The organism is Vreelandella lutescens (assembly GCF_014640815.1).
Taxonomy (GTDB): domain Bacteria; phylum Pseudomonadota; class Gammaproteobacteria; order Pseudomonadales; family Halomonadaceae; genus Vreelandella; species Vreelandella lutescens.
In genome coordinates, this window is the sequence record NZ_BMHM01000006.1 from 1 (window position 1) to 229,598 (window position 229,598).

211 protein-coding genes, 2 tRNA genes, 1 pseudogene and 1 riboswitch (1 of these 215 running past the window's edge) are annotated in these 229,598 nt (G+C 55.3%); of the genes and pseudogenes, 147 read left to right on the forward strand and 67 right to left on the reverse strand.

The window, feature by feature from the left end:
• A partial coding sequence (locus IEW65_RS14575) for an NAD-binding protein (RefSeq protein ID WP_188640186.1) occupies window positions 1-131 on the reverse strand: 131 nt, incomplete at its 3' end.
• A gap of 207 nt (window positions 132-338) precedes the next feature.
• Between IEW65_RS14575 and kdpF the strand changes: the two genes are divergently transcribed.
• The 6 genes from kdpF to IEW65_RS14605 are packed head-to-tail and all read left to right on the forward strand — an operon-like array spanning window position 339 to window position 8,250.
• On the forward strand, window positions 339-419 hold the full coding sequence (kdpF, locus tag IEW65_RS17225; protein ID WP_081742537.1) for a K(+)-transporting ATPase subunit F: 81 nt from the start codon (window positions 339-341) through the stop codon (window positions 417-419).
• A 9-nt stretch (window positions 420-428) separates the two neighbouring features.
• The gene (gene kdpA, locus IEW65_RS14585; RefSeq protein WP_188640187.1) at window positions 429-2,120 is read left to right on the forward strand and encodes a potassium-transporting ATPase subunit KdpA; all 1,692 of its coding nucleotides are present in this window, start codon (window positions 429-431) and stop codon (window positions 2,118-2,120) included.
• 10 nt (window positions 2,121-2,130) lie between these two features.
• Window positions 2,131-4,167 carry a potassium-transporting ATPase subunit KdpB gene (kdpB, locus tag IEW65_RS14590; protein ID WP_188640188.1) on the forward strand — a complete coding sequence of 679 codons (2,037 nt, stop codon included), beginning with the start codon at window positions 2,131-2,133 and terminating at the stop codon, window positions 4,165-4,167.
• Between the two features lie 10 nt (window positions 4,168-4,177).
• The gene (gene kdpC / locus IEW65_RS14595) at window positions 4,178-4,843 is read left to right on the forward strand and encodes a potassium-transporting ATPase subunit KdpC (protein ID WP_188640189.1); all 666 of its coding nucleotides are present in this window, start codon (window positions 4,178-4,180) and stop codon (window positions 4,841-4,843) included.
• A 4-nt stretch (window positions 4,844-4,847) separates the two neighbouring features.
• Window positions 4,848-7,532: a sensor histidine kinase gene (locus tag IEW65_RS14600; RefSeq protein ID WP_188640190.1), complete on the forward strand. Its 2,685-nt coding sequence runs from the start codon at window positions 4,848-4,850 to the stop codon at window positions 7,530-7,532.
• The gene (locus IEW65_RS14605) at window positions 7,522-8,250 is read left to right on the forward strand and encodes a response regulator (protein ID WP_188640191.1); all 729 of its coding nucleotides are present in this window, start codon (window positions 7,522-7,524) and stop codon (window positions 8,248-8,250) included. Before IEW65_RS14600 ends, IEW65_RS14605 begins: the two co-directional genes overlap by 11 nt.
• Window positions 8,251-8,266: 16 nt before the next feature.
• Here the strand turns inward: IEW65_RS14605 and IEW65_RS14610 are convergent, their stop codons facing one another.
• The 4 genes from IEW65_RS14610 to malE form a co-directional block, all read right to left on the reverse strand.
• Window positions 8,267-9,754 (reverse strand): TrkH family potassium uptake protein, encoded by a 1,488-nt coding sequence (locus IEW65_RS14610; protein ID WP_188640192.1) that lies wholly within the window; start codon window positions 9,752-9,754, stop codon window positions 8,267-8,269.
• Window positions 9,755-9,956: 202 nt separating this feature from the next.
• The gene (gene malG / locus IEW65_RS14615; protein ID WP_188640193.1) at window positions 9,957-10,847 is read right to left on the reverse strand and encodes a maltose ABC transporter permease MalG; all 891 of its coding nucleotides are present in this window, start codon (window positions 10,845-10,847) and stop codon (window positions 9,957-9,959) included.
• A gap of 10 nt (window positions 10,848-10,857) precedes the next feature.
• Complete coding sequence (gene malF, locus IEW65_RS14620) at window positions 10,858-12,414, reverse strand: maltose ABC transporter permease MalF (protein ID WP_188640194.1); 1,557 nt, start codon at window positions 12,412-12,414, stop codon at window positions 10,858-10,860.
• A 60-nt stretch (window positions 12,415-12,474) separates the two neighbouring features.
• Window positions 12,475-13,662, reverse strand: a complete 1,188-nt coding sequence (gene malE, locus IEW65_RS14625; protein WP_188640195.1) for a maltose/maltodextrin ABC transporter substrate-binding protein MalE — start codon at window positions 13,660-13,662, stop codon at window positions 12,475-12,477.
• 312 nt (window positions 13,663-13,974) lie between these two features.
• On the opposite strand from malE, the gene zwf reads away from it, so the two are divergent.
• The 4 genes from zwf to IEW65_RS14645 all read left to right on the forward strand — a co-directional run bounded on the left by zwf (window position 13,975) and on the right by IEW65_RS14645 (window position 18,503).
• Window positions 13,975-15,468: a glucose-6-phosphate dehydrogenase gene (gene zwf, locus IEW65_RS14630; protein WP_188640196.1), complete on the forward strand. Its 1,494-nt coding sequence runs from the start codon at window positions 13,975-13,977 to the stop codon at window positions 15,466-15,468.
• Window position 15,469: 1 nt separating this feature from the next.
• Entirely contained in the window at window positions 15,470-16,135 is a 666-nt protein-coding gene (gene pgl / locus IEW65_RS14635; RefSeq protein WP_188640197.1) for a 6-phosphogluconolactonase, read from the forward strand.
• Between the two features lie 42 nt (window positions 16,136-16,177).
• On the forward strand, window positions 16,178-16,840 hold the full coding sequence (locus IEW65_RS14640; protein WP_188640198.1) for a bifunctional 4-hydroxy-2-oxoglutarate aldolase/2-dehydro-3-deoxy-phosphogluconate aldolase: 663 nt from the start codon (window positions 16,178-16,180) through the stop codon (window positions 16,838-16,840).
• Window positions 16,841-17,021: 181 nt separating this feature from the next.
• Window positions 17,022-18,503, forward strand: coding sequence for a glycoside hydrolase family 32 protein (locus IEW65_RS14645; protein ID WP_188640199.1), 1,482 nt, complete (start codon window positions 17,022-17,024; stop codon window positions 18,501-18,503).
• A 21-nt stretch (window positions 18,504-18,524) separates the two neighbouring features.
• On the opposite strand, the gene IEW65_RS14650 is transcribed toward IEW65_RS14645, so the two are convergent.
• Genes IEW65_RS14650 through edd form a run of 4 tightly spaced genes read right to left on the reverse strand, consistent with a single transcriptional unit; the run spans window position 18,525 to window position 23,279 of the window.
• On the reverse strand, window positions 18,525-19,490 hold the full coding sequence (locus IEW65_RS14650; protein WP_188640200.1) for a carbohydrate kinase family protein: 966 nt from the start codon (window positions 19,488-19,490) through the stop codon (window positions 18,525-18,527).
• 48 nt (window positions 19,491-19,538) lie between these two features.
• Window positions 19,539-20,408, reverse strand: a complete 870-nt coding sequence (locus IEW65_RS14655; protein WP_188640201.1) for an aldo/keto reductase — start codon at window positions 20,406-20,408, stop codon at window positions 19,539-19,541.
• 16 nt (window positions 20,409-20,424) lie between these two features.
• Entirely contained in the window at window positions 20,425-21,390 is a 966-nt protein-coding gene (glk, locus tag IEW65_RS14660) for a glucokinase (protein ID WP_188640202.1), read from the reverse strand.
• Window positions 21,390-23,279 (reverse strand): phosphogluconate dehydratase, encoded by a 1,890-nt coding sequence (edd, locus tag IEW65_RS14665; RefSeq protein ID WP_188640203.1) that lies wholly within the window; start codon window positions 23,277-23,279, stop codon window positions 21,390-21,392. Before edd ends, glk begins: the two co-directional genes overlap by 1 nt.
• Window positions 23,280-23,554: 275 nt before the next feature.
• Here edd and cobT point away from each other — a divergent pair, with 275 nt between their 5' ends.
• The 19 genes from cobT to rho all read left to right on the forward strand — a co-directional run bounded on the left by cobT (window position 23,555) and on the right by rho (window position 41,173).
• Window positions 23,555-24,631 carry a nicotinate-nucleotide--dimethylbenzimidazole phosphoribosyltransferase gene (gene cobT, locus IEW65_RS14670; protein ID WP_188640204.1) on the forward strand — a complete coding sequence of 359 codons (1,077 nt, stop codon included), beginning with the start codon at window positions 23,555-23,557 and terminating at the stop codon, window positions 24,629-24,631.
• Window positions 24,628-25,620, forward strand: coding sequence for an adenosylcobinamide-phosphate synthase CbiB (gene cbiB / locus IEW65_RS14675; protein ID WP_188640205.1), 993 nt, complete (start codon window positions 24,628-24,630; stop codon window positions 25,618-25,620). The genes cobT and cbiB overlap by 4 nt, the downstream gene beginning before the upstream one ends.
• A complete protein-coding gene (gene cobD / locus IEW65_RS14680) occupies window positions 25,611-26,753 on the forward strand; it encodes a threonine-phosphate decarboxylase CobD (protein WP_422822621.1) in 1,143 nt (380 codons plus the stop codon). The genes cbiB and cobD overlap by 10 nt, the downstream gene beginning before the upstream one ends.
• On the forward strand, window positions 26,737-27,303 hold the full coding sequence (locus IEW65_RS14685) for a bifunctional adenosylcobinamide kinase/adenosylcobinamide-phosphate guanylyltransferase (protein ID WP_188640206.1): 567 nt from the start codon (window positions 26,737-26,739) through the stop codon (window positions 27,301-27,303). The genes cobD and IEW65_RS14685 overlap by 17 nt, the downstream gene beginning before the upstream one ends.
• On the forward strand, window positions 27,300-28,076 hold the full coding sequence (cobS, locus tag IEW65_RS14690) for an adenosylcobinamide-GDP ribazoletransferase (RefSeq protein ID WP_188640207.1): 777 nt from the start codon (window positions 27,300-27,302) through the stop codon (window positions 28,074-28,076). Before IEW65_RS14685 ends, cobS begins: the two co-directional genes overlap by 4 nt.
• The gene (locus IEW65_RS14695; RefSeq protein WP_188640208.1) at window positions 28,013-28,666 is read left to right on the forward strand and encodes a histidine phosphatase family protein; all 654 of its coding nucleotides are present in this window, start codon (window positions 28,013-28,015) and stop codon (window positions 28,664-28,666) included. Before cobS ends, IEW65_RS14695 begins: the two co-directional genes overlap by 64 nt.
• Complete coding sequence (locus tag IEW65_RS14700; protein ID WP_188640209.1) at window positions 28,618-29,049, forward strand: bifunctional adenosylcobinamide kinase/adenosylcobinamide-phosphate guanylyltransferase; 432 nt, start codon at window positions 28,618-28,620, stop codon at window positions 29,047-29,049. Before IEW65_RS14695 ends, IEW65_RS14700 begins: the two co-directional genes overlap by 49 nt.
• 45 nt (window positions 29,050-29,094) lie before the next feature.
• Window positions 29,095-29,330: riboswitch (cobalamin riboswitch) on the forward strand.
• A 144-nt stretch (window positions 29,331-29,474) separates the two neighbouring features.
• The gene (locus IEW65_RS14705; protein WP_188640210.1) at window positions 29,475-31,292 is read left to right on the forward strand and encodes a TonB-dependent receptor domain-containing protein; all 1,818 of its coding nucleotides are present in this window, start codon (window positions 29,475-29,477) and stop codon (window positions 31,290-31,292) included.
• Between the two features lie 13 nt (window positions 31,293-31,305).
• Entirely contained in the window at window positions 31,306-32,196 is an 891-nt protein-coding gene (locus tag IEW65_RS14710; RefSeq protein WP_422822623.1) for a cobalamin-binding protein, read from the forward strand.
• Window positions 32,196-33,167: a FecCD family ABC transporter permease gene (locus IEW65_RS14715; protein ID WP_188640212.1), complete on the forward strand. Its 972-nt coding sequence runs from the start codon at window positions 32,196-32,198 to the stop codon at window positions 33,165-33,167. Before IEW65_RS14710 ends, IEW65_RS14715 begins: the two co-directional genes overlap by 1 nt.
• A complete protein-coding gene (locus IEW65_RS14720; protein WP_188640213.1) occupies window positions 33,167-33,955 on the forward strand; it encodes an ABC transporter ATP-binding protein in 789 nt (262 codons plus the stop codon). The genes IEW65_RS14715 and IEW65_RS14720 overlap by 1 nt, the downstream gene beginning before the upstream one ends.
• Before the next feature lie 14 nt (window positions 33,956-33,969).
• Entirely contained in the window at window positions 33,970-35,277 is a 1,308-nt protein-coding gene (locus tag IEW65_RS14725; protein WP_188640214.1) for a cobyrinic acid a,c-diamide synthase CobB, read from the forward strand.
• Window positions 35,278-35,528: 251 nt separating this feature from the next.
• On the forward strand, window positions 35,529-35,969 hold the full coding sequence (locus IEW65_RS14730) for a YtoQ family protein (RefSeq protein ID WP_009099723.1): 441 nt from the start codon (window positions 35,529-35,531) through the stop codon (window positions 35,967-35,969).
• A 19-nt stretch (window positions 35,970-35,988) separates the two neighbouring features.
• Window positions 35,989-36,600: a cob(I)yrinic acid a,c-diamide adenosyltransferase gene (cobO, locus tag IEW65_RS14735; protein WP_188640215.1), complete on the forward strand. Its 612-nt coding sequence runs from the start codon at window positions 35,989-35,991 to the stop codon at window positions 36,598-36,600.
• A 623-nt stretch (window positions 36,601-37,223) separates the two neighbouring features.
• Complete coding sequence (locus IEW65_RS14740; protein WP_188640216.1) at window positions 37,224-37,802, forward strand: hypothetical protein; 579 nt, start codon at window positions 37,224-37,226, stop codon at window positions 37,800-37,802.
• An 88-nt stretch (window positions 37,803-37,890) separates the two neighbouring features.
• Complete coding sequence (locus IEW65_RS14745) at window positions 37,891-39,351, forward strand: hypothetical protein (protein WP_188640217.1); 1,461 nt, start codon at window positions 37,891-37,893, stop codon at window positions 39,349-39,351.
• Between the two features lie 127 nt (window positions 39,352-39,478).
• Window positions 39,479-39,721, forward strand: a complete 243-nt coding sequence (locus tag IEW65_RS14750) for a type II toxin-antitoxin system Phd/YefM family antitoxin (RefSeq protein WP_058092928.1) — start codon at window positions 39,479-39,481, stop codon at window positions 39,719-39,721.
• Window positions 39,718-39,981: a Txe/YoeB family addiction module toxin gene (locus tag IEW65_RS14755; RefSeq protein WP_188640218.1), complete on the forward strand. Its 264-nt coding sequence runs from the start codon at window positions 39,718-39,720 to the stop codon at window positions 39,979-39,981. Before IEW65_RS14750 ends, IEW65_RS14755 begins: the two co-directional genes overlap by 4 nt.
• Before the next feature lie 235 nt (window positions 39,982-40,216).
• Window positions 40,217-41,173: a transcription termination factor Rho gene (gene rho / locus IEW65_RS14760; RefSeq protein ID WP_188640219.1), complete on the forward strand. Its 957-nt coding sequence runs from the start codon at window positions 40,217-40,219 to the stop codon at window positions 41,171-41,173.
• Window positions 41,174-41,222: 49 nt separating this feature from the next.
• On the opposite strand, the gene IEW65_RS14765 is transcribed toward rho, so the two are convergent.
• On the reverse strand, window positions 41,223-42,422 hold the full coding sequence (locus tag IEW65_RS14765; protein ID WP_188640220.1) for a DEAD/DEAH box helicase: 1,200 nt from the start codon (window positions 42,420-42,422) through the stop codon (window positions 41,223-41,225).
• 231 nt (window positions 42,423-42,653) lie between these two features.
• On the opposite strand from IEW65_RS14765, the gene IEW65_RS14770 reads away from it, so the two are divergent.
• Window positions 42,654-43,076 (forward strand): Replicative DNA helicase, encoded by a 423-nt coding sequence (locus IEW65_RS14770; RefSeq protein ID WP_083023931.1) that lies wholly within the window; start codon window positions 42,654-42,656, stop codon window positions 43,074-43,076.
• Window positions 43,077-43,086: 10 nt separating this feature from the next.
• On the forward strand, window positions 43,087-43,557 hold the full coding sequence (locus tag IEW65_RS14775) for a YehS family protein (RefSeq protein WP_188640221.1): 471 nt from the start codon (window positions 43,087-43,089) through the stop codon (window positions 43,555-43,557).
• On the opposite strand, the gene IEW65_RS14780 is transcribed toward IEW65_RS14775, so the two are convergent.
• The gene (locus tag IEW65_RS14780; RefSeq protein WP_188640222.1) at window positions 43,554-44,309 is read right to left on the reverse strand and encodes a class I SAM-dependent DNA methyltransferase; all 756 of its coding nucleotides are present in this window, start codon (window positions 44,307-44,309) and stop codon (window positions 43,554-43,556) included. The genes IEW65_RS14775 and IEW65_RS14780 overlap by 4 nt on opposite strands.
• 90 nt (window positions 44,310-44,399) lie before the next feature.
• Here IEW65_RS14780 and IEW65_RS14785 point away from each other — a divergent pair, with 90 nt between their 5' ends.
• Window positions 44,400-44,861, forward strand: coding sequence for a GNAT family N-acetyltransferase (locus tag IEW65_RS14785; protein WP_188640223.1), 462 nt, complete (start codon window positions 44,400-44,402; stop codon window positions 44,859-44,861).
• 119 nt (window positions 44,862-44,980) lie between these two features.
• Window positions 44,981-45,391 carry a DUF4019 domain-containing protein gene (locus IEW65_RS14790; protein WP_188640224.1) on the forward strand — a complete coding sequence of 137 codons (411 nt, stop codon included), beginning with the start codon at window positions 44,981-44,983 and terminating at the stop codon, window positions 45,389-45,391.
• A 9-nt stretch (window positions 45,392-45,400) separates the two neighbouring features.
• Here IEW65_RS14790 and IEW65_RS14795 read toward each other — a convergent pair whose 3' ends face one another.
• Entirely contained in the window at window positions 45,401-46,288 is an 888-nt protein-coding gene (locus IEW65_RS14795; RefSeq protein WP_188640225.1) for a LysR family transcriptional regulator, read from the reverse strand.
• Between the two features lie 155 nt (window positions 46,289-46,443).
• Between IEW65_RS14795 and IEW65_RS14800 the strand changes: the two genes are divergently transcribed.
• From IEW65_RS14800 to IEW65_RS14815, 4 genes are all read left to right on the forward strand, one after another.
• A complete protein-coding gene (locus tag IEW65_RS14800; RefSeq protein ID WP_229755579.1) occupies window positions 46,444-47,685 on the forward strand; it encodes an MFS transporter in 1,242 nt (413 codons plus the stop codon).
• Between the two features lie 196 nt (window positions 47,686-47,881).
• On the forward strand, window positions 47,882-48,235 hold the full coding sequence (locus tag IEW65_RS14805; protein ID WP_188640226.1) for a cyclophilin-like fold protein: 354 nt from the start codon (window positions 47,882-47,884) through the stop codon (window positions 48,233-48,235).
• Window positions 48,236-48,291: 56 nt separating this feature from the next.
• Window positions 48,292-49,392, forward strand: coding sequence for an alpha/beta hydrolase (locus tag IEW65_RS14810; protein WP_229755580.1), 1,101 nt, complete (start codon window positions 48,292-48,294; stop codon window positions 49,390-49,392).
• A 91-nt stretch (window positions 49,393-49,483) separates the two neighbouring features.
• Window positions 49,484-50,599, forward strand: a complete 1,116-nt coding sequence (locus IEW65_RS14815) for an MBL fold metallo-hydrolase (RefSeq protein WP_188640227.1) — start codon at window positions 49,484-49,486, stop codon at window positions 50,597-50,599.
• Window positions 50,600-50,658: 59 nt separating this feature from the next.
• Here the strand turns inward: IEW65_RS14815 and IEW65_RS14820 are convergent, their stop codons facing one another.
• Both IEW65_RS14820 and IEW65_RS14825 read right to left on the reverse strand, forming a co-directional pair.
• Complete coding sequence (locus IEW65_RS14820; protein WP_229755581.1) at window positions 50,659-51,201, reverse strand: YqaA family protein; 543 nt, start codon at window positions 51,199-51,201, stop codon at window positions 50,659-50,661.
• 72 nt (window positions 51,202-51,273) lie between these two features.
• Entirely contained in the window at window positions 51,274-52,083 is an 810-nt protein-coding gene (locus tag IEW65_RS14825) for a DUF1206 domain-containing protein (RefSeq protein WP_188640229.1), read from the reverse strand.
• Between the two features lie 203 nt (window positions 52,084-52,286).
• Here IEW65_RS14825 and IEW65_RS14830 point away from each other — a divergent pair, with 203 nt between their 5' ends.
• Window positions 52,287-52,745 (forward strand): hypothetical protein, encoded by a 459-nt coding sequence (locus IEW65_RS14830; RefSeq protein ID WP_188640230.1) that lies wholly within the window; start codon window positions 52,287-52,289, stop codon window positions 52,743-52,745.
• A 143-nt stretch (window positions 52,746-52,888) separates the two neighbouring features.
• Window positions 52,889-53,743, forward strand: a complete 855-nt coding sequence (locus tag IEW65_RS14835; protein WP_188640231.1) for a bifunctional transcriptional activator/DNA repair enzyme AdaA — start codon at window positions 52,889-52,891, stop codon at window positions 53,741-53,743.
• A gap of 9 nt (window positions 53,744-53,752) precedes the next feature.
• On the opposite strand, the gene IEW65_RS14840 is transcribed toward IEW65_RS14835, so the two are convergent.
• Window positions 53,753-54,673 (reverse strand): glutaminase, encoded by a 921-nt coding sequence (locus IEW65_RS14840; RefSeq protein ID WP_188640232.1) that lies wholly within the window; start codon window positions 54,671-54,673, stop codon window positions 53,753-53,755.
• 264 nt (window positions 54,674-54,937) lie between these two features.
• On the opposite strand from IEW65_RS14840, the gene IEW65_RS14845 reads away from it, so the two are divergent.
• Window positions 54,938-57,130: a S8 family serine peptidase gene (locus tag IEW65_RS14845; RefSeq protein WP_188640233.1), complete on the forward strand. Its 2,193-nt coding sequence runs from the start codon at window positions 54,938-54,940 to the stop codon at window positions 57,128-57,130.
• Between the two features lie 10 nt (window positions 57,131-57,140).
• The gene (locus tag IEW65_RS14850; RefSeq protein WP_188640234.1) at window positions 57,141-58,640 is read left to right on the forward strand and encodes a cobyric acid synthase; all 1,500 of its coding nucleotides are present in this window, start codon (window positions 57,141-57,143) and stop codon (window positions 58,638-58,640) included.
• On the opposite strand, the gene IEW65_RS14855 is transcribed toward IEW65_RS14850, so the two are convergent.
• Window positions 58,597-59,502, reverse strand: coding sequence for a LysR family transcriptional regulator (locus IEW65_RS14855; RefSeq protein WP_188640235.1), 906 nt, complete (start codon window positions 59,500-59,502; stop codon window positions 58,597-58,599). The genes IEW65_RS14850 and IEW65_RS14855 overlap by 44 nt on opposite strands.
• Before the next feature lie 148 nt (window positions 59,503-59,650).
• On the opposite strand from IEW65_RS14855, the gene IEW65_RS14860 reads away from it, so the two are divergent.
• The 3 genes from IEW65_RS14860 (at window position 59,651) to IEW65_RS14870 (ending at window position 63,959) form a co-directional block, all read left to right on the forward strand.
• On the forward strand, window positions 59,651-60,775 hold the full coding sequence (locus tag IEW65_RS14860) for a 4-oxalomesaconate tautomerase (protein WP_188640236.1): 1,125 nt from the start codon (window positions 59,651-59,653) through the stop codon (window positions 60,773-60,775).
• Window positions 60,776-60,827: 52 nt separating this feature from the next.
• Complete coding sequence (locus IEW65_RS14865) at window positions 60,828-61,934, forward strand: type 2 periplasmic-binding domain-containing protein (protein ID WP_229755582.1); 1,107 nt, start codon at window positions 60,828-60,830, stop codon at window positions 61,932-61,934.
• An 81-nt stretch (window positions 61,935-62,015) separates the two neighbouring features.
• On the forward strand, window positions 62,016-63,959 hold the full coding sequence (locus tag IEW65_RS14870; protein WP_188640237.1) for a tripartite tricarboxylate transporter permease: 1,944 nt from the start codon (window positions 62,016-62,018) through the stop codon (window positions 63,957-63,959).
• 82 nt (window positions 63,960-64,041) lie between these two features.
• Here IEW65_RS14870 and IEW65_RS14875 read toward each other — a convergent pair whose 3' ends face one another.
• Window positions 64,042-64,431, reverse strand: a complete 390-nt coding sequence (locus IEW65_RS14875; protein WP_188640238.1) for a RidA family protein — start codon at window positions 64,429-64,431, stop codon at window positions 64,042-64,044.
• A 185-nt stretch (window positions 64,432-64,616) separates the two neighbouring features.
• Here IEW65_RS14875 and IEW65_RS14880 point away from each other — a divergent pair, with 185 nt between their 5' ends.
• Window positions 64,617-65,177, forward strand: a complete 561-nt coding sequence (locus tag IEW65_RS14880) for a hypothetical protein (protein ID WP_188640239.1) — start codon at window positions 64,617-64,619, stop codon at window positions 65,175-65,177.
• Window positions 65,178-65,291: 114 nt separating this feature from the next.
• A complete protein-coding gene (locus tag IEW65_RS14885; RefSeq protein ID WP_188640240.1) occupies window positions 65,292-65,819 on the forward strand; it encodes a cytochrome b in 528 nt (175 codons plus the stop codon).
• 82 nt (window positions 65,820-65,901) lie between these two features.
• Here IEW65_RS14885 and IEW65_RS14890 read toward each other — a convergent pair whose 3' ends face one another.
• The 3 genes from IEW65_RS14890 to IEW65_RS14900 all read right to left on the reverse strand — a co-directional run bounded on the left by IEW65_RS14890 (window position 65,902) and on the right by IEW65_RS14900 (window position 70,002).
• Entirely contained in the window at window positions 65,902-67,080 is a 1,179-nt protein-coding gene (locus IEW65_RS14890) for a vWA domain-containing protein (RefSeq protein WP_188640241.1), read from the reverse strand.
• A gap of 3 nt (window positions 67,081-67,083) precedes the next feature.
• Window positions 67,084-67,938, reverse strand: coding sequence for an AAA family ATPase (locus tag IEW65_RS14895; protein ID WP_044630414.1), 855 nt, complete (start codon window positions 67,936-67,938; stop codon window positions 67,084-67,086).
• Between the two features lie 90 nt (window positions 67,939-68,028).
• Complete coding sequence (locus IEW65_RS14900; RefSeq protein WP_188640242.1) at window positions 68,029-70,002, reverse strand: sigma-54-dependent Fis family transcriptional regulator; 1,974 nt, start codon at window positions 70,000-70,002, stop codon at window positions 68,029-68,031.
• Window positions 70,003-70,290: 288 nt separating this feature from the next.
• Between IEW65_RS14900 and IEW65_RS14905 the strand changes: the two genes are divergently transcribed.
• Both IEW65_RS14905 and IEW65_RS14910 read left to right on the forward strand, forming a co-directional pair.
• The gene (locus tag IEW65_RS14905) at window positions 70,291-72,105 is read left to right on the forward strand and encodes an NAD(P)/FAD-dependent oxidoreductase (RefSeq protein WP_188640243.1); all 1,815 of its coding nucleotides are present in this window, start codon (window positions 70,291-70,293) and stop codon (window positions 72,103-72,105) included.
• Window positions 72,106-72,123: 18 nt separating this feature from the next.
• Window positions 72,124-73,200, forward strand: a complete 1,077-nt coding sequence (locus tag IEW65_RS14910; RefSeq protein WP_308421470.1) for a 2,3-butanediol dehydrogenase — start codon at window positions 72,124-72,126, stop codon at window positions 73,198-73,200.
• A gap of 74 nt (window positions 73,201-73,274) precedes the next feature.
• On the opposite strand, the gene IEW65_RS14915 is transcribed toward IEW65_RS14910, so the two are convergent.
• On the reverse strand, window positions 73,275-74,039 hold the full coding sequence (locus IEW65_RS14915; protein WP_188640244.1) for an SDR family oxidoreductase: 765 nt from the start codon (window positions 74,037-74,039) through the stop codon (window positions 73,275-73,277).
• A gap of 147 nt (window positions 74,040-74,186) precedes the next feature.
• Here IEW65_RS14915 and IEW65_RS14920 point away from each other — a divergent pair, with 147 nt between their 5' ends.
• From IEW65_RS14920 to IEW65_RS14940, 5 genes are all read left to right on the forward strand, one after another.
• On the forward strand, window positions 74,187-75,950 hold the full coding sequence (locus IEW65_RS14920) for a sensor histidine kinase (protein WP_229755583.1): 1,764 nt from the start codon (window positions 74,187-74,189) through the stop codon (window positions 75,948-75,950).
• Window positions 75,937-79,125 (forward strand): response regulator, encoded by a 3,189-nt coding sequence (locus IEW65_RS14925; RefSeq protein WP_188640245.1) that lies wholly within the window; start codon window positions 75,937-75,939, stop codon window positions 79,123-79,125. The genes IEW65_RS14920 and IEW65_RS14925 overlap by 14 nt, the downstream gene beginning before the upstream one ends.
• Complete coding sequence (locus IEW65_RS14930; protein WP_188640246.1) at window positions 79,122-79,514, forward strand: response regulator; 393 nt, start codon at window positions 79,122-79,124, stop codon at window positions 79,512-79,514. The genes IEW65_RS14925 and IEW65_RS14930 overlap by 4 nt, the downstream gene beginning before the upstream one ends.
• On the forward strand, window positions 79,501-81,162 hold the full coding sequence (locus tag IEW65_RS14935; RefSeq protein ID WP_188640247.1) for a diguanylate cyclase: 1,662 nt from the start codon (window positions 79,501-79,503) through the stop codon (window positions 81,160-81,162). Before IEW65_RS14930 ends, IEW65_RS14935 begins: the two co-directional genes overlap by 14 nt.
• Before the next feature lie 532 nt (window positions 81,163-81,694).
• On the forward strand, window positions 81,695-82,303 hold the full coding sequence (locus IEW65_RS14940) for an OmpW/AlkL family protein (RefSeq protein ID WP_188640248.1): 609 nt from the start codon (window positions 81,695-81,697) through the stop codon (window positions 82,301-82,303).
• A 64-nt stretch (window positions 82,304-82,367) separates the two neighbouring features.
• On the opposite strand, the gene pepQ is transcribed toward IEW65_RS14940, so the two are convergent.
• From pepQ to IEW65_RS14975, 7 genes are all read right to left on the reverse strand, one after another.
• Window positions 82,368-83,666, reverse strand: a complete 1,299-nt coding sequence (gene pepQ / locus IEW65_RS14945) for a Xaa-Pro dipeptidase (protein ID WP_188640249.1) — start codon at window positions 83,664-83,666, stop codon at window positions 82,368-82,370.
• Between the two features lie 12 nt (window positions 83,667-83,678).
• On the reverse strand, window positions 83,679-84,590 hold the full coding sequence (locus tag IEW65_RS14950) for a LysR family transcriptional regulator (RefSeq protein ID WP_188640250.1): 912 nt from the start codon (window positions 84,588-84,590) through the stop codon (window positions 83,679-83,681).
• A gap of 49 nt (window positions 84,591-84,639) precedes the next feature.
• Complete coding sequence (locus IEW65_RS14955) at window positions 84,640-85,701, reverse strand: ABC transporter ATP-binding protein (protein WP_188640251.1); 1,062 nt, start codon at window positions 85,699-85,701, stop codon at window positions 84,640-84,642.
• A complete protein-coding gene (locus IEW65_RS14960) occupies window positions 85,698-86,714 on the reverse strand; it encodes an ABC transporter ATP-binding protein (protein WP_188640252.1) in 1,017 nt (338 codons plus the stop codon). Before IEW65_RS14960 ends, IEW65_RS14955 begins: the two co-directional genes overlap by 4 nt.
• A 7-nt stretch (window positions 86,715-86,721) precedes the next feature.
• Window positions 86,722-87,666 (reverse strand): ABC transporter permease, encoded by a 945-nt coding sequence (locus tag IEW65_RS14965; protein WP_188640253.1) that lies wholly within the window; start codon window positions 87,664-87,666, stop codon window positions 86,722-86,724.
• A complete protein-coding gene (locus tag IEW65_RS14970) occupies window positions 87,663-88,712 on the reverse strand; it encodes an ABC transporter permease (RefSeq protein ID WP_188640254.1) in 1,050 nt (349 codons plus the stop codon). The genes IEW65_RS14965 and IEW65_RS14970 overlap by 4 nt, the downstream gene beginning before the upstream one ends.
• Window positions 88,713-88,853: 141 nt before the next feature.
• Window positions 88,854-90,425 (reverse strand): ABC transporter substrate-binding protein, encoded by a 1,572-nt coding sequence (locus IEW65_RS14975; RefSeq protein ID WP_188640255.1) that lies wholly within the window; start codon window positions 90,423-90,425, stop codon window positions 88,854-88,856.
• A gap of 305 nt (window positions 90,426-90,730) precedes the next feature.
• Between IEW65_RS14975 and IEW65_RS14980 the strand changes: the two genes are divergently transcribed.
• Entirely contained in the window at window positions 90,731-91,243 is a 513-nt protein-coding gene (locus IEW65_RS14980; protein WP_229755584.1) for a hypothetical protein, read from the forward strand.
• Between the two features lie 19 nt (window positions 91,244-91,262).
• Here IEW65_RS14980 and IEW65_RS14985 read toward each other — a convergent pair whose 3' ends face one another.
• Entirely contained in the window at window positions 91,263-91,652 is a 390-nt protein-coding gene (locus tag IEW65_RS14985) for a glutaredoxin family protein (RefSeq protein ID WP_188640256.1), read from the reverse strand.
• Window positions 91,653-91,912: 260 nt separating this feature from the next.
• On the opposite strand from IEW65_RS14985, the gene mpl reads away from it, so the two are divergent.
• From mpl to IEW65_RS15000, 3 genes are read left to right on the forward strand one after another with little or no spacing between them, the layout of a single operon-like run.
• Window positions 91,913-93,298: a UDP-N-acetylmuramate:L-alanyl-gamma-D-glutamyl-meso-diaminopimelate ligase gene (gene mpl, locus IEW65_RS14990; protein WP_188640257.1), complete on the forward strand. Its 1,386-nt coding sequence runs from the start codon at window positions 91,913-91,915 to the stop codon at window positions 93,296-93,298.
• 2 nt (window positions 93,299-93,300) lie between these two features.
• Entirely contained in the window at window positions 93,301-93,954 is a 654-nt protein-coding gene (locus IEW65_RS14995; RefSeq protein WP_188640258.1) for a flavin prenyltransferase UbiX, read from the forward strand.
• Window positions 93,955-93,956: 2 nt separating this feature from the next.
• Window positions 93,957-94,580 (forward strand): LysE family translocator, encoded by a 624-nt coding sequence (locus IEW65_RS15000; protein WP_188640259.1) that lies wholly within the window; start codon window positions 93,957-93,959, stop codon window positions 94,578-94,580.
• A 13-nt stretch (window positions 94,581-94,593) separates the two neighbouring features.
• Here the strand turns inward: IEW65_RS15000 and IEW65_RS15005 are convergent, their stop codons facing one another.
• From IEW65_RS15005 to IEW65_RS15015, 3 genes are read right to left on the reverse strand one after another with little or no spacing between them, the layout of a single operon-like run.
• Entirely contained in the window at window positions 94,594-95,991 is a 1,398-nt protein-coding gene (locus tag IEW65_RS15005) for a bifunctional DedA family/phosphatase PAP2 family protein (protein ID WP_188640260.1), read from the reverse strand.
• Window positions 95,992-96,014: 23 nt separating this feature from the next.
• Window positions 96,015-96,944: a diguanylate cyclase domain-containing protein gene (locus IEW65_RS15010; protein WP_188640261.1), complete on the reverse strand. Its 930-nt coding sequence runs from the start codon at window positions 96,942-96,944 to the stop codon at window positions 96,015-96,017.
• Window positions 96,941-97,795 carry a hypothetical protein gene (locus IEW65_RS15015; protein WP_188640262.1) on the reverse strand — a complete coding sequence of 285 codons (855 nt, stop codon included), beginning with the start codon at window positions 97,793-97,795 and terminating at the stop codon, window positions 96,941-96,943. Before IEW65_RS15015 ends, IEW65_RS15010 begins: the two co-directional genes overlap by 4 nt.
• A gap of 151 nt (window positions 97,796-97,946) precedes the next feature.
• Between IEW65_RS15015 and IEW65_RS15020 the strand changes: the two genes are divergently transcribed.
• The 11 genes from IEW65_RS15020 (at window position 97,947) to lipB (ending at window position 108,449) form a co-directional block, all read left to right on the forward strand.
• Window positions 97,947-99,254, forward strand: coding sequence for a glutamate-5-semialdehyde dehydrogenase (locus tag IEW65_RS15020; RefSeq protein WP_188640263.1), 1,308 nt, complete (start codon window positions 97,947-97,949; stop codon window positions 99,252-99,254).
• Complete coding sequence (gene nadD / locus IEW65_RS15025) at window positions 99,251-99,925, forward strand: nicotinate-nucleotide adenylyltransferase (protein WP_188640264.1); 675 nt, start codon at window positions 99,251-99,253, stop codon at window positions 99,923-99,925. Before IEW65_RS15020 ends, nadD begins: the two co-directional genes overlap by 4 nt.
• Window positions 99,926-100,041: 116 nt before the next feature.
• Window positions 100,042-100,428 carry a ribosome silencing factor gene (rsfS, locus tag IEW65_RS15030; RefSeq protein ID WP_188640265.1) on the forward strand — a complete coding sequence of 129 codons (387 nt, stop codon included), beginning with the start codon at window positions 100,042-100,044 and terminating at the stop codon, window positions 100,426-100,428.
• Complete coding sequence (gene rlmH / locus IEW65_RS15035) at window positions 100,425-100,892, forward strand: 23S rRNA (pseudouridine(1915)-N(3))-methyltransferase RlmH (RefSeq protein ID WP_188640266.1); 468 nt, start codon at window positions 100,425-100,427, stop codon at window positions 100,890-100,892. Before rsfS ends, rlmH begins: the two co-directional genes overlap by 4 nt.
• A 95-nt stretch (window positions 100,893-100,987) precedes the next feature.
• Window positions 100,988-102,895 (forward strand): penicillin-binding protein 2, encoded by a 1,908-nt coding sequence (mrdA, locus tag IEW65_RS15040; RefSeq protein ID WP_188640267.1) that lies wholly within the window; start codon window positions 100,988-100,990, stop codon window positions 102,893-102,895.
• Window positions 102,896-102,897: 2 nt separating this feature from the next.
• Window positions 102,898-104,058: a rod shape-determining protein RodA gene (gene rodA, locus IEW65_RS15045; protein ID WP_188640268.1), complete on the forward strand. Its 1,161-nt coding sequence runs from the start codon at window positions 102,898-102,900 to the stop codon at window positions 104,056-104,058.
• 44 nt (window positions 104,059-104,102) lie between these two features.
• Complete coding sequence (gene mltB, locus IEW65_RS15050; RefSeq protein ID WP_188640269.1) at window positions 104,103-105,128, forward strand: lytic murein transglycosylase B; 1,026 nt, start codon at window positions 104,103-104,105, stop codon at window positions 105,126-105,128.
• The gene (locus IEW65_RS15055; RefSeq protein ID WP_188640270.1) at window positions 105,121-106,095 is read left to right on the forward strand and encodes a septal ring lytic transglycosylase RlpA family protein; all 975 of its coding nucleotides are present in this window, start codon (window positions 105,121-105,123) and stop codon (window positions 106,093-106,095) included. The genes mltB and IEW65_RS15055 overlap by 8 nt, the downstream gene beginning before the upstream one ends.
• A 68-nt stretch (window positions 106,096-106,163) precedes the next feature.
• Window positions 106,164-107,363 (forward strand): D-alanyl-D-alanine carboxypeptidase family protein, encoded by a 1,200-nt coding sequence (locus IEW65_RS15060; RefSeq protein ID WP_188640271.1) that lies wholly within the window; start codon window positions 106,164-106,166, stop codon window positions 107,361-107,363.
• A gap of 124 nt (window positions 107,364-107,487) precedes the next feature.
• Window positions 107,488-107,799, forward strand: a complete 312-nt coding sequence (locus IEW65_RS15065) for an HP0495 family protein (protein WP_188640272.1) — start codon at window positions 107,488-107,490, stop codon at window positions 107,797-107,799.
• Between the two features lie 2 nt (window positions 107,800-107,801).
• Complete coding sequence (gene lipB, locus IEW65_RS15070; RefSeq protein ID WP_188640273.1) at window positions 107,802-108,449, forward strand: lipoyl(octanoyl) transferase LipB; 648 nt, start codon at window positions 107,802-107,804, stop codon at window positions 108,447-108,449.
• Window positions 108,450-108,503: 54 nt separating this feature from the next.
• Here the strand turns inward: lipB and lipA are convergent, their stop codons facing one another.
• Both lipA and IEW65_RS15080 read right to left on the reverse strand, forming a co-directional pair.
• Entirely contained in the window at window positions 108,504-109,559 is a 1,056-nt protein-coding gene (gene lipA, locus IEW65_RS15075; protein ID WP_188640274.1) for a lipoyl synthase, read from the reverse strand.
• Window positions 109,560-109,739: 180 nt separating this feature from the next.
• On the reverse strand, window positions 109,740-110,738 hold the full coding sequence (locus IEW65_RS15080) for a LysR family transcriptional regulator (RefSeq protein WP_188640275.1): 999 nt from the start codon (window positions 110,736-110,738) through the stop codon (window positions 109,740-109,742).
• Window positions 110,739-111,010: 272 nt separating this feature from the next.
• Here IEW65_RS15080 and IEW65_RS15085 point away from each other — a divergent pair, with 272 nt between their 5' ends.
• From IEW65_RS15085 to IEW65_RS15105, 5 genes are all read left to right on the forward strand, one after another.
• Window positions 111,011-113,425, forward strand: a complete 2,415-nt coding sequence (locus tag IEW65_RS15085; protein ID WP_188640276.1) for a DUF3141 domain-containing protein — start codon at window positions 111,011-111,013, stop codon at window positions 113,423-113,425.
• A 323-nt stretch (window positions 113,426-113,748) separates the two neighbouring features.
• Window positions 113,749-116,376, forward strand: coding sequence for a type I DNA topoisomerase (topA, locus tag IEW65_RS15090; protein ID WP_188640277.1), 2,628 nt, complete (start codon window positions 113,749-113,751; stop codon window positions 116,374-116,376).
• Window positions 116,373-116,834 carry a DUF6586 family protein gene (locus IEW65_RS15095; protein ID WP_188640278.1) on the forward strand — a complete coding sequence of 154 codons (462 nt, stop codon included), beginning with the start codon at window positions 116,373-116,375 and terminating at the stop codon, window positions 116,832-116,834. Before topA ends, IEW65_RS15095 begins: the two co-directional genes overlap by 4 nt.
• Before the next feature lie 190 nt (window positions 116,835-117,024).
• The gene (locus tag IEW65_RS15100; protein ID WP_188640279.1) at window positions 117,025-117,657 is read left to right on the forward strand and encodes a L,D-transpeptidase family protein; all 633 of its coding nucleotides are present in this window, start codon (window positions 117,025-117,027) and stop codon (window positions 117,655-117,657) included.
• A gap of 224 nt (window positions 117,658-117,881) precedes the next feature.
• Window positions 117,882-118,145: an Lpp/OprI family alanine-zipper lipoprotein gene (locus tag IEW65_RS15105; protein WP_188640280.1), complete on the forward strand. Its 264-nt coding sequence runs from the start codon at window positions 117,882-117,884 to the stop codon at window positions 118,143-118,145.
• Between the two features lie 115 nt (window positions 118,146-118,260).
• Here the strand turns inward: IEW65_RS15105 and IEW65_RS15110 are convergent, their stop codons facing one another.
• Window positions 118,261-119,403 (reverse strand): L,D-transpeptidase family protein, encoded by a 1,143-nt coding sequence (locus tag IEW65_RS15110; protein ID WP_188640281.1) that lies wholly within the window; start codon window positions 119,401-119,403, stop codon window positions 118,261-118,263.
• A 114-nt stretch (window positions 119,404-119,517) separates the two neighbouring features.
• Complete coding sequence (gene mfd, locus IEW65_RS15115) at window positions 119,518-122,967, reverse strand: transcription-repair coupling factor (RefSeq protein ID WP_188640282.1); 3,450 nt, start codon at window positions 122,965-122,967, stop codon at window positions 119,518-119,520.
• A 240-nt stretch (window positions 122,968-123,207) separates the two neighbouring features.
• Between mfd and IEW65_RS15120 the strand changes: the two genes are divergently transcribed.
• The 9 genes from IEW65_RS15120 (at window position 123,208) to sthA (ending at window position 132,919) form a co-directional block, all read left to right on the forward strand.
• On the forward strand, window positions 123,208-124,662 hold the full coding sequence (locus tag IEW65_RS15120) for a glyceraldehyde-3-phosphate dehydrogenase (protein WP_188640283.1): 1,455 nt from the start codon (window positions 123,208-123,210) through the stop codon (window positions 124,660-124,662).
• 316 nt (window positions 124,663-124,978) lie between these two features.
• Window positions 124,979-126,328, forward strand: coding sequence for a Na(+)-translocating NADH-quinone reductase subunit A (locus tag IEW65_RS15125; RefSeq protein WP_188640284.1), 1,350 nt, complete (start codon window positions 124,979-124,981; stop codon window positions 126,326-126,328).
• Window positions 126,328-127,554: an NADH:ubiquinone reductase (Na(+)-transporting) subunit B gene (locus IEW65_RS15130; protein WP_188640285.1), complete on the forward strand. Its 1,227-nt coding sequence runs from the start codon at window positions 126,328-126,330 to the stop codon at window positions 127,552-127,554. Before IEW65_RS15125 ends, IEW65_RS15130 begins: the two co-directional genes overlap by 1 nt.
• The gene (locus tag IEW65_RS15135) at window positions 127,554-128,375 is read left to right on the forward strand and encodes a Na(+)-translocating NADH-quinone reductase subunit C (protein ID WP_188640286.1); all 822 of its coding nucleotides are present in this window, start codon (window positions 127,554-127,556) and stop codon (window positions 128,373-128,375) included. The genes IEW65_RS15130 and IEW65_RS15135 overlap by 1 nt, the downstream gene beginning before the upstream one ends.
• A 2-nt stretch (window positions 128,376-128,377) precedes the next feature.
• The gene (locus IEW65_RS15140) at window positions 128,378-129,046 is read left to right on the forward strand and encodes an NADH:ubiquinone reductase (Na(+)-transporting) subunit D (protein WP_188640287.1); all 669 of its coding nucleotides are present in this window, start codon (window positions 128,378-128,380) and stop codon (window positions 129,044-129,046) included.
• A gap of 1 nt (window position 129,047) precedes the next feature.
• A complete protein-coding gene (gene nqrE, locus IEW65_RS15145; RefSeq protein WP_188640288.1) occupies window positions 129,048-129,665 on the forward strand; it encodes an NADH:ubiquinone reductase (Na(+)-transporting) subunit E in 618 nt (205 codons plus the stop codon).
• A gap of 68 nt (window positions 129,666-129,733) precedes the next feature.
• On the forward strand, window positions 129,734-130,966 hold the full coding sequence (gene nqrF, locus IEW65_RS15150) for an NADH:ubiquinone reductase (Na(+)-transporting) subunit F (RefSeq protein WP_188640289.1): 1,233 nt from the start codon (window positions 129,734-129,736) through the stop codon (window positions 130,964-130,966).
• 200 nt (window positions 130,967-131,166) lie between these two features.
• A complete protein-coding gene (gene nqrM / locus IEW65_RS15155; protein WP_044628062.1) occupies window positions 131,167-131,421 on the forward strand; it encodes a (Na+)-NQR maturation NqrM in 255 nt (84 codons plus the stop codon).
• Between the two features lie 106 nt (window positions 131,422-131,527).
• Window positions 131,528-132,919 (forward strand): Si-specific NAD(P)(+) transhydrogenase, encoded by a 1,392-nt coding sequence (gene sthA, locus IEW65_RS15160; RefSeq protein ID WP_188640290.1) that lies wholly within the window; start codon window positions 131,528-131,530, stop codon window positions 132,917-132,919.
• Between the two features lie 68 nt (window positions 132,920-132,987).
• Here the strand turns inward: sthA and IEW65_RS15165 are convergent, their stop codons facing one another.
• The 5 genes from IEW65_RS15165 to leuS all read right to left on the reverse strand — a co-directional run bounded on the left by IEW65_RS15165 (window position 132,988) and on the right by leuS (window position 138,590).
• Window positions 132,988-133,956, reverse strand: coding sequence for a PA2778 family cysteine peptidase (locus IEW65_RS15165; RefSeq protein WP_229755586.1), 969 nt, complete (start codon window positions 133,954-133,956; stop codon window positions 132,988-132,990).
• Window positions 133,934-134,332, reverse strand: a complete 399-nt coding sequence (locus IEW65_RS15170; RefSeq protein WP_188640291.1) for a PA2779 family protein — start codon at window positions 134,330-134,332, stop codon at window positions 133,934-133,936. The genes IEW65_RS15165 and IEW65_RS15170 overlap by 23 nt, the downstream gene beginning before the upstream one ends.
• 99 nt (window positions 134,333-134,431) lie before the next feature.
• Entirely contained in the window at window positions 134,432-135,499 is a 1,068-nt protein-coding gene (gene holA, locus IEW65_RS15175) for a DNA polymerase III subunit delta (protein WP_188640292.1), read from the reverse strand.
• Window positions 135,496-136,008 carry an LPS-assembly lipoprotein LptE gene (locus tag IEW65_RS15180; RefSeq protein WP_229755587.1) on the reverse strand — a complete coding sequence of 171 codons (513 nt, stop codon included), beginning with the start codon at window positions 136,006-136,008 and terminating at the stop codon, window positions 135,496-135,498. The genes holA and IEW65_RS15180 overlap by 4 nt, the downstream gene beginning before the upstream one ends.
• On the reverse strand, window positions 136,005-138,590 hold the full coding sequence (gene leuS / locus IEW65_RS15185) for a leucine--tRNA ligase (protein ID WP_188640293.1): 2,586 nt from the start codon (window positions 138,588-138,590) through the stop codon (window positions 136,005-136,007). The genes IEW65_RS15180 and leuS overlap by 4 nt, the downstream gene beginning before the upstream one ends.
• A 162-nt stretch (window positions 138,591-138,752) precedes the next feature.
• Here leuS and IEW65_RS15190 point away from each other — a divergent pair, with 162 nt between their 5' ends.
• Entirely contained in the window at window positions 138,753-139,271 is a 519-nt protein-coding gene (locus IEW65_RS15190) for a zinc ribbon-containing protein (RefSeq protein WP_188640294.1), read from the forward strand.
• A 4-nt stretch (window positions 139,272-139,275) separates the two neighbouring features.
• Here IEW65_RS15190 and IEW65_RS15195 read toward each other — a convergent pair whose 3' ends face one another.
• Window positions 139,276-140,589 carry a hypothetical protein gene (locus IEW65_RS15195; RefSeq protein ID WP_188640295.1) on the reverse strand — a complete coding sequence of 438 codons (1,314 nt, stop codon included), beginning with the start codon at window positions 140,587-140,589 and terminating at the stop codon, window positions 139,276-139,278.
• A gap of 561 nt (window positions 140,590-141,150) precedes the next feature.
• On the opposite strand from IEW65_RS15195, the gene IEW65_RS15200 reads away from it, so the two are divergent.
• The 12 genes and pseudogenes from IEW65_RS15200 (at window position 141,151) to IEW65_RS15255 (ending at window position 150,380) form a co-directional block, all read left to right on the forward strand.
• On the forward strand, window positions 141,151-142,077 hold the full coding sequence (locus tag IEW65_RS15200) for a hypothetical protein (protein ID WP_188640296.1): 927 nt from the start codon (window positions 141,151-141,153) through the stop codon (window positions 142,075-142,077).
• A gap of 79 nt (window positions 142,078-142,156) precedes the next feature.
• Window positions 142,157-143,593: a TIR domain-containing protein gene (locus IEW65_RS15205; RefSeq protein WP_188640297.1), complete on the forward strand. Its 1,437-nt coding sequence runs from the start codon at window positions 142,157-142,159 to the stop codon at window positions 143,591-143,593.
• A 117-nt stretch (window positions 143,594-143,710) separates the two neighbouring features.
• Window positions 143,711-144,235: a hypothetical protein gene (locus tag IEW65_RS15210; RefSeq protein ID WP_229755588.1), complete on the forward strand. Its 525-nt coding sequence runs from the start codon at window positions 143,711-143,713 to the stop codon at window positions 144,233-144,235.
• A 204-nt stretch (window positions 144,236-144,439) separates the two neighbouring features.
• Window positions 144,440-144,847, forward strand: a complete 408-nt coding sequence (locus IEW65_RS15215) for a hypothetical protein (protein ID WP_188640298.1) — start codon at window positions 144,440-144,442, stop codon at window positions 144,845-144,847.
• Between the two features lie 88 nt (window positions 144,848-144,935).
• Entirely contained in the window at window positions 144,936-145,556 is a 621-nt protein-coding gene (locus IEW65_RS15220; protein ID WP_188640299.1) for a histidine phosphatase family protein, read from the forward strand.
• A 163-nt stretch (window positions 145,557-145,719) separates the two neighbouring features.
• A complete protein-coding gene (locus IEW65_RS15225; RefSeq protein ID WP_188640300.1) occupies window positions 145,720-146,025 on the forward strand; it encodes a hypothetical protein in 306 nt (101 codons plus the stop codon).
• A gap of 309 nt (window positions 146,026-146,334) precedes the next feature.
• Window positions 146,335-147,300, forward strand: coding sequence for a 5'-nucleotidase (locus IEW65_RS15230; RefSeq protein WP_188640301.1), 966 nt, complete (start codon window positions 146,335-146,337; stop codon window positions 147,298-147,300).
• 30 nt (window positions 147,301-147,330) lie between these two features.
• Window positions 147,331-147,848, forward strand: a pseudogene (locus IEW65_RS15235) (LysE family translocator).
• Window positions 147,849-148,038: 190 nt separating this feature from the next.
• On the forward strand, window positions 148,039-148,293 hold the full coding sequence (locus IEW65_RS15240; protein ID WP_188640302.1) for a hypothetical protein: 255 nt from the start codon (window positions 148,039-148,041) through the stop codon (window positions 148,291-148,293).
• Window positions 148,294-149,008: 715 nt separating this feature from the next.
• Window positions 149,009-149,422, forward strand: a complete 414-nt coding sequence (locus IEW65_RS15245; protein WP_188640303.1) for a hypothetical protein — start codon at window positions 149,009-149,011, stop codon at window positions 149,420-149,422.
• A 15-nt stretch (window positions 149,423-149,437) separates the two neighbouring features.
• Window positions 149,438-149,848 (forward strand): thiol-disulfide oxidoreductase DCC family protein, encoded by a 411-nt coding sequence (locus tag IEW65_RS15250; RefSeq protein ID WP_188640304.1) that lies wholly within the window; start codon window positions 149,438-149,440, stop codon window positions 149,846-149,848.
• A 148-nt stretch (window positions 149,849-149,996) separates the two neighbouring features.
• Window positions 149,997-150,380, forward strand: a complete 384-nt coding sequence (locus IEW65_RS15255) for a DUF6979 family protein (RefSeq protein WP_188640305.1) — start codon at window positions 149,997-149,999, stop codon at window positions 150,378-150,380.
• A 169-nt stretch (window positions 150,381-150,549) separates the two neighbouring features.
• Here the strand turns inward: IEW65_RS15255 and IEW65_RS15260 are convergent, their stop codons facing one another.
• Window positions 150,550-151,461 carry a LysR family transcriptional regulator gene (locus tag IEW65_RS15260; protein WP_188640306.1) on the reverse strand — a complete coding sequence of 304 codons (912 nt, stop codon included), beginning with the start codon at window positions 151,459-151,461 and terminating at the stop codon, window positions 150,550-150,552.
• 94 nt (window positions 151,462-151,555) lie between these two features.
• Here IEW65_RS15260 and IEW65_RS15265 point away from each other — a divergent pair, with 94 nt between their 5' ends.
• The 5 genes from IEW65_RS15265 (at window position 151,556) to IEW65_RS15285 (ending at window position 154,300) form a co-directional block, all read left to right on the forward strand.
• Window positions 151,556-152,077 carry a DMT family transporter gene (locus IEW65_RS15265; RefSeq protein WP_188640307.1) on the forward strand — a complete coding sequence of 174 codons (522 nt, stop codon included), beginning with the start codon at window positions 151,556-151,558 and terminating at the stop codon, window positions 152,075-152,077.
• A gap of 66 nt (window positions 152,078-152,143) precedes the next feature.
• Window positions 152,144-152,665, forward strand: a complete 522-nt coding sequence (locus IEW65_RS15270) for a GNAT family N-acetyltransferase (protein WP_188640308.1) — start codon at window positions 152,144-152,146, stop codon at window positions 152,663-152,665.
• A gap of 52 nt (window positions 152,666-152,717) precedes the next feature.
• Window positions 152,718-153,128: a thiol-disulfide oxidoreductase DCC family protein gene (locus IEW65_RS15275; RefSeq protein ID WP_188640309.1), complete on the forward strand. Its 411-nt coding sequence runs from the start codon at window positions 152,718-152,720 to the stop codon at window positions 153,126-153,128.
• Between the two features lie 76 nt (window positions 153,129-153,204).
• Window positions 153,205-153,477 (forward strand): hypothetical protein, encoded by a 273-nt coding sequence (locus IEW65_RS15280; RefSeq protein WP_188640310.1) that lies wholly within the window; start codon window positions 153,205-153,207, stop codon window positions 153,475-153,477.
• Between the two features lie 148 nt (window positions 153,478-153,625).
• The gene (locus tag IEW65_RS15285) at window positions 153,626-154,300 is read left to right on the forward strand and encodes an NAD(P)H-binding protein (RefSeq protein ID WP_188640311.1); all 675 of its coding nucleotides are present in this window, start codon (window positions 153,626-153,628) and stop codon (window positions 154,298-154,300) included.
• A gap of 241 nt (window positions 154,301-154,541) precedes the next feature.
• Here IEW65_RS15285 and IEW65_RS15290 read toward each other — a convergent pair whose 3' ends face one another.
• The 5 genes from IEW65_RS15290 to IEW65_RS15310 all read right to left on the reverse strand — a co-directional run bounded on the left by IEW65_RS15290 (window position 154,542) and on the right by IEW65_RS15310 (window position 161,781).
• Window positions 154,542-154,955, reverse strand: coding sequence for a hypothetical protein (locus IEW65_RS15290; RefSeq protein WP_229755589.1), 414 nt, complete (start codon window positions 154,953-154,955; stop codon window positions 154,542-154,544).
• Entirely contained in the window at window positions 154,945-156,195 is a 1,251-nt protein-coding gene (gene pgaC, locus IEW65_RS15295) for a poly-beta-1,6-N-acetyl-D-glucosamine synthase (RefSeq protein WP_188640312.1), read from the reverse strand. Before pgaC ends, IEW65_RS15290 begins: the two co-directional genes overlap by 11 nt.
• Entirely contained in the window at window positions 156,192-158,153 is a 1,962-nt protein-coding gene (gene pgaB / locus IEW65_RS15300; RefSeq protein ID WP_188640313.1) for a poly-beta-1,6-N-acetyl-D-glucosamine N-deacetylase PgaB, read from the reverse strand. The genes pgaC and pgaB overlap by 4 nt, the downstream gene beginning before the upstream one ends.
• On the reverse strand, window positions 158,150-160,570 hold the full coding sequence (gene pgaA, locus IEW65_RS15305) for a poly-beta-1,6 N-acetyl-D-glucosamine export porin PgaA (protein ID WP_188640314.1): 2,421 nt from the start codon (window positions 160,568-160,570) through the stop codon (window positions 158,150-158,152). Before pgaA ends, pgaB begins: the two co-directional genes overlap by 4 nt.
• A 320-nt stretch (window positions 160,571-160,890) precedes the next feature.
• Window positions 160,891-161,781 carry a LysR family transcriptional regulator gene (locus tag IEW65_RS15310; protein ID WP_188640315.1) on the reverse strand — a complete coding sequence of 297 codons (891 nt, stop codon included), beginning with the start codon at window positions 161,779-161,781 and terminating at the stop codon, window positions 160,891-160,893.
• A 158-nt stretch (window positions 161,782-161,939) separates the two neighbouring features.
• Between IEW65_RS15310 and leuC the strand changes: the two genes are divergently transcribed.
• The 15 genes from leuC (at window position 161,940) to IEW65_RS15385 (ending at window position 179,028) form a co-directional block, all read left to right on the forward strand.
• Window positions 161,940-163,391 (forward strand): 3-isopropylmalate dehydratase large subunit, encoded by a 1,452-nt coding sequence (gene leuC, locus IEW65_RS15315; RefSeq protein WP_188640316.1) that lies wholly within the window; start codon window positions 161,940-161,942, stop codon window positions 163,389-163,391.
• Between the two features lie 3 nt (window positions 163,392-163,394).
• Window positions 163,395-164,042, forward strand: coding sequence for a 3-isopropylmalate dehydratase small subunit (gene leuD / locus IEW65_RS15320; RefSeq protein WP_188640317.1), 648 nt, complete (start codon window positions 163,395-163,397; stop codon window positions 164,040-164,042).
• A gap of 30 nt (window positions 164,043-164,072) precedes the next feature.
• Complete coding sequence (gene leuB, locus IEW65_RS15325; protein ID WP_188640318.1) at window positions 164,073-165,155, forward strand: 3-isopropylmalate dehydrogenase; 1,083 nt, start codon at window positions 164,073-164,075, stop codon at window positions 165,153-165,155.
• A 137-nt stretch (window positions 165,156-165,292) separates the two neighbouring features.
• Window positions 165,293-166,405 carry an aspartate-semialdehyde dehydrogenase gene (gene asd, locus IEW65_RS15330; protein WP_188640319.1) on the forward strand — a complete coding sequence of 371 codons (1,113 nt, stop codon included), beginning with the start codon at window positions 165,293-165,295 and terminating at the stop codon, window positions 166,403-166,405.
• 257 nt (window positions 166,406-166,662) lie between these two features.
• A complete protein-coding gene (locus tag IEW65_RS15335; protein WP_188640320.1) occupies window positions 166,663-168,669 on the forward strand; it encodes a FimV/HubP family polar landmark protein in 2,007 nt (668 codons plus the stop codon).
• 9 nt (window positions 168,670-168,678) lie between these two features.
• Window positions 168,679-169,632 (forward strand): tRNA pseudouridine(38-40) synthase TruA, encoded by a 954-nt coding sequence (gene truA / locus IEW65_RS15340; protein WP_188640321.1) that lies wholly within the window; start codon window positions 168,679-168,681, stop codon window positions 169,630-169,632.
• On the forward strand, window positions 169,629-170,264 hold the full coding sequence (locus IEW65_RS15345) for a phosphoribosylanthranilate isomerase (protein ID WP_188640322.1): 636 nt from the start codon (window positions 169,629-169,631) through the stop codon (window positions 170,262-170,264). The genes truA and IEW65_RS15345 overlap by 4 nt, the downstream gene beginning before the upstream one ends.
• Window positions 170,265-170,370: 106 nt before the next feature.
• Complete coding sequence (gene trpB, locus IEW65_RS15350) at window positions 170,371-171,609, forward strand: tryptophan synthase subunit beta (RefSeq protein ID WP_188640323.1); 1,239 nt, start codon at window positions 170,371-170,373, stop codon at window positions 171,607-171,609.
• A gap of 8 nt (window positions 171,610-171,617) precedes the next feature.
• A complete protein-coding gene (gene trpA / locus IEW65_RS15355) occupies window positions 171,618-172,421 on the forward strand; it encodes a tryptophan synthase subunit alpha (protein WP_188640324.1) in 804 nt (267 codons plus the stop codon).
• Window positions 172,422-172,513: 92 nt separating this feature from the next.
• Window positions 172,514-173,515 carry an acetyl-CoA carboxylase, carboxyltransferase subunit beta gene (accD, locus tag IEW65_RS15360; RefSeq protein WP_188640325.1) on the forward strand — a complete coding sequence of 334 codons (1,002 nt, stop codon included), beginning with the start codon at window positions 172,514-172,516 and terminating at the stop codon, window positions 173,513-173,515.
• A complete protein-coding gene (folC, locus tag IEW65_RS15365; RefSeq protein ID WP_229755590.1) occupies window positions 173,493-174,800 on the forward strand; it encodes a bifunctional tetrahydrofolate synthase/dihydrofolate synthase in 1,308 nt (435 codons plus the stop codon). The genes accD and folC overlap by 23 nt, the downstream gene beginning before the upstream one ends.
• Before the next feature lie 17 nt (window positions 174,801-174,817).
• Window positions 174,818-175,501, forward strand: coding sequence for an SPOR domain-containing protein (locus tag IEW65_RS15370; protein ID WP_188640326.1), 684 nt, complete (start codon window positions 174,818-174,820; stop codon window positions 175,499-175,501).
• 2 nt (window positions 175,502-175,503) lie between these two features.
• The gene (locus IEW65_RS15375; RefSeq protein WP_188640327.1) at window positions 175,504-176,082 is read left to right on the forward strand and encodes a CvpA family protein; all 579 of its coding nucleotides are present in this window, start codon (window positions 175,504-175,506) and stop codon (window positions 176,080-176,082) included.
• A gap of 114 nt (window positions 176,083-176,196) precedes the next feature.
• A complete protein-coding gene (gene purF, locus IEW65_RS15380; protein WP_188640328.1) occupies window positions 176,197-177,717 on the forward strand; it encodes an amidophosphoribosyltransferase in 1,521 nt (506 codons plus the stop codon).
• Between the two features lie 111 nt (window positions 177,718-177,828).
• Window positions 177,829-179,028: an O-succinylhomoserine sulfhydrylase gene (locus IEW65_RS15385; RefSeq protein WP_188640329.1), complete on the forward strand. Its 1,200-nt coding sequence runs from the start codon at window positions 177,829-177,831 to the stop codon at window positions 179,026-179,028.
• 100 nt (window positions 179,029-179,128) lie between these two features.
• On the opposite strand, the gene IEW65_RS15390 is transcribed toward IEW65_RS15385, so the two are convergent.
• Window positions 179,129-179,407: a hypothetical protein gene (locus IEW65_RS15390; protein WP_188640330.1), complete on the reverse strand. Its 279-nt coding sequence runs from the start codon at window positions 179,405-179,407 to the stop codon at window positions 179,129-179,131.
• 330 nt (window positions 179,408-179,737) lie between these two features.
• On the opposite strand from IEW65_RS15390, the gene IEW65_RS15395 reads away from it, so the two are divergent.
• The 3 genes from IEW65_RS15395 (at window position 179,738) to IEW65_RS15405 (ending at window position 182,385) form a co-directional block, all read left to right on the forward strand.
• Window positions 179,738-180,295 carry a cytochrome b gene (locus IEW65_RS15395; RefSeq protein WP_188640331.1) on the forward strand — a complete coding sequence of 186 codons (558 nt, stop codon included), beginning with the start codon at window positions 179,738-179,740 and terminating at the stop codon, window positions 180,293-180,295.
• A gap of 67 nt (window positions 180,296-180,362) precedes the next feature.
• Window positions 180,363-180,947 (forward strand): YceI family protein, encoded by a 585-nt coding sequence (locus IEW65_RS15400; protein ID WP_188640332.1) that lies wholly within the window; start codon window positions 180,363-180,365, stop codon window positions 180,945-180,947.
• Between the two features lie 103 nt (window positions 180,948-181,050).
• Window positions 181,051-182,385: an MATE family efflux transporter gene (locus IEW65_RS15405; protein WP_188640406.1), complete on the forward strand. Its 1,335-nt coding sequence runs from the start codon at window positions 181,051-181,053 to the stop codon at window positions 182,383-182,385.
• 1 nt (window position 182,386) lies between these two features.
• Here IEW65_RS15405 and IEW65_RS15410 read toward each other — a convergent pair whose 3' ends face one another.
• From IEW65_RS15410 to IEW65_RS15425, 4 genes are all read right to left on the reverse strand, one after another.
• Window positions 182,387-183,871 carry an NCS2 family permease gene (locus IEW65_RS15410; RefSeq protein ID WP_188640333.1) on the reverse strand — a complete coding sequence of 495 codons (1,485 nt, stop codon included), beginning with the start codon at window positions 183,869-183,871 and terminating at the stop codon, window positions 182,387-182,389.
• 245 nt (window positions 183,872-184,116) lie between these two features.
• Window positions 184,117-185,307 carry an amino acid aminotransferase gene (locus tag IEW65_RS15415; RefSeq protein ID WP_188640334.1) on the reverse strand — a complete coding sequence of 397 codons (1,191 nt, stop codon included), beginning with the start codon at window positions 185,305-185,307 and terminating at the stop codon, window positions 184,117-184,119.
• Complete coding sequence (locus tag IEW65_RS15420; protein WP_188640335.1) at window positions 185,308-185,646, reverse strand: 4a-hydroxytetrahydrobiopterin dehydratase; 339 nt, start codon at window positions 185,644-185,646, stop codon at window positions 185,308-185,310. It lies immediately after the preceding gene.
• Window positions 185,647-185,674: 28 nt separating this feature from the next.
• On the reverse strand, window positions 185,675-186,586 hold the full coding sequence (locus IEW65_RS15425) for a GGDEF domain-containing protein (protein WP_188640336.1): 912 nt from the start codon (window positions 186,584-186,586) through the stop codon (window positions 185,675-185,677).
• A gap of 240 nt (window positions 186,587-186,826) precedes the next feature.
• Here IEW65_RS15425 and cobA point away from each other — a divergent pair, with 240 nt between their 5' ends.
• The 4 genes from cobA to dcd all read left to right on the forward strand — a co-directional run bounded on the left by cobA (window position 186,827) and on the right by dcd (window position 190,504).
• Complete coding sequence (gene cobA / locus IEW65_RS15430) at window positions 186,827-187,687, forward strand: uroporphyrinogen-III C-methyltransferase (RefSeq protein ID WP_188640337.1); 861 nt, start codon at window positions 186,827-186,829, stop codon at window positions 187,685-187,687.
• Between the two features lie 149 nt (window positions 187,688-187,836).
• Complete coding sequence (locus IEW65_RS15435; RefSeq protein WP_188640338.1) at window positions 187,837-188,976, forward strand: coiled-coil domain-containing protein; 1,140 nt, start codon at window positions 187,837-187,839, stop codon at window positions 188,974-188,976.
• 149 nt (window positions 188,977-189,125) lie between these two features.
• Window positions 189,126-189,926: an iron-sulfur cluster carrier protein ApbC gene (gene apbC / locus IEW65_RS15440; protein ID WP_188640339.1), complete on the forward strand. Its 801-nt coding sequence runs from the start codon at window positions 189,126-189,128 to the stop codon at window positions 189,924-189,926.
• An 11-nt stretch (window positions 189,927-189,937) separates the two neighbouring features.
• Entirely contained in the window at window positions 189,938-190,504 is a 567-nt protein-coding gene (dcd, locus tag IEW65_RS15445; RefSeq protein ID WP_188640340.1) for a dCTP deaminase, read from the forward strand.
• Window positions 190,505-190,576: 72 nt separating this feature from the next.
• Here the strand turns inward: dcd and purN are convergent, their stop codons facing one another.
• On the reverse strand, window positions 190,577-191,320 hold the full coding sequence (gene purN, locus IEW65_RS15450; protein WP_188640341.1) for a phosphoribosylglycinamide formyltransferase: 744 nt from the start codon (window positions 191,318-191,320) through the stop codon (window positions 190,577-190,579).
• A complete protein-coding gene (gene purM / locus IEW65_RS15455; protein WP_188640342.1) occupies window positions 191,317-192,396 on the reverse strand; it encodes a phosphoribosylformylglycinamidine cyclo-ligase in 1,080 nt (359 codons plus the stop codon). Before purM ends, purN begins: the two co-directional genes overlap by 4 nt.
• 200 nt (window positions 192,397-192,596) lie before the next feature.
• On the opposite strand from purM, the gene IEW65_RS15460 reads away from it, so the two are divergent.
• Together IEW65_RS15460 and hda are read left to right on the forward strand one after the other, a co-directional pair.
• Window positions 192,597-193,709, forward strand: coding sequence for an AI-2E family transporter (locus tag IEW65_RS15460; protein ID WP_188640343.1), 1,113 nt, complete (start codon window positions 192,597-192,599; stop codon window positions 193,707-193,709).
• Window positions 193,706-194,410 (forward strand): DnaA regulatory inactivator Hda, encoded by a 705-nt coding sequence (hda, locus tag IEW65_RS15465; RefSeq protein WP_188640344.1) that lies wholly within the window; start codon window positions 193,706-193,708, stop codon window positions 194,408-194,410. Before IEW65_RS15460 ends, hda begins: the two co-directional genes overlap by 4 nt.
• An 82-nt stretch (window positions 194,411-194,492) precedes the next feature.
• Here the strand turns inward: hda and IEW65_RS15470 are convergent, their stop codons facing one another.
• The gene (locus tag IEW65_RS15470) at window positions 194,493-194,867 is read right to left on the reverse strand and encodes a phasin family protein (protein WP_188640345.1); all 375 of its coding nucleotides are present in this window, start codon (window positions 194,865-194,867) and stop codon (window positions 194,493-194,495) included.
• Between the two features lie 303 nt (window positions 194,868-195,170).
• Between IEW65_RS15470 and IEW65_RS15475 the strand changes: the two genes are divergently transcribed.
• On the forward strand, window positions 195,171-196,547 hold the full coding sequence (locus IEW65_RS15475) for a class II fumarate hydratase (RefSeq protein WP_188640346.1): 1,377 nt from the start codon (window positions 195,171-195,173) through the stop codon (window positions 196,545-196,547).
• Window positions 196,548-196,573: 26 nt separating this feature from the next.
• Here the strand turns inward: IEW65_RS15475 and IEW65_RS15480 are convergent, their stop codons facing one another.
• Window positions 196,574-197,644 carry an endonuclease/exonuclease/phosphatase family protein gene (locus IEW65_RS15480; protein ID WP_188640347.1) on the reverse strand — a complete coding sequence of 357 codons (1,071 nt, stop codon included), beginning with the start codon at window positions 197,642-197,644 and terminating at the stop codon, window positions 196,574-196,576.
• A 179-nt stretch (window positions 197,645-197,823) separates the two neighbouring features.
• On the opposite strand from IEW65_RS15480, the gene IEW65_RS15485 reads away from it, so the two are divergent.
• Both IEW65_RS15485 and IEW65_RS15490 read left to right on the forward strand, forming a co-directional pair.
• A tRNA-Val gene (locus IEW65_RS15485) sits at window positions 197,824-197,900 on the forward strand.
• Window positions 197,901-197,924: 24 nt separating this feature from the next.
• Window positions 197,925-198,001: transfer RNA gene (locus IEW65_RS15490), tRNA-Val, on the forward strand.
• 81 nt (window positions 198,002-198,082) lie between these two features.
• Here IEW65_RS15490 and IEW65_RS15495 read toward each other — a convergent pair.
• The 4 genes from IEW65_RS15495 to IEW65_RS15510 form a co-directional block, all read right to left on the reverse strand.
• Window positions 198,083-198,553, reverse strand: a complete 471-nt coding sequence (locus IEW65_RS15495) for a GAF domain-containing protein (protein WP_188640348.1) — start codon at window positions 198,551-198,553, stop codon at window positions 198,083-198,085.
• A gap of 94 nt (window positions 198,554-198,647) precedes the next feature.
• Window positions 198,648-199,442 (reverse strand): MetQ/NlpA family ABC transporter substrate-binding protein, encoded by a 795-nt coding sequence (locus tag IEW65_RS15500; RefSeq protein ID WP_188640349.1) that lies wholly within the window; start codon window positions 199,440-199,442, stop codon window positions 198,648-198,650.
• A 113-nt stretch (window positions 199,443-199,555) separates the two neighbouring features.
• Complete coding sequence (locus IEW65_RS15505; RefSeq protein ID WP_188640350.1) at window positions 199,556-200,209, reverse strand: methionine ABC transporter permease; 654 nt, start codon at window positions 200,207-200,209, stop codon at window positions 199,556-199,558.
• Window positions 200,190-201,233 (reverse strand): methionine ABC transporter ATP-binding protein, encoded by a 1,044-nt coding sequence (locus tag IEW65_RS15510; protein WP_188640351.1) that lies wholly within the window; start codon window positions 201,231-201,233, stop codon window positions 200,190-200,192. The genes IEW65_RS15505 and IEW65_RS15510 overlap by 20 nt, the downstream gene beginning before the upstream one ends.
• Window positions 201,234-201,691: 458 nt before the next feature.
• Here IEW65_RS15510 and IEW65_RS15515 point away from each other — a divergent pair, with 458 nt between their 5' ends.
• The 10 genes from IEW65_RS15515 (at window position 201,692) to moaE (ending at window position 209,538) form a co-directional block, all read left to right on the forward strand.
• Window positions 201,692-202,318, forward strand: a complete 627-nt coding sequence (locus IEW65_RS15515) for a riboflavin synthase subunit alpha (protein ID WP_188640407.1) — start codon at window positions 201,692-201,694, stop codon at window positions 202,316-202,318.
• 255 nt (window positions 202,319-202,573) lie between these two features.
• Window positions 202,574-203,872 carry an NCS2 family permease gene (locus tag IEW65_RS15520; protein WP_188640352.1) on the forward strand — a complete coding sequence of 433 codons (1,299 nt, stop codon included), beginning with the start codon at window positions 202,574-202,576 and terminating at the stop codon, window positions 203,870-203,872.
• Window positions 203,873-203,906: 34 nt separating this feature from the next.
• Window positions 203,907-204,452 (forward strand): adenine phosphoribosyltransferase, encoded by a 546-nt coding sequence (locus IEW65_RS15525; protein WP_188640353.1) that lies wholly within the window; start codon window positions 203,907-203,909, stop codon window positions 204,450-204,452.
• 6 nt (window positions 204,453-204,458) lie between these two features.
• A complete protein-coding gene (gene gpt, locus IEW65_RS15530) occupies window positions 204,459-204,938 on the forward strand; it encodes a xanthine phosphoribosyltransferase (RefSeq protein WP_188640354.1) in 480 nt (159 codons plus the stop codon).
• A 6-nt stretch (window positions 204,939-204,944) separates the two neighbouring features.
• On the forward strand, window positions 204,945-205,628 hold the full coding sequence (gene ung / locus IEW65_RS15535; protein ID WP_188640355.1) for a uracil-DNA glycosylase: 684 nt from the start codon (window positions 204,945-204,947) through the stop codon (window positions 205,626-205,628).
• A 97-nt stretch (window positions 205,629-205,725) separates the two neighbouring features.
• Window positions 205,726-206,355, forward strand: coding sequence for a uracil phosphoribosyltransferase (upp, locus tag IEW65_RS15540; protein WP_044628300.1), 630 nt, complete (start codon window positions 205,726-205,728; stop codon window positions 206,353-206,355).
• Between the two features lie 89 nt (window positions 206,356-206,444).
• Window positions 206,445-207,674, forward strand: coding sequence for a uracil-xanthine permease family protein (locus IEW65_RS15545; RefSeq protein ID WP_188640356.1), 1,230 nt, complete (start codon window positions 206,445-206,447; stop codon window positions 207,672-207,674).
• Between the two features lie 22 nt (window positions 207,675-207,696).
• Complete coding sequence (mobB, locus tag IEW65_RS15550; RefSeq protein WP_188640357.1) at window positions 207,697-208,245, forward strand: molybdopterin-guanine dinucleotide biosynthesis protein B; 549 nt, start codon at window positions 207,697-207,699, stop codon at window positions 208,243-208,245.
• 18 nt (window positions 208,246-208,263) lie between these two features.
• On the forward strand, window positions 208,264-209,058 hold the full coding sequence (gene moaC / locus IEW65_RS15555) for a cyclic pyranopterin monophosphate synthase MoaC (RefSeq protein ID WP_188640358.1): 795 nt from the start codon (window positions 208,264-208,266) through the stop codon (window positions 209,056-209,058).
• A gap of 3 nt (window positions 209,059-209,061) precedes the next feature.
• Window positions 209,062-209,538: a molybdopterin synthase catalytic subunit MoaE gene (gene moaE, locus IEW65_RS15560; protein ID WP_268234738.1), complete on the forward strand. Its 477-nt coding sequence runs from the start codon at window positions 209,062-209,064 to the stop codon at window positions 209,536-209,538.
• Between the two features lie 6 nt (window positions 209,539-209,544).
• On the opposite strand, the gene IEW65_RS15565 is transcribed toward moaE, so the two are convergent.
• Window positions 209,545-211,146, reverse strand: a complete 1,602-nt coding sequence (locus tag IEW65_RS15565; protein ID WP_188640359.1) for a ribonuclease J — start codon at window positions 211,144-211,146, stop codon at window positions 209,545-209,547.
• A gap of 274 nt (window positions 211,147-211,420) precedes the next feature.
• On the opposite strand from IEW65_RS15565, the gene purU reads away from it, so the two are divergent.
• Both purU and IEW65_RS15575 read left to right on the forward strand, forming a co-directional pair.
• Window positions 211,421-212,275: a formyltetrahydrofolate deformylase gene (gene purU / locus IEW65_RS15570; RefSeq protein ID WP_188640360.1), complete on the forward strand. Its 855-nt coding sequence runs from the start codon at window positions 211,421-211,423 to the stop codon at window positions 212,273-212,275.
• Window positions 212,276-212,293: 18 nt separating this feature from the next.
• Window positions 212,294-212,965: an energy-coupling factor ABC transporter permease gene (locus tag IEW65_RS15575; RefSeq protein ID WP_188640361.1), complete on the forward strand. Its 672-nt coding sequence runs from the start codon at window positions 212,294-212,296 to the stop codon at window positions 212,963-212,965.
• Between the two features lie 16 nt (window positions 212,966-212,981).
• Here IEW65_RS15575 and lexA read toward each other — a convergent pair whose 3' ends face one another.
• Window positions 212,982-213,659 (reverse strand): transcriptional repressor LexA, encoded by a 678-nt coding sequence (gene lexA, locus IEW65_RS15580; protein ID WP_188640362.1) that lies wholly within the window; start codon window positions 213,657-213,659, stop codon window positions 212,982-212,984.
• Between the two features lie 228 nt (window positions 213,660-213,887).
• On the opposite strand from lexA, the gene IEW65_RS15585 reads away from it, so the two are divergent.
• The 4 genes from IEW65_RS15585 to IEW65_RS15600 all read left to right on the forward strand — a co-directional run bounded on the left by IEW65_RS15585 (window position 213,888) and on the right by IEW65_RS15600 (window position 216,777).
• Window positions 213,888-214,565 (forward strand): TetR/AcrR family transcriptional regulator, encoded by a 678-nt coding sequence (locus tag IEW65_RS15585; protein ID WP_188640363.1) that lies wholly within the window; start codon window positions 213,888-213,890, stop codon window positions 214,563-214,565.
• The gene (locus IEW65_RS15590; RefSeq protein WP_188640364.1) at window positions 214,543-215,058 is read left to right on the forward strand and encodes a L,D-transpeptidase; all 516 of its coding nucleotides are present in this window, start codon (window positions 214,543-214,545) and stop codon (window positions 215,056-215,058) included. Before IEW65_RS15585 ends, IEW65_RS15590 begins: the two co-directional genes overlap by 23 nt.
• Window positions 215,059-215,142: 84 nt before the next feature.
• On the forward strand, window positions 215,143-216,153 hold the full coding sequence (nagZ, locus tag IEW65_RS15595; protein ID WP_188640365.1) for a beta-N-acetylhexosaminidase: 1,011 nt from the start codon (window positions 215,143-215,145) through the stop codon (window positions 216,151-216,153).
• A 45-nt stretch (window positions 216,154-216,198) separates the two neighbouring features.
• A complete protein-coding gene (locus IEW65_RS15600) occupies window positions 216,199-216,777 on the forward strand; it encodes a hypoxanthine-guanine phosphoribosyltransferase (protein ID WP_188640366.1) in 579 nt (192 codons plus the stop codon).
• 13 nt (window positions 216,778-216,790) lie between these two features.
• Here IEW65_RS15600 and ppsR read toward each other — a convergent pair whose 3' ends face one another.
• Entirely contained in the window at window positions 216,791-217,624 is an 834-nt protein-coding gene (ppsR, locus tag IEW65_RS15605; RefSeq protein WP_188640367.1) for a posphoenolpyruvate synthetase regulatory kinase/phosphorylase PpsR, read from the reverse strand.
• A gap of 246 nt (window positions 217,625-217,870) precedes the next feature.
• On the opposite strand from ppsR, the gene ppsA reads away from it, so the two are divergent.
• Both ppsA and ggt read left to right on the forward strand, forming a co-directional pair.
• Window positions 217,871-220,255, forward strand: coding sequence for a phosphoenolpyruvate synthase (gene ppsA, locus IEW65_RS15610; protein WP_188640368.1), 2,385 nt, complete (start codon window positions 217,871-217,873; stop codon window positions 220,253-220,255).
• Between the two features lie 152 nt (window positions 220,256-220,407).
• Window positions 220,408-222,195 (forward strand): gamma-glutamyltransferase, encoded by a 1,788-nt coding sequence (gene ggt, locus IEW65_RS15615; protein WP_188640369.1) that lies wholly within the window; start codon window positions 220,408-220,410, stop codon window positions 222,193-222,195.
• Window positions 222,196-222,206: 11 nt separating this feature from the next.
• On the opposite strand, the gene IEW65_RS15620 is transcribed toward ggt, so the two are convergent.
• From IEW65_RS15620 to acnB, 3 genes are all read right to left on the reverse strand, one after another.
• A complete protein-coding gene (locus IEW65_RS15620) occupies window positions 222,207-224,093 on the reverse strand; it encodes a glycerophosphodiester phosphodiesterase family protein (RefSeq protein ID WP_229755592.1) in 1,887 nt (628 codons plus the stop codon).
• Window positions 224,094-224,156: 63 nt separating this feature from the next.
• Window positions 224,157-224,651 (reverse strand): ribonuclease E activity regulator RraA, encoded by a 495-nt coding sequence (rraA, locus tag IEW65_RS15625; RefSeq protein ID WP_188640371.1) that lies wholly within the window; start codon window positions 224,649-224,651, stop codon window positions 224,157-224,159.
• Window positions 224,652-224,787: 136 nt separating this feature from the next.
• The gene (gene acnB / locus IEW65_RS15630; RefSeq protein ID WP_188640372.1) at window positions 224,788-227,391 is read right to left on the reverse strand and encodes a bifunctional aconitate hydratase 2/2-methylisocitrate dehydratase; all 2,604 of its coding nucleotides are present in this window, start codon (window positions 227,389-227,391) and stop codon (window positions 224,788-224,790) included.
• 543 nt (window positions 227,392-227,934) lie between these two features.
• Between acnB and IEW65_RS15635 the strand changes: the two genes are divergently transcribed.
• Together IEW65_RS15635 and IEW65_RS15640 are read left to right on the forward strand one after the other, a co-directional pair.
• Window positions 227,935-228,591: a MiaE family protein gene (locus IEW65_RS15635; protein ID WP_188640373.1), complete on the forward strand. Its 657-nt coding sequence runs from the start codon at window positions 227,935-227,937 to the stop codon at window positions 228,589-228,591.
• A gap of 30 nt (window positions 228,592-228,621) precedes the next feature.
• Window positions 228,622-229,598 carry the 5' end (the start) of an ATP-binding protein gene (locus IEW65_RS15640; RefSeq protein ID WP_188640374.1) on the forward strand. It continues 2,929 nt past the right edge of the window, so 977 of the gene's 3,906 nt are visible here — the first part of the coding sequence; the start codon lies at window positions 228,622-228,624; the stop codon falls past the right edge of the window.

Genomic DNA, 229,598 nt, shown 5'->3' on the forward strand with positions numbered 1-229,598 from the left:
TCCAGCTTGGTGTGCAGTTCGCGCAGTTTTGCGCCGTCGGTATCGACGACGGTGATGTCGTTCTCCTCGCGGGCGAGGTGCTCGGCCAGCGTGGCACCCACTTGGCCTGCGCCAAGAATGATAATTTTCATAGGTAGTTAGGCCACTCCGGCGACATATGAATACAGATACTCACCTATCTAAGGTGAATCTGTCGATAGTAGAGCGTTTCAGACCTCCTTTTAGCCGACGAAAAAGGCTTTTTTTTACATCTTTTTGACGGCTAACGCTTTAAACGCCATCGAATTTTTACGCCTGCAATCTCTAAGCTCAGGGTGCCAATCAAAGGAGGCACTTCCATGAATATTGCATTGCTAATTATCGCGACCGGCACAGCGGCGTATCTTTTTTACGCGCTCATCTGTCCCGAGCGTTTTTAGGAGATCGTCATGAACGATATGATCGCTATTTACGCCGTAGTGGCTCTGCTTAGTGTGCCCTTGGGTATCTATATTGCTTTTGCATTAAGCACACAGACGAACCGGCTCGATACGCTGTTTGGCGTGATTGAAAAGCCTATCTACCGGTTGGCGGGCGTTAACAGTCAACATGCCATGACGTGGCAAGTGTACGCGTTAGCCATCCTTAAGCTGCATGTGGGCTTGATACTGCTGGCTTGGCTGGTCTTTATGTGCCAGGGCCTACTGCCACTCAACCCGGACGGCATCCCCGGTATGCCGTGGGACACGGCGCTGCATACAGCGGTGTCCTTTGCTACCAACACTAACCAGCAGCACTACTCTGGCCAGGCGCAGCTTTCACATTTAAGCCAAACCTTTGCCATTGTCACACTGCAGTTCTTAACCCCCGCCACGGGGCTCGCAGTGTTGGTCGCGATTGCCCGCACTTTGTTAGTCGCTAAACCTGCCAAGGTGTTAAACGGCGTTGGTAACTACTACCACGACCTTACCCGCACCGTGGTACGGGTTATGTTGCCACTGGCAGCGGTAGTCGCACTGTTGCTCACATGGCAGGGCGTGCCGGCCAGTTATCAGGCCGCTCATCAGGTAGAGATGCTGGATCCTCAGGTGGAAGAAGTTCAGACGATTCCCCTAGGCCCAGTGGCGTCCATGGTGGCGATCAAGCAGTTGGGTACCAATGGAGGTGGCTGGTACGGGCCCAACTCAAGCGTGCCGCTGGAAAACCCCACGCCGCTGGCGAATGTTATCGAAACCGCTTCACTGACGCTTATCCCTGTGGCACTGCTGATTGCCATTGCTCTGATCAGCGGTCGACGCCGACTAATGATGGGCATTGGCGCCGTGATGATTGCGTTCTCACTGATCTCCACCTCGGTGGTGGTCTATTCAGAACGCATGCCTAATGCTGCTTTGATCGAACTCTCCCAGCCGGGGGCCAACTTGGAAGGCAAGGAGCTGCGTTTTGGCACTGACCTTTCCGCTCTATGGGGCAGTTGGACGACACAAACGTCAAACGGCTCAGTCAACGCTATGCACGATAGCTTCAATCCCATGGGCGGCATGATGCTGCTGATGGATATGTTCGTGAACGTGACGTTTGGTGGCGTTGGCGTTGGGCTGATTGGTTTCTTCCTATACCTGATGTTGGCGGCCTTTGTTGGCTCACTGATGGTAGGTAGGTCGCCCGAGCTTTTTGGCAAACCGTTAGAAACCCGCGAGATGCGCTGGATTTCACTGGCGATTCTGGCTCAGCCGCTGGTCATCCTGGGGTTGAGCGCGCTGACCGTGGCGATGCCAAACGCGGCCGCCAATTCAAACCCAGGGTTTCACGGTTTATCCCAAGTGCTTTACGAATTTACCTCCGCGTTTGCCAATAACGGCTCTGGTTTTGAAGGGCTGGGCGATGACACAACCTGGTGGAATATCGCCTGCGTGGTCGCCCTATTGATTGGCCGCTTCTTACCCATGCTAGTGCCATTAGCGGTTGCCGGTTGGTTGGCCGCTAAGCGCACGGCACCGGCGGGGCGCGGCACCCTGCCCATGGATAGCCCCGCCTTTATGGGCTTAACCGCAGGGGTGATTGTGATTGTTAACCTGCTTGGCTTCTTACCGGCATTAGTGCTTGGCCCGATTGCAGAATCCGTCGTGCAAGGCTTCTAGGAGAAAAGAGATGTCACATACAGAGCTTGCTAAACAGCCGCGTCGTTCGCTGCCTATTGGCCAAGTCGTCACCGGCGCGCTGAAAGGGCTTGCGCCCCATCTACTGGCGCGCAACCCGGTTATGGCGGTGGTCGCCATTGGTACCGTGGTGTGTTTCGGGCTAACGCCGATTGCTTTCGCCCAGGGCGAAAACGGCGGCTTTGCGCTCTCCATTGCGCTACTGCTGCTTGCCACCGTGCTGTTTGCCACCGGTGCGGAGTCACTGGCGGAGTCCCGGGGTAAGGCCCATGCTGGCGCACTGCGCAAAACCAAAGGGGAGCTCAAGGCGGCTAAGCTAAATGCTGACGGCACCACCAGCGCCGTGACCGCCGACTCACTGCGTAAAGGCGACCGAGTAAAGGTGGTGGCGGGTGAGCTGATTCCGGCAGATGGCGATATCGTCGAGGGTGCCGCATCTATTAACGAGTCGGCGGTAACCGGTGAGTCCGCGCCGGTGCTGCGTGAAGCGGGCACCGATAACAGCGGCGTCAGCGCGGGCACTAAAGTGCTCTCAGATCAGCTGATTATTGAAGTCAGCGCCAACCCCGGTGAGTCCCTGCTGGATCGTATGATTGCCTTGGTAGAGGGTGCCAGCCGTCAGAAAACGCCTTCCGAGCTGGCGCTTTCGGTGCTGTTGGCGATGCTGACCCTGGTATTCCTGATCGTAGTGGTGACGCTGGTACCCATGGCCGCTTTCGTTGGGGTAGAAACCTCAACGGTCATGCTGGTAGCGCTACTAGTGTGCTTGATTCCCACCACCATTGGCGGTCTTTTGCCTGCCATCGGCATTGCCGGTATGGAGCGCGCGATGCGTGCCAATCTGGTCGCCAAATCAGGCAAGGCAGTAGAGATCGCCGGTAGCATCGACACGCTGTTGCTGGATAAAACCGGCACCATTACCCTGGGCGACCGCCGCGCGACGGAGTTCGCCCCCTGCCAGCAGGTGCCGCGTCAACGGGTACGCGATGTAGCGTTTTTAACCTCTCTGGAAGACCCTACGCCTGAAGGCCGTTCGATTGTGACGCTGGCCACTGAGCAGGGTGTGGATGTGCAGCTTAGCGAAGAAGCGGATGGCGCAACTTTTGAAGCCTTCAGTGCTGAAACCCGGCTTTCAGGGGTGGATCTAACCAGCGGTAAAAAGCTACGTAAAGGTGCCCCCAATGCCATCGCCGAGTGGGTAAAGGCGCAGGGTGGCGTTATTCCCAGCGACTATCACCAGGTCATTGAGCGTATATCCCGCGATGGTGCCACCCCCATTGCAGTTGCGGAAAACCATCAGATTCTGGGTGTGGTAGCGCTGTCTGACGTGATTAAAAGCGGTATCGCGGAGAAGTTTGCCGAGCTGCGCGCTATGGGTATCAAAACCGTGATGATCACCGGTGACAACCCGGTTACCGCCTCGGCGATAGCCGCCACGGCCGGTGTCGACGACTACATCGCCGAAGCCACGCCTGAGCGTAAGCTGGCGCTGATTCGCGAAGAGCAGGCCAGTGGCCGACTTGTGGCCATGGTGGGTGATGGTACCAATGACGCTCCGGCGCTGGCCCAGGCTGACCTTGGTCTGGCCATGAATTCCGGCACCCAAGCCGCCCGCGAAGCGGCCAATATGGTCGATCTGGACTCCGACCCCGGCAAGCTTATCAGTGCGGTGGAAATTGGTAAGCAGCTGCTGGTGACCCGAGGCGCACTGACCACGTTCTCTTTGGCGAACGATGTCGCTAAGTACTTCGTGATTCTACCGGCCCTCTTTGCGGCAAGTTTCCCGGCGCTGGGCGTGCTGGATGTAATGAACCTGCATTCGCCCACCACGGCGGTGCTGGCAGCCGTGCTGTTCAATGCGTTGATTATCCCCGCCCTTATTCCCTTCGCGCTGCGTGGCGTGTCCGTAAAGGCTGCATCGGCGACGATACTATTGCGCCGCAATCTGCTGATCTACGGTCTTGGTGGGCTGCTGCTACCGTTCCCCGCCATCAAGCTGCTCGACATGCTGATTGCGCTGTTTATCTAGGAGAAGCGTCATGAATATAGGTATTAAAGATCCCACGGCGATTAATGAAGAAGAGCAGCAGACACCAACGTTTGAGGCAAAAGCCACTTGGGGCAGTGCGTTGCGCTTTATGGTGGTGATGGCCGTTCTGCTTGGGCTGGTGTACCCCTTAGCGACGACAACGGTCGGTGGCTGGTTGTTTCCTGAGCAGTCGCAAGGCAGTTTGGTTCGTGACGCCGATGGTCGGGTGATAGGGTCAAGCCTGGTGTCGCAAACCTTTGTCAGCGATGAATACTTTATCGGTCGCCCGTCAGCGGCGGGTAACGATGCGGGCGGAGTATCGGGCTCTAACCTGGCGCCTAGCAATGAGGCGCTTCGTGAGCGTGCCCAAGCCGATGCCCAGGCGATTGCCCAGCGGGAAGGTGTCAGCGTCGATCAAATCCCGGTTGATCTGATCACCGCTTCGGGCTCTGGGGTTGACCCACATATCTTGTTACCAGCCGCGGAATTACAGGTCGCAAGGGTAGCGCAGGCGCGTGAAATCGACGAAGCTAGCGTCACTGAACTGATCGACCAAGCGCTTGAAAACACGGGCTGGCTGGGGTCGCCAGTGGTCAACGTATTGCGGTTGAATGTGAGTTTGGATGAGCGTTTTCCCGTCGCCACCACCACGTCGTCTGTCATCCCTGTGGAGTAGCTAAATGTATTCAGCGGATCAGCGACCCGATCCCAATGCATTGCTAAAAGCCGCGCGCCGAGAGGCGCGCGGCTGTTTGCGTGTATTTTTGGGAGCCGCCCCTGGCGTTGGCAAAACCTACACCATGCTTCGCACGGCCCGGGAGCGGGCAGAGGAGGGTGATGATATCGTGATTGGCGTGGTGGAGTCCCACGGCCGCGCCGACACCGAAGCTCTCTGTGAGGGGCTGTCACGTATTCCACTAGCGCCTTTACAGCACCATGGCCGAACGTTTTATGAATTCGATATCGATGCGGCCCTAGAGCGGAAGCCCACCATTCTGCTGGTAGACGAGTTAGCCCATCGCAATATCCCCGGCAGCCGACATCCACGGCGTTATCAGGATATCGAAGAGTTGCTGGATGCGGGGATCGATGTCTGGACAACGGTGAACGTCCAGCATTTGGAAAGCCTCAACGACGATGTGGCCCGGATTACCGGCATTCGCATGCGCGAAACCGTTCCCGATGCACTGCTAGAGCGCGCCCGAGATGTATCGCTGGTGGACTTAACCCCGGAGGAGCTGCTCGAACGCTTAAGGCGCGGCAAGGTGTATATCCCTGAGCAGGCACGCGCCGCCATGGAGGGCTACTTTAACGAGTCGAACCTTAACGCGCTGCGCGAGCTGGCGATTCAGACAATGGCCGAGCGGGTAGATGCCGATGTAAAAGTGGCCATGGATGCCAGCGGTAGGGCAGGCCCTTGGCCGGTAAGGCCCCACCTGTTGGTGGTTGTTACCGGTAGTGAAGACGATGTGTCCCTCGTGCGTGCAGCCCATCGAATGGCCGAGAGGCGTTTGGCCGTATGGCGGGCGGTCTATGTGGATAAAGGTGTTGCCTCGCCGGAGCAGCAGCTTACGATTGAGAAGATATTTAGCCTAGTGACCCGGCTGGGAGGCGATTCACTTCGCTTGCAGGGGCATAGCCAGTTAGGTGAAGTGCTCAACTACGCCCGCTCGATTAATGCCACCACAATTATGGTGGGTCGCGACGGCAAGCGCCGCTGGTGGCCGTGGTCGCGGCCGCTTGCCCAACGCTTGATCGCGCATACCGATGTCTTTGATATCGTGGTAGTGGCTCAGAGCAGCGTGAAGCAAGGTAGGCGTAAGCGGCAGCCTAGCTGGAGAGTGCGTCCACCCCAGCTACTCGCTACCAGCTTGGCGGTGATGGCCTCATTAGGAATCGCCCACCTTTTAGAGCCCTGGCTGGAGCTTGCCAATCTATCACTGGTATTTTTAGCCGCCGTGCTTTTCAGCGCTGTCTGGGCGGGCACCGCAATGGCGATGTTCAGTGCCGTTGCGAGTTTTTTGATCTTTAACTTCTTCTTTACAGAGCCACGTTTGACCTTTGCCATGGTGGAGCGGGGGCAGCTGTTGACGGTGGTATTCTTCTTTTTGGTAGCGCTAGTGGTGGGGCAATTAGCGGGTCGTGGACGCCAGCGCTTAGTTGCACTGCGGTCTAGCCGCGATCAGACACAACTTCTGCTGCGCTACGCCGAGCAGCTCTCAATTGCCACCGACAGTGCCAGTGCCGCCAAAGTGGGTGTCGATACCTTGGTGCAGTGTTTTGAAGTCCCCGTTATCTTTATTGAAGCGGCGGAAAGCGCTAGCGAGGTGCGTGTGGTCTACGCACTGCCGGATGCCGAGCGTCTGAACATGACCGCTAAGCAGGCAGCGGTATGGAGTTGGCAACACCAAAAACCCAGCGGTCAGGGCACTCAAACATTAAGCCAACAGGCGTGGCGCTTACTACCGCTCGCGGTACAAGGAGAAAAAGTGGGGATGCTGGCACTCAAGCTATCTGCTAGCCCGAATGCGCTGACACACGAAAGTGAAGCATTAATTGATACGTTGGCGCGTCAGCTCAGCATGGCGCTAGAACGAACACGGTTAGTAGCAGAGCTGAACACCACGCGGGTCTCAGAGGAGAATGAGCGTTTGCGTTCTGCGCTGCTTTCCTCCGTATCCCATGATTTACGCACCCCGCTTGCCTCAATTATTGGCTCCACCAGTTCGTTAATCGAGTTAAAACCACAGCTCAGTGATAGCGACCAGCGTGAGCTACTGGACGGTATTTTGTCTGAAAGCGAACGGCTCAATCGCTACATCCAAAACTTGTTAGATATGACTCGTCTAGGCCATGGCACACTCAAGATTGAGCGCGATTGGGTCTCGTTTGATGACGTGATTAATTCGGCGCTTAAACGACTGGGTCAATCGCTCAAGCACGTGGTGGTTCGCAAGCAGTGGCCGACCAACTTGCCGCTACTATACGTGCATCCTGCACTGGTGGAGCAAGCGCTGGTGAACGTTCTGGATAATGCTCAGCGCTTTTCGCCACCTAATGGTGAGCTATTAATTAACGTACACGTAAGAGACGAGGAACCCAACGTGCTGGTTATTCGCGTTGAAGATGAGGGCCCTGGTATCTCGCCAGAACTGCGTGAGCAGGTATTTGATATGTTTTACAGCGGCGGTGACGGTGACCGCAGCGCCCATGGTAGTGGGCTGGGTTTGGCAATTTGTCGCGGCATGATCGGCGCTCATGGTGGCACCATTACCGCCAATGTGGGAACGAGTGGAAAGGGAACAGCGATCATTATAACGCTGCCACTATTAGGAGCAGATATCAGGAGGATGGATGAAGAGTGAGGGGAAAGGGCGCATTTTGATCGTTGATGATGAGCAGCAGATTCGCCGATTTTTGCGCATTAGCCTTGCTTCGCAGGGCTACGGCGTCATTGAGGCAGAAAATGGCGAGCAAGCACTAGCAGCGGCTTACACCCAATCGCCAGATGTCGTGCTGCTCGATTTAGGCTTGCCTGATATGGATGGGCATGACGTACTGCGTGGGATTCGTGAGCAGAGTGCCGTACCGATTATTGTGGTATCTGTACGCGACAGGGAAGAGGAGAAAGTACGCTCGCTGGATAATGGTGCTAACGACTATGTCACTAAACCGTTTGGTATCCAGGAGCTACTGGCGCGTATTAGGGCAGTGCTGCGCATTGCCCAAAAGGTCAAAGGTGAAGAGAGTGCCAGCTACTTTATGAGCGCTAATGTCACCATCGATGTGGAATTGAGGCGTGTCTTGGTGCATGAGCAGGAGATTCATTTAACCCGTAAAGAGTTTGCCGTACTGGCGAAGCTTTGCCGCTACGCCGGGCGAGTGGTCACGCAAACGCAGCTGCTTAAAGAGGTATGGGGCCCAACGCATACCGATGACACTCACTATCTGCGTATTGTGGTGAGTCGCTTGCGTCAAAAACTAGCCGATGACCCACAAACACCGGCCCTGCTTCAAACAGAGGCCGGCGTTGGCTATCGGTTACTGGTGGAAGCCTGCGCTCGGCCTGCAGAAACATTCTGACGCCACCAAGCGGTGGTTAACGCCGCCAGAACATGGGTGTCATTAGCACCACTACGGTCAAAATCTCCAAGCGGCCCATTAGCATGCCTACACATAAAAGCCACTTGGCCGCATCGGGCAGTGTGGCAAAGTTGCCTGACGGGCCAATGGTATCGCCAAGGCCAGGGCCTACGTTAGCCACCGCAGTGGCGGCACCAGAAAGCGCTGTGACCAAGTCTAAGCCCAGCGCGGCAAGTCCTAACGCCAACACAGCAATGGTAATAAAAAAGAAGAACGAAAAGGCCACGACGCTGCGGGAGATATCGCTAGTGACCGGCTGCTGATTATAGCGAGTGGTAAAGATGCCGTTCGCGTGAATCAGGTAGCGCAGCTGGTTACGCAACATCAGCATGGCGATTTGAAAGCGGAATATTTTCATACCCCCACTGGTAGAGCCGCTACAGCCGCCAATAAAAGTGAGGTAGAAAAAGGCGGCAATTGGCAGGGTGCCCCACAGCGTGTAGTCGTCTGATGCATAACCGGTAGTGGTGACAACCGAAACAACGTTAAAGGTGACGTGGGTAAGCGAGACAAACCAGTTGTCGCCTTGAAATACTCGCCAAGCGCTTAATATCACAATGGCCGCTAGCAGCAGCTTAAGCAGACCGCGCACCTGTTGGTCTTTCCACAGTGCACTGCGGGAGGAGCGAATAAAGCGAATGTATAAAACAAACGGTAGCGCACCGCTGAGCATAAAAAAGCTGCCCATCCACAGCAGCCAAGGTTGTTCGGAATACGCACCAAAGGAGGCGTCCGAGTTAGCAAAGCCACCGGTCGCCAGTGAGGTCATGCCATGCACAATGGCATCCAACGGCAGCATGCCGCCCAGCCAGTAACTGAGCATGGCGGCAAGCGTTAAGATGACATAGATAGATAGCGTGGCTTTAGCAATGCCGCCAGTGCGGGGCATAACCTTATCAGACCAGTCAGAAGACTCAGTATGGAATAGGCGCATACCGCCCACTTTCAGAAATGGCAAAATGGCAATGCCCATCACGATAATGCCGATACCTCCCATCCACTGCATCAGTCCACGCCACAGCTTTAACCCGTCAGAGAGGTTTTCGATGCCGACCAATACGGTAGAACCGGTGGTCGTAATGGCGGAAACCGACTCAAACACTGCGTTAGTAAAACTCAGCTGGGGGGCACCCAATATCAGCGGCAGGCTGGCAAAGCAACTAATGCTGGTCCAACTGCCCGCCGTGAGAATAAACATCTGCCAAGGTTTGAGTTCGAGCGATACATGGCGAGTAAGCCCCCAGGTAGTTAACGTCGCGCTTAAAATAATCAGAAGTGAGACGGCAAAAGCAGGCGCATCCGGATCTTTTTCAATGACCAATACTAGCAAGGGTAGCGTCATGAATATTGCCAGCACCAGCCACAATACCGACATGATTTTAAAAATTTGTGCCCAGTTTCGGTAAGTATCTCGGTAATAACGCGCGCTTGGAAACGTGGCCATATAAATCCGCTCTGAGTAGGTCCGCTCTAAGTAGGTCTTTCTAAATTGCCCTAGTCTTTATAGCGCTATCTCACCATGCCAATAGGAAAATGTCCGTAAAATTTACCTAAAAAATGGCATGACTAATAAAAAAACCGGCGCTATCAAGCACCGGGTATGAGCAAGCTGCTCAAGCGAGGAAATAGGCTAGCGAAGCACGCTTTTACCCTTTCACACCCCCTGCAGTTAAACCGCCAATAATCCAGCGTTGGCAGATCAAAAACGCCACGGTAATCGGTAGACCGGAGAGTACGGCGGCGGCGGCAAAATTGCCCCAGCGCTGGTTGTGGTCGGCCAGGTACTGCTGCGCGCCCACGGCGAGTGTCAGTTTGTGCTCATCTACCAGCAGCACCGATGCCATGGGGTACTCCATAATGCTCATCACAAACGCCAGAATGAACACCACCATTAAGATTGGGATAGAGAGCGGCAGCAAGATATAGCGGAACGCCTGCCAGGTGCTGGCACCATCCACCATGGCAGCCTCTTCCAGCGAGCCATCGATGGATTCGAAATAGCCCTTAATCGTCCAGATATGCAGCGCCACCGCGCCGAGCGATGCCACAATCAGCGCGCCGTGGGTATTGATCCCCAGCCAGCCAACAAACTGCCCCAATCGGTCAAACAGAGCGTAAAGCGCCACCAGCGAGAGCACCGCCGGGAACATTTGAAAAATCAGCATGCCTTTGAGCAGTGGCTCTTTGCCTTTAAAGCGCATGCGGGCAAAGGCATAGGCGCTGGTGGTGGCCAGCATCAAAATCAGCACCGACGACACCACGGCCACCTTGATGGAGTTCCACAGCCACAGCAGCACGGGGAAGGGCGGTTGCACAATGGTGCCGTCTGTCCGCTCCCAGGGGATGCCCAGCGCTAGCGACCAGTGCTCCAGCGAGAAATTCTCCGGAATTAGGCTGCCGGTGGCAAAGTTGCCCTCGCGAAATGAAATTGAGATCACTAGCAGCAGCGGAAACACAATCAGCGATACAAAACAGATGAGTGCCAGGTGTGCCCCCAGGCGGCGTACGCCAACGGAGCGGGGTTGAACCATCGCCATCAGTAACCTCCTAAACCTTCACTTTGGAAAGGCGCAAATTAAGTAACGACATGCCCGCTACCAGCAGGAAAATCAGCGTGGCAATCGCGGCCGCTAGGCCAAAGTTCTGCCCGGCATCCTGAAAGGCAATGCGGTAGGTATAACTCACCAGAAGGTCGGTGGTGCCCGCCGGGGTGCTGGCACCCAAAATATCTGGGTTGCCGCCGGTGAGCAGTGCAATCAGCACAAAGTTGTTGAAGTTGAACGCAAAGGCGGCAATCAGCAGCGGCGTTAACGGCTTGATAATCAGCGGCAGGGTGATTTTAAACAGGTTGGTGAGCGGGCCGCCGCCATCCACTGCCGAGGCTTCGTATAAATCCTGGGGGATCGCTTGAATCAAGCCCATGCAGAGCAGCAGCATGTAGGGGTAGCCTAACCACGTATTCACAATCAGCAGCATGCTGCGGGCAAGCCAGGGGTCGGTAAACCACTCGGGGCGTACCCCGAATAGTGTGTCCAGAATCATGTTCACCTCGCCAAAGTGCTGGTTGAACATGCCTTTAAAAATCAAAATCGAGATAAACGCAGGCACTGCATAGGGCAGAATCAACAGCGTCCGGTAAACCGCTTTACCCCTAAGTTGGTCCCACTGCAAAAGGGAGGCCAGCACAAAGCCAACCGCCAAGGTAAACACCACGGTGAGGGCGGCAAACACGAAGGTCCACACAAAAATTTGCATGAACGGGCCGCGAATATCCGGGTCGGTAAAAATCTGGGTGTAGTTGGAGAAGCCCACATTGACCGGCCAGCCAGGGGTGATTTGCTCGCCGTTATCCGCAACGAAGAAGCCGATAGTGTGATCTGGTGTCAGGACACGATCGTCTCGGCGGTCATAAAGTGAGCCATCATCCAGCGCTTCATAGCGATCAAGCATGGGCGCAAACTGGCGAATGCCCGCCATGCGCAGCTCGATACCGTCGGGGGTGATTAACCGCAACCCCTGTAACGCACTACGGGCTTGAATCACCTCGCGCATGGGCAGTGCTTCAGAGGCAGGTGCCGAACTAGCGGCTTGAAGACCTAGCTGGCGAGTTTCTTGATTGTCGAGATTCAACGGAGACGACATCCATCGTTGCGTCTCGTTTTCAAGCAGCAAACGCACCAAACCGCCTTCTGCATAGAGGGCGAGATTGTACGCCGCATCGTCCTCCTGATAGGTCTGGCTCATCAGCTGGTCGCGCACCCGCTCCTCTGACAGCAGGTTGGTAGAGCTGTAGTTACTAAAGCTGATGCCGAAAGTGTAAATCAGAGGGAAAATAACAAAGACCCCGAGGCCTGCCACTGCCGGAAAAATATAGCGGTGGCTCATCAGCGTGCGTTTGGTAAACACCACGCCCAGCGAGCCGCCTAGCACTAAAAACAGCAGGGCGAACATCCACTGGCCGTTTAAATGAAAGGCCAAGACTAACCAGAGTAGCGCGATCACCAAAACAGCAATCACGCCACGCATTGCCCAGCGGGTGTAGCGTTCAGTAAGATAGCGAGAGCGATGGCGGGGAAGGCCACGAGACGCGTTGGTGGTATACATGATGGCTTCCTGAAGGCTGCCCAACTGCTCATGCAGCCGGGCAGAGAGGGAAAATGAAGGCTACTGACGCATGCGCCGTGCAGCAGCATCCAGCGCTTCTTGAGGCGATTGGCGTCCGCTGCCAATGTTCTGCAGCGCGGGCTCCATGGCCGCCCAGAAGGCTCCCATTTCAGGAATGTTAGGCATTGGCATGCCTACTTCGGCGTTTTCTAGCGTGGCGGCAATATTGGGGTTGTCCGCCAGCTCGGCTTGGTAATCGATATGGGCCACCGCGCCTAGCGAACCGTCGCTGTTAAAGGTGCGCATCCCCTCTTCGCTGAGCAGGTAGTTCTCTAAAAACTCAACGGCCAGAAAGTCGTTGGGGGTGGCGGAGTTGATCATGGCGGTCATCACACCAAACATCGGTTTCGCGTGCTCATCGCCTACCTTAGGTAGCAGCGCCACGCCGTAATCAATGCCGCTGCGCTCCAGGTTAGGCCATGCCCAAGGGCCGCTGATCATGGTCGCCACTTCGCCCCGGTTAAAGCGGGTGTCCATAAGGTTGTAGTCGGTGCCACGGGGGAGTACATCGCTTTCGATCAGCTCGACCAGTAGCTCTGCGCCTTGCAGTGCGCCTTCATTGTTGACGCCAATATCACTCACGTCATAGCCGCTATCGGTTTGTTTGAACGGGTAGCCGCCGTTGGCCGCCAGCAGTGTCCAGCCGTAATAGGGCTCGCTGTAATCAAATAAAATGGCTTTTTTGCCGTCTTGGGCCAGCGTGGCGTCCAGTTCCATCAGTTCGGCAAAGCTTTCGGGGGGCGTTTCTACCAGCGCTTTGTTGTAGATCAGGCCGAGAGATTCCACCGAAATAGGGTAGCCGTAGGTTTCGCCATTCCACAGTGCGGCGTCCCAGGTGAAGTCGTAAAAGGCTTCGCGGAAGCTGTTGCTGGGGGCGAGCGGTTTGAGCAGGCCGCTCTGCGCCCATTCACCCATCCGGTCGTGAGCCCAAATGACAATATCCGGCCCTTGGCCGCTGCCAGCCGCCTGTTGGAAGCGGTCGGTCAGGTTGTCGGGAAACACCACCTCTACTTCAATGCCGGTATCTTCGAGGAATTGATCGGCGACTGCGCGGATGCCTTCTTGGCCTTTATTGTCACCCATCCAGATGGTTAAGCGGTCATCTTCAAAGGCGAAGGCGGGGAGTGTTGCGGTGGCTGCTAACGTAGCGGCGAGCAGCGGCGTGAAAAATGGGCGAACCATTGCCATGATGTGCATACCTCATTTGGACATTGTTGTTGTCGTGCACGCTCTAAACTGACGTGCTTTGTTCCCTGCCAGCGTCGCTAATTCGGCGCAAGGTCACCTCCTCCTCAGGGGGAGTAGGGGTGGCGTATCCCAGGGGCGTAGAGTAAAGGTAGAAGGAGAGGCCAATTTGTAGGCAAACAGCATCTTGAAAGGGCGGCAGCAGACAATATTTTGTAGTAAAATTACATGAAATATTGCGTATAATGCCTCGCATCAGATAGATTTTAGGTAATCTAACTACATTAGATGATCTAATTATAAATAGGAGCTGAGATGAGCCAGTCACATGCCCCGCTGGGCGACCCCAATCACGCGATCGATTTAGCGCTATTCGGGGCGCTAGGCGACCTTGCTATGCGCAAGCTGTTTCCTGCGCTGTATCATCTTGACCGCGAAGGCTTAATGCCCGAAAGCACGCGGATCATGGGGCTGGCGCGCCAGGAGCACGACACTGCCGCGTTCCGTCAATTGGTTAGCGGAGCGCTGCAAAAGCGCCTGAAAAAAGATGAGCAGGATAAAGAGAGCTTGGAGCGGTTCTTAAACCGTTTAGAGTATCTCAAGCTCGACTTCGCCACCGCAGAAGGTTACGACGCCATTCGCCAGTGGCGCGAAGGCTCCAAGCAGCCCATGGTGGTGTATCTGTCCGTCGCGGCGCGCATCTATGGCGATATCTGCCACAACCTGCAGGCAAGCAACAGCCTGGATGACGACACCCGCGTCATTGTTGAAAAGCCGATTGGTTATGATTTGGCCTCTTCCGAGCAGATCAACGATGCCATTGGTGCTGTTTTCCCCGAGTCGCGCATTTACCGTATCGACCACTACCTGGGCAAAGAGACGGTTCAAAACCTGATCGCCCTGCGGTTTGCCAATCCGCTGTTCGGCACCCAGTGGAACCAGAACCACATCTCCCACGTCGAGATTACCGTGGCCGAAAAAGTCGGCATCGAAGGCCGCTGGGGCTACTTTGACGATGCGGGTCAGCTGCGCGATATGGTGCAGAACCATCTGCTGCAACTGCTGTGCTTGATCGCCATGGACCCGCCCTCAAATCTGGACGCCGATGCCATTCGTGATGAGAAGGTAAAAGTACTCAAGGCGCTGAAACCCTTCACCGGTGAAGCGCTTGGGCGCGATGTGGTTCGCGGCCAGTACATTGCGGGCACCAGCGACGGCCAGGCAGTGCCGGGCTACCTGGATGAAGAGGGTGCCAACACCCAAAGCCAGACTGAAACTTTTGTGGCCATGAAAACCGAAGTGGCCAACTGGCGCTGGGCGGGTGTGCCGTTTTACCTGCGTACTGGCAAACGGATGCCCGAGAAGCTGTCGCAAATTGTCATCCATTTCCGCCAGCAACCGCACTACATCTTCGACCCGGACCAGCGCGGCATCGCTTCTAACAAGCTGATTATTCGCCTGCAGCCGGAAGAGGGCATTGCCCTTCAGGTACTCACCAAAGACAGCGGCCTGGATAAAGGCATGCGCCTGCGCCCTGGCCCGCTGCACCTGGATTTCAACAGCGCCTTCCCGAAATCACGTATCCCCGATGCCTACGAGCGTCTGCTGCTGGAAGTTATGAAAGGCCAGCAGTACCTGTTTGTGCGTCGGGACGAAGTCGAACACGCGTGGCGCTGGTGCGATCAGTTGATCAGCGGCTGGAAGTCACGCGAAACCCCGCCGCGCCGCTACCCGGCGGGCTCTTGGGGGCCGGTCGCCTCCATTGCCATGATTACTCAGGATGGCCGCAGCTGGTACGAGGACTATTAAGATGAGCAACACACGACAAGCGCTCGCCGAGCAGCTAGCAGAAGCCGTTTACCAAGCCCTGGCCGACGATCTTTCCCACCAAGCGCGTGCACTGCTGGTGGTCTCCGGTGGCTCAACGCCCGTGCCGTTTTTCAAAGCGCTGGCGCAAAAGCCGCTGGAGTGGGCGCGGGTAGATATCACCCTGGCCGACGAGCGCTGGGTGGATGAGCAAAGCAGCGACAGCAATGCCAAGCTGGTGCGCGAGAACCTGCTGCAAGGCCCCGCCGCCGCGGCTACGTTTGTGCCGCTAACCTCTGACGCCGGTACGCCGGAAGAGGGCGTGGCAGCCGTGGCAGAAGCCACCGCCGGGCTTGCTTGGCCAGCGAGCGTGGTGATTTTAGGCATGGGTGGCGATGGCCACACGGCTTCGCTGTTCCCCGATAGCCAAGAGCTAGGCCTGGCGCTTTCCACCGATGAACCGCTAGTGGCCGTGCGTACTCCCAGCCAGCCGCAGCCGCGCATTACCTTCTCGGCGGACCGCCTGCATCAGGCAAAGCGTCATATTCTACATATTACCGGCGACGATAAGCGTGCCGTATTGGCGAATGCCATGAGTGGTGACGATGTTCGTACACTGCCCATCCGCGCCTTCTTATCTTGCCCGCTGGCGATCTACTGGGCGCCCTAACGCTACACTTTCGCCAATAACAATTTGCTTGGAGACTCACTCATGACCATCGATAAACAGCTACCTTCAACGCGCACCGCCGAGCTAGACAGCATCTGCTTAAAAGCAGAAGTGATTCCGGTGATTACCATCGAGCGCCTTGAAGACGCCGTGCCTCTGGGCCGTGCCCTGGTCGAGGGCGGCCTGACCGTGCTGGAAATTACCCTACGCACCGACTGTGCCCTGGAAGCCATCAAGCGCATGAAAGAAGCGCTGCCGGGTGCCAGCATTGGCGTAGGCACCGTGCTGACGCCCGCGCAATATCGCCAAGCCGAGCAAGTCGGCGCTGATTTCGTGGTCACGCCCGGTGCCACCGAGGCGCTTTACCGCTATGGCGTAGAGAGCACGGTGCCCATGCTGCCGGGCGTGTCTACCATCTCTGAGCTGATGACCGGCTGGCAGTACGGTTACCGCCGCTTTAAGTTCTTCCCCGCGGAATCCAGCGGCGGTGCCAAAGCGATCAAAGCGTTTGGCGCACCCATTCCTGAAGCGCGTTTTTGCCCCACTGGCGGCATCACCGTGGATAACGCGGACTCCTACCTCTCACTGCCCAACGTGATGTGCGTTGGCGGCTCCTGGCTGACGCCGAAAGCGATGGTCGATGCCGAAGATTGGGACGGCATCCGCGAACTGGCCCGCCAAGCCGCGGAGCGTTTCCACCACTAATGTAAAATACCGTACCGAGCACTCTCGTTACTTGCCTCACTGATGTCGGGTCGTGTGAGCAAGACGTTTGCCCGAGCATATTGCCATGCTCGGGCTTTTTTGTGTCTACGCCTAAAGGGGGTGCTTCCGTTTGCTAACAGTCGTGATACGCTAACTTAAACGATTAAGTTAAGGTTTAAGCATGACGTTAGCGGATTTTGAGCCCCAACGCCCGGCGGTGCATTTTGCGCCGCCGATGGGGTGGATGAACGACCCCAATGGGCTGGTGTTTTTTGAAGGCGAGTACCATCTGTTTTATCAATTCCACCCGTTCAGCACTGTCTGGGGGCCAATGCACTGGGGGCATGCGGTCAGCCGTGACCTGTGCCACTGGCAGCATTTGCCCATTGCGCTGGCGCCGAACGAGGAGGGTGCCTGCTTTTCGGGTAGCGCCGTGGTGGATGAGCACGATGTCACGGGGCTGTTTGACGGCCAGCCGGGGCTGCTGGCGTTTTACACTTGCCACCGGGTGCTTTCTGATGACCCAGAAGATTACCAGCAGTCCCAGTGCTTGGCGTATAGCCGCGACAAGGGCCGTACCTGGCAGCGCTATGAGCGTAACCCCATTCTGCCGCCGCCTGGATTTAAAGATTTCCGCGACCCTAAAGTGGTATGGCATAGCCCTAGCCAGTGCTGGGTGATGGCGCTGGCCTGTGGGCAGGAGATTCACTTCTATACCTCCCACAACCTGCTGGAGTGGCAGTTTGCCAGCGCCTTTGGCGAAGGCGAGGGCGCGCATACTCAGCACCCCTGGGAGTGCCCGGATCTGTTTGAACTGCCGGTGGAGGGCGCTGGCCCGGACGAGCCTGCCTCGCGGTGGGTGCTGGTGGTGGGCATTGGCGCAACGCCGGATAACCCGTTTGGCTCGTTTACCCAGTACTTTATCGGCGAGTTTGACGGCCAGCGTTTCACCAATGACAACGCCCCCAGTACGTTACTGATGATGGACGAAGGGCGGGATTTTTACGCGGTACAAAGCTGGTCAAACACGCCCGGTCGGCAGCTTGCGCTGGCGTGGTTGAACAACTGGCAGTACGCCAATCATGCCCCCGAAACGGGCTGGCGAGGCACCATGAGCCTGCCGCGAGAATTTACGCTGCACGCGACTGCTCGTGGAGTGCGGTTACATCAGCGCTTCACTCATGAAGCGGTTCAATCGCTCAGCGCCCCAAGCCGCATTTCGCCTCGTTCGTTGCAAACAGCGGGTGAGCACTGTATTGCCTTGCCAGATGGGGCGGCGGTTTACGGCCAGCTGACGCTGGGGCTGAAAGCGGGCACGAGGCTGGCGCTATCGCTGCAGCAGGGCTATCAGCAGCGGCTATGGTTAACGGCAGGTGACGCGGAAACGTCGCTTCACTACGAGCGGCAGGGGAGTAACGGTCAGGCCGCCTTTGATGAGCACTTTGCCTGCGATCACGTGGCCGGAAGCGTCGATGGGTTAACGGTGACGGTGAGGTGGTGGTGCGATCACGGCACGCTGGAAATGTTGATCGAAGGAGCCACCGAGCAGCGCAGCATCACCCAGGTGAGCTTTGTCGATCATCGCCGTCAACCGGTCACGCTGGAAGTGATCAGTGGGCGGGTGGATGTGGCGGAAGGGGCCATCCAAAGCGTCGTCGAGTAGCGAACTCGACGACGCTGAGCGCTAGGCTGCCGAACTGCGCAGGGCTTCAATATCAGCGTGGGTGGGCAGTGCGGCATACGCACCGGGGCGGGTGACCGCGTGGGCACCGCAGCGGCAGGCGATGTCTACCGCGCGAGTGAGAAACGCGCTGTCCTGGTGCCAGCTCGCGCTGATGCCGTAGCTTGAAAGCTCCGCGAGTAGGCCGCCAATGAAAGCATCGCCACCGGCGGTGGTATCCACCGCCGTGACGCTGGGCGGCGTCACGGTTTGGTCAATGCCAATGCCTTTGAGCACCACGTTATTGGGGCCGTCAGTAATCACAATCACCTTCACCCCTGCGGCCATGCGCTCGGCCAGCCACGCGTCTTGTGGGTGGTCGCCGCGCAGGTAGTCCAGCTCTTCGAGAGATACTTTCACCAGCTCGGCGCTGTCGATCAGATCGGTGACCAGCCAAGTGTCCGCAGCTCCCTCTGTCCATAGGTTGTGGCGTAGGTTGGCGTCCACGCTCACAAGGCAGCCTGCGCGCTTGGCCATGGCGGCAATCGCGAGAGTGGTCTCGGCAATCTCTGGGTCGGTCAGGCTGTTGCTGCACAGGTGCACAATGGCGGGCTGTTCGAACACGCCGTGGGGCAGATGCTCAAGGCGGTAGAGCAGGTCGGCGGCCGGTGGGCGGTAGAAATCGAAGGTGCGCTCGCCGCTGCTGTCGCGGGAAACAAACGCCAGCGCCGTGCGGGCTTCTTTGGTAAGCACGACGCCCTGGGTATCCACGCCGTGGCTTTTTAGCTCACGAATTAGAAAGTGCCCAAACGTATCGTCACCCACCATACCCAAAAACTGGCTGGGCACGTTGAGCTGCGCGCAGGCCACCGCCACGTTGGCGGGCGCGCCGCCTGCGTAGGGGGTGAATGTCTCTGGTCCCGTGTCATCACCCAGGCGGCTAGAGAGCATATCAATCAAAGCTTCACCGAAAGCAATCACCGGCGTCATAGGTCTTTCCTTATCGTTATTAGCATCAATGTTGGGTAGGTGGCGAGCCTAAGCGACGCAGTGGCCGCGGGCGGCCTCCAGCAGTTCGTACCAGGCTTCTCTGGGCAGCGTTTCTGGGCCGTTCAGCATATCGGCGATACGCTCCGGTTTCACGCTGCCTACCACCGGTGCCGGGCGGCCGGGCAGTGTGCGCAGCCATGCCAGCGCCAGCGCGCCGGGGGTGCTGTTCAGCTCGCCTGCTAAACGGTTCAGCACGCGGCTCACCTCGCCCTGCATCAGTTGGCCGCCCGCCAGCGGCGACCACGCCATGGGCGCATGGCCATCGGCACCCAGGTCGTCAAAGCTGCCGTCAAACAGCGGCGCGCTATGGGCAATGGAGAGTTCGATCTGATTGGCCTGAAGCGGGTGGTGCATATGCCGTTGCAGTCTGCGCCACTGGCTGGGCAGGTGGTTAGAAATACCCGCCGCGCCAATTTTGCCTGCCTCGATGGCATCATCCAGCGCGCGCCCCGTGGCAGCGGCATCCATCAGCAGGTCCGGGCGGTGAATCAGAAAGTGGTCAAGGCGTTCGACGCCCAAGCGGCCTAGCGCATTGTCAATGGCGCGGCTGAGGTAGTCCGGGCTGGCATTATAGTGCTTTACTTTGCCGGAACCGGGTGCCGGGTTGTCGTTGGCGATGCTGGCTTTGGTGACGACATTCAGCCGCTTAGCCAGCGCCGGGCGGGCGCGCAGCGCTTGGCCAAAGAGTGTTTCGCATGCTCCGTTGCCGTAAATGTCGGCATGGTCGAACCAGTGCAGGCCTTGCTCCAGGCGGGCTTCGATCCAGTCGGCCAAATGGCTCGCTTGGTGCATCTCTTGCGCTTCATGCAGGCGCATCATGCCGAGTACAAACGGCACGTTGAACGTTACAGCAGCCATGGCGTGTTCCAATCCGTTAAAAGACTTCTTCGTTATGCAGCGCTTCGGCGGCACCCAGCAGGCCGGTCCACGGGTGAGTCACAATCCACACCGGAATATCGGCGTTGTACGCGCCCATGCGCCCTTTGTTAACAAAGCTTGAGCGCAGTTCGCACTTAGGCAGCCACTCTAATAAGCGGGGCAGAATGCCGCCGCAGAGATAGACGCCGCCACGTGCGCCCATGGTCAGCGTGGCATCCCCGCACACGTCGCCGAGAATTTTCAAAAAGCGCAGCAGGGTAGCCGTTGCCAGGGCATCGCCCTGGTTAGCCGCTTGGGTCACCTCGGCGGGGGTCTCGCAGCGCGGCGCTTGGCCTTCCAGGGTGCAGTGGGCTTGGTACAGCTCTAACAGCCCTTGCCCGCAAAGGATGCGCTCCACACTCACTCGCTGGTGGCGCTGTAAGAACACGTCCAGCAGCGCGCGTTCAGTGGTGTCGGTAGGCGCAAAGGTGACGTGGCCGCCCTCGGTGGGCAGCGGAATCCAGGCGTGCTGGCCGGGGAACACTCCGGCCACGCCTAGCCCCGTGCCGGGGCCAATGACCAAGCGGGTCGAGTGCGACTGGGCTTCGCCAGGCTGCACTTCCACCAGGTTATCTGCGCCCACGTGGGGCACGCCCAGCGCCTGGGCGGTGAAGTCATTGATGACTTTAAACAGCGATAGATTCAGCGCCTGCTGAACGTCGCTTTTCATAAAGTCCCAATGGTTGTTGGTCATTTTCACCCGCTCGGCGTGCACCGGGCAGGCGAAGGCCAAGCAGGCTTCTTGCGGGGCGTTATCGCCCGTTGCGCCTACCCGGGCTAAATAGTCCTGAATCGCTTCGATCACGCCGGGGTAGTCGGCGCAGGGCAGATTAAGAATATCGTGGGGCGTGACTTCGCCCGGCGTTACCAACGCCAGGCGAGCATTCGTGCCGCCGATATCGCCGATTAATGCCGGTCGCATCAGGCGTCCTCTTGCAAAATCTGGCCTTCTTGGCGGGCGAGGTCGTCGGCTTCGAAGCCGCCCAACGAGCCCGCGCCCTCTTCACCGCGCATTGCCAAGTGGCGGAAGCCCGAGAACAGCTCGCGGCCCAGGCCAACGTGGTAGTGGTCAAGGTTCGCCACCACGCGCTCGCGGTCGGCCCAGGTGGCCGCATCCACTTTGGCTTCCAGGGTGCCGGTGTTGGCATCCAGGCGCACCACGTCACCATCGCGCAGTTTGGCCAGCGGGCCACCGTCCAGCGCTTCCGGGCTCATGTGGATAGAGGCGGGCACTTTACCTGATGCGCCGGACATACGGCCATCGGTGACCAGTGCGACCTTGAAGCCACGGTCCTGGAGTACGCCCAGGAAGGGGGTGAGTTTGTGCAGTTCGGGCATGCCGTTGGCTTTGGGGCCTTGGAAGCGAACCACCACAATCACGTCGCGGTCCAGGTCGCCCGACTCAAACGCCGCTTTCATTTCGTTCTGGTCTTCGAAGATCTTCACCGGCGCTTCTACTACACGGTGCTCTTCGGCTACCGCCGAAACCTTGATGACGCCACGGCCCAGGTTGCCTTTCATGACGGTGAGGCCGCCAGTGGCAGCGAAGGGTGTCGCGACCGGGCGCAGCACTTCTTCGTCCAGGCTGTTTTCCGGACCTTCACGCCATACCACTTTGCCATCTTCCAGGAAGGGCTCTTGGGTGTAGGCGGTGAGATCGGTACCAAACACGGTGGGGATATCACCGTGGAGCAGGCCCGCGCCCAGCAGTTCGCGGAACAGGTAGCTCATGCCGCCCGCTGCCTGGAAGTGGTTAATATCCGCCTGTCCGTTGGGGTAGACCTTCATGATGCTGGGCGTGACCGCTGAAAGATCGGTGAAATCGTCCCAGTTCAGCGTGATGCCCGCTGCAGCCGCCATGGCAATCAGGTGCAGAGTGTGGTTAGTAGAGCCGCCAGAGGCTAGCAGGCCCACGACGGCGTTAACGATGGCGCGCTCGTCGATCTGTTTGTAGAACGGACGGTACTCGCCGCCGGGCTCGGTGTTGCGAATGGCCTGTTCGGTGGCGTAGCGGGTTAGCGCTTCGCGCATCTCGGTGCCAGGGTTCACGAACGAGGTGCCCGGCAGGTGCAGGCCCATCACTTCCATCATCAGCTGGTTGGAGTTAGCGGTGCCGTAGAAGGTGCAGGTGCCGGGGCTGTGGTAGGAGTCGGACTCCGCTTGCAGCAGCTCCTCGCGGCCCACTTTGCCTTCAGCGTAGAGCTGGCGAATGCGCGCTTTCTCTTTGTTCGGCAGGCCGCTGGGCATTGGGCCAGCGGGTACGAACATGGCGGGCAGATGGCCAAAGCGAGCGGCACCGATAAACAGGCCAGGGACGATTTTGTCACACACGCCGAGGTAAATAGCGGCATCGAACATGTTATGTGAAAGACCCACGGCGGTGGCCATGGCAATCACATCGCGTGAGAACAGCGAGAGCTCCATGCCCGGCTGGCCTTGGGTTACGCCATCGCACATGGCGGGCACGCCACCGGCAAACTGCGCGGTAGAGCCCATGGCGCGGGCGGCCGCTTTGATGGTTTCCGGGAAGGTTTCAAACGGCTGGTGGGCCGAGAGCATGTCGTTGTACGAAGAAATAATCCCTAGGTTGGCGCTGTTCATCAGCTTCAGGGAGTCTTTCTCCTGGGCGCTACAGGCAGCAAAGCCGTGGGCCAAGTTACCGCAAGAGAGCTCGGAGCGGTGAACGCCACGCTTGTGCTGGTCGGCCATGCGGCGCTCGTAGAGGGCGCGGCGCTCGGCAGAGCGTTCACGAATGCGTTGGGTAACCTTAGCAACCGTAGGATTAAGTGTAGCGGGTGTTGAACCAGGCATAGAGACCTCTGCGTGTGTAGAGACGGTGAGTCAATCTTGTAGTTATTTTACATATTATGGCGTCGATATAAGAGACTTTACGGCAATAAAAACGCTATTTATAGCTTAAGTTGTAGTTTTATTACCCTGATGGGCAACCACTATCGCCGTCGCGCGTGATGCTTTGATGAATGTGATAAAAAACGGCGCGCAAGCGCCTGTTAAGCGGCTAAAGCACAAGTATAGCAGCCATGCTTTTGCTACTATCCTGCGCCATCAGCCTGTGGAGAATTGCGATGGTTAACGAGCCGACCGCTGAACAGCGGCTTCAAATACTGCTGGCACGCATCAATGCGGTGGACACCGCCGCCGCTGAGCGCAGCCGTGCTTATATCGATACGCTCACCAAGCCCCCCGGTAGTTTGGGTCGGCTCGAAGCGCTGGCCATTCAGCTTAGCGCCATCACTGGCCAAGCCGCTCCTTTCGTTTCGCCTCCGGGCGTGGCGGTATTTGCCGCCGACCACGGCGTAGCAGTAGAAGGGGTGTCCGCATTTCCTCAAGAAGTGACCGCGCAAATGGTGGCTAACTTTGCTCACGGTGGGGCGGCCATTAACGTCTTCGCCCGCCAAATTGGCGCACAGGTAGAAGTAATTGATGTGGGCGTGGCGTCACCGCTTTCATTGCCGGGCGTGGTCGATGCCAAGGTGCGCGCCGGTACCGCCAATATGGTGCAGGAAGACGCTATGAGCCGAGAGGAAGCCCTGCGTGCTATTGGTGTTGGTGCCGATGCGGTAGAGCGCTTGGCCGACAAGGGCGCGAAAAGCATCATCGTCGGAGAAATGGGCATTGCCAACACCACCGCCAGCAGCGCGATATTGGCGGCGTTCACCCACGCGCCAGTCGCAACCGTGGTAGGGGCAGGAACCGGCATTAACAGCGCCCAGCAGGCGCATAAAGTGGCGGTGATTGAGCAGGCGCTTCACGCCCGCCAAGCCGATAGCAACGACCCGTTAGATGTGCTGAGTAAACTCGGTGGCCTGGAAATCGCCGCCATGGCAGGTGCCTATTTAGCCGCTGCCGCCCATCGGCTACCCGCCATTGTGGATGGCTTTATTGCCACCGTGGCTGCGCTGACGGCCTGCCGACTGTGCCCAGACGTGCGTGGCTATTTGGTGTTCGGCCATCGTTCTGAAGAGCCGGGCCACGCGACTGTGCTAGAGGCGCTTCAAGCCGAGCCGCTGCTGGCGCTGGGCATGCGTTTGGGTGAAGGCAGCGGCGCAGCGCTGGCGTTCCCGCTGGTGCAGGCGGCCGCCGCCATGCTGAAGGAGATGGCCACCTTTACTCAGGCCGGTGTGAGCAGTAACGCCGTATGAGTTTATTGACTGATGTGATGCCTGCCGTGGTCATCCTCGTCGCCGTTGCCATTCTCATTGACCTAATAGTGGGCGACCCGCGCGGGTTGCCACATCCTGTGGTGATCATTGGGCGGATGATTAGCAGCTATGAGCGGCTGTGGAATCGGGGCACGGCGCAGCAGCGTCGGCTAAGCGGTGCTTTTTTAACTGTCATGGTGGTGGGTGGCGTGTGGTGGGTGAGCTGGCTGCTTCTTTTAGTGCTTGCCAGGCTTCACCCCGGGTTGGCGCTGATAGCCGAGCTGTGGCTGCTTTCCACCACGCTTGCCATAAAAGGCTTGGGCGATGCGGCCCGTGCGGTGGCAGCACCGCTTAGCAAAGGCGACTTGCCCGCCGCACGCCAGGCGCTGGCAATGATTGTAGGACGCGATACGCAACGTCTAGAGGAAGCAGACATCACCCGTGGCGCAGTGGAAACCGTGGCAGAAAATACCGTGGACGGCATCACGGCTCCGCTGTTTTTTGCGCTTATTGGCGGGGCACCGTTAGCGCTAGCGTACAAGGCGGTGAATACCCTGGATTCGATGGTGGGCTACCGTAACGAACGCTTTAACGACTTTGGCTACGCATCGGCAAAACTGGATGATGTGGCTAACTGGCTGCCTGCACGGCTGACGACGGTCTGTTTATGGATAGCAGGGGTTTTGCTCAGCATGAAAGGGGTAAAGCTACGCTGGCAGGGCGCGCTAAGCGCCACGCGCCAGCAGGCCCCCCGCCACCCAAGCCCCAACGCTGGCTGGCCGGAGGCCATGGTGGCGAATTTGCTTGGCGTTCAGCTCGGCGGTACCAATTATTATCAGGGGGTAGTGTCTCATCGAACGACGCTCGGCACGCCGCATGAAGCGTTGCAGGTGAGGCATATCGAGACCACCGTTTGGCTCATGCATGGGGCGTGGCTGCTGTTTTTCCTGCTAATGAGTGTGCTAATGGCGGGGGTTGCATGGGTATAGCCGTAGATACAGACACCGATATGACGGGCAACACCGCCCTAGAGAGCGTGAACGACTGGCCCAGCCATGGCGGCCAAGCCGCTGCGCTGCTTCAGCGCTTCGGGCTGCCCGCCGACCACCCGCTGGATGATTTCAGCGCGAACCTAAACCCCCACGGCCCGCCAAGCTGGGTCGCCCATTTTCTGGCGGAACGCATTCACCAGCTAGATCAATACCCAGAGCCAAGTTACCACGCCGCTCGGCAGGCCATTGCCGCGCAAGAGGGCGTGAGTGCGGATCAGGTACTGCTCACCAACGGCGGGGCAGAAGCAATTTTTCTCGCCGCTGCCCATCACGCTGGCCAGCGCGCACTGATTGTGACACCCACATTTGGCGAGTATGCCAGCGCCTGCGCGGTGCATCGGCTAACGGTCACAGAGCACGCCCTTGTCGGCCCCGCGTTCGAAGTGGATGCAGGGGAGCTACAGGCCAGTGCCGCCAAGGCGGACGTGGTGTTTTTATGCCGCCCCAACAACCCCACCGGCACGCTGGTTTCCATTGCTGACATCGAGAATATACTCGCGTGTATGGCTTCCACGGCAACGCTGGTGGTAGATGAAGCCTTTATTGACTTAGCCATAGACGCCAAGCCGCTGACGCCGCTACTGGCCCGCCATCCGCAGCTGGTGCTGCTGCGCTCTATGACCAAATTTTACACTCTGCCCGGGTTGCGCCTGGGGTATGTGCTGGCCCGCGCCGAGCACATTGCCAGCTTGGCGCGTTATCAGCCGCCCTGGAGCGTGAATCAACTCGCCGCCCGGCTGGTAGCCCCGCTACTGGACGATATGGCCTTTGCTCAGCGTACCCAGCAGTGGCTTGCTAATGAGCAGCCGCGCATGGGGCGAGCGCTCGCTGCTATGGGGCTTGACGTGGTGCCTAGCCATAGCTGCTTTTTTCTGGTGCGGCCTGGAGCCGAGCTGTGCCAGAGCGGTATTTCTAGTCTGATGCTGCTTGAACGCTTGCTTCATCAAGGTATGCTGGCGCGGCATACCTATAGCTTTTCAGGCCTAAACGGTGGCTGGCTGCGGCTGGCAGTGCGCGATAGCTCAGCAAATGATCGGTTGTTAAAGGTGTTACATGATTGTGTTTGTTAGTGGGGGCGCGCGCTCCGGTAAAAGCCACGTTGCTGAACAGTGTGTACTGCAAGCCGCCAACGGTCAGCCTTGCTTCTATGTGGCCACCGCTAGTGTCTATGATGGTGAAATGGCCGAACGGGTAGCGCGCCATCAGGCAGAAAGGTCGCCGCCACAGGCATCGACGCAGTGGGTAACGCTGGAAGTACCGCTGGCCATTGACCAGGCGATCGCTCAAGTGCCGGATAGCCACGCCGTGCTACTGGACTGTTTGACCCTCTGGGCCAGCCAAGTGATGTTTAACGGGGAAGAGGATGAGAGCGAACCGTTTTCCTCTCATGAAGGCTTCTCGCTTCTGGTGCGCTGTGTGCAAGACGCCAGAGCGCGGAAGATAACCCTTGTGATTGTCTCCAATGACCTTAACGAAGCGCCGTTACCCAACGATCCGGTTACGCTGCGCTATGTGGAGTTCCTGCAACGGCTGCACCGCTGGTTGGCCAATGAAGCCGACAGCGTGATTGAGGTTGTGGCGGGCCAGCCTATTGAGTGGAAGGCGGTCGCGAACTCGTGAAAAACGTCATGTATGGCGCTCTGCTCGCTCTGCAATTCTTAACCCGCTTACCGATTCCGGTCGCCTGCCCCTGGACACCAGAAACCCGCCGCTGGGCCATTCGTGCCTACCCGCTGGTGGGCCTGCTGATCGGCGCGCTGCTGGCCGGTAGCGCGCTGCTGCTAGAACAGCTCGCAACGCCTGCGCCCATTACCGCGCTTTTGCTGCTTAGCCTGTGGGTCGCTATCTCTGGTGGCCTGCACCTGGATGGCGTGATGGACCTTGCCGACGCGCTGGGTAGCAACCAGCCGTTAGAGCGACGCTGGGAAATCATGAAAGACCCGCAAACCGGCAGCTTCGCGATGCTGGCGCTGCTGTTTTTGCTGGCCTGGAAAGGCGTGCTGCTGTGGGCGCTGCTTCATTACAGCGCCCCGCTGTGGTGGCTAGTGATAGTACCAGCACTAGGGCGATGGGCAGGCGTGGCGCTACTCATTCTCACCCCCTGTGCTCACCCTCGTGGTTTGGCTTGGAGCTGGCAGCAGTCGCTTGGCCTCCGCGATGTGTTATTCGCATTAGTGCCGCTATTGTTGCTGGCGCTGGTATTTCCCGCACTGGGCGTGTGGCTAATAGCGGTGGCGCTATGGGTGGCGCTGGTAAGGTGGGCGCTGCTGCGTCTATTTAACGGCATCAACGGCGATATGGTCGGTGCCACGATTGAAGGAGGAGAGCTTTGGCTACTGATCTTAATGTGGAGCTGGTGGCAGTTCGTCACGGCATTACCGCCTGGAACCTAGAGCGCCGCTACCAGGGCCAGCGAGACATTCCGCTGCTGTTTCCGGATGCAGAAGAGGGCTTGCTAGCGCTGCGCGTTGCGCTGGCGGAAGAGCGTTTCGATGCGATTTACGCAAGCGATCTGGGCCGCTGCCAGGAAACTTTAGCGTGGTCTCAAGCCGCCAAACCGGGCGTGCCGGTGTATGCCGAACCGCGCCTGCGGGAGCTGGATTTTGGCGAGTACGAAGGCAAGGTTTACGATGAGCTCAAGGAGCTTCCGCACTATCGCGCCTGGATCGACAGCGTCGGTGAGCTGCAGATTCCCGGCGGTGAGTCGTCTGGCCAGCTGCGCGAGCGTTTGGATGCGTGGCTTGACGATGTGGCGGCTCACAGCCAGGCGCACGGCTATCAAAAAGTGTTGGTGGTTACCCACGGCGGGGTGATTCGGGAGCTGCGTCGGCGCTTTGAAACCCTCGATTTTTGGGAGGGCATTGTGCACCAAGCCCAGGGGCGACGTTGGCAGCTTGCCTATCAGGCAGGGTCGGATGGAAAAGGAGGGTGGCAATGCAACTATTCATCGGCGGTGCCTGCGCAGGAAAGCGCGACGTCGTAAAACAGCGCTTTCCCGGCGCGCTTTGGTGGCGCTTAGCGCCCGGCCAGCGCCTTCAGGAAGTGGCCCAAGTGATGCTGCCCAACACACCGCTGGTGGTGCACGGGGTGTTTGAGTGGCTAATGGCAACGCTTGATTCGGATCTCAGCATTGACGAATGGCGTGCCCAGTGGCGAGAAGACTTTCCTCGCCTTCATCAGGCTGCAACATCGAATAACGTTGCGCTGGTGATGATTACCAGCGAGCTAGGCCGAGGGCTGGTGCCCATGGCCCGTGACCAGCGTCGCCTGCGGGATTTAAGCGGCTGGTTCACGCAGGATGCTGCCGCCCAGGCAATCCAGGTGTGGTACGTGCGCCACGGGTTAGTGCAAGCACTCAAAGGCTAGCCGCCGAGGCGAGCGGTAAAATTGACCTGCTGACAGCAAGTTGCTAGTTTACGCGCACTCTCAGGTGCTGGTGGCGCGAATGCCATCAGTTAAACGGGAAGTTGGTGACCCTTTGAGGATGAATCCAACGCTGCCCCCGCAACGGTGATCGAGATAAGAACGGCTAGAGACGCCACTGTGCAACTGCATGGGAAGGTGGTCGTTCGGAAAGGCACGGCGCTTATGGTAAGCCGCCCCTTTCGCTCGTCAGCCCGGAGACCGGCCTAAGAGTGACGGCTTTAAGAAGCCACGGATTACCGGTATGCGGAGGGCATACGCAGGGTGATAGATAGGCAGCTCATGGCTGTCTGTTTCCCTTGCGTGTGCCCCTGCCCGGTCACAAAAACACGCTGTGCGGGTGAGCACAGTGAGCAAGGGACCCCACCATGTTATATCGTTTCCGCACCACCGCTTCGCTGGCGGCCTTTGCCATGGCAGCACTGCCCATGGCGGTTCAGGCACAGGCGGCGAATGCCTCTAATAATGCCTCAAATGCTACCAACGCTTTAAACCCTGTCGTTGTAACGGCCACGCTGGCCCCTCGCACGGCCAACCAAAGCCTTTCATCGGTCACGGTGATTGACGAGGCTGCCCTGCGCCGCCAAGACCCCGTCAGTATTACCGACCTGCTGCGCGGCCAGCCGGGCGTTGACGTTTCCAGCAACGGCAGCTTTGGCAAAAATGGCAGCGTGTTTATTCGCGGCACCGGCAGCACCCAAAACGTCCTGTTGATTGACGGCATTCGCCTTCGCTCTGCCACGAGTGGCGGCGCGGCGTGGCAGTCGCTGGAACCCCGCATGTTCGAGCGGGCTGAAATTGTGCGCGGCCCCCGTGGCAGCCTCTACGGTGCCGACGCAATAGGCGGTGTGATTCAGCTGTTTACCCCTGAAGGCCAAGAAGATGGCCCCCAGCCCCGCATTTCCGCAGGCGGTGGTTCGTTCAACACCCAACGGCTTAGCGCAGGGATTAGCGGGAAAGAGGGCGGTACGCGCTACAGTTTCTCTGGTAGCCACTTCAATACCGACGGACAGCCGGTGCGCCGAGATGGCGATGATAAGGGATACGACAATACCTCCGCGCTGGCGCGGGTATCGCACACCTTTGATAACGGCGCTGAAGCGGGCGTACTGGCACTCCGCAGCCGTGGGTTCAACGAGTACGACGGTGGGGAAAACGATTTTGTACAGCAAGTGGCCGGTGTGTATGGCGAACTGCCGTTGGCCGACAACTGGCGCAGCCGGCTAACGCTCAGCGAAGCGCGGGATGAGAGCGATAACGTCGCCGAGTTTGGCGACTCCTCTTTTAACACCAAAATTCGCACCGCCCGCTGGGAAAATACCCTCACCGCCGGTGCCCACGAGCTAGTGGCCGGGGCGGAGTACAGCGAAGACCGCGTAGACAGCACCACCGCCTACGATGAAACCAGCCGCAGCAACGCCGCTGTCTTTACTCAGGCGCTGCTGGATTTCTCGCCCTTTTTGCTACAAGGCAGCCTGCGGTTTGATGATAACGAGTCTTACGGTGAAGAAGTCACCGGAAGCTTAGGGGTGGGCTATGAGCTAGACGGCCACCACACGCTGCGCGCCAACTACGGCACGGCGTTTAACGCGCCCACCTACAACCAGCTCTACTTCCCTGGGTTTGGTAACCCAGATTTGGAATCAGAAACGTCCAAAACTATCGAAGCGGGTGTGCGCGGCCAGTATGCCGATTGGTTTTGGGATGCGGCGATTTACCAAACCGATATCGACAACCTGATTGCGGGCCAAGGGCTACAGTTTAACGTGCCTGAAAGCCGTATTCGCGGCGCTGAGCTGAGCACGGGCATCGAAGTGAACGAGTGGACGCTGGCCGCCGCAATCACCTATACCGACCCTGAAAACCGCCTGACCGGCATGCGCCTGCAAAACCGCGCCTCGCAAAGTCTGCGCCTAGACGTAGACCGCGAGCTGGGCGACTGGTCGGTGGGTGGCTCTTGGGTGGCGCAAAACCACCGCTACCGCGACGCCGCCAATGAAGACCGCCTGAGTGGCTACGGCTTGGTGAACCTGCGTACCGGCTGGCAGTTTGCGCCCTTGTGGAGCGCTCGGGTAACGTTAGAGAACGTGCTAGACCAAGACTACATCACCACGCGCTCGTTCGATGGTGCTGATTACATCAACGCAGGCCGGGCAGGATTCTTGAGTGTTCACTTTGGCCAATAAGACGCATGGACTAATACGCGGGGCCCTGGGCCTCGCGTTTTCGCTTATAACCTTAGGTGTGCAGGCCCATGATCACTCACGCTGTGCGGTAGACGACCGTGACCGTGAAGTCTGCCTGCACAATGCTGCTAATCGCATAGCCACGCTTTCACCCGGTGCGACGGAACTCACCTACGCCGCGGGCGCTGGGGATCAGGTGGTGGCCGTGGTGAGTTACAGCGACTACCCGCCGGAAGCCCAAGACGTGGCCTCGGTGGGTAGCCATACGCGAATTGATTTAGAAGCCCTGGTCGGGCTTGCCCCGGATTTAGTCATCGGCTGGGTAACGGGTAACCCCGCCGAGCAGATGGAAACCCTCGAAGCGCTGGGCATGCCGGTGTTCTACATCGAGCCGCGCAGCGTCGAGGCAGTGGCCGACACCATCGAGCGGCTTGCCCGTTTAGCGGGAACTGAACCAACAGGGCGGCAGGCGGCTAGCGAGTTTAGAGACGGCATGGCCGCGCTGACCGCCCGCTACAGCGAACGCGACCCGGTACCCACGTTTTATCAAGTGTGGGACGAGCCGCTGATGGGCGTCAGTGACGAACACCTGATCGGCCAAGTGGTGCAGCTGTGCGGTGGCGACAACGTGTTTGGTGATCAGCACCGGCTGGTGCCGCGTTTAGATGATGAAGCCGTACTGGCGGCCAACCCCGAAGCCATTATTGCCGGTGGCATGGGGGAGGAGAACCGCGACTGGCTCACTCACTGGGAGCAGTACCCCAATCTTGCCGCCGTCGCGGCCGATAACCTCTATTTTGTACCGCCTTCTTTAATTCAGCGGCCTACGCCGCGCCTAATGGAAGGCGCGCAGATTCTGTGTGAAAAGCTTGAACAAGCCCGCCAAAAGCGCGGGGCCTCTTAATGGTGGCGCGCCTGTGGCAACCCCTAGGCCTGCTGGCGCTGATCGCCGTGGCCGCCATGCTGTTTTCCCTGGCGGTAGGTAGCGCGCAGCTCTCCGCAGCGCAGCTCTGGGCGGTGGTACAGGGCCAAGGCGATGCGCTGGCGCGCACCATGGTGATTGAACTTCGCCTGCCACGGGCGCTTTCCGCCTTTGCGGTAGGCGGGCTGCTGGCGGTGGCCGGTGCCTTAATGCAGGTGCTGCTACGCAACCCGCTGGCGGACCCCTACGTGCTGGGGCTTTCCGGTGGGGCATCGATTGGTGCACTGGCAGCCATGCTGGCAGGCGTGGGCGGTGTGCTCATTTCCGGTTCGGCGTTTTTAGGCGCGCTGTTCTCCACGTTTTTAGTGTTTGGCTTAGCCCACGGCAGCGGCGGCTGGACGCCTTCTCGGCTTTTGCTGACCGGCGTAGTCGTGGCAGCGGGGTGGGGCGCGGTGATTACCCTGATGCTGGCGCTAAGCCCCGCCGAGCGGCTGCCGGGCATGCTCTACTGGCTGATGGGGGATTTATCTTACGCCCGCACACCGTGGCCGCCGCTGCTGCTATTAATAGCCACCTGCGTGCTACTCATACCGCTAGGACGCAGCCTCAACGTGCTGGCCCGTGGCCCCCAGCAGGCCGCCGCCCTTGGTGTAGATGTTCGCCCACTGGAGTGGGGCATCTACATTGCCGCCAGCCTCTTAACTGCCGCCGCCGTCACCACCGCAGGCAGTATTGGGTTTGTGGGGCTGGTAGTGCCCCATATGCTGCGCCTGTTGCTGGGCAACGACCAGCGGCTGATTCTGCCCGCCTGCGCCCTGGCAGGCGGCACGCTGCTGGTACTGGCCGACACCTTGGCGCGCACCATGATTGCCCCCGAGCAGCTCCCCGTAGGCGTGATTACCGCGCTGCTGGGCGTGCCCACCTTCCTCTTTTTGCTCTACCGGAGCCGCTGATGACCCGCTTGGCGACTCAAGACCTGATCATCAACGTGCCGGGGCGCAGCGCAGGCACGGCGCTGAACCTCACCATCGAGCCAGGGCAAGTATGGGGCGTGCTTGGCACCAACGGAGCGGGCAAAACCACGCTGCTGCATACGCTGGCGGGGTTGAACGCCCCCCGTTCCGGGCAGGTGTGTCTTGGCAATAAACCGCTTAGCCAGCTGCGTAGGCGGCAAGTGGCGCAGCAGCTAGGGCTGGTGTTTCAAGAGCGGCTAGACGGCTTTCCCGCCACGGTGCTAGAGACCGCGCTGATTGGCCGCCACCCGTACCTTTCCCTGTGGCAAATGGAAGGCGCTGACGACTACGCCCGCGCCGAGGCCGCCCTGGAAGCACTGGATGTGGCTCATCTTCGCCACCGCTTAGTCAGCACGCTTTCCGGCGGTGAACGCCAGCGGGTGGCGATGGCGACGGTGCTCACCCAAGCGCCCAACATTTGGCTGGCGGACGAACCCACCAACCACCTGGATTTACACCACCAAAGCGCAGTAATGGCGCTAATGGCCGAGCAGGCAGCCCAGGGCAGCGCGGTGATGATGTGCCTGCACGATTTGAATTTAGCCGCCCGCTGGTGCGACCACATTCTGCTGCTTTACCCCAGCGGCGAAGCCTGCTGGGGCCCGCGCGACACCATGCTGGTGCCCAGCGCCCTAGAGCGGCTCTACCGCCAGCGGCTTGCCACGGTAGAAGTAGATGGCGCGCCGGTGTTTGTGCCCATCCAGGCACCCCTTACCGACCATGAGTGATTTAAGGAAGCAACATGTTGCAAGGTAAAGCACACGCAGCGCTCATCAGCGCCCCCGGTTCCGGCCAGGGCAAATCCATGGTGACGGCGGCGCTGGCGCGGCTGCACCGTAACGCCGGGCGCACCGTGCGGGTATTCAAGCACGGCCCCGACTACCTAGACCCCATGGTGCAAGAGGTCGCCTCCGGCCAGCCGGTGTATCAGCTTCACCCCTGGATGACCGGTGAGCACGAGTGCCGCTGGCGCTTAGCCAAAGCCGCCCAGGAAGCTGACGTGATTTTGGTGGAAGGCTCTATGGGGCTGTTTGATGGCTCGCCCTCCAGCGCGGACTTAGCCATTCTGGCGGGCATCCCCGCGCTGCCGGTGATCGACGCCTGGGGCATGGCGCAAACCTTTGGCGCAGTGGCCCAGGGCTTGGCCAACTACCACCCCGACCTCGCCATTCACGAGGTGATCGCCAACCGCGTCGGCAGCCCCGGCCACGGCAAGCTGCTGAATGAGAGCATGCCGGAAGGCATTACGCTGCTGGGCGCGATTCCCTGTAATGACGCCATGAAAATCCCCGACCGCCACTTGGGCCTGGTGCAAGCCAGCGAGCTGAGCGGCCTGGATGCCCAGCTAGACGCCGCCGCCAAAGTGTTAGAAGACGCCGGGTTAGGCCGCTTGCCCAAAGAAGTAACGCTAAGCGCTGACGCCCCCACGCCTGCACCGGACTATTTGCGCGGCGTGCGCATTGCTATCGCCAAAGACGACGCCTTCGCGTTTATCTACCGTGCCAATCTCGATGTGTTAGAAGAGATGGGCGCGACGCTGCACTTCTTCTCACCGCTTAACGATTCTACGCTGCCAGAATGTGACGCGCTCTGGCTGCCCGGCGGCTACCCAGAACTGCACGCCGCCCGCTTCAGCGCCAACCAGCCGATGCGCGAGGCGATCAGCGCCCACCACCGGGCAAGCAAACCGATACTGGCCGAGTGCGGCGGGTTAATGAGCTGCGTAGAGCAGCTGGTCGACGGCGAAGGCAGCGCCCACGCCATGTTAGGGCTGCTGCCTGGCACCGCCAAAATGGCCGGTAAGCTGACAGCACTTGGGCTGCAAAGCCTACACACCCAAAGCGGCGAACTGCGTGGCCACACCTACCACCACTCGCTGCTGGAAACCTCCATGCAACCGCTGGCCCGCACCCGCAAATTGGCAGGCAGCGAAGCCGAGCCGATTTATCGTGATGGTGCGCTGGTAGCTAGCTACTTCCATGGCTACTTTCCCTCAGCGCCCAGGCTGGTGGCGGATATATTCACCGGCCAAGCGATAGGCTCTGTCTGAAAACTGGCTGCGCTCGGCCATACGGCGTTAAAAATCGGCTCAAAGTACTCATTTACAACATGTAAACTCTGTCTTTTCGCCGATTTTTGCCTTGTCTGACCTTCGCTCGCCGACTTTTCAGACAGAGCCTAGCGTAGTTATAGATAGGGGACAGCGCAGCGACCGGCCTAAAAATATGGAAGGTTTTTCCATAAAGCAGCAGTGGGCTATCATAGAGCGGCGAGACACTCCCCAACCCTAAAGGAGCTACCATGAGCTTTTACGTATACCTTTCCGGCGAGATTCACACTGACTGGCGTGAAGAGATCCAACGCGGCGCAGAAGCGGCAGGCCTGGATGTGGTGTTTACCGCACCCGTAACCGACCACGACGCCTCTGATGCCGCAGGCGACCACCTGGGCAAACCGGAGAACGGCTTCTGGCGCGACCACCAGTCCTCCAAAGTGAACGCCATCCGCACCCGCACGATGATCGAACAGGCGGATTTAGTAGTGGTGCGCTTTGGTGACAAGTACAAACAGTGGAACGCTGCCTTTGACGCAGGCTACTGCGCGGCACTGGCCAAGCCCTACATCACGCTGCACAGCGAAGAGATTGTTCACCCGCTGAAAGAAGTCGACGCCCAAGCGCAAGCCTGGTGCACCACCACCGATCAGGTTGTGGAAACCCTGCGCTACGTGCTGAAAGCGTAAGAAACCCCTAGGAGACCCCATGCGCGAAAATGCCAAAACCCCCGAACGCCATGCCCAGCGCATGGCGGCCAAGCAAAAAATCATGAACGAGCGCATTGCCCGCGCCGATAAAGAGCAGGGCATCTTGCTGGTGCTCACCGGCCCCGGCAAAGGCAAAAGCAGCTCTGGTTTTGGCATGCTCGCCCGCGCCCTTGGCCACGGCATGAAGGTCGGCGTGGTGCAGTTCATCAAGGGCGCGTTCAGCACCGGCGAAGAAGCCTTCTTCCGCAACCTGCCCAATGTGGACTACCACGTGATGGGCGAAGGCTACACCTGGGACACCCAAGACCGCGAACGCGACGTCGCCGCCGCCAACGCCGCCTGGGAGCAAGCCAAGCGCATGCTCCAAGACGACCGCTACCACATGGTACTGCTCGACGAACTCAACATCGCCCTACGCTACGAGTATCTCGACCTAGACCAAGTCCTCGACGACCTACAAGCCCGCCCCGAAATGCAGCACGCCATCGTCACCGGCCGCTACGCCCCCCAACAACTCATAGACCTCGCCGACACCGTCACCGAAATGAAAGTGGTCAAACACGCCTTCAAAGACCAAGGCATCAAAGCCCAGAAAGGGATTGAGCTTTAAAGGAGAGGGGCGGTTAGTGAATTGTGAATGGTGAGGGGACGATAATCGAACCCTCATTACCCTGCGCTATGGCTATGGCTATGGCCATGCTTGGTGGCAACCTGAAATTGTGGGAGGGAGCTTCAGCTCGCAACGATCAAGTCACCAAGCTCAACACACTCGAAAAACTAAATGTGGCCACCTGTGAAAGGGAGCTTCAGCTCGCGATGATAAAGCCACATAGCCCAATCCCGTAGCGCGGCGTAACGACTGAGCGAGAGCAACGAGCGAAGAAGGCACCCGCGAAGGCGGCGACTAGCCGCCCATCCACCACGCCATAAGCAAGCACCCACCTCAAGTGACGCACTCACTAAACCATCCGCCCCTTAATCCAACACAATTCCCCCTAAAATCTGCGTGACCTAAGCAAAATTTATGATTAGAGTATGATTGAATCGTAAAAACCAGCGGGCACGCGAATTTTGGATATGCTGCCATGTGTCAGGCATAGTCTATTAGAAACAGTAGTTTATGCGTTGTTGAGTGGCGATGTAATACCAATAATCATGCTGGCGTGTTCAATAGTATTATGTGGAAAGGCGTATAATTACTGTTAGTTGCCCAATACTTCAACAGAGAGAAATATGGATAAAGTCATTGAATTACTGTTAACAAGCCAAACTCTTCAATGGCTAGTGGTTGGTTTATTTGTGTTGATAGCAACCCTGCTTTTGACTTTCTTTGTTCAATACAACATCGATAGAGCTAAAGGAAGACACGCCAAATTTTTATGGTTTGAGGTGAATGCTATCTCACCTCAGCCTGCCCGAAAAGAACAAGCAGAAGCTCCAACTCCGAACATCAATGGTAAGAATATCAATACGGGGCAGAACTATGGAGAGATTGGTGATAAGTACACTGGCTTAAAGCAACGTGAGGTAACACAGGAAGACGTAGAATTTCTAAGTCAAGAGATTGAGAAGTTTTCCAAAGCATACTCAGAAAAAATAAATCGCTCTCACATTACACTGGGCTATCCGGGGTGCAAAGAGACAACAAATCTCGCGAACCAGATTTATCCCATACTGCAACGTATGGGCTTCAGTAAGATTGAGCCATGCACGCTGCAAACATTTGGTGTGGTTGGACGAAAGTTTGGAGTTTCAAACGCCCCTGACAACTCAATGATGATAGAGATATTTCCGCCAGACAATGTGGAATAGCAACTAACCAACAATTGCAGCGGAAAAAATTTCGCTGCGCAAAATTTGTCCGCTGAATTGGGCGTTATATTTCAATCGGAGTACTTAAGTGAGTCAGCAGGAATTACACGACTTAATTATCTATCAAGATAGATACTTTGAGATATTGACTGAGTTTTTCCTCAGCGTGACAGGATGTCTACCACGTGACTTTTCACCGCTGGATAGCTTTCCGGAATCTATTCAAAGAATGGCTGTTACTTTAAGAGAAAACTCTAGCAGAACTGAAAGTGCTATGGTGGCATTTTCAACTCTCGAAACAGAACTTAAAAAACTATATTCAGAGGAAGGTGGAAAAGCCTTTAGCGCAGCTAAGAAACTAGATGCATGTAAATTGAATTTGGGTGGAAGCAGTCGTTTCTTAGAAACACAGTTAAATGCTACACGCAAATCACTTCTATATTCCGATACGGTTTTAATTCCAGATCCTGTAATGCCATGGCTAGAGAAAAAACGAGACGAAGAAAAATTCAGTCATGTTATCCCGCTTCAGATGGCATTTTTCATATTGCATTTGTGTGATCTAAAAGGAGATGAATTTGATCTCCCGCCATTTTTTGTGTTTCCAAGTTTTGAGAAGTCACTTGAAGAATATGATCAGCAAACGCAAGAAAATAGCATTCAGCTTATAACCGATGTATTTTCACATTATGTAGACCCAGGTATAGCGCACCCTCAAGATATTTTGGAGTTTGCTGCAAAATACCCGGATCTATACTATGAAAAAATTGAAGGTGCAAGGCTTTTTGTCTCACCCGGGTCTGAGCCTGGGGAGCCTCTAAAAGTAGAGTTAGAAAATTACAAGTCAGAAATGAGGCAATGGAGATCAGAAGATTGGTGTAATAAGCTGTTTTCGAAAGGTGATGCTAGCGTTGTGACCAACGCGATTTTTGAGCGTGTTATGCCAAACTACCATTTACTGGAAAATGCTGATGAGCTAAGAAGCCACCCATTTCTGTGTGTAAACGCACAGGCGCATTATTACCAACTTATCGCAAGTATGAAAAATGCATCTGTTGGTGAAGTTGTTTCATTTGATCCATCTACCTCAGCAATTTTACAGTCCCTTACGTCTAAAAGGCTTGATTATTTAGCCAATATCAAAGACGCGCAGCTCGTGGCATTGAGGAAGACCGATGAGAATGTTGAATTTAGAAGAGAACTAAGAGATTTAGTTAACAGCTTGCCGAATACCAATCTCGAAGATTTAGGGTATGTTGCTGCCGAAATATGCTCTCACATTGAAAGAGCTATATCGAAACATGAGAAACAGATTTCATCACTTAATGATAAATATCAAGCCAAACATAAATACACAGCTTTAATTGCTGGTGGCACACTGGCTGTAACGATGTTTCCAGTTCTTGCTCCTTTCTTAGGTGCATTGCTTCCCCTAGGTGGGGCTGCTGCAACAGGTAAATATATTTCCGATAAGCTCGATGAAAAAGCAGAAATTGGACAATTTTCTCACTCCATGATGGGTGTGATCTCGAGAGCGAAAGGGAAATGAAATATAACAAAGCGCTGCTACGGAAAATTTACTCGCTGGCGCTCGCAGCGCTGTACAAGGGTACGTCTTGACGTACGTACCGAAAAGCGTACATTTAGTAAAAAGCTGTACACACAAAAGGTGCGTCATGACCGGAATCACAGCTACTGAGGCGCGTAGCAACCTATATCGGCTGATCGACGAGACCGCCGAGTCCCACCAACCCATCGTCATCATGGGTAAGCGGAACAAAGCCGTCCTGGTTTCCGAAGAAGACTGGTCTGCCATTCAGGAAACACTTTACCTGCTCTCCGTACCGGGTATGCGGGAGTCTATTCGTGAGGGAATGGATACCCCCGTGGATGAGTGCGATGAGGAGCTGGACTGGTGACATGGAAGTTGGTTTACACCAAGCAAGCTCAGAAAGATGCAAAGAAACTGGCCTCCAGCGGCCTCAAACCAAAAGCCCAGGAATTGTTGGCGCTGATTGCAGAGGACCCTTACCGCAAGCCGCCTCCGTTCGAGAAACTCATTGGGGATCTCTCGGGGGCCTATTCACGCCGCATCAATATTCAACATCGTCTGGTTTACCAAGTACTGGAAGAGGAACGGGTGGTGAAAGTTCTGAGGCTCTGGAGCCACTACGAATAATGCATAACTAACAACAGCGCATCAGTGTGTCTACCGCTGCGCCCTTTTCGACGGCAGCTCAGTTCCCCATGCCATCCGTATTGCGCTAGCGTCGGTAGATATTCAGCAGCTCGAAAAGGCGCTATGTACTGTTGGAAAGGTCGTTGAAAACCATGCCTACGTTTTACATCCGCCGTTGATTAACCACGTACGCGGCCAACCACGAATCCACACTTTGACTAGACGGCCCCAACCCATGACCCGCAAAACCCTAAGCCTCAAAACCAAAAGGCCACCAGAGCCCAAACCCACCAACGACGTCGAAGACCCAACCACCACCGACCCCATAACACGCTTCCTAAACGGCACCGCCATTCATCCTTCCCCACGCCTGTATTTAGCGCCTAGCGATCAACCGCGCACCGTGCGGGCGATGGATTTGATCACGCCCATTGGCATGGGGCAGCGGGGCTTGATTGTGGCACCGCCCGGTTCTGGCAAAACGACGCTGTTAAAGCATATCTGCCAAGCCGTGGCAGAGGCTTACCCGGATATAAAGCTGTATGCCTTGCTGATTGATGAGCGTCCGGAAGAAGTGACCGACTTTAAGCGCAGCGTGTCGGCTGAAGTGCATGCTTCGTCGTCCGATGAAAGCTACGCGAACCATGTGCGGATGGCCGATCAATTGCTAGATAAAGCGCGACAGCAGGCAGGCGAGGGGCACGATGTGATGATCGTGATCGATTCACTCACCAGGCTTTCGCGGGTTCATAATGCGGAGCAGCGGGGCAATGGGCGCACGATGTCGGGTGGGTTGGATGCCCGGGCGATGGAAATCCCTCGCAAGCTGTTTGGCGCGGCACGAAAGATTGAAAACGGCGGCTCGCTCACCATTCTGGCCACCGTGCTGGTGGATACGGGAAGCCGTATGGATCAGGTGATTTTTGAGGAGTTCAAAGGCACAGGCAATATGGAACTGGTGCTATCACGGGACGTGGCGAATCAACGAATTTTCCCGTCGATTGATATTGCCAAAAGCAGTACCCGCCGAGAAGAGCTGTTGATCGATGCGAAAGATATTGAAAAAGTAAGGACACTGCGCAGAGCGTTAACACCGCTTAAGCCCATAGAAGGCGCGCAGAAGCTGCTGGCGCTGTTGGAGAAATACCCCACGAATGCCGAGCTGTTGGATGCTTTTTCGCCCACTGAGTAGAGGTGAAGCTCACCCTTGTATTCTTAAAGGTGAGCTTCTTGGTGAACGCTTAACGGCTACTTTTTTTAACGTGGTTCAGGTTAGACGCGGGCACGGCTTTTTTGACCGGGAAGCCTTCCACTTCTTTGCGCTCAATCGTGTTTTTCAAGCGCCTTTCAATCGCACACAGGTTTTTAAAGTCGCTGATATCGACCAGCGAGATGGCTTCACCGGAGGCACCCGCTCGGCCGGTGCGGCCAATGCGGTGGATGTACTCTTCTGGCTGGAAGGGTAAATCGTAATTCACCACGCGGCTGAGTTCGCCAATATCCAACCCCCGAGCGGCGACGCCTGTGGCCACCAGGTACTTCAGTTCACCCGATTTGAACTGATCCAACACCTTTTCGCGCATGGCCTGGCTTCTGCCGCCATGGATGGAATCCGCTTGGATGCCGCGTTTTTCCAGCTGAGCCACCAGCTTGGCCGCGCTGTGTTTTTTCTCGACAAAAATCAGCGCCTGATCCCACGCTTGCTCGGTGATTAGGTGGCTTAACAGGGCGGACTTGGTGTCTTTATCGACCGTGATCAGCCACTGTTTGATGGTGGCGGCGGCGCGGACGTTAGGCGTAATGGAGATGTCCGCCGCCATATCGGTCATTTTGCTGTCTGAAAACGCGTGGGCGATGGCGCGCACGTCGTTGGTCATGGTGGCCGTGAACAGTAGATTCTGTCGGTTCTCCGGCAGGCGCACGATGATTTTGTGGATATCATCGACAAAGCCCATATCGACCATTCTGTCTGCTTCGTCCAGCACCATGACTTGCAGTTCATCAAAGTGGAGCGCGCGCTGATGCGCCAAATCCAGCAGCCTGCCCGGTGTGGCGACCAGAATATCCACCCCTTCGATTAAGCGCTCTTTTTGCGGCGCGGTATCTACACCGCCATACGCGGCCATTGAGGTGAGCGGGGTATGCTTGGCGTATTGCGCCACGCTGGCTTCCACCTGAACCGCCAGTTCGCGGGTGGGCACAAGGATCAGCGCACGGATGCGTTTACCGCGCAGCGGTTCTGCTGCTTTGCTGAACTGTTCCAGCAGCGGCAGCACAAAGGCAGCGGTTTTGCCCGTGCCGGTTTGTGCGGTGGCGATTAAATCTTTGCCCGACAGAATGGCAGGAATCGCTTGTTCTTGGATGGGCGTTGGCGTTTTGTAACCGAGTTCGGTAATCGCCTGAACGAGAGGGCTGGATAAGCCTAGTTTTGAAAAGGGCATGAGAAGCTCTGACAGAGTGTCGTAAGGGGTGTCGAAAATAAAAAGTGGTGCAGCATAGCGTAAAATCAACCGTTCGTTGCTCGAATACGCGTTTATTTCCATCCAACCTTTCCCCCGTACCCCCATCCCCACAAGGTATAATCCCCCCATTCACCCAGAAGCTCACGCGTGCTGGGTTTGTTATGAGTCTGTTTTGCGTCATCTGTTACTGAGCAATAGGGGTAGTGGTCCATGATTAACACCAAAATTTACAAGGCAGTGTACGAACTCGCCGAAAAGCTGATGAAGGCCGCTGCCAAAGATGATCGCGCCACCTTTGAAGCGCTGTATGCCGAGCTGCAGGCGATCTGCACCGAGCACGAGAACACCGAGAAAGACCACCCAGAGCAGTGGGAAACCCTGGCTGACTTCACCGAAGAGCTAGAAGACGCGCTGCCCATCTACCAAAAAGCGCTGGATAAAGCGGTGGCCAAGCAGTCGAACGACCACATTGCCTCGATTGGTTTTTCCATGGCGGCGCTGCAAGTGGAGCTGGGCGACACCCAGGCGGCGATTGAGCGCTTGCAGCAGGCCCAGGCCAGTGCCCACACTATTGAAGATAACGAACTCAAAGCAGAAATTGATGAGCTGCTGGCAACATTAACTACCGGTTAGGAACCTGATTTTGACCAATAACGATATTTTTCGCCGTATCCGCTACACCTTTGATTTAAAAGACAACACCATCGTGGATATTTTCGCGCTGGCAGAAGTGCCCGTTACCCAGCCGCAGGTCACCGCGTGGCTGAAGAAAGACGAAGACGACGCCTTCGTCACGATGAAGAACCGCGAGCTGGCTGCGTTCTTGAACGGTTTTATCAGCTTTAAGCGCGGCAAGCGTGAAGGCCCGCAGCCTGCGCCAGAATCGCAGCTGAACAACAACATGGTGTTCCAGAAGCTGCGTATTGCGCTGAACATGAAGGCCGACGATGTGCTGGAAGTGTTTGAGCAGGTGGGGCTGCCGTTAAGCCATCATGAGCTCAGCGCGTTTTTCCGCAAGCCGAGCCATAAGAACTACCGTGAGTGTAAAGACCAAATGCTGCGCAATTTCCTGATGGGCATTCAGCTTCAGCTGCGCCCGAACGATAAAGGCTAAGCAAGGCCCTCGCGCTTCACACACACGAAGATCGCATTGCCTGAGACGTTATCCCAGGGCGTGATGGTCTGGTAATCATGCTCAAACACGTGCACCTCGAAGGTCGGCTCCAGCAGGGCGATAAGTTCGCTAAAGCTGACCGCCACCATGGGGTGCTCGTCGTTCCACACCTGCGTTGCGCCTGCCTCTGTTTTCTCAATGCTCAGCCGTAACGACTGGCGCGCGCCTTGCCCGCTGTAGTGCCACCCTGAGCGAAAGGTGAACGCGGCGTCTGCCTGTTTAGCCGTGTGCTTAACGAACAGATCGTTATTAATGCACTGCTTATCCACCCCGTTAAAGCAGAGCACGCCGCCCTCGTTTAAGGCGCGGTGGGCGCTGGCAATGCAGGCGCCTAGCTTCTCTAGTCCATCGCTGTAGTGGATGGAGTAAAGAAAGCAGGTGATGAGATCCAGAGGTTCGTCGACCTCAAAGCTGCTCATATCCTGCAGTGAGAAGTGCGCCTCTGGGCAGCGTTGGGCAGCGATATCCAGCATCGGCTGGTTAATATCCAACCCGCTGCTGGTGTAGCCAGCATCCAGAAAATGACGCACGTGAGGGCCGGTGCCGCAGGCTAAGTCCAGATGGCGTTTGCCTTCGTTACCAAAAATTTGGTGCAGACGATGAATGGCGTTGCTTTGGGCCTGGTAGTCGATGTCGACGCACATCAAATCGTAGTAGCCAGAAAGGTCGGTGTAGAGTGCGTTGACGGACATAGTGGCCTAATGGTGAGGGCTGAAATAAATTGGGTGGCGCATAGTAAACGAGCGGTTGGGGTTTGAGAAGCGAGGGCAGGGGAGCCACGTATGCAAATACGCGTTGAGACATTGGAAGAGCAGGACGTGATTACGCTTTTGGAAGAGCACATGGCCGATATGCACGCCACATCGCCACCTGAAAGTATTCATGCGCTTGATGTGACGGCGCTCAAAGCGCCAGAGATTACGTTCTACTGTGCTCGGCGGGACGGCGTGCTGTTAGGTTGTGCGGCGTTAAAAGCGCTGGGCAACGGCCAAGCGGAGCTGAAATCCATGCGCACCACGAAAGCCTCACGCCAGCAGGGCGTCGCCGCTAAGCTATTGGCGCATTTGTTGGAGGAGGCGCGCTCGCGGGGCTATCACACGGTGAGCTTGGAGACCGGGTCAATGGCTTTTTTTGAGCCTGCACGGCGGCTATACGCCAAGTTTGGGTTTGAGTACTGCGGGCCGTTTGGTAGTTATCAACTAGATCCGAATAGCTGTTTTATGATGCGGCGGCTGACTGAGTGAATTTGCACTCTTTCACAGTACGGCGAGCGCTTTAGGGCTAATGTCATTAAAGAAAGTGTGCGAAGACCCGATAACTACTTAAGTCGCACGAATTTTTTTAATTACCACACGAGGCTGCTATGCCAAAACCCCTTGCCCTATTTCTCTCCGCTATGCTTCTGGCGTTGGCCTCCCACGCGCAGGCGTCAACCACTGAGGCAGCTGAAGCGGCTGCACTGGCGTGGTTGGCAGCGATTGATCAAGGTGAGTATGAACAGGCGTGGGAGAAGTCGTCGCCGCTGCTGAAAACACCGCTTTCCCCCACCATGTTGCAGCGGGTGGTAACGCTGGCCCGCAATGATTTAGGCAACGTCGAGTCGCGGCGGCGTATCCGTATGTCGCAGTACACCTCGATGCCGGGTGCTCCCCGTAACGACTACAAAGAGTTCACCTTTCAAACTCAGTTCACGAATAACCAGCGCGTGGTTGAAGTAGTAACGCCACATCTGGAAGAGGGCACGTGGAGGGTGAGTGGGTATTACGTGCAGTAACCCGCGTCGCTATATGCGCAGTGCATTCAGCACCATGGAAAAGGCCGTAGTGGGCTGGCGTCTGCTGGGATAATAAAGATAGTAACCGGCGAAGGGCTCACACCACTCTCCGAGTACGCGTTCTAAACGGCCCTCTTGAAGATGAGGAGAAAATTCGTCTTCAGGTAAGAAGGCAATACCTAGCCCTTTTACGGCAGCATCCACGATGGCCGTTGATGTGTTTAGCACCAGCTGCCCCTCTACGCGCACGTTCAGCTCTTGCCCCTGGTGCTCGAATTCCCACACGTAAAGCCCTCCGCTAGAGGGAAAACGCTGATTAATACAGTTATGGTGGATGAGGTCGTGGGGGCTTTGGGGGCGTGAGTTGCGTTTAAAATAGGCCGGCGAGGCTACCGCTGCCATACGAAGCTCAGTGCTGATCGGTACGGCAATCATATCTTTATCTATGGTGTCGCCTAGGCGCACTCCCGCGTCAAAGCGATCGGCTACTATGTCGCGAAACCCATAGTTCACGTCAAACTCCATGTGAATATCAGGGTACTGCCGCAACAGCGGTGTCAGTTTTGGAAGTAACACGTTTCTTAACACGTGATCTCCGCAAGTAATCCGTACTGTTCCCACGGGTTTATCACGAAACTCTGTGAGCAAGCTTAATTCAGCTTCGATGTCATCGAAATGCTGCCCCACGCTTGCCAGTAACCGTTCTCCCGCTTGCGTTGGCGTGACACTGCGCGTGGTACGGGCTAAAAGGCGAATATCGAGCTGATTTTCTAGGTTACGAATCGTTTGGCTAAGCGCGGATTGAGTGACGCCGAGACGCGTGGCAGCGCGGGTGAAGCTGCCTTCTCGTGCAACCATCACAAATGCTTGTAAGTCATTGAAGTTGCGCTTTGCCATTTTTATGCCCCGCTTATTGATTAGCTGTTCTTATATCTTCAATAAGAATTGATTAGCTAGTCAACCCCTTATCGTCCTGTGAAAATCCAAACCTTAGCCAATGAAGTGGCTTTGTAGGCGTTTATGCGCAAAACCACACGCTGATGGAGGCGGATGTGCAACAGGACCTATTAGCCAGTGACGCCGAACGCTTGGCAACCACCATCAGCAGGGTGAACGAGGGCAGCAGCCCTGCTTATTGGAGCGGTGTATTCGCGATGACGCTGTGTGTGTTTTCGCTTATCGCTTCAGAATTCATGCCTGTTAGCTTGCTCACACCTATTGCTGACAACTTGCGCATCACTGAGGGATTAGCGGGGCAGGGTATTGCTATCTCAGGGGCGTTTGCTGTTTTCACCAGCCTATTTATTTCCGTGTTAGCGGGAAGCTTGAATCGCAAAACGTTGTTATTAGGTTTAACCGCCACGATGGGTGTATCGGGCGCCATGGTGGCGATGGCCCCTAACTACTTCACTTACATGGTGGGTCGCGCGCTGATTGGTGTGGTGGTGGGTGGCTTTTGGTCTATGTCCGCTGCCATTGCCATGCGATTAGTCCCTTTACACCGGGTACCCCGCGCCTTAGCCATTTTTAATGGCGGTAATGCGTTAGCGATGGTGGTCGCTGCGCCACTGGGGGCGTATTTAGGGGCATTGGTGGGTTGGCGCGGTGCTTTCTTCTGTTTGGTTCCTATCGCCGTTATTACCTTTATTTGGCAATGGATAAGCTTGCCTTCTATGCCTGTGGAAAAGCGTTCTGGTGGGATGGGCAGCGCATTAAACGTCTTTAAGTTACTAAAAAAGCGTGCCGTGCTGATGGGCATGCTTGCTGTCGGCTGCTTTTTTATGGGGCAGTTTACGCTGTTTACTTATGTTCGGCCGTTTTTAGAAGTTGTTGCACAGGTGGGCATTTCGGCACTTCCTTTTGCTCTTTTGGTGATTGGGATAGCTGGCGTTGTTGGTACTGTTTTTATTAACGCCGTTCTTAAAAGAGGCTTTTATCAAACGCTGATGGGTATACCTGTGGTGATGTCGGTAATTGCGATATGCCTCATCCTCTTTGGAGAACAAGCAGCCGTTGCCATGGCTTTACTGGGCGCTTGGGGATTAGTGGCTACCGCCGCCCCCGTTGGCTGGTGGGCATGGGTACCTAAAACATTCCCAGAAAATGCGGAAGCGGGTGGTGGCTTAATGGTGGCTGTCATTCAGCTGTCGATTGCGCTTGGCTCCACGGTGGGTGGCTTGCTGTTAGATGCTCGTGGTTTTCAAAGTGTCTTCTTGGGAAGTGCGGCACTGTTATTAATATCCGCGTTATTCACGTGGCGTACAGCTCGTGAAACGGCTGCGGACGTTCATTAGCCCGTTGGATAAGCAAGAGGTCGTTATGAGCGTATTTAAACGATGTGGATGGCTGCTTGTGCTGATGTGTTTCATCAGTGCGAGCCATGCGGAAGAATTTTCTTCTGAAAGTGTCGCTGAAAGGAACTCTGAGCGCGCTAGGGCCCACTCGGTAGATTTATCTCTAAATACATCGCTACGTATAAAGGAGCCCTATATGCGAATGAACATTAATGGCCGTCACTTTGATATCCAGCTAAACGATACCCCCACTAACCGCGCTTTGATGGAACAGCTGCCGTTAACGCTGGATATGTCTGATTTACACCGTAATGAAAAATATGCCCAGTTGCCAAAGCCTCTGCCAACGGATTCAGTTCGCCCGGGCGTGATTAATAACGGCGATGTAATGCTGTATGGCACCGATACGCTGGTCGTTTTCTATTCAACATTTAACTCCTCCTATTCTTATACCCCTCTGGGAAAAATCGTGGATACCTCGGGCCTTACTGACGCTCTAGGAGAGGGGCGTGTGTCGATCACTTTTTCCATGCAACAGCCGCATCACTGACGTAGCTGCCACTCACGCTAAGGTAGCTCCAAGTACTTCACTAAGAGGTTGTCACTATGAATGAGCATGAACCTGCAAGCACCGCACGGATTGAAATCGACCGTCGTCAGTTCCTTCAGTATCTGGGGGCTGGTGTGGCTCCACTGGGTATGGCGTCCAGTCTTTATTCACCCTTTGTAGGAGCGCAAGATATGTCTAATGGGGCCAACAATTTCTACACCAGCGATCTGGTAACGATGCAGAAAGTGGCGTTTCCTAGCCTTTACCGTCTCAATGTGGCGGGTAATTTATTCTTGCCTATCCATGCTGATGCGTCTTCCAGGCTGCCTGCCATCGTGGTGGGGCACCCAATGGGCGCAGTAAAAGAGCAAAGTGCTAACTTATACGCGACCAAAATGGCTGAGCAGGGCTTTGCAACACTCGCCATCGACCTTCCGTTTTGGGGGGAAAGTGAAGGGCAGGCACGCCAAATTGTGTCGCCGGATGTATACGCAGAAGCATTTAGCGCTGCCGTTGATTATCTCGGCACACACGCTGCTGTTGATCGTGAGCGAATTGGAGCGATTGGGGTGTGTGGCAGCGGTAGTTTCGTGATTAGCGCAGCGAAGATTGACCCTCGTATGAAAGCCATTGCCACCGTGAGTATGTATGACATGGGGGCTGCTAACCGGCATGCTTTGAATCAGTCACAAAGCCTCGCGCAGCGCAAAGAGCTGATTGCAGCGGCAGCGCAACAGCGTTGGGCTGAATTTGAAGGCAGTGCAACTGAGTATACTAGCGGAACCGTGCATGAACTCACTGCCGATACCCATCCCATTCAGCGTGAGTTTTATGATTTTTACCGCACTCCTCGCGGTGAGTACACTCCTGCCAGTAGTACCCCGCAGCTGACCACACACCCCACGCTGACCAGTAACGTTAAATTTATGAACTTCTATCCTTTTAACGATATTGAGACTATCTCACCCCGTCCCATGCTGTTCATTAGTGGTGATCAGGCACATTCACGAGAATTTAGTGAAGATGCTTATCAACGTGCCATGGCGCCGAAAGAGTTAGTATGGGTTGAAGGTGCGGGTCATGTTGACCTGTACGATAGGGTCGACTTGATTCCCTTTGATAAACTCACCTCCTTCTTTACGGAACACCTGTCGTAAAACTTTATTTTCATGGTGCAGTGACGCCAATCACTAAGCGCTTATCCTGGGATGATGCCAGGAGGGCGCTTTCTTTTTGCTCAGGAACGACATGACAATTAAACGATTATTGCTGATGGTATTAGCGGTGGGCGTGTTACTGGTAGCGAGTGGCGCAGCGTATTTGCAGCATCCGGTCTTTGGTCAACAACCCGAGGGGGAGCGATTTGCCACCATTCAGGCGTCGCCGAACTATCGTGATCGCGAATTCCATAACCTCATCGAAACGCCCATGTTGACCACCGACCAGTCACGCTTTTCCATGATGTTGGAAAATATTCTGAACGGTTCAGAAAGCACTCATCCCGGTGCAGCTCTGCCTACTGAGAAAGTTGATTTACACGCGTTGGATAGCAGAGAAGACCAAGTGATTTGGCTGGGGCACTCTTCGTATTTTGTGCAGCTGGCAGGCCAACGTATCCTGATTGACCCCGTATTTAGCGCCAATGCCTCACTTGTACCAAGGACTAACGTAGCGTTTGAAGGCACTCATCTCTACACCGCTGAGGAGTTGCCGCCCATCGATATATTACTGATTACCCATGACCATTATGATCATCTTGATTACCCCAGCATGCTGGCGCTCGAACCCAACGTTCAGCAAGTGATCACTGGATTGGGCATCGGGGCACACCTTGAGCGGTGGGGGTATGACATGAGCCGGGTGATCGAAGCGGATTGGTACGAGCGTATCGAGATACTGCCGGAGTTAGATATCGTAGTGACTCCTGCGCGCCACTATTCAGGACGGACGTTCAAACGCAATCAAACATTGTGGGTAGGCTTTGCGCTGTTATCGTCAGAGACTCGGCTATTTTTCAGTGGCGATACGGGCTATGGCCCGCACTTTTCAGAATTGGGGCAGGCTTACGGCCCGTTTGACTGGGTGACACTGGATGCTGGGCAGTATGACCTGCGGTGGGCAAATATCCATATGAACCCCGAACAGGCGGTACAGGCCGCTAATGACTTGCAAGCTCGGGCGATGACGCCTAAACACGTTGGGCGATTTTCTCTCTCTCCACATGCTTGGGATGACCCCTTTGTGCGCCTTGCGGATGCCAGCCAAGGGCAGGAGTATGCACTTTGGACACCTACCATTGGCCAGCCTATGTACCTTGATCAGCGCGAACAGTCATTTTCTCGTTGGTGGGAAGAAGTACGCTAACACCCCATAGTGCCTTGTTTTGGGGAGGTGATTTGCGGTGCCGCGGTATTAAACAACAATTAAACAACTAGCCCCGCCAGCGCCTGCATCCCCAGCACTAACAGCAGCACCACGCTACCTAGTGCCAGGCTGGTTTTTAGCGCATGACGTTTCCACATGCTTTCCACTCGGTGACCAAAGCGGTGAACCAGCCAAGCAAGGCCAAAGTAGCGCAGCCCACGGGCAATCAATGCGGCCAATACGAAGAGCACAATAGGGTAGCCGGAAAGCCCCGCGGTAATCATCGCCACCTGAAACGGAATCGGCAAAATACCAATCGCTAAAATGGCGGCGAAGCCGTATTGGTCAAAGAAGCCTTGGAAAGCTTGGTAGCTCTGTTCCATCCCCATAAATTCGATAAACCAAGTACCCACAGATTGGTACAGCACCATGCCCACGCCATAGCCAACGATGGATGCCACTAAGCAGCCCAGCGTGGTGGCGGTGGCAATCGCCCAGATCCGCTGCCGGTTCACCGCCATGAGCGGAATCAATACCAGCTCAATGGGAATCGGGAGAATAATGGTTTCAAGAAAAGAGAGGATGGCGAGCAGCCACAGCATGTTTTTTGAGCCGTTTATACGCTCAAACCACTGTTTGGTTCGCTTTGATGTAAAGGCCATGAGTCGAGACCGCTATACGGAAGGGTTAATGCGCCGGTAGGCAGCAGTGAGAAGGCTATAAATACCAAACGCGAATAACCCGATGGCCACAAACGCCAGCAGCCACTGTCCGAACGCTTGGTTTCTCAAGGCGTTCAAAGCTTCTGCTGTGCCGCCTGCTTGGCTAGGGTTGTACTGGTACGCGGCTATGATAAAGAAGCTGCCCACAATCGCAAAGACTAAGCCACGCACTGCCAGGCCAAAGCGACATACGGGGTAAGCCCAGCGCTGCACCTTGGGAGGCATGGAGAAGTGGCGGTCAAATTTTGCTTTCCAGCCTTTAATGGCATGAGCGATACCTGCACCTATCAGCACAGCCCCTACCGCCGCGACCAGCCAGCGCCCTAACGGTTGTTGCATTAACCAACTCGCCGCATCTTGAGAGCCGTTGCCAGAACCACTTGAACTGCCTAAATGCACAACCAAATTAGCTGCAAAAAAGGCCAGGAGCGTGTGAGTCACGGCGCTGACCAGTAGGCCCCCACGAATCGCTAATCCTTTTATGCCGCTGCCGTGGTGGTCGGTGTCTTGAAGCGCTTGTAGGGTACGCCACATGGCATAGCCCACTAACCCAAGGGCAATAATGCTCAGCAGACTTTTGCCGAAAGGGGCGGTTAATACGCTTTCAAGCGCCCCGCGGCTGCCTTCGGTTTGGCCGCCTTGGCCAAAAGCCGCCAGCGCCGCTAGGCCGCCTACCAGTAAATACACCACGCCTCGCGAGGCGTAGCCTAAGCGTGCGAATAGTTTCACCGCGTCCCGGTGTTTTGGGGTATGACTGGCCATGGTGTCCTCCTGACATAAATGGCAGTGCCGATCCTTTCGGCGGCCCATACTGTGCGTGTGACGGGGTATTGTCCAGCGTAGACTATGTAGCGTGCTTGGTTGTGAGCGGGCGCTGTTTTGGTATAGAACGCCGTTTAATAGTGCCATTTTGGTGCTGGTTGGCTGTTAATTATGCTTCTTTCACATTTTATGGATCTTCTTAGATGAGTGATCACCATATCGTTTTCATTCCAGCAGACCCCCACTACCTGCCCACTGAGCAGCAGGTATCCAGTGCGAAAGCGGCGTTATGGCAGTGGATGCCGGAGGCAGAGGCGATTGAGGCGGCGGTAACTGAGTACGTGCAGTTTCATGACTGCGGCAGTAATTTTGAGTACGTGCGCTGCCACGTGTGTGGGCAGGAGCTGACGATTCCTCAATGGCATCATCTGATGGAGCAGGATTACGACCTGGAACGCGGGTTCGGGCTAACGCCACAAACGCTGCCGTGCTGTGGAAATGTCGCCAGCGTGAACCAGCTCGACTACTCCTTTATGCAAGGCTTCTCGCGTTTTTCGCTCACGGCGATTAACCCAAGAACGGGAGCGGTGAGCGCCCAGCAAACGGAGCTGTTACAGCGGGAGTTGGGTCATCCCCTGTTGGTGATTTATTGCCATGTGTAGGGTGTGAGAACAGTGCGCAAGAAGGCACGAAAGAAGGAGCGAAAGAACAGTGCGCAAGATTCGGGTGGGGTTTGGCGCTTTAGCTGGGTAAGCTTGAATGAGCATGCACGCGATCCCGTCACTTTCCCTGTGAGATAGAAGCAATGAACGACTACGCCCGCATCGAAAAAGCCATGGCCTTTATGGTGGCGAATGCTGCCCAGCAGCCCAGTTTAGACACGGTCGCGGCGCAGGTGCACTTAAGTGCGTTCCATTTTCAGCGGCTGTTTTGTCGCTACGCAGGCGTTAGCCCAAAGCGCTTTTTACAGGCGTTGACGCTGGCGAGGGGTAAGCAGTTGATTGCCTCTGCCCAGAGCCTTACCGATACCGCCCAAGCGCTGGGGCTCAGCGGCGGCTCGCGGCTTTACGATCATTTTGTCACGCTGGAAGCGGTGACACCTGGGGAGTTCAAGCGCCAAGGGGAGGGCGTGGAGATTGCTTATGGCATTCACCCCACGCCGTTTGGCGAGGTGCTGGTGGCCACCACGCCGAGGGGCATTTGCCGGATGGGCTTTCTGGCAGCTACACCTGAGGCGGATATTCTCGCTCTGCTGGCCGCCGAGTGGCCGCGCAGCACGTTGCGCCACCAGCCAGACGCCACCCGTTATGCGGTTGAAGCACTGTTCGAGCCAAAGAACAACGCTGCACCTGGGGCGCTCTCGTTGCATGTGCGTGGCACTAATTTTCAGCTGAACGTGTGGCGCGCGCTGCTGCTGATTCCTGATGGCCAGCTAGCTAGCTACTCGCATATTGCCCAGCTACTGGGGGCACCGAAATCGTCACGGGCGGTGGGGAACGCGGTAGGCGCAAATCCGGTGGCGCTGTGGATTCCTTGCCACCGGGTGATTCAGCAAAGCGGTGCGCTAGGCGGCTACCGCTGGGGGTTAGAGGTGAAACGCCAAGTGCAGGCCTGGGAAGCCGCTCAGCACCTTGAATCGCAAGAGAGCGCTCGGAGCTAGTGCCCAAGCCTAGTGACCAAACACAGACCAGCCGGTGCGTTGCACGAACATCTCCAGCGCCCGCGCCCCTAGCAGGCTGTTGCCATAGCGATCTAACCCAGGCGACCACACCGCCAGCGAACCACGCCCTGGCGCGATGGCTAAAATGCCGCCGCCCACGCCGCTTTTGCCCGGTAGACCCACGCGAAAGGCGAACTCCCCCGAGGCGTCGTAGTGGCCGCACATCATCATCAGCGAGTTGATACGCCGCGCTCGCTGAGGCGACACCACCCGCAGGTTGCTAGGACGGTTGACCCCATCGGAAGCTAAAAACAGCCCGGCGTGGGCAAGCTGGTCGCTGCTCATGGCGATGGCGCACTGGTGGAAGTAGGTGCCCAGCACTTTATCAACATCGTGTCGCAGCCGCCCGAAGGCCTTCATAAAGTGGGCCAGCGAGGCGTTGCGGTGTTTGTGCTCCATTTCCGATGCGGCAACTTGATGATCAAAACAGATGCTGTTGTCGTCGGCGATGTAGCGCACAAAGCTCAAAATTTCCGCCAGGGTCTCTTTGGGCTCGTGGCCCATCATAATGGCATCCACCACCGCAATGGCCCCGGCATTGATGAACGGGTTACGCGGTTTGCCGCCCTCATGCTCTAGCTGAACGATGGAGTTGAACGGGTCGCCAGAAGGCTCGCGGCCTACTTTCGACCACAGTCCATCGCCCCATTTGCCCAGCGCAATAGTCAAAGTAAATACCTTGGAAATACTCTGAATCGAGAAGGGTGTGGTCGCGCAGCCCGCCGAGAAACGATCGCCCTCTACCGTGGCCAGGCTGATGGCGAATTGGCTGGGGTCCACGTGGGCAAGCTGGGGGATGTAATCAGCCACTTTGCCGCGCTCGGATTCCTGCGCTAGCTCGGCGACTATCTCGTTCAGTATCTCTTGCATATCAGGCATATTCGTTTGGTGGCGGGAGCCGCTACCCTAGCGGAAAATGCTCAGACTGTCTGCTGGCATATTGGGGAGAAACTCACGGTCTGTGAGATTAGCGCCATGCGACTTGCGAGGGGGCTTTCCTCAGTATTTAATGCCGTTGCCTTTCCTAGTTTTTTAACTGGGTTTTATAACTGAATTTCTAGATCAGTTTTCCAACGCCATTAGTGCAAGCGAGCCACTCTATGCAACGCCATACCGATACGCAGGGCCGCCGCAATGTTTGAACGGCGCCCTCTCTTCCTAGCGGTAGGGATAGCGCTGGGCACTCTGTCATTATCAGGATGTGGTTCCAGCGGCGGTGGTGGGGGTGATAGCAGCCAGGGCGTGCATACTCCTAGCGGCTCTTCCCCAGGTGTGGGGGCCAGCCAAACCCCCACACCGCTTGAGCCGGGTTTGGTGAGAGTGGCGGTGGCCGATAGCGCGTTCGATGTTGCCACTATCACCAATAGCGAACGGGTGATTGACCGCTTGGACGTGTACACCGGCTCCGCCGACGTTAGCGGCGTGGATGAGTGGCACGGCAATGCCGTCACTTCTACCATCACGGGCGGCACGTTGGGCAATGCCCGCCTGGATCTCTTAAAAATAGAAGATAGCCAGGGGGCGACGTTAAATAACGCTCTGGATTATGCCATTGGTGAAGCCGCTAACCGCGGGGCGCGGGTTATCAACGCCAGCTTCTCCCGCCGTTTGGAAGCCAGTGATCCTCGGCTCGCGTTCAATGGCGTATCTTCGGGCACCTCGTATCAGCGCGTCGTCGACGCTAACGGCGGCAAGGGTGCAATTTACGTGGTGAGTGCTGGCAATACGGGCAGCGCTATCGATACGCAAGGCAAGCCGATCTACACCAGCCAGCCTGGGCTTTACGAGATGATGCTGATTGCCGTCGGCACGACGGCCAATGGTGATATTCACCCGTTGAGCAGCTACCCCGGAGACGATGCTCAGCTGCAGGCGCGCTCGATCGGCACCGAATTCGCGAACCGCGGCGTGGGTGCGCGGGGCACCTCGATTTCCGCCGCACGCATTTCCGAGTATGCGGCGGGTATCGTCGGCCAATGGCCTCATTTAACGGCTCAGCAGGCAAGCCAGCGGCTGTTAGATACGGCAAGCCAGGAGAGTGCTCTGTTTCAGCAGAATAACTGCGGCGCGAGCGGCACGTTGAACTGCGGCGCGTTCTACTTGGGCCAAGGCATTGCTGATATTGACGCAGCCCTGGCCCCGGAAGGCGATCTGGTCGTTAGCCAAAGCCAGCGTGTGGCCGATGGCGGTGCGCTAGCCGATGTCTCTTACCTGCAGCTTTCCGATGCCTATGGCGATGCGGTCGCAGCGTCCGGAGTGTTAGAGAACGTGGTGGCGTTTGACGCGCTGGGCCGAGATTACGCCATTGATTTAGGGCGCAATACGCAGCCCCGCTCCGCGCGGGCCACGCAGCTTCGCGATCAGATGCAGCAGATGGCAAGCGCCTCCCCATCGCACGCCACCACCCAGACGGCGGTCGAGGGCAACTATCGTTTCTCCACCAGCAGCACGGCCTACGGTGAGCTGTTGGCCAGCCGTTTCGACGGCACCTTTGGCAATGCGCAGCTCAGCGCCTTTCGCTTTTCGGGCGACCAGCCCAGCCCCATGGGCAGCTACGCCGAATTAGGCGTGATGCCGATGATCTCGTTTCAAGCAGGGTCAGCGTTGACCAATGCCTTCGAGCGCGTTGATGGCGTAGAAACCCGCTATGCGCTGGGTGAGAGGCTCAGCATGACGGCCTCCCATTGGGCCGGTGATGTGGCCGACGATGCGGCCAGCGACTATCAAGCGCAGCGCTCAGACGTAGGTTTGGCATGGCAAATCGCCCCAGGGCTGAGTATCGACAGCTATGTCGGCCAGCTGACCGAGCAGCAGGGGCTATTGGGCGCTAACGGCAACGGCGCGCTAGGTTTGGGCGACGATAATCAGATGCGTTTTACGGGCGTTAGCTTGCAGGCCCAGATGGATGGCTTTCGCGGTTTTGCCGAATTTGAGCAGGGGCAGGGCAGCGCATCGGGTAGCGGCCTGCTGACCAGCGTGAACGGCATGCGCGCCCAGCAAATGGCGCTGGGGCTACAGTGGCAAGGGGAAGGCGAGCGCGCCGAGCGTTGGGCGCTCACCCTGCGCCAGCCGCTGCGCATAGACAGCGCCACGGCGAGCTTCGATGTGCCCGTAGGACGCCGCCTGGATGGCAGCGTGGTGCGTGAAACGCGAAGCGCGTCTCTAGAGCCGTCTGGTCGTCAGCTCGATATCGAATTGGGCTATGGGTTCGCGGCCAGTGAGCGCAGCCAGTGGCAGTTCAACCTGCTACATACCCGAGAGCCGGGCCACGATGCTGACGCACCTAGCGACTCAGCGGCCATGGTGAACTACACCTACGCTTGGTAATTGATTTGCGATGACCACACTGATGATTCAAGGCACCACCTCGGATGCGGGTAAAAGCACCGTGGTGGCGGGACTTTGCCGTGTTCTCAAGCGCCGGGGTATCTCGGTGGCCCCGTTTAAGCCGCAAAACATGGCGCTGAACAGTGCGGTGACCAGCGATGGCGGCGAGATTGGCCGCTCCACCGCGCTACAGGCCCAAGCGGCGGGCGTTATTCCCCATAGCGATATGAACCCGGTACTGCTAAAGCCAGAAACCGACCGGGGTGCCCAGGTGATTCTGCGCGGCAAGGTGTACGGCCACATGGACGCGCTGGACTACCACGCCTTCAAACGCACCGCCCACGAGAGCGTGATGGCGGCGTGGCAAGCCCTAGAGCAGCGGTTTGATGTGATTATTGCTGAAGGGGCGGGCAGCCCGGCGGAAATCAACCTGCGCAAAGGCGATATTGCCAACATGGGGTTTGCCGAGGCCGCTGACTGCCCGGTGCTGCTGGTAGGCGATATTGACCGTGGCGGCGTGTTTGCTCAGCTGGTCGGCACGCTTGCGCTACTGAGTGACAGTGAGCAGGCCCGAACCAAAGGCTTTATCATCAACCGTTTTCGGGGCGATATTGCGCTGTTAGAGCCAGGGCTAGAGTGGTTGGAAGCGCGCACCCAAAAGCCGGTGCTGGGCACGCTGCCGTATCTGCAAGGGCTGCTGCTGGATGCCGAAGATAGCATCGGCACCGTGCAGGCGGAAAAAGCGAGCCAAACGCTCAAGGTCATCGTGCCCGCACTGCCGCGCATCAGTAACCACACCGATTTCGACCCGCTGCGCCTGCATCCGCAGGTATCGCTTAGTTTTATCGGCCCCGATCAGCCTATTCCTCCCGCTGATGTGATCGTACTTCCCGGCAGTAAAAGCACCGCCAGCGACTTAGCCTGGTTAAAGCGCCAGGGCTGGGATGCGGCGATTACTCGCCACCTGCGCTACGGCGGCAAAGTGCTGGGTATCTGCGGCGGCTTTCAAATGCTGGGGGAGTGGGTGGATGACCCCGACGGGCTGGAAGGCGCGCCCGGAAAGACCGCCGGATTGGGGCTGTTACCGCTGACGACACGCATGGTAGTGGGCAAGCAGCTGCGCAACGTGAGCGGCATGTTGGTGGGGGAAGAAGCAAAGGTAAAGGCATACGAGATCCATAACGGCGTTAGCGAAGGCCCCGCCCTGAACAAGCCGCTATTCGATCTCGGCACCCACTTGGATGGGGCCATCAGCGAGGATGGCCAAGTGATGGGCACTTACCTACACGGCCTGTTTGACCACCCAGAAGCCTGCCAAGCGCTACTCACCAAGCTTGGCTTATCCAAGGCAGTCAACGTCGATTACAACGCCCACCGCGAACAAGCCTTGGAGCGCTTGGCCGATACGCTAGAAGCGCACCTGGATATCGACGCGATCCTGGCGCTCATTGCGTCTGCACGCGCTGCTAAACAGCCTCTTTGCCCCAGTGCTCTAACAGAAGATCAATAAACAGCTGCGCCGTGCTGGATAAGCTGTGCGAGTTGCTGCGTACCAATCCAATCGAGCGCTGAATGCGTGGCTCGGGTAAGTCGCGAGAGCAGAGCGTGTCGTGATCCGGACCGGGCATGGTCATGCGCGGCAAAATAGCCACGCCAAGGCCCGACTCCACCAGCCCCAACGAAGTAGAAAGGTGCTGCACCTCGTAAAAGCTGTTGAGGTGGATACCCTCTGCTGAAAGCGCGTTATCCAGCAGCGTGCGGTTGCCACTATCGCGGCTCACGGTGATGAGCCGCACATCCTCTAAATCGCTCCACTCAATCTGCTTTTTGCTGGCAAGCGGGTGGTCTGAGCGCAGTGCCAGCACAAATGGATCTCGCAGCAGCGGCGTAAAGCGCACCTCCGAGCTTTGCGCGCTGATCATGTTGATGCCGAAATCCGCCTCGCCATTAATGACTTTTTCTAGCCCCTCGTTAGCGCTGACATCCAAAATCCGGATGCGGATGCCCGGCCACGCCTCGCTAAACACGCGAATGACACTAGGCAAAAAGTAGAAGGCCGCCGTGGGCAGGCAGGCAATCGTCACCGTGCCTTTTTGGTGGGTAACGAGCTCGCGAATCCCTAAGATGGAAGACTCGTACTCCTCTAGCATGCGCCTGGCACGGGGCAGAAAATCGGCCCCAATCGGCGTTAGCCGAGTACGCCGTGTGGTTCGCTCAAGTAATTCAACTTCAAGGAGTTCTTCGAGTTTTTGGATGCGCCGAGTGAGCGCTGGCTGCGACAGATGCAGGCGCTGGGCCGCCTCATGAAAGGTGCCCAATTCAGCGACCAAAATGAAGGCCTGGAGGTCAAGAAATTCGAGTCTATGCAGCATAGGATTGTTGCGCTAAAAAGTTGGATTCATAACCAAAACACATTAATGCACAAAACGGATTTATAGCAATCCATATTTGCATTTGAGACATTAAACATTGGCTGACATTCTCCGTTCATACAGTCATCGCGAACTATGGCGGAGCGATATGAACAGCATTCCTTGTGTCATTATGCGGGGCGGCACCTCTCGAGGCCCCTTTATTCGCATGAAAGACCTGCCCAGTGATCAGGCCCAGCAGGCTGATATTCTGCTCAGCTTGATGGGCTCCGGGCATGCGCTACAGATCGATGGTATTGGGGGCGGCGACCCGCTCACCAGCAAAGTGGCCATTGTAGAGCGCTCGTCACACCCGGATGCCGACGTTGACTACCTGTTTGCTCAAGTGGACGTAGTGAACAAGCGCGTCGATTTCAATCCGAACTGCGGCAACATGCTCTCTGCCGTTGGGCCCTACGCTATCGAAACAGGGTTGGTGGAACCGCAGGACGGTACGACCGTGGTGAAGGTGCATAACCTGAACACCCAGCGGCTGATTGAGTGCCATGTACCCACGCCGGGTAAGCAGGTGCAGTACGAAGGCAGCGTTACTATTAGCGGCGTACCTGGCAGTGCGGCGGGTATCCAACTCAGCTTTTTAGACATCATGGGCAGTAAAACGGGCCAGCTGTTACCCACGGGAAACGCCTGTGATGAGATCGAAGGTGTCGAGGTGAGCTGTATTGATGCCGCCACCCCCATTATGCTGCTGCGCGCGGAGTCGGTGGGGCTAACTGGCCACGAAGCGCCTGCGGAGTTGGATAATAACGCGGCCTTGTTAACCCGCTTAGAAACCCTACGCCGTGAAGCAGGGCGACGGATGGGAATGGGCGATGTGAGCCAGAGCGTGCTGCCCAAGGTGGTACTGATTTCAGAGGCTGAAGCGGCATCGCACACGCTGAATGTGCGCTATTTTGTGCCCCATCGCTGCCATAAAGCGATTGCCGTGACAGGGGCAATGGCCGTGGCGGCGGCGATTAACGTGCCCGGCTCGGTGGCCAACCACATGGCCATAAGCACTCAGAAGCTTTCTGCCGGGCAGCTGTTATCACAGATTACATTAGAGCATCCTTCTGGTTCTATTGAGCTAACGGCCGAATATCGCCAGCAGAATGCTTTTGACCTAGCGCGCGTGTCGCTTATTCGAACCGCTCGCAAAATTATGAGCGGGCAAATTTTTTACGCGACCCCTTTAAAGGTAGCGGGTAACCACGCCATCGAAACCGTTGATTAAATAACGCTACCAAAATAACTAACCGACAATAATCAATAACAGGAGTATCGCCATGACCACCCTGAAGAACACTCCGTTTAAAACGTTCAAGAAAGCGCTACTGGTCGCTGCTTGTTCCACGCTAGGCGCTATCAGTGTGAATGCTCAAGCTGACGATGTGAGCGTGCCTGACACCATTCGCTGGACCATTCCCTTTGGTGTAGGCGGAGGAACCGACGTATGGGCGCGCTTCTTCACCACCTGGATGAGCGAGAATATTCAAGGCAACCCGACGCTGGTCATCGATAACGTGCCCGGCGGCGGCTCTATCAATGGCAGTAACCTGTTCGCTATGCGAGCGGACTCGGATGGCAGCCAGTGGATAGGTACCTCTGCCTCCACTCAGTACCCTGCCATGCTGCAAGACCGCCGGGTTCGCTATAGCTATGAAGATTGGACACCGATTCTAGCGACGCCCACCGGCGGCGTGGTGTACGCCCAGCCTGGCCTGGGCAATAGCGCAGAGGAGGTGCTGAATGCGGTAACCAACCAGCGCGTTAAGTTTGCCGTGCAGAGCCATACCGGGCTGGAGCTACCAGTACTGATTGCGCTTGATTTGCTGGGGGCCGATGTCCAAGCCGTTTCGGGCATGCGCAGCCGTGGAGAAGGGCGGTTAGCCTTCGAGCGCGGCGAGGCCGATATCGACTTCCAAACCACTTCAGCCTATTTCAGCAGCGTAGAGCCTCTGGTAGAGAGCGGGCGAGCGGTGCCGCTTTTTTCCCTGGGCGTGCTTAACGACAGTGGCGAGATCGTGCGTGACCCTGCTTTCCCTGACCTGCCGACCTTCAATGAAGTGTACGAAACCCTGCATGGTGAAGCGCCCAGCGGCCCTGGTGCCGAGGCGTATCGTAAGTTCTTTGCCTCCGGGTTTACGCTGCAAAAATTGATCTTACTGCCAAACGATGCGCCAGAAGCGCTGATTCAGGAGTATCGCGACGCGGCGCGCCGTTTTGTCGATACGGAAGCGTTTAAAGAAGCCGCCATGGCCCAGCTTGGCCCCTACACACCGGTGGTCGGTGAAGTGGTTGAGCAGCATCTGCAGGATGCCATGTCGCTGGATGATGCCACACGCCAGTGGCTGGTCGAGTGGCTGCTAGAGCAGCACGGTGCTCGTATTTAACACGCCAGTAAACATTAAAAAGGCACGGCTCAAGCAGTGCCTTTGGGCTCCCTTACATTAAACAACATAAGAGCCAAGACAATGATAGATGTCTTATTTTCCAGTTTGGGGCAGTTGTTTACTGTTCCCCATATGCTGTACATGGTGATGGGTGTCCTCATCGGTTTAATCGTGGGCATCATCCCAGGGCTTGGCGGCATTGCCGGTATGTCGCTGCTGTTACCGTTTCTTTATGGCATGGAGCCTTCCGTTGCTCTGGGCATGCTGATGGGCTTAGTGGCGGTGATCCCCACGGGCGATACGTTTGCCTCTGTACTGCTTGGTATCCCAGGTTCTAGCGCTTCCCAGGCCACCGTGGTGGATGGCTTTGCATTGGCAAAAAAAGGGCAGGCGGCACGAGCGCTCTCGAGCGCGTTTTTGTCGTCCATGATCGGTGGGCTTATCGGTGCGCTGGTGCTGACGGCCTTTATCCTTATTGCTCGGCCTGTTGTACTCTCGTTCTCTTCCTCAGAGCTGTTTATGTTGACGCTGCTGGGGCTTTCCATGGTGGCGGTGCTGTCTGGTAAAGATGTCTTTAAAGGCATTGCCGCCTGCGGCGTTGGCTTGCTGGTGGGTACCATTGGTATGGCACCGGCCACTGGCGAGTTTCGGCTGCCGTTTGAAATTGACTACCTCTACGACGGGTTGCCGTTAGTGGTGGTGGGGCTAGGTATTTTCGCACTGCCTGAAATCATTGATTTATTAGTGAAACGCGGCGCGATTGCCGAGCAGCCCTGCCAATTGGGCAAAGGCTGGAAAGAGGGCGTCAAGGATGTGGCCAAGCGGCCTGGGCTGGTAGCTCGCTGTGCGGGCATTGGCAGCTTGATGGGTACGATTCCTGGTTTGGCGGGCTCCGTGGTGGATTGGCTCACCTACGGCCATGCGGTACAGAGCGCCAAGGATAAATCCCAGTTCGGTAAAGGCGATATTCGCGGTGTGATTGCGCCGGAGTCGGCTAACAACGCCTGTGCCTGCGGGGCGATGGTGCCCACGCTGCTGTTCGGTATTCCCGGTTCGGGCACGGCGGCGGTGTTTTTAGGTGGTCTGCTTCTGCTGGGCCTTCAGCCCGGTGTCAGTATGTTAGAAACCAACCTTGATCTGACCTACACCATTATTTGGTCGTTAGCCCTGGCGAATATTTTAGGCGCTGCGCTCTGTTTGGGTTTGGCGCGCCCGGTCGCCAGCTTAACCCGTGTGCCCTTCGTGATTTTAGCGCCGCTAATTACCATCTTGATTCTCTTTGCGGCCTACCAAGCCACGCGTTCGCTGGGGGATCTCTTGGCCCTCGGCATCATTGGCGCGATTGGCGTGCTGTTTAAGCAGGCAAACTGGTCTCGTCCTGCCTTCTTAATTGGCTTTGTACTCGCGCCCGGTGCCGAAGCGTACTTCTATCAAGCTGCCCAGTTTCAGGGGGCAGAGGCCTTTATGCGACCTGGCGTGCTGATCATTGGTGCTCTGATTGCGGCATCACTGCTACTTCCGCCGTTACGCAGCTACTTGAAAAAGCGCCGTCAAGCAGATGAGCCCACGACCCATGAGCGTCAGGAGGAAGTGGCTCCGCTGGCACTGGGCGTGATCGATGTCGCGCTGCTGGGTAGCCTGTTAGCAGTGGCGGGGTACATGTGGTGGGCGTTTGCGGATCTTTCCATGCTGGGCGGCATCATGCCTAGGCTTGCGATTGCCATCATTGTAGCGGCGTGCGTGTTGGAAATTATCAGAACGGTTATCAAGCCGATGAAGTGGCAAACGCAGACATTGAGCCAGCAGTTGCTCTGGGTCGCCGGTTTCTTCGCATTGATAGGCAGTGTGATGGTACTGGGCTTCCTATTTGCCGCTGCGGTATTTTGCCTAGGGTTCTTATTGGTGGTGGCACGGATGAAGCCCGTGGCGGCGGTAGGGTTGGCGGCGTGCGTCACGCTTTTCCTGATGGGGATGGCGAACCTGCTAACGCTGACCTATCCCACAGGAATGTTAGCGGGACTGTAAAGCGGCGCGCCCTAAGACAAACGCACAAAAAGCCACTCAAGTGGCTTTTTGTGTTCAAGTAAGACCAACAAAACAAGAAGTGTTATTGCTTGACGCGCTTTGCCATCAGCGTGATTTCCACGGAACTGCCACCGCAAATGTTGGGTGATTCAGTACAGGTGCGCGCTGGGTAGTGGCCCGGTTCAAAAAATTCGGCGTAGATGCTGTCTAGCGCATTGATCTGTTTTAGGTCAGTGAGGTGCACATCCACGCGAACCACGTCCGCTAGACGGCTACCTTCTTGCACCAGCATACGCTCCAGTTCGCGCATCACTAATCGGGTCTCTTCTTTGACATCGCCACGGGAGGCGTTGCCGTTAGAAAGATCTGCGACTGTCAGGCCAGAAATAAAGATATAGTGATCGTCAACCACCATATGGCTACCCGGAAAACTGGGTTTTGGCAGGGTAGGGTCGTTGATGAACTGTGTCATGTGCTCTCCTTGGCAATGAGAAATGCCTTGCCACTCTCTGACTCTGGCCGCTTAACAGGGTTCAATTCATCACCGGACTGGTGTCTCCTAGCGCTTTGCTCTACGCTGGCGGGCTTTTATAGCTCGCCAGTGCTTGTTGTCAGGTAGGGAAGTGGCGGGGTGAACGAACGCAACGAGAGAGCGTTATGAAGGTAGTCCATGTAAGTCAGAGTGAGCCGCGTGATGCGTGTTTGGCCAAGCTGTGTGCTGAGGTGTATGGCCAGCAGGCAGGCCTAACGCCGCTGGTGGTGTTTACCGGTACTAAAAATGTGCTGTTTGCCCAAGAAGGCGCGCGCCTTTTGGCAGGTGTGGACGGTGTGGGCAAGCCGCTGGCGCTAGCCCTGCTGGTGCTTGATGAAGCGGGCCAGGGCATGACCGTTACCCACGCCTGTGAGTTTGCAGAGGGCGCGAAAGCGCGTTTACTCAGTGAGTTAAGCCTTAAAGCACCGCTGCGTATTGATGTTCAGGATGAAAAAGAGAAAACGTTCTATCAGCAGTGTGGCTTTAAACGCTGGCTAGCGGCGGATAACGGCCAATATATTGGCCTGTCGCCCCGCCATCCTGCCAAAAGCGTCGAGGCGCTATCGCCCACGTTAGCACTGGATGAAGCGCTGATTTTGCGTCGCTTTAAACACGATGCAGCCGCGTTTACTCAAGCTAAAGAGGCTTTTTTAACCGGGATCAATAGCGTGCCTGCGACGCTTTAAGGCAACGCGGTGTTCCATTTTTTGCAACCAACTTCCACGCTGTTGTCATGATCTGGTGAGCTGTGCTGGGTAAAATAGTGCCATCATTTTAACGTTGATTAAGAGGAACAACAGATGGCACTAACAGTGATGGACAGCTCTACGCGTTACGGACTGGTGAGTCGGGCATTACATTGGGGAATGGCACTGCTGTTTGTGTGGCAATTTAGCAGTGCTGCCGCCAGAGTGTTTTTAGAAGATACGGCGATTGACGGCTTCCTTTGGGGTACCCATAGCCAAGTGGGCGTTGTGTTAATGGCGCTCGTTGTGATTCGCGCTGTTTGGGCGGTGATGAATGCTTCACGGCGTCCGCCAGCGGTGAGCGTGATGGCGAAGCTTGGCCACTTGGCGCTTTACGGTTTGATGATCGCCGTGCCCGCGATTGCGCTGATTCGCCAGTACGGCTCGGGCCGTGCGCTGGATGTGTTGGGCATTAATCTAATGGCGGGCGGTGGCGAGCGCATCGAGTGGATGACTAACTTAGGCGGTTTGTTACACGGCGAGCTGGGTTGGGCGCTGTTAGCCTTGGTGGTAGGCCATATCGCGATGGCGGTATTGCACCGCAGGCTGACCAACCACAGCATTATGACGCGCATGGCTTAGCCATTTAGGCGTTGCAATATGCGCAACGGCGCACCCACTGGGTGCGCCGTTTTTGTTGCTGCTGTTGCTGCCTAGGCCAACGCTACTTCGCCAATTCGCGCATGGCGGTTTCCAGGCCTTCCAGCGTCATCGGGTACATACGGTCGTCGATGAGCTCGCGGATCAACTGGGTGGAGTAGGTGTACTCCCACGCCCTGGGAGGCATTGGGTTAAGCCAGGCCAAACGGGGGAATTTCTCGGCCAAGCGTTTGAGCCACACGCCGCCAGCTTCATCGTTAAAGTGCTCGACGCTTCCGCCGCGGTGCGTGACCTCGTAAGGGGACATGGCGGCGTCACCTACGATCACCACTTGGTAATCGGCGCCGTAGGTGTGCAGCACATCCATGGTAGGGATGCGTTCGTTGCCACGGCGCTGGTTGTTTCTCCACACGCCTTCATACAGGCAGTTATGAAAGTAGAAGTGCTCCAGGTGCTTAAACTCAGAGCGGGCCGCCGAGAATAGCTCTTCACAGACGCGAATGTGGTCATCCATCGAGCCGCCTACGTCCAGAAACAGCAGCACCTTCACCGCGTTGTGGCGCTCTGGGCGCATCTGCACGTTGAGCAGCCCGGCATCCTTGGCGGTTTCACGGATGGTGCTATCCACGTCGAACTCTTCTAACGCCCCTTGGCGAGCGAATTTGCGCAGCCGCCGCAGGGCCATTTTGATATTGCGGGTGCCCAGCTCCAGCGAGTCATCGTAATCCCGAAAGCGCCGTTCATCCCACACCTTGGTAGCGCGCCGATGGCGGGAACCATCCTGCCCGATGCGAATGCCCTCTGGGTTGTAGCCGTAAGCCCCAAACGGGCTAGTGCCGCCGGTACCAATCCACTTATTGCCGCCCGCGTGGCGCTCCTTCTGCTCCTCCAGGCGTTTTTTAAAGGTCTCGATGAGTTCCTCTAAGCCACCCAAGGACTCAATCTTGGCCTTCTCTTCGTCGGTGAGCTGTTTTTCAAACTCCTGGCGTAGCCACTCATCGGGAATCAGCGCTTCGATGGCGGCGTCCATGTCCTCAAGGCCTTTAAACCAAGCGGCAAAGGCGCGATCGAAGCGGTCAAAGTGGCGCTCATCTTTGACCATGACCGTGCGCGCCACCTGATAAAACGCCTCCATATCGGCAAACACCACGCCCCGCTCGACCACGGCGTGAAGGTCCAACAGCTCCCGCAGTGACACAGGTACGCCCGCGCGTTTGAGGGTTTCAAATAAGCCGATAAACATGGCTTAGCGCCCGCTGTTCTTCTGGCGACGCATCATAAAGGCCAGGCGTTCAAGCAGGTGGGTGTCCTGCTCGTTTTTGACCAGCGCACCGGCCATGGGCGGCAGTGCTTTGGCGGGGTCGCGATGGTAGAGCGCTTCTTGCGCCAGCTCATCGGCCATCAGCAGCTTGAGCCAGTCGACCAGCTCTGAGGTTGAGGGCTTTTTCTTCAGCCCTGGAGCGCTGCGCAGGTCAAAGAAAACTTCCAATGCTTCGCTGACCAGTTTCGGGGCGATGTTCGGGAAGTGAACATCCACAATCGCCTGCATGGTCTCGCGGTCGGGGAATTCGATATAGTGGAAAAAGCAGCGGCGCAGAAAAGCATCCGGTAGTTCTTTTTCGTTGTTGGAGGTGATGACGATGATCGGGCGCTTTTCGGCGCGGATGGTTTCACCGGTTTCGTAGACGTGGAACTCCATACGGTCCAACTCTTGGAGCAGGTCGTTGGGGAATTCGATATCTGCTTTGTCGATCTCATCAATCAGCAGTACCACCCGCTCATCGGCGGTAAATGCTTCCCACAGTTTGCCGGGCTTAATGTAGTTAGCGACGTTCTCAACACCTTCTACGCCCAATTGGGAGTCCCGCAGGCGGCTCACCGCATCGTACTCATACAGCCCTTGGGCGGCTTTGGTGCTGGATTTGATGTGCCAAGTGATCAGCTTGGTGCCGAGGGATTCTGCCAGCTCTTCTGCTAATAAGGTTTTGCCGGTGCCCGGCTCGCCTTTGATGAGCAGCGGGCGCTCAAGCACCACGGCAGCATTCACCGCCTGTTTAAGCGCATTGGTTGCGATATACGAAGAAGTGGAGTCAAACGCCATAGTGGGCCTCGGCTTATTGGAAGCGTGGTGAGTATCAGATTCAAACAAGTGTACGTGAGGCTAGCCGCCCAGGCCAAGCGCCGTCCGCTGTCAGGCCTTATTCGGCGGCACGATGCCCTGGCGCTGCATTTGCCGATACACCGTTGGTCGTGAAACCCCCAGCTCGCGGGCCACGGCGCTAATGTTCCAGTGGTGTTGCTGCAGCCGTGTCACGAGATGGCTATCGGCGGCCTCGCTTTCAGTCGCGGTTATCGCAGGTGTACGAGTAATGCGCTGGCTGAGGCACTGTTCAGGCAGGTCGTACACGGTGATTTCATCACTCTCGGCGGTGGCGAGTGCAAACGCCAGGGCGTTTTTCAACTGACGAATATTGCCGGGCCAGGCGTAGGCGAGCAGCGCACTGATGGCGTCGGCCCGCAGCCGAGGGGCGGAGCTTGCGCCGCGCTCGCTCACCACATCGCTGAACACTTGGCGAATCACATAGAGCTTATCGGCCCGTTCGCGCAGCGGCGGTAAGCGCAGTTGGGCGCCGTTTAAGCGGTAGTAGAGGTCCTCACGAAACTCTCCTTGTGCAATCATGGTGTCGATGTGGCGGTGGGTGGCGGTAATCACCCGGATATCGACTTTTTCGGGTTTGTTTGCCCCTAGCGGCATGACTTCCCGCTCGGCCAGTACCCGCAGAAGACGGGTTTGCAGGGCCAGCGGCATATCGCCGATCTCATCTAAAAACAGCGTGCCGCCGTGGGCCTGGGGGATCAGCCCACGCATACCTTTTGCCCGCCCGCCGGTAAACGCGCCGGGTTCATAGCCGAACAGCTCGCTTTCGATCAGTGCTTCGGGAATCGCCGCACAGTTCACCGCAATAAAGGGGCCTTTGGCACGGTTGCCGCTGTCGTGCAGCGCACGGGCAACCACTTCTTTGCCGGTGCCGGTTTCGCCGCTGATCAGCACGTTCACACTGGCTTCGTTACACAGCCGTTCGGCCAGCTTCTGCACTTTACGTATGGCGGGGTCGTCGGCCCCCAGCCGTTCTAGCGCTGTTGGCAGCGAAGAGGCGGGCTTACCGAGTGGTGCGATGCGCGGCCTGCGCGGCTCCAGCAGGCTAATAAAGTAGATGGCGTTGCTGGCGCGGGCGCGAAACGCCCTGAGCTGGTCGTTGGTTGCGCTGTTGATGCTCAGCACATCGGCAATTTCGCACTCAAACAGCTCGCTGAGCATCGGCGCGTGGTGGGCAGACCACGGCGGCCAGCGCTGTTGGTGCGCACTGATCAGTTCGCGGCCGACGGCATTGGCGGCAATCACCTGGCCGTTCTCTTCAATGGCGATAAGCCCCCGCCCGTTCACATGCACAAACTCTCGCGAGGTATCTAAGCGCACCATTAGGCAGTCGCGGTAGCGCTGCAGGAAGTAGGCATCTTCAATCATGCGGGCGTAGAGGGTGACCAGCGAGAGGCTGAAGTTCTGGCTCTCATGTTGAGTGGGTGATTGCAGCGCCGAGATATCCAGCACGGCCATCACGTTGCCCTGCGGGTCGGCGATGGGGGCGGCGGTGCAGGTGAGTGAGATATGCGTGGCGTCGAAGTGCTCCTGGCGGTGGCAAATGATCGCTTGGCGGTCGTGCAGGCAGGTACCTACGGCACAGGTGCCTGCGAAGCGCTCGTCCCAGTCGGCACCTAAATAGAGGCCCGCTTTGCGTAGCTGCTGGTCTTGGTTGGGGTTGCCGCGAAACTCGACGGTAATGCCGCGATGGTCGGTGAGTAGCAGCACGTAGCCGAGCTGGGCGATTTGCCCGTAGAGCTGATCGACCCCGGCGCGGGCAACGTGCAGCAGCTCATCAACGGATTCCCGGTGCTCGATCAGGGTTTGTTGAGGAACCACCCGGGCAGGGCGTGGCTGCGTGGGGTCGAGTTGGTACTCGTTGAGGCAGCGCAGCCAAGAGCGGCGGATGGTGGCCTGCGCCGGAAGCTGCGGCGCATCCAGCCCTTCACCGAGCTGGAAGATGTGCTCGATATGCTGGCGCTGCACGGAGGCCAAGCGTGTCGGTGGTAGTGATGGCGTTGGCATGGCGAATCCACACACGATTATTGTTGTACTTCCAGCCTATGCGCTTTGTAGTGGGTGTCAACGAGGCTGTATTACGCCGTTAGTCGTGCGTTACACCTGTAACGTTCGCCGTACACAGGGCGTGACAGGTGTACGCGGTTTGCGCTGTTTGATAGCGATACGAAGATGCTTAATTGCTTATGTTTTTCAGACATTTATTACCGGTTTTGAGAATTTGGCACGGCGGGTGCTTAGGGTTGAGTGTCTTATCGACAGTTCAACAATAACAACGACCTTGGAGTACCCGCGATGACTCACACAGAGGTAAGTACCCCATCCAGCGCTACCAGCACCGTCAACGCATGGCTTCATGATTTTGATGAAGCGCTGCAGGCACGGGATAGTCAGCGCGTGCTGACGCTATTCAACGACGAGTGCTACTGGCGCGACTTTCTGGCGTTTACCTGGAATCTAAAAACCTGCGAAGGCAAGGAGGAAATCCAGGCCATGCTCGATGCCACGCTGGCCAATACTCAGCCTACCCAGTGGCAGCTTGACGGGGAGGCCAGCGAAAACGGTGATACCGTTGAGGCGTGGTTCACGTTTAAAACAGCCATTGCCAGCGGAAAAGGCTATGTGCGCTTGAAGAGCGGCAAGTGCTGGACGCTGCTGACCACCATGCAGGCGCTGGATGACTTCCCTGAACCCCGTAACCAACACCGCCCCAAAGGGGCCGAGCACGGTGCTAACAAACAGCGTGAAACTTGGCTGGAATCCCGTGAACGCGAGGAAGCCGAGCTTGGTTACACAAAGCAGCCTTACTGTGTGGTGATAGGCGGTGGCCAAGGCGGTATTGGCCTGGGGGCGCGGCTAAAGCAGATGGGCGTGCCCACCATCATCATCGAGCGCAACGAACGCGCGGGTGATTCCTGGCGCAAGCGCTATAAATCCCTCTGCCTGCACGACCCGGTATGGTACGACCACCTGCCTTATATTCCCTTCCCGGAGAACTGGCCGGTGTTTGCCCCGAAAGACAAAGTGGGCGACTGGCTGGAAATGTACACAAAGGTGATGGAGCTCAATTATTGGAGTTCCACGACCTGCGACAATGCACGCTTCGATGAAGCCGCAGGCGAGTGGGTCGTGAACGTGAAGCGCAACGGCGAAGAGATCACACTACGCCCGAAACAGCTGGTGATGGCTACGGGGATGTCCGGTATGCCTAACGTACCCAAGTTTGCAGGCGCGGAGAGCTTCCAGGGCGAGCAGCAGCACTCCAGCCAGCACCCAGGGCCGGATGCTTACGCGGGCAAAAAATGCGTGATTATTGGTTCGAATAACTCGGCTCACGATATTGCTGCCGCGCTCTGGGAGCACGATGCCGATGTCACCATGCTCCAGCGCTCCTCGACCCATATCGTTAAATCGGATTCATTGATGGAAGAAGTGCTGGGGCCGCTTTATTCGGAAGAGGCGGTGGCAGGCGGGCTGACCCACGAAAAAGCCGATCTGATCTTTGCTTCCATTCCTTACAAGGTGCTGCCTGACTTCCAACGTCCGGCGTTTGAGGCGATTAAACAGCGCGATGCCGAGTTTTACCAAAAGCTCGAAGACGCGGGATTTATGCTCGATTTCGGTGACGATGAGTCTGGCCTGTTTTTGAAGTACCTGCGCCGTGGCTCGGGTTACTACATCGATGTGGGGGCCTGCGATCTGGTCGCCAATGGCGATATCAAGCTGCGTAGCGGTGTCGGTATTGAGCGTATTAATCCCCACTCCATTACCTTGACCGATGGTAGCGAGCTACCGGCAGACCTCATTGTGTACGCCACCGGCTATGGCTCGATGAACGGCTGGGCGGCGCGGCTTATCTCCCAGGAAGTGGCCGATAAAGTGGGTAAATGCTGGGGCTTAGGCTCTGACACCACCAAAGACCCCGGCCCTTGGGAGGGCGAGCTGCGCAATATGTGGAAGCCTACCCAGCAGGAAGCGCTGTGGTTCCATGGCGGCAACCTGCACCAGTCTCGGCACTACTCGCACTATTTGGCGCTGCAGTTGAAGGCGCGCATGGAAGGGCTACCAACGCCTGTCTATGGGCTGCAGCCGGTTCACCACGTGGCATAAACACAGGAAGGGAAACCCATGAGTCAGTCAACGAATCAGCAACAGATGCAGGCCGCGGTATGGTATGCCGCCAAAGATCTGCGCGTTGAACACGTGCCGGTACCTACCATCAACGACCCCCATGAGGTAAAGGTGAAAGTCGCCGCCTGCGGTATTTGCGGCAGCGATTTACACGAGTATGCCGCCGGGCCGATTTTTATTCCGGTAGGCAAACCGCACCCCATTAGCGGCGAACAGGCACCGATTATTATGGGCCATGAGTTTGCGGGCGAGGTGGTAGAGGTCGGCGAGAAAGTGACGCGGGTGAAGGTAGGCGACCGTGTGGCCATTGAGCCGATTCTGTCACCTAATAAGGATGGCGCTTATCAGATGGAGCGCTACAACCTGACGCCGCTGCTCGGCTTTCACGGCCTCTCCGGCGGTGGCGGCGGATTCTCTGAGTTCACCGTGATGGGTGAGCACATGGTGCACAAACTGCCGGATGACCTCAGCTTTGAACAGGGGGCGCTGGTCGAGCCTGCGGCGGTAGCCCTGCATGCGGTGCGCCAGAGCTGCCTAAAAGCCGGGGACAGTGCCGTGGTATTTGGTGCTGGGCCGATTGGCTTAATGACCATCGAAGCGCTCAAAGCCGCCGGTGCTGCACAGATTTATGCGGTGGAAGTTGCGCCTTCTCGTAAGGCCAAAGCCGAAGCGCTAGGAGCCATCGTTGTCGACCCACAGCAAGAAGACGCAGTGGAAAAGCTACACGCCTTGAGCGGTGGCGGGGTGGACGTGGCATTTGAAGTGACGGGCATTCCCGCCGTGCTCAATCAAGCGCTGCACAGCACCCACGAAGGGGGCGAAGTAGTGGTGGTGAGTATTTGGGAGGGAGAAGCCAGTTTTCACCCCAACGACTTGGTAATCAAAGAGCGCACCATGAAAGGCATTATTGCCTATCGCCATGTGTATCCGGCGGTGATGGCGCTGATGCAGCGGGGCTACTTCCGCGCCGAGGATATGGTCACTCAACGCATTCCGCTGGCGGATATTGTAGAGGAGGGCTTTGAAGCCCTGCTGAGCGATAAGGCACAGGTGAAGATTATCGTCACGCCTTAGGCTCGCCTTTCGAGTCATGCAAAGGCCATCTACGGATGGCCTTTTTTAATGGTTTTTTTTGGTGGGCGGTGCCGCTACTCGGCATAGATCATTTTGCGCGTCATTCCGCCGTCGGCGACAAAGTTCTGACCGGTAATAAAGCCAGATTCTTTAGAGAGCAGAAAGCGGGTGAGCGCGGCAATGTCTTCGGGAGTGCCCACGCGACCGACCGGGTGCTGTTCGCGGTCGATATCACGGTGCTCCACCGGCTGCTGGCGGTTGGGTTTTTGCCAGTCGCCGACTTCAATCCAGCCTGGGCTAATGGCATTGACGCGGATATCAGGGCCAAGACTCACCGCCAGTGCATGAGTGAGTGCCACAATGCCACCTTTGCTGGCGGCATAGGCCTCGGTATCTGGCTCCGATTGAAGCGCGCGGGAAGACGCCATCAGCACGATGCTGCCGCCGTGAGGGCGTAAATAAGGTGCCCCATGTTTGGCGCACAAAAAGGTACCAGTGAGATTAGTGTTTAAGTAGGCCTGCCATGTTTCCAATGACAGCTGCTCTACCGAGCCATGAAAGGGGTCGGCAATGCCCGCGTTATGCACGATGCCATCTAGGCGGCCAAAGTGATCGACTGTTTTTGCCAGGCTATTGGCCACTTGCGTCTCGTCACTGACGTCTGATGGGAGTGTTAATAGATGGTCTGGGTGGGGCAGTCTTTCAGCGGCGGCGCTAAGGGCTTCCTCATCAATATCGGTCATGGCGACACGGTGGCCGTCGGCGAGCAAGGCCTGGGCAATGCCAAGACCAATGCCTTGGGCACCGCCGGTGATGTAGTAAACGCGAGATGGGGACATGGGGTTTTCCACCGTAATGAGAGAGTGTCTAGCGCTACTCGCTGCTGCAAATGTGAAATATCGATACAGCTAACGACAGCGGCTGAATTAATGCATACATTGACATTAACTAAACGAGCTTAGCGGCGCTACGCCCGATGGATGATATTGGCTATTACATACCTTGAGGTTTTTGCCATGGTGGAGAGTGAGCAAGCGCGCCTGATGGCGTTACGCAGCTTAGCTATTTTGGATACGCCACCTGAGGAGCGCTTTGACCGGATCACTCGACTTGCCACGCGTCTTTTTGACGTCGATATTGCGCTTGTTTCGTTAGTCGACGAGGAGCGCCAGTGGTTCAAGTCGCGCCAAGGATTTTCGTTGACGCAAACCTGTCGCCAAGAATCGTTTTGTGCCCATGCCATTCAGGGCGAGGGTATTTTTGAAATTGAAGATGCCAGCCAAGACTCCCGATTTGAAGCTAATGTGTTAGTGACGGCACGTCGTGGCATTCGTTTTTATGCAGGAGTGCCGCTCACGACCGCCGACGGCTTTCGCGTGGGTACGTTATGCATTATCGACTCAAAGCCGAGACGTTTAACTCAGCATCAACGCCAAGCATTAAAGGATTTAGGCGCCTGTGCAGAGGATGAAATTAAACGTAGTGGGCTTGAGAGCGAGCTTGCAAGGGTGAATGAAGCCCAACGTCGTTTAGCAGAGAATGAAAATCGCCAGCGTTTATTGGTAGAGGCACTGGCTTCGTTAAACGACATTAGCACGTCGAGCCACTTAAATTTGGATCAACAGCTGCAGGCGTCTCTCGCCTTGGGATGCCGCTTTCTGCAGCTACAAATTGGGATTATTAGCCGCATCAATAAAGGTATTTTTGAGGTGGTGTCTGTCACTGCACCTTCGGATGTCACGATTAGCGCCGGTCAGTGCCTGCCGTTAGCCAATACCTACTGTGATATGACGCTCAAGCACAACGGAATGCTGGCGGTGCATAATGCGGGCAATTCCGATGTGAGACACCACCCGTGTTACGACACCTTTGGTCTGGAAGCCTATATCGGTTGCGCTATCCAACTGGGTGGGCAGCTATTTGGGACAGTGAGCTTCTCTTCAGCGATGCCTCGACCTCAGCCTTTTGCTGAAACTGACACCCTCTTTTTAAAGCTATTGAGCCGTTGGATTGGTGCTGCCCTGGAGCGGCAGCAGGTGGATGCGCTCAAAAATGAGTTCGTTTCTACGGTGAGCCATGAGCTTCGCACGCCGCTTACGGCGGTTACCGGAGGTCTAAAGCTAGTGCTGGGGGGGGCCACAGGTGAGCTGTCTGGGCAAACCCGCCAGATGCTATCGATGGCACTGAAAAACAGCGATCGACTGGTTTTACTGATCAATGATCTTCTGGATATTGAAAAACTGTTGGCAGGACAATTAAATTTTATTTGCCGCCCTAGAGAGCTAGGCCTGTTGCTCAATGCGGCGCTTCAGGAAAATCAGCCTTACGCTGAGCAGTATGGTGTCAAACTTCGCTTAACCCCGCTCTCTGCTGAACGTTTTATTAACGTTGATGCTCTTCGGTTTCAGCAGGTCATGGCCAACCTACTTTCGAATGCAGCTAAATTTTCTTCATTGAATAGTGAAGTCGTTATTTTTTGCGATGAATGTGATAAGAGTGTACGCATTAATGTAAAGGATATGGGCTGCGGTATTCCGGAAGAGTTTAGGGCGAGAATTTTTCAGAAATTTTCGCAAGCGGATGCCAGTGATCGACGCGTTAAGGGAGGAACGGGGTTGGGACTTTCTATTAGCAAAGCCATTTCAGAACAAATGGGCGGTACCATTGGGTTTAACTCTGTCGAAGGTGAAGGCAGTACGTTTTATGTTGTATTCCCCTATGTAGAGGGAGCCTATCGTGTTGCGCCTTGACCGAACCACGCTGCCTGGCGGAGCTCGCATGTACGGTGGGTTGCTGCTTGCCCTCCTGTTGATCGCAGGTGTTGCAGGAAATATGCTGCAGCTCTCGGTGCTTTTTAACGTCTATTTTGTCTTTGGCTCGGTAGCCGTCATGTTGGCCATCGCCTGGTTGGGCACTTGGCCTGCGGTGTTGGTAGGGTTAGCGTCTGGGCTTTATACCTATGTCTTTTGGGAAAACCCGGTCACCGTTATTGTGTTTGTTTTAGAAGCCATCGTTGTCTCGTGGCTTTATCATCATAAAGTTAAAAATCTAATTGTTGCCAGCTCGCTTTATTGGGTGGCAATTGCTGCACCGATTGACTTTCTCCTTTTTCCCTATTGGTTAGATTGGAGCCAGGAGTTAACGCTGCTGGTATACCTAAAGCAAGCCATCAACGGTGTTTTGAATGCGGTGATCGCGAGTGCCATTATTATTGTCTGTGGCCTGTCTAAGCGTGCATGGCTGCCCAAGGCGGGCGCTCTTTTAACCCTGAAACACCTCCTTTTTTGTGCTCTGCTGTCGGTTACACTCATGACGGGCATCCCGCTGATTCTTTATGAAGGCCACGCCATGCGTCAGGGCCAAGAGCGCTTTGTGGATCAAACGCTGTCATCCCTGGGTAGCGAGCTGATTGGCCGGCTATCCGAGCCAGATGCCGACCAGCGCTATACCTACCACATTGGGCGCGTACGCGGAGGCAATAATGTCAGTATTGGCCTCTTAGATGCGGAGGGTAACCTGCTTGGTCAAGTCGGTAGCCTTAACTCATTAACCCTCTCACCCGGCGACGAGTTGATAGAGGTTAATGAGCGCACAATGATGTGGCTCCCAGGCGGTTTGGACAACCCCGCTGTGCGCTTTGGGCAAGGGCAGTATACGTTACGAATGCCAGCGCAAAACGTGGCAGGCGTAGACCAAGTGGTGCTGGAGACGCCGGCGCTCCCCACGGTGCGCGCCATGGAATCCTACCGTACGGTGCTATTTGCGATGTTAGCGGCGGTGTTGGGCTTTGGTATTTTGATCGCAGAGCTATTAAGCCGCATGATCACCCAGCCGCTGCTTCGGTTGGGGAGAAAAGGCCGCACACTGAGTGACAGTATTGCTAACGGCAAAACGCCGACGCTGCCCAGTAGCCGCATTGTCGAATTTCAACAGCTATCCGACTTGCTGGGGGCGATGAGTATTGAGCTAAGCGATTCGTTTAAGCGTCTTCATCACACTCAGGGTAACTTAGAGAGAGAAGTGGAGCAGCGCACCAAAGCGCTCGCCAGTAGCAATGACCTGTTAAGTTCAGTGATGGATGCCGCTTCCGACTTTGCGATCATTGCCACCGATACCCAAGGGGTGATTAAGCTCTTCAACAAGGGAGCTGAAAATATTCTCGGCTATCAGGCCAGTGAGATTGTTGGGTTACATACCCCCATGCTGTTCCATGATGCGGATGAAGTAGAGCAACGGCTGATTCAACTGAACCAAAGTGTTGGCTATACGCTAACGCCTTTTGAAGTGTTTACTCATCGCGCCGTGATGGATAAGCGCGATGCAAAAGAGTGGTTCTATATTACCCGCTCAGGTGAACGTATCCCGATTAAATTGGTGGTGACGGCCATTAGGGATCAGCAATGGAATATTACTGGCTATTTAGGCATTGCTGAGGATATCTCTGAGTCGAAGCGGATAGAGCAAATGAAAAATGAGTTCATTGCCACCGTTAGCCACGAGCTACGAACGCCCTTGACGTCTATCTCCGGGGCATTAGGTATGGTATCCGCGGGAGCGCTAGGCAGCGTTCCCGATACAGTGATGCGAATGGTGAATATTGCCCATAAAAATAGCCAGCGGCTGACGCACCTCATCAATGACTTGTTGGATATCGAGAAAATTGCCGCCGGTAAACTGGCCTTTGATATGCAGTGGCAGCCGTTACAGCGCTTGCTGGAAAGTGCCATTGAGGAGAACCGTCATTACCGCCATGAACGCCGTGTGAGCTTACATCTTGATAACCCTTACTCGGACAGCCAGGTGCGGGTAGATGGGCAGCGCTTGCAGCAGGTCATGGCGAACTTACTCTCTAACGCGGTGAAGTTTTCACCAGAGGGTGGAGAGGTACATATTACCGTTGAGAAGCAGGCGCAATCGATTACCGTCAGCGTAAAAGATGATGGCCCGGGTATACCTGAGCATTTCAAAGCACATATTTTTAGTAAATTTGCGCAGGTAGATGCTTCTGATTCTCGGGCAAAAGGGGGGACTGGGCTTGGCTTAGCGATTACCCGAGAGCTTATCGAGCACATGGAAGGCTCCATGGGCTTTACCTCTCATGAAGGCGAGGGGAGCTGTTTCTGGTTCTCGCTACCCTTACACCCATCAGACACCGTGGGCGATCATCAGGAGCAAGGTGCTGAAGGTGGGCGAGTGCTCGTCATAGAAGATGATCCTTCGGTAGTACGAGTGCTGTATGAAACGTTGTCCCAGGCGGGGTATGAAGTGGATTCAGCGCTGAATGGCGCCATGGCGCTAAAGAAGCTGGCTAACCAACGTTATGACGCTATTACGGTAGATATTGGTTTGCCGGATATGAGTGGGTTTGACGTGATCCATGCCCTCCGGGAGCAGCGCGCCTCCAAGCATACGCCAGTGTTGGTTGTTACAGGCAGTGTAGAGCGTGGCAAGGTGGCGCTGGAAGGCCATCTAGAAGACATCGCATGGTTGGCTAAACCTATTCAAACTCAGCACCTGCTGGCGCTGCTTGGCGAGCAAATACAGGCACATCAAGAGCGCTTAACGCTGCTGCATATTGAGGACGATCCTGACCTGCACGCGGTTATTCGCGCCATGCTCAGTGAACATGCAGAGTGTGAGCATGCAGTGAGTGTTGCCATGGCGCGGCGCTTATTATCCTACCGCCGTTATGACGCCATTATTCTTGATATTGGCCTGCCGGATGGAGAAGGGTGGGAACTGTTAGAGCAGATTCGTCACGCACAGCCACGCGCTCGGATTATTATTCTTTCTGGTCAATCAATCAGTGAAGCAGATCAACATCGTGTTGAGACTGTTTTTCTAAAATCGCGCATTAGCCCAGCGCAGCTGCTTGTGGCTATTCAACAACGAACCCAACTGGCGCAGACGGTGGAAAACGGATGAGCAGTTTAGAGCGTATTCTGTATGTCGAAGATGACCCTGATATCCAAACGGTAGCAGCGCTTGCGCTGGAAGTGGTCGGTGGTTTTAATGTCAAAGTGTGCTCCTCGGGGGAGCAGGCATTGGAAGAGGCAGTGGCTTATGCACCGGATATGATTCTTCTGGATGTGATGATGCCCGGTATGGATGGGCCATCCACTTTAATGGCGCTGCGACAACTGCCTAGTCTTGAGAAAATACCCGTCGCGTTTATGACCGCTAAAGTGCAGCCCCACGAGGTGGACCAACTCATTGCACTAGGTGCTGAAAGTGTGATTGCCAAGCCGTTTGACCCCATGACGCTGGCCAATCAAGTTCGCACTCTTTGGGAGCAGGCGTGTGGTAAATCGTGATCAACACTCGTTAGAGCACAAGCTGTCGCTGTTAAAACAGACCTATCAACAAAATCTGCAGAAAGAACTTGCCTCTTTGTGCCAAGTTCTCAACGCCATGCAGCAGACCCTGCGAGCACAGCTCATGGCAGCAGGCGACAGTCCCGTTGCCGAGCAGCAGGCGTCTCGCGAGATGCTGACGGATGTTTATCGGCGATTGCATAAACTAGCCGGGTCAGCGGGCACCTTTGGGTTTGATGCAATTGGTAGCCAAGCACGTATCTTGGAAGGGGGCCTAAAGCGCTGGCTGGAAGAGAGCGACCAAGAGATAGACCTGCAGCTGGTTAACGTCGTGAGCAGTCAACTGCAGTCGATGCAGGTAGAGTTGATCCCTAGCTTGCAAAGTGCGCCTACGATTGAGACGCCTCAGGAAATGGATGGCTCCACCGTAACGATATGGTTGATTGAAGAGGACGCAAACCTCGGCAGGCATATCCGCGAGCAGTTAACAAACTTCAGCTATGACGTGCGCCTCTTCAATTCGGTGCCGGAGGCGTGTCAGCACATGGAAGACACGTCGCCCGATATCTTAATTGTGGATGCGATGGCTGGTGTGGGGCATCTTTCGCCTCTTCAAGCATTGTCGTGCCCTCTGCTGTTTATCAGCGACTGCGACACCTTTGATGCTCGTATGCGTGCCGCGCAATTGAACGCTCATGGCTATTTTTTAAAGCCATTAAATATTCCACAGCTGGTGAATCGACTTGAGCAGCTGCTCCAAGAGCGGCAATCTCCTCCTGCGCGCATTCTGGTGGTCGATGACGATCAGCAGCTGGCTGCCTACTATCAGCTGGTGCTGGAAGCGGCAGGGATGGAAGTACGCATTCTGGATAATCCGCGCCACATTATTGACCAGCTGAGTTCGTTTAGGCCGGAATTGCTGTTGATGGACGTGCATATGCCTGATTACGACGGCCCCGATTTGGCCTCAGTGGTTAGGCAGTACGACGAGTGGAGCAGCCTGCCCATTGTCTTCTTATCTGCCGAGATGGATTTAGGCAAACAGGTAGATGCCTTAAGTCACGGCGCAGACGACTTCCTTACCAAGCCCATTTTGGCCGCTCAGTTAGTGGCTTCGATACGCGTGCGAGTGGCGCGCTCACGCACGCTGTCGGCATTACTCAACAAAGACAGCTTAACGGGCCTGTTAAAGCACGCCAGCATCAAAAGTGCTGCGATTAACGAAATTAGCCGTGGCTACCGTCAACGTTACTCCGTCGTGGTCGCCATGGTAGATATTGATCACTTCAAATCGGTGAACGATACCTACGGTCATGCAACGGGCGATGTGGTTATCGCCTCTGTGGCGACCCTGTTGCGCCAGCGATTGCGGCAAACGGATATGATTGGCCGCTATGGGGGCGAGGAGTTTTTAGTGGTCTTGCCTCACTGCAGCGCAGACGATGGCCGTAAGCGGCTAGAGGATATTCGAGAATACTTTTCTCGGCTACGCTTCAGCCAAGGAGACCAGGAGTTCGCCTGTACGCTCTCAGCGGGCATGGTGTGCAGCATCGATGTCGCTGAACACGACCATGACCGTCTATTAGTGTTGGCAGATGAGGCGCTTTATCGTGCTAAGCGCGGTGGCCGAAATCAAGTGTGCCAGTAATTCCGCCTTGCTATGGCCGCTGAATGATTCTTTATGAGGCAATGTAGGTGAAAATGCTCAGTGCTGGTGCGCTTTTGGAGGTATGACCGGTGAATTCAATGCTTTCTTATTGTTGTTTTCCTCTAAAGCATTGTTTTTAATTTAAAAAATTATTTGTGGCACGCTGATCGCAATATAAAAGGTAAGAAGCAAATGAATAGAGTCATTCGCGTCATGATGGATTCGACAGCTAATGCTCTCCCTTCTTTGCTATGTCGCCGCGGCGCTGCCCGTCGACACACCGAGTGAGCTGGCGTGCTCCACCTGGGTCCCCTTCGGGGGACTTTTTTTATGCCTGTTAGTTACCTGACGGTGGATTGATTCAGACAGCAGGCAGCCTCGAAGAGCTGGTTAACAAAAGCTATCAGGAAAACAAAACTTATAATAAAATTTCACAGGAAATTTGGAAACAGTGTTCGTATACTATATATTGTATAGGTAAGCTGGTGTTGACCAGCACCAATCCCAAGCAAGACGCAAGAGGATGACCCTGATGAGCAAAATGAAATTGATCACCGCCGCCATTGTTTCCGCCAGCGCTGTTATGGCTAGCCAAGCGGTCATGGCCTATGAAGCAGGCGATGTCTTTGTTCGCGGTGGTGTTGCCCAAACGGATACGGGCTCAGGTAATGGCGACGTTGGTGGTGCAGACCTCAACGTACAAAGCGCACGCGGTTTTACGTTCGGTGCGGGTTACCTGTTCAGCGACCAATTTGGCGTTGAACTCAACAGCTCTGAAAAATTCGAGCACGATTTAAATACGACTCCTGGTGGTAGCGCAGGCAGCGTTGATCGTTTGCCGGTCAATCTGCTGGTGAACTACTACCCGATGGGCGGGCTGGATTCTAAAGTGCAGCCTTACGTTGGCCTAGGCTTGAATTACACTCGCTTCTCTGGCGAACCAACAGGCCTGAGCATCGATGAGAGCTACGGTGTGATTGGCCAGGCAGGCGTTGATTTGGCAGTCACCAACAACATCATGCTGAACGGCTATGTTAGCTATGCCGACGTCAATGCAGATATTAACTCTGGCGGCGCAACCATTGGCGAAGTCGACATTGAGCCTGTCACGATTGGCGGCGGTATCACTTACCGTTTCTAATATCGGCTTGATAAATAAACGCCCGGCTACGAACGCGTAGCCGGGCGTTTTTATATGCAATACCCTACTGCGTCAGGTTATCCGCACCGTTTTCGGTGACCAAAATATTGTCTTCAATGCGAATGCCGCCGCACACGGCTAGTGTATCGACCAACCCCCAATTAATCGGCAGCGCTTTGTTGCGAAGCGGTGCTAGCAACATGGGAATAAAGTAGAGCCCTGGTTCAATAGTAACGACCATGCCGGGGCGCAGCGTGCGGGTGAGCCGCAGGGCAGGGTGAGTCTTAGGCGCTGGAGAGGGCGTGCCGTCTGGGTGCATTAAGCCCGCCACGTCGTGCACTTGAATGCCTAGAGAGTGCCCCAGCCCATGTGGGCAGAAAGCCCGCGTGATTCCCTCTTCAACAGCGCTTTCAGCGCTGCCTTCATAAATTCCATGAGCCACTAGAATATCGGCTAAGCTGCGGTGCATCTGTTCATGCAGTGAGAGGAACTCGACGCCAGGGCCTATATGCGCGATGAGCGCATCTTTTAGGCCGTGCATGGCGGTAATTAAGTCGCCAAATTCGCCAGGGGCATCTGGGCCTGCATAGGTGCGGGTGATATCGGCACAGTAGCCGCGAAAGCGTCTGCCCGCATCTACCAGTAGGCTGTAACGCTGCTTGGGGGCTGACAGATCATAACGCTGGTAGTGTAAAACGCCTGCGTGCTGGTTGAGCCCGATGATATTTTGATAGGGCACTTCCGACTCACGCTGACGGCTGGCTCCTAAATAGGCTAACTGAATATCCAGTTCGGCAGCCGCGCCGATAAAAGCTGCATTGGCCGCTTGGTGCCCTGCTACGGCCAAGCGATTGGCTTCCCGTAGGCAGGTGATTTCATAAGCGGATTTTACCATCCGCAGTTCGTCTAGCTCGCGCACTAGCGCGTCAGGATGCAATGTGGCGGCTTTCGCCAGTTGCTCAGCGCTCTCCAGCCCTATTACATCGCCAATAATGGCGGCCCGACCCGACAGGGGCGGGGTGATCTTGTCGCTGCACAGGTGGACATCAAACTCAGCTACCCAGGGCTCTTCCGGTAGCTGAGTGGGCAGGTGCCAAAAGTCTGCGGGGGCATACAGGTAAAGCTGAGGGCGTTGATTGGGTTGAATCACCAGCCAGCTATGTTGAACGTCTGCCATCCCCACCCAGTGGATAAAGTGACCATAAGACTGAAAGCTCGTGGCGTGGTCATCCGCGAAATGGTTGCGTGCATGACCGCTGTAAATGGCCAGGCTGTCCAACTGGTGGGCAGCCAGGCACTCTTGGTAAGCAAGGTTCAGCGCCGCGATATGCTCGCGCTGCTGTTGGTAAAGCGTTGCTGACATGTAAGGGTCCTTTCAAAGTCGGGGCGGTGTAAGCTCGCTCCACAGGCTGTCTAACTCGGCATGGTGCTGGCTTTGGTGGCGATAGAGCCGCAGTTCCATCGGCACATCCCAGCGGCTGTCGCCAGCCCTCACCAGCGTGCCGTTGGTTAATTCAGCGGCCACATTGCGTTCGGGCAGCCAGCTCATGCCGTAGCCCAGCATTACCAGCTCTTTAATGCCCGCCGCGTAGAGGTTCTCACTTTGGGCTGTGAGGTACGTGCTTTGCGGTAAACGTGCTAGGTGCGCTTTCACGGCTGAGCCTAAAAGCCCTCGCTTGGGGTAGGCCAGCCACGGCGTTGGCTGCTGGCGTGCCCCTGGCAACAATGCGCAGGGGCTACCATCCGCTGTTAGCCCCGTAACGGGAATTAATCGCTCATGGCCAATCACTCGGTACGTGCAGGCGCTGGTATCAATATCCAGATCACAGCGACCAATCGGCCAGTAGCAAATGGCTAAATCGCACTCTGCCCGGGCCAGTGCCTGAAAATAGTCGTTGGCCACCCAGCCTGTAGCGCGCAGGTAGGGCTGTACGCGTGCTTGCCAGCCAGTGCTGGCAAGCCATTCAGGCAAAAAGTGCGCCAGCAAACTCTGTGGAGCTGCCACCATAATGCGGCGCTGCTGCCCGGCGCTGATTTCACGAACGCGATCACGCGTTAAGCGAACCCGGTCGGTGACTTGTTCGCAAAGCGTTAAAAACTCCTCCCCCGCAGGCGTTAACGACAGCGGTAGCGTTTGCCGATTAATCAACGTAACCCCCATCTCTTCCTCTAACAACTTAATGCGCCGGGAAAAAGTAGGCTGAGTCACATGCTGTTCATCAGCAGCACGGGAGAAGTGTCGCGTTCTGGCCAGGGCAATAAAGTCTTCTAGCCAGCGAATTTCCATGCCTTACCTCGCAAAGCGCTCACACGTGTGGCGGTTGAGTGGGCCGCGCTCATAGGCGACCTTCCTCAACAGCGTGACACGCAACGCGGGTACCGTCATCCTGGGTTTTAAGCGCCGGGATCTCCTGTTTACAACGGGCATTCGCATAGGGGCAACGGCCATGAAATACGCAGCCGCTGGGCAGGTTCACGGGTGTTGGCACCTCACCTGTCAGGCGAATATGCTGAGGACGGTCATCTTCCAAGCGAGGAATGGCCGACAGCAGCGCCTGGGTATAGGGGTGGCGGGGTTTGGCAAACAGCGTTGCCGTCGTGGCGACCTCACATACCGTGCCCAGATACATGACCGCCACGCGGGTACCAAAGTGCTCTACCACCGCTAAATCGTGGGTGATAAACAAGTAGGTGAGGTTACGATCCCGCTGAGCGTCCATCAGCAGGTTGAGCACCTGGGCCTGAATCGATACGTCCAGTGCTGAGATGGGCTCATCTGCCACGATAAATTCAGGGTCTACTGCGAGCGCGCGTGCAATCGCAATCCGCTGGCGCTGGCCGCCAGAGAACTCGTGACCAAAGCGTTTGCCCCAGTCTGGGTCGATGCCCACCGAGCGCATCACTTCCTCTACTTTGTCGAGGATCTGCTGGCGGCTCCAGTCCGGGTGGTGCAAGCGCAGCGGCTCTTCCAGGGTTTGCTGAATCGTCATGCGCGGGTTAAGCGACGCATAGGGGTTCTGAAAAATCATCTGCATGCGCTTGCGGTAGGGCAGCAGCTGCTTCGAGCTGAGGTTATCGATACGCTGGCCGTCGTAACGAATCTCACCTTCAGAGGGGGAGATCAGACCCATGACCGTGCGTGCGACGGTGGACTTGCCGCAGCCAGACTCACCCACTACGCAGAGTGCTTCGCCGCGTTTGATATCCAGGTTCACGCCATTAATCGCGTGCACATACTCTTGATGGCGAACCAGCTTGCCGCCTTTGAAGCGCAGCTGTTCTAAAAAATCACCGGACAGCGAGAAGCGTTTTTTCAGGCCACGAATCTGTAACAGCGATTCGTTGCTCTCCTCATTTTGCGTCGGGGTAACGGCGATGGTTTCAGCCTGAGCGTTCATAGGCTCTCCTCCTTCAAGCGGCGGTCCTCAAGCATTTCCGCCACCATATGGCAGGCAACGCGGCAGTTACCGGAGTCAACAAAGTCGGGTACTTGTTGGGTACACGCAGGGCGGGGCTGGCCGTCGGCACGGTTGATAAAGTCGCAGCGTGGATGAAACGCGCAGCCGCTGGGCAGGTTAGAGAGCGACGGCATGCTGCCCCGGATCTGGTTGAGCTTTTCGCCCGGCGTTGCCATTTGCGGCAGCGCGTTAATTAAGCCCTGGGTGTAGGGGTGCTGGGGGTCATTGATGATTTCCCGCGTAGGGCCTTGCTCAATGACGCGTCCGGCGTACATGACCAGCATGCGCTGCGTCACTTGGCTGACCACACCCAGGTCATGGGTGATCAGAATCAAGCCTACGTTGTGCTGCTCACACAGCTCCAACAACAGCGCCATGATTTCAGCCTGAATCGTCACGTCCAGTGCCGTGGTGGGCTCGTCGGCGATAATAATGTCCGGGTCGAGCAGTAGGGCAATGGCGATGATAATACGCTGGCGCATACCGCCAGATAGCTCGTGGGGGTACTGATCCAAGCGCTTTTCGGGCGATGGGATCTGCACCTGGCGCAGCTTATCCAAAGCGATGCCGCGCGCTTCTTTGGTAGAGATACGACGGTGTGCCTTTAAGCACTCCACCATCTGTTCTCCGATGGAGAGCACTGGGTTCAGGGTCATCATCGGATCTTGAAAGATCATCGATATGCGGTTGCCACGCACTTTGCGCAGGCCCCGCTCTGACATGGTGTTGAGTGTTTTACCTTCAAATTTAATGCTGCCCCCAGCAATAAAGCCGGGCTTGGCGATTAAGTTCAAAAGCGAGAAGGCGGCGACAGATTTACCCGCGCCAGACTCGCCCACAATGCCCAAACGCTCCCCGCGTTCCAGGGTGAAGTTAACATCGCGCAGGGCGCGCACTTCGCCTTGACGTAAAGCAAAGCGGACATCGAGTTGAGAGACTTCAAGAAGTGCCATGGTGTCCTCAGCCTTTATAGAGTCGTGGGTTCATGACATCGCGCAGCCAGTCGCCCAGAAGATTGATTGACAGCACCAGCACTATCAGCACCGCACCAGGGATCAGCGTGATCCACCAAGAGCCTGACTGAATATAGTCAAAGCCTGCTTTAATCAGCGAGCCCAACGAGGGATGCGTTTCTGGCATGCCCAAGCCCAGAAATGACAGCGCCGCTTCAGAAATGATGGCGTTGGCAATCTGCACCGTGGAGATAACAAAGATTGGCGAAAGCGTGTTCGGCAGCACGTGGCGGAACATAATGCGCCGGCTGCGCAGCCCCATAACGCGGGCGGCATCCACGTACTCTTTGTTTTTCTCGGCCAGAACAGACGCACGCACTGTGCGGGCATACTGGGGCCACTCGGCGAGGCCGATAATTAAAATCAGCATCAGCACCGCGTACTGGCTGTAAAACGCGCTGCCCATGGTGGCTTTTACTACCGCGCCGACCACAATCGCCACCATCAAGGTGGAAAACGACAGCTGGATATCCGCTAAGCGCATGAGAAAGGCGTCAACGCGGCCGCCCAGGTAGCCTGCCATCAGGCCGAAGGTAACGCCGAGTAACGCTTGCAGCGCGACGGCGCCAAAGCCAATCAGCAGCGATACCCGCGTGCCGTAGAGAATAATCGACAGCAAGTCGCGCCCTTGAGCATCGGTGCCGAGGGTGTACATCTCATCGGCACCCGCAATCCAGAACGGCGGTAGTTCCGAGGCTAGAATGTCGATTTGGCGGAGATCGTAAGGGTCGGTAGGCGCTAATAAGGGCGCTGAGAAGGCAGCGATAACCAAACAAATAAAGACCGCAAGGCACAGCTGAGCGGTGCGGTCACGTTTGAAGCTGTACCACAAAAAGGAGTCGCGCAGGCGCTCCCAGCGGCTGGGTGCTTTAGCAGGTGTGGACGTTGTCATGCGGGCTTACCAGTCAGTTTTACAGTGGGGTTCACAAAGCCGTAGATCAAATCCACGATGGTATTCGTGACCACGAAAATGACGCCGACAATCATCAAATAAGTAACAATCAGCGGGATATCGGCACGGTTGATGGCATCTAGGAACATCAGCCCCATGCCCGGCCATTGGAAAACGGTTTCTGTCAGGATGGTGTAGGCCACCATAGTGCCAATTTGAACACCGCCCACGGTAATCACCGGCAGCATGGTGTTTTTCAGCGCGTGAACAAAATAGACCCGACGCATGGAAATCCCTTTGGCGCGGGCGTACTTCACGTACTCGGACTGCAAGACTTCCATCATTTCCGCACGGATCAAACGAATAAATAGCGGCAGCATGATGGAGGCAAGCGAGACGGCTGGCAGCACGAGATGTTTTAAGCCATCCCAGGTGATGAGGTTAGTGTCCCAGTGGCCCATGACATGCACCAGATCATAGCCGCGCCCAAATGACGGCATGTTGCCTTCAGTTGAGAGAACGCCATTGAGCCATGCGCCCCAGCCTGTGCTTTCGGGAAATAGGGAGACGGTGACCCCAATCGAAAACACCTGGATAAGCAGAATGGCCGTTAAAAAGACGGGAATAGAGATACCAATAATCGAAGCGCCCATGAAAAAGCGCGACACAGGAGAGCGCGGTTTAATCGCACTGTACACACCTATGGGCACTGAAAAGAGCACAATGATGAGCGTTGCCGCAAATACCAGCTCTAGCGTGGCGGGTAAATGACGCGCGATTACCTCGAGCGCGGGTTCACGATAGAAGTAGGAGTAGCCAAAATCACCTTGCACGGCATTCTTGGCAAAGCGGGCATACTGCACCAGAAAGGGGTCGTTTAAGCCTAAGCGCTCACGAATCGCTTCACGCTCGCTTTCGGGGACCGACTGTCCGACCATCTGTTGTACAGGGTCACCCAGGTTATCCTGAATGGCGAAGGCCAGTACACTGATGACAAACATCACCAATATTGCGTGCATCAGCCGCTTGATTAAAAAAGCAATCATGGCGTACGCCACCTATGTCATAGGTTTAATAGTAGGGTCGTGGCAGGGGCGCTGCAGGGGTGGTGCCCATAAAACGCTTCGCCCACCAGTGGCCTGGTGAGCGAAGCATCCTTGCAACGTGTGCCTGTCGATTGTTAGCGCTTAGCGAGAGATCACTAGGTCGCCGAGGTATGGGAAGTCGGTGGCATTGACCACGGGCTCAATGTCGATGCCCTCAGCAGCACCATAGGCAAGGTTTTGCCAATGCAGCATGATGTAGCCTACATCTTCGTACAGCATGGCTTCTGCTTCACGCAGCATTTCATTGCGTTTTTCGAGATCTGTTTCGCCGTCGGCTGCCGTCACCAGCGCATCGATCTCTTCGTTGCAGTAGCTGCCGTAGTTGTACTGACCCGCACCGGTTTCGGTGTCGATACAGAACGAGAGGTACTGGAAGAAGTTAGCGGTATCTTCAGTATCAGCGTGCCAACCGATCATTGCGATGTCTGACTGACGCGTATCGTACTCGGGCCAGTACTGGGCCAGCGGCATGGTGCGCAGATTCACGTTGATATTGATACGCGCCAGCATGTTGGCCACCGCTTGAGCGATTTGCGCATCGTTCACGTAGCGGTTGTTCGGCGCGATCATATCCACGCTGAAGCCTTCTTCGTAGCCAGCTTCTGCCATCAACGCTTGGGCACGCTCAAGGTCATAGCGGGGGACGAGGTCCGGGTTGTGGCCAGAGTAGCCCTCAGGAGAGAACTGGCCAGCAGGCGTTGCAAAGCCGCGCATTAAGCGGTCAGCGATACCTTCCTGGTTAATGGCCAGATCGACTGCTTGACGCACGCGTACATCTTGGAAGGCTTCTACACGCTCTTCGTTCAGCTGGAAGCCGATGATGCGAGTGCCGGGGATCTCAATCAGATTGGCACCCTGAGCGTCACGCACCCGGTCCAAATCGTTGGGGGGAACGGCATCAATGAAGTCGACGCCGCCAGATAGCAGAGCCGCGACACGAGAAGCGTTTTCTGCAATCGGCGTCAGGACGATTTCAGACACGTTGCCTTCGCTTTCAGTGTCCCAGTAATCTTCAAAACGTTGGAAGTCTACGCGCACACCCTGGCGGCGGTCGGTGACGATAAACGGACCGGTGCCTGATACGTTGCGTGAAGCGAAGGAGTTACCGGCTTTGACGATTTCTGCTTTGTCGTTGCCGTCTTCTGTTTCGCCGGTGTAAAACTCGCTATCCATCGGGAAGATATAGGTAGCCAGGTTAAGCAGCAGCGGATAGGGCTCAGTGGTGGTGATTTCAACGGTGAAGTCGTCAACCGCTTCGACACTGGCTACCGGCTCAAAAATAGCGCGATAGTCGGGGCTCTCTTTCAGACGCTCAATGGTCCATACGACGTCTTTGGCGGTAAAGGGGTTGCCTGAGTGGAAGGTAACGCCTTCACGCAGCGTCATGCGCATGGTGGTTTCGTCGACCTGCTCCCACTCGGTGGCTAGGCGCGGCTCGAACTGAAAGTCTTTTGTCCAGCGAACCAGCGGGTCAAAGGCGAGGTGCGAAAAGCGCAGTACGCCGCCAGAGAGCTGCTCATGGAGGTCAAGAGTTTCAGGGTCAGCGGAGTAACCGATACGAAGCGTTTCAGCGCTTGCGGTCATCGGCAGCATTGCAGTGGCTGCCACAGCAGCACCAATCACAGAGGCCAGTAGCGTCTTCTTGAGCGTCATAGTTGTTCCCATGCATGTTGTTTATTGTTCAATTTTACTGAGGAGGTGTCGTCGCAGCACTTTTTAAAGCGATTTCCCACGCTGCGCTGATCAGTAAAACAGACACGGTCAGCTCGTAAGCTATGCTGACAACATAGAGAGAGGTGGCAGCGTCATACAATCGAAATAATGACTGGCATCATTCATCTGCTGAATGATGGGGCTAACGGCGGACGTTGCAGAATAGAGTATTAGACAAAAGTCGATAGTTAAGCGGTGTGCGAATACGATTAACACCTAACTAAATAGACAAGGCATAACAGACTATGTTGAAACAATGTGTTAGCTGGCTGGCTGTCAGTCTCATCGCAGGGTGTTCATTGCTGGTAAGCGCTGATGAAGCGGCGGATATGGTGGGTACCTTGGGTGAGGATGAGTATGCCTGGTTCGTATTACGCCAAGGTGACGATTCAAACGCATCGTTTATGGAGGTAGGCGACCAGCTGCACGTCGAGGTCACGGGCTTTATTGACCCTGTTGAGTGGAGTGCCCAAGAGGCGTTAGCGATGAGCTTAACTCTGGAACAAGGGGTGCTTGTTGACGCTAAGGTGGTGCAGTTAATGGGCGAAACGACGATGCCGCCTCTTTATACGTCTGAGGGCGGCAATGTGTTGGTCACCTTGAGTCATGTGAAGCAAGCCGGACGTGACCTCCATGTGGTAGGCCAGATTGAGGGGCAGCTGGCGCTTCAGCACACGCTGGAGTCATCCCCCAGCGCTTTGGAAGGCGTGCCGCTTAGCGTTCACTTCGATATTACCGCGCAAAAGGTCGAATTTTAGGCAGCATATGTTGCTTTGATTAGGCTCCAAAACGTTGGTGAAGCCAGCGATTGATCTCATCTGATTCATATAGCCAGCTCACCTGCCCGGCGTCATCGGTGATTTTTAAGCAGGGCACTTTCACTTTTCCGCCCCCTTCCAGCAGTGCCTGTTTGTGGGCCGGATCCAACTGGGCATCGCGAAGCTCGATATTAAGCCCCAGGCGCGCAATTTCTTTGCGCACTTTGATACAAAAAGGGCAGGTTCGGAACTGGTAAAGCGCAAGCTGTTGGCATGCGGCATCAACCTGCGCCTGTTCTTCAGGAGTGCGTTCAACGGCTTTAGGCGTGGATAGCTTCTCGGAAATCAGCATAACGGGGGCTAGCAGAAGGCGAACGCCCCGAAAAAAGTAACGAATTAAGATGCGCATGGTTAGCTCCTTTCACGACACTACGTTGCGGCGATGTGTTGTGGCGAGTGTAGTGACGGGGTGGTCAGGGTAGTGATTAAGAAAAGGTGCGCGCATCCTGCAATAAATCGGCAGAATTGTCACTTTCTGACCCAGTGATGCTTTGTTACGCAGTGAACCAGATGAGCCACACTGCTCAGCGTGCTAATCTCAACGGTCATTTATTGGTTGATGTGATCTATTCAGCTTATTGAAATCATTAGGGGAGGAGCGCTTAGCCCATGCGTCTGCATATTATTGGCATCTGTGGCACTTTTATGGGGAGTCTTGCGCTGCTCGCACGGGAGTTGGGGCATGAGGTAAGCGGCTCCGATGCCAATGTGTATCCACCGATGAGCACGCAACTAGCGGAAGCGGGTATTACGTTGATGGAGGGCTATCGGGAAGCCAACCTCGCAGCTAACATTGATTTAGTGGTGGTAGGCAATGCGCTCTCACGGGGGAATCCTGAGGTTGAGGCGTTGCTCAACAGTGGTATGCGCTACACCTCTGGGGCTCAGTGGCTCGCCGACTATGTGCTGCCGGGTCGCAAGGTGATTGCGGTGGCGGGCACCCATGGCAAAACCACCACCGCTAGTTTACTGGCGTGGCTGCTGGAGAGTGCAGGGCTGGCCCCTGGTTTTCTGATTGGTGGTGTGCCGCGTAATTTTGGTATTTCCGCACGTTTGGGCGGCGCTGATGCGCCCTTTGTCGTGGAGGCCGATGAGTACGACACGGCCTTTTTCGATAAGCGCTCCAAATTTGTTCACTACCGCCCGAATATCGCAGTGATGAACAACCTTGAGTTTGATCATGCTGATATTTTTCCAGATCTCGCCGCGATTGAACGTCAGTTCCATCACTTGGTGCGTATTGTGCCTAGTCAAGGGCATTTGCTGGTCGCCGATCAGCAGCCCGCGCTTGAGCGTGTGCTGAGCATGGGCGCATGGTCACCGGTTGCTTACTTTGGTACCGATGAAGGCAGTCAGTGGCAGCTGCGCTTGGAGAGGGCAGATGCCAGCCGTTTCCAAGTCTTGTTCATAGGTGATCAGGGCGAAGAGGATGGCGTGGTGGAGTGGTCGCTAACGGGCGAGCATAACGCTCGCAACGCGTTAGCTGCGCTAGCCGCCGCGCGGCTATGTGGAGTGAATTTGGCGCGGGCATGTGCCGCGTTGGCGCGTTTTAAAACGCCACGCCGCCGCCAAGAAATAAGGGGAGAGGTCAATGGCATTCAGGTGATTGATGATTTTGCCCACCACCCGACCGCCATTGCCGCCACGCTGCAAGGTCTGCGCGCAGCCACCACGAAAGGTCGTTTGCTGGCAGTGATTGAGCCTCGCTCTAACACCATGCGTTTAGGTGCACTCCGCGAGCGCTTAAATGACAGCGTGGCCGAAGCGGACGCGGTGTTCTGGTTCCAGCCAGAGGGGGTAGCTTGGTCGATGGAGTCGCTGGTCAAGGAGCAGGGTGAGCGAGCAGCGCTATTTAGCGACATTGATGCACTGGTGGATGCGGTGGTCATGCAAGCGTCACCGCTGGATCGTATTGTGGTGATGTCTAACGGTGGTTTTGAAGCAGTGCACGAGCGATTGCTCGAGGCATTAACTAAGCGGGAGCAGACGAAGTGACGATGTTTAAACCACCTGTAACCGTTGCCTTAACCGGGGCTTCCGGCGCGCAGTATGGCCTACGACTCATCGATGTACTGGTAGAAGCCGGGCACGAAGTGTGGGTAATGATTTCCAAAGCGGCTCATATGGTCATTGCTACGGAAACTGACGTGTCGCTGCCTGCTCAGCCTCAGCGCTTAGTCGATGCGCTGACCGAAAAAAGCGGTGCCCAGCCGGGGCAGATTCGCTGTTTTGGTCGAGAAGATTGGATGGCTCCCGTGGCGTCTGGTTCCGGCGCGCCGTCGGCCATGGTGATCTGCCCTTGCTCAACGGGCACGCTCTCTGCCGTCGCGACCGGTGCCAGCAATAATCTGATTGAACGTGCGGCAGACGTAGCTATAAAAGAGCGCCGCACGCTGGTGATGGTGCCCAGAGAAAGCCCGTTTTCTCCTATTCACTTGGAACACATGCTGGCGCTTAGCCGCCTGGGGGTGGTCATTTTGCCTGCGGCCCCCGGGTTCTACCATCGCCCACAAAGCATGGATGACCTGATCGACTTTATTGTGGCGAGAATTCTCAATCAGTTGGGTATTGCCCATCGCCTAATGCCCCGTTGGGGCGAAGAACAGAACTCAACACATGCATCCAACGATGCGGAGAACAAGGAAAGTTAGACATGATGTCATGGGCAACGCTCTCGGTGTTTGTACCCACGTTTCTGTTTGTTTCATTAACTCCCGGCATGTGTATGACGCTTGCCATGGTGTTAGGCATGACCCAAGGGGTGAAGCGCACGCTGTGGATGATGGTAGGCGAGCTGATTGGCGTTGGCTTTGTAGCGGCCGCCGCCGGTGCGGGGGTGGCCGCCTTGATGCTTCGTCAGCCAGAGCTGTTTATCGCGTTTAAGTGGATAGGCGGCGCTTACTTGGCTTATCTGGGCATCATGATGTGGCGCTCACGGGGGCGTATGGCGATTCCTAGCGAATTGGATACCGGGCCCGCTGCCGGGCGGTTACAACTGGCCATCCAAGGGCTAGTCACTGCCGTGGCAAACCCAAAAGGCTGGGCATTTTTTATGGTGTTGCTACCGCCATTTTTAGACAGCAGCAGGCCGCTTGCACCGCAGCTCAGTATGCTGATCGCCATCATTCTTACCATCGAATTTGCCAGTATGTTGGTGTATGCCACCGGCGGAAAAACGCTGCGTAAGCTGTTGGGTAAAAGTGGTAATGTCAGGCTGCTGAACCGCATTGCAGGGACGCTGATGATAGGCGTGGGTGCGTGGCTGGCACTGGGTTAGCGGTGTTGCGCTGTTAAACGGGCGGGAACAGCCCCACCCGCAAGCTGATGAGTAGCAGTGACCCCAGTAGAAGGCGAACCCAAGGGATAGTCGGCAGCGGCGTTCGGTAGCGCCGTTGCCAGTTGATTTGAATCAGTGCACACACCACTAGGCCCAACAGCGCTCCGCCAATCAGGTCGCTTAGCCAATGAACGCCGAGTGCTAAGCGCGACAGTGCCATCGGTATGGTGACGAGGATGGCTGACCAATAGACCCACATCCGCCGCTGCCGGGGCAGTCGTGACGCGATAAACGCTGCGGCAATCCCGATCACTACGACCCATGTCGATGTATGTGCACTTGGGTAAGAAAAAGACCCCAACAGATAATCCGGCGTTTCTGGCCTGGCTCTCGCAAATACAGCTTTGCCCAGCGTATTGAGAGCGCCAATGCCCCCCAGTGCCAGCGCGCCGTGGGCAAGTAGATCCGTGCGTTTAATCCACAGTAGCCACACCACCCAAGGCATCACCAGTGTCATGACGCCCGCCTTATCACCCACTTTGGCAAGTAACAGGCTGGCGTCGATGAGCCAGGGAGTTGCCAGCCAAGAGAAGAGTCTTTGTGCCTGAAGATCCATCAGCAGCGGGCTTGAGTGCTGCATTACGATCAGTGTCCATGCTGATGCCGCGGTGAGCGCGATGATGCATAAAAACAGGGAGGCGATGGGTACTTCGCCGCTTCTGCTCATAGCCAGCCAAGGGCGGCGCATGGCAGGAATGCGCCTGGCTACGCGAGCAATCGCAAAATATATCCGTCCGTGTCGGCCTACCTGCGCACGCCCCCAAGAAAATATGATTGCCAGCACTACGATGCTGGCAGCCAGCATTAGCACGGCCATTTCGACGTTGGCAGGCAGGTCGAGGCGCTGTTGCCAAGTATGACCTAGCAAGTAGCCTGGCAGTACGTAAGCCGGTGCCCAGAGCGCGGCCGATATGACATTCGCCAGTAGGAAGGTGCGTGAGGGCATCTGCATCATGCCGGCTATTAGCGGAATGATCGGGCGTACCGGACCCACAAAACGGCCAAAAAACACCGAATAAATGCCGTAACGCTCGAAAAAGCGCGCCCCCCGACCCAGCCATTCAGGATGCATCGAGAGTGGCCAGCGGTTCACCACAGTGTCGCGGTGACGATAGCCTAAATAATAGCTAAGGCTGTCGCCTAATACTGCCCCAATAAACGCGGCCCCTATCAGCCACGGCAGCGCGATCATTTGATGCCCTGCCATAGAGGCCGCGGCAGTGATGAGTACAACTCCCGGTACAAGCAGACCCACTAGGGCGAGCGACTCCACCAGCGCAATGCCCAGAATCAGTAAGAGCAGCAGTGCAGGGGAGAGTGAAAGAGATAACAGGCTGTCGGCAATGGCCAAGGGCGATTCCATCCGCAGTGAAGTTAAACGTGTGCAATAGCGTCGGCGCGCGCCTCCAAGCGCTGCATATAACGCCCAAAACTCTCTTTACGCTGCGGAAGACAGGTGGTGATACGCGCTTCCAACTGGCCGGTTTCCACCAGCACGCAGCGTGATAGGGCTCGCTGTAACCGTTCTCGTACCAATAAGGCACCGCTTTCGCTGGTATCTGGTAATACTAGCCAGAAGGTTGCGTTGCCTGCGCGCCCCAAGATGTCGTGATCTCGGCAGCGACTATTTACCTCGCTGCACAGGGCCCCTAATAGCGCTGTTTGTGCACGATGCCCAAACTGCTCTTCCGCCATGTCTAGCTGCGGTAAATGCAGCACGAGTACGGCTAGGCGTTTGTTCAGCATGGCGGCGCGCTGGAACTCGTTATTCAGCCGCTCTTTGAGCGTATCGATATGATAAGCATTGCAGTCACTGTCGTTAGGGTCGGTCGCGCGAAGTAGCGCACGACGCCGAGCATGCTCCCATGGGGGTAGTGCGAGCAGTAATGCCAGTGCGGTGTAGCCAATCGATAGCGGGGCGCTTGCGGCAAAAGGCGCGATCCACCACCACGCTAACAGACAAGCGCCATTGACCGCCAATGCCACCCACAGCGGTAGTAGCAAAAAAGTGGCAGCGATAGGCAGGCCCAGCCAAAGAGAGGAGGCCTCTGGTGCTACATAAACAGCGGATAACACCACAACATAGGTGCTCGCTAAAAGAAGGACGCGAGGTAGGGCAGGCTGAACGCCTGGGCCCAGATGCATGAGCAAACACACTAGCAGTATCAGGGTGACAAACAGCGGAACTAACAGTTCTCGATAGCTCCCCAGGGCATATAGCCAGAGGGTGTAAGCGGCGATCATCCCGATGCTGGCGCTATAAGCCAGCGTCATTAACTGCTTAGGTGAGGAGCGCGCGTTCATGAAGCCTCACGTAGTGGGGAGGTGGGATAACGGCTCAGTGCTTCCAGTGTTAGCAATTCAAGCTCGATATCCATTAGCGGTTTATGTTCCGTCTGCGCATTATCTGGTAATGCAGCCAGCAGCAAAGAGCGCCGTTTCGCTGCGTCGCCTGGGGTGCGCGATAGCATGAGAGTTGCCAGCGTAGTGCTGTTGAGACGATAGACGTTTTCAAAATCGTAGGTGATCTCGCACAGCTTCTGCGCTACCGGCCACAGCTGATGCCGTCTGACCTGAATGACCAGCACCTCAGCATAAATCGCCTCCCGCTCAGAGCGCGTTTGTTCGCGGGTCAAATCACGCAGCAATTGCTCTCCAGCCCAAAGGTTTAAGCCGGGGATTAAACGCAGCCGTTGGCGAATGGTGCCGTTCATATTGAGTAGCTGATGGGTGCGTGCCATCGCCAACAAGCTCAGCGTTGCCAGCGCCAATGTCAGCATCAACCATTCGGGGAGCGACATGAGCGGCGCAATGATTAAACAGCTGGCAAACGCGGCGCAGCCGTTGAAAACAGCGGCCCAGCGGTGTTGGGGTAGCATAAATACCGCGCCCCAAGCCCAAATCAGCAGCGCGTGTCGTTCAGGTTCAACAGCAATGAGGCCAAGCAGTAGCGTACCCGCTAGCATTTGCCAGGGTAAGCCCCGTGAGCGTCGGTGGCTGAAGTCTAATGCCAGCGCAGTAATTAAGAGCCATCCAATGGAAAGCCATAGCAGTAGCGCGGCGCCAGGAGCGGCGGTGGGCGTCCAGAAGCATAAAGCCACGGCAGCGGCGAGCAGGTTGGCTCTTAGCAGGCTGATTTTGTATTTACTTTGCATGGTGGCTTACTATCTACCTGATGGCGAATGGCCTCGTGAGCAGTAGCATAACGCATTGCTTGGCCTCATCCTTTTATTCACTCAGTATAATGTTCATTTGGTGTATTACACGCCTACTTACTTGGCAACGCTCAAGACATAGGGAGATCGTATGCGCGGTTCTGATGCATTCCAACAAGACGCCCAACACCATCTGGCTGCAGGGGATGTACCCGCGTATATGCAAACGCTCGGGCAGAGTGCCCGTGCTGCTGCCAGTGCGCTGCGTCGCGCCGATACACAGGTGAAAAATCAAGCGCTGGCGGCCATGGCGCAACAGTTAGACGCCGCTCGCCGCGATATCTTACAAGCCAATGCTGAAGACATGCAGCGCGGAAGAGAAAATGGGCTAGATAGCGCGCTGCTCGACCGCCTAGCGCTCAATGACCAGCGCATCGATGCAATGATTGAAGGGCTGCGCCAAGTGGCGGCGCTGCCTGACCCGGTGGGTGAAATTGATGGCATGAGCTACCGCCCTAGCGGTATCCAAGTGGGTAAAATGCGTGTGCCGCTGGGGGTGATTGGCATTATTTACGAGTCGCGCCCCAATGTGACCATTGAGGCGGCTAGCTTGTGTCTAAAGTCAGGTAATGCGTGTGTCTTGCGGGGAGGTTCTGAAGCCAGCGCCTCAAACGCAGCACTTAGCCGCTGCCTTCAGGCAGGGCTTGCCGATGCTGGCCTGCCCGCGGGCAGTGTGCAGGTGGTAGCCACGACTGATCGCGCCGCCGTGGGTGAAATGATCAGTATGCCTGCTTATATTGACGTGATTATTCCACGTGGCGGTAAGTCGTTGATTGAGCGAATTTCTCGCGAGGCAAAAGTGCCGGTTATCAAGCATTTGGACGGCGTATGTCACGTCTACATCGATACCACCGCGGACCCTGCCAAAGCGTTAGCGATTGCCGTTAATGCCAAAACGCACCGCTATGGCACCTGCAACACCATGGAAACGCTGCTGGTTGATGCCCCGATTGCCGATATTTTGCTGCCAGAGCTTGCCCGCGCCTATGCCGAGCATGAAGTTGAGCTGCGTGGTTGTGAGCGAACGCTAGCGCTGCTTCTTCAGGCGGTTCCGGCTACAGAGGATGATTGGCACGCGGAGTACTTGGCGCCCATTCTGGCGATTAAAATTGTCGATGGGATGGAAGAGGCCATTGAGCACATCGAACGCTTTGGCTCTCACCATACCGATGCCATTGTGACCCAAGACTACTCGCTAGCGCGGCGCTTTATGGCGGAGGTGGATTCAAGCTCGGTGATTGTGAATGCCTCGACCCGCTTTGCAGATGGGTTTGAGTATGGGTTAGGCGCTGAAATTGGGATTTCCACCGATAAGCTCCACGCCCGTGGCCCGGTCGGGCTAGAGGGTTTGACGACGCAAAAATACATCGTATTTGGTGATGGTCAGGTTAGACAATGAGTGATACGCCAAGCCCTGCTAAGCCCCTGCGAATAGGCATGCTAGGCGGGACGTTTGATCCCGTACATAACGGCCATCTGCGCAGCGCCATGGAAGTGCGCGAAGTGTTGGGGCTCGATACGCTGCATATGGTGCCCGCACCGCAGCCGCCCTTACGAGACATGCCGCAGGTATCGGCTGCCCAGCGCTTGGCGCTATTAACCGCAGGGATTGGCGATACGCCAGGATTGTTGGCAGATGATCGTGAGCTGCATCGCAAAGGTCCTTCATATAGCGTGGATACGCTGGCGGAGCTCCGCCAGCAGTATGGCGAGAAAGTGCCGTTAGTGATGGTGATTGGCTTTGATGCTTTTTTGCGTTTGGCGCAGTGGGATCGAGCCGAGCAGCTGTTTGAGTTGGCGCACTTGGTAGTCATTGCTCGCCCAGGTTATCAATCTCCTTGGCCGTGCTCATTAAAGGAACTGGTGGGCGATCGTGCAGTCGATAGTGTGGCTACCATGATGCAGCATGCGCGGGGAAGCCTACTCATGTTGGAGTTGCCATCATTAATGACGATCTCAGCTACGTATATTCGCCAGCGTCTAAGTGACGGTAAAAGCGTGCGTTATCTGGTCCCGGAGGCTGTTGAGCAAGCTATTTTTCATCAAGGGCTTTATCAATCCAGCGAATAGCGCTGGCAGTCGTGAAAGAAGCCGTTACAATGGCCCGCTTACAGGCTGACGCCACTCGAAATACCGACGTTAGAAACGACACTCGATACCACCACAAGGGGTTGTCTTCAGGAGTTATGCACATCGATACACTGAAAAACCTAGCGATTGACGCGCTAGAAGAGCTCAAAGCACGCGATATTACCCAACTCGACGTTGCCAAATTAACCGAAGTGACCGACCTCATGCTGATAGCGAGCGGTACTTCTACCCGTCATGTGGCCGCACTTGCTCAAAATGTTGTCGAAAAAGCCAAGGCCTCCGGCCTACACCTCCGCGGTGTTGAAGGCGGTGACAACGCCGATTGGGTCCTGGTTGACCTAGGCGATGTAGTGGTTCACATCATGCTTCCTGAAGCCCGTGCATTGTATGACCTGGAACGCCTGTGGGCGGATCTGCCAAACGATGCGGGTGCCATCAGTGAGTCGCTGAAAAAGTTTGAAGAGCGAGCCACGATGTCATGAGGATTCGGCTGTTAGCGGTAGGCACGAAAATGCCAGCATGGGTGGAACAAGGTGTTGAAACCTACCGCAAGCGGCTCCCTCGGGACTTCACGCTGGAAATCGAAGAAATTGCGCTAGGTCAGCGCGGCAAAAATGCTGACATCGCGAAAGCTCGCGCGCAGGAAGCGCAGCGCATTCGTGAAAAGCTGCGTGGTGATGAAATTGTGGTGGCACTGGAAGTCAAGGGCAAGCCCTGGACCACGGAACAGCTAGCCCAAGAAGCGAATGCTTGGCGGACGGAAGGGCGTGACGTAGTGCTGTTGGTGGGTGGCCCGGATGGCTTAGAGCCGGCGCTGTCTGCCATGGCGGATAAAGCTTGGTCACTCTCGCCGCTTACACTACCGCACCCGCTTGTACGAATTATGTTGGCAGAGCAGTTATATCGCGCTTGGACATTGTTAGTGGGTCACCCTTATCACCGCTAGTGAATTGTCACCCGGCTGATTATCTCCCGGTATATTACGTGTTACTCCCACCGGGCTGCCGCCTTTATTGTTTGCCTTGAGAGTCGTCTGTTGCCATGCCCCAGCGCCGTGACACGCTAAAAAATCCTGAGCAAGAGCTACGTATTTTCCGTGTCAGGGCGCTGCTTGCCGTCTTGGTGGTGGTGGTGCTGACGAGTTTGCTAGTCAGCCGTCTTGGCTACTTGCAAATCGTACAGCACGACTTATACAGCACACGCTCTGAAAAGAATCGGGTTCGTGTTGAGCCGCTTCCGCCTAACCGCGGGCTCATCTACGACCGCAACGGTGCGCTGTTGGCAGAAAATCGTCCTACCTACAACCTTACCCTCGTACGCGAGCGTGTTGATGATTTAGATGACACGCTGGCCCTGCTGGTAGATTTATTAGAACTACCCGAAGAAGAGATTGAGGCGTTCCAAATACGCTCTCGTCAGCGCCAGCGCCCCTTCCAACCAGCGCTGCTGATGAGTGATCTCAGTGAAGAGCAGATCGCGCGGCTAGCGGTGAATCGCCACCAGTTACCGGGGGTTGAAGTAGAAGCCCAACTGCTGCGCTATTACCCGGATGCTGAAGTGATGGCCCATGCGTTAGGCTACGTGGGGCGCATTAACGCCGAAGAGCTCGAAACCCTAGATACCGGACGCTACGCGGGTACGCATTTTATTGGTAAGACCGGGGTTGAGCGTTTCTACGAAACCGAGCTGCACGGCGAAGCAGGCCTACGCAAAGTGGAAACCAACGCCCGTGGTCGCGTGCTGCGTGAGCTTGGCCGAACCGATCCGGTGCCGGGCGCTAACTTAACGTTAACGCTTGATCGCTCCCTGCAAATGCTGGCCTATGAGCTGCTCGATGGCCGGCGCGGCTCTATTGTTGCCATCGTGCCAGATACCGGCGAAATTTTAGCGATGGTGTCAACGCCTGGCTTTGACAGTAATCAGTTTGTGACCGGTATCGATGTGGCCTCTTACCGAGCGTTGCAGGAGGACATCGATCTGCCGTTGTTTAACCGTGCTATTCGCGGTCACTATCCACCGGGTTCTACCATCAAGCCATTTCTCGCGTTGGCCGGCTTAGTCGAGGGTGTGATCACCCCCGACAGCACGATCAGTGACCCCGGTTTCTATCAGTTGCCTAATGACTCCCGGCGCTACCGAAACTGGCTACGTTGGGGGCATGGTCGTGTCGATATGGAGCGCTCCATAGCCGTCTCTAACAACACGTATTACTACTCGTTAGCCCATGACTTAGGAATCGATAAGCTCCATGAGCAGATGACCAACTTTGGCTTTGGCCAGCGGGTAGCTCACGATGTGCAGGGTGAAAGTACCGGTCTCATGCCTTCTCGGGACTGGAAGCGTGCCCGCTTCAACCAGCCGTGGTACCCAGGTGAAACGCTCTCAGTGGGCATTGGTCAAGGCTACTGGCAGGTCACGCCTTTGCAGTTGGCCAGCGCCACGGCTGCTCTGGCGAACCGCGGTCACTGGGTAAAACCGCGCCTTGCGCTGCGTATTGGCGAAGACCCCGTGCCCGAAGACTTGCCCGATACGCTGCCTGATATTCAGCTCGCCAACGATAATTGGTGGAATCGTGTCTACAGCGGTATGGAAAAGGTTCTCAACGGGAGCGAGGGCACGGCTCGTCGCACCGGCGTAGGACTTGAGTACCGGATGGGCGGTAAATCGGGCACGGCACAGGTGTTTTCGCTGGGCCAAGATCAGCGCTATAACGCTGATGAGCTAGAAGAGCGGCTACGTGACCACGCGCTCTTTATGGCGTTTGCTCCCATTGAAGATCCGCAAATTGCGGTCTCTGTGATTGTGGAAAATGCCGGAGGGGGGAGTACTCACGCGGCCCATTTGGCCCGCGCAATGACAGATGCTTGGTTGTTAGAAGATGAGGCCCCTGAAGTTGACGAAGTCAAAGAGGTGCTAGAAGCGGATACTGCCAACGTGGAGGGCAACTAACGATGCCTTGGCAAAGGATTACCCGCTCGCTACGCCGTTACCCCGTTCGGCCGCCAGATAGCGGGATTGCGCGGCGTAAAAGTATTTGGGAACGTATTCATCTTGACCCCTGGCTGTTGGGGATGTTGTTAGTCCTCATGGGGGGCGGCTTACTGGTGCTTTATAGTGCCTCTGGACAGCGCATTGATGCTGTTATCGCCCAAGCCATGCGCTTTGGTATTGCGCTTTCTGGCATGCTGATTATCGCCCAATTTTCTCCTTCCACTTTTCTTCGCTGGGCACCTCTGGCTTATGGCGTGGGGCTGGCGATGCTAGTGGCGGTCGAAATTGCAGGCGATGTTGGGATGGGGGCCAAGCGCTGGCTAGAAATTCCAGGGGTCATCCGGTTTCAGCCCTCTGAAATGATGAAGCTAGCGGTACCTCTGATGGTTGCTGCCTACCTAAATCGCTGCCAGTTACCGCCTCGCCTGCGGGATATCGCCGTGTGTGCCGTGATCATTGGCGTGCCGGTGGTGTTGACGGCGATTCAGCCAGACCTGGGCACCTCGCTTCTGGTGGCTTGTGCCGCGGTGATTGTGGTGCTGCTGGCAGGGCTTTCCTGGAAGCTCATCGGTTTAGTGGCGGCACTCGGCGCGGCCGGCTTGCCCGTTCTGTGGATGAATATGCACAATTACCAGCGCCAGCGGGTGCTGACGTTTTTAGACCCCGATAGCGACCCGCTTGGGTCAGGGTGGAACATTATTCAATCTACCACCGCTATTGGCAGCGGCGGACTATGGGGCAAAGGGTGGCTTGAAGGGACACAGTCTCAGCTTGAGTTTCTTCCCGAGCGGCATACCGACTTTATTATTGCCGTATTGGGGGAGGAGTTTGGTTTAGTAGGAATGCTAGTGCTGCTGACCCTGTATGTGATGATTGTTGGTCGAGGCTTATGGCTGGCTGCCTCATCGCAAGATACGTTTGGGCGGCTATTTGCTGGCAGTATTATTTTGACGTTTTTTATTTATGTATTTGTCAATGTGGGCATGGTGAGTGGAATTTTACCGGTGGTCGGCGTGCCGTTACCCCTGGTGAGTTTTGGCGGGACCTCTAGCGTGACCTTGCTCGCGGGGTTCGGTATTCTCATGTCCATACACGCCCATCGGCGGTTATTGCCACGTTAATGGTTGAGGCCGTGGTGGTACGTATTCACAGGAGTGGTGAGCGAATGAACAGGGCGCGAAGAAAAGCAGGTGGTTACGCAATTGCCATGCTAGTAGCGTGTTCGGCCCCTGCGGTATTGGCAGAGGAAGAGATGAGTTTTGATCCTCAAGACAATCCGCAGACCCAACAGCTGGTCGAAGAGTTAGCCCAGCAGGGTGTGCCGAGTGAGTGGCTTGAGCAGGCGCTGGCTCAGGCAAGCTATCGCCAGGAAGTACTGGATGCGATGGCGGGTGCCGCTGAGCGGCGGCTGCGCTGGTTTGAGTATCGCGCTATTTTCATGACCGAGCAGCGTATTGAAGAGGGTGCTGCGTTTATGCGCGAGCATGCGGATACGCTCGCTCGTGCAGAGTCAGTATACGGTGTGCCGCCTGAGGTCATCACGGCTATTATCGGCGTTGAAACCTACTATGGCCGTCATAAAGGTCGCCACAAGGTGTTAGATTCGCTGGCGACGCTGGCGTTTCATCACCCGGCGCGCGGTGACTTCTTTCGGGGAGAGCTAGCTGCTTTTCTGACCATTGCTTATCAGCAGGACGTAGCGCCCAGTTCGCTGTACGGCTCCTACGCTGGCGCTATGGGATACCCGCAATTTATTCCCACCAGCTATCAGGCGTATGCGGTTGATTTTGATGACGACGACAAGCGCGATCTATGGAATAACCCAGTGGACGCTATTGGTAGCGTCGCCAATTATTTTGCCGAACACGGCTGGCAGCGTGATGGGTTCATCTATCACGAGGCTGAAGGTCCCGATTCTCGTCCGGATGCGCTGACCTTTAACCAAACAGTGCGGCCTACCACCACGGCAGCTGAAGCGGCGGAGCAAGGCGTGGTGACGCAAGCTTCCCTGACTCCTGACACCCCCGTGGTGCCACTGGTGCTAGAGTATGCTGATGGCAATGAACGCTACCGCCTGGGTGAATACAACTTTTATGTAATTACCCGCTATAACCATAGCCACCTCTATGCCATGGCGGTTGCCGAGCTGGCAGAGGCCATTAAGCAGCAAGCTGAGGCTGAGCATGACTAAACTGCGAATCAATATGCGCTACTTAAGCGGCTCCCTGCTATTGGCGGCGATGGTGAGCGGGTGTGCCAGTCAGCCATCGCCACAGCGGGTAGCGGGTGGCGAGGTAGGTGGTGCAAGCTCTAGCCCTGCGCCTGCTGCACCGGCAGCAGCCAGCGGTGAGCGTTACGCGATGACAGGCGATGCCTATCCGGTCGAGCCGCCTGATGTGAGCACCGTGCCAGATGCCGAGCCACGCATCGAGCCACCCTCAAGAGCGGGCAACCGCTCGACTTATGAAGTGTGGGGAGAGACCTATCATGTGCTGCCGGATTCACGCGGCTATGCACGCCAGGGAACGGCTTCTTGGTACGGCGAGAAATTTCATGGTTACGCCACGTCCAACGGTGAAATTTATGACATGTACAAAATGTCTGCTGCTCACCGGTCGCTACCGTTACCTACCTTTGCCCGAGTGACCAGTGTGAGCAATGGCCGTTCAGTCATTGTGCGCGTTAATGACCGTGGCCCGTTCCACAGTGACCGCGAAATTGACCTCTCTTATGCCGCCGCTGCGCGTCTAGGCATTTTAGATAACGGCACCGGTGCGGTACGGGTCGAGGCGATCGATCCAGCGCAATGGTTGGCAGAGCGAGGAGGCAGCAGCAGTGCCACCCAAGCAGCTTCCGCGATGCCTGCAGCCGCGCCGCGAGAAGCTGCTACCGCATCACGCGCCGCCTCGTCGCCATCAGCTCCTGCGTCTCAACCGTCAGGCGATGTTATTTATCTACAAATTGCCGCGCTTGGCAGTGTTGAAGGAGCTCAGCAGCTTCAGCAGCGTTTAACGGGCGAATTGCCGCATGGTGTGCGCATTAAAAGCGAGGCGGATGTTCATCGTGTTCAGGTGGGTCCTGTCAGCCCTGGTCAAGAGGTACAGGCGCGTGCAGAGCTACGCCGTGCAGGCTTTCCCCAAGTGTTTGTCGTGAGATAATGCCTCTTAGCAGGTGCCCGAGTGGCGTTTAACGCGCCGCCATTTTCTTTGTTAGTGAGAAGTTTGTGATGAATGTATTGATGTCAATTTGCCGCACCGCCAAGCTGTGCCTGTTTGCGGTCATGATGGCCTCCGTTTCACCCGCCATGGCGCAGGTGATTCCTCAGCCGCAAACGATTATTCCAGCCCCCCCTCAGTTGGCGGCCAGTTCATGGATTTTGATGGATGCCAACAGCGGGCGAATTCTTGCCGAGCATAATTCCGACGAGCGCCTGCCGCCAGCAAGTTTGACAAAGCTCATGACCGCTTATTTGGTGGAGCGCGAGCTGGACCGTGGCACCATTAATCTAACGGATATGGTGAATGTCAGTGAAAATGCCTGGCGCACTGGCGGCTCGAAAATGTTTATCGAAGTCGGGGACCGGGTGTCAGTCGATGATCTGTTGCACGGCATTATTATTGTTTCTGGTAATGATGCCAGTGTCGCGATGGCAGAACACTTAGCCGGTGGTGAAGCCCCCTTTGCTGATCTGATGAACCAGCATGCCACGCGTTTAGGGATGCAAAACACTAACTTTCAGAACGCCACGGGCCTGCCAGGAGATCGTCATTACTCCACTGCGCATGACATGGCGATCCTTTCCCAGCACATCATCAATGATTATCCTGAACACTACGCGATCTATTCCCAGCGTAACTTTTCATTCGGCAATATTGACCAACCTAACCGTAACCGCCTGTTGTGGCGCGACCCTTCCGTTGATGGTTTGAAGACTGGCTGGACAACCGAAGCAGGATACTGCTTGGTGTCATCTGCTCAGCGAGACGGCATGCGTCTTATTTCAGTCGTGATGGGCACCAGCTCAGAAGAGGCACGTGCCCAGGAAACCCAGAAACTGCTGAGCTATGGTTTTCGCTTTTATGAAACCATGAAGCTCTATGAGCGCGGTGCTGTATTGGCCACACCTCGTGTATGGGGTGGTGACACTAACGAACTGCGTGTGGGCGTTGACCAAGAAGTCTTTATGACGCTGCCCCGCAACCGTAACGAAGAGCTACGCGCCCGCCTTAACCTGGATGCTGACCTTCAAGCCCCTGTTGCCGTAGGTGATAACGTGGGCACGTTAGAAGTATATCTGGGTGAAGAGATGGTCGGTGAGCGCCCGTTGGTAGCCCTGGAGAATATTGAAGAAGGCGGATTGTTTAAGCGTTTGTTTGATCAGGTTCAGCGCTTCTTTAGCAACCTGGTCAGTAGCTTCACCAGCTGATGTTATAAAAACGCTCGGTAATAGGGCCTAACGCTCGGCGATACGTCTTGTATTGTCGGGTGTTGGGCTTTATGTATACCAGACTGGTTATCAAACGATTCACCCGTTGATTGAAAGGCGAACTATGAAAAAAGGCGCTAAACAAGGGCTGCGCGATTTACGGCAACCTGCGGCTCAAGAGCCACCCAAAATTACGTTTCCCTGCGACTACCCGTTAAAAGTAGTAGGGGATGCCGCTGACGATTTTCCTGCGGCAGTGTGCCAGGTCATCATCAAACACGCTCCAGATTTTGACGAATCCACGCTACAGGTTGTCGATAGCCGCAATGGCCGTTTTCAGTCGGTACGCGTCACCATTATTGCTACCGGCGAACAGCAGATTAGCGAGCTGTTTGATGAGCTGAAAGCAACAGGCCGTGTTCACATGGTGGTGTAAGCATGAGCCATGATGCCCCGATAGAGCTGCATCGCCTGGGCCATCGCCCCTACCTGCCCGTGTGGGAAGCCATGCGTGATCTCACTGATCGCCGAGACGAGACGACCTCTGATCAGTTTTGGCTTGTCGAGCATGATCCGGTGTTCACACAGGGGCAGGCGGGTAAGCCAGAGCATCTACTCATGCCGGGCGATATTCCGGTCGTAAACACTGACCGGGGTGGGCAAGTCACCTACCATGGCCCTGGGCAGGTGGTGCTCTATCCCTTGTTAGATGTGCGGCGCGGCAAAATAGGGGTGCGCGACCTGGTCAGTGCGATTGAAAATGCGGTGATTGCGGTATTGGCTGAGTATGATGTTAGCGCTTGGGCCAAGCCAGACGCGCCAGGTGTTTATGTCAACACCCCTCAAGGAGAGGCCAAAATTGCCTCGTTAGGGCTGCGTATTCGCCGCGGTGCCAGCTACCACGGTGTGGCGCTGAATGTGAATGGGGATTTGTCGCCCTTTGCGCGCATTAACCCTTGTGGCTATGCAGGTATGCAGGTCACGCGGCTTGCTGATGTGGCCACGCTCTCAACGGATCACGATGTCGGTGAGCGATTGGCGTCTGCGTTAGCAACCCAGTTGAATCGCCGCTTAACGACGGTTTAAGCAGAAGTATTATTGCCTGCATGGTGAGTCTCACCATGCAGGCAAAAGGCCGGCTTAACCGACGTTAAACGCGGGAATACGGTTGGCGTCTGGCTCTTCTTGGCCTGGAATGGCGGCCGGTGCTGCAAGGCCTAGATTGTTTTTCTCAAAGACGCGGTCTGCTCGGTAGCTAGAGCGAACCAATGGGCCAGATGGTACTTCCATAAAGCCTTTCTCAAGTCCCAGTACGCGATAGCGATCAAACTCTTCCGGGCTTACCCAGCGTTCAACGGCCAAGTGGTTCTTGGTGGGGCGCAGATACTGGCCTAGCGTCACGATGTCTACGCCAATCTCACGCAGATCATCAAACGTTTGCAGAATCTCTTCGTCCGTTTCACCCAGCCCCAGCATCAAGCTGGTTTTAGTGATGATGTCAGGGCGATACTGCTTGGCGTGTGCCAGCACATCCAGCGTTTTGCGATAACCTGCTCGGGGGTCGCGTACTTTGCTGGTCAAGCGCTCAACGGTTTCCACGTTCTGAGCAAAGACTTGAAGTCCTGAATCAACAACGCGCTCAATCGCGGCTTTGTCACCATCGAAGTCTGGCGTTAGCGCTTCCACTACCACGTCTGGCGTACGCGCTTTGATGGCACGAATACAGTTGGCGTAGTGAGTGGCACCACCATCGTCTAGATCGTCGCGGTCAACAGAGGTCAAGACGATATAGCGAAGGCCCATCAGCTCAACGGATTTGGCAGTGTTCTCTGGCTCTTCGTGGTCCAGCCAACCTTTCGGGTTGCCGGTGTCTACCGCGCAGAAACGGCAAGCGCGTGTACACACCGAGCCCATCAACATGATAGTGGCGGTACCGTTGCTCCAGCACTCGCCCATATTGGGGCAGTGAGATTCCGCGCAAACGGTGCTGAGTCGGTGGGTAGCCACGTTTTTCTTAACGGCTTCAAAACGTTCGCCGCCGGGAATTTGCGCACGCAGCCATTTTGGTTTGCGCTCAAGTGAAGGGGCGTCCGCCTGCGCTTTGCGCTGCTTCATGCCGTCTTTAATCACTGTCATGCCGTGTTCATTACGGAATTTTTCGCCGCTAGGCACGCGCTGGGAAGGGGTGTTGCTCATAGGAGAGAGCCTCTCTACTGTGCGGCGGGCAAACGGAGCAATCAAGCGGCACGCGAAGCAATATATCTCTGCCTAATGGTGCCGCGACGCGACTGTCTGCCATGCCCTGAGTAACGCTAACTGATACATAGGTTGTAGATAATGTAACATATCTGCCCTTCAACAAGACACCGTCAACCCTTAGTGATCATGTTCTAAAGAGAGCGCTGGTAAGCACGACACTCCATGGCTAGGCAGCGGGCTGCCGGGCGCTTGGAAATGACGCTGAAGCTCGCTTAGATGCTCACGAATAAAGCGCAAAAAGAGTTCAGCTACCGGGGTAGGAAAGTGGTCGCGACGATACACCGTGCACCAAGCGCGACGAATGGGGAAGCTGGGCAGTGCTAGGGTGGCCAGCAAGCCCTGTTCTAACTCTCGCTGCACGGCCAGCCGAGGCAAAACAGCGACGCCCAAGTGGGCCATTACCCCTTGTTTGATCGCTTCATTGGTGCCTAGCTCAATGCGGTGGGGTAAGCCTACTTCCTGGTCAACGGCAAGTTGTTCAAAGGCACTGCGCACCCCAGAGCCTGGTTCGCGCATGAGGACAAAATGGCGTGCGAAATCAGCCAGCGTGGGTTCTGTCATGCTCAGCAATGGGTGCTCAGGCCAGACCACCGCCACCAGCTCATTCTCAAGAATGGGCATGACTACCAAGCCGTCGTCCTCTGGCACCATCGCCATGATTACCACGTCGTCCTGCTGTTCAGCCAGCCGCTCCAGTGCTTGGCTGCGGTTACACACTTTTAAGCGCAACTGCACATCCGGGTAGCGGGCGCGAAATTTCGCCAGCAGGTAGGGCACCACGTACTGGGCTGAAGAGACAGCGGCGATACTCAACTTGCCGCTGATTTTGCCGTTAATATCAGAGAGGCTCATTTGTAGCCGCGAGAGCTGACCAAAAATTTCCCGCGTTGATAGTGCGAGGGTGTCCGCGGCTGGCAGTGTATGAAGTGTTTTGCCCGCATACTTGAATAATGGTTGGCCTAGGGCCTGCTCAAGTTGGCGAATTTGCGCGCTCACTGCCGGTTGTGTCAGGCCTAACTGCTCAGCGGCTCGTGAGTAAGAGCGCTGGCGGTGCACCGCTTGAAACACCTGTAGCTGTCGAAAGGTTAAGCGGTTGAGCAGCGTAGGGGATGACATAACCACCTCAGGGTAAACTTCCTTGCGCATTAGGCGCAGTTACAGGCCTGCTGTACAAGGTTTAGCATTAGTGACGAAATGCTAACACCGATTTAAAGCTATCGCCTTGAAAGCTTGGCGGTATATTAATAGAGCGCCTTGCGAACAATGGGGCGGCTACTGAAAAGAGAGTGGTAATCATCGACGTTGGGCAAGGAGTGGCCTAAACTATATTGCATTGCAGCATCATTGCTTCGGGATTGGTGCCACGCATCAACCCAACGGGAGACTCTATGAACTTTCTTGCTAATCCTCTGCTGGCGTCTACGCCTGGCGGTGACGCTCTCGCAAGCATGATGGACCCTTTTGGGTTCGGGCGTGCCGCCGTGAACTACTGGCGTGATAGCGTAGAACGCAACATTCTATATTGGGATGTGATGCGTGAACGCGGCAATCAATACCTTGAGCACATGGAGCAAACAAAACCCAATGTGCTCGGTTTTGAAACAGAAGTACTGGTCGATGGACGTACTCTGCCGAACCCAACGAATTATGAACTTCTGCGCGTACTGCCGCCTAAAAATACCCAGATTGATCCTCAGAAACGGCCTTTTGTCGTGGTCGACCCGCGAGCGGGGCATGGTCCTGGCATTGGTGGTTTCAAGCCTGATAGCGAACTTGGGGTAGCTCTAAAAGCGGGCCATCCCTGCTACTTTATTGGCTTTTTACCCTTCCCCGAGCCGGGCCAAACCGTTGAAGACGTGGTCGAGGCTGAAGTCGCCTTTTTGCGCCACGTGATCGCGCTGCACCCAGAAACCACCGAAAAGCCGATGGTGGTGGGTAACTGCCAGGCAGGTTGGCAAATCATGATGGCTGCTGCCCTTGAGCCTGATGTCTTTGGCCCGATTTTGATCGCAGGCGCGCCGCTTTCCTACTGGGCGGGTGAGCATGGCAAAGCGCCGATGCGTTACACCGGTGGCATGACGGGGGGTAGCTGGGTCACTGCGATGACCACCGACATCGGTAACGGCCTGTTTGATGGTGCTTGGTTAGTTCAAAACTTTGAACGCCTTAACCCGGCCAATACCTACTGGAAAAAGCAGTATCACCTTTATGACAATGTGGATACCGAAACCAAGCGCTATTTAGAGTTTGAGCGCTGGTGGGGTGGTCACGTGGTATTAGGCGGCGAAGAGATTCAGTACATCGTCGATAATCTGTTTGTTGGCAACCGACTCTCTACGGCACAGCTAGTCACGCGTGATGGTCGGCGTATTGACCTGCGCAACGTGCGTTCGCCTGTGGTGGTGTTCTGCTCACGGGGTGACGATATTACGCCGCCGCCTCAGGCGCTGGGGTGGATTCGTGATCTCTACGAAGGTGAAGAGGATATCGTCGCCAACGAGCAAACGATCATCTATTGCCAACACGACACAACCGGGCACTTGGGAATTTTCGTGTCTGGAAGTGTGTCACGTAAAGAGCATTCTGAGTTTACGGCGAACATGGATTACATCGATGTCATGCCGCCTGGGCTTTACGAAACAACCATTTCCCATGCCGACGAGCACCCTGATGCTGAGCTGATTGAGCGTGACTACCTGCTTGAGTTTACGCCGCGTAACTTTGAAGAGCTGGACCGTGACGTCATGCACAAGCCAGAAGATGACCGTCGCTTCGCCACAGTGGCGCGTATCTCGGAAATTAACCTAGGGCTTTATCGTCTGTATATTCAGCCGTGGCTGCATGCGACCATGACCCCCGAAGCGGCGCGCTGGATTCGTCGTATGCACCCCATTCGTCTCGGCTACAAGCTGATGTCTGACCGCAACCCGCTAACGGTTCCGCTGCCGGTCATGGCGGACTACGTGCGTCGTCATCGCAAGCCGGTCGATCAGGACAACATGTTCAAAGCGTTAGAGAGCATGGCGTCTGACCAGATTGTGGCCAGCCTGGATGCGTGGCGCGACCTGCGTGATAGCTCAACCGAGCGCCTGTTTATGGATGTCTATGGTCAACCACTGCTCCAGGCGGCCGTTGGCTTGTATGGCGATGCCCATGTACACCGCCGCCGCCCAGGCGCAGAGCCTGAGCACCGTCGGTTTATTGAAAACCGCCAAAATGAGCTGCGCCATAAAATTGCCCAGGGTGGGCACCACGAAGCCGTGATGCGTTCAGTGATCTACGTGCTGGGCGGTGCGCCAGCGACGGATGAGCGTAATTTCAAACGCCTGCGTGCTTCACGGGCAGAGTTAGAGCCCGGTACCCCGCTGAGCGAGTTTAAGCGTTTGGTGAGAGAGCAATTCTTTATTTTGAAGCTTGATCGTGAGCAGGCGCTTGGCTCATTGCCTACCTTGCTAAAAGGGCAAAGCAACGACGATATTGACGGTTATCTCAAGCACCTTGAGCATGTCTTTGCGGCCAGCGGTGAGTTGTCAGCTCATGCTGCAGAACGCTTTGACCAAGTGAAAGCACTGTTTGATAAGGCGCGTCCAAACGTCGTAGCGCCCCCTGCGCCTGAAGCGGCGTCAACGCCTGCTGCTAAAGCGCCGGTACCGGCATTAACAGCAGAGAAAAGCGCGACAGTGTCGGCTAAATCAGCTGGCGAGAGTGCTCCAAAAGCCTCAGAGGCAGCGCCGACGCCACCAGAGAAAAAACCTGCAAGCCGTTCTTCTGGGCAGCGCCGAAGCACGCCACGTAAACGGTAAGTTGGCTTGCTGCGCCCTCTACGCCCTCACTGAATAGTGGGGGCGTTTTTATTGCGAAGCGGCTATTTGGGTTGCCGTGTGCCAAGCGGCAGTCTAGTGTCTAGCTACCCCCTTGCAAAAACATGCTTCTCCCACCACGAGGTGTTGCTCACTGGCCGCTGGCAGCATTGGGCATACTTTCCTTGTTAGGCTTGATACTGGCGCTTCATCAAGGGCTGGGGTAGGGTAGGCGCATTTTTCTCATGGTCGCCAAGTAATCTTTCGGGCGGCAACGTATTCAGAGCATGGGCGATAGCGCCTGGGCAATAAGAAAGTGGAGCACTATGGGCAAGTCACTGGTCATCGTCGAATCGCCTGCGAAAGCGAAGACGATTAATAAGTATCTCGGCAACGATTTCATCGTCAAGTCGAGCGTGGGTCACATCCGTGACCTGCCGACCAGCGGCTCAGGTAAGGCAGCCTCCGACCCAAAGGAGCGCGCTCGCCAAGCCGCGGCAACGCGTAAGATGTCGGCGGAAGAGAAGGCAGAGTATAAAAAGCGTAAGGCCCACGACCAGCTCATTCGGCGTATGGGCATTGATCCTGATAACGGCTGGGAAGCACGTTATGAAGTGCTTCCGGGCAAAGAGAAAGTCGTTGCTGAATTAAAGAAGCTCGCTGAAAAGGCAGACGCCGTTTACCTCGCAACGGATTTGGACCGCGAGGGGGAAGCCATTGCTTGGCACCTGCGCGAAACCATTGGTGGCGACGACAGCCGCTATAAACGCGTGGTGTTTAACGAAATTACCAAAAATGCCATCCAGGATGCGTTTAAAGCGCCCGGCGTGTTGAACATTCCTCGGGTTGAAGCGCAGCAGGCACGACGCTTTTTAGACCGCGTGGTGGGCTTTATGCTGTCGCCACTGCTGTGGGCCAAGGTGGCGCGGGGGCTGTCTGCCGGGCGTGTACAGTCTGTTGCGGTGCGTTTGATTGTTGAGCGCGAACGCGAGATTCGGGCCTTTATTCCCGAAGAGTTTTGGGACGTACACGCAGACCTCGTCTCTCCTGATGGTGAACTGGTGCGTTTTGCCCTGGCCCGTCAGGACGGCAAGCCGTTCCGGCCGACCTCTGAAAAAGAGACGATGGAGCGCATTGCTCAGCTGCGTAAAGCCAAACTCTCGATTACTGGGCGGGAAGATAAGCCCACCAGCTCTAAGCCTACGGCGCCGTTCATCACCTCAACGCTGCAGCAGGCAGCCAGTGGTCGGTTAGGGTTCTCGGTCAAGAAAACCATGACCATGGCCCAGCGTCTCTATGAGGCGGGCTATATCACCTATATGCGTACTGACTCGACCAACCTGTCTAAAGACGCGGTGGAGAGTGTCCGTTCGTTTATTGGTGATGAGTATGGTGAGCGCTACTTGCCAGAAGCCCCTAATCGCTATAGCAGCAAAGAGAGCGCTCAGGAAGCACACGAAGCCATCCGGCCCTCTAGCGTCGAGCGTAAGGCCACCGACCTTGCCGGTATGGAGCGCGATGCGGAACGCCTCTACGAGCTTATTTGGCGGCAATTCGTGGCGTGTCAGATGACACCTGCTGAATACCTTTCTAGCACGCTAAGCGTTGAGGTAGATGGCTACGACTTGCGTGCTAAAGGGCGTGTGTTGAAGTTTGACGGTTATACCCGGGTAATGAAGCCTACGGGTAAAAATGAAGATCAAAGCTTGCCGGACCTGCCCAAAGGCACGGCCATGGGGCTCGAAAAGCTCGACCCTCAACAGCACTTTACCAAGCCGCCTGCGCGCTATACCGAAGCCAGTTTGGTCAAGGAGCTGGAGAAGCAGGGTATTGGTCGCCCCTCCACCTACGCTTCGATCATCTCTACCATTCAAGACCGTGGCTACGTGAAGCTGGAGAGCCGTCGCTTCTATGCAGAAAAATTGGGCGATATCGTCACCGAGCGCCTAAAAGAGTCCTTCGCTGATTTGATGGACTACTCCTTTACTGCGCGCATGGAGGATAGCCTTGATGAGGTGGCGGAGGGAGAGCGTAACTGGCAGGCGCTGCTGGATGCTTTCTATGAAGAGTTCCGTGCGGAACTGATGAAGGCGGAAAGCGATGAGGGCATGCGTCCTAATCAGCCGGTGCCTACCGATATCGACTGCCCCAGCTGTGGTCGTAAAATGCAGATCAGAACCGCCTCTACCGGTGTGTTCTTAGGCTGCAGCGGCTACAACTTGCCGCCAAAAGAGCGTTGCAAAACCACCATTGACCTTATTCCGGGTGAAGAGGCCGTAGCGGAAGACGCGGGCGAAGAGGCGGAAACCAACGCGCTGCGTGCCAAGCGTCGCTGTCAGAAATGCGGTACGGCGATGGATAATTACCTGATTGATGAAACCCGTAAGCTACACATCTGTGGCAATAGCCCAGACTGTGACGGTTATGAGATCGAGAGCGGCAAGTTCAAGATTAAAGGCTACGACGGCCCAGTCATTGAGTGTGATAAGTGCGGCTCTGAAATGCAGCTCAAATCCGGGCGCTTTGGCAAATACTTTGGTTGCACCAACAGCGAGTGCAAAAACACCCGTAAGCTGCTGCGCAGTGGCGAAGTGGCACCGCCAAAGATGGACCCGATCCCGATGCCTGAGCTAGCCTGCCAAAAAGTCGAGGACCATTATGTGTTGCGGGATGGCGCAAGTGGCCTGTTCCTGGCTGCCAGCAAGTTCCCCAAAAACCGTGAGACTCGCCCGCCGTTGGTTAAAGAATTAAAGGCGCATGCTGACGAGCTACCTGAGAAGTATCACTTTATTCTCAAAGCGCCCAGTGAAGACCCGGATGGTCGGCCGGCGCAGATTCGTTACTCACGCAAAAACAAAGAGCAGTACGTGATGACGGATGAAGAGGGTAAAGCAACGGGCTGGAAAGCGACCTTTGAAGGCGGCAAATGGCACGTGGAGGATAAGCGTAAGTGAGCCCTCGTTCGCGAACGAATCAATTACTGTATCAGGCTGAACTGCTAGTGGGCTTGCCAGTAGGCGATGATGAGCACGCCCCTGCGCGCCAAATGGCCATTGAAGAGAGCGGGCTGGCGCTGTTTGAACTGGCACTTGGCTCTCTGCTGCAAGAGGTCACCGAGCACGCGCGATTAACGAATCACGACTGGCGAGCACTGCTCGCCAGCGACGGGCCGGATGTGGCAGAGCTGCAGCGCTTGCGCGATGCCATGCAGCAGCCGGAAAGCTGGCTTTACTGGCTGGTGAGCCAGTTAGAGAAGCTGCACAGTAGTGAGGGTGCCGCGCGTCGCAGCGTGCACAACCCTGGCATGATTGCCGTAGGGAGCCAGTTAACGCTAGCCGAGCAATTGCTAGAGAATCTTCAGGCGGCTAAGCGTGATATAGCCTCGCTGCGTGAGACCAGCCAGGAGTGGTGAGCTGTTTGGCAGGCGGCATGTTAGGTGGCGATTTAATCTGCGTTAAAAAAGAGTTGGCTAACGTATGGCGTGGGTTTTCTAGCGCAAATTGGTAAGTGTAGACGCTGACAATTGCCGCATGAATAGGGTATAACAGCCGTCATTCACGTAGTGTTGGTCAGCCGTGCTGGCCCGTTTTTTGAGAGCAATAATGATGCCTGTGAACCGCCGCCGATTTTTAGCGATGGCGCTGAGTTGGCCTGCTGTGGCTAGCGCTGCGACCACCCGTCCGGTTGATAACTATGCACCGCCAGACCTTGTTGCCACGCTGCTTTCACGGGCTCCTGTGCCGCGCCACAGCAATGAGCTGTGGGTGTTAGTAGACGATAAAGAAGCCACGCTGAGCATATTTCGTGGTAATGCGCTTATCGAAAGGATTGCCCCGATTTCGTTAGGGCGGGGTGGCGCCAAAACCCAGCGGGTGCGGGGTGATAACGTGACCCCATTGGGTGAATTCAGAATTAATCGATTTAATTACGAAAGCCAGTGGCATATCTTCATTAGTATCGATTATCCTACGCCACCTCACGCGCGCATGGCGCTCGAAGCAGGCATCTATTCCCAAGCGGATTACGAGGCTTACTTTGATCACTATCGTCGCTATGGTTCGCCACCGCAAAATACTGCGTTGGGTGGAGCCATTGGGCTTCACGGGATCGGAGGCGGCGATCCAGAGATTCACGGCAGCTACCACTGGACCCAAGGGTGCGTGGCAGTGACCAATGAAGAAATTGAACGCGTAGCCGCATTAGTAGATGTTGGCACTCGCGTAGTGATCCGCTAGGCTTGTGTGGCTGAAGGAAGTTCTAGGTTTTGTGCATGTGGCTATAGACAAGCGCTGTTGTCTATTATAAAACAGCGTTTGACTTGCGTGCCCTGGTACGTAACCCTGGTACAAGTCGCTGTAAAGAACCTGCATCGCAGGTAGACAAATTTAAGCTAACACTTTAGCCTTACTTTTTGTCGTACCCTTAACGTAGTACCCAAGGAAGACTCAAGGAGAACATTATGACTTTTAAAACTGCTCTGAAGATGACCGCTGCTGCCGCTTCTCTGGCAATCCTGGCTGGTTGTGCTTCTACCAGCGCTCTGGAAGAAGTTCGCATGACTGCTGAATCTGCACAGGCTGATGCCGCAGAAGCACGCAGCATGGCTTCACAAGCTCTGAACACTGCAAACCAAGCTCAGCGCGACGCGCAAGCTGCTCTGCAGATGTCTGAGCAAAACCGTGAAGAAATGAACCGCATGTTCCAGCGTTCCATGCAGAAGTAATTCTGCTTGGGCCACCGAGTTCGTTAAGTACTCAGTGGTTGCTGTAGATGTAAAAAACCCCGCCTCGGCGGGGTTTTTTATTGCTTGATGCTTTTAGCGGCTATGTTTCCAACGACTATGCATCGCCTTCGACATTTACGGCGGTAGAAAGCTCAACACCTTCCAGAATGCCTTCCAGGCGCTGTGTGGGCTGTGGTTCAGGCGTGGGCTCAGGTGCTGGAGCCTGCGGGCCGTACAGTGCCACAAAGCGGCCATCTGGCGCTTCTACGGCGCGCTTGACCTGTTCGTAGTCAACGTCAGCTTGATCTTCCGCTAGCGCAGTTACCTGCTCAATGGCGTTCAGAAGCGGCTCAAAGTCACCGACGTTCTCTTCCAGCTGGGGATAGGACTGCACGAACAGCGTGCCGTCTGCCGCCCAGCCCGCTTTAAAGGGCGCGTCCATCAGGTTGACCTGAGTACCGCTAGGCAGGCGCTCGTAGAGCGATTCAATATCTTCAGGGTACATGCGAATGCAACCCCGGCTGGCACGCATGCCTACACCGTCAGGGCGATTCGTGCCGTGAATCAGATAGCTAGGCATGGCCAGCAGGATCGCATGACGACCCAGCGGGTTGTCTGGCCCGGCCGGAACAATCGCTGGTGCTGGTTCACCGCGTGCCGCTGCTTCGCGACGCATGGAGGCTGGCGGTGCCCAGGCGGGGTCTTTCACTTTTATCGTTGTGCGTGTAATGCCTACCGGGGTGGCAAATTCTTCACGACCAACGCTGACAGGGTAGGTTTCAACGATACCTGGGTTGTCGGCGGGGTAGTAGTAGAGACGCAGCTCGGAAAGATTGACGACAACGCCTTCACGGGGGGCGGGCGGCAAAATATAGCGTGCGGGAATAACCACTTCAGTGCCTTCACCCGGTACCCACAAGCTGACGTCGGGGTTAGCCATGCGAATCTCTTCGTAACCAATATTATGGCGACGAGCGATGTCGATGAGCGTCTCTTCAGGGTTGTCTACGGTGACGGTGTAGTACTCACCAATAATGTCGCCGTGCTCGGGCAGTCGGAAGTGTCCGCGTGGCAATTCACGCACATCGGCAGCTTGTTCTGCGCTGGCAGTGGCGTCATCCGTGAGGGCGACAGCGGTCTCGGCCTGTTCGGCTTGCTCCGCCGATGGCTGTGCATAGACTGGGCCCGCAAGGCTCGCTGCCAGCAGAACTGCCAGGCTGGTAGGTCCCCAAAGGGTAATGTTCTTACGAATGTTCATGGTCGATCCTAATCAATGTATGCACTGCTGGTAAGCATGGTGATGGGCAGCGATGCGTTACCGGTGTGTGCTGCCCCCAGTGTATGCTGCCTAGTAGCAAGTTTGCCCCAAGGTTCACGCCGCCGCTACTTTTTGATTAAGAGTCGTTAACAGTGCTTCAAGCTTTTCAAAACGCTGTTCGACCGTTTCCATTGGAAATTCAAATCGTAAGGTGTCGGAACCGTCTAAACGGTAGTGCTGTGGAGATTTTTGAATCAGGGTAACCAGCGTCAGCGGGTCCACCTGAGTGGTGCTGTCGAAGATTACGCGGCCGCGCTGCTCGCCTGCCTCCATACGGGCAACGCCGAGCTGTTCTGCCCTATGACGTAGCTTCGTTTGGCGCATCAGGTTTTTCAGTGGCTGCGGCAGCAGGCCAAAACGGTCAATGAGCTCAACCTGCAGTTCTTTCAGTTCGGCATCAGACTGTGTATTGGCGATGCGTTTATACATCACTAAGCGCTGTTGCACATCGTGAATATAATCATCGGGAATCAGTGCAGGCAGATTCAGGCTAATTTCGACGCCTGTATTGAAGGGCGCGTCAATGTTGGGCGTTTTGCCTGCCCGTATCGCCTTCACTGCTCGGTCGAGCATTTCCATATAAAGGGTGTAGCCAATGGTTTCCATTTGGCCGCTCTGCTCGTCGCCAAGGAGTTCACCGGCACCGCGAATTTCCATATCGTGGCTTGCCAGGGTAAAGCCTGCGCCAAGGTCGTCTGAGGCGCTAATGGCTTCAAGCCGTTTTACGGCGTCTCGGGTCATGGCTTTGGGCGTGGGCGTGAGCAGGTAAGCATAGGCTTGATGGTGGCTACGCCCCACGCGGCCGCGCAGCTGATGCAGTTGGGCAAGGCCAAATTTATCGGCGCGCTCGATTAAAATGGTATTGGCGCTGGGGACGTCAATCCCGGTTTCAATGATCGTTGAGCACACCAGTACGTTAAATCGACGGTGGTAGAAGTCCGACATCACGCGCTCAAGGCTGCGCTCGGGGAGCTGGCCGTGGGCGACCGCTACGCGAGCTTCAGGGACTAGCTCACGAATTTGTTCCGCCGCGTTCTCGATGGTTTTCACTTCGTTGTGCAGGAAGTATACCTGACCACCGCGTAAAATCTCCCGCAGCAGCGCTTCTTTAATCACGCTGTTGTCGCGCTGCTGTACAAAGGTTTTGACCGATAGGCGTCGTGCGGGCGGGGTGGCGATGATGGAAAGGTCGCGGATGCCGCTCATGGCCATATTCAGCGTACGCGGAATGGGCGTGGCGGTGAGCGTAAGGATGTCGATTTCTGCCCGTAGGGTTTTCAGCTTCTCCTTTTGAGCCACACCGAAGCGGTGCTCCTCATCGATAATTAGTAGCCCCATTTTGGGCAGCTCAACGCTTTTTGAGAGCAGCTTATGGGTGCCGATGACGATATCGGTTTGGCCGCTCTTAATGCCTTCTAGGGTTTGCGTCATCTCTTTGCCGCCAGTAAAGCGCGAGATCAGGCTGATATTCACAGCGGTGTCGGCAAAGCGGTCGCGGAAGTTTTCAAAGTGCTGGCGAGCTAGCAGCGTGGTGGGTACCAGCACCACAACCTGCCTGCCCGATTGTACCGCTAAGAACGCAGCGCGCATGGCGACTTCGGTCTTACCAAAGCCAACATCACCACACACCACACGGTCCATCGGCTGAGGAGATACCATGTCGCCAATCACGGCCTCAATAGCGGCCTGTTGGTCGGGCGTTTCCTCGAACGGGAAGCTGGAAGCAAAACGGACGTATTCATCCCCTGGGGTGTCATAGACCACCCCCTCCTGAGCTTCTCGACGGGCGTAGATGTCCAGCAGCTCAGCCGCGGTGTCGCGAATTTTCTCCGCAGCTTTGCGTCGGGCTTTCTCCCACTGGTCTGAGCCTAGTTTATGCAGCGGAGCCAGCTCGTCGTCAGCACCGCTATAGCGTGAAATGAGGTGCAGGCTGTCTACTGGCACATACAGCTTGGCACCGTCAGCGTAAGAGAGCGCTAGGAATTCGTTGGCCTGGCCGCCAGCCTCCAGCGTCTCCAAGCCCAGGTAGCGGCCTACGCCGTGGGCTTGGTGCACCACCGGCGCGCCTGCCTTTAGTTCGGAAAGATGACGGACCGCCAGTTCGTTATCATCAGTGGCTTTTTCCCGCCGACGGCTTTGGCGTACAACATCGCCAAAGAGCTCGGTCTCGCTAATCACCGCCACGTCTGGCTCGGTGAGCCACAAGCCGCTACCCACCAGGCTTTCTGTGATGGCGATGCGCTCTTTGCCTGCTAAAAAGGCCTGAAAGCTATCGCAGTGAGGAAGCGAAAGTTTAAGCGGCGCAAGTACTTCCTCTAAGGCTTCTCTGCGCCCGCGTGATTCAGCAATAAAGAGCACGCGGGTGTTGGCGTGATTGTCTAAAAAGTGCTTTAGCTCGCTTAGCGGCTGTTTGGCGCGCGCATTAATTGCCAGTGGTGGCAGCGCTTGCGCCAGGGGCGTGAGCGCATGGCGTTGGCTGTCGTCGTCGGTGAGCTCAAGGCGTGGTCGCGCCTTAATGGCTGAAAACACCTCGTTGACTGGAAAGAAGGCGCGATGGGGTGGCAGTAGTGGCCGCGTGGGGTCGACGCCTAAATTCTCATAGCGCGACTCAATCGACTGCCAGTGCTGTTCGGCGGCTTGGAAGACGCCAGGCAGCAATGCGATACGCGTGTCGTCGGTAACATGCTCAAACAGCGAGGCGGTATCATCAAAAAAGAGCGGTAAATATTGCTCAAGCCCAGGCGATGGGATTGCCTTGAGGGCATCGTTATAGAGAGGGCACTGGCGCGGGTCGACATCGAACAGTGTCTCAAATTGCTCGCGAAAGCAGGCAATGGCGCTGCGGCTAAGTGAGTACTCGTGTGCGGGCAGTAATTCAATGGTGTCGACTTTATCAGTAGAGCGCTGACTGCCTGGGTCGAAATGGCGCAGCGTATCGATCTCATCGTCAAACAAATCGATGCGGATCGGCTCGTCCATGCCCATGGCAAACAGGTCGATGATAGCGCCGCGCATGGCGTACTCGCCGGGTTCATACACGGTCTCTACGGCGCGATAGCCTGCGCGGGAGAGTGATTCGCGAAATGTCTCGCGGTTGAGCGTGGCCCCTGCTTTGAGCGTCATTACGCGCCCAGCGATATAAGAGACCGGCGGTAGCCGCTGCATTAACGTATTGATCGGCACGAGGACGATGCCGCGTACGCCATCTTGCAGAAGGCGTAGCGTTCTCAGCCGGGCAGAAATAATATCCTGGTGGGGCGAAAAGCTATCGTAAGGCAGCGTTTCCCAGTCAGGGAAGGGGAGGACTGGCACGCTGCTATAAAAGGCGAGGTCTTGCTCCAGACGCTGAGCGCTGGCGGTGTTGGGGGTGATCACCAGTAACGGCGCGCTTGACGCTACCTGGGCTAGCGCCAGGGCAGTCGCACTGCCCGGCGGCGCTTGCAAATAGAGCGTGTCGCGAATCCCTTGCGGCTGAGGCGGTTCGAGCAGAGAAAAAGAGGGCATAATAAAGGTATCGTTTTGCGCTGAAACGGAACCTGGATCATACACGATCAGCCCTTTCGCGCAGAGTCTTTCGATCTAAGCTGCCTTTGGCTGGCTGTAGGGCTGCATCATTACAGTTTGTAGTCAATGCCCATTTTCTGTAATACCCCTACATGTTGTGCGACTATCCATTCATTGCGGCACTCTAATAAGCCCAGGATAATGCCCCTTATCCCCGTTCATAACTCAATGAGGCCGCACGTGAGTCAGCAAGCTCTCGAAAACGTTTTTCAGGAATGGCAACACAATGAAGCTCTGGCTGAGCAGATGATCCCACTGGTGGGGCAGCTGTATCGTCAGAATAATGTTGTAGCCACCATGTTCGGACGTTCCCTGATCAAGCGGTCGGTCATTCGTATTCTTAAAGATCATCGTTTTGTGCGCAAAATTGAAGGCACAGAGCTGTCGGTGGAAGATACCTTCCCCATTGTGAAAGCGATGAGCGAGATGAATCTGGGGCCTGCTCATGTTGACGTGGGTAAGCTGTCAGTCAGCTTCAAGCGTCAGGGCGGCGGTGATCTGGACGCATTTTTGCGCCGCGAACTTAGCGAGATCATCGACGGCTATCAGCCGGAAGGCAGTAAAGGTGAGCCTCAGGACGTTGTTCTTTATGGTTTTGGTCGTATCGGCCGGCTGCTGGCGCGTGTCATGGTGGAAAAAGCCGGTGGCGGCAATCTGCTGCGTTTGCGTGCCATCGTGGTGCGGGGGCGCGGCGATGTGGCCAAAGATCTTGAAAAACGCGCCAGCCTACTGCGTCGCGATTCGGTTCATGGTCCGTTTGATGGCACCATCACCGTCGATGCTGACGCGCGCACTCTGACAATTAATGGCAATGTGGTTCAGGTCATTTACGCAGACTCCCCAAGCGAGATTGATTACACCGCCTACGATATCCATAACGCCGTGATTGTGGACAATACCGGTATTTGGCGCGATGAAGCGGGTCTGGGGCAGCACTTGGAGTGCAAGGGTGCCGCGAAGGCGTTGCTCACGGCGCCGGGTAAAGGCGACATCAAAAATATCGTGTTCGGCATTAACCACGAAACGATTGGTGATAATGACCGCATCGTATCGGCGGCTTCGTGCACCACCAACGCGATAGTGCCCGTACTGAAAGTGCTGAACGATGAGTACGGTGTGGTCACTGGGCATGTGGAAACCGTTCATGCATACACCAACGACCAAAACCTGATTGATAACTACCACAAAGGCGATCGTCGTGGCCGTAGCGCGGCGCTCAACATGGTATTGACTGAGACGGGCGCGGCTAAAGCGGTCGCTAAAGCACTGCCCGAGCTAGAGGGCAAGCTGACAGGTAATGCGATTCGCGTGCCGACGCCAAATGTGTCGATGGCGATCCTGAATCTGACGTTGGATAAAGGCACTGATGCAGCAGCGCTAAACGATTACCTGCGCCGTATGTCCATTGATTCCGCCTACCAAAAGCAGATCGATTTTGTGGACTCTGCAGAGGTGGTCTCTTCTGACTTCGTTGGCAATCGCCACGCAGGGATTGTCGATGCCAAAGCCACTATCGCTAACGGCAATCATGCCGTCGTGTACGTCTGGTACGACAACGAGTTTGGCTACAGCTGTCAGGTTATTCGTATTCTGCAGCATATGTCTAACGTGCATTTTTTAAAGTTACCCCACTAAGCCCGGTACCGGCCTATGCCTATAAGTTGCTAATTTAGGGTGTTGGCCGCGTATTTTTGACAAACGCCACCTTCGGGTGGCGTTTTCTGTATCAGAAACAAATGGCCTAGAAGGGCATATAGCACTTTTGGAGGCCATCAGGGATGTGGTCATTGGACGCGCTTGTCTTTATAATACGATAGATTTTTCGGGGTGGTTCAAGCTTGCTTGGGCCTGACTGGTAACAATCTGAGCAGAAAATAACAATTCGCTGAGCAGAAAATAAGCATTCGAACCCCTTACCTTCGTATATCCGATCCATCAACTGGGCGAGACTATGATCGAAGTCAAAAAAGGCCTGGATCTCCCCATCACGGGAGCGCCCGAGCAGCGTATTGAAGATGCGCAGCCTGTGCGTCACGTGGCAATCCTGGGCACTGACTACGTTGGCATGAAGCCAACGATGGAAGTTCAGGAAGGGGACAAGGTCAAACTAGGCCAGCTACTCTTCACCGACAAGAAAATTGACGGCGTGCGCTTCACCGCGCCCGCTGGTGGTGAAGTAGTCGCTATTAACCGTGGCGAAAAACGACGCTTACTGTCTGTCGTTATTAAAGTCGATGAAAATGAAGAAGCGATGACATTTGCTTCTCATGATCGTGGCACTTTAGGACAGCTTGATCGTCAAACTGTTGTTGATCAGCTTGTTGAGTCAGGACTCTGGACTGCCCTGCGCACCCGTCCTTTCTCACGTACGCCTGCTATTGACGGCGTTCCTGCTGATATCTTTGTCACCGCTGTGGATACCCATCCTTTAAGCGCTGACCCTGCCTTTATCATCAATGAAAATGCTCAGGCATTTGAAGACGGCCTCAAGGTGCTAACCCGCCTGACCGAGGGCAACGTTTTTCTGTGTACTGGTGCAAATGCTTCGATCCCGGGCAGTGATGTTAGCGGTGTGAAAACCGAAACCTTCGCTGGGCCGCATCCTGCTGGCCTCGTGGGCACGCATATTCACTACCTTTCACCTGTGGCGCTGCATAAGAAAGTGTGGCACATCGGTTATCAGGACGTGATTGCCTTTGGCAAGCTGTTTGTAGACGGCAAGCTGGACATGAGTCGGATTGTCGCGGTAGGCGGCCCTCGTGCTGAAAAACCGCGCATTCTGCGTACCCGTGTGGGGGCGAGCACTCAGGAACTCTTGGCAGGTGAGATCATCAAACCGGATGACACCCGCGTGATTTCTGGTTCCGTCTTTTCTGGTTCTGCCGCTGAGGGCAAGCTGACTTACTTGGGTCGTTTCCATAACCAAGTGAGTTTGCTGGAAGAGGGTAACAAACGCACCTTTATGGGCTGGCTCTCTCCCGGTGCAAACCGCCACTCCATCATGGGCATTTACCTTTCCAAGTTTAAAGGCCTGAGCAATTACGCGCCGACTACGTCTACCAATGGCTCCGAGCGAGCGATGGTGCCGGTAGGTAATTACGAGCGCGTCATGCCACTGGATGTTATGCCAACGCAACTGCTGCGTTCGCTGATTGTGGGCGACATTGAGGTTGCCATGCAGCTTGGGTGTCTTGAGCTGGACGAAGAGGATCTGGCGCTGTGTACCTATGTTTGCCCCGGCAAATATGAGTACGGCCCTATCCTGCGTGACAATCTCACCATGATCGAGAAAGAGGCCTGATGATGGGTATTCGACAAACACTCGATAATCTCGAGCCGCACTTCCATAAAGGTGGCAAGTACGAGAAGTTCTATCCGCTTTACGAAGCGGTAGATACCATTTTCTACTCACCCCCCAGCGTTGCTAAAACCACCTCCCATATTCGTGATGGCATTGATCTAAAGCGCATCATGATCACCGTGTGGATGTGTACCTTCCCGGCCATGTTCTTCGGTATGTGGAACGCAGGCTGGCAGGCGAACACCGCTATTGATGCAGGCTATGCCTCCATGAATGGCTGGCGTGAAGCCATCATGATGACCCTTGCGGGTGGGCATGATCCCAGCAGCCTATGGGCGAACTTTGTACTCGGCGCGACGTACTTCCTGCCTATCTACCTCGTGACCTTCGTCGTGGGTGGTTTCTGGGAAGTGATGTTCGCTATCAAGCGCGGTCACGAAGTGAACGAAGGTTTCTTCGTTACTTCCGTACTGTTCGCGCTGATTCTGCCAGCGACGATTCCGCTATGGCAGGTTGCGCTCGGTATCACCTTTGGTGTGGTGATCGGTAAAGAGATCTTCGGTGGTACGGGTAAAAACTTCCTGAACCCCGCTTTGACCGGTCGTGCTTTCCTCTACTTCGCGTATCCGGCGCAAATTTCCGGTGACGCAGTATGGGTAGCTGCTGATGGCTACACCGGTGCCACTGCGCTTTCCATGGCGTTCCAGGACGGCATGTCCGCGCTGACAAGTGTCTACAGCTGGTGGGATGCCTTCCTTGGCTTCGTACCGGGCTCTGTTGGCGAGGTGTCAACGCTGGCTATCCTGATCGGTGCTGCGGTGCTGTTGTGGACCAAGATTGCCAACTGGCGAATCATGCTAGGCGTTTTCCTGGGCATGGTGATCACCAGTACGTTGTTTAACCTGATTGGCTCTGACACCAACCCCATGTTCGCGATGCCTTGGTACTGGCACCTCGTCATCGGTGGCTTTGCCTTTGGTATGGTATTTATGGCGACTGACCCCGTGTCTGCTGCCATGACCAACCAAGGCCGCTTGGTGTTCGGTGCGCTCATCGGTGTGATGACGGTACTGATCCGAGTGGTTAACCCGGCATTCCCGGAAGGCATCATGCTGGCGATTCTGTTCGCCAACCTGTTTGCGCCGCTGATCGACCATATCTTTGTCCAGGCCAATGTTAAGCGCCGTCTCAAGCGTACTGGCGTACCGGCCGAGGAGACAGCCTAATGGCACAAGGTAACAACTCCATCAAGAAAGTTCTGATTGTCGCTTTCTCGCTGTGTATTGTGTGTTCGGTCATCGTCTCGACGGCGGCCGTAGCACTGCGCCCAGCGCAGCAGCTCAATCAGGAACTGGACCGTAAAACCAACATCCTGAACGTGGCGCGTCTTTACGAGCCCGGTATGGATGTTGAAGAAGCTTTCCGTGAGCAGATCACTGCCCGCGTTGTCGAGCTCGAAACTGGCGAGTATGCGGATCAGTTTGATCCGGACACCTTCGATGGTTTTGAAGCAGCACGCGACCCGGCCACTGGTCGTACCCTGTCGGGAGACCGTGACATTGCTGGTCTTTCTCGGGTTGAAAACTTCGCAACCGTTTATCTAATCGGTGACCCCGATTCCCCTGAGCAGATCGTTCTGCCGATCCGTGGCCAAGGCCTGTGGGGACGCATGATGGGGTTCCTCGCGGTTGAAGGTGACGGTAATACCGTGGTCAGTATCACGTACTACGACCATGCGGAAACGCCGGGACTAGGTGGTGAAGTGAATAACCCGCGTTGGCAGGCTCAATGGGAAGGTAAAGAGATTTACGATGAAGAGGGCAACCTCTCACCGGCTCTTCACCTGACCAAAGGCGGTGCCAGTAACGAACACGAAGTCGATGCGCTTTCCGGTGCGACCCTGACCAGTAACGGCGTGACCAATATGATTCACTTCTGGTTTAGTGAAGAAGCATTTGGTCCTTATCTGGCTAAGTTCCGCAGCGGCACCGAGCCAGAAGACGCCGAAGACAATGACACTGACTTCGACGACGTTGAGGGGGCCTGATCATGGCGGATGTAAATGCGAAAAGCGTCTTAACGGCGCCGATCTTCAAGAATAACCCCATCGCACTACAGATACTGGGTATCTGTTCTGCGCTCGCCGTCACTACCAGCATGAGCGTATCGCTGGTCATGACGCTGGCGGTTATCTTTGTAACGGCATTCTCGAACCTGTTCGTATCGCTGATTCGGAACCACATTCCGTCCTCGATTCGTATCATTGTTCAGATGACCATCATTGCCTCGCTGGTAATCGTGGTTGACCAGATCCTCAAAGCTTATGCTTATGAAATGTCTAAGCAGCTGTCGGTTTTCGTGGGTCTGATCATTACGAACTGTATCGTTATGGGTCGTGCAGAAGGTTTTGCCATGACCAACTCACCGGGTATGTCATTCCTGGACGGTATCGGTAACGGTTTAGGCTATGGTTTTGTCCTGATGGTTGTGGGCTTCTTCCGCGAACTGCTGGGCGCGGGTAGCGTATTTGGTTTCACTGTGCTGCCTACCGTGCAAAACGGTGGCTGGTACGTGCCGAATGGCTTGCTGCTCCTGCCGCCTTCCGCCTTCTTTATTATCGGTCTGTTGATTTGGGCGATCCGCTCTTTCAACCCCGAGCAGGTAGAAGACAACGAGTTCAAGATGAAGCACAACACCAAGCCGAAGGAGGCTGTGTAACATGGAACACTATCTAAGCCTTTTCGTTGCTTCGGTATTTGTTGAGAACTTGGCACTCGCCTTCTTCTTGGGCATGTGTACGTTCCTGGCGGTATCCAAAAAGGTATCGGCGGCGTTCGGTCTCGGTATTGCGGTTATCGTGGTACTGACCATTTCCGTACCGGTGAACAACCTCGTTTTCAATCTGCTACTGGCAGAGGGTGCACTGACCTGGACGGGTATCAGTGGTGCCGAAAATATCGACCTCTCTTTCCTGGGTCTGCTTTCTTACATCGGCGTTATTGCTGCGCTGGTTCAGATTCTGGAAATGTTCCTGGATAAATACGTACCGGCGCTTTACAACGCACTGGGCGTATTCCTACCGCTAATCACCGTAAACTGCGCTATTTTAGGTGGCGTACTGTTTATGGTGGAGCGTAACTATAACTTCGGCGAATCCGTTATTTACGGCTTTGGCTCGGGTGTTGGCTGGGCGCTGGCTATTACGGCTCTGGCAGGTATCCGTGAGAAACTGAAGTATAGTGACGTGCCGGGCGGTCTGCAGGGCCTTGGTATTACGTTTATCACCGTTGGCTTGATGTCTCTGGGCTTTATGTCCTTCTCTGGCATTCAGCTTTAATCGGAGCCGGTTTTCTCGGCAGTCTAGGCTGCCGAGTTACAGAAAACCTTCAGCAATAGGAAACCGACATGGTTGATACATCTGTCATCTTGCTCGGTGTTGTCATGTTCACGGTCATCGTTATTAGCTTAACGGCGATCATTCTGGCAGCGCGCAGCAAGCTAGTGAGTAGCGGGGACGTGACGATTGAAGTCAACGGCGACCCCGAGCACACCCTGAAGACCCAGGCCGGCGGCAAGCTTCTGAACACCCTGGCGGCCAACGGTATTTTCCTCTCTTCAGCTTGCGGTGGCGGTGGTTCTTGCGCCCAGTGCAAGTGCCGAGTGGAAGAGGGCGGCGGTTCTATCCTGCCGACCGAAGAGTCGCACTTCACCATGCGTGAGAAGAAAGAAGGCTGGCGCCTCTCTTGTCAGGTTCCTGTGAAACAGGACATGAAAGTAGAAGTACCGGAAGAAGTCTTCGGCGTGAAGAAGTGGGAAACCGAAGTAACGGCCAACCCGAACGTAGCGACCTTTATCAAAGAGCTGAACCTAAAGCTGCCCGAAGGCGAAGAAGTTGCCTTCCGCGCTGGTGGTTATGTTCAGCTGGTTGCGCCGCCCTACGACGTCAAGTTCTCTGATTTCGATATCGAAGAAGAGTACCGTGGCGACTGGGAAAAGTTTGGTCTGTTCGATATTTCCCACAAGAACAACGAGGAAGTCATCCGCGCCTACTCCATGGCGAACTATCCGGAAGAGAAAGGCCTCCTCAAGTTCAACATTCGTATCGCAACGCCACCTCCCGGTACTAGCCATCCGCCTGGCCTGATGTCTACCTACGTCTTCAGCTTGAAGCCGGGTGACAAAGTGACCGTGATGGGGCCGTTTGGTGAGTTCTTTGCACGCGACACCGATGCCGAAATGGTCTTCATCGGTGGTGGTGCAGGTATGGCCCCGATGCGTAGCCATATCTTCGACCAGCTCAAGCGTCTGCAGTCGACGCGTAAAATTTCGTTCTGGTACGGTGCACGCTCCTGGCGTGAGACGTTCTACAACGAAGAGTACGACCAGCTGGCGGAAGAGTTCCCGAACTTTGAGTGGCACTTGGCACTCTCCGACCCGCAGCCGGAAGACAACTGGGAAGGGCCGACAGGCTTCATCCACAACGTGTTGTACGAAAACTATCTGAAGGACCACCCGGCGCCTGAAGATTGTGAGTTCTACATGTGTGGACCGCCCATGATGAACGCCTCTGTAATTAAGCTGTTGCTTGATATGGGCGTTGAACCCGAAAACATCCTGCTGGATGACTTCGGCGGCTAATGGTGCGTTCACGCACACGTTAGTAACGGGGCTAGCCTTTGGGCTAGCCCCGTTTGTTTTATGGCATCTGCGCTGAAAAAGTACGCTACGCCTAATCATTTTGAGACGGCTGGGGTACAATGGGCGTTAAATATTGAGGCACTTATCGGCATGACCGTTGTCGGGAAGTGTAGCACTTGATGCAATGCTGGGAGGACAACATGGCAATTTGGCTACTGGTATTCGGGTTTATGGCACTGATAATGGGTGCGATGGCCGTTGGCGTACTGATGGGGCGCAAACCGATTGCAGGCTCCTGCGGCGGGCTTAATCAGATCGGTATGAAAGACGGCTGCGATATCTGCGGCGGTAAAGACGAAGTATGCGAAGAAGAGAACCGCAAACGCGGCAGCGTTCGCCGTCGCAGTGATGAAAGCCGTGGTGCCGACTTAGGTTACGACGCAACGCGCCGCTAATCGCTGATGCTACGCGTGGAATAACCTCAAACGCTCGCTTAACCGCGGGCGTTTACGTATGCGCTAATGAGCGCATGATGACAGGGAACAAGGAGATCCAAACCGTATGGCGGTTCATAATTACGATGTCGTGGTGATCGGTACCGGCCCCGCCGGAGAAAGTGCAGCCATTAATGCTGCGAAACATGGTATGCGGGTGGCGATTATTGAGAAGCAGGCCCAGGTAGGGGGTAACTGCACCCACTGGGGCACCATTCCGTCAAAAGCGTTGCGCCATCAGGTAAAGCAGATCATGGCGTTCAATACCAACCGCATGTTCCGCGATATCGGTGAGCCCCGCTGGTTCTCCTTCCCGAAAGTCATGGAGCGCTCGCGCGGTACCATCGACAAACAGGTTGAAATGCGCACCACTTTTTATGCGCGTAACCGCATTGACCTGTTCCACGGTGTCGCCCGCTTTAAAGACGAGCACACCGTGGTAGTGCGTGACCGTCAAGAAGGTATGGAAGAGCTGGTGGCCAAGAAAATCGTTATTGCCACCGGTTCGCGTCCTTATCGCCCTGCGGATATCAACTTCCGCCACCCACGTATCTACTGCTCCGACACCATCCTAAGCCTTTCCCATACCCCGCGTACGCTGGTGATCTTTGGGGCCGGGGTTATCGGCTGTGAGTATGCGTCTATCTTCTCGGGCTTAGGCGTTAAAGTAGACCTGATCAACAACCGGGATAGCCTGCTGTCATTCCTGGACGACGAGATCAGCGATGCGCTCTCTTACCACCTGCGTAAGCACGGCGTGCTGATTCGTCACAACGAAGAGTACGCCAGTGTGGAAGGCGATGAAGCGGGCGTGGTGGTGCGCTTGAAGTCTGGTAAGAAAATTCGCGCCGATGCCTTCTTATGGGCCAACGGACGTACCGGCAACACCGATAGCTTAGGGCTTGAGAATATCGGTATGGAAGCCAATGGCCGAGGCCAGTTAAGCGTAGATGAGCACTACCGCACGACGATTCCGCATATTTACGCGGCGGGCGATGTCATTGGTTGGCCAAGCTTGGCCAGTGCCGCTTATGACCAAGGCTTAAACTCCTGCAACGAGCTGCTGGAAAAAGAGTACCGCTTCGTCAGCGATGTTCCGACCGGTATCTACACCATTCCCGAAATCAGCTCCTTTGGCCCCAATGAGCGCGAGCTAACAGAGGCCAAAGTACCCTACGAGGTGGGCAAAGCGTTCTTTAAAGACACCGCTCGCGCCCAGATCACCGGCGATACGGTGGGCATGCTGAAAATCCTGTTCCATCAGGATACGTTAGAGATTCTAGGCATCCACTGCTTTGGTGACCAAGCCTCCGAGATCCTGCACATCGGCCAGGCGATTATGCAGCAGAAGGGCGAAGCGAATACCCTGAAGTACTTCGTGAACACCACCTTCAACTACCCCACCATGGCGGAAGCCTATCGGGTGGCGGCGCAAAATGGCTTAAACCGCGTTTTTTAAGCGGCCACTAAAAGGGGGCGCTATGCCCCCTTCGTGCTTTTACCATCACCTTCCGTTAGCCATGCCCTCTATAGCGATTCCAACAGCTGCTGGGCGCGTGGCTGCCATTCACCTTCTAATGAAGCGGCTTGGCGTAGTGATTCCCTGGCGGCGCTATTCTCTTGCTGAAGCTGCAAGATGGCTAGGTTAAGCCATGCGGCCCCCATGGTCGGGTCTAGCTGAGTAGCGGTTTCAAACGCATCTAACGCTGCCTGGGGTTGTTCCGCTGCGTAAAGCGCATTGCCTAACGCGAACTGCCCCAACGGGTTGGCGGGGAAGCGTTCGCCAAAGGCTTGCCAGCTGCTGAGCGCTTTTGCAGGCCCATGCTGCTCTTCAAAGGCGCTAATCGCTTCTAGCGCATTGCGGGCGGTCACGCCCTCTGGAAGGCTGCCCGGCTCGCTAACCACAAATCCCCAGCGCTCAGAGCGTGCCCAGGTAGCATCAAAACGGCTAAACGACAGGGTATGCCGCTCGATCTCACCGCTGCGCAGTATCAGCGTCTCGTTAGGCAAGTCAAAGCCAATCGCCACCGCGTAGTGCCACATGGGAAAAGCGGGCAGGGCAAGATTCTGCATTACCACCACCGGGTCGCCTGCTTCCAAATGCGTGAGTAGCGCGTCCATAGTGCCGCGGATGGGAATCGCTAGCCGTTCGTAGCGGCGCACGGTGGCCAGCATTTCCGGCTGCACGCTGCCGTCACGCCCTGGCAAGAATACCTGAGGAATCAGCTCGTCTACGCTAGCCTCTACGCCTTCGTGATTAAGCACCATGGCCAGGGTGGCCGGGCCGCACTGGTACTCCGTTTGGGCGAAAAACGGCACCTCGGTGAGCTCGGTTTGTGGTGCAAGGCTTGCCTTGGTGCTCTCAAGCAGTACCGGGCTTCGTGCGCATCCGGTTAACAGCAGTATCAGCAGGCTCAACAGTAAAACGCCCGCAGTGCGGGCGTTAACATAACGGTTCATCATCGCGGATGAATTAGCGTGTGAACGGGTAAACATCGGTCAGGCCGAGGATATCCGTTATCAGCAGAATCACAAACACCGCAAACAGCGCGCCAATCACGCCGGCACCGGCAGGCAGTTGCTCAAGCTGTTCCGCCATTTGCTGGGCTTCGGCATCGCTTAGGGCCGCGACACGCGCTTCAACGTCGTCAGGATTCACACCCTGCTTTAGCAGCTGATCTTGCACATCGGCACGGGCGAGAATGTCATTGATACGCTCGCGGTCCGCACCGGCACGGTCGCCTGCTAAAACAGACTGCGTTGATACCAGATCCATGCCTTGCGGGGCGGTAGGAGCCGCCACAACGGGCAGACTGGCAAGCACTAACGCAGCAATCAAAAGGGTCGAGAGGTAAGCACGCACTGTTTTCATCGTCTTCATCCTTAGACTTATCGGGGGAGCAGGCCGTTAGTAGCCTGTTGAATAGTATAGAAACAAACAGCAGCGGTTTTAAGCCAAAAATGCAAAGTGCTAATTATTTGCACTAATGCGATAGGTCCAGGGCGTTTCTGCAAGGATGCCTTTCGCACCTGCCATGGTCATGGCGAGATCGTGTAACCCTGGCCAAAGCGGCACGGCGGAAGCACCTTTCACCGCTAAATCCAAGCGCTGGGCCATTAACAGCAGTTTGTGTAAACGCTTCATGGAAAGGCGGCTAATGGCTTTTTGATACGCAGGCCGGCGCTTATCAAAAATCATCGGCTTTTGGGTTTTGCAGGCGTGCTCAAAGCTTTGACCCTGATCCAAATGCTGATGCAGCGACAGGAGCGTGCGCAGCTCTCGGGTGAGCGCCCACAGCACAATCGGCGCTTCTACCCCTTCGCTTTTTAGGCCGTTAACGATACGCGAGGCGCGGCTGGGCTCGCCCTTCAAGCAGGCATCTGCCAGGTTGAAGACATCAAAGCGGGTGCTGTCCTCCACGCCTTGGGCAATATGCTCGACGTTGAGCCGCGTATTGGCCGGGTAGATCAACGCTAGCTTTTGCAGCTCTTGATCAGCCGCTAGCAGGTTGCCTTCGGTGCGTTCACCCAGCAGCCGTGCTGCTTCTAGATCAATCTGCAGGCCATGCAGAGACGCCCTGTCGCGAAGCCAGTAGCCAAGTCGTGAGGCATCGACCGGCCATACGGGAACAAAGATTCCCTGTTTATCTAGTGCTTTGAACCAGGCGCTTTTCTGCTGCTTGGCATCTACCTTGCCCATGCTGACCAGCAGCAGGTCATCGCTGCCATCCATCATTTCCGCGTATTGAGCGAGCGCCTTACTGCCTTCTTGACCTAACTTTTGGGTGCCTAAGCGTAGCTCTAACAGCTTGCTGTTCGCAAACAGAGAGAGGTTGCTAGCGGTTTCCAAAAGCCGCCCCCAGGCAAAGTTGGGCTCTACATCCAGCACTTCGCGCTCTTCTATACCTGCTTGGCGGGCGGCGGCGCGCACCGCATCGCAGGCATCGCGGTGCTGTAGCGGCTCGTCGCCTGCCACAATCACCGCTTTAGGCATTTTTTTGGCCAGGGCAGCGGGTAACTGGTCGGCAAATACCTTCACCGCAACGCCTCAAGGTTAGCCAGGCGTTCCACAATACGCTGAGCCAACTGGCGGGTGAGCGTTTGCTCTGCCTCTTGGAACAGCGTTTCCCGGTTCAGCAAGTCATCATCGCTCACGCGAATCCGCGTGCTAGTGGTTAGCGTCTCGCTATTAAGAGCGTAAGCGTTGGTTTCCCGCTGCTGAACCGAGAGCGTGGTGCTAAGCGTTAGCTCGTGTTCGCGGCTAGCGCGGCCATCGGTGCCAATGCGCCGCTCCTGTAGCGAAGGCGTGCCGAGAGTCACGCGCCAGGGCGCGCCGCTCTCTACCTCGGTGCCTAACTGCAGCAGCCGAGTACGAAGCTGCTTGGCGAGGGCGCTGTTATCGTTACCTTCCAACGCGAGTGCGGGCAGGCGCGGCATTGAATCCGTACCGCGCAGGCGGAACCCGCAGCCGCTGAGCAGCACCGCCGCCGAGGCGGCGATGCTAAGCGTGAGGAAACGGCGGCGCGTTATGGGTTGGGCTGGCTTCATCCACTCACCACAATGTTAACCAGCTTGCCGGGCACCACGATCACTTTACGTACCGTTTTGCCTTCCAAATGGCGCTGGACGTTTTCGTTTTCCATCGCCAACTGCTCGATGGCGGCTTTGTCGGCACTGGCCGGGGCTTCCAGGCGAGCGCGCAGTTTACCGTTCACCTGTACCACCAGCTCGATGCTGTCGCGGGTGAGGGCGGCTTCGTCAACTTTCGGCCACTGGGCTTCAATAGCGGGCTGCTCATGGCCCAACTGCTGCCACAGGGTGTGACACAGGTGTGGGGTGATCGGGGCCAGCAGCAGCACGCAAGCTTCCAGCGCTTCACGGCTAACCGCGAGGCCCAGTTCTGACGTATCGTCGAACTTGGCGACAGCGTTAGAAAGCTCCATCACAGCGGCAATGGCGGTGTTGAAGGTGGTGCGGCGGCCAATATCGTCGCTGGCTTTCTTAATCGTTTCGTGGGTTTTGCGGCGCAGTGCTTTTTGGTCGTCGTTGAGTGCATCGACGTTCAATGTGCCTGGAGTGCCCGCTTCCAGATGCTCGTTCACCTGACGCCACACGCGCTTCATAAAGCGGTGCGCGCCTTCAACGCCAGAATCTGACCACTCCAGCGACTGCTCGGGGGGCGCGGCAAACATCATAAACAGGCGCACGGTGTCGGCACCGAACTTGTCGATCATCGACTGTGGGTCAACGCCATTGTTCTTCGACTTGGACATCTTCTCGATGCCGCCCATTTCAACGGGCTGGCCGTCGCTCATCAAAATGGCGCTCAGCGGGCGGCCTTTCTCGTCGCGCTTCACTTCCACATCGGCGGGGTTAAACCACTCTTTACCGCCGTTATCTTTAATGCGGTAGAAGGTTTCGGCGATCACCATGCCTTGGGTGAGCAGCTGCTGGAACGGCTCGTCAGAATCGACCATTCCGAAATCGCGCAGCAGCTTGTGGAAGAAGCGGGCGTAGAGCAGGTGCAGAATCGCGTGCTCAATACCGCCAATGTAGAGGTCCACCGGCAGCCAGTAGTTGGCGCGCTCATCCAGCATCGCTTCGTGGTTATCCGCACAGCAGAAGCGGGCGAAGTACCAGGAGGACTCCATAAAGGTATCGAAGGTGTCGGTTTCACGCACCCAGCCATCGCCCAGCTCGGAGAACTCGGGCATCTTCTTAAGCGGCGAACCGGAGGCATCCACGGTGACTTCCATGGGCAGCGCGACGGGCAGCTCGTCATCAGAGAGCGGTACGGTTTGGCCTTCCGGGCCGTACTTCACCGGAATCGGCGCGCCCCAATAACGTTGGCGGGCAATACCCCAGTCACGCAGGCGGTAGTTGGTTTTTACTTCGCCACGGCCCAGCTCGGCCAGCTTGGCGGCAATGGCATCAAACGCCGCCTGGAATTCCAAGCCATCGAACTCGCCGGAATGAATCAGCGTGCCGTGCTCGGTGTAAGCGCCTTCCGAGATATCCGGCGTGTTGCCGTGCTCGTCGGCCACTACCGGCTTCAGCTCAACGCCGTACTTGGTGGCAAACTCCCAGTCGCGCTGGTCGTGGGCAGGTACGGCCATGACCGCACCGGTGCCGAACTCCATCAGTACGAAGTTAGCCACGAATACCGGCACCTCTTCACCGCTTAACGGGTGAATGGCTTTATGGCCCGTGGCTATGCCCAGCTTCTCTTTGGTGGCCATTTCCGCTTCAGAGGTGCCGCCTTTGGCGCACTCTTCACAGAACGCCGCCAGCTCGCTGCTCTGCTCGGCGGCCTGTTTGGCCAGCGGGTGACCAGCGGCCACGGCCACGTAGGTCACACCCATCAGCGTATCCGGGCGGGTGGTGTATACCGCCAGCGACTCGCAGGCGCTGCCATCGGCGGCTTTAATATCAAAGCTCAGCTCGACGCCACGGGATTTACCAATCCAGTTGCGCTGCATGGTTTTGACCTGCTCGGGCCACTCGACGTTATCTAAATCCGCCAGCAGCTCATCGGCGTAGTCGGTAATCTTCAAGAACCACAGCGGGATCTCTTTGCGCTCTACCGGCGCGCCGGAACGCCAGCCGCAGCCGTCGATGACCTGCTCGTTGGCGAGTACGGTTTGGTCGACCGGGTCCCAGTTCACCGTGGACATCTTCTTGTACACCAAGCCTTTTTCTACCAGCTTGGTGAAGAACCACTGCTCCCAGCGGTAGTAGCTGGTGTCGCAGGTGGCGAATTCGCGGCTCCAGTCGTAGGCAAAGCCCAATGCCTTCAACTGGTTGCGCATATAATCGATGTTTTGGTAGGTCCACTTAGCGGGCGGCACCTGGTTTTGAATCGCGGCATTCTCCGCCGGCATCCCGAACGCATCCCAACCCATGGGCTGCATGACATTTTTACCCTGCATGCGCTGGAAACGTGAGACAACGTCGCCGATAGTGTAATTACGCACGTGGCCCATGTGCAGCTTGCCGCTGGGGTAGGGGAACATGGATAGGCAGTAGAACTTTTCGCGGTTAGCGTCTTCTACGGCTTTAAAGCACTGGTGCTTGTCCCAGTACTGCTGAGCATCACGTTCGATATCACGGGGGCTGTAATGTGCGTCCATCGGTGTTTTCAATGCCTTGGGGTCATTCGCCCAAAAAGGGCGCAAAGTGAATAGTAGATGACGACTGTCAGATAAGTAACGTCGATTGTATCCTATGCAGGTGTATCCTTGAACGGCTAGCCGATGATAGGCAGCACCTGTGGCAACAAAAGGAGAGGACCCATGGAAAAACATAACGATCACCGCCTTCGCGAAGGCTACGAGCGCCTGTTGGAACGCATGCAAGGCGGCGCCAACGAGCTCACCTGGGATAACCTGCAAAAGGATTTGGACGACGCCGTTGCCTTTGAAGCAGAGCTTGAAGAGTACACCAAAGACGAGTTGGCCCTGCTGCGCGCCTGGGTAGAGCGCGACTTAAAAGACATGCGCTACTATATGGCCGATACCGGCAAGCAGGTCGCCAGCTGGCTAGGCATTGATATTGATCAGCTCTCCCGCCGAGTGGCGGAATCGCTGCTTTCGATTGCCGACCGCAGCGTGGTAGATCGCGAACGCTTCGAAGATGACTTAGAAGCCGCCCGCGCCGACTACTGCGAAGGCGAAATCGCCGCCCCCGGTTTAATGGCCTGCACCCACTGCGATGCCCAGGTCATGTTCAATGAAGTAGCCCGGCTAGAACCCTGCCACCAGTGCGGCCACCGCTACTTCTACCGCTTCCCTAATAAAATCATCGAAACCTAATTTTTTAACCTAGCCAAGCGCTTAAGCCTGCGATCGCGCCCAGCGAGAGCAGGCTCATCATCGCCGCGTAGGGCAGGTTATCTTTCATCATGCGATAACCGCTCACCCCATAACGCCCCTGCAAGGAAAGGTTAATACCGGAAAGCGGCCCCACACTGGTGCCCACCGCCCAGGCGCTTAACGCCACAAAGGCGAATAGCGTTTGCTCGCCACCGCTTAAATCCAAAATAGACGCCAGCACGGAAACGCCAATAATCGGGTGTAGCCCCACCAGCGCGCTGAGCGTAATGGCGGCAAAGCTGGCCATGGCCTGCCATGTGCCAAAGCGGGCAAACAGCGTCCACTCATCGCCCGCAGCGGCAGCTACCAGCGTCGAAAGCCCTAATGTTAATAACCCCGCCGCTAAAAACAGCGAAATTTCCCCACGCATGGCGGGCAGGCGGGTAACGGTGTGCTGGCGAATACGCCGCAGGGTAAAGCGCGGGCCTTCCTGCAGGTTGCTTAACAACGCCACCCCCGGCAGTAAAAAGGTAATGATGCTGACGATAGTGAGCGACGGCGTGATCCAGAAGTGAAACAGCATCACCAACGCCGCCATGCCCGCAGGCATGAGCAGGCTGCGGGGCGAAAGCGAAAAGCCATCCACCTCGGTTAAATCAAACCGCCGCCGCAACTCCAGCGTGGTCAATAGCCCTGAGAGCATGGCAATCGGAAAGCCCACCACTGCAATCTGGGCATACTGCACAGACGGCACCAGGGCAATCACCACCGCCATAGAAGCAAAGAAGGGCGACCAAAGGGCAGCGCTAGAAAGCCCACGGTTCAGCGCCAATAGCTGCGGCGTGGTTAACGGCGCACGGCGAGCCAAGCGGTCGCCCACCATAAACACCGTGGAAAGATTCAAAATCGTGCCAAGAAAATGCACTCCTAACCAGGTGCGCAGCACGCCATCTGCCCCCGTTACCCGCTTACCCGGCGGGCGCTTATTGCCTTGGGTGCCAATCAGCGAAATAAAGCTCACGCCCACCAGCATGGTGGCCACAAACACGTTGCCTTGCAGCATGGCAGGCCAGTTAACCGCCGCGCCATACACCACTTGCGCCACCAACAGCATTACCACGCCAAGGGCAATCAACACCCCCGCCTGAATGCGCGAACGCTTGGGAATATCCCGCCACAGCAGCGCCACCGCCGCCCACAGCAAATAGCTCACCGCCTGCGCGGTCGGCACCGCCCCGGTAAAGCCCACTATCTGCATCAAAAGCCCCAGCAGCACCAACACCCCCGCCAAGCGCTGCCGCGTCGTTGTCTCTTGCATCTCAATCCCTTACTGGTTGAGTTAGCAGGCTAATCGGGTTTGCAAGAGAAGGCTAGTAGCAACAAGTGAAGGGGTAAGTGAGATGACAAGTGTGATTGATGGCAGATGAGGGAGGTGACAGAGTGAAGGTGTGGTAGATGATAGATGTGAGAGACGGAAGGAGTGGGTGGGCGCTTCAGCGCGCGATGATAAAGCCACCCAAACATCGAAAAAGCCACCGATCCCGTAGCGCGGCGTAACGAACGAAGTGAGGCACCCGCGAAGCACCGCAACGCGGTGCCGATTGAGCCACCCAAAGCGCGCAAAAATTTTCGCAAGATAGGTGACCTAAGCAAATTTTATGAATAGAGTATGATTAAACAGGCAAAACGAGCGGGCACGATAATAGGGGATATGTAGCCTGATCTAAGGGTGTGTTTTTTAAAATCAATGGCTTAGGTTTTTTTTAGGCTGTATAACATCAATGGCTGTGACCGCCCAGTTATTGGGGTTATGTGGTGGGCTATATAATCGCTGTTAGAAGGCCTACCGGCTCCGTTTTCCGGCTAATCTAGGAACGATATGGAACTAAAAAATATAGACGAAGCTTACCGTCCGCATATTGATAGAATTATCCGGGATTCATCCGGTATCAAGTATAAGGCTATGTTTCTTGAGCCAAACCCTTACGCATTTCATCCTAATAGTGCGGTTGAATTGTTTCAAGATGTGCAATCTGTATATGTCCTCGGGATACTTGAGAGGTCGCACTTGGCATGCATCACTTCATTGGCAAGGACATCCCGCTGGCTTGCGTCCACTATCCGTTCAGTTGAAGACGGCAATGCACTAGCTTTTTCTAGCTCATTGCGAGGCCTGCTGGAATCATCTTCTGATTCCTTTCATATGCTGCAGCATCTTTTTCCGACTTTAGAGTCTTCATGTAAGTATATGCATATTGCACTCAATTATCCCAAGGACCTTCAGGGCGGATTTATAAATTTTGAAAGCCTGGAGAACCTCCTTATCCATTACGCTTATGCCAAGCGTTGGGATAAAGGAGAAGAGCCGCCACCGCACCACCGGAATAGGTCCAACTCAGAATATATCCGATGCTTGGAAAACTTTGGTGTTTCTGGACTGTCTGAACTTTATTCTGAGTTGTGCCAGTTGACGCACCCGGCATCGCCTTCAGTTTTTTGCTTTGTAGATGAGGAAGAAAAGGAATTTACCTTTAATCCAAACCGTGACTCGATTGTAATTAACGATATCTTGAAGCGGTATCAAAACTCAATTCTAGGCCTCATTCAGTATCCATTGAATTCGGCGCTAATGGCGCTCGCGCTACTCCATAGGCTCGTACCCGATTGGCCAGCAATGTCTGATGAAGGTATGAGTACAATCGGTAAGACGGCTAAAACACTCAATGATTTCGACAGGTTTGCTAGTGAATATCGTCCAGGATCAGGGCTCTCAGATGCGGAACTTGAGTCAGCGAGTGGTCACTGATTACCAGTCTTCTAACAATGCCATGCACGCGACAAGCGCGTGATGGCGGCGTTATACCTAATCACTAAGGAACGAAGAATTGAGTAATCCAAAGTTATTTATATCTTATAGTTGGTCAAATCACGATCATGAACAACTTGTTCTTCAGATTGCAACCGAGCTGACTGAATCGGGTGTGGATGTCATTTTAGATAAGTGGGATCTAAAGGAAGGTCATGACGCTTATGCTTTCATGGAAAAGATGGTAACTGACCCGGAAATTAATAAAGTCGCAATAATTTCAGATAGGACTTATGCAGAAAAAGCAGATGGAAGAAGCGGCGGCGTAGGCACAGAGACACAGATTATTTCCCGTGAAGTATATGAACAGCAAGAACAAGGTAAGTTCGTCGTTATAGTTACGGAGAGAGATGAAAATGGCAAGGCACACTTGCCAACTTACTATAAGTCCAGAATTTATATTGATCTCAGCGAACCGGATGGATATGCAGATAATTTTGAAAAATTACTAAGATGGATTTACAACAAGCCACTTTATGTAAAGCCAAAGGTTGGAAATAAGCCAAATTTTTTAGAAGAAAATGAGTCTATCTCACTTGGCACATCATCTGCTTTTAAGCGTTCTATGGACGCCATAAAGAACGATAAATCTACAGCTTCGGGCTGCTTCGATGAGTACTTGCAATTGTTCTCGGAAAATCTTGAGCGTTTTCGTGTTCATAATGTAGAAGGTGAAATTGATGATGCAATTGTAACCAACATAGAATCATTTATACCTTCTAGAAACGAGTATGTTCAACTATTGATAGCGGTCGCTCAATACAAACCAATACCTGAGTTTGCTGAACGAATTCACCGGTTTATTGAAAGCCTAATACCATATATGGATAGGCCGGGACATATAACCTCCTATAATCGCTGGGAATTCGATAACTATAAGTTTTTGGTTCACGAAATTTTTCTATACACGCTTGCTGTTTTTCTAAAGTACGAGCGTTTCGAGCTAGCAGCGCCACTGTTATTGCAGCAGTATTTTGTTGGTGGTCGTTCTGAATATGGTAGAGATACCATGATTGGATTCGAAAATATCCGGCAGTATATGGAGTCGCTTGAGCATAGGAATAAGCGGTTAGAAACAAGAAGGATGTCACTGCGAGCAGATCTGTTGAAAGAGCGGTGTCATGGAACTGGTTTGGACTTCAGGTTTTTAATGCAAGCGGACTTTGTCGCTTTTATGCGTGCTGAGATATCTGCAAGCGGTGACTATAGCCGTTGGTGGCCTGAAACACTCCTTTATTTAGGTCATTATGGTAGTTCCTTTGAAATATTTGCTCGCGCAAAGTCAGAAAAATACTTTGATAGAGTTAAAGTCCTTTTAGGGATTGAGTCACCTAGCGATTTGTCTGAGCTTATAGAGTCTTATAAAAAAGACCGCAGAAGGCTGCCAAGATGGGGTTTTGAGTCTTTTAGTCCTTCCGCATTGTTAGGTTATGAGAGCTTAGGCACATTGCCATAAAGGTATAGCAAGCGGCTGCACCGGACAAATTTTAGTGTCACCTTTTTTGTTCCAAAAAAGCCGTCAACAAAATTTGCTCGGTGAGCAGGGCGTTAGATTTCGCTGGGACTGAGTCGCATGAATCATGAAGAGCGTATCAAGCAGATTGTCGAAATAGCCTATAATCGCCTATGCGGAAAGATCACTGGACAGCGCATTGAGACATCTAACGAAGCCTCTTTGCAGCTACAGCTTGCCTCGATACTGAAAACGCTTGGTGAGCTATACGAAGAGACACCAGAAGAGCGATTTATTATTGAACTCGAGAAGAATGTCACGCTGAGCAGTGGAACTTTCGTGAAGAGTAAAAGCGAGAGAGCGAAGATTGACATTTGGTTTTCTCTAGAAAACATAAAAAGCGGGGAGAAGCATTCTTGCGCGATCGAGCTGAGGTGCTTTAAGAAGGCGTATCATCGAGAGCCGAACAACCGATACGATGTCTTCAAGGACATCCATAATCTGGAGCGCTACGGAGTCTTTGTCGATGCTGGGTACCTATTGGTGGCCACTGACCATCCACACTACATTAGTCAAAAACACTTTTCGCAGGATACTGGTGACTTTGATTTTAGAGAGGGGCGAAGTTATAGCGCTGGCACATAGGTCGTGTATAGAACGAGGAATCCCTACGGTCCACCCATTACACTGAAAGGAAGCTATGATTTCTCATGACGGTCAGTCGAGGTAGGCTTGAGCTTTCTTTTTATTTCCGTAGATCCGTGCGGGTGAAATCTAACAAGCGCATGTTGTCGGACTGGTTTTCCGCTGCGCTCCAAACCAGCCGCAAATGTGGGCGTTAGGCAAAATATGACCGATAAGTATGAAGTACGAATCCAGCAAGTGATCGATCGCTATATTCAGGCTAGCTATGGCCTATGGAATGCGCTGCTCACAGTAAATGGCTTGATACTCGCAGCGGCGACAATGGTTTCTGGAGATCAAGTTTCATATCTGAAGTTGCTGGTAGTTGTGTTAGCGCTAGTTTCGATAGCCTTGCTTACCTACAACTATGTCGCAATGAAGCTAACTTACTTTCGTATCGGCGAGGTTGTTTCTGGAAACCCAGATGACCTTACTTCTGAAAAGAAAGAGAAAGATATTTCACTTTCTTTGGCAAGAAATAAAAGGGTTAAGTGGTTTGAAAACTCATGCTTGGGCATTCTGTTTGTTCAGGCGCTTTTGTTGGTGGCAAGTTTTGCCTGTGCGATTGCCTAACAATCGCAGGCACAGCGACGGCCTTTTCGTTGTGGCTGTGCCTCCACTACAAGGCTGAGCGTGCTGCAGGCGTTAGAAGGAATAAAGTGTGGATGTATTCCTCTTGAGACACGCAGAAACAGAAACGAACCGCGATGGTGCGTTGGCAACAGGAAGCGGTGACGCGCTCACACAGCATGGGCACTATCAGGCACAAAGCATTATAGGAAGCCTCTTGGAATTAGAGATCGAGCGCATTTTATGCTCTCCGTATCCGAGAGCCCTGCAAACCATTCAACCTTTTGCTGAGGTTGCCAAAATAGAGATTGAGATTCACTCTTGTTTAGCTGAGGGGCAGTTAGTGTTGACTGAGACTCCCGCTCGAGAGGAGCCCAATTATTTCCGGCACGTGTCTGGTCATGAGTACCCCCATGAAAATGAGTCACCAGGGGCATTCATGAAGCGTGTGGTACAGGCAAAAAAGCTAATCGACACCCAGCCTCATTCCAGGTTATTGGTGGTAACACACGGGCACATGCTTCGCGAATTATTAAACAGTATGCTGGCTTTGCCCCATAAAACACGGTTCCCGCACGATAATTGTGGGCTGAGTCATGTATCGGTAGGTGCCGTAAATATGGTCAGCTATATCAACCGACCAATTTCTTCTAGCCAACGATTTGACGGCGACCGTCTTTCCGGCGCTGAGCGCCCACAAACTGGTGTGTAAGCCAAGCCTGAAGCCAGGTTAAGTGGCTTGTTTATCGTTCGTAGTGGCGAGTCACGCCGTCGTATCCCTTTTTATCTGGTGCTGAGAGAATTTGTCTGGTTTCGGGTTCAAAGTTCTGATCAATAAAAGCCAGAAAATATCTTTCAAAGGATGTCAAAAGAAAATGGAAGTCAAAGCGGAAGTTTTTAAAAATCGTATTGTGTTCACTGCAAATGAAAATACGGTTGTAGTCCAGCCAAAACAGCCTTTCACCACCACAAGGCTGCTGATCGGTACGTTTATGCCAGCCGTCGAGTGTATGAAGGAAGGCTTGGCCAAGGTTGGCGCTAAAGGTATCTTCAAACGAAAGCCGAAGCTCCTAATTTATCCGCAGGCTATGACGGAAGGCGGTCTGTCTGAAGTAGAAGAGCGCTGTCTGCTTGAAGTTGGTCATGCTGCCGGAGCGGGTAAGGTTGAAGTTCATATTTAGCCATTCGGGCGACAAAGTGCATCAAATTCGTATCTCGGAGAATTGCTCATCAATATCAGGGGCGAATTCACGGAGCGCAGCCTGTAGGCAAAGGTGAATTTGTAGCATGTGAAAATGAATCGCACGATACTGCGCAGGTGATCAAGCGAACGGCGTTGCAGGGTAAGCGAGGGTATTCACATGTGCGCTGTTTCGTGTGTGAAGATGGTGAAAATAAGCCCGAGTCGAGCTATCCCAACTGCTTTATGAGGGCCCAGAAAGCTAAGTACCGAACCCCACAAAACAGCCAACCACCCACAAAGGAAACGCATGCCCTACGAACTCGATAATCGCCTAGTGATTGGCGTTGCCTCCAGTGCAGTCTTTGATCTGAACGAATCCGATGCCGTCTTTCGCAGCGAGGGAGAGGAGCAGTACCGTAAATATCAGGAAAAGAATCTTGATGTTCCGCTTCCGAAGGGCATCGCGTTTCCGTTTATCAAGCGGCTGCTGGCGTTGAACGACTTAAGCCCCAGCCCGGAAGACCCGTTAGTGGAAGTGGTGCTGCTGTCACGCAACGACCCGGATACCGGCTTGCGCGTCATGAAAACCATCGAGCACTATGGGCTAGGCATTACGCGTGCAATATTTATGCAGGGGCGTTCGCCGTATGAGTACATTCCCGCGTTAAACATTGCGTTGTTCCTATCTGGTCACAAGCCAGACGTTGAAGCCGCCATTGGCTGTGGGCACCCGGCGGGTCAGGTGCTGGATTCCATGTTTGACGATGATGAAGAAGACAAGACGCTGCGTACCGCTTTTGACTTTGATGGCGTGCTAGCTGGCGACGAATCCGAGTCGGTAATGCAAGCATCAGGGCTTACGGCCTTCCATGATCATGAAGTCAAGAATGTAATGCAGCCGCACCACCCCGGGCCGCTGAAAGAGCTGTTGGTGCGTATTTCAAGAATCCAGTCGGCGGAAGAAGCTCACAAGCAGCAGCATCCCGAGTACGAAAACCGCATACGCGTGTCGATTGTCACGGCCCGCAATGCGCCTTCCCACGAACGCGCTTTAAAAACTCTGAAAAGCTGGGGCGTCATGGCCAACGATGCGTTCTTCCTCGGTGGCATTGAGAAGGGCAGGGTACTGGGCGTGTTGAAGCCGCACATCTTCTTCGATGATCAATCCGGCCATTTACAGTCCGCCAGTGCAGTTGTGCCCTCTGTCCATATTCCGTTTGGTGTCAGCAACCAGCCCACGGCGCAAGCAGATGAGCCTGCTGCCGAGCATTGACCCTATTTACTTACTAAGGTGGGAACCGGCATGACCTTGATGACGCTCCTGTTATTTATACCCGCATGCTTTGCCCTGAACATGACCCCCGGCCCCAACAATCTGCTTTCCATGGCGAATGCCAAGCGATACGGCATACGGGTGGCCTGCTATGCCGGTATTGGGCGGTTGGTGGCCTTTGTGTGCATGATCACATTAGCCGCTACCGGATTGGCCGCCGTGCTGCATGCTTCCGAAAAGGTGTTTTTTGCCGTCAAAATAGCCGGTGGGCTGTATCTCTTCTGGCTGGCGTATCAGCTCTGGATCGCAGACCCAGCAGAAGGCGGTAGTGAGGCGCTGGGCGGCAAGAACTTGTTTCAACTGGCGAGGCAGGAGTTCTTACTGGCAGTTGGCAACCCCAAAGCCATCCTGATCTTTACCGCGTTCCTGCCTCAGTTTGTCGACCCTGCTGGTTCTCGCGTCCGACCATGCGACGCCTTTTCAATAGAGTGTGTGCAGGGTTATTGGGTAGCGCGGGAGTAGGTCTGCTGTTGGCTCGCCGTGAGTGAAAGTGTGGAAACGGCTGTTCCGCTGGCAGTGAATAGAGGTTAGGTATAGCGTGGGAGGTGGTTTCCGCCCGAGACGATTAAGCCACCAAGCTATGAGTCACACTCTTAGCGCGGAGCTATGGAGGTTGGTTACGTCATGGAATGCTATGAGTTTACAATATTGGAGATAGCGAGGGATACGTCTCCTTTAATGGGTCAGAATGCTTATTTAAAAGTGCGGGACTCCAGCGGTGCATTCATAGCGTTTTGGGGTCGTCCAAATGATTTTTTTGGTATTCCTGAAGATATGGTTAATATTGAGAAAATAAAGTCAGCTTCACTGCCAGTTAAAGTGAAAGTTTTATGTGACTATTGCTTAGAAGCGGACGCATATCTGTCTAAAGGCCTAGGGGTAAGGTTCAGTGTTTCGGAAAGCATTCCTATCCTGATAATTGATGAGCCGTAGGTGCGGTATTAAATATTTTTAGTGAATAGCTAGGGCTTCGGAGTGTCAATCAATCCAATAGATGAGACAAGCTGGCTAGGTATCATGGAGGTGCGAAATAAAGCATACTTTAAATTTGAGCCTGAAAGTGTGGATGTCTTGAGAAGCAAATGGTTAATACCCCCAGCAAGTTGCTTCGTATACAAAAATACTGATGAGTGCGTTACTAGCAGATATCTAACGCTGATTTATGGGGGTAGCGTGAGTGTATGGAAAGCGTCAAAAGAAGATCTCAGAGGAAACGTATGGATAATCTATTTGAAGAAATAGGGAAAGGATTTCTCCGAGGTATTGGATATATTCTCGCAGAGATCTTCTTCGGAACCATTTGTTACTGGGTTGGCTGGCCGATCTGTAAGATTTTTACCTTGGGGATGTATCCATCTTCTTCGCAAGTAGTATATTTCGAAGATTACAAGGCGCGGAATACAGGTTTCTGGTGTAGCGTAGTCGGGTTATTGACTCTATTACTTTTGCGCTCTGGATAATGAGCAGGCTTTCGTAATTTTTCAGCCACATAACCAAGCGCAGTACCACGCAGTATTTGCTTGCTGATTGTTTAAAGCCTAGCTGCCAGCAGATTTTTTCCTGCGAAATTATCACCATGAACTCAATGAAATTTTCCAGTTAATTGTAAGCTTCGTTTCCAACCGAATAAGAGCGTTTTGTTACCCTCATGCAACCCGTCATCCAAGAAGAAATCAGCGGCTGTGGTATTGCCGCGTGTGCCGCTCTCGCCGGTATCAGCTATGCGCAGGCGAAACGTGAGGCCAATGCCATAGGCATAGAGGCCGCAGATACCTCGCTATGGTCTGAGACTGCCCACGTTCGCAGGCTGTTAAAAGAGTTTGATATTTCCGTATCGTCAAAGGAAGCACCATTCAAATCCTGGGAGGAGCTGCCCGACAAGGCGCTGATGGCGATTAAGTGGCGGCTAGAGCAGGGTAGGCCTTTCTGGCATTGGGTTGTTTTTGTGCGTGGAAGCGGCGTGGCAACGGTTCTGGATTCTAAAAAAGCGTTGAAAACCAACATTCGTCGCGACTTTGGGCGTATCAAACCTAAGTGGTACATCACTGTGTATGATGCGTAAAAAATGAGGGAGCCTATGAACAACCCCCATATCGTCATATTCGATGGTGTTTGCAACTTCTGCAACGGCGCAGTGAATTTCATCATAAAGCGAGGCCCAGAGGGAACCTTTGCATTCACCCCGATGCAGAGCGAGTTGGCGCAGGAGCTAACGCAGCGCTTTAACGCGCCCGATGTGGGAATGGACACCTTAGTGCTTATCAAACACGGTGAGTGTTACGTCCTTTCAGATGCGGCCCTTGAGATAGCCAAAGACCTGAAAGGACCGTGGCGGTTCTGTTATGCATTCAAGGTTGTGCCAAGGCCGATTAGAGACGCGGTTTACAAGTTATTCGCTCGGAATCGCTATAAGCTCTTTGGTCAGAAAGATGTTTGCATGGTGCCGTTAGCAGAGGTGAAGTCGCGGTTTGTAGGTATCGACACTTAGCCTGTACGCGGGTGTTTGTTTCAACAAGGCGTTGGTGGGGGTGGTAAGCGTTTGCATGCTATCTATTAAGGTGGCACGGCCTCGCGGGTGCCTCGCTGACCGCTCGTTACCACGCGCTACATGATGATTCGAGTTAGGGAGGCGAAAAATGGCTAAATATGGCGATGTTGCCTTACAGGCTGTTCGTTTAGCAGGGAAAGGTATCTCTCCTGTAGAAGCTTGGAACTTGGCCGCAGCCGCTATGTTTCCTGATCAGTGTGCTGCTCGTGTTAAAGGCTGCCCGCGTTCTGCATTTTTGGGGTTGTGTGAAGAAGGTTATGTCGAGGGAATCGAAGCTGGTAAATACACGACCTCCGTTTCCAACAAAAAGTACGCGATTGACTTGCTTAAGATTCTTCACGAAAAACCGCAATTGGCCGATTTGCCAAGAAAACAACTTTGGGGAATTGTCGTTCAAGGGGCACCGAAACAGCATAACCAGCAAGTCGAAGTGGTACTTACGTTGTGGCGTGCTGGGTTGCTAAGCACTTGAACCGAGCTGGTGATAGTGTGTTTGATCGCACCGCACATCACAGTTTTTAGCATGTAGAGCTGCTCGGTGGCGCGGCCTCGCGGGTGCCTCGCTAATCGCTCGTTACCACGCGCTACAAGGGTATTGACCTGGGTGGTGCGTATCACCGTCGCGAGCTGATGCCCCCAAATCACGCGCTGTCTCGCAGCATCTCAACAACCGTTTCCCTCAGCCAGTTGTGCCCGGCATCGCTCTCCCGCCGTGAGTGCCAGACCATCTCGTAGGCAAACGGGTCAATGGCAAAGGGAGGGGCGAAAAGCTGCAGCGGTGAGTCCTCCAGAAATAGATCGAAGCTGCGCCGTGCAGCGGTCAATATCAAGTCCGTGTTGGTCACTAAACTGCTAGCGATGCCCCAGTGGGGCAGGGTCATCGCTATCCTGCGGGTGACGCCTTCTCGCTGCAGGGCGTGTTCTATCTCACCGGCTTCGTTGCTTTGCAGAGCGACCAGTACATGTGGCCGCGAGAGCCACGCATCTTTATCCAGGCTGCCAGTATTGGGCAGGGTGTGTTTATCCGCCGCACTTACGAAGTGCTCGATGAAGAGCGTTTGGGTGCGTAATTCATCGGCAAGCTGTGATGGGAATACTCCAAACGCCAAGTCGATCTCCCCATCATGCACACCTGCCATCATCGAGGTGCGGCTGCCTTGCGTGACTTGAAGATCGATCCCCGGGGCGTCGGAACGCAAGCGCTTTACCAGCCCCGGCAGTATGACCCGAGAGCCATAGTCCGACATGGCGAGCCTAAATAGCCGCTTCGTCCGAGCAGGGTCGAAGGCAGGCTGATCAAGCAGCGCGCCCACTTGATGCAGTGCTCCCGTCAATGCCGGTAGCAGCTCGCTGGCGCGGGAAGTGAGTTCCAGTTTGCCTGCTCGTCGTACCAGCAGCGGGTCGTCAAAAATGGTACGCAGGTGGGCGAGTGCATGGCTGACGGCGGGCTGGCTTTTATGTAATCGCAGTGCCGCTCGCGAGACGTGCTTTTCGGTCAGTAGCGCTTGTAGCGTAACTAACAGATTGAGATCGATGCGTCTTAAATTATTCATAGTTCGAATAGTGAAAAATAAAAAATGGAATTTCAATTAATAAAATGAATTATACAAGATAAAAGACCCTTTCAGACGCATTAGGAGTCTTGTCATGAATTCATCTCTCACCGTGGTAGCGTTGGCAGCAGTCGCGCTCGTCGCAGGCGCCTTGGTGCCATTTCAAGCCGGTAGTAACGCGGAATTGGGCCGAGCGCTAGGCCACCCTCTTTGGGCGACGCTGGTCTCTTTGGTCGTTAGCATTGCCGTTGTGACACCCATCGTTTTGTTTATGCAGGCACCGGCGCCTGATCTGGGGCGTATCTGGCACCTTCCCGTTTGGGCATGGCTGGGCGGCGTATCAGGCGCTATCTACGTGTCGTCGGCGCTGATACTGGTGCCGCGGGTGGGGGCCACCAGCTTTATGGTGTGTGTAATTGCAGGGCAATTGATCGTATCGCTACTGCTGGACTACTTCGGTTGGATGAACTTGCCTGTCAGAGAGGTCAGCCTTGGGCGTGTGTCGGGCGTGGTACTGGTAATGGTGGGCATGATGACGGTGCTGTGGTTCTCACCGACCGCTACGCCAGCTCAACAAAGTACTGGCCAGATCGTTACGGGCAAAGTTTCCTCATGAAACGACTAGGCATTTTAGCTAACCTTTCTCATTCAATAGGAGCTGGAATCGTCAAGGAGCGCCAACATGAACGGAGTAACACTGCGAACAGCTCACGATAATGAGCTGGAGGCGCTGGTAGCCATCGACGATGATGCGAGCCAGCTGTTCGTTCGTGCTGGACTCGACATCGATATCGAGCAGGGACACCCTTTCGTTGTATCCGAAAAGCAACGGTGGGCTCTAGCCATTCAACGGGGACTCGCCTTAGTGGCCGTTGATAGATGTGATACGCCAATTGGATTTATGGTACTTGGCTACGTGGATGGATCGCCTTATTTGGATCAGCTTGCCGTACTCACAGGCTGCATGCAGCAAGGAATAGGTAGCATGCTGATTCATTATGCTATTGCATGGAGTGATCACAGCCCCCTCTGGCTTACCACCTATGCGCATTTGCCATGGAACAAGGCCTTTTACGAAAAGCATGGTTTTGTGAGGCTCCGGGAAGAAGAGTGCGGCGCGCAGCTTCGCGCTATCTTGCAAGAACAGCAGGCAACGCTGCCCGACCCGGCACAGCGGATTGCGATGGTGCGTCATGGAACATAGCGTAAGGTTGGCGACGCACCTCAAGCGAACCATTATCTTCCTCTAGGAGCCTATGGATAATCGATATATCGTCATATTCGATGGTGTTTGCAACTTCTGCAACGGCGCAGTGAATTTCATCATCCAGCGAGACCCAGAGGGAACCTTTGCATTCACCCCGATGCAGAGCGAGCTGGCGCAGGAGCTAACGGAGCGTTTCAACGTGCCCGATGTGGGAATGGATACCTTAGTGCTTATCAAAGATGGTGAGTGTTTCGTTCTTTCCGATGCCGCCCTTGAGATAGCCAAAGACCTGAAAGGGCCGTGGCGGCTCTGTTATGCATTTAAGGTTGTGCCCAGGCCGATCAGAGACGCGGCTTATAAGTTATTTGCTCGGAATCGTTATACGCTTTTTGGTAAGAAAGATGTTTGCATGGTGCCGTCAGCAGAGGTGAAGTTGCGGTTCTTGGGTACCAACACATAATCCAACGCGTCACGCGGATACATTTTCCGGCACGCCATCATGAAAGCCCTGTGATGTGCATGATGGTGGGCGATCAATGTCAAAACAACACGACCAAGGCGGCCCCCTCGAATCCAGGCTCATCAGCCTGTTCGTTTCGCTATTCTTTTCCGTGCCCACGGCTGTTCTTCTGTGGGTGTGGGCCAACAGCCAACTGATGTATTGGGGTGGCTTTTTGAGCAGTCGCTACTTCATCGGTTGTATCGTCACCTTTTTGGTGTTGGCGTTGGTTTTCCCTCACCTGTTTCCCTCTATGCTGGGTAGTATCTGGCGGGCGATGCGAGCCTTATGGCGTTGGTGGGGGTGGTAAGCGCTTGCATGCTATTTATCGAGGTGGCGAGGCCTCGCGGGTGCCTCGCTAATCGCTCGTTACCACGCGCTACAACTTCATTCTATGCCTGCCAGTGCCGTTATGATCCTGTGTTTATGCCATTAACATCATAAGGAAATGTTCACCCATGCCCACCGCCATTGTTCTTGGTGCCACTGGCGCTATCGGCCAGCAGCTTGTTACTCAGCTTACCCAGCGGGGTGATGTGGAAAACGTCATCGTCGTTACCCGCCGTGAGCTGGATCTTTCCCGTGAATTTCCCAGCGCTATCGTTTCCAAAATCCAGCCTGCGCTGCTCGATTTTGACCAGTTAGAAGCCCAGGCCGCCGAGTGTATGCCCGCAGGTGCCGTGGCCTTCGTGGCGTTGGGTACCACGAAGAAGCAGGCGGGGAGTAAAGAGGCGTTTCGCCGTGTGGATTATGGGTTGGTGCTGGCGTTTGCGCGGGCGTGTAAAACGGCGGGGGTGAATCCATTGGGTGTGGTGACGGCGCACGGGGCGAATGCGCGCTCTTCGGTGTTTTATAACCGTGTGAAAGGTGAGGTGGAGCGAGATATTCAGGCGCTGGGGTTGCCCTGCGTGTTTTTTGCTCGGCCTTCGCTGTTATTGGGGCGGCCGGAGGATGGGCGGTTGGCGGAGAAGTGGGCGAGTGTATTGCTGGCCCCGGCGGCGCGTTGGTTGCCGCGTTCGGTGCGGCCGATTGAGGTGCGGTATGTGGCGGCGGCGATGATTGATGCGGCGTTGGGTGGTGTGGGTGAGAGGGCTTCGTTTGTGTTGTCGAATGGGGAGATGCATCCGCTTTAAAGCGAGGATTGCTTTCGGTGGCGCGGCCTCGCGGGTGCCTCGCTAGTCGCTCGTTACCACGCGCTACATGTTGGTTTTCTCCGCTAGGTCTAGCTTTGTGTGCTTGAATCGTCGCGCGCTGAAGCGCCCTCCCACGGTGCTATTGCATAGCTTTGCATAGGGTTCTCACTATCTTCCTTTAAAGCTTTAGATGTTGAGTGAGGTGCACCCCTTCAGTCGGTGGTGCCTGAAGGGGTGGGGGTTAGTTGGTGGCTTGGCGGGGGGTGCCGATGTGTTCGCGTTCGCGCAGGGTGTGGTCGGTGGCGAAGGCGCGTTCTAGCTGGGTTTGGTTGTCGTGCTCTAGAGCGGGTGTGGGCTGTTGGAAGTGGTGCCGCTGGCGTTTTAAAAAGCGGCTGTGGCGGTGTTGGTTGAACAGCGCCCAGCAGTGAAACGTCAGGAACGTGACGACGAAGCCGATCAGCACGATTTTCAGCATCATCGATTCCGCGAGATGGGTCAGCACGGCATCGCCCAGAATAAAAAACAGGTAGAGCTTCGCAAGCACCAGGCCCCATAGGCCGAGTGAGGTTAGGGTGATGAGTGCATCCCTCGAGCGGTATCCCCAGCTTTTTTGGTAGGGGTTTTCGATCACGACGGACATTAGTTTATTGCTCATTGAATTGTTCCCCTCGGTCAGGACTTGTCCAGGTAGCGAGCCTTCCTTGTTGGCGCATCATGGCTTTGGGGAAGGCGATCACAACGGTCACCATGTTGAGTACCCAGTAGGCAAACGGGTACCAAATGCTCCAATACACGCAGCGGTAGATGGTTTTGTCGTAGCGGCTGTCGATATAGAAGCTGACGGTAAATTGAATAAAGCTGATGGCGATGAGCAGGCTGCCGAAGTAGGAGAGCATGCGCGTGCTGATAGGCCACGCCACCGGCAGCAGAAAATAAGAGACCAACCACGCCGCGATGAGCGTGATGACCGAGTAGCACCACACCACGCTGACGATGTACTCCAGCATCAGCACCCAGAAGCGGCGATTTTTCCAGCGAATGGTTTGCGAAAAGTAGCGCAAGAACACCTCGCCGCCGCCTTGTGCCCAGCGCAGGCGCTGTTTGTAGAGCCCACGTATGGTTTCTGGCATCAGCACCCAGCACATGGCTCGGGGTTCGTAGCGCACTTGGCCGCCTTTGAGCTGTAACCGCCAGCTGACGTCGATATCTTCGGTAATCATGTCGGTGTTCCAGCCGCCAATCTCCTCTAAGGCTTTCCTCCGAAACGCGCAGATCACCCCGGAAATGGTAAATACCATGCCGTAAATACGCTGGGCGCGTTTGATCAGGCCGATAATGGCGGAAAACTCCCCCGTCTGAATTTTGCCAATCGCGGTAGAGCGGGTGCGTACCCGTGGGTTGCCGGTCACGCCGCTCACCATAGGGCTGCTCAGGAAGTGGTTCACCATGTAGCCAATGGCGTCGTAATCGAGAATCGCGTCGCCATCAATGCCGACGATGATCTCGCCGGTGGCTTGGCTAAGGCCGTTGTTCATGGCGCTGGCTTTGCCCTGGTTGGCTTGGTTGAGCACCGTTAAGCCGGGGTATTGTTGGGCCAATGCGGCCAGCTTTTCGGCAGTGCCGTCTTTACTGCCATCGTTCACGGCGATCACTTCCATGTGCGGGTAGTTCTGCTTGAAGAGGTGGTGGAGGGTTTCATCCACGTTGGCCTCTTCGTTATAGCAGGGCAGCAGTACCGTCACGGTGGGGGCGTCGTCTCCCCATGTGAAGGTGGCGGGCCAGGCTTGCTTGCGCTCCCAGTGCACGTAGAAGTAGATGCCGCCGCATATCCAAATGGTCGCCATCAAGCTTGGGTAGCCCAGGGTAAACATGGCCAGATAGTCGAGTAGGTTCATGGGGTAGCCCTAAAGCGACGCCCCACCGAAAACACCGGTCGCATCACGTTGATATCAGGATGGTTGGAGTGGAAGTCATCCGGGTAATAGCCAATATGCTGAATGCCTTCTTCGCGCAGAATGCGCACCCACTGGGCCATCTCTTCGCTGGGGATCGGCGTTTGGGTGTGCCAGTCTTGTGCCTGTAGCTCGAATACCAGCTGGTCGGCGCTCACTTGGGCGAGCGAGCGGCGGGCGAGGCTTCTTAGCCACTCATCCGGGTGGTCGGCCTCTTCCATATAGGGCATGGCCATCACCGCCACGAAGTCGTAGCCCGTGGCAAAGTTTTGGATGTCTTGCGCAAACCAGCGCTGGCTTTCTGGCTCCATTATCGTGACGGCGTAAATGTTGCGGGAAGTCGTGAAGGCTTTGTTGTCTGCTTGGCGGTAGTAGTTAGCGGCCTGGGCCAGCTCCTGGGTGAAGTGGGTGAGCTGCTCTGTTTTAAAGCGGGTCCAGGTGGTCATGAGCTGTTCATCGCTGCGGATGGCGTTGATATCGCTGGGCAGCGCGGCGCGCCCGTAGGCGGCGAGGGCCTCGGGGCTGGCATCTTCAAAATCCGTGAAGAAGGCGTCGTCGTGAAACAGCAGGCCATCAAACTTGGTCAGGCGGCCTAGGTCTTGGTAAATCTCGACGATGGTGCGGCGGTTCGCTTCCACATAGGGGGAGAGCCTTCGGTAGCTATCTGGGGATTCCTGGCCGGTTCTCACATCGGTTACGTACTGGTAGCCGCTGCCTAGATCAAACGCCAGCACCGGCATCCAGGCGTATACCTTCACTCCAGCGCGCTTCTTTAGCTGCCAAGCCACCCGGTTGAAGAGATCCGCCCGTACCGGCAGGTGGCGGTTGGGGAAGTAGAGCGCATCGGCCACGCCGTTGCCGTCCGGGTCGGCATAGGCTTGAAGGTAAACGGTGGTCATGCCATAGCGCGAAATACGTTCAATCAGGCGGTCGAGGTTTTGCTCTTGCTGAATGGGGTCCGGGTCGTAAACGTAATCCAGGTCGACGTGCACAATGCGCAGTGCCGTTGGCTCCCAGATCCGGTTGGCCAGAATCTCTTCGATGGTTTCCAGTGTGGTCTCTTGGTCGATCAGGTAGCGGTTGATGCTGCGCATGGGGTCGCTGAGCTGGTTCGGCGCGCTTAGCAGGCTGAAGGTGTACTCCATGCCATATTCTGCGGCGATATTCAGCGTGGCTTCGCTGTAGGCACCGTAGGGCCACACCATCATGCGGGGGCTTTGGCCGACCTCTTCCTGAAAACGTTGCTGCGTTCGCGCCATATCCTGGCGAATGCGTTCCAGGTAGGCGGCTTCGCTTTCATAACCTGTGCGGGCGTCCCAAATGCTGGTGACCGCCGCGGCCTGTTCGTTGCCCATGGGGTTGCCCACCACTCCGTAGTGAAGGTTGTAAGAGTGGGAAGCGATTTCTACCAGCGGCGAGGCATCCAGCTCTTTTACCTGTTCCCAGCTAAGAAAGCGTTCGCGGGGCAGGGTGATGCTGCCATAGGGCACGCGCCCGCCTGAGGGAACGTCTAGCCAGCTGCCTACCACGGCTTGCACGGCGGGAAAGTCGTAGAGCTTGAGCAGCGGAAAAACAATGTCGTAGAAACTGCGGTAGCCGTCATCGAAGGTGAGCAGTACGGCTTTGTCGGGCAGCGGGGTACCGCCCGCTTTGGCATCGATAATTTGCTGCAGGCTGACGGGCTGGTAGCCGCCTAAGGCGATCAGGTTAAAGTGTTCAACCAATCGGCTGCGAGTAATGGTTTGGGAGTAGATATCCAGCTCGGGCGTGACGCTTGAATCCACCACATCGTGGTAGCTAATCACCACGTAATCGCCTGGAGAGCGTGCCGCTTGGGCAGGCTCAACGTTGACGAGCATCAGCAGTACTGCGCTCATCACCAAGACGCGCCAGGGTGTCATAAAAATCTCCATACAAAGCCGGCTGAAAACACGTTGTCGTACTCTGGAACGCCGTCATACACGGCGCGCTCACGTCGAATGCCGTACTCAAAATTCACGGTGGGGGCCAGTTCCCAGCGGTGCTGATAACCGATCGACCAGGTGTTCTCGCTATCCTCATCTTCCTGCCAATAGCGCCCTGAACCGAGAGAGAAGGATTGCGTAAACGACCGCCGGTAGTTGAGTGGGGTCTCGTAGTTGAGCGTTAATTCACCGCCCAGGCTGGCATCGCGGCGGGGGTTGAAGTAGCTGGCGTCTACCTCATCGTTGCGCGATGCGGAACCGCGTACTTCGCCGTTGATCTGCCAGCGGTCCAGGTGGTAAAGGGTTTGATTCCAGTAGCCGTATACCGATTGGCGCAGGTTGCTGTCGTCAAAATCAGTGGCCATGACGCCAATAGCCCCCGCGCCGCGTTCATCGTGGCGGTAGGCCACCTCAGCGCGGTAGCGGTCAGCGTTGACGCCATCTTGCAAGGCACGCAGCGGGGTGTCGCTGGTGTTAATTTCGATGCCTAGGGTGGTGGTCAAGTGATCGGTAGGGGCGTATTGCAGCTCGGCTAGGGCGAGAAAGTCCTCATTGAGCTGCGCGCCTTGGCCTGCCGCCAGTGTGACGGTGGCTGGGTGCAGGTTCCATTCGTAGCCTGCGATGTTGTAGGCGGCGTAGAGGCTCTCCTCTTCAAACTCACCAAATTGGCCAATGCGCTGGGCAAAGGCGCGGGAGCCGCTGCTATTACGTGGCCCTTCCAGCAGCACTTCGTACTGCCACTCTCGCGATGCTTGAGTGCCGCTACCCTGGCCTTTGCTGCGCGCAAAAGAACTGCTTAATTGCGGCGCACGCTGCTCGCGCCACTCCCGCGCCATGTCGTCACGTGAGGCGCTGGGCCTGGCCTCGGCCAGCGCCTGGGCGATCTCATGAGTGGTGCCACGCCACTGGCCGCGCTGTAAGCGGGCCAACAGTACACCGTGTTGCGCTACCTCCTGGCGTTCCAGGGGCAGCATGGTGAGCGCTTGCTGGTAAGACGCCTCCGCTTTTCTGGGCCAGCCTCTGTCCCGTTCAATATCGCCTTTAATCAGCCATAAATAGGGGTCGGCGGGGGCTTGGGCCTGATAGGCGGCGAGCTGCTCGCTAGCCTCGCTGGCGCGCCCGCGCCATGCATCCAGCAGCACTTCCAGCAGCAGCACTTTTTGGTAGTTGGGGTTTTCGATGCGCAGCGTGCGGGTAAAATCCAGACGCTGTTCGGGCTCGCTGCTGCGCCACTCGGTGAGCAATGCATCCGCTTCACGAAAGCGCTGGGCGTCGGTATAGCTGTAGAATAAGCCTTCATTCAGCGGGTCGTCGGGGTTAGTGGCCTGCGCGGGAGATTGCTGAATCAGGGTTTCGTAGAGCGCGGCGGCCTCAAACGGTCGGCCCATGCCGTTCAGGGCGTGGGCTCGGGCGCGCAGTACATAGCTGGGCAACTGTCCATGTTGCGCTTCTAAGCGAACGGCAAGGGCTTCGGCTTCCGAGAAACGCCGCAATTCGGCCAGGGCGACGACTTTGTCGTACTCGGCAATCGTCACCAGCTCTTGAGGGGCGTCAGGGTTGCTGATGACGCTGTCGAGCTGGGCCAGGCCCCGGGTGATTCTTGCCGGTTGGTCGGTATGGTTGCCCAGGCGTATATCAGTGACCCCTTCGTAATAGGTCAACCAGAGACGGTCGCTGGCGCTGAATACCTCTGGGTTACTCTGCATTAGGCGGCTAGCCGCCGTGCTGGCACCCAAGCCCACCGCAAGACGATACAACGCCTGTAGCTCGCTGGTGTTAGTGGGGGTTTGTTCTAGCAGCCGTTGGCGTGTCGCTAACTCCTGCATGGCGTTACCTGTTTTCGCGGCCAAATAGCCCTTGGCTTCAAGCCCAGCGGTGGTAACGCCAGCCACTTGCTCATGCTGTTGAAGGGCGATCTCTGCGAGGGTGTAACTGCCTTTATCGGTATGCACTAGCGCTTGGCCCAGCCATCCTTGGGCGTTGCTGGGGTCTCGGTAAGTAAGGGTTTGAAACATGGCAAGCGCTTTATCCAGTTCGCCGTTACTGCGAGCAGCCCCCGCTAAATTCGCCAGTTCATTATTGCTGTAGCTATCGGTTTGACAGGCAGCGCACACTAAGAGGGCCTCTTGGTGGCGTCCTGCACGTACCAGTAATGCGATTAAGTCTTCCCGCACTAGCGCGTTGTTGGTTTGTTGATACAGCGTGGTGAGCCCGGTAATGGAAGTGGCTAAGGCTCCCTGACGTGCCTGAATCACCAGCGCTTCGCGTTGAGCGTCGGTTGTGGTCTGCCCTTGTGCGGTGCCTGCGGTTAAACAGACAATCACACACATGGGCAAAAGGGAGCGGTGCTGCATAGTGGAATTCCTTCCATGGAAGAAAAGTCGGCGCTTTGTAATAAAATGTATCTTCCAGTGTATAGAAAGGTGTTTGGTTAAATAGCCGCCTAAAACGTGAATCTATAGAGGAATATCGCCATCATAAGGGGGGAGGGGAACTATCTTAATGTGATGAGCGGCAAGCTTAGGCCGATGATGTATATTGGAAGGTGTAAAACAGTTGCGTTTAATAACTTCCTCAATATTTTTGATTTAAGTCAAATAAGAAGCGGCTTAAAGCGCTGTGTTCATTCTGTTTGCTAATAAAAACGGCTCACCATGACGGTGCCTTTGTGATGTTATAGGTCAAGTGTTGCTTCTAGTTCTTCAATCATTTTATGGGCGGCGTTGGAGAGCGTGCGGTTGTGATGCACTAAATACCCCAGTGGGCGGTGAATGGGTGCTGTGTTTACCGGCAGTTCTATTAAGTCGCTGTCGAGCATTTTTTCAGGTAACAGACTCCAGCCTAGCCCCACGCCACACATCATTTTGAGCGTTTCTAAATAATTAGTAGACATGCTGACTGGCAATGTCAGCCCTGCCTCTTCAAAGCGCTGGCCAATCAGCGTGCGGGTAAAGGTTTTGGCACCCGGCAAGACGCAATTCACCTCACACAGTTCGGCTAGACTTAGGGGCTTGTTATCAGCGCGGCTGCGTTGGGCCAGCGGGTGGTCCTTGGCGCACACGAAGCACAGCCGGTCACGCCATAGCTCCACGACCTGCAGCTGTTCAACGGGGTGGGGGGCGAGGGTCACAATGGCCATTTCCAGCGTGCCGTCCATCACGCCTTGGTAGGCCAGTTCAGAATCCAGAAAATGAAGATCCAGCACGACTTCTGGGTGACGCTGGGTGTACTGCTTTAACAGCGGCGGCAGCCGATGCAGCCCAATATGGTGGCTGGTGGCGAGCGTCAGTTTACCGCCCACTTGGCCAGAAAGGTTGGCCAGTGCCCGGCGGCTGTCCTCCACCGTAAACAGAATGCGCTGGGCTTTAGGCAGCAGCACGCTGCCCGCTTCTGTCAGCGCGATACGCCTGCCTATACGGTCGAATAGCCGGGTGCCCAGCAAATCTTCCAGCGTAGCAATGCGTTTGCTCACCGCAGGCTGAGTAAGGTGTAACTGCTCGGCGGCACGCGAGAAGCTTTGGGTGTCTGCCACGGCGAGAAAGGCTTGCAGGCTTTGGGTATCCACAGGCAACTCCCTGGTTGCTATTCCAGTTTGGAATCTAAAGTATGAATAACATGAATTGCTTTTATGCGCGAGTCGCGTAACACTCCTTGCCATTGTCATTTAAGCAGCACGCAGAGGCTGCTACACCGAACTAGCAGGGCACCGCCCAGGAGAGCCACATGTCAGGTCAAACGCTTTACGACAAACTCTGGAACCAGCACTTGGTGAAACAGCGTGACGACGGCACCGCGCTTATTTATATCGACCGCCAGCTGCTCCACGAAGTAACCTCGCCTCAGGCGTTTGAAGGCCTGCGTTTGGCGAATCGTAAGCCCTGGCGTTTGGATGCCAACCTGGCAACGCCCGACCACAACGTGCCCACTACGGTAAAAGAGCGCGCTGAAGGCAACAGCGGCATTAAAGACCCGGTGTCGCTGATTCAGGTGCAGACTCTGGACGATAACTGCCTTGAGTACGGTATCGAAGAGTTCAAAATCAACGACCCGCGCCAAGGCATTGTGCACGTGGTTGGCCCTGAGCAGGGTGCGACTCTACCCGGTATGACCGTGGTATGCGGCGACTCCCACACCGCCACCCACGGCGCATTTGGTGCCTTGGCTCACGGTATCGGCACCTCGGAAGTGGAGCATGTATTAGCCACTCAGTGCTTGCTGGCGCAGAAGATGAAGAACATGCAGGTGCGCGTCGAGGGTGAGCTTGGCCTGGGCGTCACCGCCAAAGACGTAGTGCTGGCGATTATCGGCAAGATTGGCACCGCCGGCGGCACAGGCTACGCCATCGAGTTTGCGGGCAGCGCCATCGAGTCGCTCTCCATGGAAGGCCGTATGACCGTGTGCAACATGGCGATTGAAGCCGGTGCCCGCGTGGGCCTGATCGCAGTAGACGACACCACCATTAACTATTTAGGCGAGCGTCCGTTCGCACCGACCGCCCAGCAGTGGGAAGCCGCTGTCGCGGATTGGCGTCAGCTGGTGTCCGATGCAGATGCCCACTTCGATAAAGTGGTAACGCTGAAAGCCGAAGAGATTGAGCCGCAGGTAAGCTGGGGCACTAGTCCGGAAATGGTCACCGGTATTTCAGGCCAAGTGCCCGACCCGAAAGCTGCCTTAGATGAAACCGTGCAGCGCAGCCACGCCCGCGCGCTGGAGTACATGGGCCTGCAGGCGAATCAGAAAATTACTGATATCAGGCTGGATAAAGTCTTTATCGGCTCCTGCACCAACTCGCGTATTGAAGACCTGCGTGAAGCGGCAAAAGTGGCCAAGGGCAATAAAGTGGCCGATTCCATCAAGCTGGCCATGGTGGTGCCGGGTTCTGGTTTGGTGAAGCGCCAAGCGGAAGCGGAAGGCTTGGACAAGATTTTCATTGAAGCGGGCTTTGAGTGGCGCGAGCCGGGCTGCTCCATGTGTTTGGCCATGAACGCCGACAAGCTGGGCGCAGGCGAGCACTGTGCGTCCACCTCTAACCGTAACTTCGAGGGGCGCCAAGGCTATGGCGGTCGTACTCACTTGGTGAGTCCTGCCATGGCAGCGGCGGCGGCGATTGCCGGTCATTTTGTCGATGTACGCACTTTACCCGCTAACGACGCCACACACGCGCAGGAGGCCTAAGCCATGAAAAAGTTTGAACGTTTTGAAGGCGTGGTCGCGCCGTTAGATCGCGCTAATGTCGATACCGACTTGATCATTCCGAAACAGTTTTTGAAGTCCATCAAACGTACCGGTTTCGGCGTGAATCTGTTTGATGAGCTGCGCTACTTAGACGAAGGCCAGCCGGGCCAGGACTGCTCCCAGCGCCCGTTGAACAATGAGTTCGTGTTGAACCAGCCGCGCTACCAGGGTGCGCAAGTGCTGCTGGCGCGTCGTAACTTCGGCTGCGGTAGTTCCCGTGAACACGCCCCTTGGGCGCTGGAAGATTTCGGTTTTAAAGTCGTGATTGCGCCTAGCTTTGCCGATATTTTCTACAACAACGCGTTTAAAAACGGCATTCTGCTGGTCACGCTGGCGGAAGAAGAAGTGGATCGCCTGTTTGCCGAAGTGGAAGCCAATGAAGGCTATCAGCTCGATGTGGATCTTGAGCACCAGCGGGTGATTACGCCCAGTGGCGAGATTCTTGAGTTTGACGTGGATGAGTTCCGCAAGCACTGCCTGCTCAACGGCCTGGACGATATCGGCATCACTCTGCAAGACGAAGAGGCCATTCGCAGCTTTGAAGCGAAGCACCGCCAGCAGCGCCCTTGGCTGTTCCGCCAGCCTGCGTAAGTATTCAATTATCAGTGCTAAGGATTGAGCATGACTCATAAAGTGTTACTGCTGCCCGGTGATGGTATCGGCCCAGAAATCGCGGCCCAGGCGGCGCGTTTGTTGAAAGCCTGCCAAGAAGCGGGATTGGATATTGAAGTAGAAGAGGGCTTGGTGGGCGGCTGTGCCTATGATGTTCACGGCGAGCCGCTGCCCGCTGAAACCCTGGAAAAGGCCAAAGCCGCCAGCGCCATTCTGCTCGGCGCGGTGGGTGGCCCTAAGTGGGATAAACTCGAAGACCTCTCCAAGCGTCCGGAAAAGGGCCTGTTGGGGCTGCGTAAGAACCTTGGCCTGTTCGGCAACCTGCGCCCGGCCATGCTCTACCCGCAGCTAGCCAGCGCTTCCAGCCTGAAGCCTGAGCTGGTGGCCGGGCTGGATATCATGATCGTGCGTGAGCTCACCGGCGGCATCTACTTCGGTCAGCCGCGCGGTATCGAAGTGCGTAACGGCGAGCGCGTAGGTTTCAACACTTACATCTACTCCGAAAGCGAAATTGAGCGCATTGGCCGTGTTGCCTTTGAAATGGCTCAAAAGCGAGGCAAAAAGCTCTGCTCGGTAGATAAAGCCAACGTACTGGAAGTCACCATTCTGTGGCGTGAAGTCATGGAGCGCTTAGCGCCGGAGTACCCGGACGTTGAGCTCTCTCACATGTACGTGGATAACGCCGCCATGCAGCTGGTACGCGCACCCAAGCAGTTTGATGTGGTGGTGACCGGCAATATGTTTGGCGATATTCTTTCTGACGCTGCCGCCATGCTGACAGGCTCTATTGGTATGCTGCCGTCGGCCTCACTCAACGAGAGTGGGCAGGGCATGTACGAGCCTTGCCACGGCAGTGCGCCGGATATCGCGGGCCAAAATATTGCTAACCCGCTGGCCATGATGCTTTCTGTGGCGATGATGCTGCGCTACTCGCTGAATGAAACAGCGATGGCCGAGCGTATTGAAGCCGCCGTAGGCAGTGTGTTGGATGAGGGCCTGCGCACCGCCGATATCGCTTCTGAAGGCACGCGCCGTGTCTCGACGGTGGAGATGGGCGATGCGGTACTCGCCGCCTTTGCACGCGCTGAGTAACAAAGAAAGCTTGCTAACTATTTGATTCGCTTCAATGCTCGTTTGAACGGTACAGGTCGGCTGCCCTCAGGGGTGGCCGACGTCGTGTCTGATATTTGTGTATAATATAGGTCTCATTCTTAGTTGGAGGACTTCACATGTTGAAAGTCGGTTTCGTGGGATGGCGTGGCATGGTTGGCTCGGTGCTGATGCAGCGCATGCAGGAAGATGGTGATTTTAACGGCATTGAGCCGATCTTTTTCACCACTTCTCAAGTCGGCCAGCCTGGCCCCGATATCGGCGTGGACGTGCCTCCGCTGAAAGATGCGTACGATATCGAGGCGCTGAAAGCGCTAGATGTGGTGATGACCTGCCAAGGCGGTGACTACACCAAGCCTGTTTACAAAGATCTGCGCGCCGCTGGCTGGAAAGGCTACTGGATCGATGCCGCCAGCACCCTGCGTATGGAAGATGAAGCGACCATCGTGCTAGACCCGGTGAATCGCAACGTTATCGACGCTCAGCTTGCCAAAGGTGCGAAAACGTTCGTCGGCGGCAACTGCACCGTCAGCCTGATGCTGATGGGATTAGGTGGCCTGTTTGAAGCCGATATGGTTGAGTGGATGACCTCCATGACGTACCAGGCGGCGTCTGGCTCCGGTGCCAAGCACATGCGTGAGCTGCTCAACCAGATGGGCCAGCTGCGTGACAGCGTTTCCAGCGAACTGGCCGACCCGGCTAGCGCGATTCTGGACATCGACCGCAAAGTGACGGCGGCTATGCGCAGCGGTGATTTCCCCACTGACAACTTCGCTGCGCCGCTGGCAGGCAGCCTGTTGCCGTGGATTGACACCAAGCTGGACAGTGGTCAGAGCCGTGAAGAGTGGAAGGGCAGCGTCGAGACCAACAAGATTCTGGGCCTTGAGAACAACCCGATTCCCATCGATGGCCTCTGCGTACGTATTGGTGCAATGCGCTCTCACAGCCAGGCGTTCACCATCAAGCTGAAGCAAGATGTGCCGCTGGATGAGATTGAAGATCGTATTGCCAAGCATAACGAGTGGGTCAAGCTGATCCCCAACGATAAAGATGCCACCATTGCGGGCCTAACGCCTGCGGCTGCCACTGGCACGCTGCAAGTGCCGGTAGGCCGCCTGCGTAAGCTGAAAATGGGCGGTGAATACCTTTCAGCGTTCAGCGTGGGTGACCAGCTGCTGTGGGGTGCCGCTGAGCCGCTCAAGCGTATGCTGAAAATTCTGCGCGAGCAGTAAGCGCACGTAAGTACGTCGCGCGTTCATCAGCGCTAAGTGTTAAATAAGCTAAGTGCTAAATAAAAAGGGGAAGCTGTTCGCAGCTTCCCCTTTTTTTGTCGATGACTTATGTTTCTAAGCCGTGTCTTCATGCAAACGTGTGCGTTGAACATACCTTCATGTTAAATACGTTATGATAAGAACGAACTAACATACTTCGTTGCAACATACCGCAGGTGTTGCCACGTGGCAGGAAATCGCAGGCAGTAGGGGCCTACATGAAAAAAAAGCTGGCATGGTTGTTGTGGCTGCCGCTGAGCGCCGCTAGCCCGTTGGCCTTAGCCGTTGGGTTGGGGCAGGCCACCGTGAATTCACCGCTGCAAGCGCCACTAGACGCCACCGTGCCATTGGTTGATGTTGCCGATATGACGCTGGACGATGTGCGTGTAGAGATCGCCAATCAAGCATCTTTTAACGCGCTTGGCCTGGAGTGGACGCCGCTGGCCGCGAGCGTGCGTGCTGAGCTACAGCGCTTGCCTTCAGGGGCGCGATTAGTGCTGCGCTCTGAGCAAGCGGTGAATGAACCGTGGCTGGATTTATTGGTGACGATTACAACGCCAGAGGGCCGGCGCACGGAGGCGCTCACGCTGCTGTTTGATCCGCCAGATTATGTCGCATCACCCGCCGCTCCCGCGACTCTCGCAACTCCCGTGACTATCACAACTACGACGACAGCAGCGCCAGTCGCATCGCCTGCTTCTGCGGTAGCGCCTTCATCCAGTGCTCCTCGTGATATTGCTTATGTCGCCAGCGGCGATACGCTGTGGGGTGTGGCAGCGCGTATCAAGCCAGCGGATGTGACGGTGCAGCAGATGATGGTGGCGTTGGTCGATGCCAACCCAGCGGCATTCCCCACCGGTAACGTGGATGATATGCGGGCAGGGCAGACCTTAAACGTGCCTAACCGTGAGCAGTTAATGGCGCGCTCGCCCGCACAGGCGGCGCAATCGATTCAATCGATGCGCCAGACGTCTCGCGCAACCCCGGCTGTGCAGCCGTCGACCGATGCCACTGAGCCTGCACAGCCACCAGAGTCAGCGCCTGCTGACCCTTCGCCAGTTGAAAGTGCGCCTGCCGCAACCGTAGAAGAGGGTGAGCTGGCCGGTTTGACGCTCAATGATCTTGCTGAACAGCTGCTGGAAAGTCAGGCCATGCTGCAAGCCGTACTGGATGAGCGCGAAGCCATGCGTGCCGAGATGGCGGCGCTGCGCCAGGAAGTCGCCTCGCTCACTCAGGCGCTGAATGCTTCTCAGCAGGAGACTCAGCGGGCGCTTGCTGCCGCTGAATCCCGGGTTGCTGAGGCCCGCAGCGCGTCGAATACACCCACAGCGGTTAATGCGCCGGTCAGCGCTTCTTCAGGCCCAGGCGTTGTTGAGCGTTTAGAGCAGTATCAGTGGCCGTTGGCCAGCGCTGCGCTGGCGCTGTTGTTAGGTGCTCTGGTGTGGTCGCGTAAACGCCGCGAGCGTCAATGGGAGAATGCGCCTGCTCCAGCCGGGTTTGCTGCTGACGTACCCCCGCCCAAGCGCTCGGAGCCGAGTGTGGCTGCCGCTCCTGAAACAGAGTCTGTCTCTCAGGTTGCCTCACCTGAAGAGGCGCTCTATACACCGCCTTACGAAGAGGCCGTGGAGGAGCCTAGCCAAACGGGCACATCTCTATATGACACCGAAGAGCCCGTTGCTAAAGAGCCTGCTGATGAACAGCCCGCGTTTGAGGAGAGAGAAGCTCCCAAAAGTGACTTGGCATTTAGCTTGATGGAGGACGAAACGCCATCCAGCGCGGCGCATAACGAAAAGCATCAAGACGCTAGCCCTGATGACTTGGATGATGAATGGTTTTACGAAGATGAAAAACTCGTAGATCATGCGCCTCCCGGCACCGATGATGACGAAGCAGCGCTTAACGCGGCTTTTTTAGAAACGCCAGAGCCGGTTGATGAGGGAGCGCGCGCTGCTCTAGCCGATAGTGACGATGAGACTGCGCTGCCAGAGCCTAAGCCTGTGCAGGAGGAGGACCGAGCCCACTATATTGACTACCATCCCCCCTCGTTAACCAACGATTTGGATAATGAGGACGTGTCGGCAGCCGGCCAGTCTGAGTGGCATCCGCAACAAGAGAGCGGGGCGGCACGCTCAAGACGCGTACCGGAAGAGGAGTGGGAAATTGAAGAGGTGGCATTCGAGCCGCGACGTCGGGATAATAGCGAACCTTCAAAATTCTCTAAATGACGTGGCTCGATGACCCTGTTCTACCACTTTGATGAGACACAACCGCTGGCAGGCCGCTTGGCGATGGGCATTGAGTACGATGGCTCTCGCTTTTGCGGCTTTCAGCGTTTAAAGCATGCCGCCTCTGTACAGCAGGCCATTGAGGATGCGCTAGCCAAAGTGGCAGGCGCGCCGGTGCGTATTCATGCCAGCGGGCGAACGGATTCCGGCGTTCACGCCACCCGCCAAGTGATTCACTTCGACCCGCCAGTACAGCGTACCGAAAAGGCCTGGATCTTTGGCGCCAATACCAACCTGCCCAGAGATGTGGCCGTGCGCTGGGTGAAGCCTGTCTCGGATGATTTTCACTCGCGCCTTGGCGCATTAGGTCGCCGCTATCGCTATATTTTTCTGAACCAGATCAGTCGCCCGGTCTTAGAGCGCGCTAACGTCACCTGGTGCCGTGACCCGTTAGATGCAGATGCCATGCATCGTGCCGCTCAGGCACTGGTTGGCGAGCATGATTTCAGCAGCTTTCGCGCGGCGGGTTGCCAGTCGAAAACGCCCTGGCGGCAAATGCACTTCGTGGAAGTAAAGCGCTACGGCCCGCTGGTGGTGATAGATATTCAGGGCAACGCCTTTTTGCACCATATGATTCGCAACATTGCCGGTGCGTTGGCAAGCGTCGGCCGAGGCGTGCAGGACGAAGGGCATATCGAACGTCTGCTGGCGCTGAAAAATCGCCGTAAAGGCGATGTGACAGCGCCTGCCTGCGGCCTGCATTTTGTCGACTCCATCTACGATGAGCGCTTTGAACTACCCAAAGAGCCCCTTGGCCCGAACCTGCTCGCGTTCACCGGCGAGTGGACTGGCGAACGCGTGCTGCCCGACAGCCCGCGCGTCGCGGCCAGACGGCGGCTGACGTTCTCCAAGCAGGCTAGCTCCCATCAGACTAGCCCCACGCAGCAGGAGGCCTCTTCATGAGCCTGCTAATGGCGCGCACGCGCATTAAATTTTGCGGGCTTACCCGCCCTGAAGATATTGCCCACGCGGTGGCGTTGGGTGTTGATGCGCTCGGTTTTGTCATGTGGCCAAAAAGTAGCCGCAGCATTACGCCTGAGGCTTTGCAGGTGCTTGCCGCGCAGGTGCCTGCGTTTGTGACGCGGGTGGGGCTATTTGTGAATCAACCCGCTGAGCTGATTGAGCAGTGCCTGCCTCACCTGGATCTTATTCAGTTTCATGGCGACGAATCGGCGGCGTTTTGTCAGCAGTTTGGGCGGCCCTGGATCAAGGCGCTGCGCATGCGTGACGACCTCGATCTGCATCAGGCGGCAAGTGAGTATGCAGCGGCTCAAGCGCTGCTGTTAGACGCTTACCGCCCTGGGGTGCCAGGGGGAACTGGCGAGACCTTTGATTGGTCTAGAATCCCCGCATCGTTTGAAAAACCTGTTATCCTGGCGGGTGGGTTGACGGCCGATAATATTGCCGCTGCGGTTGCTCAAGTTGCGCCGTATGCTGTTGATGTTTCAGGTGGTATTGAGGCATCCCCCGGCGTTAAAGAGTCGTCTTTGATGACCGCTTTTGTTCGTCATGTGGCGCAGGCCAATACGCGTTAAACGCCTCCTGCGTGCACTCAGATTTCGGCGCATCGTTCACGCTCACTGTGAGCGCGCCAAACGTTTGTTCATTCATTTTTTGCCTTTTCTGGCGATCTTGTGAGGTATGCCTGTGACTGTCTCAGTAACTGAAACCAAGTTCAGCGACCTGACCCGAATGCCGGATGCCCGTGGTCATTATGGCCCCTACGGCGGCCGGTTTGTGTCAGAAACCCTAAGCTTTGCCCTAGAAGAGTTAGAGCAGATTTACCTGAGTTTGCGTGATGATCCGGACTTTCAGGCTGAATTTGATCGTGACTTGGCTTACTACGTGGGCCGTCCGTCTCCGCTGTACCATGCTAAGCGCTGGTCAGACTCCTTGGGCGGTGCGCAAATTTGGTTGAAGCGTGAAGACCTTAACCACACTGGCGCTCACAAGGTGAATAACACCATCGGCCAGGCACTGTTGGCGAAAAAGACCGGCAAGCCGCGGGTCATCGCGGAAACCGGTGCTGGCCAGCATGGCGTTGCTACGGCCACTGTCGCTGCCCGTTTGGGACTTGAGTGCGATGTCTATATGGGCGCTGCCGATGTGCAGCGCCAGAAGCTCAATGTTTACCGTATGCGACTGCTGGGTGCCCGCGTGATTCCGGTGGAATCCGGCACGCGTACGCTCAAAGATGCCATGAACGAGGCGCTGCGTGACTGGGTCACCAACGTCGATAACACCTTCTACATCATCGGCACCGTTGCTGGCCCGCACCCGTACCCGCAACTGGTGCGTGATTTTAATGCCGTGGTGGGGCGCGAAGCCCGCCGCCAGTCGCTTGAGCAAATCGGCCGCTTGCCGGATGCGCTAGTGGCCTGTGTAGGCGGTGGCTCTAACGCGCTGGGACTTTTCTACCCGTTTGTAGAAGATGACGCGGTGGCGATGTACGGCGTTGAAGCCGGTGGTGATGGTGTCGAGACAGGCCGTCACGCAGCGCCACTGACCTCCAATGCACCGCGCGGTGTGTTGCACGGTAACCGTACCTACCTGATGTCGGATGAAGCAGGGCAGGTGTCGGACACGCACTCTATCTCAGCAGGCCTGGATTACCCCGGCGTGGGTCCTGAGCACGCGCTCTGGAAAGACGTGGGCCGTGTGAACTACGTTGCCGCGAACGATAAAGAAGTGCTGGAAGCGTTCCGTGAGCTGACTCACATGGAAGGCATTATGCCCGCCCTGGAGTCTGCCCATGCCTTGGCCCATGCTAAGGTGCTGGCACCCACCATGCGCCCGGATCAGCATATTGTGGTGAACCTCTCGGGTCGTGGTGATAAAGACATCATGACCGTTGCGAAAATCGACGGCATCGAGTTTTAAGGGCTAGCATGAATCGTATTGACCAGCGTTTTTCAGAATTAAAGCAGCAGGGCCGTAAAGCCCTGATTCCTTACATCACGGCGGGTGACCCAGCGCCCCAGTACACCGTTGGCTTTATGCATGCCCTGGTGGAAGCTGGTGCTGATGTGATTGAGCTCGGCGTGCCGTTTTCAGACCCCATGGCCGATGGCCCGGTGATTCAGAAAGCCTGTGAGCGAGCGTTGAAGCAGGGCACCCGTTTGGTCGACCTGCTGGAGATGGTGGCAGAGTTTCGTCAAGCCGACACCACTACGCCCGTTGTCTTAATGGGGTACTTAAACCCCATTGAGCGTATTGGTTATGAGGTGTTCGCTGACCAAGCGGCCAAGGTCGGAGTTGATGGCGTGCTGGTCGTGGATATGCCGCCAGAAGAGGCCGATGAGTTCGGCCCGCTGCTGAAAGCACGCGGCTTGGCAGCGATTTTCCTCGTTGCGCCTACCACTTCCCATGCCCGTGCCGCTACAATATGTGCCCACGGTGAGGGCTACCTTTACTATGTTTCGTTAAAAGGTGTCACCGGTGCGGCCACATTGAACGCTGAGGATGTTGCCGAGCACCTTGCGCCACTGCGCGATATGACCGATTTGCCGCTATGCGTTGGTTTTGGTATTCGCGATGGCGTGACCGCTGCCGAAGTGGCAAAAGTGGCCGACGGCGTGATTGTTGGCAGTGCATTGGTGAACCGCATTGCCGATAGCGTCGATGCGCCTGAAACCATTGCCGGGCAGCTAAAAAGCGTGTTAGCTGAAATGCGCACTGCGATGGACGCCTAAGCGCGTTCCCTCATCGTCTACACTGAATTAATTGACGACACTCATCAGGCTTGGCGTTGCCAAGCCTTGACGTACACGGAAGCCTTTTTGATATGAGCTGGTTAGACAAGATCGTGCCCTCCATGGGGCGTATCCAGCGTAAAGACCGTCGTGCCAGCGTGCCCGATGGTCTCTGGCGTAAATGTCCCAAGTGTGAAGCCGTTCTCTATCTGCCTGAATTAGAGAAGCATCACAGCGTATGCCCCAAGTGTGAGCACCACTTACGCTTAACGGCCCGCAAGCGCTTGGACTGGTTCCTGGATAAACAAGGGCGCGAAGAGATCGCGGCGGAGATTGAGCCGAACGACCGCCTCAAATTCCGCGACTCCAAGAAGTACAAAGACCGCCTGACGGCCGCGCAAAAAGAGACTGGCGAGAAAGATGCGCTGGTGGCCATGCGTGGCGAGCTCGATGGTCTGCCTGTTGTCGCCGTCGCGTTTGAGTTCACCTTTATGGGTGGCTCTATGGGCGCAGTGGTCGGCGAGAAATTTGTTCGTGCTGCCACTATTTCTCTTGAAGAAGGGATCCCGCTGGTGTGCTTTGCCGCCTCAGGTGGGGCGCGAATGCAGGAAGCGTTGTTCTCGCTGATGCAGATGGCGAAAACATCGGCCGCGCTTGAGAAATTAAAGCAGGCGGGCGTTCCGTACATTTCGGTGCTAACCGATCCGGTCTTTGGCGGTGTGTCAGCCTCTCTGGCGATGCTGGGTGATTTGAACATTGCTGAGCCTAATGCACTGATTGGTTTTGCCGGCCCTCGGGTAATTGAACAAACCGTTCGTGAAACCCTGCCTGAAGGTTTCCAGCGCAGCGAGTTTCTGCTGGAGCATGGCACGGTAGATATGATTGTTCATCGTCACGAAATGCGTGCTCGTGTGGGCAGTGTCTTGCGGAAGCTGACTCACCAGGCGGTAGTGCCTGTAGATGTCGAAAGCGTTGAGGAAGCCAATGTGGTTGAGCCCGTCGTGAATGAAGAGCAGCTAGCAGACTCTGCAAAGCAGTCTGCTCATGCTGAGCCTCGTCACGCGGCGAGCGATGACGCTTCACGCAATGCCTAATACCTTAGCTGAATGGCTGCATCACCTTGAAACCCTGCATCCTGTAGGGATTGATATGGGGCTGGAGCGTGTTTCCCTGGTGGCGAAACGGATGGGGCTGTTAGAACGCCCCCTTGCGAAACAGGTCATCACGGTAGCAGGCACCAATGGCAAGGGGTCAACCCTTGCCATGATAGATGCTATCGCCCGTGCTCATGGGTGGCGTTCGGGCACCTATACCTCTCCTCACTTGTTACGCTACAACGAGCGCGTCACGATTGATGGTCGTGAGGCCAGCGACCAGCGCTTGGTAGAGGGTTTTCAGCAGGTTGAAAATGCACGCCTGCAAGAGCCGTCTATCAGCCTGACGTATTTTGAAGCTGGCACGCTGTGCGCCCTGTGGTGTTTAGCGAATGCCTCCTTGGATATTGCTGTCCTTGAGGTGGGCCTGGGTGGCCGCCTTGATGCAGTGAATATTATTGATGCAGATGTAGCGATCGTCACTACGATTGCGCTGGATCATGCCAATTTTCTAGGCACTGATCTTGAGCAGATTGGTCGCGAGAAAGCGGGTATTTTTCGTCCTCTGAAACCGGCTGTGTTAGGCAGCCAAACGCTTCCTCCCAGCGTATTGGAATCGGCAATCGCGATTGCCGCCCACAGCTATGCGCTGGGCTCTGCGTTTAGTCATAGTGCGGGCGATACGCTCGGCACCCCCTGGTGTTGGCATGGTCTGGCTATGGATGGCAGTACGCTCTCTTTGGATGGCTTGCCGGACCCTGGTTTGCCTATTGATAACGCTGCTACGGCCCTTCAAGCGTTGGCCCTGGCCGGTGTTTCTTTGCAATTAACGACCGTATGTAAAGCGTTGCGCACGGTGACGCTTTCTGGGCGTATGCAGTGGGTAGGGCAGTGGTGCCTAGATGTAGGGCATAACCCGCACGCGGCACAGTATGTTGCACGTCGTTTACCGGTTCCGCCGAAAGGCGGTCGCCAGTGGGCGCTGATTGGTATGTTGAACGATAAAGATGCCGATGGCGTGATTCAGGCACTTTTACCCAGCATCACTGACTGGGTGTGCGTTACCCTGGAGGGAGAACGCGGCCGTTCTGCAGCAGAGTTAGCCGAACGTATTACGTCGCTGGGCGGACACGTGTATTATTGCGCCGACTCCCCTGCCGCAGGGGCTGCCAAGCTGGCCAAGCAACTAGCACCTGAAGATCGCGTTCTGGCAACCGGCTCGTTTTTCACGGTGGCTGAGTTATTGGCCATGCCGCTGCCGCAAGCAACGCCCCGGGCCCGCTAAGCTTGATGGAGAGGGATATGAAATACGGTAAAACGGAACGCATTAGTGGCATTGTGATCCTGCTCGCACTCTTAGCCATTGTGGTCCCTTGGCTAATGAGTGACCCCGCACCGCGCGAGGAGCGGCCCCAGCCCACGTTTGTCATTGAACAGCCTGTGGATGTGGTGCGCCAGGAGGTTCCTGTACCAGAAATGCCTGATACCATCGAGACACCCGTATCATCGGCGCCTGTGCTGACGGATGAGGCGCTAGATGAGCCGATTGAAGAGATGCCGCGTGCGCCCCAAACGGGTCAAGTAGCGCCATCTAATGGCTCGTCTTCAAGCGCAGCCGCAGAGCCCGCTCAACAAGCGCCTGCACGGCCCAATCCGGAACCTGCATCGCCACCTCGAGAAGATCCCATCGCTGCATTGGTAGCTGCTAACGAAAGCCGTAATAGCGCGAGCTCTTCAGCGCCTGCCACTCAGCAGCAAGGCGAGTGGGCGGTTCAAGTGGGCAGCTTTGGGGATGCCGACAATGCCCAGCGTATTAGCGACCAGCTCAGCGGCGAAGGATTTAGCGTGTTTCAGCGTGCCCGCGATAATAACCTGACCACTGTCTTAGTCGGCCCTTACGCTACGTCGGAAGATGGTGAAGCCGCTATGGCGTTGATAAAACAGCGAATCAATGTCCAGGGCTTGCTTGTTCGGGTAAGGGATTAATAATGGCGCTAACGTGGATTGATGCGCTGTTTTTAGCGGTGCTGTCGCTTTCGATGCTAGCGGGCTTTGTTCGAGGCTTTGTCCGCGAATCGTTGGGTTTAGCGGCATGGGTTGTTGCACTCATGGTGGCGCGTGTTCTGGCTGAGCCCGTGGCGGAGCTAATGAGCGGCTTTATTGATAGCTTTGACGCTCGGTTGGTGTTGGCGTTTGCACTGGTTATTTTCGCCGTCATCTTGTTATGCGGCATTGTCATCCGGATTGTACATGCGGCCGTTGAATGGGTTGGCATGGGTTTGTTAAACCGCTTTGCAGGGGCGGCTTTTGGGTTGGCGCGGGGAGCGGTGATTCTATTAGTCGCCACCGTATTGATCACCCTGACGCCACTGGCTGAGCTCCAGGCTTGGCAGCAGGCTTCCCTGCGGCCCACGTTTATTGAGCTTCGTGATTGGGCGGTGAGCCAGTTAGACCAATGGGAGCGGGAGTTACCCACGCCGCCGGATTCGCTGCGTGATATTTCGATTCCTGAGCTGCGTCGCCCGCAGTCGACGCTCCCCCAAAGCAGTGCCCCTGTGGTGGAATGAGAGGGCCTGCGAGTAAATTCTCCGCTGGTGCTGCTTCCAGCACCAGTGCTTGTCAGTTTGATGAACGTACGGGCTTGCGTCAGTAAGTCATGGTATTAAAGCGAGGTAACTGGAATGTGCGGTATAGTGGGCCTTCTGGCCAAGCAGGCGGTAAATCAGGGAATCTACGATGCCCTGACCGTACTTCAGCATCGGGGCCAGGACGCTGCCGGGATGATGACTTGGAGCGAGGGACGCTTCCTACTGCGCAAGAGTAACGGTTTAGTGCGCGACGTCTTCCATACTCGTCACATGGCGCGCTTGAAAGGCAATCTAGGTATTGGTCACGTTCGCTACCCGACTGCTGGCTCTTCCAGCGAGGCAGAATCACAGCCTTTCTACGTTAACTCGCCTTACGGTATCGCGCTGGCTCACAACGGCAACCTAACCAACTCTGAGCAGTTGAAGCAGGAGCTGTTCTCCACTGACCTTCGCCACATCAATACCAGCTCAGATTCTGAAGTGCTGCTCAACGTGTTTGCCCACGAGCTGGGTAAGCAGGGTCTTCATCTGGAAGCGGAAGACATTTTCGACGCAGTTCGTAGAGTGCACCGGCGCTGCAAAGGCGGCTACGCGGCGGTCGCGATCATTAACGGGTTTGGTATGGTGGCCTTCCGTGACCCGCACGGTATTCGTCCGGTGGTGTTTGGTACCCGCCAGGATGGTGATGGCCAAGATGTGATGATTGCTTCTGAATCCGTGGCACTGGATGTCGGCGGCTTTGAGCTGGAGCGTGATTTATCGCCGGGCGAAGCGATTTTCGTTGATATGCAGGGCCAGATTCATACCCAGGTGTGCGCTGATCGCCCGCAGCTGCGTTCGTGCATTTTTGAGCATGTCTACCTTGCTCGCCCTGACTCCATCTTAGACGGTGCCTATGTGTACGGCACGCGGATGCAAATGGGCCGTAAGCTGGGCGACCGCATTTTAAGCGAGTGGCCGGACCACGATATCGATGTGGTCATCCCTATTCCCGATACCTCGCGGACCTCCGCTCTGGAGATGGCCCAGCACCTTGGGGTGACCTATCGCGAAGGGTTCATGAAGAACCGCTACATTGGCCGTACCTTTATTATGCCGGGACAAACCCAGCGTAAAAAATCAGTACGCCAAAAGCTGAACGCCATTGATGTTGAGTTTAAGGGTAAGAATGTACTGCTGGTGGATGACTCCATCGTGCGTGGTACCACCTGCAAACAAATTATTCAGATGGCTCGCGATGCCGGTGCGCGTAAGGTCTATTTTGCTTCTGCTGCGCCGCCGGTACGCTACCCCAACGTGTACGGTATTGATATGCCAGCCGCCACGGAGCTGATTGCTCATGGGCGTACTGAAGAAGAAGTGGGGCAGTTAATTGGTGCTGACCGTATCTTCTATCAAGATCTCGAAGATCTAAAAGACGCATGCCGTGAAGTGAATCCAGAAATGGAAGCCTTTGACTGTTCCGTCTTTGATGGCAACTATGTGACCGGCGATATCGACGACGCTTATCTGGCTGTCTTAGAAGCCAGCCGTAACGATGCCGCCAAGGATCAAAGTGCCGGTGATCATGCGCTGGTCGACATGCATAATCAAGACGACGACCTAGACGACTAAGCGAGTATCCGCCTGCGGCCCGAAAGGCTCGCAGGCGTGATAGATACGCTATGAGCGATAGGGTGTTTGCATCAGCATTTTGAAATAGCGTTTGGAATAAGGGGCTCTGACATGCACGAAGACAGCCATCAGGATGAATGGTCGCTTGAGACGCTTGCGATTCGGGCGGGTCATCACCGCACGTTTGAGCAAGAGCACTCGGAACCCATTTTTCCCACATCAAGCTTTGTGTACGAAAGTGCGGCTGAGGCGGCGCGCAAGTTTGGTGGCAAGGAGCCAGGTAACGTCTATTCACGCTTTACCAACCCGACGGTTCATACCTTTGAGCGCCGCTTAGCGGCACTCGAAGGCGGCGAGCGCTGTGTAGCAACCAGCTCTGGTATGGCGGCAATTTTGTCGACGGCACTGGCGCTGCTGTCATCGGGAGATGAGATCGTTGCATCGCGTTCGCTGTTTGGTTCTACGGTAAGTCTGTTTGATAAATACCTCGGCAAGTTTGGTATTACCACCCGCTATGTAGAGCTTTCTAACATGGCGGCTTGGGAAGAGGCGATGAGCCCCAATACCAAGCTGATGTTTGCAGAAACGCCGTCAAACCCGCTGTCTGAAGTGGCGGATATTGCTGCGTTGGCGGCACTCGCCAAGCGTAGCGGCGCACTATTGGCCATTGATAACTGCTTTCTAACGCCTGCACTGCAAAAGCCGATCGCACTGGGGGCGGACTTGGTGATTCACTCCGCCACGAAGTACCTGGATGGCCAGGGGCGCGCGGTTGGCGGCGCGGTGGTGGGCAAACATGATGTGCTGGAAGAAGTCTTTGGTGTGGTGCGTACCTGTGGCCCCTGCATGAGCCCGTTTAACGCGTGGATTTTCACTAAAGGGTTAGAAACCCTTTCGCTGCGTATGAAAGCGCACTGTGAGAATGCTTTCACGCTTGCCCATTGGCTTGACCAGCATCCCGCCGTGACGCGCGTTTACTACAGCGGGTTGGAAGCTCATCCGCAGCACGCGCTGGCCAAACAGCAGCAGCAGGGCTTTGGCGCTGTGCTGGGCTTTGAGGTGAAAGGTGGGCAAGAGGGCGCTTGGCAGGTGATAGATGCCACCCGCATGCTCTCGATTACCGGTAATTTAGGTGATGTGAAAACCACCATTACTCATCCAGCCACCACCACACATGGGCGACTTTCGGATGCACAGAAAGAAGCCGCAGGCATTTCGCCTGGTTTGATTCGTGTGGCCGTTGGGCTTGAAAGTCAGGAAGACATTCAACGTGACTTGGCACGTGGCCTGGATGCGCTGGCTGCTCAGTAAGTCTCTATGATTTAAGCCAACAAAAAACCCACCGCGAGGTGGGTTTTTTGGCATCTACGACGCTCAGCGCTGCTGCGTTGGGCAGCAGCGCCGCTCTGTTTTAGGAGGCGTTGCGATGCGGCAGGTCGAACTGCGCAATTTGGTCGTCGTTGCTGTTTGCGTGATGCGCTTCAGAGCTAGGCTCGATGACGCTGTTTTTGGCAGCGTCGCCGTTGATAAGCGTCAAGTCGGCAGGAGACATGTGCAAACTCTCAATGCTTGGGTTGGCAGACGAGTTTGCATGAACGATCTCATTCAGCTCAGCAGAACCTTGTTCGGCTAGCACAGCGGTAGAGGTCAAGGTCATGGCGATGGCAGAAATAAAGGTTAACTTTTTCATGATGGGTACTCTCTTTTAACGATTACAAATGAAGGTGTCTTAGGTCGTGATGACAGGTTGTGTCAGAACGTGCGCTAATATTAAGCGCGCTAAATAAATAGTAAAATTGATTAAAATTGCCTTTTTCTTTCGTTTTTATCGAATGATGGGTGTTGAAGACGGCGATCTCGGTTTGAGTCAATACATCCATCGTTAGCTGAATATTCAATGGTTTTTACGAACGAAGTATTCTGCTTTTTTCAGCAGAGTTTTGCTCAATGAAGCGGTATGCTTTTACTCATATAAGGCAGTTAGCCGCTAGCGATGCGGTTTTTATACGGGGAATCAAGGATGTTGCGGAACACACGCCGTGGTTGGGGTGTCATTAGTATTCTATTGCATTGGCTTAGCGCGCTGACGATTATCGGCCTCTTTATACTTGGCTGGTGGATGACAGGGTTGGGTTACTATGACCCGTGGTATAACCAAGCGCCCTGGATTCATCGTTCTATCGGTATTCTATTATTACTGGCGACGTTTGCCCGCTTGGTGTGGCGCTTGGTGCAACCAACCCCAGAAGCGGAGGGCGGACGCCTGGAGCGTGTTGCAGCCCACCTAGGTCATATCGCGCTCTATGTTTTGTTACTTCTTGTGTTGACCACCGGCTATCTAATTTCTACCGCAAATGGCCGTGGTATTAGCGTGTTTGGGTGGTTTGAAATGCCTGCTGTATTGCACGGGCTACCTAACCAAGCGAGCCTTGCGGGCGATGTGCATTGGTACAGCGCAATCGTGTTAATGGTGTTGGCAGGCGGGCATGCCTTGGCTGCGTTGGTGCATCACTTCAAGCACCGTCACCCTACACTTAAACGTATGGTCAACCCTCGCCACAGTCACACGCCCCACTAATTTTTTGAACGCTGTGAGGTGTTGACACCTGACAGTGCCCATAAAGGAAAGAAAGGAGATGGACGTAATGATGAAGAAAAGCGTAATGGCAGCAGCCGTAGCAGCAGCAGCGCTGGTTCCTTTAAGCCAGGCACAGGCAGCAGATTACCAAATTGATATTGAAGGCCAGCATGCCTTTGTACAATTTAAAATTAATCACCTGGGCTTCTCCTATATTCTGGGCAGCTTTGAAGAGTTTGACGGTCAGTTCTCTTACGATGCTGACGATCTGGATGCTTCTTCCGTTGAGATGGAAGTCCAAATTGACAGCCTGACCAGTAATCATGCTGAGCGCGACCGTCATATCCTTAGCGGTGATTTTTTGAATGCTAGCGAATTCCCTACCGCAACGTTTACGTCTACCGGCTTTGAGTCTACCGGTGATAATGAAGGCGTTGTGACGGGTGAATTAACGCTGCATGGCCAAACTCAAGAGATCGAAATGCCGGTTACTATGATGGGTGAAGGTGAAGACCCCTGGGGTAATTACCGTGCCGGTTTTGAAGGCAGCACCATGCTGACCCTCGGCGATTTCGGCATTGATATGAGCGATTTCCCGGAAGTGATGCACGAAGTTGAGCTGTACGTGACGTTTGAAGGCATTCGCCAGTAAGCGATTGTCTATAAGAACGCCGCCACCTTAACGGGTGGTGGCGTTTTTGCGTTTAACGTCCCTGGTATTCATGAGGCTAAGGAGTCCGTTTTTGGCAGCTGTCATGCAACAACGCGAGTTGGCGATAACCCTATGGCGTCAAACGTGGCCGATGGCCATTGGCGTGCTGGCGCTATTGGGTTTTCAGCTTGTGGACAGTGCGTTTATCGCACGTTTAGGTACTGCGCCGCTGGCGGCTCAGTCGTTTACCTTTCCTCTGTCGTTTTTAATCATTGGTATACAGGTGGGGATGGGCATTGCCATCGCCGCGCTGATTTCCAGAGCGTTAGGAGCAGGAGAGCAGGCGAGAGCCAAGCGGCTCTCTAGTTTGGTGCTGATTGCTGGAGGGGCAGTAATTGCCGTGTTAGCAGTGGTGTTATGGCTGCTTCAGGTGCCGCTCTTTCAACTGCTGGGAGCGGATGAGACAGCGCTAACGTATATTCGCGCCTACTGGGGGCCTCAGCTATTTTCTGCTTGGCTGGGGGCGCTGCTCTACTTTATGTATAGCGTCTTTCGTGCCCACGGTGATACACGTATGCCCGGCAAGATGATGGTGCTCAGTAGTCTGATCAACCTAGCGCTCGACCCGCTGTTTATTTTTGGAGTGGGTAGCTGGGAAGGCTGGGGACTTCCGGGAGCCGCGTGGGCGACTGCCGTGGCGTTTTCCGTTGGGTTGTTGCTAACAGGGGCTAAATTGCGTCGCTGTCAGTGGGCGACGATGGTTGATATTGGGCAAGAAGCAGTGCGCTCATGGCGACCTTTTACAGGTATTGCAGCGCCTGCGATGGTCAGCCAATTGATGCCACCGCTGGCGGCAATGCTTGCTATTGCCGCAGTGGCGGGCTTAGGCGACACCCAGGTAGCCGCGTGGGGGTTAGCGAGCCGGCTTGAGACGCTATCTCTGATGGTGATTCTTGCCATGACTATGTCACTACCCCCTTGGCTGGGGCGCTGTTATGGCGCGGGAGATTGGGGGCAAATTCAACAGCTTATGCGCCTAGCATTAAAAGTGGCGGTGATCTGGCAGCTCAGTCTCGGCGTGCTGCTGGCGCTAGCGTCACCGTGGGTGGCCATGGCCTTGGCGGGCAATCCAGAGGTGCAGAGTGAGCTCGCGCTGCTGATTCGCTTTATGCTGCCAAGCTATGCAGCACTTGGTGTCTGTATGTTGGTGGTATCGGCGGGTAACGCGCTGGGGTGGCCGCTTAGGGCAATGCTGCTTTCCAGTGCACGGCTATTTATCTGCTACTTGCCTTGTTTATGGCTTGGGTCGCAGCTCTTTGGCTGGACCGGCTTGGCCGCAGGCGCGGCGATTGGCAACCTGCTGGCCGGCCTAACGGCGTGGGTGGTGCTGAAACGTATTCTCTCCCGCCCGCATCGGCAGGCGGGAGCGTCACGCTAACTTAGCGTTTATGGGGTGCTTCTTGAAAAGAGAAGTACACAAACAGTAAGGCCATGGCTAAGTAGCCCATCACAAATTCCGGCGCGGCGTTAAAAGCGAGTTTGGGCGCGTGCATTAAGCCGACAAACGAGAAGCCCGCGGCTATCACAGCAAACGCGGCTGCCCGTCGGAATTGGTGATCAATCACAGACACCGTCATGGCACCCAAGAAAATGGCCATAAACATAGCGCCTTGCCCCATCACCACAATCGCGCTGGAGATGTCGCTGACAACGTCGCCTGCGCCTCGGTTAAAGCGGGTCATCACATAGTTGGCAAAGTAGGGCAGCATCGCCAGCGCAATGGCGGGGTAGTAACGGGTATCGTTGGCCTGAAACGCTGTAGCAATCATCGACATGCCCACAAACACCAGAATGGGGGCGACGACAGAAACCGGAATAATGGCTGCCAGTGCCGCAATCAGCCCGAACATGGTGGCCAACGCGTAGACGGCACCGTTGAGCAGGCTGTAACCGCGACCCGCCCCCATCCATTTCGCGCCCACCGTGGCGATATAGACCGTGGTGGGGAACACGCCACCAAACAGCGCGCCGATCATGGTGCCTGCACCATCCACCGCTTGGCATTCACGCACGTCGTACTTATCGCCGGCGGCTTCCATTGCCTCTACGTTGTTCATAGTTTCAATGGCGTTATAAAGCGTAATCGGCAGCACCACCGTCAGTACCGCCAGCATGCCGGTAAACAGCAGGCCAAGGCCCTCATACCAGGCGAGGTTGGGCAGCAATGGGTAGAAACCCAGGTGGGTGAAGGCATCGCTAAAGCGCTCGCTGCCTGCATCGCCGATTAGGTAGGCCATGGCGGTGCCGACCACGATGGCAAACAGCGACGTGGGCAGTTTGAACGGCATGCTGACCCGGGCCACCAAGCCAACAATAATAATACCCAGCACCAGCAGGCCGACCACCGGCATTTCCAGGGTTTTGAACAGCATCTCACCGGCAATAAACGTCAGCGCGACGCCAGCCACCGCCCCGAGCATCGCGGCGCGTGGCAGGTGGTATTGCACCCAGCGGCCAATGACGCTGATGACCGCTTCAATGGCACCGCTGATAAAGCAGGCTGCCACGGCGACTTTCCAGGCTAGCTCCGCATCCCCCGTTAGCTGTTTGGCAGGTAACAGGACGCCAAATAGAAACACAAACATGACGGGGGTAGAGATGCCGTAGGAGAGGGCGGTAACGTCGCTGCGGTTCTCTTTACGCGCTAACCTAGCGGCGCTCCAGGCGTAGTAGAAGTTACCTGCCATCACGGCCACTGCCGCGCCGGGAAGCACCTGGCCATAAACAATCGAGGTGGGAAACCCCATGCCTAACATCGTAATCGCGATGATGACGAAGTTAGCGATATTGTTTTGAAAGAGCGCAAAGAATGCGTCGGTGTCTTCTTTTTTGTACCAGGGGTAGTGAGTGCCGGCAGCCGCCATGTTATGCCTCTTGGTTATGGTGTGTTGTATACAAGGCTACGCTGAGTGTGCCGAAAGTTTGACTAATCGGTCAAGCGTTGCTTTGCAACGGACGCCGCACGGGCGCCCCAGGCTCTGGCGGCGAACGCGCAATTGTACACAACCTTGGCCAAGGGGTTGATAAGGTTATGGGTTTTTCATCAGAATTTCGTCACTAACAAAAACGCCCAGGCATTTGCCTGGGCGTGAGGGTCAAACGATGCTGGTTAGTCGTTAACAGCAGCAATCGCTTTGGCTAGGTAGGGTAGATTCTCATGGGAGAAGCCTGCTACGTTCGCGCGGCCAGAGCGCACCATGTAGATGCCAAACTCATCGCGCAGACGATCAACCTGTTCAGGTGTTAGGCCCGTGTAGGAGAACATACCGCGCTGCTCGGCAACACAGGCATACTTCTCATCCAAGCCGTAGGGCTTCAGTGCATCAACGAAGTCACGACGTAGCGTATTAATACGGTCGCGCATTTCGGTCAGCTCTTCGCGCCACATCGCTGAGAGTTCAGCGTCGTGAAGGATCTCGCTGACAATCGCGCCGCCGTGAGCAGGCGGGTTGGAGTAGTTCTCACGCGCCACAATCGCCACTTGCGAGCGAACGTTCTCCATCTGCTCAGCGTCTTTGGCGACCAGAATCAAACAGCCTGTACGCTCGCAGTAAATGCCAAAGTTCTTAGAGCAGGAGCTGGTGATGATCACTTCATCCAGGTTCTCGGCCAGCAGGCGAACGCCATAGGCGTCTTCGTCGAGGCCTTCACCGAAACCTTGGTAAGCAAAGTCGATGAGTGGCAGCAGTTGGCGCTCTTTCAATACCGCCATCACTTCTTGCCACTGCTGCTGAGAAAGATCAAAGCCCGTCGGGTTGTGGCAGCAGGCGTGCAGCACTACCACATCGCCTTCTGGAATCTTTTTCAACGCGGCCAGCATGCCATCAAAATCAAGGCGGTTGTCGGCATCGACGTAAGGGTACTTGTGCAGCTCAATACCAGCGGAGGTGAAGATGCCGTGGTGGTTCGGCCAAGTTGGGTCGCTGACCCAAATGCCTTTACCCGGTAGTTGGCTGGCCACAAAATCAGCTGCCAGACGCAGCGCGCCCGTACCGCCCGGCGATTGAGTAGCGCTGGCGCGCTTAGCACTCAGCACTGGGGAGTTGGCGCCCAGTACCATAGGAAGAACGGCTTCGCCGTAGGCTGGAGCACCGTGAGAACCAATATAGGTTTTGGTGGTTTCATTCTTGAGCAGGCGAGCTTCTGCTTCCTTGACGGCACGCATGACCGGCGTGTTGCCAGCGGCGTCGCGATATACGCCAACACCAAGATCTACTTTCTGCGGGTTGGTATCTTTTTTGAAAGCTTCGATCAGCCCGAGAATGGCGTCTCCAGGGACTCGCTCAATTTGCTCAAACATTTATTCGGCTACCTCGTCGGTTCTGGCGGCAAGAATGAAATCATTAAGATGCAGGCCGCGAATTTCATGGGACCACCAGGTGACGGTGGTTTTGCCCCATTCGGTCACCAATACAGGGTGGTGGCCTGCCTGCTCTGCGACATCGCCCACCCGCTGGCTAAACGCTAGCGCATCGGCAAAGTTACGAAACGTGAACTGTCTCGATAGCTTCATGATGCCATCGTGCTCGGTAATCTGCCACTCTGGAAGTGCCTTAAGATGAGGTTGGCATGCCTCATAAGAGAGCGGTATGGCATTGCCGCTACAGGGTTCGCATTCGCAATGAGCCAGTGATGTCATGGTGTCACCTCATGGGTAGATCCACTCTTCAGGGTAGAAGGCAGACGCAGTCCCGACCAACATCCTTTGCGCTATATAGCGCTCGATCGGCGCGTTCAATCAGGCTCACCATGGGTTCACCGCAGCGATACTCTGCCACGCCAATGCTCAGGGTGACATTGCCTTGGCCCATGCCGAAATCGTGCTCTGCAATAGTTTGACGCAAGCGGTCGGCAAGCTTATGGCATTGCTGCAGCGAGGTAAGCGGCAGCACTACCATAAACTCCTCACCCCCCAGGCGAGCCACCATATCTTCACAGCGCAACAGAGACTGCGTCACGGTAGCGAGCTGTTTTAAGACGCTATCCCCTTGTAGATGGCCCCAACGGTCATTGAGCTGTTTGAAGTGATCGATGTCGATCATCATGATGGAAAGCGGCGTGCCATGGCGGGTGCTAAGAGACGTTAGGTGGGTTAACTGCACCATCAGCTTGCGACGATTGGGCAAGCTGGTCAGCGGGTCGGTATCGCATAGTTTGCGCAGCCGCTGCTCTTCAATGACCTGGTCCGTAATATCCAGCATAAGACCATTCCAGCGTACCCCAGATTCGATGGGTTCAGGGTTGGCGCTCACGGCGATCCAATGCGGTTTTTCTTTAGGAAAAGGGAGACGAAAACGCGTATTGAGCGGCAGCATCCAGCGTGCAGAACGTTCGATCGCTGACATCACTTTCGGGTGATCACTGCCGGTGAGCTGCTCTAGCAGCAAACTGGCGTCTTTTGCGAGCTGCTGTCTGTCAACATAAGCAAGTGCGATGCCCCCACCCTCAAGGTAAGGGAAGTTCATATGACCACTATGGGAGCGGTAGAACTGAAAAATGACCCCGGGAATATGGGGCACTAAGCTATCGGCACTCTGTGGAATGGCTACAGGAGGTACGGATACGTCATTCACGGGCATGCGTGAATCTCCAATTTTTATGCCTGTTGTAAGTTAGCCGTGAAGATTAGCGGTAAAAGCGTAAACAATATGTAAGCTTTTACTGACAATTTCGCGTTTTTTAATATTTTTTGGTAATTAAAAAACCTCTGTATATTCCTTTTTTGCCGCATTAGCGTGAAAATGGCGAATAGTTGAGAGAATGTCGTTTTTAATTCTTTTCTGAAATAACGTTAGATTTTATTCCTACTGGTGGTGGCTTTGGATACGCAGCAATCACACACGGTTAATGCCGAGGCAGAAGCGCATGAGGCCCATCAGCATCCTCTAGGGCGTGTCAGTTTGATTGGCGCAGGCCCTGGAGACCCAGACCTATTAACGTTGAAAGCGTATAAGCGGCTATTGAAAGCAGAGGTAGTGCTGTATGACCGCTTGGTCAGCGATGAAATTTTGGCACTGTTGCCTGCTGAGTCTGAGCGCTATTACGTCGGTAAAGCGCGCTCCTCTCACAGCGTGCCCCAAGAGGAGATCAACCAATCGCTGGTGGAGTGGGCTAAGCAGGGTAAGCAGGTCATTCGTTTAAAAGGCGGCGATCCTTTTATTTTTGGCCGTGGTGGGGAAGAGCTTGAAGCGCTCGTGGCGGCGCATATCCCTGTGGAAGTTATTCCTGGCATTACGGCTGCCTCTGGCTGTGCCGCTTATGCGGGGATTCCGCTCACCCATCGTGACCATGCGCAGTCGGTGCGGTTTGTGACGGGGCACCTTCAGCATGGACAACTGCGTTTGGACTGGCCTGCGTTGGCCCAGTCAGGTCAGACGCTCGTGTTTTATATGGGACTCAGCAATCTGAGCTTAATTTGTGACGGGCTTATGGCGCATGGGTTGAGCGAGTCGACTCCGTTAGCGCTTATCGAGCAGGGAACAACGCAACGGCAGCGCACGCATGTCGGCTCGCTCAAGGAACTCCCTGAAGGCTTCTATAGCGGCGATATTAAGCCGCCTACCTTATTGATTATTGGCAGCGTTGTGTCGCTACATCAAACGCTTTCATGGTTTGAGGCAGATCATGGCACCACGATGGGATTTTCTGATGGCAAGCATGCGCGTTTAACGAACGGGTAGGTATTTTGAGTGTTATGTCGGGTGGCGTTATGAGCCGCGCTGTGTATGCTAGTAACGATAAGATTCATAAAACGACGATTTGATCACCATCGTGCTACTTGTCACTAACGCTGCTGATACCAGCAGCCAAGCGAAAAGAGGGACGCAGCATGTCAGACGTTAACCATTCAGACCCGAACACGCCAGCTCATAAGCCGGATATGAAAACGCTCTTCCAGGATAACCGGGTCAAAGGGATTGCCGGTATCGCCGCCATTGCTGTGATTTGGGCCATTATGGCGCAATCTAATTCAGGCACCCACCAAGAACGTGTTGAAACACTGGAAGGGCAGCTTGCCAGCACCGAACAAGAGAACGCCCAGCTCAGCCAGCGCCTATCGGAAGTCGAGCAGGCAGAGGCAGATTTGACGGCCATGCGCGAGGAAATGGCCTCTTTAGAGCAGCAGCAAGCTGAGGCGGCTGCAAGCCTTGAGTCTGCCCAGGGCGATGTCAGCAGCGTTCAGTCGCGTCTTGAAGAGCTGGAAAGCCAGCGTGAGACGCTTCAACAAGAGGTCACCGCACTGGAAGAGCAGCTGGCCAGCATCGAAAGCGAGCTGCAGTCTCTTAGGGAAGAGCGTGATCAAGTAGTGGGCGAGCGTGACGAGGCCGCGGCTTCATTGCAGCAAGTTGAAGATGCTCGCCAGAGTGCCGAGGATGCTCGTCAGCAGGCTGAATCGGCGCGTCAAGAGGCTGAAGAGCAGCGTCAGCAAGCCGTTGAAGAGTTAGGCACTGCGGAAACTGAACTCAGCGAGCTTGAGACCCAGGTCAGTGATGCCAACGAGCGCTTGGCCACGCTTGAAGAAGAGATCGCTAATCAAGAGAGTGGGCTGCAATCTCTCCAAGAAGAGCGTGATAGCGTGATGGGCGAACGGGATTCGCTGCAGTCTGAGGTGGACTCGCTATCTCAGTTGCGTGAAGAAGAGCAGCAGAGCCTGGATCAGGTCCGCACTGAAATGGACGACTTGATGGTTGCGCTGGATATTGGTCGTGAAGAAGTGGCCAACGTAGAAAGCGATATTGAGTCGCGTCAAGAGCAGCTGGGCCGTTTAGAAACGCAGCTAAGCGAGTGGCGTGATGAGCTTTCTACGCTGGATGAACGCCTTCATGTTGAAGACCCCGCGACAGGCGAAGTGCCTAACCTGACAGGCGAGCAGGAAGGAAACTCAGGTGAGGACAGTTCAAGCGAAGAGAACAGTTCAGATAGCGAAGAAGCCCAAGCAGGTGAAGAAAGTCAGCAAAGCAGCAATTAATCCTGGTGCGATGCCTTTGCTGAGAGGCTGACTCCTTGAGCGGATGTGGGATTTCCCACATCCGCTTTTGTTTGTTGGTTTAGAAATAGGTCGGTGAGGAGTATCATTCACGCCATGTTCACGATAAGCAAACAACGGGAGTGCCATTAATGGATGGTGTAAAACATATTGTGGCAGTGGCATCCGGTAAAGGCGGTGTGGGTAAATCCACCGTTACCGTTAATTTAGCACTGGCGCTTTCTGCCCAAGGCTATCGCGTAGGCGTTCTGGATGCGGATATCTATGGCCCTAGCCAAGCGCAAATGCTGGGTGTGAAAGAGGGTGTTCGCCCCCAGGCCGCTGCGGATAATAAGTTTCTGCCGTTGGAAGCTCACGGTATTCAAGCCATGTCGATGGCATTCATGGTGAATACGCGAGATGCCATGGTATGGCGTGGCCCGATGGTGGTAGGTGCGTTTCAGCAAATGCTGACCCAAACGCAGTGGGACAACTTGGATTTTCTGTTGATTGATATGCCGCCAGGCACGGGTGATATACAGCTGACACTGGCACAAAAAGTACCGGTGGCCGGTGCTGTGATTGTCACTACTCCTCAGGACATCGCGCTGTTGGATGCCCGTAAAGGCATTGAAATGTTCCGTAAAGTGAACGTTCCGGTGCTGGGCGTGGTGGAAAACATGAGCCTGTACCACTGTGAAAAATGTGGCCATGAAGCCGCGATTTTTGGCACCGGTGGTGGGGATCGCATCGCTGACGAATACGACACTACCGTACTAGGGCGTTTACCGCTGACCCTCTCGATTCGTGAGCTGGCTGATTCTGGACGCCCAAGCGTTATTTCCGAGCCCGACAGCTCGGTCAGCCGGACCTTTGCCGAGATTGCCAGCAAAGTGGCGCAGTCTGTCAGTGCTAGCCAAAGCGGCGGCCCTACGATTTCTTTTAGCGAGTGATGAAGTAACCGATGAGCATTAAATCAGACAAGTGGATTCGCCGGATGGCGCAAAGCGATGCCATGATCGAGCCGTTCGAGGCAGAGCAGGTGCGCTATGTGAACGATCAGCGGGTGATCTCCTACGGCACGTCCAGCTATGGCTATGATGTGCGCTGCGCCGATGAGTTTAAGGTGTTTACCAACATTCACTCGGCGATTGTGGACCCTAAAGCCTTCGACGCAAAAAGCTTTGTCGACGTGAAGGGCGATGTCTGTATTATTCCGCCAAACTCCTTTGCGCTGGCGCGGACGGTGGAGTATTTCCGCATCCCGCGCAATGTGCTGACCATTTGTCTTGGTAAGTCTACCTACGCGCGTTGCGGTATTATCGTCAACGTAACGCCGCTGGAGCCTGAGTGGGAAGGGCACGTGACGCTGGAGTTCTCCAACACTACCAACCTGCCCGCGAAGATCTATGCCCATGAAGGTGTCGCCCAGATGCTTTTCCTGGAGTCGGATGAGGTGTGTGAAACCTCTTATAAAGATCGGGGCGGTAAGTACATGGGCCAACGTGGCGTGACGTTGCCGCGCACCTAATACGCCCTGGCTACTAAAAAAGCCTTGCCGCATCGCTGCGGCAAGGCTTTTTTGTTTAGCGGCGCTGTGGAATCAGGCGTCGTCGATCTCTTCATCTAGCTCTTCGGCAGCATCAGCATGTGAGAGGCGCATGCCGTACGGCGGAAGCGGGTGCCCGTCCATGGTGGCAGTCTCTGCGGTATATTGCAGGCGTCCTTCCAAGAACCACTGCACCGCAATCGGGAAAATCAGATGCTCCCGCGCGTGCACCTTCTCTTTCAATGTCTCTACGGTGTCATCTGCGCTGACCTGAAGCTCCGCTTGCAGTACCACTGGGCCGCCATCTAACTCTTCAGTGACGAAGTGTACGCTGCAGCCGTGGTGTGAGGCACCGTCGGCTAGCGCACGGGCGTGGGTATTGAGGCCTTGATAAGCGGGCAGCAGGGAGGGGTGAATGTTGAGCATCCGCCCCAGGAAGCGCTGCACGAAACGCGGCGTGAGAATGCGCATAAAGCCAGCCAGGATAATGACGTCCGGCTCGTGACGCTCAATCACTTTGATCAGCGCGCCGTCGTACGCGTCGCGGCTGTCGTATTCACGATGGGGAAGTACGACCGCTTCAATGCCAGCTTCATGGGCACGCTTCAAGCCATAAGCGTCTGGCTCGTTGGAGATCACCGCGACGATCTCACCGCCTAGACGGTCATGCTGCTGAGCATCAATGAGTGCCTGTAGATTACTACCGCTGCCAGAGATCAATACCACCACGCGGCGTGCGCCCACTGGATCAGGCGTCATGCCGTTTAGGGTGTCGCTGCTGTAGTCGGTACTGCTCATGCGTTGTGGCTCGCTTGGGCGTGGTCGAGGACAACCGCCTCGTCCTGGCGCTGAATAATCTGGCCAATCTGGTAAACGGTCTCGCCCTGAGCCTCAAGATGTGCCTTGGCATTATCTGCCTGATCTGCGGGCACCACGATGACCATGCCAATACCGCAGTTCAGCACGCGGTGCATTTCGGTTTCGTTGACGTTGCCTTTGGCCTGCAGCCAGTTAAACACTTCAGGACGCTGCCAGCTGGTGAGATCAATGTGTGCTGCCAAGGTGTCTGGCAAAACGCGGGGGATATTTTCCAACAGACCGCCGCCAGTGATGTGCGACAGGGCGTGCACGGGAATATCGGTACCGCGCATCATCGAGAGCAGCGACTTCACGTAAATGCGTGTGGGGGCCATTAAGGCATCACCCAAAGACTGACCATCAACGGTTTCTTCAAGCGATGCGTTGCTAACTTCCAAGATTTTGCGAATCAACGAGTAGCCGTTAGAGTGAGGACCAGAAGAGGCTAGACCAAGCAGAACATCGCCTTTGGCGACCTTGCTGCCATCTAGTATCTCGGACTTCTCTACAACACCTACACAAAAGCCAGCCAGGTCGTAGTCGCTACCTTCATACATGCCGGGCATTTCAGCGGTTTCGCCGCCTACCAGCGCACAGCCTGCCAGCTCGCAGCCTGCGCCAATGCCTGTGACCACGTCCGCGGCAATATCTACATCCAGTTTGCCGGTGGCGTAGTAGTCCAGGAACAGCAGCGGTTCAGCACCAGCCACAATCAAGTCATTGACACACATAGCTACCAGGTCGATGCCGATAGTGTCATGCTTGCCAAGATCCATCGCCAAGCGCAGTTTGGTGCCAACGCCATCGGTGCCTGAGACAAGCACGGGCTGTTTGTAACCAGCGGGAAGCTCGCACAGCGCGCCGAAACCGCCAAGGCCACCCATCACTTCAGGGCGTGACGTGCGCTTGGCAACGTGCTTGATGCGGTCAACAAGGGCGTTGCCGGCATCAATGTCGACGCCTGCGTCTTTGTAGCTGATAGAGGGAGTAGCCTGGGATGGAGAAGTCTCGGTCATGACAGGTCCTGTGAAGCCTATGCAATGCTGCAATGCGATTGTGCTGGCGAGTAAGCCAGTGCCGGAGCAATAACGGGCTGCGATTGTATCACTCAGCGACGTAAGTCGCATCGATGTGACGCGTTATCAGGTGCGCTGTGGGCAACTTTTGTTACTATTCAAGCATTACCGCTGACCGTATATCCAGCAAGGAGCGTGGAATGAGAAATTCATGGTGGGGAATAGCGCTACTTTTTGCGCTGGTTGGCACAGTGTATTTGCTTGATGCCGTTTTGATGCCCTTTATTGCCGGGTTGATATTGGCATATTTGGCTGACCCGTTGACCAACTACTTCCAGCGCTTGGGAATGAAGCGCACCTGGGCGGTCAGCAGTGTATTTTTAGTTTTGACGCTTGTCTTGGCATTGAGTTTGCTGATTTTAATTCCATTGGTGGTTCAGCAGATTAAGCAATTGGGGGAGGCGTTGCCAGGCGTACTCAACTGGGTAGAAGGTGTGTTGGCACCTCAAGTGCAAGAGTGGACAGGGTATGATCTTGCCGCCGAGCTAAGTAACGTACGGGAAACCCTGGTAGAAAACTGGCGTGACGCGGGCAGCTATGTCGCCCAGGCCTTAGGGCAAATTGGCCGCTCGGGAATGGCGTTTGCCTCTTGGGTGACTTATGTGGCGTTGATTCCAGTAGTGACGTTTTATCTGCTGCTAGACTGGAACCATATGCTCAGCAACCTGGGCAACTTAGTGCCGCGACAGTGGGCAGACGATACATTTCGCCTAGCGCGGCGCTGTGATGAAGTATTAGCCTCGTTCTTGCGCGGCCAGCTGTTAGTGATGTTGTGTCTGGGCGTTATTTATGCGGTCGGGTTAACGTTGCTGGGGCTTAACTTTGGCCTGCTGATTGGTGTGCTCTCAGGGCTAGTGAGCATTGTGCCTTTTTTGGGGTTTATCGTTGGGCTGGTCATTGCCGTTGTCGTGGCGCTATTTCAGTTTGATACGTGGTGGGCGCTGCTAGGCGTCGTAGCTGTATTTGGTTTGGGTCAAGTCGCGGAAAGCGTCGTGCTGCAGCCGAAGCTGTTAGGCGATAAAATTGGCTTACACCCGGTGGCGGTGATTTTTGCCGTATTGGCCGGGGGGCATCTTTTTGGTTTAACAGGTGTTTTGTTGGCGCTTCCAGCGGCGGCGGTGATTATGGTGCTACTGCGGGAAGTAAAAGATCGTTATAAAAACAGTGCGCTATATGATGCGCAGTTAGAATCATTAGAACAGCCAATACAGCATGATGAGCTGGGTCACGACGACAAAAGGGAGTCATCATGAGCCGAGTACCGGCACAGCTACCCCTGGGGGTGGGGTTGCGCGATGATGCTACGTTTAATAATTACTATGCATCCAGCGCTAATGCCTCCTTGGTAGACCATTTAAGCCATCAGCTCGCGCCTGACTCAGAGCCGTTTCTTTATCTCTGGGGTGCGCCGGGCAGTGGGCGTAGTCATCTCTTGCAAGCAGCTTGTCACGCAGCGTCTGATCAAGACAGGCGTGCACTTTACTTACCGTTGGCAGATTTAGGCCATTTCCCGCCTTTGATGCTAGAGGATATTGAACGGCTTGACTTGGTGGCCATTGATGATTTGGAGTACGTCATCGGGCGCAAGCGCTGGGAGGAGGCGCTGTTTCACGCGTTTAATCGCTTGAGGGATGCGGGTAAGGCGCTGCTGATTGCGGCAAACAAGCCGCCGCGCCATTTAGACGTCGTGCTGCCAGACCTGGCGTCTCGTCTTGCTTGGGGGGTGACGTTTCATTTACACCCGATGGACGATAATGATCGCCTAGCGGCTCTGAAGCTGCGCGCCAATGTGCGTGGAATGCAGCTGCCTGATGACGTTGGCCGCTATATTATGCATCGTGGCCCTAGAGAGCTTGGTGAACTCTGCCGAGCGTTGGAGACGTTGGATCAAGCATCGCTCTCGGCCAAACGGAAACTGACGATTCCCTTCGTCAAGTCCGCTCTTAATTGGTAAAACGCCCCTGCCAGTTAACTGGCAGGGGCGTTTTCAAACCACATTGACGTGCATTGACCGCGATGGCGGTCATCGCAACGTATTAGGCAGTTTTGCTCATTTTGCTAGCCGCCGCTTGGGCTTGCTTAACATTCTCTTCAGTCAGCTTCTGGCTCTTTTGCATAAAGTCCTGCTGAAGCGATACGACTTTGTCGGCGTCGCCTTTTACACGCTCAGCCAGTTCTTTTGCCACTTTCTGCTGGCCTTCCATGTAGCTACGCAGGCCGTCAGCGTCTTTAACGCTCATCAGCTGGCGCATTTGTGCAATGCCGGTATCGACGTAAGCTTTATTGGCGTCTAGCTGAGCGTTCAGCAGCTTTTCAGAGTAATCAATGCTTAAGCTCATGTAAGCGCGTGCTGGAGCCATAAACAGATTGTCGAACTGCTGGGTCATTTCGTTAGTGTTAAAAGTACGCATAGTGAACACTCCTGTGCCATTGCTAAGGTCTGTGGGCTGCTAAGTGTGAGCCCAAGACGATTCTTTAATCAGCGACGGCGAGTTAAGGAATGCACCGTGACTGATCTGGGTTATCTTGCATTGCAGCATAGCAAGCCGTTTTGTGCAGTGCAACAATTTGAGCAAAATAAACCTTGCACCGTCCTCTTAAGTTGCCCAGTAGGTTTACCTTATCTACCGAGGCGTCTAGGCTAAAGTGAAGAGAGAATCGTTATCAATGAAGTGGTGTTAGCGTTAATGCCACCGACTCAACAGGAGTACAGCATGGAAACGCGTATTGAGCGGGATAGCATGGGTGAGCTCGAAGTGCCAGCAACGGCGCTTTACGGTGCCCAAACCCAGCGTGCCATTAACAATTTTCCTGTCTCGGGCACGCCAATGCCGTTGGCATTTGTCCATGCCGTGGCACGCATTAAGCTAGCGGCTGCCCGTAGCAATCACCAGTTGGGTCTTTTAGATGCTGAGCGGGCAAAGGCTATCGAAAAAGCTGCGCAGGCGGTAATCGATGGCCAGTTCGATGACCAGTTCCCCATTGATGTCTTCCAGACGGGGTCAGGCACGTCGACCAATATGAACGTGAATGAGGTGCTAGCGACGTTAGCTAGCCGTGATGGCGTAGAGGTAGCGCCCAACGACCACGTGAATATGGGGCAATCGAGTAACGACGTTATTCCCACCGCGATTCATCTCTCCGCTGCTATCGCCGTAAATGAGTCACTGAGGCCTGCATTAGTCTCACTGCAAGCGACCATTGACCGCCGTGCGGATGAGCTAAGCCATGTGGTTAAAACAGGGCGTACTCATCTGATGGACGCTATGCCGCTGCGTATGGATCAAGAGTTAGGGGCATGGTCTAGCCAGGTGGCGCAAGCCATTGAGCGCTTTGACAGTGCGATGACGCGTCTATGTCGCCTTGCCCAAGGCGGCACCGCAGTAGGAACAGGAATTAATACACCAGAGGGCTTTGCTGATTTAATGGCGAAGGATCTTAGCCAGCAGACGGGGCTCTCTTTCGTCCCTAATGATAGCTTTTTTGCCAGCTTGGCTTCGCAAGACGCTGCGGTAGAGTTATCCGGACAGTTGAAAGGTTTAGCCTGTGTGGTAATGAAGATTGCCAACGACCTGCGCTGGATGAATTCTGGGCCGCTTGCAGGGCTTGGTGAAATTGAGCTTGAAGCGCTTCAGCCGGGCAGTTCTATTATGCCAGGCAAAGTAAACCCGGTAATTCCTGAGTCGGCGTCGCAGGCGGCGGCACAGGTCATGGGGTTAGATACAGCGATCACGGTGGCAGGTCAGAGTGGAAATTTTCAGCTGAACGTGATGTTACCGCTGGTGGCCTCTAATCTCCTGACCTCGATTACGTTGATGAGCAATACCGCCAAGCTTTTGGCCGAACGTGCCATCGGTACGTTTAAGGTGCGAGAAGATAACCTACAGGGCCCGCTGGCGCGAAATCCGATTTTAGTGACCGCACTTAACGGCGTGATTGGTTATAACGCCGCCGCCGCGATCGCTAAAAAAGCCTACCAAGCTGGACGGCCGATTATCGACGTGGCGGAGGAGGAGACCGAGCTTGATCGTGCTACCCTCGAGCGGCTGCTCGACCCTGCTGTGTTAACGCAGGGAGGAGTGCCTGAATAGCCCCGTTTGTAACGATAGTAAAATAGCTATGTCTGCTGTTTTTCTGTTTTGCCTTTCTCAATAGTTTCGTTGGCTTCCTGACGCTCCTCTTGGCTGGCTTCGGGCGTGTCGTGCTCGTTCTGGCGGGAGGGGCGGTAGCAAAGAGTGGCCAGAATAGGAAAATGGTCAGAGCCAAAGGCGTCTAAGCGCTGCATGCTATCCAGCGTAAAGTGCTCGCTTACGAAAACGTGATCTAGCGGCCAGCGCAGCACTGGGTAGTGGGCATGAAACGTGCTAAATAGACCGCGTCCGCGGCGAGGGTCAAGCATGCCACTGATGCGACAAAAGCGACGGGTAGTGCGTGACCAGGCAACATCGTTTAGATCCCCGGCCACCAGCGTAGGCGAAGGGTGTCGGTGGATCTCTTTGCCCACTAATAGCAGTTCTGCGTCTCGCCAAAGCGATTTCTCACTTTCGCTGGGCGCTGGCGGGCGAGGATGTAGGGCGTATAAGCGTATTTTATCGCCGCTTTTTAGAGTGACGAAGGTGTGTATCGAAGGGATGTCATCCTGGATCAGCCACTTCACCTCTGTCTCGCTAAGCGCCAGTCGCGAGTACATATGCATGCCGTATAGATTATCCAGCGGGATTTTGACGCTGTGTGACCACTTATCCTCTAATGCTTGATCTAGTTGCTCCTGCCACCATTGATCTGACTCCAACGTGATCACAATATCGGGCTGGTAATGCTCAATCATGCTGATCAGGTTATCGGCTTTACGATTTGGAGTCAGAACATTGGCAATCAGTAACGTGATTTTTTGGTCGCTAGGAGCCTTGTTTGATGGCTTCACTTGCACGGGCCAGAGGCGCGTCCACGGAAGGATATGACGCAGCTGCAGCAGGAGAGCAAGCAGTGAGATGGACGCTGCTGCTGTTTGCCATTGACCTGGTTCAAGCAGCACTAAGCTGGCTAACGTGCAGATGCCTGCGAGTGAGGCAATTTGCAGGCGAGGAAATTCAAAGCTACGCACCCACCACCAGCGTAGTTTGACGCGAGCAATGAGTGTGGATAGTAGCAATAAAACGGCAATGCATCCTAGCAAAGGCCCTAGCAAAACTTACCTCCTTATTTAACAGGCTATCTTTATTAATCTATGTGCAGCTTAGCCGTTAGGGTTGATAAGTGTCGATATTATTTATAGAAGCAGTTAGGTGGTTCGTTGTCAGCGGTGCAGGCATAAAAACTACTTGCAATTCAGCTATGAAGCCGTAGAATACGCATCCGTTGCACAGCAGGACCATAGCTCAGTTGGTTAGAGCGCCACGTTGACATCGTGGAGGTCGGCGGTTCAAATCCGCCTGGTCCTACCAATACATTTATGTGCAGACCTTTTTAGGACCATAGCTCAGTTGGTTAGAGCGCCACGTTGACATCGTGGAGGTCGGCGGTTCAAATCCGCCTGGTCCTACCAGAATCTTAAAGCCCCGCTCAATGAGCGGGGCTTTTTTATGCGTGGCTGACTTTCCCGGCCTTGAATCAAAGCGACCTTGAATCAAAGAAAGCGGGGTAGGTCTGTCTGGCGCATAAACGTGGCAACAAGCGCCTCGATACCGGCTTGGTCTTCTTGGCTAAAGCGTGCATGTTGCGGGCTGTCGATATCCAGCACGCCCCAGACAAAGCCATCTGTCACGATGGGCACCACCAGTTCAGAGTTTGAGTTTGCATCGCAGGCGATGTGGTCTGCGACGGCGTGCACATCGTCGACTCTTTGGGTGGCTTGCTCGCGTGCAGCAGCGCCACATACCCCTTTGCTAAACGGGATGGGGTGGCAGGCAGGCTTGCCTTGGAAAGGGCCAAGGCAGAGCACCTGTGCTTCACGCTGAAGGTAAAACCCCACCCAGTTCAGCTCGCTCAGCTCCTGCTGAATAAATGCGCAGGTTTGAGCGCTATTGGTAAGCCAGTCACGGGTATCCAGCAGGGCTTCGAGCTGGCGGTTGAGCAGCGTGTAATTAATCGTCGACATACCCTCTCCTTTGGTAACCAACGCATCAGGCCAGCCTTTCGGCTGGCCTGATACTACTATCTTAAGGTGGTGCTTAAACGAGCGGTGAGAAAGATTACTCTTCGATCCAGCCCGGTACCGCTGCGCCTTTGAACAGCTCTTCGGCTTTTGCAATGACTTCGTCGCGCTGATAGGCATCTACCAGTTGGCGAATCTCTTCACGCTCTTCATCGCCACCACGCACGGCAATCAGGTTCACGTAAGGGGACTCGGGACCTTCTTTGATCAGTGCATCATCAAGGCTTAAGCCTGCTGGCTGAGCAAAGGTGTTGTTGATGAAGGCCATATCTACGTCGGGAAGCACGCGGGGAAGCTGAGCTGCTTCAATTTCACGGAAGCGGAAACCGCGCGGGTTTTCCGCGATATCAATCGGCGTGGCTTCCAGGAAGGTCGGATCGTTCAGCGTGATCAGGCCTTCGTTGTGCATCAGAATCAGTGCACGACCTTCGTTAGAAGGGTCGTTGGGCAGTGCGATTTGCGCGCCGTCAGGCAGCTCATCAATACTGTCGTACTTTTCAGAGTAAGCGCCGATAGGGTAGACGAAGGTGTAACCGGCAATGGCGAAATCGTAGCCGCGGTCATTAACCATCGCCTGCATGTAGGGCTCGTGCTGGTAAGCGTTGGCATCCAGGCTGCCATCGGCCAGGGCGGCGTTCGGCGTTACGTAGTCAGTGAACTCGATGATTTCGACATTCAGGTCGAACTCTTCTTTTGCAATGCGCGCAGCGACTTCCATGACTTCCGTTTCAGGGCCCGCCACGGTGCCCATCTTAATGGTGCGGGTTTCGGCGTTAGCAACGTTAATAGCGAGCGCGAGGGCGGTCAGGCTGCCGATAATGATTTTTTGCATGGCGTTACTCCAGTGTCGTTGTGAATCATGGTGCAATGATGCGGTAATAAGAAACACAAGTCTAATGCGTTTTCGTTATATTTGGCTATGCCGATGAAAGACGATGGCTATGGCTATTTACGATCGCTTTTGCGCACTAAATAGTCACCAAGGCTTTGAAACCCTTGTACCAGTACGACTAGGATCACTACGGTGATCAGCATGATCTCGGGATTGAAGCGGTTGTAGCCGTAACGAATGCCCAGGTCGCCCAGTCCGCCGCCGCCCACGGCGCCCGCCATGGCCGAGTAACTCACTAAGGTGACGAGCGTGATGGTGAGGCCCGTGATGATGCCGCCGCGCGCTTCAGGAATCAGTACCTTGGTAATGATTTGCCAAGGTGTCGCCCCCATGGATTGCGCAGACTCGATCAGTCCCGGAGAAATCTCGTTCAGCGCGCCCTCGATAAGGCGGGCCACGAAGGGAATGGCGGCAATCGTTAGCGGTACCGACGCGGCATTAATGCCGATGGAGGTGCCCACCAGCATGCGAGTGAAAGGAATGATGGCGACCATCAAAATGATGAACGGAATGGAGCGTCCAATGTTGGTGATGACACCCAGTGCCTGGTTGAGAACGGGCATTGCCATGATTTGCCGCGGGCGAGTCACGTAAAGCATGACGCCCAGCGGCAGGCCCAATAGGGTGGCAATCACACCCGATACGGCCACCATGTAAAGGGTTTCCAGCGTGGCCTGTAAAATGAGATCAAACATTGCGCTGGACATGGCCGAGTACCTCCACCTGTAATTGATGCGCTTCTAAATAGGACATGGCTTGCTGGGTCTGTTCATGGCTACCCAGCAGTTCGGCGATCATCAGGCCTAGTGTACGGTCCTGAATAGACTCAACCTTGGCCTGCAGAATGCTCACATCAACGCTGCACTCTCGAGCTAGGCGAGAAATGAGCGGTGTGGAAACGGCATCGCCGGAGAATGTGAGTCGAACCACCGGATGCGTGTGCTCGCCTGGAAGCTCTTCTAAGCGCTCTAATAACTCTTTAGGCGGACTGAGCTGCAAAAAGTCGTTCAAAAAGTCGCGGCCCAGCTGTGTGTTGGGCGCGGTGAAGAAGTCGCCCACCTCTGCATCTTCTACCAGTTTTCCATCGGAGATCAGGCTGACGCGGTGGCAAATAGATTTCACTACTTCCATTTCGTGGGTAATCAGCAAAATGGTGATGCCAAGCTGATGGTTGATGTCTCTGAGTAGTTCGAGAATGGAGCTGGTGGTTTGCGGGTCAAGCGCAGAAGTGGCTTCGTCGCACAGCAGCACGTTGGGCTTGCTGGCAAGGGCGCGAGCAATCGCGACGCGCTGTTTTTGGCCGCCGGAGAGCTGTGCCGGATATTGGTTTGCTTTATCCGAGAGGCCCACCATATCTAGCAGCGGTAAGACGCGATTTTGAATATCGCTGCGCTTTTCGCCCATCAGTTCTAGGGGGAGGGCGATATTGTCAAATACGTTGCGCGTGGTGAGCAGGTTGAAGTGCTGAAAGATCATGCCGATACGGTGGCGAGCATGGTTGAGCTCGGAGCGCGTCAGGCCGGTCATTTCCTGGCCGTCAACGACCACACTGCCACTTGTGGGCCGCTCAAGTAGATTGACACAGCGAATGAGTGTTGACTTGCCCGCACCGGACAGGCCAATCACCCCGTGTATCGTGCCTTTGGGAATCGTTAAATTAACATTCTGAAGAGCATGCACGGCATTGTCGCCGCTGCCATAAGTTTTACTAACGTTGCTAAGTTCAATCATAGCGTCTGCCTTAATGGTAGGCCGAAGACGGAGTGCGAGGGGGCAAGCGTAGGGCGGGGAACAAAAAAAGGCCACCCTTGCGGGTGGCCATCAACGCTGGACACACCCTTTTAGCTGCACTTCACCCCGCCAAAGGCCAGGTGGACGCCCGCAATCTGGGTACAAATCGGCGTCATTACATTTGCGGCGAAAGTCTAAAGAGTGGCCGGTGGATTGTCAATTAAATGCGTTCTATTTCATGTTTTTAAGTTCATAAACAGAATTATTTTCTTTTTTTGGCACCATTATTGGGTTTTGTATCTGTCGGGGCGCCAGTTGTATGACTATTAAAAGCAAAAAACTATGACCAATACGTACATTGGATACCTCTGACTGCACAAGATTGGGTCATTAGTAGTAAGCTTGCGCGAGCTTTGATGGTCAAGGCCATCCCACTCACTGAAACAGAGGAAGTGCCAATGTTTACGGGCATCGTTCAAGGTATCGCTGAAGTTGTTGAGGTGCACGAGCTTGAGGATTTCCGCACCCATGTTATCGCTTTGCCTGAGGGCATGCGCAGCGGGTTGGAGATTGGTGCCTCCGTAGCGCATAACGGCGTTTGCCTAACGGTCACGGCTATTGATGGCGAGCGCGTTAGTTTTGATCTGATGCGTGAAACGCTTCGCCTGACCAATCTTGGTGCAATATCACCTGGGCAATGCGTCAATATAGAGCGCGCTGCCCGTTTTGGTGATGAGATTGGTGGGCATTCTATGTCCGGCCATATTATTTGTATGGCAAAGGTGGTCGCCATTGAAGATGCGCCTAATAATCGTCGGATCTGGTTTGCCTTACCAGAAAGAGTGGCGAAATTTGTGTTTGAGAAGGGCTACATTGGCGTTGACGGCATCAGCCTGACCGTGGGAGATGTACGCCCATCTGCTGATGGGGCGGGCGTAGAGTTCAGTGTTAATCTCATCCCTGAAACGCTATCACGTACGGTGCTGGGTAGTCGGTTAGTAGAAGACGAAGTTAATATCGAAATTGATCCCCAGACCCAAGTGATTGTAGAAACGGTGGAGAGGGTGTTGGCGGCTCGCCCCTAGGGGCAATATTTGGCTTTTTGTTGACCAATCGGTTAGCTCATGGCCTAAAGTTTGCTAAGAGTAGTGGGTCGGTCGTCGTTGACATCGTTACCAAGCCAATATCAGAACAGTAAGTAATACCCTAGGTGAGGGTAACCCCTCACCATAGCCAGCTGCACTAGAGGCACTCGCATCACGCAGTGCCTTTCGGTAGTATGTGCGGCTTTTCTCGCACCAAGGGACGCATTCGGCGTAAGCGCGAAGGATAAAAACTACATGAAATTTCTGGACAACTATTTCAAGCTCGCAGAGCAGAAGACCAACGTAAAAACTGAAGTGATCGCAGGGGTCACGACGTTTCTAACCATGGCCTACATTATCTTCGTTAACCCGAGCATTCTCTCGGAAGCGGGGATGGATTATGGTGCCGTGTTTGTCGCTACGTGTTTAGCAGCGGCGATTGGTTGTTTTGTGATGGGATTATGGGCCAATTACCCGATAGCGCAGGCACCGGGTATGGGCTTGAACGCCTTTTTCACCTATGGCGTTGTATTGGGGATGGGCTACACCTGGGAAGCGGCGCTAGGGGCTGTCTTCTTCTCCGGTTTGACCTTCTTCCTGCTGAGTATTTTCAAAATTCGTGAGTGGATTATCAACTCGATTCCGCTCTCTTTACGGTTAGGCATTGCGGCGGGTATTGGTCTTTTCCTCGCCATGATTGCACTGAAAAACGCCGGTATTGTGGTAGCCAACCCGGCGACTTTCGTTGCCCTGGGTGACCTATCGGAGCCTGCGCCGCTCTACGCGCTGCTGGGCTTCTTTGTGATTACCGCGCTGGCTTACCTGCGTGTTACTGGTGCCGTTATGATCGGTATTGTCGGTATCACCGTGCTGGCCATGGTGCTGGGGCACAACCAGTACGGTGGCATCATGTCTATGCCGCCTTCCATTGCCCCCACGTTCATGGCAATGGATTTAATGGGCGCCCTTGATGTCGCCATGCTCAGCGTTATCTTTGCGTTCCTGTTTGTCGACCTGTTCGATACCTCTGGAACACTGGTAGGTGTCGCGCATCGTGGCAAGCTGTTGGATGAAGATGGCAAGCTGCCGCGCATTGGTCGCGCCATGATGGCCGATAGTACCGCCTCAATGGCCGGTGCCGCGCTGGGTACCTCTACAACGACGAGCTATATCGAATCGACAGCCGGCATTGCTTCCGGTGGGCGTACAGGTCTCACGGCGGTTGTGGTTGGCGTGCTGTTTTTGATCAGCCTGTTTTTCGCGCCGCTGGCAGGTTCTATCCCAGCCTACGCAACGGCCGGTGCCCTTCTGTATGTGGCGGTACTGATGGCGGGAAGCCTGGCGCATGCGAACTGGGAAGACCCCACTGACGCTGCTCCGGTGCTGATTGCTGCTTTGGCGATGCCGTTGACCTTCTCTATTGCTGAAGGTATTGCGCTGGGCTTTATCAGCTACGTGGCGATTAAAACGCTGTCGGGTCGTTTTGAAGACCTGAATCCGGCAGTCGTGGTACTGGCGCTGCTATTTGCAGCGAAATTCTTATTCCTGGGTTAATCACCCGACCTTTGACTAATCAATGAGAGACGCGATGAGCATCTACGGCGATTACATTAAGTCCGTTATTCGCACGGTTCCTGACTGGCCAGAGCAGGGGGTGAATTTTCGTGACATTACCCCTTTGCTGCAGAACAGCGCTGCCTTTCGCAAGCTAATTGATAGCTTTGTGCACCGCTACCAGGAAATGAACTTGGATGCCATCGCGGCCATTGACGCCCGTGGCTTTATTATTGGCGCACCGCTGGCGTATGAATTGGGCTGCAGCTTTGTGCCGGTTCGCAAGAAGGGCAAGCTGCCGTTTAAAACCATTAGCGAAACTTACACGCTAGAGTATGGCCACTCGGAAGTTGAGCTGCATTCTGATGCGTTCCAGGAAGGCGACCGTATCTTGCTGATGGATGACCTGATTGCCACTGGCGGCACGATGCTGGCTGCCGCAAATCTGATTCAGCGTTGCGGTGGGCAAGTCGTCGAAACCGCCACTATTATTGATCTACCTGAACTGGGTGGTTCTCAAAAAATTCGCGATGCTGGCTACAGTGTATTCGCGGTCTGTTCCTTTAACGAAGACGAGTAACATCCCATGAGCAGCGAACGCTACCATCAACACTTCACCGTCTCTTGGGATCAAATCCACCGTGACGTGCGACAACTGTGCCACCTGTTAATTGAGCGTGACTTTAAAGGCATCGTGGCCATTACCCGTGGCGGCCTGATCCCGGCGGCACTGATTGCTCGTGAACTTAATATCCGTTTGATTGATACGATCTGTATCAAAAGCTATGACCATATGGATCAAGGTGGTCTGGATATTATGAAAGGGGTGGATCACGACGGTGAGGGTTGGTTGCTAGTGGATGACCTCGTCGACACGGGTAAAACGGCGCGCGCCGTGCGCGAAATGATGCCCAAGGCACATTTTGTGACCATTTACGCTAAGCCAGAGGGCCGCCCGTTGGTGGATCAATACTTAACCGAAGTTGCCCAGCAGTGCTGGATCCAGTTCCCTTGGGATATGGGCATTGCCTACGTTGAGCCGCTTGCGGACCAAATGAAGAAGTGAAGTAATATGGCTAACCCGCTACCCGATGACTGGAATCAGTGGCTGGGGCAAGAGTTTCAGGCTGACTATATGTCAGCCTTGAAAGCTTTTTTGGCCGAGGAAAAAGCGGCTAAAAAGGTTATCTACCCGCACTCTTCTAATTGGTTTCGCGCCTTTGAGTTAACGCCGCTCTCCTCGGTGAAAGTGGTGATTCTGGGTCAAGACCCTTACCACGGGCCTCGCCAGGCTCATGGGCTCTGTTTCTCAGTACAGCCTGGTATTCAGGTGCCGCCTTCACTCGTCAATATCTATAAAGAGTTGGTGAGTGATGTGGGCTTCACCCCGGTGCGCCATGGTTTTTTAGAAGCTTGGGCGACGCAGGGTGTATTGCTGCTGAACACCGCGCTTACCGTTGAGCAGGGAAACGCAGCGTCCCATCGTGGTAAAGGGTGGGAGCATTTTACCGACCAAGCGATTGAAACCGTCAGCCAGCATGCGCAGCCCTGCGTCTTTTTGCTGTGGGGCAGCCATGCCCGCCAGAAAAAAGCGTTGATTGATACTACGCGCCATTTGGTGCTGGAATCACCGCACCCATCGCCGCTGTCGGCGCATCGCGGTTTCTTTGGTAATCACCACTTTTCCCGGGCTAATCAATTCCTTCAAGAGCACGGCCGGGAGCCAATTGAGTGGCAATTGCCGGAAACCCCTTAACCTAATGGTCAGTTGCAGGTAGAATGGCGCGCAATTTTGTAAGCCTGTTGATGCGACCTAGGTCGTCATCCTGAATCCCCTGCAGTGAGGAAGTCCCATGAGTGTCTACGCCATTAACCATCCGCTTGTTCAACATAAGCTGGGACTGATGCGCGAAGCGGATCTGAGCACTAAGAGCTTTCGTGAACTGGCAGGTGAAGTGGCTAAGCTTCTGACCTACGAAGCAACCAAAGGGCTTGAGCTTGAGGATCATGAGATTCAAGGATGGAATGGCGAGCCCATCGCGACCCGTCGTTTGAAGGGTAAAAAGGTGACGATTGTGCCTATCCTTCGTGCAGGGTTAGGCATGCTGGAAGGCGTTACAGATCTGATTCCCAGTGCGCGTGTCAGCGTGGTGGGTCTTTATCGGGATGAGGAAACGCTTCAACCGGTACCTTACTTCGCTAAATTCGCCAACGATATCGAAGAGCGTATGGCGATTGTGATTGACCCGATGCTGGCCACCGGTGGTTCGATGGTAGCCACGCTGGATATGCTGCGTGAGCGCGGCTGTGAACACATGAAAGTAATTGTTTTAGTTGCTGCCCCTGAAGGGATTAAACGGGTGCAAGATGCTTATCCTGATGTAGAGATTTACACCGCGTCGGTAGATGACCGACTCGATGAAAATGGCTACATCGTCCCCGGCTTGGGAGATGCCGGCGATAAGATTTTCGGGACGCGTTAAGCGCTCCGCCTTAAAAGGCCCCTTACGCTTCGCGTTGGGGGCCTTTTTTTGCCTCCGTTACGAATAACAGACCCTTCAGGAGTGGTGTGATGACGAACAATGCTGGTCAAGAGTCTTGGCCTAAAGTGCTGCTAACCGGTGCGCAAATGCTGTTTGTGGCGTTTGGTGCGCTTGTTTTGGTTCCGCTATTAACCGGGCTAGACCCCAGCGTTGCGCTATTTACCGCAGGGGTTGGCACGCTGGTCTTTCATGGCATCACCAAACAAACGGTGCCGGTATTTTTAGCCTCTTCCTTTGCATTTATTGCCCCCATCCAAGGCTCCATTGCCAGCTTTGGTGTCTCAGCGACGCTAGGTGGCCTGATGGCGGCGGGCCTTGTCTATGTCGCTATTTCTCAGGCCGTGCGCTTGAAGGGGACGGCGTGGCTGCACCGCCTGTTACCACCCGTGGTAGTAGGGCCGGTCATTATGGTGATTGGTTTGGCGCTAGCGCCGGTGGCAGTGAGCATGGCCACGGGTGAAACCAGCGACAACATTGGCTATGGGCAGGCGATTTTCCTCTCCATGGCAAGCCTGTTAGTGACGTTAGTACTCGCGGTCTTTGGTCGTGGACTGCTGCGCTTGGTGCCGATTATTGGCGGTATTGCGACGGGGTATGCGTTGGCGTTGGTGATGGGCGTGGTGGACTTCACTGCTGTGCGTGAGGCGGCGTGGCTCTCTGTTCCAAGCTTTACCGCACCGAGTTTTCACTGGGCGGCGATCCTGTTTATGATTCCGGTGGCGATTGCTCCTGCCGTTGAGCACATTGGCGATATGGTGGCGATTGGCTCGGTGACGCGGAAGAATTATTTAGAAAAGCCCGGCTTGCACCGCACACTGCTGGGTGATGGTCTAGCGACGACGGTCGCGGCTCTGTTTGGTGGGCCGCCCAATACCACTTACTCCGAAGTCACCGGTGCCGTTACCCTAACCAAAGCCTTCAACCCAAAATATATGGTGGTGGCTGCCGTTATTGCCATCATTCTGGCCTTTGTAGGCAAGTTGGGCGCGCTGCTGCAGACAATCCCTGGGCCGGTTATGGGCGGGATTATGACGCTGCTATTCGGCTCTATTGCCGTGGTGGGGATGAACACGCTGGTGCGTGCGGGGCAGTCGCTCACTGCTGCGCGTAACTTAGTCGTCGTGTCGCTTATTCTGGTGTTTGGGATTGGCGGTATGCAGTTTGGCGGCGGTCAGTTCACGCTGCAGGGCGTTAGCTTGGCCGCGTTAGTCGGCATTGCGTTAAACTGGATATTACCAGCCGAAAAAGAGGGTGAGTAACCCGTGGTACACATGGTGATTTATGAGTGAGGCCTTACGCTGCCCGTTTCCCGTATTGGGGGTGGCTGCCTGGAGTGGAACGGGTAAAACCACGCTGCTGGAGCAACTGTTACCGCGGCTGCGCGAAAGTGGGCTGTCGGTGGCGGTGATTAAGCATGCTCACCATCAATTTGATGTCGACCAACCCGGCAAAGACAGCTATAAGCTGCGCCGCGCCGGGGCGGCTCCTATGCTCATTGCATCGCGCCAACGTTTTGCACTGATGCAAGAAACACCAGAGCAGGAAGAGCCTGATTTAGCCTATTTGCTGACGCTAATGGCGCCGCATCACCCTGATTTGGTGATTGTGGAAGGTTTCAAAGCATGGCCTATTCCCAAACTGGTGCTTTACCGAGACGGAATAGGCGATCCGGCTATCTTATGCGATGAGTGGGCGCAGGCGGCTGCGCTTACCGCGGAGCCGCCGGTGGCTCTTCAGCCATCGGTGGCCCGCTTGGATTTAAATGATTGTGAACAGATTGCTCGCTGGATAAGTGAGTGGGCTGACCAACAACGCCGCACCCTGGCGTGATGATAAAAAGGTGACACCATGCAGTTAACCCACCTGAATGCGCACGGCGAAGCGAATATGGTTGATGTCGGCGATAAGCGTGAGACCCGGCGTGAAGCCGTAGCCTCTGGGCGAATTGTGATGCATCCCAACACGCTGCAACTGCTAAGCGATGGCGCACTGCCTAAAGGTGATGTGTTGGCAACGGCACGGATTGCTGGCATTCAAGCGGCCAAGCGTACCCATGAGCTGATTCCCTTGTGTCATTCGCTGGCGCTTTCCAAAGTGTCGGTGGAGTTTGCGATTGATCACGACAACGGTTGGGTCGATGTATCGGCCATGTGTCGTTTGAGCGGTCGAACGGGCGTCGAGATGGAAGCGCTCACTGCCGTCTCGGTGGCTTGCCTGACGCTTTACGATATGTGTAAAGCCGTCGATAAAGAGATGCGCATTGAGGCTATTCAGTTGGATAGCAAGCAGGGTGGTCAGCGCGGTGATTATCGTCGTGAGACCACGGCACCCATTGTAACGGGAGAGGGCGCGGCAGGCGAAGTCAGCCTGGGAGAGCGCTGCTCTTCGCCCTGTGTACGCGTCAAATTTTTGGCCGAGCTGCGTGAGCGAGTAGGTGAAAGCGATTTGGCGATTGGTTTAGATAAGCTGCTTAGCCGCGATGTGGCTGGGCTTAAGGCCGCGCTGAGTGCGCAGGACCCGCGTTTTTCAGTACTCTCTGATCAGCGTACCCTATGCGCGATTAATCAGGTGATGGCCAATGATAGCGCGCGACTCACTGATGATGACGAAGTGGCCTTTTTTCCACCGGTGACGGGAGGGTAATCCGTGGCAGCGAATGAAGCTTCAGTGGCCGATGTCGCCGTGGAGGTGCAAACCGCACCCTTCTCTATGGCCTATGGCTACGAGAGTGCGCTGCGCAAGCGCACTGACATAGGTGCCATCGTGACGTTTACCGGTTTAGTGCGAGACTTTAATGAGACGCCGGATGTGACAGGCTTAACGCTTGAGCACTATCCAGGGATGACGGAGCGCACGTTGACCGATATTGCCGAGCAGGCTTGGAAACGTTGGTCACTGCAGGCAGTGCGGATTATCCACCGAGTGGGCGATTTATCGCCCGGAGATCCTATCGTCAGGGTGTTGGTGGCCAGTGCACACCGCCGCGATGCGTTTGAGGCCTGTGATTTCATTATGGATTATTTGAAAACCCAAGCGCCGTTCTGGAAAAAAGAGCACTCTAAGCAAGGGGCTTACTGGGTAAAAGAGCGCCATACCGACCAGCAGGATGCTGCTCGCTGGTAGCATCAGCTAGGGTTCGTCGTTTAGCTCTTCAATGGTCGGCATCTCGGCGGCCATAATCTGCAAATGCACTTCTGGCATATGCTGTAAGTGGTTGGCTAGCCAGTGCACTAACCTTGGCTGAAGCGCGTGACGCAAATCAGCCAGGGTGTCAGCCTCAATCTCTTCTAGCTGCTCATCTAGCCACTCGCTAAAGCTATCCTCATCCATCGGGCTTGCGCCACTTGCATCAAGCATGAGTCGACCAATACGGCACCAGCCTGTCTCTGTGGCGGCTACCGGTAGCGCCAGGAACAGACTTCCGCGGCGAGCAGTGGGATGGCTGCTTTCTAAGCCTGGGTGGGGCACTACGTTATTTTGATTAACAATGCAGGGTGGTTGCGGATAGCGCGCTTCGCAGCGCAGCCCCTGATGGTCTAAGACCAGCATATCGCCGTTAACGGGTGCTAACGGGGCGCTGATACCCATCTCTTCCGCCAGTGCTTGATGTGCCTCCTGATGGCGTGCTTCTCCATGTACTGGCAGCAGCCTTTTGGGCCTGACCCACTGGTAGAGCTTTTTGAGCTCTTCTTGAGCGGGGTGGCCCGTGGCGTGTAGCTCTGGGTGGTTCATTTCATCGAACAGCGTGACACCTAATTGCAACAAACGTTTTTTAAGCTGCTCAATCGGGCGCTCATTGCCTGGGATGGCCTTGGCCGAAAAAATCACGCTATCACCGGGCTCTAAATCCACAAAGGGGTGTCGGCGTTGTGCTAGGCGCTGAAGCGCCGCGCGCGGCTCACCCTGGCTGCCGGTAGCAATAATCACCACTTCTTCGGGAGGCAGATAGCCCAAGTCATGAGAGGGCACCAGCGGCGGAAAGTCATCTAGGTAACCAAGCCCTCTGGCAACGCTCACCATGCGTTCCATTGAACGCCCCATTAGGCTTACCCTGCGACCACACGCTTGTGCCGCTAAGCCAATCGCCAGTACGCGAGCCAGGTTGCTGGCAAAGCAGGACACCACCACACGGCCTGTGCACGCTTTTAACGTACTAGCGAGCGCCTTGGCGACATCCCCTTCACTGCCAGACTGCCCTGGCATGGGGGCATTTGTGGAGTCGCCCACCAGCAGGTCCACCGGAGCCAATGCTCTAAAGTGAGCCGCATTGATGGGGGGGCCGATCAACGGGGTGGGGTCGAGTTTCCAGTCGCCGGTATGCAGCACGCGATAGTCGCCTGCCTGCATCATAATGGAGCAGCTTTCAGGAATAGAGTGGGGCACATTTAAGTAGCGCAACGTGAAGGGGCCAATCTCTAAGGCATCGCCCGGCTCAATCACTTCGATCGCTGCGCTGCTGAGCTGATGCTCGGCAAATTTGTAACGTAATAGCCCTGCTGCCAGGGGAGTGGCAAAGATGGGGCAACCCCATTTTGGCCACAGCCATGCTACTGCCCCAATGTGATCTTCATGACCATGGGTAATGAACAGTGCTTTGGGAGTAATCTTCAGCGCCTCTAAGGTATCCGTATTGGGTACCTGGAGCGGGGAGTTGGGCAGGTCTTGGCGAATCATCATGCCGCAATCCACGGCGATCCACTGATCGTCGTATCCATACAGCGTAAGGTTCATTCCAATTTCACCACATCCACCTAGCGGTAGCAGGCGCAGGGGCGGGCGACGACGGGGACGAAGTTGAACGCGTGATGGATGCATCAGTTATGAAAAGCCTAAAAAGTAATTCCTTAACTATACGGGATGCGGGGGGCGGGTAACAATCATCGCGGCACCTGACCACGGTGCTTCCTCAGCGTGCTTACGTTACACTACGGCCGCTAAAGTGGGTTACCTGCCGGGTGGCAGGTGCTTGGCGAGCGTGCCGTTAAATACGTTAAGAGTGTCTGTTATGTCTCATTATTACCGTTTAGTTGTTTCCTGCCCAGACCAAGTGGGCATTGTGGCGCGTGTCTCAAGCTTTATTGCTCAACAAGGTGGCTCCATTACGGAAGCCAGCCAGCACTCTGATTTAGAGACTGGCCGTTTTTTTATGCGTTACGAGATTCTGGCGGATTCGCTGGGCATGTCGGCGGAAGCGCTGCGTACATCGTTTGAGCCCGTAGCGGCGGAGTTTGATATGCAGTGGTCGTTGGTGGATACCCAAAAGCGTCGCCGCGTGGTGCTGATGGTGTCTCGTGAGTCTCACTGCTTGGTCGATCTTCTCTACCGCTGGCAGGCAGGTGAGTTGGATTGCGATATTGTTGGGGTGATCTCTAACCACGACGATATGCGCTCACTGACCGAATGGTACGGCATCCCTTACCATCACGTACCGGTAGACCCTGCTAATAAGCAGCAGGCATTTGATCAGGTACAGCAGCAAATTGATGCGGCTCGAGCAGACTGTGTGGTGCTGGCCCGCTATATGCAGATCTTACCGCCGTCACTGTGTGAGCGTTATGCAGGTCGGGTGATTAACATTCATCATAGCTTTTTGCCTTCCTTTGCCGGTGCCAAGCCGTATCATCAAGCGTATGAGCGGGGCGTGAAGCTGATTGGCGCGACGTGTCACTATGTGACGGAAGAGCTGGATGCAGGCCCTATCATTGAGCAAGATATTCATCGCGTCAGCCACTGCCATACGCCTACTGATTTAGTGCGTTTTGGCCGGGATGTGGAAAAAGCGGTATTGGCCCGAGGGCTGCGTTGGCACCTGGAAGACCGAGTCTTGATTCATGGTAACAAGACGGTTGTCTTCAGCTAAGCGACTACTGGGGGCGCTATGTCATTTGCACAAAGCGTATTAGCACCGTGGGCATTAGTCCTTACATGGCTACTTTCACTAGGTGTAATTGTTTGGTGCCTATGCCTGCGCCCCTGGCAGCCGCTGCTTGATGATACTGCGTTACAGCATCGCTGGATGGCGGCCACCTTGGCGGTTCTGCTGATGTGGCAGCTGCGTGCTCAAGCCGTCGATTGGCTAACACTGCACTTGGTGTTCACAGTGCTGATGACGCTGGTGTTTAAAATGCCGCTGGCGTTGATCAGTAATGTAATGATCAACATTGCTATGGTGTTAGTGGGTAGAAACGAGTGGGCGTTGTTAGGGGCTAACGTGCTGGTGACCGGCATTGTACCTGCGCTCATTACGGGTGTGGTATGGCGCATTGTTGACCGTCGTTTGCCCGATAACCTGATGGTGTTTCTCTTTGCTTGCGGGTTTTTCGGAGCGGCGTTGGCCACGTTGGGAGGAGGGCTTGCAGCGGTGTCGCTGATTATGTTGGCAGGCACTGACCCTGAAGCGGTCTACCTTGCTCAAGAGTATGCGCGCTTTTTGCCACTGTTGATGCCGTCAGAAGCGTTCATTACTGGCATGCTGCTGAGCATTCTCTTGGTGTACCACCCGGGGTGGGTGGCCACCTTTAATGATCATCGCTATATCGACATGCAGTAGCATTTGGGGTGGGCTACTAGCCCAGTGCCTGCCCGTTGCCACCACGAATAACACCCACGCCCACCCCTTCAATATCGAGCTGCTGAGTGCGTAAATCGATTTCAATAGGGGCGAAATCAGCGTTTTCAGCAAGCAGCGTCACTTGATGGCCCTGGCGTTTAAAACGCTTGACCGTCACTTCATCTTCCAAGCGCGCAACGACAATTTGCCCGTCACGTACCCGGTCGGTGCGATGCACGGCTAGAAGGTCGCCTTCCAATATACCCACGTCTTTCATCGAGAGGCCGCGCACGCGCAGCAGGTAGTCAGCTTTAGGGGTGAAATATTCCGCCGGCAGTGGGCAATAACGATCAATATGCTCGGCCGCCAGAATGGGGCTGCCAGCGGCGACTTCACCGATCACAGGAAGCCCATGTGGCAATGAATCAGTGGTGGTGGCTGGCGCTGCTACCGGCGTTTCCGTTAGCTCTTGCGGCTCCTGGTTAGGCAGGCGAATGCCCCGTGAGGTGTTACGGATAATTCGGATAGCGCCTTTGCGCTCCAGTGCACGCAGATGCTCTTCTGCTGCATTAGGAGAGCGAAACCCCAGCGCTTTAGCAATTTCAGCGCGGGTGGGCGGGTAGCCGAGCTCACCCATGGTCTTCACAATAAAATCAAAAACGTGCTGTTGGCGAGCTGTCAGTGGACGCGACATACCAAACTCCAAAACAGTGAAAAGACAGTAGCTACATGTCGGCTTAATCAGTATGTGTTTAAGTATACAGTATGTTGCTCTATCCAGTACATGCCGAGTTGCACTCAACTTGGACAGGCCCTCATACATCGGCTAACCCTTGATGCCTTTTGGATAAGAGATTGAGCCAGCAGGGGTTATGGCATAGTATTCAGCCATGTTTTAAACACCTGTTTTTTGGAGGGCGCCATGGCCCAATCGGATACGGTTACGCGTATTTTAGATACTGCAGAGGTGCTATTTGCAGAGCGAGGCTTTGCCGAAACGTCGCTGCGCAATATCACCAGTAAAGCGCGGGTCAATCTAGCCGCTGTGAACTACCACTTTGGTTCTAAAAAGGCGCTGATTCAAGCCGTCTTTGCCCGCTACCTTGACCCATTTTCCGCCCGTTTTCATACGGCTCTCGATGAGTTGGAGGCGCGCTACCAAGGAAAGCCCATCCCTCTGGAGGTGCTCTTAGAAACAATGGCCACCACCGTGCTGGCGGTGCCTGCAGAGCGCAATAGCCTGAAAGTCTTTATGCGCCTATTGGGGCTGGCGTACAGCCAGGCGCAGGGGCATCTGCGTCGTTACATTCAGCAGCAGTATGGTGATGTGTTTACCCGGTTCACTGAGCTTGTGCGAAAAGCAACGCCTGAGCTGCCGGACGCTGAGCGTTTTTGGCGGCTACACTTTATGTTAGGTACGGTGATTTTTACGCTCTCGGGGCTGGATGCCCTGCGCGATATCGCCGCTAAAGATTATCAAGAGCAAGTGACGGTGCGTGATCTCATCAGGCGTCTGCGACCTGTGGTGGTGGCGGCGATGAGCGCTCCGTTACCGTCTGCCGTTGAAGAGGGACATCATGGAAACGCCCAGGCTAGCTGAACTACCGCCTTCTCACGCGCTATGGATTGAAGTGGATACACAGCAGCAGCGGCTGCGCTGCTGGCAGGGAGAAGAAGTGAGCTATGAGTGTAAGGTCTCTACAGGGCTTGCAGGGGTAGGGCAGCAAGAGGGCAGCGGACAGACGCCGTTGGGTTGGCACTATGTGCGTGCCTCTATCGGTAAAGGCTTGCCCGATAATGCGGTGTTTCGTGGCCGCCGCTGGACCGAAGAAGTATTTTCACCTGAACTGGCTGCGCGCTTTCCAAAGCGAGATTGGATTCTTACTCGCATTATGTGGATTTGCGGGCTAGAGCGCGGCGTTAATCGTGGTGCTAATGTGGACTCTCAGCGGCGCTATATTTATTTGCACGGAACACCAGAAGATCAGCCTATGGGGGTTGCCGCCTCACACGGCTGTATACGCCTACGTAATCACGATTTGCACTATTTATTTGACCACGCACAGCCCGGTACGCCGGTCTGGCTGCATTAAGCCCACGGACCAGGCATCCTGCCAGAATTTTGACACGCTAAGCGGTTAGTCTAGTATGGCACCCTTTTTGTCGGACTCATCACCATGACGCAACCCATTGGCCCGGTTATGCTTGACCTAGAAGGGCCGCAATTATCCAGTGCTGAAAAGCGATTGCTCAAAGACCCTGCGGTGGGTGGCGTTATTTTGTTCGCCCGCAACGTAGAAGATGCCTACCAAGTGCGCACGCTCTGCAGCAGTATTCGCCGCGTACGTGGCGACCTGCTGCTGGGTATTGATCAAGAGGGCGGGCGAGTTCAGCGTATTAAACAAGGGGTCACCAAGATACCTGCCATGGCGCGTATTGGTGATCTGTTCGACAGCGACCCGGTGGCTGGGCTTACCCTAGCAAAAGACACAGGGTGGCTGTTGGGTATGGAAATGGCTGCCTGTGGTTTGGACATTAGTTTTGCGCCTGTGTTGGATGTGGAGAGCGGCATTTCCAGCGTGATTGGTGAGCGCAGCTTCAGCAGCAACCCCGCGCATGTCGCTCAGTTGGGCCACGCCTTTATTGATGGATTACACGAGGCCGGGATGGCCGCGGTGGGTAAGCACTTTCCTGGCCATGGTGGCGTTGCAGCGGATTCGCATGTGGCGCTGCCAGTTGATGAACGCCCGCTGGCCGAGCTGAAAGCTCGTGACTTAGTGCCGTTTCGCGAGTTGGCGGGTGTGTTGAACGGTGTCATGCCTGCTCATGTGATCTATTCCGCCTTTGATACCCGCCCTGCGGGTTTTTCACCTAACTGGCTGGGTATGTTGCGCGAATCGTTGGGTTTCAAAGGGTGTATTTTTTCGGATGATTTAAGCATGGCAGGTGCCCATGAGGCAGGCGGCCCGGCTGAGCGTGCTAAGGCAGCGCTCGCCGCTGGCTGCGATATGCTGCTGATCTGCAATGACCGAGCTGCTGCTCTTGAGGTGGTCGAAGCCTGCCAAGGCGTGCTGAATAAGCGCCCTGCCAAACTGCGCTATGGGCGCGCACGGCCAGAGCTTGATGCATTGGCAGCGCTTGGTCGCTGGCGGCGCACCCACGCAAAACTCGAAGCGATGGCTAGTTAACTTTTTATACCGTTATCTTATTAGATCTTTTTGTGGAGAAGTTGCATGTCCAAGTTGGATAAAGAAACGCTTGAATCGCTGGATTCCATGCGTGAGTTAATGGATAACGCCGACTGCCTGATCTCGCAAGAGCAGGTGGAGCGGGCGTTGGATCGCATGGCGGAAGAGATCACGCGAGACTTGGGCGACAAGCTGCCAGTGTTTTACTGCGTCATGAACGGTGGGCTTATAACCACTGGGCACCTGCTAACGCGTCTTGGCTTCCCGCTGGAAGTGGATTACCTGCACGCTACCCGCTACCGTAACGAACTGCGTGGCGGCGAGCTTTTCTGGCGTGTTTCTCCCGAAGTGCCCATGGCTGGCCGGCACGTCGTGATTGTGGACGATATCTTAGATGAAGGTGCCACCCTGGCGGCTATTTTGGAATACTGCAAAGAGGCCCAAGCAGCCAGCGTGACCACTGCAGTGTTGGTCGACAAACAGCACGACCGCAAAGCTGTACCTGGGTTAAAAGCAGATTACTGCAGCTTGGAAGTGGCCGACCGCTACGTATTTGGGTTTGGTATGGATTACAAAGGCTATTGGCGTAACGCCCCTGGGATTTTTGCTCCCAAGGGCATGTAAGCGAAAGAATGGCTTAGCGAGGTGAGAAGCGTCTCGCTAAGCCTGTTTCCGCAATCATACGGGTTGATATTTCTTCCACGGAAAAGCGTGTCGTATCAATAAACGGAATATGCATTTGTCGATACAGTGCTTCCGCCTGTTCTACTTCTTGTAAGCATTGATCCATCGAACTGTAGCGACTATTTGGGCGGCGCTCATTGCGAATCGCCGATAGTCTGCGCGCGTCAATCGTAAGGCCAAAGAGCTTATGTCGATGGGGAGCGAGCGCTTTGGGTAGCTTTAGATGGCCATCTTCATCTAGGTCATCTTCGGTAAGCGGATAATTGGCCGCGCGGATGCCAAACTGAAGCGCCAGATAGAGTGATGTAGGGGTCTTACCACAGCGTGAAACGCCCACCAAGATAATATCGGCTTTATCGTACTGGTGGGTGCGCGCTCCATCATCATTATCAAGTGCAAAGTGAACTGAGTGGATACGGTCCATGTAGACGTCGTCGCTACCAATTGAGTGGGTGCGGCCGACACTATAGGACGAATGCGTTTCCAGCTCCTGTTCAAGAGGCTCCAAAAACGTTGAGAAAATGTCGACTTTAAAGCCCGATGCCTGACGGATAACGTTACGGATCTGCTGATCCACAATGGTATCGATAATGATCGGACGGTAGCCGTCGCGGGCGGCCGTCGATTCAATAATTTCAGCTAGCGCTTGCGCCTTTTCCACTGTATCGATGTACGGTTTGGTCAGCATGTTGATCTCAACGTCGCTGAACTGAGCTAATAGGCTGCGCCCCAGGCTTTCGGCGGTAATACCGGTGCCATCCGAAATAAAAAATGCCGTTCGTTTCATATTCTGCTCCGCCCGTCTGCTGTGTGTAGACATGTGCCTGAAACCGCTATTGTGTGCTGTGCTAACGATGAGCACAACGCTCAGCCATCACTACATAAATCGCTCATATCGGGGCGTTGTTGTAAAAATCCTCCACTCCCTTCGCTGTTAGACCAATGGCGAATAGAGATGCGCAGTGCTAGGGTGACAGCGTCTAACAGTGTCGCCCTAATGGGTTGCAACAAAGTCTGAAAGCGAGGGGGTTGCGTGGAAGAGTACATTCTGTGGTTCGATCAGCTAGGTATGGCAGACGTCGAACGCGTGGGTGGTAAAAACGCCTCGCTTGGCGAAATGATTTCCAATTTATCTGGCGTTGGCGTCACGGTGCCTGGTGGCTTCGCAACCACCGCCCACGCGTACCGCGAGTTTCTCTCCCACGAAGGCCTTAACGACCGCATTAACGACACGTTAGCCCGGCTAGACGTGGATGACGTGAAGGCGTTGGCCGATGCAGGCAAAATGATTCGTCAGTGGATCATCGACACGCCGCTGCCGCCTGCTTTTGAAGCCGCGCTGGGCGATGCCTACGAGCAGCTTCAGACCCAGCACCCAAGCCTTAAAGTGGCCGTGCGCAGCTCGGCGACGGCGGAAGATCTTCCCGATGCCTCTTTCGCCGGGCAGCAAGAAACGTTCTTGAACATTGAAGGTTTCGCCAATATTAAGCATGCGGTGCATGAAGTATTCGCCTCTTTGTTTAATGACCGCGCCATTTCTTACCGCGTACACCGTGGCTACGCCCATGAAAACGTAGCGCTGTCAGCAGGTGTTCAGAAGATGGTGCGTTCTGAAACCGGCGCATCCGGCGTGATGTTTACCCTCGATACAGAGTCTGGCTACCGAGATGCGGTATTTGTGACCGCATCTTGGGGGCTTGGTGAAACCGTCGTTCAAGGTGCGGTGAACCCTGACGAGTTCTATGTGCACAAACCTACGCTGGCGGCAGGCCGCCCGGCTGTACTGCGCCGCACGCTGGGTTCTAAGCTGATCAAAATGGTGTATGGCCAAGATGCCAGCGCCGGTAAATCGGTTGAAACCGTTGATGTGCCCTTCAAAGATCGCGGCCGATTCTGCATTAACGATGAGCAGGTGATGGAGCTTGCTCGTCAAGCCGTTACCATTGAGCAGCACTACCAGCGCCCTATGGATATCGAGTGGGCCTTGGATGGTGATGATGGCAAGCTGTACATCGTTCAAGCGCGGCCTGAAACCGTGGTATCTCAGCAGGAGGGCGGTAAGCTTGAGCGCTTCCAACTGCGTGAGAAGGGCCGCACCCTGATTACGGGCCGTGCCATTGGTCAGCGTATCGGCCGAGGGGCCGTGAAAATCGTTCTCAGCCCTGACGAAATGGATAAGATTCAAGAAGGCGATATCTTGGTCACTGACATGACGGATCCTGATTGGGAGCCCATCATGAAACGCGCCTCCGCTATTGTGACTAACCGTGGCGGACGTACCTGCCACGCAGCAATTATTGCCCGCGAACTGGGTATTCCTGCAGTAGTGGGCTGTGGTGATGCGACGACTCAGTTGCAAGAAGGAATTGATGTCACGGTTTCCTGTGCGGAAGGTGATACCGGACACGTTTACGAAGGCTTGCTGGCATTTGATTGCAATGTTTCTAGCGTGGATTCCATGCCAGAAATCCCTTTCAAAATCATGATGAACGTGGGTAACCCTGACCGTGCGTTTGGTTTTGCAAGCCTTCCGCATGCAGGCGTGGGCTTGGCGCGTCTTGAGTTCATTATCAATCGCATGATCGGCGTGCACCCGAAAGCGCTGCTTGAGTACGATACGCTGCCCGCTGAGCTTCAGCAGGTCATTGATTTGCGCACCGCAGGCTATGCCGACCCGGTCAGTTTCTACGTGGATAAGTTGGTAGAGGGTATCTCTACGCTGGCGGCAGCCTTCTATCCCCAGCGCGTGATTGTTCGTCTATCGGATTTCAAATCGAACGAGTACGAAAACCTGATTGGTGGCAAGCTTTATGAGCCGGGTGAAGAGAACCCGATGCTGGGTTTCCGTGGTGCGTCTCGCTACATTTCCGAAGCTTTCCGCCCCTGTTTTGAGCTGGAGTGCCGTGCGCTGAAGCGCGTTCGTGATGAGATGGGCTTTACGAACGTGGAGATTATGGTGCCTTTTGTACGCACCACCGACGAAGCACGCGAAGTGGTGAATTTGCTCGACGTCAATGGTTTGAAGCGCGGCGGGGATGAAAATCCTGATGGTTTGAAAGTGATCATGATGTGCGAGCTGCCTGCCAATGCGCTATTGGCCGATGAGTTCCTTGAGTATTTTGATGGTTTCTCGATTGGTTCTAACGATCTAACGCAGCTAACCCTAGGTTTGGATCGGGACTCCGGAATCGTTGCGCACTTATTTGATGAGCGTAACCCCGCCGTCAAAAAGCTGCTGGCGATGGCCATTAAGGCGTGCAAAGCGAAAGGTAAGTATGTGGGTATTTGCGGTCAAGGGCCTTCAGACCATCCAGATCTAGCCAAGTGGCTAATGGAACAAGGCATTGATTCTGTATCACTCAACCCTGATGCCGTTCTGGAAACGTGGTTTATGCTGGCGGGTGAAACTATCGCTTAAGCCACGGTAAATATAAACAGCGTGTTCGCTATTTTGCGCCCGGCCATTGTGCCGGGCGCAGTCGTTTTATAGGCTAAGCTGTTGTTTGAACATCGACGGGGCGAGTTCGCCTTGAGCGTTCATGCCAGCGCTATGGCTTAAGGAGAAAAGTTATGCTGCCAAAAAGGGCACTCTCACTCACGGGGTTACTGCTGGTGCCAATGGTGAGTTGGGGGTTTAGTTATGAAACGCCCTCGATCACACCGGAAGTAGGATCAGGGTTTGAGGAGAAGCCCGGATGGGCGGTAGACTCTTTTGCCGTGGCTGCGGCCAATCCACTGGCGACAGATGCGGGTTACCAAGTGCTTAAAGCCGGGGGGAATGCCATTGATGCGGCGGTGGCCGTACAAATGGTCTTAACTCTGGTAGAGCCTCAATCCAGCGGTATTGGTGGAGGCGCATTTTTGATGCACTTTGATGGTGCGAATGTGCAGGCTTATGATGGTCGTGAAACCGCACCCGCGGCCGTCATGGGTGAGCTATTTATGGAAGACGGCGAGCCGCTGCCTTTTATGGAGGCGGTCGCCAGTGGCTTGTCGGTGGGTGTGCCCGGCACGGTGCGAATGCTAGAGCAAGCCCATGCCGAACATGGCCAGTTGGACTGGAAAGCACTGTTTGCACCTGCTATTACACTGGCTGAAGAGGGATTTGCAGTGAGTCAACGCTTGCATACTAGCCTTGCAAACGACGATGCGCTGCGAGCAAACGATCTGGCCCGTGATTTTTACTACTCCGCCGATGGCGAGCCGATAGACGTGGGTGAGACACTCAAAAATCCCGCGTTAGCCGCGATTTTACGTCGTATCGCAGATGAAGGCAGTGCTGCCTTTTATGAAGGCAACATTGCGCAAGATCTCGTCGAGCGTGTCCAATCACATCCTGAACGTCCTGGCGACATGACGCTGGATGATATCACTGGCTATCAGTCCGTGGAGCGTGAGCCTTTGTGCACGCCATGGCAGCAATGGGAAGTGTGTGGCTTTCCACCGCCGTCCTCTGGCCACCTAACTGTCATGCAAATTCTTGGTATGCTTGATCAACGGCCCTTGCTTGAAGCGCCATTGGAAAATGGTGTGTCGAGCAGTGGCTGGCTGCATCAGTTTTTAGAAGCCTCGCGGCTAGCCTTTGCTGATCGTGGCCGGTATATCGCGGATCCAGATTTTGTAGAGGCCCCGGGAGGGGATTGGTCGCTGATGCTTTCACCTGCCTACTTGGGTCAGCGCAGTGAGCTGATGGGGGAAGAGAGCATGGGCGAAAATGCTGAGCCGGGTAACCCAGGTGAGTTAGCGGTCAGTTTCGCTAGCCAACCCGAGCAGCCTGAATACGGTACCAGCCATATCAGCATTGTGGATGCGGATGGTAATGCGCTTGCGATGACCACTACCATTGAGCAAGCCTTTGGGTCGCGAATTTTGGCAGATGGCGGGACTGGTCTTCCCGGTGGCTATTTGTTGAATAATGAGCTGACGGATTTTTCCTTTGCCCCTGAAATTGATGGTCAGCCGGTGGCGAATCGCGTGGAGCCTGGTAAACGGCCACGCTCCAGTATGAGCCCTACGCTGGTATTTGATCAGGAAACAGGTGCCTTGGTGGCTAGCCTTGGCTCGCCAGGGGGTGCCGCGATCATTCACTACACCGCCCGTACACTGGCAGCCATGCGAGACTGGGGGTTGAACGCACAGGAGGCGCTGAACCTGCCTCATGCGATTACGTTAGGCGGCGATGTTTATCTGGAAGAGGGGCGTTTTCCCGAATCGACCATCGAATCACTTCGTGCGCGTGGCCACACTGTCAGCGAACGTGAGCTCACCAGCGGTCTTCAAGCGATTCGTAAGCGAGAGGACGGCACACTGTTTGGTGGTGCCGACCCCCGCAGAGAAGGTGTTGTGATGGGGGAATAACGTTGTTTAGACTACTGACGTAACCAGTTACGAAGCTTTACCAGCATCAGACCGCCGTCGCTTAGCGCACGGCGGTCTTCTATCAGTTCGTACAAGCGATCAGGATAGTCGGTGATGATGGCATCCACACCAAGATCAATCAGCGCAGACATGCGCGCTCGGTCATTGACTGTCCAAGCATGAATCTCATAACCAAAAAGCGCTGCCAACGTCACCTCTTGCGAACTTATTCTATTATGACGAAGGCCCAAAGCATCGAACTGACGTCTGTCAAGCGTGCCTGGCAGTATGAGCTGGGCCAATAGTGTGACGCGCAGCTCAGGTGCTTGCTGTTTAATGTATTGAACCAGTTGTGGTGACATGGTGGCTATACGCATTTCCATCAACGTATGAGGGAAGCCACAGGCCGTGACAGCTGTTAATGCCTCTTGCTGAGTGGCCCAGCAGCGATAGCGAATGTCGTTTTCAATCTCAAGTTCATCAATGACCGCTTGTGCCAACGCTTGCTCTTGTCCAGGCAGTGCTTTCATATCAATCATCAGCGATGCGCGTCCACGTACAGTGGACAATGCTTCATCCAACCCTGCTATGCGCTCCTGCTGAAAGGCGTCGCCAAACCAGCTGCCCACATCAAATGTACTGAGTTCTTCACGGGTAAGGTCGCCAAACTCGCGGGGATCGCCAGTGAGACGTGCCAGGGTGCGGTCGTGATAGAGCATGACGTGATTATCTGCACTAAGCCGCACATCTAGCTCTACCGCATCGGCGCCGTCTTCTAACGCTTGGGAGACGGCGGCAAGGGTGTTTTCAGGGGCTACCATGGAGCTTCCGCGATGAGCAATGATGGCGACGTTATCGCGTATCTCAAAACTGTTAAGAATCCACCAGGCCTGTAGCCCAGCCAATAGCAGTACGCTCAGCTCAATCGCCCAAGCCATACGTCCTGGGTGGGCATCTTGTGAACGAGGCTCTGGGCGTGGCTCATGATGAGCAAGCTGTAGATAGAGGCATGCGGACAACAGGGCGTTAGTCGCGATACCCAAGAAAGTGATGGTGAGTGTTACCAGAACATAGCCGGTCAAGTAGGCCAGCATTGCTGGAATCAGTACGGCATTGTGCTCGGGTAGCCACCACAATAAGGGGGTGACTAGCGTATCAAATAGCCAGGTGGTGATAATCGGTAAGCTGATAATGACCAGCAGTAGCGTTAGTACGGCTGCGCCGATAGAGCGATGCCAGCCGCGCGTTAAATGAACGCTTTGTTTCAGTGCTCGATACGGTGAGCAGAACTCTAAGGCCACAAGCGGAAGAGCCAACAGCCAGCGTAGATAGAGCCACGCCGCTAAGGTCATCCATACAACGACCAGTGGTATCGCGCAGGCCAAAAAATACCACAGGACAGGCGGGCGGATGCGCTGTAAATAGTAGGGGTCGATACCACTAAGCCATATATCGTATAGCCAAGCGAGGGCTGCCATGAAGGGGGCAAGCAGCAATAAGTGAGCCCCCACTTGAAGTATCACCAGTATCGCGAGGGAAGGGAGCCGTCGGGTGCTTAACCAGAGTGCCTCTAGTGCCAGCCGGTAGTGGTTGTCTTTAGGGCGAACAGCCACTTGCAGCATGCCAGCCTGTTGCCAGTAGATGAGTAGAAACGTCACCCCCAGGCCCATCAGCATTACCAATAGCCCTAATGGGCTAAAGAGAAGCGCGACCAGTGCATCCGTTGTCACGACAGTACGGTTTAGCTGAGCCAGAAATCGTTGCGACAGCCAGGCAACGGCTGGCACCAATAGCGCAGAGGCCAGTAAGGTAAACAGCAGGTGATAAGCAATGAGTGGGCGGAGGTGGTCGCGAAGCGTGCGAAGAAGGGCGTCGCCTAATTGAGTGAGCGGCTGCATGGTCACAAGCGTGTCAAAGTGAAGCCTTAGGGTGGCACTATCTGCCACCCCTGGCAAGTCAGATTAAGAGAGCTTGAGTGGCTGCTCGGCAACAATAATGCCGTTGTTATCAGCATAAAGCCATTGGCCTACGCGTAGGGTCACGCCGGCAAAGGTAACGGCAATATCGCGCTGACCTTCTCCATGTTTTTCGCTTTTTCTGGGGTGGCTGCCCAGTGCCTGCACACCCAATGGTAGCGTTGCCAAAATGTCGACGTCTCTTACACAGCCGTACATCACAACGCCTGCCCAGCCATTTTGTGCCGCTTGCTCTGCCAACATATCGCCTAACATCGCACAGCGATGAGAGCCGCCAGCATCCACGACAAGCACTGCACCTTCGCCGGGCTCAGCCACGGCTTGCTTCACCATTGAGTTATCTTCAAAGCACTTAACCGTACGAATGGGGCCGTAAAAGCTGTCGACTCCACCGAAATTGGCGAAGAGCGGCTCCAATACATCTACCCCAGGGTAGGCGTCGCAGAGATCGGGGGTGACCACTTGAGTTGTTGTCGTCATTATCAGCTCCTGGGTTCAAAGCATCATAAAAAACGCCCCTACCTCATGAGGAAGGGGCGTTCTGTCATCGGCTCAGCGAGGGGGTTCCCTGGCTGCGATGTTGCGAGCATCGGCGATGTGTCGGTGCCACAGGTGGTTAGACCTCTTGGGCGACCGGAATCACGTTCGAGGCGATTTTTTGATACTCCTCGATCTCGTGGAAGTTCATGTAACGATAGATCTCACCTGCCATGGCGTCAAACTCACCCATGTAGCGCTGATATTCATCAACGGTAGGCAGGCGGCCTTCTACAGCAGCAACCGCTGCCAGCTCTGCTGAGGCGAGGTAAACATTGGCACCATCGCCTAGGCGGTTCGGGAAGTTACGTGTAGACGTAGACACAACGGTGCTCTTAGCGGCAACGCGTGCCTGGTTACCCATACACAGAGAGCATCCCGGCATTTCCATGCGGGCACCTGCACGGCCATAGATGCCGTAGTAACCCTCTTCGGTCAGCTGGTGCTGGTCCATTTTAGTCGGTGGTGCGAGCCACAGACGGGTTTTCAGGCTGCCCGCAGGCTGTTTTTCAAGCAATTTACCTGCCGCGCGGAAGTGACCAATGTTGGTCATGCACGAACCGATAAACACTTCGTCGATTTTCTCACCGGCAACGTCGGACAGTAAGCGAGCGTCATCCGGGTCGTTCGGGGCGCAGAGTACCGGCTCTTTGATGTCAGAGAGGTCGATCTCAATGACTTCGGCATACTCAGCGTCTTTGTCTGCACGCATTAGGCTCGGATCAGCCAGCCATGCTTCCATGCCTTCGATACGACGGCTAATGGTGCGCTCATCGCCGTAACCGTTGGCAATCATCCACTTCAGCAGTGTGATGTTGGATTTCAGGTACTCGGTGACACTCTCTTCAGACAGCGTAATCGTACAGCCAGCCGCGCTACGCTCGGCGGAAGCATCGGAGAGTTCAAATGCCTGTTCAACAGTCAGGTCTTCCAGGCCTTCAATTTCTAGTACACGGCCAGAGAAGGCGTTTTTCTTGCCTGATTTCTCAACCGTCAGCAGACCTTGTTTGATCGCGTACAGCGGAATGGCGTGAACCAAGTCGCGCAGGGTAACGCCCGGCTGGCGCTTGCCCTTAAAGCGCACCAGTACGGATTCCGGCATGTCCAGCGGCATAACGCCCGTTGCGGCAGCGAACGCCACCAAGCCAGAACCAGCAGGGAAGGAGATGCCCAGCGGGAAGCGGGTGTGGGAGTCACCGCCCGTGCCAACGGTATCCGGCAGCAGCATACGGTTCAGCCAGCTGTGAATAATACCGTCACCAGGACGCAGCGATACACCGCCACGGTTCATAATGAAGTCAGGCAGAGTGTGGTGAGTGTCCACGTCCACCGGCTTCGGGTAAGCCGCCGTATGGCAGAAAGACTGCATCACCAGATCGGCTTGGAATCCCAAGCAGGCAAGGTCTTTCAGCTCGTCACGGGTCATGGGGCCTGTGGTGTCTTGCGAGCCGACGGTGGTCATTTTCGGCTCGCAGTACATGCCTGGACGAACACCGTCCAAACCACACGCTTTACCTACCATTTTCTGTGCCAGCGTGAAGCCTTTGCCGGTATCAACGGGTTGATCAGGCAGGCGGAACACGTCAGAAGGCGCTAAGCCAAGTGACTCACGGGCTTTACCGGTCAGGCCACGACCAATGATCAGCGGAATACGGCCACCGGCGCGTACTTCGTCAAGAATCAGCTGGGTTTTCAGCTCGAAAGTGGTCAGTACTTCATCGGTACCGTGCTTACACACTTTGCCTTCATAGGGGTAAACGTCGATCACGTCACCCATATCCAGCTTGGAAACATCCATTTCTACCGGCAACGCACCCGAATCTTCCATGGTGTTGAAAAAGATCGGGGCGATTTTGCCACCAAAGCAGAAACCACCCGCGCGCTTGTTCGGAACGTAAGGAATATCGTCACCGAAGAACCACAGGACAGAGTTAGTCGCTGATTTACGTGAAGAGCCGGTGCCTACTACGTCGCCTACATAAGCAACGGGGAAGCCTTTCGCTTTTACTGCTTCGATTTGCTTGAGAGGACCTGTGGTGCCTTGTACTTCCGGCTCAATCCCTTCGCGCTCGTTCTTGAGCATCGCATTAGCATGCAGCGGAATGTCAGGGCGTGACCAGGCATCCGGAGCAGGGGAGAGATCGTCGGTGTTAGTTTCGCCGGGCACCTTGAAAACGGTCAGAGTGATCTTTTCTTCCAAGGCAGGCTTGGAGAGGAACCACTCGGCATCCGCCCAGGATTGAATAACGTCTTTAGCGACAGCGTTGCCTTTCTTGGCGCGCTCTTCAACATCGTGGAAAGCATCAAACATCAGCAGGGTGTGCTTCAACTGCTCGCCTGCTTCGCGTGCTAGCTCTTCATTATCCAGCAGCTCTACCATAGAGACGATGTTGTAACCGCCCTGCATGGTGCCTAAGAGTTTTACAGCATGAATTTTATCGATTAGAGGAGAGCTAGCCTCTCCTTTGGCAAGTGCAGTTAAAAAGCCAGCTTTTACATAGGCGGCCTCATCAACACCGGGGGGAACGCGGTTGGTGATCAGGTCTAGGATGAATTCCTCTTCACCCGCTGGCGGCGCTTTCAATAGCTCAATTAAGGCGGCGACTTGCTCAGCGGTCAGGGGCTTAGGTGGGACGCCCTCTGTGGCGCGTTCCTCGACATGTTGGCGGTAAGCTTCAAGCACGTTGGGGCCCTCTCATCTTCTTAGTTATGACGAATGAATCATGACGTATCAGTGGTGATGAACGTCTCCCAATACCGTGTAGGTGAGGCGTTCGGCCACGTGACATACGCTTGACAAACAGCGTCTGGTGGATGGGTCGGATTCTACGGGAAACTGTCGACAATGTTAAGAAGCCAAGTTAAGTGCTTGCTTGTACTTTATGCTGAGGCGCTGATAGCGAGCTCCTTTCAAGCAGCTTTTTTTAGTTAATGTGCCAAAAATCTGAAAGTTTTTTACCTGTAGGGGTATTTTGAGGTAAGCGCGGGTGTGATTATTGTTATGCCGCGTTACCATAGTCATACGATCAATTCGTTATTAAGTAACGCAGTGCAGAGGTTTAGGGGGTGTGTGGAGCACCAAATAAACCGAGCTTATATATTAGCGATATGCTATATGAGAATTAGGGTGCGCTATTTAATAAGCGGCCTTCGGATCGCTAGGGAACAAACGCCATTGGCGTTTATGTGTTGTACAATAGTGAGATAAACGCTTGGTAGCGGTATTATGTCTATACAATTAATAGCACTTGAAACAGCAGGTCACTCCCTTCAAGCGGATGATTTGTTACCAGAAAGTCTGCATCAATTCCTTGCTTGTCCCACGCCCGATGCGTGGCTGCAGTGGGCACTTGCCAATCCTGAAACGCTGCTGGTTGACCACGCGCAGTGCGAAAAAAAAGCGGCGTCCACGGCCATGAGTTTGCTCTACCGCTATGTGGATCAGCCACTTTTGCTGAGTAAAATGTCGCAGCTGGCGCGTGAGGAGCTGCTTCATTTTGAGCAAGTGGTGGGGCTCATGGAGAAGCGCGGCGTCGCTTATCGCCATCTCACGGCTTCCCGCTATGCCGAAGGGCTGCGCCAGCATCTGCGTAGTAATGATCCTGAACGCCTCATTGATGTGCTGATTATTGGCGGGTTGATTGAAGCGCGTAGCTGCGAACGCTTTGCTCGCCTTATTCCTTATTTAGATGAAGAGCTTGCGAAATTTTACCGCACGTTGGTGAAGTCAGAAGGGCGTCATTTTGAGGATTATCTGCTGTTGGCGCGTCAACAGACCGCTGAGTCGATTGATGACCGTATTGCCTTCTTTATCGCACGTGAAGCGGAGCTGATTACAACTCCCGATACGGCTTTTCGTTTCCATAGCGGCGTGCCCGCCTAAGCCGCCGCTAGCCAAGGCAGGATGTGTATCATGCGCGATGCTCAACAGACAGACCAACTGACCTTGTTTGGTCACTTCTCCTTAACTCAGGGGGAGGATGTACTAACTCACTTCAGTTACGACAAAGTTAAAGCCCTGTTGGTGTATCTTTTGCTGCATCGCCAGCCGGTCAACCGTGCAGCACTGGCTGAGCTACTTTGGCCCGACCAAGGGCTCTCCTCTGGTCGCACCAACTTACGCCATGCGTTGCACTGCTTGCGCCAGTCGATGGGCGACAATGCTGATCAGGTGCTCAACGTATCGCGGCAGACCATTGCGTTCCACCTGCCGGCTCATTGGCAGGTGGATCTACATGATTTACAACAGCTTCTTGAAGGCCCAAAAGATTTAGACACCCTCGAAGCGGTGATGTCGTGCTATCGGGGGGATTTAATCGAAGAGTTACAGTTAGCGAACTGTAGCGAATTTCAGCGCTGGTTGGTGCAAGTGCGCAACGAGTGGCGTCAGCGCGTGATACGTTTTGCAGAGCAAGTGCTTGAGGCTCATGACGATACGCCTGACGACATGCTGGAGGGCTTGGTTAGCCGCTTTTCAGGCTATGGTCCTTTTCACGAGCGGTTGGTTCGTCAGTTGGCTGAAAAGAGTCAAATGGCCGCTGCTCATGAGCAGTACAACAGCTACCTGCAACTGCTAGCACTATCGGGTCAGCAGCCAGAACCCAGCTTTTTGCAACTGGCGAGCTACTGGTCTGATGGCCATCATGATCCCCGTGCTATGTCACCACAAGGGGCGTTTTCCCGTGCGTTGGCTACCGACAGTAAGCCCTTGCGTGAAGATGAGATTGAGCTACGCCAGCTGTCGGTCATGGCTATACGCCTGCGTTTAAAAGGCGACTGGCAAGATCGTGCGGCTACCCGCAACTGCCTTGCCCTTCAGCTAGAGCTTTTGCGTTGGCTGGAGCAGCAGTGCCACCATTTAGGTGGGTTTTGGCTGCCGGGTGCCACGGG

Bases quoted from the DNA above. Each gene is read 5' to 3' on its own strand.
- purN (WP_188640341.1), bottom strand. From the start codon at position 191,320: ATGAGCAGTACCGACTACAGCAGCGACACCCTAAACGGCATGACGCCT.
- kdpF (WP_081742537.1), top strand. From the start codon at position 339: ATGAATATTGCATTGCTAATTATCGCGACCGGCACAGCGGCGTATCTT.
- IEW65_RS15575 (WP_188640361.1), top strand. From the start codon at position 212,294: ATGTCATTTGCACAAAGCGTATTAGCACCGTGGGCATTAGTCCTTACA.
- IEW65_RS15105 (WP_188640280.1), top strand. From the start codon at position 117,882: ATGACTTTTAAAACTGCTCTGAAGATGACCGCTGCTGCCGCTTCTCTG.
- IEW65_RS14685 (WP_188640206.1), top strand. From the start codon at position 26,737: ATGATTGTGTTTGTTAGTGGGGGCGCGCGCTCCGGTAAAAGCCACGTT.
- IEW65_RS14750 (WP_058092928.1), top strand. From the start codon at position 39,479: ATGACCGGAATCACAGCTACTGAGGCGCGTAGCAACCTATATCGGCTG.
- IEW65_RS15165 (WP_229755586.1), bottom strand. From the start codon at position 133,956: ATGTTTACCCGTTCACACGCTAATTCATCCGCGATGATGAACCGTTAT.
- IEW65_RS14900 (WP_188640242.1), bottom strand. From the start codon at position 70,002: ATGCCAACGCCATCACTACCACCGACACGCTTGGCCTCCGTGCAGCGC.
- nqrE (WP_188640288.1), top strand. From the start codon at position 129,048: ATGGAACACTATCTAAGCCTTTTCGTTGCTTCGGTATTTGTTGAGAAC.
- cobT (WP_188640204.1), top strand. From the start codon at position 23,555: ATGGTTAACGAGCCGACCGCTGAACAGCGGCTTCAAATACTGCTGGCA.
- glk (WP_188640202.1), bottom strand. From the start codon at position 21,390: ATGCGACCGGCATTAATCGGCGATATCGGCGGCACGAATGCTCGCCTG.
- IEW65_RS15475 (WP_188640346.1), top strand. From the start codon at position 195,171: ATGGAAACGCGTATTGAGCGGGATAGCATGGGTGAGCTCGAAGTGCCA.
- IEW65_RS15620 (WP_229755592.1), bottom strand. From the start codon at position 224,093: ATGCAGCCGCTCACTCAATTAGGCGACGCCCTTCTTCGCACGCTTCGC.
- leuS (WP_188640293.1), bottom strand. From the start codon at position 138,590: ATGGACGCACATTACAGCCCCCGTGATATCGAACGTGATGCTCAGCAG.
- IEW65_RS15195 (WP_188640295.1), bottom strand. From the start codon at position 140,589: ATGCAAGAGACAACGACGCGGCAGCGCTTGGCGGGGGTGTTGGTGCTG.
- edd (WP_188640203.1), bottom strand. From the start codon at position 23,279: ATGCCTGGTTCAACACCCGCTACACTTAATCCTACGGTTGCTAAGGTT.
- apbC (WP_188640339.1), top strand. From the start codon at position 189,126: ATGGATGGTGTAAAACATATTGTGGCAGTGGCATCCGGTAAAGGCGGT.
- IEW65_RS15130 (WP_188640285.1), top strand. From the start codon at position 126,328: ATGATGGGTATTCGACAAACACTCGATAATCTCGAGCCGCACTTCCAT.
- leuC (WP_188640316.1), top strand. From the start codon at position 161,940: ATGTCAGGTCAAACGCTTTACGACAAACTCTGGAACCAGCACTTGGTG.
- nagZ (WP_188640365.1), top strand. From the start codon at position 215,143: ATGACGCAACCCATTGGCCCGGTTATGCTTGACCTAGAAGGGCCGCAA.
- asd (WP_188640319.1), top strand. From the start codon at position 165,293: ATGTTGAAAGTCGGTTTCGTGGGATGGCGTGGCATGGTTGGCTCGGTG.
- IEW65_RS15125 (WP_188640284.1), top strand. From the start codon at position 124,979: ATGATCGAAGTCAAAAAAGGCCTGGATCTCCCCATCACGGGAGCGCCC.
- IEW65_RS15245 (WP_188640303.1), top strand. From the start codon at position 149,009: ATGCAACCCGTCATCCAAGAAGAAATCAGCGGCTGTGGTATTGCCGCG.
- IEW65_RS14985 (WP_188640256.1), bottom strand. From the start codon at position 91,652: ATGCGCATCTTAATTCGTTACTTTTTTCGGGGCGTTCGCCTTCTGCTA.
- IEW65_RS14730 (WP_009099723.1), top strand. From the start codon at position 35,529: ATGAGCTTTTACGTATACCTTTCCGGCGAGATTCACACTGACTGGCGT.
- IEW65_RS15390 (WP_188640330.1), bottom strand. From the start codon at position 179,407: ATGAAAAAGTTAACCTTTATTTCTGCCATCGCCATGACCTTGACCTCT.
- IEW65_RS15460 (WP_188640343.1), top strand. From the start codon at position 192,597: ATGAGAAATTCATGGTGGGGAATAGCGCTACTTTTTGCGCTGGTTGGC.
- IEW65_RS15280 (WP_188640310.1), top strand. From the start codon at position 153,205: ATGTCAAAACAACACGACCAAGGCGGCCCCCTCGAATCCAGGCTCATC.
- IEW65_RS14970 (WP_188640254.1), bottom strand. From the start codon at position 88,712: ATGATTGCTTTTTTAATCAAGCGGCTGATGCACGCAATATTGGTGATG.
- IEW65_RS14895 (WP_044630414.1), bottom strand. From the start codon at position 67,938: ATGGCGTTTGACTCCACTTCTTCGTATATCGCAACCAATGCGCTTAAA.
- IEW65_RS14875 (WP_188640238.1), bottom strand. From the start codon at position 64,431: ATGACACAGTTCATCAACGACCCTACCCTGCCAAAACCCAGTTTTCCG.
- IEW65_RS15285 (WP_188640311.1), top strand. From the start codon at position 153,626: ATGCCCACCGCCATTGTTCTTGGTGCCACTGGCGCTATCGGCCAGCAG.
- IEW65_RS14820 (WP_229755581.1), bottom strand. From the start codon at position 51,201: ATGCTGTGGCTGCTCGCCATCCTCTCTTTTCTTGAAACCATTATTCTC.
- IEW65_RS14705 (WP_188640210.1), top strand. From the start codon at position 29,475: ATGTTATATCGTTTCCGCACCACCGCTTCGCTGGCGGCCTTTGCCATG.
- IEW65_RS15055 (WP_188640270.1), top strand. From the start codon at position 105,121: ATGACTAAACTGCGAATCAATATGCGCTACTTAAGCGGCTCCCTGCTA.
- malG (WP_188640193.1), bottom strand. From the start codon at position 10,847: ATGGCGATGGTTCAACCCCGCTCCGTTGGCGTACGCCGCCTGGGGGCA.
- trpB (WP_188640323.1), top strand. From the start codon at position 170,371: ATGCCTGTGACTGTCTCAGTAACTGAAACCAAGTTCAGCGACCTGACC.
- IEW65_RS15290 (WP_229755589.1), bottom strand. From the start codon at position 154,955: ATGAGCAATAAACTAATGTCCGTCGTGATCGAAAACCCCTACCAAAAA.
- IEW65_RS15230 (WP_188640301.1), top strand. From the start codon at position 146,335: ATGCCCTACGAACTCGATAATCGCCTAGTGATTGGCGTTGCCTCCAGT.
- IEW65_RS14655 (WP_188640201.1), bottom strand. From the start codon at position 20,408: ATGGCTGCTGTAACGTTCAACGTGCCGTTTGTACTCGGCATGATGCGC.
- IEW65_RS15345 (WP_188640322.1), top strand. From the start codon at position 169,629: ATGAGCCTGCTAATGGCGCGCACGCGCATTAAATTTTGCGGGCTTACC.
- lexA (WP_188640362.1), bottom strand. From the start codon at position 213,659: ATGTCGCGTCCACTGACAGCTCGCCAACAGCACGTTTTTGATTTTATT.
- IEW65_RS14610 (WP_188640192.1), bottom strand. From the start codon at position 9,754: ATGGCCACGTTTCCAAGCGCGCGTTATTACCGAGATACTTACCGAAAC.
- mfd (WP_188640282.1), bottom strand. From the start codon at position 122,967: ATGCCCTCTTTTTCTCTGCTCGAACCGCCTCAGCCGCAAGGGATTCGC.
- purM (WP_188640342.1), bottom strand. From the start codon at position 192,396: ATGACCGAGACTTCTCCATCCCAGGCTACTCCCTCTATCAGCTACAAA.
- IEW65_RS15260 (WP_188640306.1), bottom strand. From the start codon at position 151,461: ATGAATAATTTAAGACGCATCGATCTCAATCTGTTAGTTACGCTACAA.
- IEW65_RS14605 (WP_188640191.1), top strand. From the start codon at position 7,522: ATGAAGAGTGAGGGGAAAGGGCGCATTTTGATCGTTGATGATGAGCAG.
- IEW65_RS14765 (WP_188640220.1), bottom strand. From the start codon at position 42,422: ATGCCCTTTTCAAAACTAGGCTTATCCAGCCCTCTCGTTCAGGCGATT.
- ggt (WP_188640369.1), top strand. From the start codon at position 220,408: ATGCTGCCAAAAAGGGCACTCTCACTCACGGGGTTACTGCTGGTGCCA.
- IEW65_RS15335 (WP_188640320.1), top strand. From the start codon at position 166,663: ATGAAAAAAAAGCTGGCATGGTTGTTGTGGCTGCCGCTGAGCGCCGCT.
- IEW65_RS14720 (WP_188640213.1), top strand. From the start codon at position 33,167: ATGACCCGCTTGGCGACTCAAGACCTGATCATCAACGTGCCGGGGCGC.
- IEW65_RS15215 (WP_188640298.1), top strand. From the start codon at position 144,440: ATGACCGATAAGTATGAAGTACGAATCCAGCAAGTGATCGATCGCTAT.
- pgl (WP_188640197.1), top strand. From the start codon at position 15,470: ATGAGCAACACACGACAAGCGCTCGCCGAGCAGCTAGCAGAAGCCGTT.
- IEW65_RS14890 (WP_188640241.1), bottom strand. From the start codon at position 67,080: ATGTTTATCGGCTTATTTGAAACCCTCAAACGCGCGGGCGTACCTGTG.
- ung (WP_188640355.1), top strand. From the start codon at position 204,945: ATGGCTAACCCGCTACCCGATGACTGGAATCAGTGGCTGGGGCAAGAG.
- truA (WP_188640321.1), top strand. From the start codon at position 168,679: ATGACCCTGTTCTACCACTTTGATGAGACACAACCGCTGGCAGGCCGC.
- IEW65_RS15370 (WP_188640326.1), top strand. From the start codon at position 174,818: ATGAAATACGGTAAAACGGAACGCATTAGTGGCATTGTGATCCTGCTC.
- dcd (WP_188640340.1), top strand. From the start codon at position 189,938: ATGAGCATTAAATCAGACAAGTGGATTCGCCGGATGGCGCAAAGCGAT.
- IEW65_RS14650 (WP_188640200.1), bottom strand. From the start codon at position 19,490: ATGACGCCGGTGATTGCTTTCGGTGAAGCTTTGATTGATATGCTCTCT.
- IEW65_RS14725 (WP_188640214.1), top strand. From the start codon at position 33,970: ATGTTGCAAGGTAAAGCACACGCAGCGCTCATCAGCGCCCCCGGTTCC.
- mpl (WP_188640257.1), top strand. From the start codon at position 91,913: ATGCGTCTGCATATTATTGGCATCTGTGGCACTTTTATGGGGAGTCTT.
- IEW65_RS15170 (WP_188640291.1), bottom strand. From the start codon at position 134,332: ATGAAAACAGTGCGTGCTTACCTCTCGACCCTTTTGATTGCTGCGTTA.
- IEW65_RS15395 (WP_188640331.1), top strand. From the start codon at position 179,738: ATGTTGCGGAACACACGCCGTGGTTGGGGTGTCATTAGTATTCTATTG.
- IEW65_RS15410 (WP_188640333.1), bottom strand. From the start codon at position 183,871: ATGGCGGCTGCCGGCACTCACTACCCCTGGTACAAAAAAGAAGACACC.
- rraA (WP_188640371.1), bottom strand. From the start codon at position 224,651: ATGACGACAACAACTCAAGTGGTCACCCCCGATCTCTGCGACGCCTAC.
- IEW65_RS14780 (WP_188640222.1), bottom strand. From the start codon at position 44,309: ATGTCCGTCAACGCACTCTACACCGACCTTTCTGGCTACTACGATTTG.
- IEW65_RS15505 (WP_188640350.1), bottom strand. From the start codon at position 200,209: ATGTCCAGCGCAATGTTTGATCTCATTTTACAGGCCACGCTGGAAACC.
- kdpB (WP_188640188.1), top strand. From the start codon at position 2,131: ATGTCACATACAGAGCTTGCTAAACAGCCGCGTCGTTCGCTGCCTATT.
- IEW65_RS15400 (WP_188640332.1), top strand. From the start codon at position 180,363: ATGATGAAGAAAAGCGTAATGGCAGCAGCCGTAGCAGCAGCAGCGCTG.
- IEW65_RS14915 (WP_188640244.1), bottom strand. From the start codon at position 74,039: ATGTCCCCATCTCGCGTTTACTACATCACCGGCGGTGCCCAAGGCATT.
- zwf (WP_188640196.1), top strand. From the start codon at position 13,975: ATGAGCCAGTCACATGCCCCGCTGGGCGACCCCAATCACGCGATCGAT.
- kdpC (WP_188640189.1), top strand. From the start codon at position 4,178: ATGAATATAGGTATTAAAGATCCCACGGCGATTAATGAAGAAGAGCAG.
- IEW65_RS15010 (WP_188640261.1), bottom strand. From the start codon at position 96,944: ATGAACGCGCGCTCCTCACCTAAGCAGTTAATGACGCTGGCTTATAGC.
- IEW65_RS14715 (WP_188640212.1), top strand. From the start codon at position 32,196: ATGGTGGCGCGCCTGTGGCAACCCCTAGGCCTGCTGGCGCTGATCGCC.
- IEW65_RS14785 (WP_188640223.1), top strand. From the start codon at position 44,400: ATGCAAATACGCGTTGAGACATTGGAAGAGCAGGACGTGATTACGCTT.
- IEW65_RS15415 (WP_188640334.1), bottom strand. From the start codon at position 185,307: ATGTTTGAGCAAATTGAGCGAGTCCCTGGAGACGCCATTCTCGGGCTG.
- mobB (WP_188640357.1), top strand. From the start codon at position 207,697: ATGAGTGAGGCCTTACGCTGCCCGTTTCCCGTATTGGGGGTGGCTGCC.
- IEW65_RS14825 (WP_188640229.1), bottom strand. From the start codon at position 52,083: ATGGCCAGTCATACCCCAAAACACCGGGACGCGGTGAAACTATTCGCA.
- IEW65_RS15060 (WP_188640271.1), top strand. From the start codon at position 106,164: ATGAATGTATTGATGTCAATTTGCCGCACCGCCAAGCTGTGCCTGTTT.
- IEW65_RS14770 (WP_083023931.1), top strand. From the start codon at position 42,654: ATGATTAACACCAAAATTTACAAGGCAGTGTACGAACTCGCCGAAAAG.
- accD (WP_188640325.1), top strand. From the start codon at position 172,514: ATGAGCTGGTTAGACAAGATCGTGCCCTCCATGGGGCGTATCCAGCGT.
- rodA (WP_188640268.1), top strand. From the start codon at position 102,898: ATGCCTTGGCAAAGGATTACCCGCTCGCTACGCCGTTACCCCGTTCGG.
- IEW65_RS14810 (WP_229755580.1), top strand. From the start codon at position 48,292: ATGAATGAGCATGAACCTGCAAGCACCGCACGGATTGAAATCGACCGT.
- IEW65_RS15420 (WP_188640335.1), bottom strand. From the start codon at position 185,646: ATGACATCACTGGCTCATTGCGAATGCGAACCCTGTAGCGGCAATGCC.
- IEW65_RS14640 (WP_188640198.1), top strand. From the start codon at position 16,178: ATGACCATCGATAAACAGCTACCTTCAACGCGCACCGCCGAGCTAGAC.
- IEW65_RS15065 (WP_188640272.1), top strand. From the start codon at position 107,488: ATGAAAAAAGGCGCTAAACAAGGGCTGCGCGATTTACGGCAACCTGCG.
- IEW65_RS14865 (WP_229755582.1), top strand. From the start codon at position 60,828: ATGACCACCCTGAAGAACACTCCGTTTAAAACGTTCAAGAAAGCGCTA.
- IEW65_RS15510 (WP_188640351.1), bottom strand. From the start codon at position 201,233: ATGATTGAACTTAGCAACGTTAGTAAAACTTATGGCAGCGGCGACAAT.
- IEW65_RS15000 (WP_188640259.1), top strand. From the start codon at position 93,957: ATGATGTCATGGGCAACGCTCTCGGTGTTTGTACCCACGTTTCTGTTT.
- malE (WP_188640195.1), bottom strand. From the start codon at position 13,662: ATGGCAATGGTTCGCCCATTTTTCACGCCGCTGCTCGCCGCTACGTTA.
- pepQ (WP_188640249.1), bottom strand. From the start codon at position 83,666: ATGTCAGCAACGCTTTACCAACAGCAGCGCGAGCATATCGCGGCGCTG.
- IEW65_RS14930 (WP_188640246.1), top strand. From the start codon at position 79,122: ATGAGCAGTTTAGAGCGTATTCTGTATGTCGAAGATGACCCTGATATC.
- IEW65_RS14940 (WP_188640248.1), top strand. From the start codon at position 81,695: ATGAGCAAAATGAAATTGATCACCGCCGCCATTGTTTCCGCCAGCGCT.
- IEW65_RS14860 (WP_188640236.1), top strand. From the start codon at position 59,651: ATGAACAGCATTCCTTGTGTCATTATGCGGGGCGGCACCTCTCGAGGC.
- IEW65_RS15425 (WP_188640336.1), bottom strand. From the start codon at position 186,586: ATGCCCGTGAATGACGTATCCGTACCTCCTGTAGCCATTCCACAGAGT.
- IEW65_RS14700 (WP_188640209.1), top strand. From the start codon at position 28,618: ATGCAACTATTCATCGGCGGTGCCTGCGCAGGAAAGCGCGACGTCGTA.
- IEW65_RS15225 (WP_188640300.1), top strand. From the start codon at position 145,720: ATGGAAGTCAAAGCGGAAGTTTTTAAAAATCGTATTGTGTTCACTGCA.
- IEW65_RS15135 (WP_188640286.1), top strand. From the start codon at position 127,554: ATGGCACAAGGTAACAACTCCATCAAGAAAGTTCTGATTGTCGCTTTC.
- pgaC (WP_188640312.1), bottom strand. From the start codon at position 156,195: ATGAACCTACTCGACTATCTGGCCATGTTTACCCTGGGCTACCCAAGC.
- mrdA (WP_188640267.1), top strand. From the start codon at position 100,988: ATGCCCCAGCGCCGTGACACGCTAAAAAATCCTGAGCAAGAGCTACGT.
- IEW65_RS15525 (WP_188640353.1), top strand. From the start codon at position 203,907: ATGAGCATCTACGGCGATTACATTAAGTCCGTTATTCGCACGGTTCCT.
- IEW65_RS15600 (WP_188640366.1), top strand. From the start codon at position 216,199: ATGTCCAAGTTGGATAAAGAAACGCTTGAATCGCTGGATTCCATGCGT.
- lipB (WP_188640273.1), top strand. From the start codon at position 107,802: ATGAGCCATGATGCCCCGATAGAGCTGCATCGCCTGGGCCATCGCCCC.
- IEW65_RS14740 (WP_188640216.1), top strand. From the start codon at position 37,224: ATGGATAAAGTCATTGAATTACTGTTAACAAGCCAAACTCTTCAATGG.
- IEW65_RS15190 (WP_188640294.1), top strand. From the start codon at position 138,753: ATGGAAAAACATAACGATCACCGCCTTCGCGAAGGCTACGAGCGCCTG.
- IEW65_RS14805 (WP_188640226.1), top strand. From the start codon at position 47,882: ATGCGAATGAACATTAATGGCCGTCACTTTGATATCCAGCTAAACGAT.
- IEW65_RS15240 (WP_188640302.1), top strand. From the start codon at position 148,039: ATGGGTCAGAATGCTTATTTAAAAGTGCGGGACTCCAGCGGTGCATTC.
- IEW65_RS15590 (WP_188640364.1), top strand. From the start codon at position 214,543: ATGGAAACGCCCAGGCTAGCTGAACTACCGCCTTCTCACGCGCTATGG.
- IEW65_RS15385 (WP_188640329.1), top strand. From the start codon at position 177,829: ATGCACGAAGACAGCCATCAGGATGAATGGTCGCTTGAGACGCTTGCG.
- IEW65_RS14960 (WP_188640252.1), bottom strand. From the start codon at position 86,714: ATGGCACTTCTTGAAGTCTCTCAACTCGATGTCCGCTTTGCTTTACGT.
- IEW65_RS15520 (WP_188640352.1), top strand. From the start codon at position 202,574: ATGAAATTTCTGGACAACTATTTCAAGCTCGCAGAGCAGAAGACCAAC.
- IEW65_RS14975 (WP_188640255.1), bottom strand. From the start codon at position 90,425: ATGACGCTCAAGAAGACGCTACTGGCCTCTGTGATTGGTGCTGCTGTG.
- leuB (WP_188640318.1), top strand. From the start codon at position 164,073: ATGACTCATAAAGTGTTACTGCTGCCCGGTGATGGTATCGGCCCAGAA.
- IEW65_RS14795 (WP_188640225.1), bottom strand. From the start codon at position 46,288: ATGGCAAAGCGCAACTTCAATGACTTACAAGCATTTGTGATGGTTGCA.
- hda (WP_188640344.1), top strand. From the start codon at position 193,706: ATGAGCCGAGTACCGGCACAGCTACCCCTGGGGGTGGGGTTGCGCGAT.
- IEW65_RS14830 (WP_188640230.1), top strand. From the start codon at position 52,287: ATGAGTGATCACCATATCGTTTTCATTCCAGCAGACCCCCACTACCTG.
- gpt (WP_188640354.1), top strand. From the start codon at position 204,459: ATGAGCAGCGAACGCTACCATCAACACTTCACCGTCTCTTGGGATCAA.
- IEW65_RS15085 (WP_188640276.1), top strand. From the start codon at position 111,011: ATGAACTTTCTTGCTAATCCTCTGCTGGCGTCTACGCCTGGCGGTGAC.
- IEW65_RS14995 (WP_188640258.1), top strand. From the start codon at position 93,301: ATGTTTAAACCACCTGTAACCGTTGCCTTAACCGGGGCTTCCGGCGCG.
- IEW65_RS14600 (WP_188640190.1), top strand. From the start codon at position 4,848: ATGTATTCAGCGGATCAGCGACCCGATCCCAATGCATTGCTAAAAGCC.
- ppsR (WP_188640367.1), bottom strand. From the start codon at position 217,624: ATGAAACGAACGGCATTTTTTATTTCGGATGGCACCGGTATTACCGCC.
- IEW65_RS14880 (WP_188640239.1), top strand. From the start codon at position 64,617: ATGAAGGTAGTCCATGTAAGTCAGAGTGAGCCGCGTGATGCGTGTTTG.
- IEW65_RS15250 (WP_188640304.1), top strand. From the start codon at position 149,438: ATGAACAACCCCCATATCGTCATATTCGATGGTGTTTGCAACTTCTGC.
- IEW65_RS14840 (WP_188640232.1), bottom strand. From the start codon at position 54,673: ATGCAAGAGATACTGAACGAGATAGTCGCCGAGCTAGCGCAGGAATCC.
- IEW65_RS15565 (WP_188640359.1), bottom strand. From the start codon at position 211,146: ATGAACCTTACGCTGTATGGATACGACGATCAGTGGATCGCCGTGGAT.
- IEW65_RS15470 (WP_188640345.1), bottom strand. From the start codon at position 194,867: ATGCGTACTTTTAACACTAACGAAATGACCCAGCAGTTCGACAATCTG.
- leuD (WP_188640317.1), top strand. From the start codon at position 163,395: ATGAAAAAGTTTGAACGTTTTGAAGGCGTGGTCGCGCCGTTAGATCGC.
- cbiB (WP_188640205.1), top strand. From the start codon at position 24,628: ATGAGTTTATTGACTGATGTGATGCCTGCCGTGGTCATCCTCGTCGCC.
- IEW65_RS14905 (WP_188640243.1), top strand. From the start codon at position 70,291: ATGACTCACACAGAGGTAAGTACCCCATCCAGCGCTACCAGCACCGTC.
- IEW65_RS15435 (WP_188640338.1), top strand. From the start codon at position 187,837: ATGTCAGACGTTAACCATTCAGACCCGAACACGCCAGCTCATAAGCCG.
- nqrM (WP_044628062.1), top strand. From the start codon at position 131,167: ATGGCAATTTGGCTACTGGTATTCGGGTTTATGGCACTGATAATGGGT.
- sthA (WP_188640290.1), top strand. From the start codon at position 131,528: ATGGCGGTTCATAATTACGATGTCGTGGTGATCGGTACCGGCCCCGCC.
- IEW65_RS15100 (WP_188640279.1), top strand. From the start codon at position 117,025: ATGATGCCTGTGAACCGCCGCCGATTTTTAGCGATGGCGCTGAGTTGG.
- nqrF (WP_188640289.1), top strand. From the start codon at position 129,734: ATGGTTGATACATCTGTCATCTTGCTCGGTGTTGTCATGTTCACGGTC.
- IEW65_RS14870 (WP_188640237.1), top strand. From the start codon at position 62,016: ATGATAGATGTCTTATTTTCCAGTTTGGGGCAGTTGTTTACTGTTCCC.
- IEW65_RS14885 (WP_188640240.1), top strand. From the start codon at position 65,292: ATGGCACTAACAGTGATGGACAGCTCTACGCGTTACGGACTGGTGAGT.
- IEW65_RS15255 (WP_188640305.1), top strand. From the start codon at position 149,997: ATGGCTAAATATGGCGATGTTGCCTTACAGGCTGTTCGTTTAGCAGGG.
- IEW65_RS14910 (WP_308421470.1), top strand. From the start codon at position 72,124: ATGAGTCAGTCAACGAATCAGCAACAGATGCAGGCCGCGGTATGGTAT.
- IEW65_RS15265 (WP_188640307.1), top strand. From the start codon at position 151,556: ATGAATTCATCTCTCACCGTGGTAGCGTTGGCAGCAGTCGCGCTCGTC.
- IEW65_RS15020 (WP_188640263.1), top strand. From the start codon at position 97,947: ATGCGCGGTTCTGATGCATTCCAACAAGACGCCCAACACCATCTGGCT.
- IEW65_RS15200 (WP_188640296.1), top strand. From the start codon at position 141,151: ATGGAACTAAAAAATATAGACGAAGCTTACCGTCCGCATATTGATAGA.
- nadD (WP_188640264.1), top strand. From the start codon at position 99,251: ATGAGTGATACGCCAAGCCCTGCTAAGCCCCTGCGAATAGGCATGCTA.
- IEW65_RS14790 (WP_188640224.1), top strand. From the start codon at position 44,981: ATGCCAAAACCCCTTGCCCTATTTCTCTCCGCTATGCTTCTGGCGTTG.
- IEW65_RS14815 (WP_188640227.1), top strand. From the start codon at position 49,484: ATGACAATTAAACGATTATTGCTGATGGTATTAGCGGTGGGCGTGTTA.
- pgaA (WP_188640314.1), bottom strand. From the start codon at position 160,570: ATGCAGCACCGCTCCCTTTTGCCCATGTGTGTGATTGTCTGTTTAACC.
- IEW65_RS14845 (WP_188640233.1), top strand. From the start codon at position 54,938: ATGTTTGAACGGCGCCCTCTCTTCCTAGCGGTAGGGATAGCGCTGGGC.
- IEW65_RS15500 (WP_188640349.1), bottom strand. From the start codon at position 199,442: ATGCAAAAAATCATTATCGGCAGCCTGACCGCCCTCGCGCTCGCTATT.
- IEW65_RS15495 (WP_188640348.1), bottom strand. From the start codon at position 198,553: ATGTCGACGATTAATTACACGCTGCTCAACCGCCAGCTCGAAGCCCTG.
- IEW65_RS14950 (WP_188640250.1), bottom strand. From the start codon at position 84,590: ATGGAAATTCGCTGGCTAGAAGACTTTATTGCCCTGGCCAGAACGCGA.
- purF (WP_188640328.1), top strand. From the start codon at position 176,197: ATGTGCGGTATAGTGGGCCTTCTGGCCAAGCAGGCGGTAAATCAGGGA.
- trpA (WP_188640324.1), top strand. From the start codon at position 171,618: ATGAATCGTATTGACCAGCGTTTTTCAGAATTAAAGCAGCAGGGCCGT.
- IEW65_RS15210 (WP_229755588.1), top strand. From the start codon at position 143,711: ATGAATCATGAAGAGCGTATCAAGCAGATTGTCGAAATAGCCTATAAT.
- purU (WP_188640360.1), top strand. From the start codon at position 211,421: ATGTCTCATTATTACCGTTTAGTTGTTTCCTGCCCAGACCAAGTGGGC.
- IEW65_RS14955 (WP_188640251.1), bottom strand. From the start codon at position 85,701: ATGAACGCTCAGGCTGAAACCATCGCCGTTACCCCGACGCAAAATGAG.
- cobO (WP_188640215.1), top strand. From the start codon at position 35,989: ATGCGCGAAAATGCCAAAACCCCCGAACGCCATGCCCAGCGCATGGCG.
- rlmH (WP_188640266.1), top strand. From the start codon at position 100,425: ATGAGGATTCGGCTGTTAGCGGTAGGCACGAAAATGCCAGCATGGGTG.
- IEW65_RS14965 (WP_188640253.1), bottom strand. From the start codon at position 87,666: ATGACAACGTCCACACCTGCTAAAGCACCCAGCCGCTGGGAGCGCCTG.
- IEW65_RS15635 (WP_188640373.1), top strand. From the start codon at position 227,935: ATGTCTATACAATTAATAGCACTTGAAACAGCAGGTCACTCCCTTCAA.
- IEW65_RS15375 (WP_188640327.1), top strand. From the start codon at position 175,504: ATGGCGCTAACGTGGATTGATGCGCTGTTTTTAGCGGTGCTGTCGCTT.
- topA (WP_188640277.1), top strand. From the start codon at position 113,749: ATGGGCAAGTCACTGGTCATCGTCGAATCGCCTGCGAAAGCGAAGACG.
- kdpA (WP_188640187.1), top strand. From the start codon at position 429: ATGAACGATATGATCGCTATTTACGCCGTAGTGGCTCTGCTTAGTGTG.
- IEW65_RS15270 (WP_188640308.1), top strand. From the start codon at position 152,144: ATGAACGGAGTAACACTGCGAACAGCTCACGATAATGAGCTGGAGGCG.
- IEW65_RS15405 (WP_188640406.1), top strand. From the start codon at position 181,051: ATGCAACAACGCGAGTTGGCGATAACCCTATGGCGTCAAACGTGGCCG.
- IEW65_RS15140 (WP_188640287.1), top strand. From the start codon at position 128,378: ATGGCGGATGTAAATGCGAAAAGCGTCTTAACGGCGCCGATCTTCAAG.
- rsfS (WP_188640265.1), top strand. From the start codon at position 100,042: ATGCACATCGATACACTGAAAAACCTAGCGATTGACGCGCTAGAAGAG.
- IEW65_RS14980 (WP_229755584.1), top strand. From the start codon at position 90,731: ATGTTGAAACAATGTGTTAGCTGGCTGGCTGTCAGTCTCATCGCAGGG.
- moaC (WP_188640358.1), top strand. From the start codon at position 208,264: ATGCAGTTAACCCACCTGAATGCGCACGGCGAAGCGAATATGGTTGAT.
- IEW65_RS15585 (WP_188640363.1), top strand. From the start codon at position 213,888: ATGGCCCAATCGGATACGGTTACGCGTATTTTAGATACTGCAGAGGTG.
- malF (WP_188640194.1), bottom strand. From the start codon at position 12,414: ATGTATACCACCAACGCGTCTCGTGGCCTTCCCCGCCATCGCTCTCGC.
- IEW65_RS14855 (WP_188640235.1), bottom strand. From the start codon at position 59,502: ATGCTGCATAGACTCGAATTTCTTGACCTCCAGGCCTTCATTTTGGTC.
- folC (WP_229755590.1), top strand. From the start codon at position 173,493: ATGACGCTTCACGCAATGCCTAATACCTTAGCTGAATGGCTGCATCAC.
- IEW65_RS15275 (WP_188640309.1), top strand. From the start codon at position 152,718: ATGGATAATCGATATATCGTCATATTCGATGGTGTTTGCAACTTCTGC.
- mltB (WP_188640269.1), top strand. From the start codon at position 104,103: ATGAACAGGGCGCGAAGAAAAGCAGGTGGTTACGCAATTGCCATGCTA.
- lipA (WP_188640274.1), bottom strand. From the start codon at position 109,559: ATGAGCAACACCCCTTCCCAGCGCGTGCCTAGCGGCGAAAAATTCCGT.
- IEW65_RS14835 (WP_188640231.1), top strand. From the start codon at position 52,889: ATGAACGACTACGCCCGCATCGAAAAAGCCATGGCCTTTATGGTGGCG.
- pgaB (WP_188640313.1), bottom strand. From the start codon at position 158,153: ATGACACCCTGGCGCGTCTTGGTGATGAGCGCAGTACTGCTGATGCTC.
- cobD (WP_422822621.1), top strand. From the start codon at position 25,611: ATGGGTATAGCCGTAGATACAGACACCGATATGACGGGCAACACCGCC.
- IEW65_RS15515 (WP_188640407.1), top strand. From the start codon at position 201,692: ATGTTTACGGGCATCGTTCAAGGTATCGCTGAAGTTGTTGAGGTGCAC.
- upp (WP_044628300.1), top strand. From the start codon at position 205,726: ATGAGTGTCTACGCCATTAACCATCCGCTTGTTCAACATAAGCTGGGA.
- IEW65_RS15180 (WP_229755587.1), bottom strand. From the start codon at position 136,008: ATGAAGCCAGCCCAACCCATAACGCGCCGCCGTTTCCTCACGCTTAGC.
- IEW65_RS14850 (WP_188640234.1), top strand. From the start codon at position 57,141: ATGACCACACTGATGATTCAAGGCACCACCTCGGATGCGGGTAAAAGC.
- IEW65_RS15080 (WP_188640275.1), bottom strand. From the start codon at position 110,738: ATGTCATCCCCTACGCTGCTCAACCGCTTAACCTTTCGACAGCTACAG.
- IEW65_RS15015 (WP_188640262.1), bottom strand. From the start codon at position 97,795: ATGCAAAGTAAATACAAAATCAGCCTGCTAAGAGCCAACCTGCTCGCC.
- IEW65_RS15110 (WP_188640281.1), bottom strand. From the start codon at position 119,403: ATGAACATTCGTAAGAACATTACCCTTTGGGGACCTACCAGCCTGGCA.
- rho (WP_188640219.1), top strand. From the start codon at position 40,217: ATGACCCGCAAAACCCTAAGCCTCAAAACCAAAAGGCCACCAGAGCCC.
- IEW65_RS15545 (WP_188640356.1), top strand. From the start codon at position 206,445: ATGACGAACAATGCTGGTCAAGAGTCTTGGCCTAAAGTGCTGCTAACC.
- IEW65_RS14645 (WP_188640199.1), top strand. From the start codon at position 17,022: ATGACGTTAGCGGATTTTGAGCCCCAACGCCCGGCGGTGCATTTTGCG.